179 protein-coding genes, 2 pseudogenes and 1 riboswitch are annotated in these 189,007 nt (G+C 73.5%); of the genes and pseudogenes, 93 read left to right on the top strand and 88 right to left on the bottom strand.

The window, feature by feature from the left end:
• Positions 1 to 220: 220 nt before the first annotated feature.
• Positions 221 to 592: a cupin domain-containing protein gene (locus ACZ6Z8_RS24510; protein WP_465612212.1), complete on the top strand. Its 372-nt coding sequence runs from the start codon at positions 221 to 223 to the stop codon at positions 590 to 592.
• A gap of 68 nt (positions 593 to 660) precedes the next feature.
• Here ACZ6Z8_RS24510 and ACZ6Z8_RS24505 read toward each other — a convergent pair whose 3' ends face one another.
• From ACZ6Z8_RS24505 to ACZ6Z8_RS24495, 3 genes are all read right to left on the bottom strand, one after another.
• Positions 661 to 1,350 carry an alpha/beta hydrolase gene (locus ACZ6Z8_RS24505; protein WP_465612211.1) on the bottom strand — a complete coding sequence of 230 codons (690 nt, stop codon included), beginning with the start codon at positions 1,348 to 1,350 and terminating at the stop codon, positions 661 to 663.
• A 48-nt stretch (positions 1,351 to 1,398) separates the two neighbouring features.
• Positions 1,399 to 1,728 (bottom strand): SH3 domain-containing protein, encoded by a 330-nt coding sequence (locus tag ACZ6Z8_RS24500; RefSeq protein WP_465612210.1) that lies wholly within the window; start codon positions 1,726 to 1,728, stop codon positions 1,399 to 1,401.
• 505 nt (positions 1,729 to 2,233) lie between these two features.
• Positions 2,234 to 2,551, bottom strand: coding sequence for an ArsR/SmtB family transcription factor (locus ACZ6Z8_RS24495; RefSeq protein WP_465612209.1), 318 nt, complete (start codon positions 2,549 to 2,551; stop codon positions 2,234 to 2,236).
• Positions 2,552 to 2,682: 131 nt separating this feature from the next.
• Between ACZ6Z8_RS24495 and ACZ6Z8_RS24490 the strand changes: the two genes are divergently transcribed.
• From ACZ6Z8_RS24490 to ACZ6Z8_RS24470, 5 genes are all read left to right on the top strand, one after another.
• The gene (locus tag ACZ6Z8_RS24490; protein ID WP_465612208.1) at positions 2,683 to 3,054 is read left to right on the top strand and encodes a VOC family protein; all 372 of its coding nucleotides are present in this window, start codon (positions 2,683 to 2,685) and stop codon (positions 3,052 to 3,054) included.
• Positions 3,055 to 3,151: 97 nt separating this feature from the next.
• Positions 3,152 to 3,994 (top strand): DUF6215 domain-containing protein, encoded by an 843-nt coding sequence (locus ACZ6Z8_RS24485; protein WP_465612207.1) that lies wholly within the window; start codon positions 3,152 to 3,154, stop codon positions 3,992 to 3,994.
• A gap of 23 nt (positions 3,995 to 4,017) precedes the next feature.
• Complete coding sequence (locus ACZ6Z8_RS24480; protein ID WP_465612206.1) at positions 4,018 to 4,143, top strand: hypothetical protein; 126 nt, start codon at positions 4,018 to 4,020, stop codon at positions 4,141 to 4,143.
• Between the two features lie 194 nt (positions 4,144 to 4,337).
• Positions 4,338 to 5,837: an outer membrane protein assembly factor BamB family protein gene (locus ACZ6Z8_RS24475; protein WP_465612205.1), complete on the top strand. Its 1,500-nt coding sequence runs from the start codon at positions 4,338 to 4,340 to the stop codon at positions 5,835 to 5,837.
• Positions 5,838 to 5,932: 95 nt separating this feature from the next.
• Positions 5,933 to 6,742, top strand: a complete 810-nt coding sequence (locus ACZ6Z8_RS24470) for an alpha/beta fold hydrolase (protein WP_465612204.1) — start codon at positions 5,933 to 5,935, stop codon at positions 6,740 to 6,742.
• Positions 6,743 to 6,808: 66 nt separating this feature from the next.
• Here the strand turns inward: ACZ6Z8_RS24470 and ACZ6Z8_RS24465 are convergent, their stop codons facing one another.
• On the bottom strand, positions 6,809 to 7,798 hold the full coding sequence (locus ACZ6Z8_RS24465) for an ArsR/SmtB family transcription factor (RefSeq protein WP_465612203.1): 990 nt from the start codon (positions 7,796 to 7,798) through the stop codon (positions 6,809 to 6,811).
• Positions 7,799 to 7,972: 174 nt separating this feature from the next.
• On the opposite strand from ACZ6Z8_RS24465, the gene ACZ6Z8_RS24460 reads away from it, so the two are divergent.
• Positions 7,973 to 9,370: an alpha/beta fold hydrolase gene (locus ACZ6Z8_RS24460; protein ID WP_465612202.1), complete on the top strand. Its 1,398-nt coding sequence runs from the start codon at positions 7,973 to 7,975 to the stop codon at positions 9,368 to 9,370.
• 53 nt (positions 9,371 to 9,423) lie between these two features.
• Here ACZ6Z8_RS24460 and ACZ6Z8_RS24455 read toward each other — a convergent pair whose 3' ends face one another.
• The 5 genes from ACZ6Z8_RS24455 to ACZ6Z8_RS24435 all read right to left on the bottom strand — a co-directional run bounded on the left by ACZ6Z8_RS24455 (position 9,424) and on the right by ACZ6Z8_RS24435 (position 13,037).
• Positions 9,424 to 10,005, bottom strand: coding sequence for a hypothetical protein (locus tag ACZ6Z8_RS24455; RefSeq protein ID WP_465612201.1), 582 nt, complete (start codon positions 10,003 to 10,005; stop codon positions 9,424 to 9,426).
• Positions 10,002 to 11,144 (bottom strand): serine hydrolase domain-containing protein, encoded by a 1,143-nt coding sequence (locus ACZ6Z8_RS24450; protein ID WP_465612200.1) that lies wholly within the window; start codon positions 11,142 to 11,144, stop codon positions 10,002 to 10,004. Before ACZ6Z8_RS24450 ends, ACZ6Z8_RS24455 begins: the two co-directional genes overlap by 4 nt.
• Before the next feature lie 158 nt (positions 11,145 to 11,302).
• Positions 11,303 to 11,785 carry a hypothetical protein gene (locus tag ACZ6Z8_RS24445; protein ID WP_465612199.1) on the bottom strand — a complete coding sequence of 161 codons (483 nt, stop codon included), beginning with the start codon at positions 11,783 to 11,785 and terminating at the stop codon, positions 11,303 to 11,305.
• Between the two features lie 161 nt (positions 11,786 to 11,946).
• Positions 11,947 to 12,180, bottom strand: a complete 234-nt coding sequence (locus tag ACZ6Z8_RS24440; protein WP_465612198.1) for a DUF397 domain-containing protein — start codon at positions 12,178 to 12,180, stop codon at positions 11,947 to 11,949.
• Positions 12,177 to 13,037 carry a helix-turn-helix domain-containing protein gene (locus ACZ6Z8_RS24435; protein WP_465612197.1) on the bottom strand — a complete coding sequence of 287 codons (861 nt, stop codon included), beginning with the start codon at positions 13,035 to 13,037 and terminating at the stop codon, positions 12,177 to 12,179. Before ACZ6Z8_RS24435 ends, ACZ6Z8_RS24440 begins: the two co-directional genes overlap by 4 nt.
• A gap of 178 nt (positions 13,038 to 13,215) precedes the next feature.
• Between ACZ6Z8_RS24435 and ACZ6Z8_RS24430 the strand changes: the two genes are divergently transcribed.
• The 4 genes from ACZ6Z8_RS24430 to ACZ6Z8_RS24415 all read left to right on the top strand — a co-directional run bounded on the left by ACZ6Z8_RS24430 (position 13,216) and on the right by ACZ6Z8_RS24415 (position 16,207).
• Positions 13,216 to 13,659, top strand: a complete 444-nt coding sequence (locus ACZ6Z8_RS24430; RefSeq protein WP_465612196.1) for an ATP-binding protein — start codon at positions 13,216 to 13,218, stop codon at positions 13,657 to 13,659.
• Positions 13,656 to 13,844, top strand: coding sequence for a hypothetical protein (locus ACZ6Z8_RS24425; protein ID WP_465612195.1), 189 nt, complete (start codon positions 13,656 to 13,658; stop codon positions 13,842 to 13,844). The genes ACZ6Z8_RS24430 and ACZ6Z8_RS24425 overlap by 4 nt, the downstream gene beginning before the upstream one ends.
• Positions 13,845 to 13,861: 17 nt before the next feature.
• Positions 13,862 to 14,593 (top strand): hypothetical protein, encoded by a 732-nt coding sequence (locus tag ACZ6Z8_RS24420; protein WP_465612194.1) that lies wholly within the window; start codon positions 13,862 to 13,864, stop codon positions 14,591 to 14,593.
• Between the two features lie 237 nt (positions 14,594 to 14,830).
• Complete coding sequence (locus ACZ6Z8_RS24415; protein ID WP_465612193.1) at positions 14,831 to 16,207, top strand: pyridoxal-phosphate dependent enzyme; 1,377 nt, start codon at positions 14,831 to 14,833, stop codon at positions 16,205 to 16,207.
• Here ACZ6Z8_RS24415 and ACZ6Z8_RS24410 read toward each other — a convergent pair.
• Positions 16,204 to 16,974, bottom strand: a complete 771-nt coding sequence (locus tag ACZ6Z8_RS24410; protein WP_465612192.1) for a TetR/AcrR family transcriptional regulator C-terminal domain-containing protein — start codon at positions 16,972 to 16,974, stop codon at positions 16,204 to 16,206. The genes ACZ6Z8_RS24415 and ACZ6Z8_RS24410 overlap by 4 nt on opposite strands.
• 105 nt (positions 16,975 to 17,079) lie before the next feature.
• On the opposite strand from ACZ6Z8_RS24410, the gene ACZ6Z8_RS24405 reads away from it, so the two are divergent.
• The 6 genes from ACZ6Z8_RS24405 to ACZ6Z8_RS24380 all read left to right on the top strand — a co-directional run bounded on the left by ACZ6Z8_RS24405 (position 17,080) and on the right by ACZ6Z8_RS24380 (position 22,045).
• Positions 17,080 to 18,048, top strand: coding sequence for an ATP-binding cassette domain-containing protein (locus tag ACZ6Z8_RS24405; RefSeq protein ID WP_465612191.1), 969 nt, complete (start codon positions 17,080 to 17,082; stop codon positions 18,046 to 18,048).
• Positions 18,048 to 18,869: an ABC transporter permease gene (locus tag ACZ6Z8_RS24400; protein WP_465612190.1), complete on the top strand. Its 822-nt coding sequence runs from the start codon at positions 18,048 to 18,050 to the stop codon at positions 18,867 to 18,869. Before ACZ6Z8_RS24405 ends, ACZ6Z8_RS24400 begins: the two co-directional genes overlap by 1 nt.
• Before the next feature lie 60 nt (positions 18,870 to 18,929).
• Positions 18,930 to 19,916, top strand: coding sequence for an aldo/keto reductase (locus tag ACZ6Z8_RS24395; protein WP_465612189.1), 987 nt, complete (start codon positions 18,930 to 18,932; stop codon positions 19,914 to 19,916).
• Between the two features lie 86 nt (positions 19,917 to 20,002).
• Positions 20,003 to 20,620, top strand: coding sequence for a TetR/AcrR family transcriptional regulator (locus tag ACZ6Z8_RS24390; RefSeq protein WP_465612188.1), 618 nt, complete (start codon positions 20,003 to 20,005; stop codon positions 20,618 to 20,620).
• Positions 20,621 to 20,746: 126 nt separating this feature from the next.
• On the top strand, positions 20,747 to 21,349 hold the full coding sequence (locus tag ACZ6Z8_RS24385; protein WP_465612221.1) for a DUF4188 domain-containing protein: 603 nt from the start codon (positions 20,747 to 20,749) through the stop codon (positions 21,347 to 21,349).
• A 36-nt stretch (positions 21,350 to 21,385) separates the two neighbouring features.
• Positions 21,386 to 22,045, top strand: a complete 660-nt coding sequence (locus tag ACZ6Z8_RS24380) for a C39 family peptidase (protein ID WP_465612187.1) — start codon at positions 21,386 to 21,388, stop codon at positions 22,043 to 22,045.
• 51 nt (positions 22,046 to 22,096) lie between these two features.
• Here the strand turns inward: ACZ6Z8_RS24380 and ACZ6Z8_RS24375 are convergent, their stop codons facing one another.
• The gene (locus ACZ6Z8_RS24375; RefSeq protein ID WP_465612186.1) at positions 22,097 to 22,948 is read right to left on the bottom strand and encodes an SCO6745 family protein; all 852 of its coding nucleotides are present in this window, start codon (positions 22,946 to 22,948) and stop codon (positions 22,097 to 22,099) included.
• A gap of 196 nt (positions 22,949 to 23,144) precedes the next feature.
• Positions 23,145 to 24,023, bottom strand: a complete 879-nt coding sequence (locus tag ACZ6Z8_RS24370) for an SCO6745 family protein (protein ID WP_465612185.1) — start codon at positions 24,021 to 24,023, stop codon at positions 23,145 to 23,147.
• A 250-nt stretch (positions 24,024 to 24,273) separates the two neighbouring features.
• Between ACZ6Z8_RS24370 and rpe the strand changes: the two genes are divergently transcribed.
• The 6 genes from rpe to ACZ6Z8_RS24340 all read left to right on the top strand — a co-directional run bounded on the left by rpe (position 24,274) and on the right by ACZ6Z8_RS24340 (position 30,063).
• Entirely contained in the window at positions 24,274 to 24,957 is a 684-nt protein-coding gene (gene rpe, locus ACZ6Z8_RS24365; RefSeq protein ID WP_402816472.1) for a ribulose-phosphate 3-epimerase, read from the top strand.
• A 152-nt stretch (positions 24,958 to 25,109) separates the two neighbouring features.
• Positions 25,110 to 26,069 carry a pirin family protein gene (locus tag ACZ6Z8_RS24360; RefSeq protein WP_465612184.1) on the top strand — a complete coding sequence of 320 codons (960 nt, stop codon included), beginning with the start codon at positions 25,110 to 25,112 and terminating at the stop codon, positions 26,067 to 26,069.
• A 296-nt stretch (positions 26,070 to 26,365) separates the two neighbouring features.
• A complete protein-coding gene (locus ACZ6Z8_RS24355; protein WP_045694210.1) occupies positions 26,366 to 26,569 on the top strand; it encodes a cold-shock protein in 204 nt (67 codons plus the stop codon).
• A gap of 358 nt (positions 26,570 to 26,927) precedes the next feature.
• A complete protein-coding gene (locus ACZ6Z8_RS24350) occupies positions 26,928 to 28,463 on the top strand; it encodes a DEAD/DEAH box helicase (protein ID WP_465612183.1) in 1,536 nt (511 codons plus the stop codon).
• A 203-nt stretch (positions 28,464 to 28,666) separates the two neighbouring features.
• Complete coding sequence (locus ACZ6Z8_RS24345; protein WP_465612182.1) at positions 28,667 to 29,566, top strand: DNA-3-methyladenine glycosylase family protein; 900 nt, start codon at positions 28,667 to 28,669, stop codon at positions 29,564 to 29,566.
• Positions 29,567 to 29,736: 170 nt separating this feature from the next.
• The gene (locus ACZ6Z8_RS24340; RefSeq protein WP_465612181.1) at positions 29,737 to 30,063 is read left to right on the top strand and encodes a hypothetical protein; all 327 of its coding nucleotides are present in this window, start codon (positions 29,737 to 29,739) and stop codon (positions 30,061 to 30,063) included.
• A gap of 85 nt (positions 30,064 to 30,148) precedes the next feature.
• Here ACZ6Z8_RS24340 and ACZ6Z8_RS24335 read toward each other — a convergent pair whose 3' ends face one another.
• From ACZ6Z8_RS24335 to ACZ6Z8_RS24300, 8 genes are all read right to left on the bottom strand, one after another.
• On the bottom strand, positions 30,149 to 31,555 hold the full coding sequence (locus tag ACZ6Z8_RS24335; RefSeq protein WP_465612180.1) for an MFS transporter: 1,407 nt from the start codon (positions 31,553 to 31,555) through the stop codon (positions 30,149 to 30,151).
• Positions 31,556 to 31,665: 110 nt separating this feature from the next.
• Positions 31,666 to 32,019, bottom strand: coding sequence for an ArsR/SmtB family transcription factor (locus ACZ6Z8_RS24330; protein WP_449784712.1), 354 nt, complete (start codon positions 32,017 to 32,019; stop codon positions 31,666 to 31,668).
• A gap of 32 nt (positions 32,020 to 32,051) precedes the next feature.
• On the bottom strand, positions 32,052 to 32,657 hold the full coding sequence (locus ACZ6Z8_RS24325) for a hypothetical protein (RefSeq protein WP_465612179.1): 606 nt from the start codon (positions 32,655 to 32,657) through the stop codon (positions 32,052 to 32,054).
• Between the two features lie 158 nt (positions 32,658 to 32,815).
• Complete coding sequence (locus ACZ6Z8_RS24320) at positions 32,816 to 34,006, bottom strand: MFS transporter (protein ID WP_465612178.1); 1,191 nt, start codon at positions 34,004 to 34,006, stop codon at positions 32,816 to 32,818.
• Positions 34,007 to 34,139: 133 nt separating this feature from the next.
• Positions 34,140 to 34,838, bottom strand: a complete 699-nt coding sequence (locus ACZ6Z8_RS24315) for a TSUP family transporter (protein WP_465612220.1) — start codon at positions 34,836 to 34,838, stop codon at positions 34,140 to 34,142.
• A 26-nt stretch (positions 34,839 to 34,864) separates the two neighbouring features.
• Positions 34,865 to 35,809, bottom strand: coding sequence for a polysaccharide lyase (locus tag ACZ6Z8_RS24310; protein ID WP_465612177.1), 945 nt, complete (start codon positions 35,807 to 35,809; stop codon positions 34,865 to 34,867).
• Positions 35,810 to 36,063: 254 nt separating this feature from the next.
• Positions 36,064 to 36,894, bottom strand: coding sequence for an aldo/keto reductase (locus tag ACZ6Z8_RS24305; protein ID WP_465612176.1), 831 nt, complete (start codon positions 36,892 to 36,894; stop codon positions 36,064 to 36,066).
• 42 nt (positions 36,895 to 36,936) lie between these two features.
• A complete protein-coding gene (locus ACZ6Z8_RS24300; protein ID WP_465612175.1) occupies positions 36,937 to 38,133 on the bottom strand; it encodes an MFS transporter in 1,197 nt (398 codons plus the stop codon).
• Positions 38,134 to 38,338: 205 nt separating this feature from the next.
• Between ACZ6Z8_RS24300 and ACZ6Z8_RS24295 the strand changes: the two genes are divergently transcribed.
• Entirely contained in the window at positions 38,339 to 38,812 is a 474-nt protein-coding gene (locus ACZ6Z8_RS24295; RefSeq protein WP_465612174.1) for a MarR family winged helix-turn-helix transcriptional regulator, read from the top strand.
• 128 nt (positions 38,813 to 38,940) lie between these two features.
• Here the strand turns inward: ACZ6Z8_RS24295 and ACZ6Z8_RS24290 are convergent, their stop codons facing one another.
• Positions 38,941 to 40,317 carry a right-handed parallel beta-helix repeat-containing protein gene (locus ACZ6Z8_RS24290; RefSeq protein ID WP_465612173.1) on the bottom strand — a complete coding sequence of 459 codons (1,377 nt, stop codon included), beginning with the start codon at positions 40,315 to 40,317 and terminating at the stop codon, positions 38,941 to 38,943.
• 31 nt (positions 40,318 to 40,348) lie between these two features.
• Here ACZ6Z8_RS24290 and ACZ6Z8_RS24285 point away from each other — a divergent pair, with 31 nt between their 5' ends.
• Positions 40,349 to 41,548: a Dyp-type peroxidase gene (locus tag ACZ6Z8_RS24285; RefSeq protein WP_465612172.1), complete on the top strand. Its 1,200-nt coding sequence runs from the start codon at positions 40,349 to 40,351 to the stop codon at positions 41,546 to 41,548.
• A gap of 69 nt (positions 41,549 to 41,617) precedes the next feature.
• On the opposite strand, the gene ACZ6Z8_RS24280 is transcribed toward ACZ6Z8_RS24285, so the two are convergent.
• Both ACZ6Z8_RS24280 and ACZ6Z8_RS24275 read right to left on the bottom strand, forming a co-directional pair.
• Positions 41,618 to 42,850, bottom strand: coding sequence for a cytochrome P450 (locus ACZ6Z8_RS24280; RefSeq protein ID WP_465612171.1), 1,233 nt, complete (start codon positions 42,848 to 42,850; stop codon positions 41,618 to 41,620).
• A gap of 131 nt (positions 42,851 to 42,981) precedes the next feature.
• Complete coding sequence (locus ACZ6Z8_RS24275; protein ID WP_465612170.1) at positions 42,982 to 43,599, bottom strand: TetR/AcrR family transcriptional regulator; 618 nt, start codon at positions 43,597 to 43,599, stop codon at positions 42,982 to 42,984.
• Positions 43,600 to 43,720: 121 nt separating this feature from the next.
• Between ACZ6Z8_RS24275 and ACZ6Z8_RS24270 the strand changes: the two genes are divergently transcribed.
• The gene (locus ACZ6Z8_RS24270; protein ID WP_465612169.1) at positions 43,721 to 44,152 is read left to right on the top strand and encodes a DUF4345 domain-containing protein; all 432 of its coding nucleotides are present in this window, start codon (positions 43,721 to 43,723) and stop codon (positions 44,150 to 44,152) included.
• Between the two features lie 142 nt (positions 44,153 to 44,294).
• The gene (locus tag ACZ6Z8_RS24265; protein WP_465612168.1) at positions 44,295 to 44,837 is read left to right on the top strand and encodes an MOSC domain-containing protein; all 543 of its coding nucleotides are present in this window, start codon (positions 44,295 to 44,297) and stop codon (positions 44,835 to 44,837) included.
• A gap of 90 nt (positions 44,838 to 44,927) precedes the next feature.
• On the opposite strand, the gene ACZ6Z8_RS24260 is transcribed toward ACZ6Z8_RS24265, so the two are convergent.
• The 3 genes from ACZ6Z8_RS24260 to ACZ6Z8_RS24250 form a co-directional block, all read right to left on the bottom strand.
• Positions 44,928 to 45,248, bottom strand: a complete 321-nt coding sequence (locus tag ACZ6Z8_RS24260; protein WP_435823419.1) for a metal-sensitive transcriptional regulator — start codon at positions 45,246 to 45,248, stop codon at positions 44,928 to 44,930.
• Between the two features lie 71 nt (positions 45,249 to 45,319).
• The gene (locus tag ACZ6Z8_RS24255; RefSeq protein ID WP_465612167.1) at positions 45,320 to 45,637 is read right to left on the bottom strand and encodes a heavy-metal-associated domain-containing protein; all 318 of its coding nucleotides are present in this window, start codon (positions 45,635 to 45,637) and stop codon (positions 45,320 to 45,322) included.
• Positions 45,638 to 45,770: 133 nt separating this feature from the next.
• Positions 45,771 to 46,082, bottom strand: coding sequence for a hypothetical protein (locus ACZ6Z8_RS24250; protein ID WP_465612166.1), 312 nt, complete (start codon positions 46,080 to 46,082; stop codon positions 45,771 to 45,773).
• Between the two features lie 220 nt (positions 46,083 to 46,302).
• Here ACZ6Z8_RS24250 and ACZ6Z8_RS24245 point away from each other — a divergent pair, with 220 nt between their 5' ends.
• The 5 genes and pseudogenes from ACZ6Z8_RS24245 to ACZ6Z8_RS24225 all read left to right on the top strand — a co-directional run bounded on the left by ACZ6Z8_RS24245 (position 46,303) and on the right by ACZ6Z8_RS24225 (position 50,420).
• Complete coding sequence (locus tag ACZ6Z8_RS24245; RefSeq protein ID WP_465612165.1) at positions 46,303 to 47,742, top strand: MFS transporter; 1,440 nt, start codon at positions 46,303 to 46,305, stop codon at positions 47,740 to 47,742.
• Positions 47,743 to 47,862: 120 nt separating this feature from the next.
• Positions 47,863 to 48,036, top strand: a complete 174-nt coding sequence (locus ACZ6Z8_RS24240) for a hypothetical protein (protein ID WP_465612164.1) — start codon at positions 47,863 to 47,865, stop codon at positions 48,034 to 48,036.
• 146 nt (positions 48,037 to 48,182) lie between these two features.
• Positions 48,183 to 48,392: pseudogene (locus ACZ6Z8_RS24235) on the top strand (MFS transporter); the annotation flags it as partial.
• Between the two features lie 79 nt (positions 48,393 to 48,471).
• Positions 48,472 to 49,209, top strand: a complete 738-nt coding sequence (locus ACZ6Z8_RS24230; RefSeq protein WP_465612163.1) for an MFS transporter — start codon at positions 48,472 to 48,474, stop codon at positions 49,207 to 49,209.
• A gap of 38 nt (positions 49,210 to 49,247) precedes the next feature.
• Complete coding sequence (locus ACZ6Z8_RS24225; protein ID WP_465612162.1) at positions 49,248 to 50,420, top strand: permease; 1,173 nt, start codon at positions 49,248 to 49,250, stop codon at positions 50,418 to 50,420.
• A 295-nt stretch (positions 50,421 to 50,715) separates the two neighbouring features.
• Here ACZ6Z8_RS24225 and ACZ6Z8_RS24220 read toward each other — a convergent pair whose 3' ends face one another.
• From ACZ6Z8_RS24220 to ACZ6Z8_RS24205, 4 genes are all read right to left on the bottom strand, one after another.
• Positions 50,716 to 51,393: a hypothetical protein gene (locus ACZ6Z8_RS24220; protein ID WP_465612219.1), complete on the bottom strand. Its 678-nt coding sequence runs from the start codon at positions 51,391 to 51,393 to the stop codon at positions 50,716 to 50,718.
• A 76-nt stretch (positions 51,394 to 51,469) separates the two neighbouring features.
• Entirely contained in the window at positions 51,470 to 52,681 is a 1,212-nt protein-coding gene (locus ACZ6Z8_RS24215) for a hypothetical protein (RefSeq protein ID WP_465612161.1), read from the bottom strand.
• Positions 52,682 to 52,759: 78 nt separating this feature from the next.
• Complete coding sequence (locus ACZ6Z8_RS24210; protein WP_465612160.1) at positions 52,760 to 52,978, bottom strand: DUF397 domain-containing protein; 219 nt, start codon at positions 52,976 to 52,978, stop codon at positions 52,760 to 52,762.
• Positions 52,975 to 53,832, bottom strand: coding sequence for a helix-turn-helix domain-containing protein (locus tag ACZ6Z8_RS24205; RefSeq protein ID WP_465612159.1), 858 nt, complete (start codon positions 53,830 to 53,832; stop codon positions 52,975 to 52,977). The genes ACZ6Z8_RS24210 and ACZ6Z8_RS24205 overlap by 4 nt, the downstream gene beginning before the upstream one ends.
• A 260-nt stretch (positions 53,833 to 54,092) precedes the next feature.
• On the opposite strand from ACZ6Z8_RS24205, the gene ACZ6Z8_RS24200 reads away from it, so the two are divergent.
• From ACZ6Z8_RS24200 to ACZ6Z8_RS24180, 5 genes are all read left to right on the top strand, one after another.
• Positions 54,093 to 54,527, top strand: a complete 435-nt coding sequence (locus tag ACZ6Z8_RS24200; RefSeq protein WP_465612158.1) for an ATP-binding protein — start codon at positions 54,093 to 54,095, stop codon at positions 54,525 to 54,527.
• Positions 54,524 to 54,805, top strand: coding sequence for a hypothetical protein (locus ACZ6Z8_RS24195; protein ID WP_465612157.1), 282 nt, complete (start codon positions 54,524 to 54,526; stop codon positions 54,803 to 54,805). Before ACZ6Z8_RS24200 ends, ACZ6Z8_RS24195 begins: the two co-directional genes overlap by 4 nt.
• Positions 54,802 to 55,005, top strand: coding sequence for a hypothetical protein (locus tag ACZ6Z8_RS24190; protein WP_465612156.1), 204 nt, complete (start codon positions 54,802 to 54,804; stop codon positions 55,003 to 55,005). Before ACZ6Z8_RS24195 ends, ACZ6Z8_RS24190 begins: the two co-directional genes overlap by 4 nt.
• 123 nt (positions 55,006 to 55,128) lie before the next feature.
• On the top strand, positions 55,129 to 55,602 hold the full coding sequence (locus ACZ6Z8_RS24185; RefSeq protein WP_465612155.1) for a hypothetical protein: 474 nt from the start codon (positions 55,129 to 55,131) through the stop codon (positions 55,600 to 55,602).
• Positions 55,599 to 55,952, top strand: coding sequence for a hypothetical protein (locus ACZ6Z8_RS24180; protein WP_465612154.1), 354 nt, complete (start codon positions 55,599 to 55,601; stop codon positions 55,950 to 55,952). Before ACZ6Z8_RS24185 ends, ACZ6Z8_RS24180 begins: the two co-directional genes overlap by 4 nt.
• On the opposite strand, the gene ACZ6Z8_RS24175 is transcribed toward ACZ6Z8_RS24180, so the two are convergent.
• The 3 genes from ACZ6Z8_RS24175 to ACZ6Z8_RS24165 form a co-directional block, all read right to left on the bottom strand.
• On the bottom strand, positions 55,912 to 56,316 hold the full coding sequence (locus ACZ6Z8_RS24175; protein ID WP_465612153.1) for a hypothetical protein: 405 nt from the start codon (positions 56,314 to 56,316) through the stop codon (positions 55,912 to 55,914). The genes ACZ6Z8_RS24180 and ACZ6Z8_RS24175 overlap by 41 nt on opposite strands.
• Positions 56,317 to 56,410: 94 nt before the next feature.
• Positions 56,411 to 57,367 (bottom strand): hypothetical protein, encoded by a 957-nt coding sequence (locus ACZ6Z8_RS24170; RefSeq protein ID WP_465612152.1) that lies wholly within the window; start codon positions 57,365 to 57,367, stop codon positions 56,411 to 56,413.
• A 58-nt stretch (positions 57,368 to 57,425) separates the two neighbouring features.
• Positions 57,426 to 57,707 carry a metal-sensitive transcriptional regulator gene (locus tag ACZ6Z8_RS24165; protein ID WP_465612151.1) on the bottom strand — a complete coding sequence of 94 codons (282 nt, stop codon included), beginning with the start codon at positions 57,705 to 57,707 and terminating at the stop codon, positions 57,426 to 57,428.
• 289 nt (positions 57,708 to 57,996) lie between these two features.
• Between ACZ6Z8_RS24165 and ACZ6Z8_RS24160 the strand changes: the two genes are divergently transcribed.
• The 4 genes from ACZ6Z8_RS24160 to ACZ6Z8_RS24145 all read left to right on the top strand — a co-directional run bounded on the left by ACZ6Z8_RS24160 (position 57,997) and on the right by ACZ6Z8_RS24145 (position 64,316).
• Complete coding sequence (locus ACZ6Z8_RS24160; protein WP_465612150.1) at positions 57,997 to 60,240, top strand: heavy metal translocating P-type ATPase; 2,244 nt, start codon at positions 57,997 to 57,999, stop codon at positions 60,238 to 60,240.
• A 397-nt stretch (positions 60,241 to 60,637) separates the two neighbouring features.
• Complete coding sequence (locus ACZ6Z8_RS24155; protein WP_465612149.1) at positions 60,638 to 61,702, top strand: iron ABC transporter substrate-binding protein; 1,065 nt, start codon at positions 60,638 to 60,640, stop codon at positions 61,700 to 61,702.
• A gap of 8 nt (positions 61,703 to 61,710) precedes the next feature.
• On the top strand, positions 61,711 to 63,288 hold the full coding sequence (locus tag ACZ6Z8_RS24150; RefSeq protein ID WP_465612148.1) for an ABC transporter permease: 1,578 nt from the start codon (positions 61,711 to 61,713) through the stop codon (positions 63,286 to 63,288).
• A complete protein-coding gene (locus ACZ6Z8_RS24145) occupies positions 63,285 to 64,316 on the top strand; it encodes an ABC transporter ATP-binding protein (RefSeq protein WP_465612147.1) in 1,032 nt (343 codons plus the stop codon). The genes ACZ6Z8_RS24150 and ACZ6Z8_RS24145 overlap by 4 nt, the downstream gene beginning before the upstream one ends.
• Before the next feature lie 204 nt (positions 64,317 to 64,520).
• Here ACZ6Z8_RS24145 and ACZ6Z8_RS24140 read toward each other — a convergent pair whose 3' ends face one another.
• The gene (locus ACZ6Z8_RS24140; RefSeq protein WP_465612146.1) at positions 64,521 to 64,901 is read right to left on the bottom strand and encodes a VOC family protein; all 381 of its coding nucleotides are present in this window, start codon (positions 64,899 to 64,901) and stop codon (positions 64,521 to 64,523) included.
• A gap of 96 nt (positions 64,902 to 64,997) precedes the next feature.
• Entirely contained in the window at positions 64,998 to 66,788 is a 1,791-nt protein-coding gene (locus tag ACZ6Z8_RS24135) for a protein kinase domain-containing protein (RefSeq protein ID WP_465612145.1), read from the bottom strand.
• 209 nt (positions 66,789 to 66,997) lie between these two features.
• Here ACZ6Z8_RS24135 and ACZ6Z8_RS24130 point away from each other — a divergent pair, with 209 nt between their 5' ends.
• Positions 66,998 to 71,314, top strand: a complete 4,317-nt coding sequence (locus ACZ6Z8_RS24130) for a CHAT domain-containing protein (protein WP_465612144.1) — start codon at positions 66,998 to 67,000, stop codon at positions 71,312 to 71,314.
• An 80-nt stretch (positions 71,315 to 71,394) separates the two neighbouring features.
• A complete protein-coding gene (locus tag ACZ6Z8_RS24125) occupies positions 71,395 to 71,820 on the top strand; it encodes a hypothetical protein (protein ID WP_465612143.1) in 426 nt (141 codons plus the stop codon).
• A gap of 32 nt (positions 71,821 to 71,852) precedes the next feature.
• On the opposite strand, the gene ACZ6Z8_RS24120 is transcribed toward ACZ6Z8_RS24125, so the two are convergent.
• On the bottom strand, positions 71,853 to 72,443 hold the full coding sequence (locus tag ACZ6Z8_RS24120; RefSeq protein WP_465612142.1) for an RNA-guided endonuclease TnpB family protein: 591 nt from the start codon (positions 72,441 to 72,443) through the stop codon (positions 71,853 to 71,855).
• Between the two features lie 41 nt (positions 72,444 to 72,484).
• Here ACZ6Z8_RS24120 and ACZ6Z8_RS24115 point away from each other — a divergent pair, with 41 nt between their 5' ends.
• From ACZ6Z8_RS24115 to ACZ6Z8_RS24095, 5 genes are all read left to right on the top strand, one after another.
• Positions 72,485 to 73,240, top strand: coding sequence for a nucleotide exchange factor GrpE (locus ACZ6Z8_RS24115; protein WP_465612141.1), 756 nt, complete (start codon positions 72,485 to 72,487; stop codon positions 73,238 to 73,240).
• Between the two features lie 41 nt (positions 73,241 to 73,281).
• On the top strand, positions 73,282 to 75,870 hold the full coding sequence (locus ACZ6Z8_RS24110; RefSeq protein ID WP_465612140.1) for an Hsp70 family protein: 2,589 nt from the start codon (positions 73,282 to 73,284) through the stop codon (positions 75,868 to 75,870).
• A complete protein-coding gene (locus tag ACZ6Z8_RS24105; RefSeq protein ID WP_465612139.1) occupies positions 75,867 to 76,184 on the top strand; it encodes a hypothetical protein in 318 nt (105 codons plus the stop codon). Before ACZ6Z8_RS24110 ends, ACZ6Z8_RS24105 begins: the two co-directional genes overlap by 4 nt.
• Before the next feature lie 92 nt (positions 76,185 to 76,276).
• Positions 76,277 to 76,516, top strand: coding sequence for a chaplin (locus tag ACZ6Z8_RS24100; RefSeq protein ID WP_402816527.1), 240 nt, complete (start codon positions 76,277 to 76,279; stop codon positions 76,514 to 76,516).
• A 147-nt stretch (positions 76,517 to 76,663) separates the two neighbouring features.
• Positions 76,664 to 78,304, top strand: coding sequence for an AMP-binding protein (locus ACZ6Z8_RS24095; RefSeq protein ID WP_465612138.1), 1,641 nt, complete (start codon positions 76,664 to 76,666; stop codon positions 78,302 to 78,304).
• A 98-nt stretch (positions 78,305 to 78,402) separates the two neighbouring features.
• Here ACZ6Z8_RS24095 and ACZ6Z8_RS24090 read toward each other — a convergent pair whose 3' ends face one another.
• The 11 genes from ACZ6Z8_RS24090 to ACZ6Z8_RS24040 all read right to left on the bottom strand — a co-directional run bounded on the left by ACZ6Z8_RS24090 (position 78,403) and on the right by ACZ6Z8_RS24040 (position 90,675).
• A complete protein-coding gene (locus ACZ6Z8_RS24090) occupies positions 78,403 to 79,434 on the bottom strand; it encodes an asparagine synthetase A (RefSeq protein WP_465612137.1) in 1,032 nt (343 codons plus the stop codon).
• 96 nt (positions 79,435 to 79,530) lie between these two features.
• Positions 79,531 to 80,421 carry a hypothetical protein gene (locus tag ACZ6Z8_RS24085; protein WP_465612136.1) on the bottom strand — a complete coding sequence of 297 codons (891 nt, stop codon included), beginning with the start codon at positions 80,419 to 80,421 and terminating at the stop codon, positions 79,531 to 79,533.
• A gap of 54 nt (positions 80,422 to 80,475) precedes the next feature.
• The gene (locus ACZ6Z8_RS24080) at positions 80,476 to 81,672 is read right to left on the bottom strand and encodes a cytochrome P450 (protein WP_465612135.1); all 1,197 of its coding nucleotides are present in this window, start codon (positions 81,670 to 81,672) and stop codon (positions 80,476 to 80,478) included.
• On the bottom strand, positions 81,659 to 82,648 hold the full coding sequence (locus ACZ6Z8_RS24075; RefSeq protein WP_465612134.1) for a hypothetical protein: 990 nt from the start codon (positions 82,646 to 82,648) through the stop codon (positions 81,659 to 81,661). The genes ACZ6Z8_RS24080 and ACZ6Z8_RS24075 overlap by 14 nt, the downstream gene beginning before the upstream one ends.
• Before the next feature lie 4 nt (positions 82,649 to 82,652).
• Positions 82,653 to 83,195 (bottom strand): hypothetical protein, encoded by a 543-nt coding sequence (locus ACZ6Z8_RS24070; protein ID WP_465612133.1) that lies wholly within the window; start codon positions 83,193 to 83,195, stop codon positions 82,653 to 82,655.
• Positions 83,196 to 83,273: 78 nt separating this feature from the next.
• Positions 83,274 to 84,641, bottom strand: coding sequence for a histidine--tRNA ligase (locus ACZ6Z8_RS24065; protein ID WP_465612132.1), 1,368 nt, complete (start codon positions 84,639 to 84,641; stop codon positions 83,274 to 83,276).
• 131 nt (positions 84,642 to 84,772) lie between these two features.
• Complete coding sequence (locus ACZ6Z8_RS24060; protein ID WP_465612131.1) at positions 84,773 to 85,792, bottom strand: S66 peptidase family protein; 1,020 nt, start codon at positions 85,790 to 85,792, stop codon at positions 84,773 to 84,775.
• A 9-nt stretch (positions 85,793 to 85,801) separates the two neighbouring features.
• Positions 85,802 to 86,620, bottom strand: a complete 819-nt coding sequence (locus ACZ6Z8_RS24055; RefSeq protein ID WP_465612130.1) for a class I SAM-dependent methyltransferase — start codon at positions 86,618 to 86,620, stop codon at positions 85,802 to 85,804.
• A 117-nt stretch (positions 86,621 to 86,737) separates the two neighbouring features.
• The gene (locus ACZ6Z8_RS24050) at positions 86,738 to 88,015 is read right to left on the bottom strand and encodes an ATP-grasp domain-containing protein (protein WP_465612129.1); all 1,278 of its coding nucleotides are present in this window, start codon (positions 88,013 to 88,015) and stop codon (positions 86,738 to 86,740) included.
• A gap of 74 nt (positions 88,016 to 88,089) precedes the next feature.
• Positions 88,090 to 89,307, bottom strand: coding sequence for an ATP-grasp domain-containing protein (locus tag ACZ6Z8_RS24045; RefSeq protein ID WP_465612128.1), 1,218 nt, complete (start codon positions 89,305 to 89,307; stop codon positions 88,090 to 88,092).
• A 15-nt stretch (positions 89,308 to 89,322) separates the two neighbouring features.
• Positions 89,323 to 90,675 carry an MFS transporter gene (locus tag ACZ6Z8_RS24040; RefSeq protein ID WP_465612127.1) on the bottom strand — a complete coding sequence of 451 codons (1,353 nt, stop codon included), beginning with the start codon at positions 90,673 to 90,675 and terminating at the stop codon, positions 89,323 to 89,325.
• Positions 90,676 to 91,206: 531 nt separating this feature from the next.
• Between ACZ6Z8_RS24040 and ACZ6Z8_RS24035 the strand changes: the two genes are divergently transcribed.
• The gene (locus ACZ6Z8_RS24035; RefSeq protein WP_465612126.1) at positions 91,207 to 92,232 is read left to right on the top strand and encodes a helix-turn-helix transcriptional regulator; all 1,026 of its coding nucleotides are present in this window, start codon (positions 91,207 to 91,209) and stop codon (positions 92,230 to 92,232) included.
• On the opposite strand, the gene ACZ6Z8_RS24030 is transcribed toward ACZ6Z8_RS24035, so the two are convergent.
• The 7 genes from ACZ6Z8_RS24030 to ACZ6Z8_RS24000 form a co-directional block, all read right to left on the bottom strand.
• Positions 92,233 to 93,603 carry an aminotransferase-like domain-containing protein gene (locus ACZ6Z8_RS24030; RefSeq protein ID WP_465612125.1) on the bottom strand — a complete coding sequence of 457 codons (1,371 nt, stop codon included), beginning with the start codon at positions 93,601 to 93,603 and terminating at the stop codon, positions 92,233 to 92,235. It abuts the gene before it with no gap.
• Positions 93,604 to 93,858: 255 nt separating this feature from the next.
• A complete protein-coding gene (hisS, locus tag ACZ6Z8_RS24025) occupies positions 93,859 to 95,181 on the bottom strand; it encodes a histidine--tRNA ligase (RefSeq protein WP_402816542.1) in 1,323 nt (440 codons plus the stop codon).
• 163 nt (positions 95,182 to 95,344) lie between these two features.
• Positions 95,345 to 96,766, bottom strand: a complete 1,422-nt coding sequence (locus ACZ6Z8_RS24020; protein ID WP_465612124.1) for a phytoene desaturase family protein — start codon at positions 96,764 to 96,766, stop codon at positions 95,345 to 95,347.
• A gap of 258 nt (positions 96,767 to 97,024) precedes the next feature.
• Positions 97,025 to 97,426 carry a YccF domain-containing protein gene (locus tag ACZ6Z8_RS24015; protein WP_465612123.1) on the bottom strand — a complete coding sequence of 134 codons (402 nt, stop codon included), beginning with the start codon at positions 97,424 to 97,426 and terminating at the stop codon, positions 97,025 to 97,027.
• Between the two features lie 89 nt (positions 97,427 to 97,515).
• Positions 97,516 to 98,352: a hypothetical protein gene (locus tag ACZ6Z8_RS24010; RefSeq protein WP_465612122.1), complete on the bottom strand. Its 837-nt coding sequence runs from the start codon at positions 98,350 to 98,352 to the stop codon at positions 97,516 to 97,518.
• Between the two features lie 73 nt (positions 98,353 to 98,425).
• Positions 98,426 to 99,034: a hypothetical protein gene (locus ACZ6Z8_RS24005; protein ID WP_465612121.1), complete on the bottom strand. Its 609-nt coding sequence runs from the start codon at positions 99,032 to 99,034 to the stop codon at positions 98,426 to 98,428.
• Between the two features lie 192 nt (positions 99,035 to 99,226).
• Complete coding sequence (locus ACZ6Z8_RS24000; protein ID WP_465612120.1) at positions 99,227 to 100,273, bottom strand: YncE family protein; 1,047 nt, start codon at positions 100,271 to 100,273, stop codon at positions 99,227 to 99,229.
• A 138-nt stretch (positions 100,274 to 100,411) separates the two neighbouring features.
• Between ACZ6Z8_RS24000 and ACZ6Z8_RS23995 the strand changes: the two genes are divergently transcribed.
• From ACZ6Z8_RS23995 to ACZ6Z8_RS23980, 4 genes are all read left to right on the top strand, one after another.
• Complete coding sequence (locus ACZ6Z8_RS23995) at positions 100,412 to 101,299, top strand: LysR family transcriptional regulator (RefSeq protein WP_465612119.1); 888 nt, start codon at positions 100,412 to 100,414, stop codon at positions 101,297 to 101,299.
• Between the two features lie 185 nt (positions 101,300 to 101,484).
• Positions 101,485 to 101,940, top strand: coding sequence for a hypothetical protein (locus ACZ6Z8_RS23990; protein WP_465612118.1), 456 nt, complete (start codon positions 101,485 to 101,487; stop codon positions 101,938 to 101,940).
• A gap of 89 nt (positions 101,941 to 102,029) precedes the next feature.
• On the top strand, positions 102,030 to 103,628 hold the full coding sequence (locus ACZ6Z8_RS23985; protein WP_465612117.1) for a multicopper oxidase family protein: 1,599 nt from the start codon (positions 102,030 to 102,032) through the stop codon (positions 103,626 to 103,628).
• Positions 103,629 to 104,000: 372 nt separating this feature from the next.
• A complete protein-coding gene (locus ACZ6Z8_RS23980) occupies positions 104,001 to 105,938 on the top strand; it encodes an APC family permease (protein ID WP_465612116.1) in 1,938 nt (645 codons plus the stop codon).
• A gap of 72 nt (positions 105,939 to 106,010) precedes the next feature.
• On the opposite strand, the gene ACZ6Z8_RS23975 is transcribed toward ACZ6Z8_RS23980, so the two are convergent.
• The gene (locus ACZ6Z8_RS23975) at positions 106,011 to 106,718 is read right to left on the bottom strand and encodes a transglycosylase family protein (protein ID WP_465612115.1); all 708 of its coding nucleotides are present in this window, start codon (positions 106,716 to 106,718) and stop codon (positions 106,011 to 106,013) included.
• A 224-nt stretch (positions 106,719 to 106,942) separates the two neighbouring features.
• Between ACZ6Z8_RS23975 and ACZ6Z8_RS23970 the strand changes: the two genes are divergently transcribed.
• Both ACZ6Z8_RS23970 and ACZ6Z8_RS23965 read left to right on the top strand, forming a co-directional pair.
• The gene (locus tag ACZ6Z8_RS23970; RefSeq protein WP_465612114.1) at positions 106,943 to 107,809 is read left to right on the top strand and encodes an S-methyl-5'-thioadenosine phosphorylase; all 867 of its coding nucleotides are present in this window, start codon (positions 106,943 to 106,945) and stop codon (positions 107,807 to 107,809) included.
• 118 nt (positions 107,810 to 107,927) lie between these two features.
• The gene (locus tag ACZ6Z8_RS23965; protein ID WP_465612113.1) at positions 107,928 to 109,523 is read left to right on the top strand and encodes a purple acid phosphatase family protein; all 1,596 of its coding nucleotides are present in this window, start codon (positions 107,928 to 107,930) and stop codon (positions 109,521 to 109,523) included.
• Between the two features lie 747 nt (positions 109,524 to 110,270).
• Here the strand turns inward: ACZ6Z8_RS23965 and ACZ6Z8_RS23960 are convergent.
• Complete coding sequence (locus ACZ6Z8_RS23960; protein ID WP_465612112.1) at positions 110,271 to 110,597, bottom strand: hypothetical protein; 327 nt, start codon at positions 110,595 to 110,597, stop codon at positions 110,271 to 110,273.
• A gap of 159 nt (positions 110,598 to 110,756) precedes the next feature.
• Between ACZ6Z8_RS23960 and ACZ6Z8_RS23955 the strand changes: the two genes are divergently transcribed.
• A complete protein-coding gene (locus ACZ6Z8_RS23955) occupies positions 110,757 to 111,608 on the top strand; it encodes a helix-turn-helix domain-containing protein (protein ID WP_465612111.1) in 852 nt (283 codons plus the stop codon).
• 13 nt (positions 111,609 to 111,621) lie between these two features.
• The gene (locus tag ACZ6Z8_RS23950; protein WP_465612110.1) at positions 111,622 to 111,819 is read left to right on the top strand and encodes a DUF397 domain-containing protein; all 198 of its coding nucleotides are present in this window, start codon (positions 111,622 to 111,624) and stop codon (positions 111,817 to 111,819) included.
• Here ACZ6Z8_RS23950 and ACZ6Z8_RS23945 read toward each other — a convergent pair.
• Entirely contained in the window at positions 111,775 to 113,010 is a 1,236-nt protein-coding gene (locus tag ACZ6Z8_RS23945; RefSeq protein WP_465612109.1) for an MFS transporter, read from the bottom strand. The two genes, ACZ6Z8_RS23950 and ACZ6Z8_RS23945, sit on opposite strands and share 45 nt — an antisense overlap.
• 40 nt (positions 113,011 to 113,050) lie before the next feature.
• Between ACZ6Z8_RS23945 and ACZ6Z8_RS23940 the strand changes: the two genes are divergently transcribed.
• From ACZ6Z8_RS23940 to ACZ6Z8_RS23930, 3 genes are all read left to right on the top strand, one after another.
• Positions 113,051 to 113,974 (top strand): phosphorothioated DNA-binding restriction endonuclease, encoded by a 924-nt coding sequence (locus ACZ6Z8_RS23940; RefSeq protein WP_465612108.1) that lies wholly within the window; start codon positions 113,051 to 113,053, stop codon positions 113,972 to 113,974.
• Positions 113,975 to 114,152: 178 nt separating this feature from the next.
• On the top strand, positions 114,153 to 114,785 hold the full coding sequence (locus tag ACZ6Z8_RS23935; protein WP_465612107.1) for a ClpP family protease: 633 nt from the start codon (positions 114,153 to 114,155) through the stop codon (positions 114,783 to 114,785).
• Between the two features lies 1 nt (position 114,786).
• A complete protein-coding gene (locus ACZ6Z8_RS23930; protein WP_465612106.1) occupies positions 114,787 to 115,389 on the top strand; it encodes a ClpP family protease in 603 nt (200 codons plus the stop codon).
• 59 nt (positions 115,390 to 115,448) lie between these two features.
• Here ACZ6Z8_RS23930 and ACZ6Z8_RS23925 read toward each other — a convergent pair whose 3' ends face one another.
• Positions 115,449 to 115,862: a helix-turn-helix domain-containing protein gene (locus ACZ6Z8_RS23925; protein WP_465612105.1), complete on the bottom strand. Its 414-nt coding sequence runs from the start codon at positions 115,860 to 115,862 to the stop codon at positions 115,449 to 115,451.
• Positions 115,863 to 115,927: 65 nt separating this feature from the next.
• On the bottom strand, positions 115,928 to 116,530 hold the full coding sequence (locus ACZ6Z8_RS23920) for a TetR/AcrR family transcriptional regulator (RefSeq protein ID WP_465612104.1): 603 nt from the start codon (positions 116,528 to 116,530) through the stop codon (positions 115,928 to 115,930).
• Between the two features lie 65 nt (positions 116,531 to 116,595).
• Here ACZ6Z8_RS23920 and ACZ6Z8_RS23915 point away from each other — a divergent pair, with 65 nt between their 5' ends.
• Together ACZ6Z8_RS23915 and ACZ6Z8_RS23910 are read left to right on the top strand one after the other, a co-directional pair.
• Positions 116,596 to 117,516: an alpha/beta fold hydrolase gene (locus ACZ6Z8_RS23915; protein WP_465612103.1), complete on the top strand. Its 921-nt coding sequence runs from the start codon at positions 116,596 to 116,598 to the stop codon at positions 117,514 to 117,516.
• 187 nt (positions 117,517 to 117,703) lie between these two features.
• Positions 117,704 to 119,770, top strand: coding sequence for a phosphocholine-specific phospholipase C (locus tag ACZ6Z8_RS23910; RefSeq protein ID WP_465612102.1), 2,067 nt, complete (start codon positions 117,704 to 117,706; stop codon positions 119,768 to 119,770).
• A gap of 46 nt (positions 119,771 to 119,816) precedes the next feature.
• On the opposite strand, the gene ACZ6Z8_RS23905 is transcribed toward ACZ6Z8_RS23910, so the two are convergent.
• The 3 genes from ACZ6Z8_RS23905 to ACZ6Z8_RS23895 form a co-directional block, all read right to left on the bottom strand.
• On the bottom strand, positions 119,817 to 120,290 hold the full coding sequence (locus ACZ6Z8_RS23905) for an SLATT domain-containing protein (RefSeq protein ID WP_465612101.1): 474 nt from the start codon (positions 120,288 to 120,290) through the stop codon (positions 119,817 to 119,819).
• A gap of 87 nt (positions 120,291 to 120,377) precedes the next feature.
• Positions 120,378 to 121,082 (bottom strand): sirohydrochlorin chelatase, encoded by a 705-nt coding sequence (locus ACZ6Z8_RS23900; protein ID WP_465612100.1) that lies wholly within the window; start codon positions 121,080 to 121,082, stop codon positions 120,378 to 120,380.
• Complete coding sequence (locus tag ACZ6Z8_RS23895; RefSeq protein WP_465612099.1) at positions 121,082 to 122,206, bottom strand: uroporphyrinogen-III synthase; 1,125 nt, start codon at positions 122,204 to 122,206, stop codon at positions 121,082 to 121,084. The genes ACZ6Z8_RS23900 and ACZ6Z8_RS23895 overlap by 1 nt, the downstream gene beginning before the upstream one ends.
• A 192-nt stretch (positions 122,207 to 122,398) precedes the next feature.
• Here ACZ6Z8_RS23895 and ACZ6Z8_RS23890 point away from each other — a divergent pair, with 192 nt between their 5' ends.
• From ACZ6Z8_RS23890 to ACZ6Z8_RS23860, 7 genes are all read left to right on the top strand, one after another.
• Positions 122,399 to 124,549 (top strand): molybdopterin oxidoreductase family protein, encoded by a 2,151-nt coding sequence (locus ACZ6Z8_RS23890; RefSeq protein ID WP_465612098.1) that lies wholly within the window; start codon positions 122,399 to 122,401, stop codon positions 124,547 to 124,549.
• On the top strand, positions 124,546 to 125,748 hold the full coding sequence (locus ACZ6Z8_RS23885) for an NAD(P)/FAD-dependent oxidoreductase (protein WP_465612097.1): 1,203 nt from the start codon (positions 124,546 to 124,548) through the stop codon (positions 125,746 to 125,748). Before ACZ6Z8_RS23890 ends, ACZ6Z8_RS23885 begins: the two co-directional genes overlap by 4 nt.
• Positions 125,745 to 128,336 carry a nitrite reductase large subunit NirB gene (nirB, locus tag ACZ6Z8_RS23880; RefSeq protein ID WP_465612096.1) on the top strand — a complete coding sequence of 864 codons (2,592 nt, stop codon included), beginning with the start codon at positions 125,745 to 125,747 and terminating at the stop codon, positions 128,334 to 128,336. Before ACZ6Z8_RS23885 ends, nirB begins: the two co-directional genes overlap by 4 nt.
• Positions 128,333 to 128,692 (top strand): nitrite reductase small subunit NirD, encoded by a 360-nt coding sequence (gene nirD / locus ACZ6Z8_RS23875; RefSeq protein ID WP_465612095.1) that lies wholly within the window; start codon positions 128,333 to 128,335, stop codon positions 128,690 to 128,692. The genes nirB and nirD overlap by 4 nt, the downstream gene beginning before the upstream one ends.
• On the top strand, positions 128,689 to 130,020 hold the full coding sequence (locus tag ACZ6Z8_RS23870) for a nitrate/nitrite transporter (protein ID WP_465612094.1): 1,332 nt from the start codon (positions 128,689 to 128,691) through the stop codon (positions 130,018 to 130,020). The genes nirD and ACZ6Z8_RS23870 overlap by 4 nt, the downstream gene beginning before the upstream one ends.
• A gap of 132 nt (positions 130,021 to 130,152) precedes the next feature.
• Positions 130,153 to 130,770 (top strand): hypothetical protein, encoded by a 618-nt coding sequence (locus ACZ6Z8_RS23865; protein ID WP_465612093.1) that lies wholly within the window; start codon positions 130,153 to 130,155, stop codon positions 130,768 to 130,770.
• 257 nt (positions 130,771 to 131,027) lie between these two features.
• Positions 131,028 to 133,040 (top strand): Ig domain-containing protein, encoded by a 2,013-nt coding sequence (locus ACZ6Z8_RS23860; protein ID WP_465612092.1) that lies wholly within the window; start codon positions 131,028 to 131,030, stop codon positions 133,038 to 133,040.
• Between the two features lie 66 nt (positions 133,041 to 133,106).
• Here the strand turns inward: ACZ6Z8_RS23860 and ACZ6Z8_RS23855 are convergent, their stop codons facing one another.
• On the bottom strand, positions 133,107 to 133,565 hold the full coding sequence (locus tag ACZ6Z8_RS23855) for a hypothetical protein (RefSeq protein ID WP_465612091.1): 459 nt from the start codon (positions 133,563 to 133,565) through the stop codon (positions 133,107 to 133,109).
• 272 nt (positions 133,566 to 133,837) lie between these two features.
• On the opposite strand from ACZ6Z8_RS23855, the gene ACZ6Z8_RS23850 reads away from it, so the two are divergent.
• Complete coding sequence (locus ACZ6Z8_RS23850; protein ID WP_465612090.1) at positions 133,838 to 134,002, top strand: hypothetical protein; 165 nt, start codon at positions 133,838 to 133,840, stop codon at positions 134,000 to 134,002.
• Positions 134,003 to 134,059: 57 nt separating this feature from the next.
• Positions 134,060 to 135,208, top strand: a complete 1,149-nt coding sequence (locus ACZ6Z8_RS23845; RefSeq protein ID WP_465612089.1) for an alpha/beta hydrolase — start codon at positions 134,060 to 134,062, stop codon at positions 135,206 to 135,208.
• Between the two features lie 7 nt (positions 135,209 to 135,215).
• Here ACZ6Z8_RS23845 and ACZ6Z8_RS23840 read toward each other — a convergent pair whose 3' ends face one another.
• Positions 135,216 to 135,737 carry a universal stress protein gene (locus tag ACZ6Z8_RS23840; protein WP_465612088.1) on the bottom strand — a complete coding sequence of 174 codons (522 nt, stop codon included), beginning with the start codon at positions 135,735 to 135,737 and terminating at the stop codon, positions 135,216 to 135,218.
• 327 nt (positions 135,738 to 136,064) lie between these two features.
• Between ACZ6Z8_RS23840 and ACZ6Z8_RS23835 the strand changes: the two genes are divergently transcribed.
• A complete protein-coding gene (locus ACZ6Z8_RS23835; RefSeq protein WP_465612087.1) occupies positions 136,065 to 136,265 on the top strand; it encodes a hypothetical protein in 201 nt (66 codons plus the stop codon).
• A 17-nt stretch (positions 136,266 to 136,282) separates the two neighbouring features.
• On the top strand, positions 136,283 to 137,662 hold the full coding sequence (lysA, locus tag ACZ6Z8_RS23830) for a diaminopimelate decarboxylase (protein ID WP_465612086.1): 1,380 nt from the start codon (positions 136,283 to 136,285) through the stop codon (positions 137,660 to 137,662).
• Between the two features lie 101 nt (positions 137,663 to 137,763).
• On the opposite strand, the gene ACZ6Z8_RS23825 is transcribed toward lysA, so the two are convergent.
• The 4 genes from ACZ6Z8_RS23825 to ACZ6Z8_RS23810 all read right to left on the bottom strand — a co-directional run bounded on the left by ACZ6Z8_RS23825 (position 137,764) and on the right by ACZ6Z8_RS23810 (position 142,817).
• Positions 137,764 to 139,254, bottom strand: coding sequence for an extracellular catalytic domain type 1 short-chain-length polyhydroxyalkanoate depolymerase (locus ACZ6Z8_RS23825; RefSeq protein WP_465612085.1), 1,491 nt, complete (start codon positions 139,252 to 139,254; stop codon positions 137,764 to 137,766).
• 240 nt (positions 139,255 to 139,494) lie between these two features.
• On the bottom strand, positions 139,495 to 140,994 hold the full coding sequence (locus ACZ6Z8_RS23820) for a S53 family peptidase (protein WP_465612084.1): 1,500 nt from the start codon (positions 140,992 to 140,994) through the stop codon (positions 139,495 to 139,497).
• 184 nt (positions 140,995 to 141,178) lie between these two features.
• Positions 141,179 to 141,742, bottom strand: a complete 564-nt coding sequence (locus ACZ6Z8_RS23815; protein WP_465612083.1) for a hypothetical protein — start codon at positions 141,740 to 141,742, stop codon at positions 141,179 to 141,181.
• A gap of 265 nt (positions 141,743 to 142,007) precedes the next feature.
• Positions 142,008 to 142,817 (bottom strand): DeoR/GlpR family DNA-binding transcription regulator, encoded by an 810-nt coding sequence (locus tag ACZ6Z8_RS23810; protein WP_465612082.1) that lies wholly within the window; start codon positions 142,815 to 142,817, stop codon positions 142,008 to 142,010.
• 102 nt (positions 142,818 to 142,919) lie between these two features.
• Between ACZ6Z8_RS23810 and galT the strand changes: the two genes are divergently transcribed.
• Together galT and galK are read left to right on the top strand one after the other, a co-directional pair.
• Positions 142,920 to 144,089 (top strand): galactose-1-phosphate uridylyltransferase, encoded by a 1,170-nt coding sequence (galT, locus tag ACZ6Z8_RS23805; protein ID WP_465612081.1) that lies wholly within the window; start codon positions 142,920 to 142,922, stop codon positions 144,087 to 144,089.
• Positions 144,086 to 145,225 carry a galactokinase gene (gene galK, locus ACZ6Z8_RS23800; RefSeq protein WP_465612080.1) on the top strand — a complete coding sequence of 380 codons (1,140 nt, stop codon included), beginning with the start codon at positions 144,086 to 144,088 and terminating at the stop codon, positions 145,223 to 145,225. Before galT ends, galK begins: the two co-directional genes overlap by 4 nt.
• 54 nt (positions 145,226 to 145,279) lie before the next feature.
• On the opposite strand, the gene ACZ6Z8_RS23795 is transcribed toward galK, so the two are convergent.
• Complete coding sequence (locus ACZ6Z8_RS23795) at positions 145,280 to 145,942, bottom strand: NADPH-dependent F420 reductase (protein WP_465612079.1); 663 nt, start codon at positions 145,940 to 145,942, stop codon at positions 145,280 to 145,282.
• Between the two features lie 191 nt (positions 145,943 to 146,133).
• Between ACZ6Z8_RS23795 and ACZ6Z8_RS23790 the strand changes: the two genes are divergently transcribed.
• Positions 146,134 to 146,832: a hypothetical protein gene (locus ACZ6Z8_RS23790; protein ID WP_465612078.1), complete on the top strand. Its 699-nt coding sequence runs from the start codon at positions 146,134 to 146,136 to the stop codon at positions 146,830 to 146,832.
• Positions 146,829 to 147,086 carry a hypothetical protein gene (locus tag ACZ6Z8_RS23785; protein WP_465612077.1) on the top strand — a complete coding sequence of 86 codons (258 nt, stop codon included), beginning with the start codon at positions 146,829 to 146,831 and terminating at the stop codon, positions 147,084 to 147,086. Before ACZ6Z8_RS23790 ends, ACZ6Z8_RS23785 begins: the two co-directional genes overlap by 4 nt.
• A gap of 17 nt (positions 147,087 to 147,103) precedes the next feature.
• Here ACZ6Z8_RS23785 and ACZ6Z8_RS23780 read toward each other — a convergent pair whose 3' ends face one another.
• A complete protein-coding gene (locus ACZ6Z8_RS23780; protein ID WP_465612076.1) occupies positions 147,104 to 147,724 on the bottom strand; it encodes an L-threonylcarbamoyladenylate synthase in 621 nt (206 codons plus the stop codon).
• Between the two features lie 94 nt (positions 147,725 to 147,818).
• On the opposite strand from ACZ6Z8_RS23780, the gene ACZ6Z8_RS23775 reads away from it, so the two are divergent.
• On the top strand, positions 147,819 to 149,162 hold the full coding sequence (locus tag ACZ6Z8_RS23775) for a cytochrome P450 (protein ID WP_465612075.1): 1,344 nt from the start codon (positions 147,819 to 147,821) through the stop codon (positions 149,160 to 149,162).
• Between the two features lie 207 nt (positions 149,163 to 149,369).
• Here ACZ6Z8_RS23775 and ACZ6Z8_RS23770 read toward each other — a convergent pair whose 3' ends face one another.
• Positions 149,370 to 149,783: a Fur family transcriptional regulator gene (locus tag ACZ6Z8_RS23770; RefSeq protein ID WP_402816619.1), complete on the bottom strand. Its 414-nt coding sequence runs from the start codon at positions 149,781 to 149,783 to the stop codon at positions 149,370 to 149,372.
• Between the two features lie 210 nt (positions 149,784 to 149,993).
• On the opposite strand from ACZ6Z8_RS23770, the gene katG reads away from it, so the two are divergent.
• On the top strand, positions 149,994 to 152,210 hold the full coding sequence (gene katG / locus ACZ6Z8_RS23765; protein WP_465612074.1) for a catalase/peroxidase HPI: 2,217 nt from the start codon (positions 149,994 to 149,996) through the stop codon (positions 152,208 to 152,210).
• 63 nt (positions 152,211 to 152,273) lie between these two features.
• On the opposite strand, the gene ACZ6Z8_RS23760 is transcribed toward katG, so the two are convergent.
• The 3 genes from ACZ6Z8_RS23760 to ACZ6Z8_RS23750 all read right to left on the bottom strand — a co-directional run bounded on the left by ACZ6Z8_RS23760 (position 152,274) and on the right by ACZ6Z8_RS23750 (position 154,919).
• Entirely contained in the window at positions 152,274 to 152,972 is a 699-nt protein-coding gene (locus ACZ6Z8_RS23760; protein ID WP_465612073.1) for a response regulator, read from the bottom strand.
• Positions 152,969 to 154,228 carry a sensor histidine kinase gene (locus ACZ6Z8_RS23755; protein ID WP_465612072.1) on the bottom strand — a complete coding sequence of 420 codons (1,260 nt, stop codon included), beginning with the start codon at positions 154,226 to 154,228 and terminating at the stop codon, positions 152,969 to 152,971. Before ACZ6Z8_RS23755 ends, ACZ6Z8_RS23760 begins: the two co-directional genes overlap by 4 nt.
• Before the next feature lie 163 nt (positions 154,229 to 154,391).
• Entirely contained in the window at positions 154,392 to 154,919 is a 528-nt protein-coding gene (locus ACZ6Z8_RS23750) for a hypothetical protein (protein ID WP_465612071.1), read from the bottom strand.
• Between the two features lie 404 nt (positions 154,920 to 155,323).
• Between ACZ6Z8_RS23750 and ACZ6Z8_RS23745 the strand changes: the two genes are divergently transcribed.
• Together ACZ6Z8_RS23745 and ACZ6Z8_RS23740 are read left to right on the top strand one after the other, a co-directional pair.
• On the top strand, positions 155,324 to 155,503 hold the full coding sequence (locus ACZ6Z8_RS23745) for a hypothetical protein (RefSeq protein WP_030279901.1): 180 nt from the start codon (positions 155,324 to 155,326) through the stop codon (positions 155,501 to 155,503).
• A 180-nt stretch (positions 155,504 to 155,683) separates the two neighbouring features.
• Positions 155,684 to 158,869: a type 2 lanthipeptide synthetase LanM family protein gene (locus ACZ6Z8_RS23740; RefSeq protein ID WP_465612070.1), complete on the top strand. Its 3,186-nt coding sequence runs from the start codon at positions 155,684 to 155,686 to the stop codon at positions 158,867 to 158,869.
• A 35-nt stretch (positions 158,870 to 158,904) separates the two neighbouring features.
• Here the strand turns inward: ACZ6Z8_RS23740 and tsaD are convergent, their stop codons facing one another.
• On the bottom strand, positions 158,905 to 159,981 hold the full coding sequence (tsaD, locus tag ACZ6Z8_RS23735; RefSeq protein ID WP_465612069.1) for a tRNA (adenosine(37)-N6)-threonylcarbamoyltransferase complex transferase subunit TsaD: 1,077 nt from the start codon (positions 159,979 to 159,981) through the stop codon (positions 158,905 to 158,907).
• A 163-nt stretch (positions 159,982 to 160,144) separates the two neighbouring features.
• Here tsaD and ACZ6Z8_RS23730 point away from each other — a divergent pair, with 163 nt between their 5' ends.
• Together ACZ6Z8_RS23730 and ACZ6Z8_RS23725 are read left to right on the top strand one after the other, a co-directional pair.
• Positions 160,145 to 160,747 carry a superoxide dismutase gene (locus ACZ6Z8_RS23730; protein WP_402816633.1) on the top strand — a complete coding sequence of 201 codons (603 nt, stop codon included), beginning with the start codon at positions 160,145 to 160,147 and terminating at the stop codon, positions 160,745 to 160,747.
• Positions 160,748 to 161,027: 280 nt separating this feature from the next.
• Positions 161,028 to 162,077, top strand: coding sequence for a glycosyltransferase family 2 protein (locus tag ACZ6Z8_RS23725; protein ID WP_465612068.1), 1,050 nt, complete (start codon positions 161,028 to 161,030; stop codon positions 162,075 to 162,077).
• Between the two features lie 101 nt (positions 162,078 to 162,178).
• On the opposite strand, the gene ACZ6Z8_RS23720 is transcribed toward ACZ6Z8_RS23725, so the two are convergent.
• From ACZ6Z8_RS23720 to ACZ6Z8_RS23705, 4 genes are read right to left on the bottom strand one after another with little or no spacing between them, the layout of a single operon-like run.
• A complete protein-coding gene (locus tag ACZ6Z8_RS23720; RefSeq protein WP_465612067.1) occupies positions 162,179 to 163,039 on the bottom strand; it encodes a 5-oxoprolinase subunit C family protein in 861 nt (286 codons plus the stop codon).
• A gap of 10 nt (positions 163,040 to 163,049) precedes the next feature.
• Entirely contained in the window at positions 163,050 to 163,673 is a 624-nt protein-coding gene (locus ACZ6Z8_RS23715; RefSeq protein ID WP_465612066.1) for a 5-oxoprolinase subunit B family protein, read from the bottom strand.
• Positions 163,674 to 163,713: 40 nt separating this feature from the next.
• A complete protein-coding gene (locus ACZ6Z8_RS23710) occupies positions 163,714 to 164,496 on the bottom strand; it encodes a LamB/YcsF family protein (protein WP_465612065.1) in 783 nt (260 codons plus the stop codon).
• Positions 164,493 to 165,335: a GntR family transcriptional regulator gene (locus ACZ6Z8_RS23705; protein WP_465612064.1), complete on the bottom strand. Its 843-nt coding sequence runs from the start codon at positions 165,333 to 165,335 to the stop codon at positions 164,493 to 164,495. Before ACZ6Z8_RS23705 ends, ACZ6Z8_RS23710 begins: the two co-directional genes overlap by 4 nt.
• 159 nt (positions 165,336 to 165,494) lie before the next feature.
• Here ACZ6Z8_RS23705 and ACZ6Z8_RS23700 point away from each other — a divergent pair, with 159 nt between their 5' ends.
• From ACZ6Z8_RS23700 to ACZ6Z8_RS23680, 5 genes are all read left to right on the top strand, one after another.
• A complete protein-coding gene (locus ACZ6Z8_RS23700) occupies positions 165,495 to 166,214 on the top strand; it encodes a DUF969 domain-containing protein (protein WP_465612063.1) in 720 nt (239 codons plus the stop codon).
• Positions 166,211 to 167,185: a DUF979 domain-containing protein gene (locus tag ACZ6Z8_RS23695; RefSeq protein WP_465612062.1), complete on the top strand. Its 975-nt coding sequence runs from the start codon at positions 166,211 to 166,213 to the stop codon at positions 167,183 to 167,185. Before ACZ6Z8_RS23700 ends, ACZ6Z8_RS23695 begins: the two co-directional genes overlap by 4 nt.
• A 22-nt stretch (positions 167,186 to 167,207) precedes the next feature.
• Positions 167,208 to 167,852, top strand: a complete 645-nt coding sequence (gene pcp, locus ACZ6Z8_RS23690) for a pyroglutamyl-peptidase I (RefSeq protein ID WP_465612061.1) — start codon at positions 167,208 to 167,210, stop codon at positions 167,850 to 167,852.
• 527 nt (positions 167,853 to 168,379) lie between these two features.
• On the top strand, positions 168,380 to 169,216 hold the full coding sequence (locus ACZ6Z8_RS23685; protein ID WP_465612060.1) for a hypothetical protein: 837 nt from the start codon (positions 168,380 to 168,382) through the stop codon (positions 169,214 to 169,216).
• Positions 169,213 to 170,703 carry an NADH-ubiquinone oxidoreductase-F iron-sulfur binding region domain-containing protein gene (locus tag ACZ6Z8_RS23680; protein WP_465612059.1) on the top strand — a complete coding sequence of 497 codons (1,491 nt, stop codon included), beginning with the start codon at positions 169,213 to 169,215 and terminating at the stop codon, positions 170,701 to 170,703. The genes ACZ6Z8_RS23685 and ACZ6Z8_RS23680 overlap by 4 nt, the downstream gene beginning before the upstream one ends.
• A gap of 206 nt (positions 170,704 to 170,909) precedes the next feature.
• Here the strand turns inward: ACZ6Z8_RS23680 and meaB are convergent, their stop codons facing one another.
• Genes meaB through ACZ6Z8_RS23665 form a run of 3 tightly spaced genes read right to left on the bottom strand, consistent with a single transcriptional unit; the run spans position 170,910 to position 175,999 of the window.
• Complete coding sequence (meaB, locus tag ACZ6Z8_RS23675; RefSeq protein WP_465612058.1) at positions 170,910 to 171,902, bottom strand: methylmalonyl Co-A mutase-associated GTPase MeaB; 993 nt, start codon at positions 171,900 to 171,902, stop codon at positions 170,910 to 170,912.
• A 12-nt stretch (positions 171,903 to 171,914) separates the two neighbouring features.
• Positions 171,915 to 174,134: a methylmalonyl-CoA mutase gene (scpA, locus tag ACZ6Z8_RS23670; protein WP_465612057.1), complete on the bottom strand. Its 2,220-nt coding sequence runs from the start codon at positions 174,132 to 174,134 to the stop codon at positions 171,915 to 171,917.
• Positions 174,131 to 175,999 carry a methylmalonyl-CoA mutase subunit beta gene (locus ACZ6Z8_RS23665; RefSeq protein WP_465612056.1) on the bottom strand — a complete coding sequence of 623 codons (1,869 nt, stop codon included), beginning with the start codon at positions 175,997 to 175,999 and terminating at the stop codon, positions 174,131 to 174,133. The genes scpA and ACZ6Z8_RS23665 overlap by 4 nt, the downstream gene beginning before the upstream one ends.
• Before the next feature lie 368 nt (positions 176,000 to 176,367).
• On the opposite strand from ACZ6Z8_RS23665, the gene ACZ6Z8_RS23660 reads away from it, so the two are divergent.
• A complete protein-coding gene (locus ACZ6Z8_RS23660; protein WP_465612055.1) occupies positions 176,368 to 177,438 on the top strand; it encodes a C40 family peptidase in 1,071 nt (356 codons plus the stop codon).
• Between the two features lie 211 nt (positions 177,439 to 177,649).
• Here the strand turns inward: ACZ6Z8_RS23660 and ACZ6Z8_RS23655 are convergent, their stop codons facing one another.
• Positions 177,650 to 178,606, bottom strand: a complete 957-nt coding sequence (locus ACZ6Z8_RS23655; protein ID WP_465612054.1) for an NADP-dependent oxidoreductase — start codon at positions 178,604 to 178,606, stop codon at positions 177,650 to 177,652.
• 116 nt (positions 178,607 to 178,722) lie between these two features.
• On the opposite strand from ACZ6Z8_RS23655, the gene ACZ6Z8_RS23650 reads away from it, so the two are divergent.
• Positions 178,723 to 179,682, top strand: coding sequence for a GlxA family transcriptional regulator (locus ACZ6Z8_RS23650; protein WP_465612053.1), 960 nt, complete (start codon positions 178,723 to 178,725; stop codon positions 179,680 to 179,682).
• A gap of 97 nt (positions 179,683 to 179,779) precedes the next feature.
• On the opposite strand, the gene ACZ6Z8_RS23645 is transcribed toward ACZ6Z8_RS23650, so the two are convergent.
• From ACZ6Z8_RS23645 to ACZ6Z8_RS23630, 4 genes are all read right to left on the bottom strand, one after another.
• Positions 179,780 to 180,700: a M56 family metallopeptidase gene (locus ACZ6Z8_RS23645; protein ID WP_465612052.1), complete on the bottom strand. Its 921-nt coding sequence runs from the start codon at positions 180,698 to 180,700 to the stop codon at positions 179,780 to 179,782.
• Positions 180,697 to 181,032: a BlaI/MecI/CopY family transcriptional regulator gene (locus ACZ6Z8_RS23640; protein WP_465612218.1), complete on the bottom strand. Its 336-nt coding sequence runs from the start codon at positions 181,030 to 181,032 to the stop codon at positions 180,697 to 180,699. The genes ACZ6Z8_RS23645 and ACZ6Z8_RS23640 overlap by 4 nt, the downstream gene beginning before the upstream one ends.
• A 212-nt stretch (positions 181,033 to 181,244) precedes the next feature.
• Positions 181,245 to 183,986, bottom strand: a complete 2,742-nt coding sequence (locus ACZ6Z8_RS23635) for an FtsX-like permease family protein (protein WP_465612051.1) — start codon at positions 183,984 to 183,986, stop codon at positions 181,245 to 181,247.
• Positions 183,983 to 184,744 carry an ABC transporter ATP-binding protein gene (locus tag ACZ6Z8_RS23630; protein ID WP_465612217.1) on the bottom strand — a complete coding sequence of 254 codons (762 nt, stop codon included), beginning with the start codon at positions 184,742 to 184,744 and terminating at the stop codon, positions 183,983 to 183,985. The genes ACZ6Z8_RS23635 and ACZ6Z8_RS23630 overlap by 4 nt, the downstream gene beginning before the upstream one ends.
• Positions 184,745 to 184,920: 176 nt before the next feature.
• Positions 184,921 to 185,097, top strand: a riboswitch (M-box (ykoK) riboswitch).
• A gap of 358 nt (positions 185,098 to 185,455) precedes the next feature.
• On the opposite strand from ACZ6Z8_RS23630, the gene ACZ6Z8_RS23625 reads away from it, so the two are divergent.
• From ACZ6Z8_RS23625 to ACZ6Z8_RS23615, 3 genes are all read left to right on the top strand, one after another.
• The gene (locus tag ACZ6Z8_RS23625) at positions 185,456 to 187,120 is read left to right on the top strand and encodes an NRAMP family divalent metal transporter (protein ID WP_465612050.1); all 1,665 of its coding nucleotides are present in this window, start codon (positions 185,456 to 185,458) and stop codon (positions 187,118 to 187,120) included.
• 157 nt (positions 187,121 to 187,277) lie between these two features.
• Complete coding sequence (locus tag ACZ6Z8_RS23620; protein ID WP_465612049.1) at positions 187,278 to 188,012, top strand: MgtC/SapB family protein; 735 nt, start codon at positions 187,278 to 187,280, stop codon at positions 188,010 to 188,012.
• Positions 188,013 to 188,064: 52 nt separating this feature from the next.
• Entirely contained in the window at positions 188,065 to 188,742 is a 678-nt protein-coding gene (locus tag ACZ6Z8_RS23615; RefSeq protein WP_465612048.1) for a YoaK family protein, read from the top strand.
• Between the two features lie 60 nt (positions 188,743 to 188,802).
• Here ACZ6Z8_RS23615 and ACZ6Z8_RS23610 read toward each other — a convergent pair.
• Positions 188,803 to 189,007 (bottom strand): annotated as a pseudogene (locus ACZ6Z8_RS23610) (hypothetical protein); the annotation flags it as partial.

Here is a 189,007-nt window from a genome sequence, read left to right as displayed (position 1 = left end):
CTCGTCCCGGCACAGCGCCGTGAAGCAGGAACCCACCGAGACGGTCAGACGACCGTGGCAGGAATCCCGGTCCTTTAGGGCCGGGAGGACGTCAAACCCCCTCCGCACATGTGCCGATCGGCATAAAGCGATCACTGGGTTCGCGGGGTGGCCCTGCCGATCGGCAGGGGTCGGTCCCCGGGAGCGAGTGGGTGGGGCGCGGCGGGCAGAATGGGCCGCTATGGAGACGACGAACGTGACACCTGATCAGTTGCCCGTCGGGCGTGAAGTGCTGTTGGACGAGCCGGTGTCGCCGGTGGAGCCGATCTCCCGGGTCGAGGTGCGGAGGATCACCATGCCGCCCGGGTTCGCCGCCGGGTGGCACGTGCACAACGGGCCGGTGCTGGGCAGCGTGGTCGCCGGGTCGGTGCACTTCCAGGTCGAGGGCGGCCCTGAGACGGTGCTGACGGCCGGGGAGGTGTTCCACGAGCCGGTCGGCGTGCCGGTGCGCTTCGACGCCGGGCCGGAGGGCGCGACCTTCCTCGGGTACTTCCTGCTGGCGGACGGTGAGCAGCCGGAGATCGCCCTGGTGGCTGCGGCGCCGGTGGAGTGACCTGGCGGGGCGGGGCGGCGCGGGGGCGGTACGGGCCGCCGTTCCGCCCCCGCCGCCATACCGGGGTGCTACGCCCGGGCCGGGAGGCGGGTGCAGACCGCGCCCGTTGCCGGCGGCGTCGTCCCGACGCCCAGCGAGGCGAGTGTGAAGTCCGTGGTCAGCGCGTTGACGGCGGCGCTCTGCCGGACCAGGTAGTGGCTGCCGCCGGGCACCTCGTAGCGCGCGAGCTCTGGCGTGACCTGCCGGGCGCGCAGCGCGTACTCCAGGGACTGGGCGGCGCTCGCCGCGCTGCGGTCGGCCGTGCCGTGCACGATCAGCACCCGGCGCCCGGCGAGCTGTTCGACCCGGTCGCCGCTGGGCAGCCAGGGGGCGATCCCGGCGACCCCGGCGACGTTCGGGTGTCCCGCGCACCAGAACGCGGCCCGCCCGCCGAGCGAGTTGCCGATGAGGACCACCGGCGCGCCGGGGTAACGGCGTTCGAGTTCGTCGAGCGCCCAGTGGGTGTCGACGGCGGTGTCGGCGTCGGCGCCGTTCCAGCCGCTGTAGCGGTAGCGCAGCAGGTGCACCGCGAGGCCGTGCGGGCGGCCGCGGCCGGTGAGTTCGTTGGCGAGGCCCTGCAGGCCGAGTTCGGCGATCCGCAGCGGTCCGCGCCGGCTGCGGATGAATCCGCCGGGCAGCAGCAGGACGACGCCGGAGACCGGGCCGTCGCCCTCCCACGGGGTGAGTTGTGCGGTGCGCGGACGCTGCGCTCGGAACACGCCGGTCCTTCCTGGGGGACGGTGGTGCCTGGGGTGGACAGGCGGATTCTACGGTTCCGGCTGCGGCTCACGGTGCGTCAGGAGCGCCCACAGGACCCAACCGGTGACCCCGGTACGGGTGACCAGGACCTTCGCCCAACGGGAGCCGAGCGGTGAGGTCCAGGTGTCCACGACCTCGACCCGGTCGCCGGACTGCGCCAGCCCGATCGCGGTGTCGCCGCCGGAGTGGTCGACCCGGACGTTGGCGGCGCTCGCGGAGACCTCCCACCACCCCGTCCCGACCCGGGGCGCCTGCGGCTCGCCGGGGGTGACGGCCGCCGGGACCAGCAGGATGGCGAGGGAGACCACCCCCGCCGTCGCCCGGCCGATCACCGCCACGGCGGCCTCGGGGCAGCGCTGTGCTCGGGGCGTGCGGAAGCGGTGGGGAGCACGGGGATCACGTACAGCAGAACGAGCCGCCCGTCGTGCACGTACCGTCGCGCGCCGCTGCTCACTCGGTCGGGCGAGCGCACGCCCGGTGGTACAGCGGCGGTCACCTGGGTGTGCGTGTCAATTCGGCGTACGCCGCCACCAGTTGCGCCGTCGTGGCGGCTTCGGGTCGGTTGCGTCGAGCCGCTCCGGACGACGGCGGCCCGAACGGCGGCCTCGTGTGAGCGGGTTTGGCGTCCCGGTGGACGACTCCGGCCCGGTGCGCGGTGGCCGGTGCCCCGGCTGTCCGGGCGGACCGGTCGAGGGCCCTGGGCGGCGGAGGTGGTCCGTCGGCCAGGTGCCGGCGAACCGGGCGGCGTCCTTGGGGGATTCGGGGATTCGGGGATTCGGCGGTGCCGGGGCCGGTGCCCGTACCCCGACCGGTGTCAACCTGCCGGGTGGACGAGGGAGTTGGTCACCCGTTGCGCTCGGCGGACAGCTCGTCCAGGACGGCGGCGAGCAGGCCGGGGAGACGGGCGTCGAGGTCGCTCCGGCGGAGGGTGACCAGGCGGGTCTTGCCGCTGGTGCGGACAGCGACGACGCCCGCCTCGCGAAGGATCCGCCAGTGGTTGGAGAGGGTCGAGCGCGGGACGGTGATGCCCTCGGGACTGCAGGTGGTCTCGCCCTCCTCGGCGAGGCGGCGCACGAGTTCGAGGCGGACCGGGTCGCCGAGGGCGTGCAGGACGGCGGCGAGGTCGAAGTCCTCGGGGTGGGGCTGGGGCAGGGTCCGCATCGGGTTCCTCGGCTGGGCGCTGGCGGGCTCTGGTGGTGGGCCCTGTGGGCAGTCTAGTATCTCATTTCGATAGTTCGGGAAAGTCGAAATGATCTTGGCGAGCGATCGAGGCGATGGGAACGATGGATGCGATGAAGGTGCTGACGACGCTGGCGCGGGTGTACGTGGACGACCTGGACGCCGCCCTGCCCACGCTGCGCGAACTCACCGGCGAGGAACCGGGGTTGCGCTTCCCGTACGCCGGGGTGGAGGTCGCCCGGATCGGCGGCCTGCTGGTCGTCGCGGGCACGGAGGAGGCGTTGGCGCCCTTCCGCCGGGTGCAGGCCACCCTGCTGGTCGAGGGCCTGGACGGCCTCGGAGAGTTGCTTCGGGAGAAGGGCGGAGAGCTGCTGGACGGCCCCAATCAGGTGCCGACCGGGCGCAATGCCACCGTCCGGCACCCGGGCGGGGCTTTGTTCGAGTACGTCGAGTTCGCCAAGGACCGAGCGTCGTCCGCGAATTGACCGACCATGAGGTGAATCGGCAAGGAAGTCGGAACCGGCCTCGGACGCCCGGGAAATGGGGCTGCGGGTGGGGCGCGGCCCGGGGTAGGGTCCGCCGGTGACTGACGATCGTGGGGGAACGGTGGAGACCGGCGCCGAGAGGGCCGGAAGCGCCGAGGGGGCCGGAAGCGCCGAGGGTGCGGAGCCGGTCGCCGAACCGGGCGGTGGCGGAGCCGGGCCGCGGGTGGGGCTCCAGGTGGGGGCGGCGGTCGTGCTGGTGGGGGTGCTGTTCGCCGGGCTCTGGGTCCTGGCGAAGAGGGAGCGCGACGGCGTCGAACCGGCGAAGTGCACCGCCGCGACGGAGAAGGACTCGCCGAAGTACCCGACGCTGTGCGCCGCGCTCAACCGGCCCGACCTGCCGGTGCTCGTCGGGGTGCCGGAGGAGCGGGTGCTGGTGGCCCAGCCCGGGCTGTCGGCTGCTCTCGGACCGGGCCTGACCAAGGAGAACTACGGCGCGGCGGAGGTGCAGTTCAGGGAGCTGTACGTCGAGCTCGCCGACCACGGGGACGTCGACGTGGAGGACTTCGCCACGCCCGGCGACCCGACGATCGCGCGCACGCCCGTGCTCGGCCACCAGGCGCTGGTCCACCGGTCACCCACGATGCTGTTCTCGATCCCGCTCGGCGGCGGGAAGTCCACCTCCGGCACCGGCTCCGCCGCCCACTGCCTGGCCGTGGCGAAGAACCCGGACGGGACCGGGGGCACCTTCGAGGTCAGCATCTGGCGCAAGGACTCCGGGCCGATCGACGACAGGACCCTCTACCGGGTGGCCGAAGCGGTGCTGCCGGGCCTGCAGGGCTGGGCCGGCGGAACGCCGACCGCCGGAACGCCGACCGCCGGAACGCCGACCGCCGTAACTCCGACCGCCGTAACTCCGACCGCCGGACCTCCGACCGGCTGACCGGCGGAGGCGAGGGAGTGCACATGCTGCTGACGCTCACCGGGGGCGCCGGTGCGGGCAAGACGACGCTGGCCGCCGCCCTGGCCGGGATTCGTGACGAATGGGCAGGACCGCGATCGGTGACCCACGGCCGGCACCGCGATCGGTGACCCACGGCCGGCACCGCGATCGGTGACCCAGGGCCGGGGCCGTGGTTCCTAACGAACGGGCCGGTCAGGGCCTCCCATGTCCAGGGTGGGGCGGGGTTTTCCCTGCTCTTTGTTTAGGATCTTGCTCTGCTCTGCGACGATCCGATGATCGTCGCCCTACTGCGGGGGCGGCGCTTCGCAGGGGAGAGATCGGCATGGCCGAGCGGCCCGAGGACAGCGTCGTCCGGGCACGGATGGAGTGGGGCGCCAGGTTCGCCAGGAGTAGGGAAGCCTGGATGGTGGTCTCCGGCGGCGTCCTGGGGGCCATGTTCGCGAGCATGGGGATGGCGGTGGTGCTGGGCCCGGCGAACGGGTTCGGCGGCGACAGCCTCGGCTACCTGGGCGCCATCAGCATCCTCGGGCTGCTGCCCTGCGGCGCGGGCTTCGTCTGGGCGCTGATCCACCCCCGGCGCGGGCTCCCCGCGGCGGCCGTCGGCACCGTGCTGGGGCTGGGGATTTTCCTGTGCTTCGCGGGCGACGGCCTCAACGACTCCTGGAAGGCCCCGCTGGACCACCCCTCCAGCGTCCGCGCGGTCGGCAGCTGGACCAGCCGGGGCCTGGTGGTGCGGGTCCGCCCCGACCAGGTGGTGGCCTACCGCAGCGGCGGCGGGTCGGTGGCCTGGCAGTGGAAGCCGCCGGGCGAGGACTCCGTGTGCACGATGAGCCGGGGGATCGGAGCGGGTGGCGTCGGCCTGGTCGGCCACTCTCCGCACGGCAGGCCCTGCACGGCCGTGACGGCGCTCGACCTCGCGGACGGCAAGGAGGGGTGGACCGACACCGTGCAGGCCCCGGCCCGGGACGGGGACTCCGCGGATTCGGACCTCGTCGCGGTGGTGGGCGCCCAGGCCGTGCTGCAGGGCACCGACGGCTGGCGGGCGGTACGCCTGACGGACGACCGGGAGCTGTGGCGCAGCGCGCCCGACGCCGGGTGCACGCCGCTGGAGGTCGCGGGCGGGGGGCAGGACGTGGTGACGGCCGCGCGGTGCGGTGACGGCGCGGCGGTCCTGCGGTCGCTGGCACCGGCGGACGGAGCGGGTCGGGCGCGGGTCGACCTGCCGGTGGAGGGCGGGATCAGGAACCTCATGGTGGTGTCGGTCGACCCGCTCGCGGTCTGGGTCGACGCCCAGGCCGAGCGCGGCACCCATGCGGTGCTCAGCTACGACCGGTCCGGGAAGCAGCGCGCCTCGATCCCGGTCTCCGGCGACGAGTACGACCTGGACGTGATGCTCGGCGGGGTGCACGCCTTCGACGAGTTCACCGCCCGGCCGCTGTTCGGCGGCGTGGTGGTCGACGACCTGTTCATCGTCCCGGGTGAGAAGCCCGGCGACGTCAGCATCAGCGGCGGCATCCACCCGGGCCGCACGGCCACCGGACGGCTGGTCGCGTACTCCCTGGCGGACGGCAGCAAGCAGTGGACGGCCGGCCTGGACGACCAGGTGACGGGCGTGCTGGTGGACGGCGGCTCGGTGTGGGCGATGACCCGCGACAAGCTGACCCGGGTCGACGCGGCGACCGGCCGCCGCAGCCGCGAGCTGGACGTCAACGACACGGCCTCGCTGTACCCGGTGGATCTCGCGGTGGCGGGCCGGGAGCGGTTCACGGTGGTCGCGGAGGACGGGACCAGGGACGAGCCGCCGGTCCGGGGGATGAGCTGAGCGGGCCGCCGCGGGCGGCGTACGGCGCGGGCTGAGCGTTCCAGGCGGGTGTGTCAGGCTGGTGGGGGAGCACCGCCGAGGCCGGGAGGCTCGTGATGGCCGAGATCAGGGTGAACGGGGTCTCACTGCACTACGAGGCACGGGGCGAGGGCCCCGGTGTCGTCCTGGTGCACGGTTCGTGGAGCGACGCGGACTCCTGGGCGCGGGTGCTGCCGGGCCTGGCCGAGTCCACCACCGCCGTCGCGTACGACCGCCGGGGCCACAGCCGCAGTGAGGACCTGCTCACCCAGGGTTCGGTGTACGAGGACGCGGCCGACCTGGCCGGTCTGATCCAGGGGCTCGGCCTCGCACCGGCCTTCGTCTACGGGGACTCCTACGGCGCCCTGATCACCCTCCGGCTCGCCGCCGCCCGGCCCGACCTGCTGCGCGGCATCGCGGTGCACGAGCCTCCGGGCAGCGGCGTCCTGCTCACCGACCCGGACCTGCGGCCGATCGGCACCGCCTTCGCCGACCGGATCGCCGCCGTCCGGGAGCTGCTGGAGCAGGCCGAGTCCGCCGCGGCCGCCGAACTGTACGTGGACAGCCTGGCCTTCGGCCCGGGCGCCTGGGAGCAGCTGCCGGCGCCGGTCCGGCACACCTACATCCGCAACGCGCCCACCTACCTGGACGAGCTGCGCGATCCGGACGCGCTGGACCTCGACCTCACCGGGCTGACCCGGTTCACCGAGCCCGCGCTGCTCACCCAGAGCGACGACAGCGTGCCGATGTTCGGTGCGGTGCTGGACCTGATCGACCTCGCCCTGCCGAAGGCGGAGCGGCACGTGTACGGGGGTGCCGGTCACGCCCCGCACCTGTCGCAGCCGGAGGAGTGGGTGCGGGTGGTGCTCCCGCGCGCATTGGTGTGAACCGAGTCCGAGGGGCGCGAAAACGAGGGTGCGCGCCGTAGCCATGCGCCTGCCGCCGGGCCACCCCTATCGACCCGCCAGCAGCTCCTCCCCGCGCGGCGTCCGCCGGTACAGCACCTCCCGCCCGCTGCGCACCCGGCTCACCAGGCCCGAGCGGTGCAGCACCCCCAGGTGGTACGAGACCGTCCCCGCACTCAGGTAGTGCCGGGCGGCCAGCGCGGCGGTCGTCGCCGGACCGACCAGTGCGGCCAGCAGGTCCGCCCGGGTCGGCCCGAGCAGCTGGGCCAGCGCGGGCGCGGGCGTCTGCGGGACGGCCGCCGGCGGCGCGATCGGGTACATCAGTGTCGGCGGGCGGTGGCAGCCGTCGACCGGATCCAGGATGACGTGGATCCGGCGGCTCACCAGCGTCGGCATCAGCAGCACCATCCGGGCGGCCAGCGTCACCTCGAAGCGGCTCTCCAGCCGGATCAGCCCGTCCGACCAGGAGAGCTGCGGCGCGAGGGAGTTGAACAGCGCGCCGGAACCGTGCCGGGCGAGGAAGCGGCCCCGCTGGTCGATCTCGGCGTCCAGCACCGCCCGGGCGTCCGGCCAGTACGGCGCGAGCGCCAGCTCCCAGTACCGGCCCAGCTCGTCGGCGATCCGCTCGGCGAAGTGGCGCGGGCCGCGCTCCAGGCCGCGCAGCACCGCGTCCGGCACCGGACGGCCCACCAGATTGGCGGCGGCGATCCCGCGCCGGACCGTCTCCAGCTCCGCCCGGACCCGGTCCGGGTCGGTGCGGCGGACGGCCTCCAGCTGCTCCGCCACCGTCGGCTCGGGGCCGGTGGGGTGGGGGGAGAGAAAGTCGGGGATGTAGCCGCCGTCCTGCTCCAGCGCCAGCCCCGACAGCAGCTCCAGCTTCTCCCGGCGCAGCACCCGGCGGGTGCGGCTCACCCAGGCGTACGGGCCGGTGCGGGAGTTGAGCCCGGAGGCCATCAGGGTGTTGACCGCCTCGTGCAGCGGCGAGACCGCGAACCGGGTGCGGGCGAGCCCGGCCGAGTCGATGGTAAGCCGGATCATGCCGTCGTCCCCCTCCCGGACCGTTCGAAGGAGTCGGTTTTGTCGGCCTTTCGGACCGTGACCCTTCGACCCTGGTCGAATCCTTCCACGAACGCTCGCGTTCGAAGTCGCCCCCGCCCAAGCTGATTCCCGTGACCGCGTCAGCACGGACGCGGCGCGAGCGGAAGGACGAACATGACGAGCAAGCGAGGCCGCATCGCCGCCCTGCTGGGCGCCGTCGCGGTGGTCGCCGGCACCACCCTGGCCACCCCCGCCGCAGCGGCGCCGGACCGGTCGGCCGACGCGCACCGGCGGGGCGGCGGGATCACCGGCCAGGCCCCCTGCCAGGGCGCACCCGAATTCACCTGCGGAACCATCACCGTGCCGCTCGACCACGGCGGCCGGACCCCCGGCGACCTCCGGCTCGACGTGGCGATGACCGGCAACGCCGACGCCCCCAAGGGTGACCTGCTGTTCCTCACCGGCGGCCCCGGCCAGCCCGGCGTGCCGCTGATCCGCCGGATCGCGAGCAAGATCGAGCCGCTCCTGAAGGACTACCGGCTGGTGATGTACGACCAGCGCGGCACCGGCGAGCGCGCCCTGCAGTGCCCCGGGCTCCAGGAGGACATGGGCTCCTCCGACCTCGCCGTGCCGCGCAAGCAGTCCATCGCCGACTGCGCCACCGCGCTCGGCCCCAACGCCCGCTTCTACAGCACCGCGGACACCGTCGCCGACATCGACCTGCTGCGCCAGGCCCTCGGCGACCACCGGCTGACCCTGGACGGCGTCTCGTACGGCACCTTCGTCGCCGAGCGCTACGCCCTCGCCCGGCCCGCGCACGTGGCCCGGCTGGTGCTCGACTCGGTGGTGCCGCAGGGCGGTTACGACCCGATGGACCTGGTCGCGCTGCCCGCCACCGCCCGGGTGCTGCGCACCGCCTGCCAGGCCACCGGCTGCACCACCGACCCGGCCGAGGACCTGGCCGCCACCGTCCGCCGGTACGGCAACGGGGCGCAGATCCTGGACGCGCTCACCAGCTACGAGTTCGCCGACCCCAACTACGGCGGGGTGCCGGAAGCCCTGCACGAAGCCGCCGGCGGGCACCCGCAGAAGCTCCAGGCCTTCATCGACCAGGTGCACAAGGGCGACGCCGCCCCGGCCGAGGCGCTCAGCCAGGGCCTGCACGCCGCCACCCTGTGCGCCGACGGGCGCTACCCGTGGGGCTCCTCGGACACTCCGGTCGACGGCCGGGCGGAGGCGCTGGCGCGGACCCGGCAGGACCTGACCGCCGAGCAGACCTGGCCGTACGACGCGGCGACCGCGACCGGGCTGGGCAGCCTGCTGGTCTGCCAGGACTGGCCGCGCGAGCAGGTGCCGCCGCTGCCGCCGGCGCACCGCAAGCTGCCCGACGTGCCGGTGCTGCTGATCGGCGGGGACCGGGACCTCTCCACCCCGTACGAGTGGCTGTACCAGCAGGCGGCGCTGACCCACGACCCGCGGATCGTGATCGTCCCGGGTGCGGCGCACTCCGTACAGACCCGGGCGGCCGACCCGGCCGGGCGGCAGGCGGTCTACGACTTCCTGCTCAAGTAGCGGGGCCGCCGGCGGTCCGTTCCGCACAGGGGACGGAACGGCCCGCCGGAGCCTCAGCGTCCGGCCGCGCCCCAGCCGTCGTCGGGCAGGGCGCGGTCGGGCTCGGGGCAGTCGGGGTGGTCGTAGCCCCAGAGGCTGACCTTGTGCAGCAGCCGGTCCGGGAAAGGCGGTTGGTCCTGGTCCGGCTGGTCGACCAGGACGAAGCCGACCCGGACCTCCTCGGCCGGCGCGACCTCCAGGGTCCGCTGTCCGGGGATGTTCTCGTAGGTCACGGTCTCCCAGGAGCAGCCGGCGGCGGTCAGCGCGCCGATCAGCGCGGACTCGGTGACGCGGGTGTCGTACGTCCGCAATCCGCCGCCGTCCACCGGTAGTTCCAGCTCGCCGTGCCAGGCCGGCAGGGAGAAGGAGCGCAGCCGGCGGCAGCGGCAGAAGACCGTCCAGGCGTCGCCCCAGCCGAAGGCGTGCGGCCAGCGGCTCTGCTTGTGGACGCGGCCCGAGTCGTACGGGTCGCCGAAGCGGGTGGCGAGCAGCGGCAGCGAGGCGTCGTAGCGCAGGCCGCCGAGGTCGGCGGTGGCGGCGAGCTCGGTGAGCAGGGCCAGGAAGTCCGCCGCGCCGGTGGGCACTTCGGGCGTCATCCCAGGCACCCGCGCACCGCCTCGATCAGCCGGTTGGCGCGGGCGTCGCCGTGGCCGATCATCCGGTTCGCCACGTAGCCGAAGCCGACGCCGAACTCGTCGTCGCCGAAGGCGAACTGGCCGCCCGCGCCGTCGTTGCCGAAGCTGCGCGCGCCGAGCAGCGGGCGGAACGCGGGGGAGTCCAGCAGCAGCCCGGAGCCCCAGCGGGCGCCCATGTCGAACCCCAGGAAGCCCTGGCCGGCGGAGAGTTCGCGCACCGCGTCGGTCACGGTGTCGTGCGAGAGCAGACGGGGGGCGCCGTCCAGGCCGGTGGCGGCGGCCGCGTAGAGGCCGGCCAGTCCGGTGGCGGAGGCGACGGCGCCCGCGCCGGGCAGCTCGATCGCGTGCAGGGCCGGGTCGTTCCAGCCGTGCGGCACGTCCAGGCCGGGAAAGACCAGCGCGCCGTTCATGGTGACGATCCGGGTGAGCAGGTGCTCCGGACCGGGCATCGGGCGGCGGCCCTCCGCCTCCACCAGCCGGGCGAGGCGCGGGAGTTCGCCCTCCGGCAGTCCGATCCACACCGGCAGGCCGAGCGGCTCGGCGATCTCCTTGCGCAGGAACGCGCCCGGGGTCAGGCCGGTGATCCGGCGGATCACCTCGCCGACCGCGAAGCCGAACACATGGCCGTGGTACTCGTAGGTCGTTCCGGGCTCCCAGAGCGGCTGCTGCTCCTCGATCGCGCGGATCACCGGCTGCCAGGCGGCGATCTCCTCGAAGGAGAGCACCGCGTCCAGGGCCGGGAGACCGGCCCGGTGGCCGAGGATCATCCGGGTGGTGACGGCCTGCTTGCCGGTGCGCGCGAACTCGGGCCAGTAGCGGGCGATCGGGGCGTCCAGGTCGAGCAGGCCGCGCTGGGCGAGCAGCAGGGCGCTGATGCTGACCGCGCCCTTGGCGCAGGAGAACACCGGCACCAGGGTGTCCTGGGTCCAGGCCCGGCCGGTGCGCTGGTCGGCGGTGCCGCCCCACAGCTCGACCACCTTGCGGCCGTTGACGAACACCGTGACGGCGGCGCCGAGTTCGGGGAAGTCGGCGAAGTTGCCGGCGAAGGCGTCCGCGACGGCGCCGTAGCGGTCGTCGGCCCAGCCCTGGTACTGCTGCATGGGTGCTGCCCCGTTCTGCTCGCGTGGCGCCCGCGCACTGCGTCCGCCAAGATCATCGACCGGACCACGGTACGGGGTACCGGCGGCCGTGACGAAGGGTTTTGGCAGGCCCGGGACGGGTGGGGCCGGTGTGACGGCCGCAGCGTCGCGCCGGGACGCTAACCGGCCGTCACGGTTCGGCGGACACGGCGGTGCGGCCAGGCGGCGAGCGCGAGCGCGGTGCCGATGCCGACGAAGGCCGCCGCACCGGCCGGGGCCACCCAACCGGTCAACGGGGCGGGGTCGGAACCGCTGCCGACCGCACCGAGCAGGGCGGTGAGCAGGCCGTAGGGGATGAGGAGGGTGCCCGCCCAGGCGGGGGCGAGCAGCAGGCGACGGGGGAGGGGGCGGGCCGGGGGGCGGTGGGTGAGCAGCAGGGCGAGGGCCACGCCGGTCAGTGCCAGGAGGGCGGTGAAGTCGATGCCGTGCCGCGCCAGCCAGATGAGGGCGGTGGGCGCGCCGTTGCGCCGGAACTCGTCCGCCATGTCGAAGCCGTCGGCCATCCCGGCCCGGCCGCCTGCCGCCCAGTAGGACTTCAGCGCGATGTAGGGCAGGGCGAGGCAGGCGGCCAGGGCGACGGCGCGGGGGTGGTGGGTGGTCATGTCCGCTCCTTCGGTCGGTGGTGATCCAACCGTCGCGGAGACGGGCCCTGGTGGGCGTCCTGCTCGGGTAGTGCTGGGGGCGGCCTCCTCCCTCGGGCGGGGGAGACACGGAGGGGGAAGTCGGCCGGGCCGACTTCCCCCTCCGGAGATGGCAGTGGTGGTCAGGCGGTGAAGCGGGGGTCGCGGGCTTCGATGGCCTGGATGAAGGCGGTCCATTCGGCCTGGTCGAAGGCGAGGTGGGGGCGGTTGGGGTCCTTGTCGTCGCCCACCCAGACGTCACCGTTGTCGAAACGAGCGACGACCACGCAATTGCCATTGGAGTCGCCGGAAAAAGGGGACTTGACCCAGGCGGCAGAGGCGGGGTCGTGGTCGTAGGGGTCGTGCTGCTCGCTCACGTGATCTCTTCCAACTTGCGTTCAAGGGCGGCAACGGTGGCGTCGGGTGAAAGTGCGCACCGCTTCAGTCGGGCGAAGGCGCGCTCGGCGCGGCGGACCTCGCGTCCCGATTTACGCGGGAGCATACCGCCGACTGCTTCTACGAATGAGAAGCCCTCACCCGGCTCTCCAGGGAAGCGGAGAAGCGTTAGTCCAGACGCCAGAATCCCAGGCCGTCCGGCACTCAGCGGAACCATTCGAACGGTGACGTTCGGGTACTGAGCCACCTTGATGACGTGCCGGATCTGACCAGCCAGGACTTCCTCGTCACCGCCGACGAGGAGAGCGACTTCGCTGAAGTAGGCGTCGAGATTGAGCAGCGGTTCGCGCGTGAGGCGGCGTTGGCGCAGGACCCGGATCTCGGCGGCGGCCTCGTTCTGGTCTTCGCTGAGACCGTCAAGGCCACCGGCGATGACCTCGCGGGCGTAGTCCTCGGTCTGCAACAGACCAGGGAACGCTGACAGGTAGTAGTCGAGCATCTGAGTCGCATCGGATTCGAGGCTCAGGTACTCGGCGAACGCCGAGCTGATCGCGTCGGCGAACTCATGATCCTGCCACCAGTGCCGTGAAGGGCTGTCCGTGGCGAAGGCCTCGATCTCGGCTCTCTCTGGTCCCGCCACCCCGCAGTGGTCAAGGAATATGGCCAGTTCGGCGGCAGTCACCGGTAGCAGCGCGCGCTCGATCTTGCTGAGGCGCGCGGGGTTCCAGCCCTTCAGGCCGGCGGTCACCTCGGCAAGCGTCTTGTTGTTCTCGGTTCGCCACGCTCGTAGCTCGTCTCCGAGGCGGATCTGCCTGATCGCTGACGGGTCCTTGCTCAACACGTCCCTCCCATGGTCCGCGCTCAGTCTCGCTGCTCGCGCTGCGGAGGCTCAAGCCGGCCTTCAAGATCAACTAATTTATTTTCTGCTTGTTGTCGTTCGGGTTGCAAATTCGATTTTTGATCCCCCACACTCAACGTGACCGCACGAACACGCCACTGAAGGTGTGGGGTGACTCATGTCCACCTTGCGTAACCCGGTCCTCCGAACCTGGGAGACCGCCCTCACCGAGCACTCGACCTCGGTCCGCACCGCCCGCCGCCTGATCCGCGAACAGCTGACCTCCTGGGGCTGGACCGGCGACCCCGTCGACGACCTCGAACTCATCGCCTCCGAGCTCGTCACCAACGCCGTCGTCCACGCCTGCCAGGGGCACGGCGAAATCCGCGTCTCTCTCCAGGAGTTCGACGGCGACTGCCGCCTCGAAGTCTGGGACCCGCGCGGTGACCTCCGGGTCGACCGGCCCCGCCCGCGCCGCTTCGGCGAGGGCGGCCGGGGCATCGAACTCGTCCGCCGACTCGCCTTCGACTTCGGCGTCATCGCCCGTCGTGGCGCGGGAAAACGAGTCTGGGCCCGCGTCCTGCTCGAACCCGCCGACGACCTTCCTCCGCCCGGGAGTTGATCCCCATCAAGCTCGCCCCCACGGCTGCGATCACCGCCGCCGGCCTCGCACTCGCCTGGTTCGCCTCGGGTCTCGTTCCCCCGCGCGAGCCGGCCACCGCCGATGTCGTCTGGTGGAGCACCCTGGCCGCCGCCCTGATGACCGGCTTCAGCCGCCACAACGGCCCCACCGATGACGACGATTGATCCGAGGCGTTTCTCCCATGCCCGACCTGCACCCCGCCGCGATCGCCTTCCGCGACCCGGCCGCCCTCCTGGCCCGCTGTGAGATCGGCGGTGTCCGGCGTCTCTACCACGAGCCCGGCTACGAGAACGGTGCCGTGCTGCCTGCCGGTGACTGGGCCCCGCTGTCCGAGGACCTCCCCGCGCGGTACGCGCCGAGCATCTTCACCAAGGACAGCGGCCTGGTCGAGTTCTTCCGCCTCCCCGCCACCGTCACCAGCCGCCACCTGCTCGCCGCCCTGGTCGGCGACCTGGGCGACCCCCACCCCGTCCGGCTCCCGGTGACCGACGACCCGCCGGGCGAGCCCGTCACCCACCGTTCGCCCGAGCGCGGCCTGCGCCCCGGTCTGCACATCGACAACCACCAGAACCTGCCCTGCGCCGAACGTGATCTGGCGCGCCGCCGACTCTGCGTCAACCTCGGCCCCGGCGACCGCCACCTCCTGCTCGCGACCCGCGACATCACGTCCATCTGCCGCTCGGTGCGCGACCGCTACGAGACCCACCGCCCGCACACCGACGACCTCCGCCTCTACCTCGGTGAGCGGAAACAGTTGAGCGTCCTGCGCATCCGGATCTCCCCGGGCGAGGGCTGGTTCGCGCCGACCACTGTGCTCCCGTACGACGAGTCCACCGAGGGGCAGTTGCTTCCGTCGGCCACGGCCTCCTGGCTCGGGCACTGGGAGCGCGGGCTCTTCGGTCCGCTGATCTGAGAAATCGGTCACTCTCCGTGCGCACTTCCAACGGTGGGGCGGGCGCGAGCCGCACCGTTGCGCACTTTGGAGTGCGCCGAAACTGAGGGGCGCGCATGGATCACCACGCGCCCCTTCTCGCGCCGCAACGTCGACAGCGGGCGCGGGGTCTTCGGTCCGCGCCCGCCGCGGGAGTCTGGCGGCCGGTCGGTCTGGGCAGGCTCGGTCAGACACATACGTACGCAGGGAGCTGCTGATATGACCGCGGTGCACGAATCCGTACTCGACGCGATCGGCGGGACGCCGCTGTTCCGCCTCGCCCGGCTCGGCGCCGGGATCGCCGCGCCGGTCTACGCCAAGGCGGAGTTCCTCAACATCGGCGGCAGCGTCAAGGACCGCGCCGCGCTGTCGATGATCCTCGCCGCCGAGCGGGAGGGGCTGCTGGCGCCGGGCGGGACGATCGTGGAGGCGACCTCCGGGAACACCGGGATCGGGCTGGCCATCGTCGGGCGGCAGCGCGGGTACCGGGTGATCGCCGGGGTGTCGGACAAGGCCTCGGCCGAGAAGGCGGACATCCTGCGGGCGTACGGCGCCGAGGTGGTGCTCGCGACGACCTCGGTGCCGCGGGAGGATCCGCGGCACCTGTTCAACGTGGTCCGGCGGCTGACGGAGGAGATCCCCGGGGCCTGGCTCGCCAATCAGTACGACAACCTGGCCAATCCTGACGCCCATGTCCGGACCACCGGCCCGGAGATCTGGGAGCAGACCGGCGGCCGGGTGACCCACTTCGTGGCGGGCGTCGGCACCGGCGGCACCGTCACCGGCACCGGCGGGTACCTCAAGCAGGTGTCCGGCGGGGCGGTGACCGTGATCGGTGCGGACCCGGAGTCCTCCTCCTACGGCGGCGGGGACGGCAGCCCCTGGTTCGTCGAGAGCATCGGCCACTTCCTCCACCCCGAGACGGTCGAGGACCGCTGGCCGCAGGCCTACCGCGCGGAGGTGGTCGACTCCTTCGAGCGGATCCCCGACCGCGAGTCGCTGCTGACGGCCCGCCGGCTCGCCCGGGAGGAGGGCATCCTGGCCGGGCCGTCCTCCGGAACGGCGGTGGCGGCGGCGCTGCGGGTGGCGCGCCGGCTGGGGCCGGACGACCTGGTCGTGGTGCTGCTGCCGGACTCCGGCCGCTCCTACCTGTCCAAGGTGCACAGCGATGCCTGGATGCGGGAGTGGGGCTTCCTGGAGGAAGGCGCGGAGGGCCTGCGGCCGTTGCTGGAGGCAGCCGGCCCGCTGGTGTCGGTGGCCGCCGACGCGACCGTCGGCGCGGCGCTGGAGCTGCTGCGGTCCGCGCCGGGCGGCATCGCCCCGGCCGTACTGGCGCGGGTGGAGCGCCCGTACGGGGTGGCCGCGACGGAGGTGGTCGGTTCGGTGTCCCAGGAGGTGCTGGCGGCGGCGCTGGCCGAGGGTGCCGCCAAGCCGGACGACCCGGTGCGCCCGCTGCTCGGCCCGGCCCTGCCGGGGGTGGGTGTCGGGCAGCCCGTCGCCGAGGCGCGCGCGGCGCTGGCCGGTGGGCACCCGGCCGTGGTGGTGCTGGTGGACGGCCGGGCGGCCGGGGTGCTGTCGCGTGACGTCCTGAACTAACTCTCGGTCGTGGGCGCCAGGACGGCGAGGATGACCCGGTCCAGGGAGCGGTCGAAGGCCTGGTCCGGGTCGGCGGGCGGTCCCGGGGTGGCGAAGGCCTGGGCCAGGTTGGGGTAGTCGCCGCTCATCGCCGCCCGGGTGAGGTAACCGACCAGCTCCGCCTGCCACTTGGCGCCCGAGGCCGCCGTCTGCTCGTACTGGGCGAACTGGCAGACGAAGCCGTTGAACATCGCCATCGCCTCCATCCGCGCGCCGCCGGGCAGGCCGGTGGGGGCGGTGACGGCGAGGAAGTGGTCGGTGTAGCGCAGAGCGTTGGGGCCGATGCCCGGGCGGGCGATGACCAGCGCGGGCAGCCAGGGGTGGCGGCGGAAGATGCGGAGCTGCTCGTGCCCGAGGCGCGCGAGATCCGCCCGCACGTCGCCGCTCGGCCCGGGTGGCAGCCGGTACTCGGCGCAGGCCGCGTCGAGCATCAGGTCGAGCAGGTGCTCCTTCTTCGGCACGTAGTTGTAGAGCGACATGGTGCCCGCGCCGAGCGCGGCCGCGACCCGCCGCATCGAGACGGCTTCCAGGCCCTCGGCGTCGGCGATGGCGATGGCGGCCGCGGCGATCGAGTCGCGGCTGTGGGCCGGTCGGGGGCCGCGCCCGGTGCGCTCTGGGCGCAGCCAGATCAGTTCGGGGGCCTCGGGCGGCACCGGCCTGCCGGGCTGCTCCGCGCTCTCGGGGTCGGTGGGGCCCGCTGGACTGCTGGGGGTGTTGCTGGACGGCACTGGAAGATCACCTCGCTCACCCATCTTAGATACGTACGGCGTACGTAGTACGATGGCGGCCGCGTGCGCTTCTACGTACGCTGTACCTAGAGAAGGGGCAGAGCCATGTCCGACACCGCCCGGCCCGCCATCGAGATGGCGGGCGTGGAGAAACGATTCGGGGCCACCGAGGCACTGCGCGGCCTCGACCTGACCGTCCCGGCCGGCACCGTCTGCGGCCTCCTCGGCCCCAACGGCGCCGGCAAGACCACCGCCGTCCGCGTCCTCGCCACCCTGGTCGCCCCCGACCGGGGCACCGTCCGGGTCGCCGGGCACGACGCCGTCCGCGACGCCGAGGAGGTCCGGCGGGCGATCGGCCTCGCCGGGCAGCACGCCGCGCTGGACGAGGGCATCACCGGCCGCGACAACCTCCACCTGTTCGGCCGGCTGCACCGCCTCGGCGCCCGCCGGGCCCGGGTGCGCGCCGACGAACTGCTGACCCGCTTCGGCCTCGCCGAGGCCGGCGACCGGCTGGTCCGCACCTACTCCGGCGGCATGCGCCGGCGCCTCGACCTGATCGCCAGCCTGGTCACCAGCCCGCCGGTGCTCTTCCTGGACGAGCCCACCACCGGGCTCGACCCGCGCAGCCGCCAGGAGATCTGGGACACCGTCAAGGAGTTGGCCCGCGGCGGCACCACCGTGCTGCTCACCACCCAGTACCTGGAGGAGGCGGACCGCCTCGCCGACGACGTCGTGGTGGTCGACCACGGCGCCGCGATCGCCACCGGCCCGCCGGCCCGGCTCAAGGCGGCGATCGGCAGCCAGGTCTCCGTCACCCTGGCCGATCCGGGACAACTCGGCTCCGCCGCCGTGGTGTTGTCGAGCCTGTCCGGCGGCGACGCCCAGGTGGACGTGGCCGAACGGGCGGTCACGGTCCTCACCCCGCCCGGGGCGAACGTCCTGCTGCCGTCGCTGGTACGGGAGTTGGACGCCGTCGGCGTCGTCGCCGAGGACGTCGCCGTCCGGGCGCCGTCGCTCGACGACGTGTTCCTCGCGCTCACCGGTGGGTCCGCCGCTGCGGGGAGGGCTGCCTGATGTCCGCCGTCCTCCACGCCGCTCCGCGTCCGTCCGCCGGGGCCCGGCTGGTCTCCGACACCGGCACCTCGATGCTCCGCATCCTGCTCAACTACCGCCACTCGCCAGGCCTGTTGGCCGCCTCCCTGGGCGTGCCGGTAGTCATGGTGGTGGTCTTCGGGTACGTCTTCGGCAGCGCCATCCAGGTACCCGGCGGCGGGGACTACCGGGAGTTCCTGATGCCCGGCCTGTTCGCGATGGTCGCCACCAACGGCATCATGCCGACCATGGTCGGCGCCGCCCGCGACGTCGGCCGCGGGGTCACCGACCGGCTGCGCTCGATGCCGGTCTCCCGCACCGGACTGCTGCTCGGGCAGACCCTCGCCGACCTGCTGGTCAGCCTCGTCGTGCTGGCACTGCTGGCCCTGGTCGGGCTGGCCGCCGGATGGCGCGCCCGGCACGGCGCGGCCGACGCACTGGAGGCGTTCGCGCTGCTGCTGCTCTTCCGGTTCGTGATGACCTGGGTCGGCACCCTGCTCGGCCTGGCCGTCGGCAAGGAGGAGGCGGCCGGTCAACTCTCCGTCGTCGTCTTCCCGTTGGCGATGGTGACCAACGCGTACGTACCCACCGGCGGGATGCCCGGCTGGCTGCGGACGGTCGCGGACTGGAACCCGATCAGCTCGGTGGTCGAGGCCGCCCGTGAGCTCTTCGGCAACCCGGCCGCGCCCGGCACCGCCTGGCCGATGCAGCACGCCGTCCTGGCCACGCTGCTGTGGAGCGCCGTGCTGCTCCTGCTCTGCGGGCCGCTGGCCGTACGGAAGTTCGCCACCCACGGGCGGTGACCCGGCCGGTCCGGCGAATGTGCTGGACACCATGGCCGGTGTGGCTTTAGGTGGGGCGCCATGGAGTACACCCACCTCGGCCGCACCGGCCTGACCGTCTCCCGCCTCTGCCTCGGCACCATGAACTTCGGCCCCCACACCGAGGAGGCCGAAGCCCACCGGCTCATGGACACCGCCCACGAGCGCGGCATCAACTTCTTCGACACCGCCAACTCCTACGGCCGCGACCCCGAGGGCAGGCTCAAGGGCCGCACCGAGGAGATCATCGGCCGCTGGTTCGCCCAGGGCGGCGGCCGCCGCGAGCGGACCGTGCTCGCCACCAAGGCCTACGCCGAGATGAGCGACTGGCCCAACGAGGGGCGGCTCTCCGCGCTCGCCGTCCGCAAGGCCGTCGAGGCCAGCCTGCGGCGGCTGCAGACCGACCACATCGACCTGTACCAGATGCACCACATCGACCGGGACACTCCCTGGGAGGAGATCTGGCAGGCGATGGAGGTCCTGGTCGCCCAGGGCAAGATCATCTACGTCGGCTCCAGCAACTTCGCCGGCTGGCACATCGCCCAGGCCCAGGAGTCCGCCCGCTCCCGGCACTTCCTCGGCCTGGTCAGCGAGCAGTCCCTCTACAACCTCCTCGACCGCGCCGTCGAACTGGAGGTGATCCCCGCCCTCCAGCACTACGGCCTCGGCCTGCTGCCGTGGTCCCCGCTGCGCAGCGGCCTGCTCGGCGGCGTCCTGCGCAAGGAGCGCGAGGGCACCCGGGTACGCGGCGCCCTGGGCTACGTGAGCGAGCTGCTGGAGAAGCACCGTGAACGCCTCCAGGCCTACGAGGACTTCGCCGCCGAACTCGGCACCGACCCCGCCGACCTCGCTCTCGCCTGGCTGCTCTCCCGCCCGGCCGTCACCGCCCCCGTCATCGGCCCCCGCACCCCCGCCCACCTCGACGCCGCCGTCCGGGCGCTCGACCTCACGCTCGACCGGAAGACCCTGGACCGCCTCGACGAACTCTTCCCCGGCCACCGCCCCGCCCCGGAGGACTACGCCTGGTAGCCCCACCACCCCTCGGCCCCGGCCACCGGACCGGGGCCGAGCGGGCCTTCCCCGGCAGCCCTGCCGGCTGTGGTAGCAAGGCAGGCATGACGGAGCGGATCGGGGAGCGGGGGGCGTACCACCACGGTGCGTTGCCGGAGGCGCTGGTGGCGGCGGCGTTCGAGGTGCTGGACGAGCAGGGCCAGGAGAAGGTGAGCGTGCGGGAGGTGGCGCGCCGGGCGGGGGTGTCGGCAGGGGCGCCGTTCCGGCACTTCGCAGACCGGCAGGCGTTGTTGACGGCGGTGGCGGACCGGGTGCTGACGGACTTCTACCAGTGGCAGGAGGCGGAGGTGGCGGCCGCGGAGGCGGCCGGCGGGTCGGCGATGCGGGCGCTGGGGCTGGGGTTCGTCCGGTACGCGCTGCGCCATCCGCGGCGCTACGAGCTGGTGCGCTCGCGGGTGTTCACGGCCGCCCGGGATCCGGAGCTGCGGGAACAACTGGACTGCATGGACCGGGCGTTCACCGAACTGATCCTGGCGGACCAGCGGGCGGGGCGGCTGGGGCCCGGTGATCCGGGGCAGGTGCTGCTGGCCGGGCAGGCGCTGGTCTACGGGCTGGCGCAGATGATCGTGGACGGTTACCTGCCCGCGGACCGGGCGGAGCAACTGGCCGTCCAGGTGCTGGACACCTTCCGTCGGGGGATCTCCAACGGTCCTGAGAAGTAGTCGAATTGGGACTGCGGCGAGCCTTGACCGCCCTGCCGGGCCCTGATGTAATCACCGATTACATGGGGGTGCGGGTCGGTTCCGGGGAGGCCGGGAATGTCCAAGGGGAAGACGTTCGTCCACTCGATGTTCGCGAGGCCACGGCGGGGCTACACCACCGCCGCCGCCACCGGCGACACCGTGGTGCTGCTGATCGGCATGCGGGTCAACCGCTTCTGGGCCGTCCACCACTGGGGCCCGGTGATGTTCGCGATGTTCCGGATGCTGCGCGAGCTGCGCCGCAGCCCCGAACGCGGCCTGCGCGGGCGCATCCTGCTCACCGCCTCGCCGCGCACCTACTACGTCGTCCAGTACTGGGAGTCGAAGGAGGCGCTGTACCGCTACTCCACCGCACCGGACGGCTTCCACCACACCGCCTGGGGCATCGCCAACCGGAAGGTGCGGGAGGGCCGGACCCGGGGGCACGTCGGGCTCTGGCACGAGACGTACATCGTCCCCGAGGGCGGCTACGAGTCGATCTACTTCGACATGCCGGCCTTCGGGCTGGCCGGTGCGACCGGGCAGGTGCCGGTGGAGGAGCGGGGCCGGCACGCCGCCCAGCGGCTGGCCTTCCGCTCGGGGACGGAGGCGGCGAAGGGCGCGGGCTCGGGCTCGGGCTCGGGCTCGGGGGAGACCGCGGGCTCGGGGGACGAGGTCGACGCCCGGGCGGACGCCCCAGGAGTGTCGTGAGGCATCGGATGGCCCCCGGTGTGGGAGCGTCGGGGGATGGTCGATCAGGGCGGCGCCGCGCGGCCGGCGCGGATGGTGCACGAGGTGCCGTACCGGGCGCAGTGGGAGTCCGCGGAACTGGTGCGGGACATCGTGGACGGACGGCTGGACGCGGCGCGGGACCCTCGCTGGGGCCAGTCGGGGGCGGCCACCCCGGAGGAGTACGCATGGTGGTCCTGGCGCCTGTGCGGGGTGGCCTGCCTGCGGATGGTGCTGGAGCACTGGTGGGGCGTGACCCCGACGGCGATGGCGCTGGCGGGCGAGTGCGTGGCGGCCGGCGCGTACGTCCGGGACGGTGAGAGCCTGCGCGGGCTGGTCCACACGCCCTTCGCGGAGTACGTCCGGCGGCGCTGGGGACTCGTCGCCCGCGCCGCGGAGTTGACGCCCGCGGAGGTGGCGGCCGAGGTGGCGGACGGCCGGCTGGTGATGCTGTCGGTGCACCCGTCGATCCGGGAGCCGAACGGACCGGAGCCGGTCCGGCGGGGCGGGCACCTGGTGCTGGCGGTCGGCTCCACGGAGACGGCGCTGCTGATCCACAACCCCTCGGGCTTCCCGGGGGAGTCGCAGGCCTTCGCGCGCGTTCCGTGGCGCTCGTTCGGGCCGTTCTACGCCGGGCGGGGGATCGTGCTGGGGCCGCCGCCCGGCGTCGAAAGCTAGCGTGACCGGCCGGGGCGGCGCCGAACGGCGGCCGGCTCGCCGGAACGACGGTCAGGTGTTGTCCGGCAGCCCCGCCGGGTAGAACGGCAGACTGCTGCGGCACAGCGCCGAGATCGGCTTCAACGCGGCGGCCAGCCGGTCGAGTTCGGCCCGCGGGTAGTCCTCCCAGACCCGGGCCGCGGCCAGGTCGGTGGCCGCCTCCAGGGACTGGTGGCGGATCCGCCCGAGCTCGGTCACCGTGCCGGCCGCCGTCAGCCAGCCGCGTTCGACCAGGCGTCCCGCGGCCGCGTCCCACTCCGCGTCCGTCCAGCCGCGCACCGGCTGGAGCTGCTCGCGCCGCATGTCCATCGCGCAGCGGATCACCAGCGCCTCGCAGCCGTCCAGCCCGGCGGCCACCAGCGCGGCCACGTGGCCGTCCCCGCGGTGCTCGCGCATCACGGTGGCGGCGCGCCAGAGCCGCTCGTACAGCCCGGTCGGCGTCGGGAGCGCGGCGTTGGCCGCGGCCAGCACCCGGCCGGCGCAGTCCAGCCGGGCGGTGGCCTGCTCCAGCGTCTCGACCGCCTGCTCCACCTGCTCCCGGTCCACGTGCTCCAGCAGCCGGGCCAGCGCCGCGCCCGCCCCCTTGCCGCGGGCGGCCAGCGCCTCCTCCGGGCCGGCCAGCGACCAGATCGCCGGCAGGGCGCGTTCGACCATCGCCGGAGCGAAGTTGAAGAAGGCGGCGATCACCGGAGGGGCGTCCACCGCGCCCAGCGGGGCGGAGCGGCCGCCGAAGTAGCCGCGCCAGAAGCCGCGCAGCCCGGCCTCCTCGAAGGCGCCGCGACACTCGGGCTGGAAGTAGGTGACGGCGTGCACCGGCTCGAAGAGCCACCAGAGCGCGCGGGCGGGATGGACGAGATCGGCCATCGGGAGACCTTCCTCGGACGGGGCTCCGGGCGGGCGCGGGGAGCTCGACTGGTCGGCACGGCACACGACGGTCGCGCGGGTGGCGGGGTACCGGGGCCACCCGGGCGGGCGCGCGGGCCGTTCACGTGCTGATGACCACGGAGGAGGCCCCGGTAATCCTCGGCGCGATGTGGCGGAGGTCACATGCCGCCGGGCGTCAGTGGTCCACCGGCGGCATCGCGAGCGGGTTGACCGGCATCCGTTCGCGGCAGATCGCCGCGATCGGCCTCAAGGTGGCCGCCAGGCGGTCGAGTTCGCCGTCCGGCAGCCCCTCCCAGACCCGGCCCGCGGCCAGGTCGGTGGCGGCCTCGACCGACCGGTGCCGGCTCCGGCCGAGCTCGGTGACCGCGCCCCGGGCCGTCAGCCAGCCCCGCTCCACCAGCCGTGCCGCGGCGGCCTCCCACTCCTCGTCCGTCCAGCCGCGCATCGGCTGGAGCACCTCCCGGCTGGCGTCCAGCGCGCAGTGCAGCACCGGCGCCTCGCAGCCGTCCAGCCCGGCCGCGACCAGCGCGGCGACATGGCCGTCCCCGCGGTGCTCGCGCAGCACGGACGCGGCCTGCCACAGCCGCCCGTGCACGTCCGCGGGCCGGGGAAGCGCGGCGTTGGCGGCGGCCAGCACCCGTCCGGCGCAGTCCAGCCGGGCCACCGCCCCCTCCAGCGCGGCCGCCGCCGACTCGACCAGCCCCGGCTCCACCGGCGCCAGCAGCCGGGCCAGCGCGGCCGCCGAGCCCTCGGCCCGGGCGGCCAGCACCCGCTCGGGGCTCGCCCGCGTCCACGCCTGCGGCAGGGCGCTCTCGACCAGCGCGGGGGCGAAGCTGAAGAACGCGGCGACCACCTGCGGGGCGTCCACCGCGCCCAGCGGGGCCGCCCGCCCGGCGAAGTAGCCGCGCCAGCCGCCGTCCAGGCCGGCCGCCTCGAAGGCCGCCCGGCTCTCGGGCTGGAGGAAGGTGACCGCGTACACCGGCTCGAAGAGCCGCCACAGCGCGCGGGCGGGGTGGACCGGCTGGACGGGCTGGACGGGGCCGGGATCGGACATGCGGGAGACCCTCCTCGGGGCAGCCGGTGGCCGGCCGGGGCGGCCGGACTGGCGCGGCCCGACGGGCAGTGCGGGCCGCTCACCACCTGATGGCCACGGCGGCGGCCCCGCCAACCCCGGCCGAGGTGTGATCACGGTCACGCGGGGCATACGCGGTGCGACCGGCAGTCGTCCGGCGCGAGATGATGGGACGAGGTGCCCGCCCCCGGGTGCCCAGCCCTCGCAAGCCCCCGTACGAAGGTAGTCGGTCATGGCCCAGATCAACCCCAGCATCCTGTCCGCGGACTTCGCCCGGCTCGCCGACGAGGCCGAGGCCGTCCGGGGTTCCGACTGGCTGCACGTGGACGTCATGGACAACCACTTCGTGCCGAACCTGACCCTGGGCATCCCGGTGGTCGAGTCGCTGGCCCGCGCCACCGACATCCCGCTCGACTGCCACCTGATGATCGAGGACCCGGACCGCTGGGCCCCGCAGTACGTCGAGGCCGGGGCCGGCTCGATCACCTTCCACGTCGAGGCCGCCGCCGCGCCCGTCCGACTGGCCCGCGAGATCCGCGCCAAGGGCGCCCGCGCGTCGATGGCGCTCAAGCCGGGCACCCCGATCGAGCCCTACGAGGACCTGCTGCCCGAGCTCGACATGCTGCTGATCATGACGGTCGAGCCCGGCTTCGGCGGCCAGGCCTTCCTGGACATCATGCTGCCGAAGATCCGCCGCACCCGGGAGCTGATCGCCAAGCACGACCTGGAGCTCTGGCTGCAGGTCGACGGCGGCGTCTCCGCGAGCACCATCGAGCGCTGCGCCGAGGCCGGCGCGGACGTGTTCGTGGCCGGTTCGGCCGTGTACGGCGCCGAGGACCCGGCCCAGGCCGTCCGCGACCTGCGCGAACTCGCCGACAAGGCGTCGGCCGAGGCCTGGTGGGCCTGCGAGCACTGAGGCGCACCCGAGGGCCCGTGGGGCCCCGCTCGTCGCGCTGAGGCCGGATGGCCGGGCACGGGTGGAGGAACGCCGCGCCGTGGCGGATGATCGGTGACGACGTCCTCCGGGCCCCGCCCGGCCCGGCCCCTCCGTACGGTGGTGGAACCGCGATGAGCAACCTCGACCTCAGGCCCACCCCGACCAGCTGCGGTCGCGAGGCCAGCGGCGGCCCGGTGAAGGATCTCCTGACGGGCCGTCAAGTACCGCTCGGCGAAAGCACGGTGGTGCGTCGACTGCTCCCCAACCTGGGCCGCCGGATGGTCGGGGCCTGGTGCTTCGTGGACCACTACGGCCCGGACGACATCGCCGACGAGCCCGGCATGCAGGTCCCGCCGCACCCCCACATGGGCCTGCAGACGGTCAGCTGGCTCCACCAGGGCGAGGTGCTGCACCGCGACAGCCTCGGCAGCCTCCGGACCGTCCGGCCGTACGAACTGGGGCTGATGACCTCGGGCCGGGCGATCTCCCACTCCGAGGAGTCCCCCCGCCCCCACGCCCGCTACCTGCACGGCGCCCAGCTCTGGGTCGCCCTCCCGGACGCCCACCGGCACACCGACCCGGCCTTCGAGCACCACCCCGACCTGCCCGTGGTCACCGCCCGCGGCCTGCGCGCCACCGTCATCCTCGGCACCCTGGACACCGCCACCTCGCCCGGCACCACCCACACCCCACTGGTCGGCGCCGACCTCGCCCTCGCCGACGGCACGAACCTCGCCCTCCCGCTGGTCCCCGAGTTCGAGTACGCCGTCCTCGCCATGACCGGCCGGATCGACGTCGACGGCGTCCCGGTCGAACCCGGCTCGATGCTCTACCTCGGCTGCGGCCGCCGCGAACTCCCCCTCCTCGCCCGCTCCGAGGCCGCCGTCCTGCTCCTCGGCGGCGAGCCCTTCGAGGAGAAGATCGTCATGTGGTGGAACTTCATCGGCCGCACCACCGAGGAGATCGCCGAGGCCCGCGCCGCCTGGACGACCGGCACCCGCTTCGGTGAGGTCCACGGCTACGCCGGCCCCCGCCTCCCCGCCCCGGAACTCCCCGCGGCGCCGCTGAAGCCCCGCGGCCGCGAACGCTGAGGCCGGGGCGTCGACGACGGGGCGACCGCGGGGGCGGGCCCGTGGCCTCGCCGACGGTGCCGGTTCGGTCGGCCGCCCGGTCGGCGAAACCCGCGGGTGAAACATCCCGCCGCTGAGGGCCGCGGCCTGCTACAGTTGTGATAGTTGCAGTAGTGGTTCCCATGAACTTTGTGTGCGCCTGCTGATGTATCGCAGGCGCATTTTCTGTTCTCCGGCTTGTTCCGGCGGGCGCTCCATGCGGTGACTCGAAGCCCGCGCCGTGCGGGTTTCGGATAGTCCCTTGAAGGAGATTTTTGATGGCTAATGGCACTGTGAAGTGGTTCAACTCGGAAAAGGGCTTCGGCTTCATCGAGCAGGAGGGTGGCGGCCCGGACGTCTTCGCCCACTACTCGAACATCAACGCCAACGGCTTCCGTGAGCTGCTTGAGGGCCAGAAGGTCGAGTTCGACGTCACGCAGGGCCAGAAGGGCCCGCAGGCCGAGAACATCCGCCCGCTGTAGTTCTTCTGCCGAGGGGCCCGCACCGCGCACACGTGCCCGGTGCGGGCCCCTCGGTCGTCGCCGCCACGGCACACCCCTCCGGCCGTTCAGGCCCCCCTGGCTCCGCCACCGGCGGCCATCCCCACGCGAGACGCACGGCGCTGCGTCCGGATCGGCGCCCTGCCGTCACAGCTCACGGTTCCCGGTTCTTCGCTCCCGCCCCGCCGCGGAGAGCGCCGACCGCGGGTGACGTGCCGAACGATTCCACCGTCCACGCTTCGCCCGTCACACTTCCGGCCCGTTTCCCTGCGGTCTCCGCCCGGCGCCCCGTGCCACGGAGCCCTCCTCGCGACGTGCCGCTCCGAGGAAGGTCTTCCGCATGGCCCACTCCAGTCGCTCCTCCTACCGCAACGCCGACTCCCGCTCCGCGACCGGCTCCCGCTCGGGTGGCGGCTCCTCGTACGGCGACCGGCCTGCCGAAGGCCGGCCCTCCTACCGGCGCGGTGCCCCTCAAGGCGCCTCGGTGCAGGGCGAGTTCGCGATGCCGGTGAGCACCACCCCGGCACTGCCGGCCGTCTCGTCCTTCGACGAGCTGGACCTGCCGGAGGCGCTGCTGTCGGCGCTGACCGGCCAGGGCGTCACGGAGCCGTTCCCGATCCAGGCCGCAACGCTGCCGAACTCGCTGGCGGGCCGCGACCTCCTCGGGCGGGGCCGGACGGGCTCCGGCAAGACCATCGCGTTCGGCCTCGCCGTGCTGGCCCGCACCGCCGGGCGGAGGGCTGAGCCGCGCTGCCCGCTGGCCGTGGTGCTGGTCCCCACCCGCGAACTCGCGCAGCAGGTCACCGAGGCCCTCACCCCGTACGCCCGGGCCGTGCGCCTGCGGATGGCGACCGTGGTGGGCGGGACGTCGATGAGCCGTCAGGCATGGCTGCTGAACCGCGGGGCGGAGGTCGTGGTGGCCACGCCGGGCCGACTGAAGGACCTGGTCCAGCGTGGTGACTGCCGGCTGGAGCGGGTCGGCGTCACGGTGCTCGACGAGGCGGACCAGATGGCCGACATGGGCTTCCTGCCGCAGGTCACCGAGCTCCTCGACCAGGTCGCCGAAGGCGGCCAGACCATGCTGTTCTCCGCCACCCTGGACCGCAACGTCGACCTCCTGGTGCGGCGCTTCCTCAAGGACCCGGTCACCCATTCGGTGGACCCGTCCAAGGGAGCGGTCGGCACCATGGAGCATCACGTGCTGCACGTGCAGAGCTTCGACAAGAGCGCCACGATCGCCCACATCGCCTCCCGCGACGGCAGGGTGATCATGTTCGTCGACACCAAGCACGGCGCCGACCGCCTGGTGGAGGACCTGCTCGCGAACGGGGTGAAGGCCGCGGCCCTGCACGGCGGCAAGTCCCAGCCGCAGCGCACCCGCACCATGGAGCAGTTCCGCACCGGCGAGGTGACCGCGTTGATCGCGACCAACGTCGCCGCCCGCGGCATCCACGTCGACGGGCTCGACCTGGTCGTCAACGTGGACCCGCCGGGCGACCACAAGGACTACCTCCACCGGGGCGGCCGCACCGCCAGGGCCGGGGAGTCCGGCACCGTCGTCACGCTGGTGCTGCCCAACCAGCGCCGTGCGACGGCCCGCATGATGACGACGGCCGGCATCACACCCGTGACCAACAGGGTCACCGCCGGTGACGAGGACCTGGCCCGCATCACCGGCGCCCGCGTGCCCAGCGGCATCCCCACCGTGATCCCGGACCCCGTCATCGAGCGGCCGCGCCGCGGCTCGTTCACGGGCCGCGACCGCCGCGGCCGCCCCGCGCACGCCGTCGGTGACACCCGGGCCGCCGCCGGCCGCGATGACCAGGGCTCCTCCGGCCACCGCCGGCCGCCCGGCCGCCCCGCCCGGCTCGGGTAGCACCGCCGGGCCCGGCTCGCGGCGCGGGCCGGGCCCGAGCGATTCTCCCGTTCCGCCGCACTGCCCCGGAAGCCCTCGCCCGGCCGGCTGAGGGCCGGAGAACCAGGGGTGCCGGGTTCTTCGCGCCCGTGGCGCGCGGCGAGGTGCTCGCCGTGCTGAACGCGCTGTCCGGCACCGAACGTGAGGGGGACTGAGTGATGGCCATGGAGACACCGAGCCTGCACCTGACGGACATCCGGCTGCCCGCCCGGGAGCCGTTCGACTTCCGGGCCTCGCTCGGGTTCATCGGCTCCTTCCCGGCGATGGCCGGGCAGCAGGGCACCGCGCAGGCCGCGCTCACCCTGGCCTTCCGGGAGGCGGGGGCGACCGTGGGCGTACGGCTCACCGCCGCGCCCGGGGCGCCCGGGCTGGTCGGCCGCGTCGCCGCGGAGCGGCCGGTCGGCGAGGAGGTGCTGCGGGCCGTCACCGAGCGGCTCGACCGCTACCTCGGGCTGTCCGACGACCTGACCGAGTTCTACCGGCTGGCCAGCCAGGACGAGCCCTTCGCCCGGGTGGTGGAGCGGCTGCACGGCTACCACCAGGTCAAGTTCCCCTCGCCGTTCGAGCTGCTCTGCTGGGCGATCCTGTGCCAGCGCACGCCGATGCCGGTGGCCCGGGAGATGAAGCGGGCGCTGGTCGAGGCGGTCGGCAACCGGATCGACGTGGGTCCCGAGCGGCTGTGGGCGTTCCCGGACGTCGAACAGCTGGCCCGGTTCGACGAGGGCGAGTTGCTCGCCCTGATCGGCAACCCGCGCAAGGCGGGCTACCTGTACCGCTCGGTGCGGCTGTGGGCCGGTCTGGACGAGCACTTCCTGCGCACCGGTCCGTACCAGGAGGTGCGCGAGCAGTTGCTGGCGCTGCCCGGGATCGGTGACTGGTCGGCCTCCTTCCTGCTGATCCGGGGGCTCGGGCGGATGGAGCGGATCGAGCTGGACAAGGAGATGGGCCGGGCCCTCCAGCGGGTCTACCGGCGCCCGGTCGACGAGGCGGAGTTCCGTCGGCTGGCCGACCACTACGGGCCCTGGCAGGGCTACTGGGGGCACTACCTGCGGGCCGGCGGCTGACCGGACGGGACCGGACCGGACGGGACGGGACGACGCGCCGGGCGGGGACGGGACGGGACGACGCGCACCGGGCCACACGGCGGGCGCCCGTTGCGGCGTACGGGGGGACCTGTCCGGACGGACGTCCGATGGCCGGGCGTCGGGCAGGTCCCGCGGTTAGCGTGGCCCGCATGTACAACGACGGTCTGGTGACGTGCACCGCACGTGAGCTCGTGATTCGCCGGTACTACTTCCCGCTGGCCTCCGCCAAGCGGATCCCCTACGGGCGGATCCGCGGGCTTCAGCAGGTGCCGCTGAGCAGGGTCGGCGGGCGGTGGCGGATCTGGGGGTCCGGGGACTTCGTGCACTACTTCAACCTCGACCCGGGGCGGGTGGACAAGAGCGTCGCCTTCGTCCTCGACCTCGGGGCGCGGGTGAAGCCGGTCATCACCCCCGACGACCCGGAGCGGCTGGTCGCGGCGCTGGCCGAGCACCGGATCCCGGTGACCAGGGGGTAGTTCGGGTCCCCAGGGGCCGCGACGGGCCCAGCGCGGGCGACGAGCTCAGCGCGGACGACGGGCCCGGCGCGGCCGCGGGGCGGCGTCAGCCGAGGGCCGGGCGGTGGCGGGGCCAGGTCGGGTGGTGCTGGTCGATGACGTAGTGGTGGCCGTGCTGCCAGGCGCCGCCGCCGGCGGGATGGGCGTCGGCGAGATGGGGATGGCCGGCGGGCAGGTCGGTGTGGAGGTGGCTGAGGGCGTCCGGGTCGCCGGTGGGCCAGAGGGTGGTGGCGGTGACGGCGGCGGCGAGGGCGAGTGCGCCGAGGACGGCGGCGGTGGCCGGGAGGCCGGCGCCGGCGGCGAGCCAGCCGGCCAGCGGGTAGGTGAGCAGCCAGCAGCCGTGCGACAGCGAGAACTGGGCGGCGAAGGCGGCGGGCAGGTCGGGGTCGGCGGCGGAGCGCCGGATGACCCGGCCGCCGGGGGTGAGGACGGCGGAGCCGGCGGCGCCGACCAGGGCCCAGGCGGCGAGCAGGGCGAACCAGCTGCCGGGGCCGGCCGGGGCGGCGGTGATCGCGGTGACGGCGGCGAGCACACAGGGCAGGGCGAAGGCGGCGGGCAGCATGACGGACCGGTCGCTGACCCGGGCCAGCAGCCGGGGCAGCAGCACCGCGGCGAGCATCGAGCCGACGCCGTACGCGCCGAGGGCCAGCGAGACGGCTCCGGCCGGGCGGTGGAAGTGGTCGCGGACGACGTTGACGGTGTCGACGAAGACGATCGCCCCCGCGGCGGCGACCGCGAGGTCCAGGGCGAGCAGGGCCCGCAGCCGCGGGGTGGCCAGGAACAGCCGGGTGCCGGAGGCGGCCTTGCGGTAGAGGCCGCCGCGGCCTCCGACCGGCTCGGGTTCGGGCCTGTCGTCGGCCCGCAGGCGGGAGTCCGGGGGCAGGCCGGTAGGGAGGACGGCCGAGACGACCAGGGCGGCGGAGGCGAGGAAGCCGGCCGTCGTGCCGACGAACAGCCAGTTGTAGGAGACCACCGAGAGCAGCACCGCGGCCAGGGCCGGGCTGAACAGGGACTCGAAGTCGTAGGCCAGCCGGGACATCGACAGTGCCTGGGTGTAGTCGCGTTCGGCGGGCAGCACGTCCGGGATGGTGGCCTGGAAGGTCGGGGTGAAGGCGGCGGAGGCGGCCTGGAGCAGGAAGATCAGGACGTAGATCTGCCACACCTGGTCGACGAACGGCAGGGCGAGGGCGACGCCGGCCCGGGTGAGGTCCATGCCGACCATCAGGGTGCGCCGGGGGATCCGCCCGGCGAGGGCTCCGGCGATCGGTGCGACGGTCACGTAGGCGACCATTTTGATCGCCAGAGCGGTGCCGAGCACGGCCGAGGCGTTGCTCCCGGCGATCGAGTACGCCAGCAGCGAGAGCGCCACGGTGGCCAGGCCGGTGCCGGTCAGGGCCACGAGCTGGGCGGTGAACAGGTGGCGGTAGGTGCGGTTGCGCAGCACGGTCAGCATGGGCCCGTCCCGGGGGCGGCGAGGAGGGGGTACGGGCTCATCATAGTTAATGCGTGCGTACGTGTGCACCTGTCGGGCGGGCCGGACGGCCCCCGGGGGCGGGCGAGTCGTCAGTCGTGCGGCGGCAGGTGGGCGATCTGGTGGTCGGCGACGTTCAGCGCCTCGTCCACCAGTCGGCGCAGGTGGCCGTGCCGCAGCGAGTAGACCACCCGTCGGCCGTCCTTGCGGGTGGTGACCAGCCCGGCGAGGCGCAGCTTGGCCAGGTGCTGGCTGACCGACGGGCGGGCTGCGCCGGTCGCCTCGGTCAGCGTGGTCACGTCCGCCTCGCCCCGGCCGAGCCGCTCCAGCAGCGCCAGTCGGGTGCGGTCGGCCAGCAGGGCGAGCACGGACGCGGCCACGTCCAGCCGCGCCTCGGCCCGCTGCTGCGAGCGGTGTGCATCTGCCAGATCGGTGCCGGAGCTCATGGCGCCATGGTAGGGCCCGTGCACAGGTGCGCTCATGACGACCGCCCGCGGCGCCGGCGCCGGTAGGCGAGGGTGACGGCCGCCAGCAGCGGCCCCCAGAGCAGCAGCGGGGCGTAGCAGGCGACCAGGACGACGGTGTGCCAGTCGCCCGTGAACACGGGGATGCCGTCCCGCAGCGGACGGCCCTGGAGCGTGCGGCCGGTGGAGAGCAGCACCGTGAACAGCAGGCTGCTGGCGGTGAGCACGATGGCGCCGAGGGCGGCCGGGACGACGGCCGCGGCGACCGGGACGGGGCGTCCGCCCAGCAGCGGGAGCCGGCGCGGGAACACCTCGCCCCAGCGGGCGACCAGACCGAGCGCGGCGAAGGCGAACAGCTCGGAGACGGCCGACAGCAGCACCACGTACAGCTCCAGCGGCAGCCACCACGGCAGGTTGCCGGAGTCCTGCACGGCGTCGCCGTCCAGCGGGACGTGGAAGGTGCAGGTGGCGATCCGCCAGGCGCTGGACGGCAGCACGGTGAACGGCACCGCCCGGGCGGCGATCCGGGCCCAGCGCGGCACGCCGGGGACGGGGGTGTGGGCGGCGGCCCATGCGGTGCGCAGGCGGCCTGTGGCGGGGTGCGGGTGAGCGGTGGTCATGCGCGGTTCTCCGGTCCGGCGGGGGCTGTGCCCCAAACGCTCGCAGCCGGACCGGGAGGTGGGCCTCGACCGGCGGGAGGAACCGCCTCCCCCCGCCGGGGGAGTGGGCCCGCCTCCCCCCGCCGGGGGAGTGGGCCCGTCAACCGACGTCGGAACGCTCAGACCGCCAGCTGCTCCTCGGTGGCCGGCGCCGGGGCGGGTTCGAGGTCGCCCAGTCGCGGGATCACGATCAGGGCGGCGAGGATCAGGGCACCGGCGATGACGATCGGGGCGCGGACGCTGACGGTGGCCCCGATCCAGCCGCTGAGGCCGGCGCCGATCAGCATCCCGATCCGGGTCAGCATCAGGTAGCAGCTGTTGACCCGGCCGAGCAGCTCCTTCGGCACGGTCTGCTGGCGCAGCGAGATCGCCTGGACGTTCCAGGTCACCACCCCGAAGTTGCCGAGGGCGAACAGCGGCGCCACCGCGAACACCGAGGGGCTCAAGCCCATCAGCAGCAGCGCCGAGCCCATCAGGACGAAGGAGAGGGTGATCCGGGCCCGACGGCCCATCCGCTCGCTGATCCGGCCGGCCAGCATGCTGGCCGCGGTGCCGCCGGCCACGCCGGTGGCGAGGACGGCGCCGTACGCCCAGGTGGGTTCGTCCAGGGTCCGGGTGACCAGCAGCGCCATCATGGTGATGCCGAGTGCGGAGGCGCCGCCCGCCAGGGCGGAGAGCGAGGCGACCAGGCGCAGCTGCTTGTGCCGGTACAGCCAGCGGACGCCCTCGCGGACCTCGGCCATGACCCGGCGGTCGGACTTCGCCCGGGGGGCGCCGGAGCGGCCGGTCGCGGCGACCAGGGCGGCGGCCACCGCGAAGGAGGCGCCGTCCACGGTGAACGGGTAGCCGGCGGCGACGGCGAACAGCGTGGTGCCGACCAGCGGACCGACCATCCGGCCGACCAGCAGGCCGCCCTGGAGGCGGCCGTTGGCGACGTCGAGCCGGTCGGAGCTGACCACGTCCGGGATGGTGGAGGTGGCGGCGTTGGCGAACACCGTCTCGCCGCAGCCCAGGACGAAGGCCAGGGCGGCGAGCAGGGCGACCGGCGGGGTGGTGGAGAAGACGCAGGCGGCGAAGCCCAGCACGATGGCGGCGCGTCCGAAGTCGATCGTCCACATCAGCCGGCGGCGGTCGAAGCGGTCGGCGATGACCCCGCCGAACAGGGCCATCAGCAGCCAGGGCAGTGATCCGGCCACCGCGACCACGGACACCGAGGACGGGGAGTCCGAGATGGCCAGTGCGAGCAGCGGCAGCGACGAGTCCCGCATGCCGTCGCCGACCGCTGAAATCGAGGAGGCCGACCACAGCATGGCGAATTTCCGGCCCAGTTGGGGCCTGGTGCGGTGTGGGGGTGTCGCTAGGCTGGCTGAGGTCACCGACGCAGTATGGCATGACCGCTACAGATTTGGCCGCCCCTTCACAGAGCATTCCCAGCCGGAAGCCTCAGAGTCCGGAAACCCCCTTGACGAGGGTGCTCAGCCCGCCGGCGAGGGCCAGCCCCAGCACCACCGTCCGGGCCCGGCGCTCCGGCACCCGGGCGGCCAGCAGTCGGCCGGCCGCCCCGCCCGCCAGTGCCGCGGCCACCAACCCCCAGGCGGGAGCGCCCAGTTCGGGCAGGCCCTTGGTCGCCAGCGAGAAGGCGTTCACCACCACACCGTACAACTGGGCGTTGGGCACGAACTCCTGCGCCGACCAACCGGAGTTCACCGCGTACAGCGAGACCGCCGGGCCGCCCACCCCGGCCGCGGAGTTCATCAGCCCGCTGGTGGCCCCGGCGACCACGGCCCCGCCCACCCCGCGCAGCGCGGCGGCCCGCACCCCGCGGATCACCAGCAGGGCGGCCGCGGTGACCAGCACTCCGATGCCGACCAGCAGCTCCGGCGCCGGCACCGTCGCCGCCACCCAGGCCCCGGCGGGCACCGTGCAGGCGGCGGCGGCCGTCAGCGGCAGCATCGCCCCGGGCCGGACCCGCCGCCAACTCCCGGCCAGCCCGACCGCGCTGATCGCCAGCGAGGCGGAATTCGCCAGCGTCACGCCGCCGTTCGGGCCCAGCAGCAGCACCAGCACGGGCGCCGCGACCAGGGCGAAACCGATGCCGGCCAGCCGCTGGACGGTGGCGCCCAGCAGGACCACCAGGCCCAGCAGCAGTTCGCCGGCCCAGCCGCCCGTCAGTGCTGGACGCCGGTGGAGAGCGAGAAGTCGGCGAAGTACGCCTGCTGGGTGCTCGCCGGGCCCCAGCTGGTGTCGTGGCCGCCGTAGAAGGTGGAGAACAGCACCCCGCCGAAGGGGATCGAGCCGATGCCGGAGGCGGTGCCCTTGGCGGCGTGCACCTGGTGGCCGTCGTACCAGACGGTGATGTCGCCGGTGCCGCGGTTCACCAGCTGCTCGACGGTGTGCCAGCGGTCGTCGGCCTGGAAGTGCCAGTCGCCCAGGCCCTCGTCGACGCCGTAGCCGGTGGGGCCGGAGTTGCTCGGGGTGTAGAGGTAGACCTCGCCGTTGTCGGGGCTGCCTTTGGCGGCCCGCCACATGTAGCGGGTGGACCAGCCGGCGCCGTGGTTGCCGCCGGACTCCTCGCCGATCTTCCCGCCGTACAGGCCGGGCAGCTTGCCGGCCTTTCCCCAGTCGCGGCCGGTGGGGAACCGGACGGAGTACTTGAGGTCCAGGGTCGGGCCCTGGGCGAGGGCGGACAGGCCGAGGGCGTTCAGGTCGGTGTAGAACTGCCCGCCGCCCGGACCGGGGCAGTCGGTGCAGGAGTTGGCGGAGGAGCCCGCGCCGTACGTCACCCGCAGCGCCGGGCCGCCGCCGGGGGCGCCCGGGTCCGCGACGGCACTGAAGTCGGCCGCGCCCCAGGCGCCCTGGTCGGCCACGCCCCAGGACCGGCGCCACTGCGGGGTGCCGTAGTCCTGGAACCGGCCGGTCCAGGCGGCCGCTCGGCCCGGTGCGGGGGCGTCGGGCGCGGTGGTGCCGTCGGGCGCGGTGGTGCCGGCGGGCGCGGTGGTGCCGTCGGGCGCGGTGGGAGGGTGGGCCTTGGCCCGGGCCGGCGTGGCCGAGCAGCCGGCGGTGGCGAGCAGGGCCAGCGCGGCCACGGCGGCGGTGCGCGCGGGGCGGTTCATCCGGGGCTCCTCGGTCGGCGGGGCGGTCGCTACCGATCATGCCGCAAGGCCGAGTTGTGCCCGGGTAAAGGAACGGGAAAGGACCGTGGCCGGGTGGGCGGTTCACGTTCACGGTGAACCGCCCACCCGGCCACAGCCGTTCCGGGGGGTGTCAGCCCGCGAGGGTCTTGCGGTGGCGCTCAGGCATTGCGGGGCACGTTCCTCGGGATCGCTGCCCCGGTCGCCGAGGCTGGTGAACTGGCTTTCAAGGTGGGTCAGTTGAACTGGTCCGGGTGCGGGCCGGTGCGCAGGCCGCGGTCGGTGGCGGCGATGGCCGCCATGTCCTGCTCGGTGAGCTCGAAGTCGAGGACGTCGAGGTTCTGGCGGATCCGGGCCGGAGTGACGGACTTGGGGATCACGATGTTGCCGAGCTGGAGGTGCCAGCGCAGCACGACCTGGGCGGGGGACGTGCCGGTGCGCTCGGCGACGGCGGTGACGGCCGGGTCGTCGAGGACGGCGCCCTGGGCGAGCGGGCTCCACGCCTCGGTGGCGATGCCGTGCCGGGCGTGGAAGGCGCGCAGCTCGGCCTGCTGGAGGCCGGGGTGCAGCTCGACCTGGTTGACGGCCGGGACGAGCTCGCTGTTGTCCAGCAGGCGCTGGAGGTGGGCGGGCTGGAAGTTGGAGACGCCGGCGGCGCGGATGCGGCCCTCGGCGGCCAGGCGCTCCAGGGCGCGCCAGGTGTCGAGGTAGCGGTCGCGGGCCGGGGTGGGCCAGTGGATCAGGTAGAGGTCGACGTGGTCGAGGCCGAGCTCGGCGAGGCTGGCGTCGAAGGCGCGCAGGGTGGTGTCGTAGCCCTGGTCGGCGTTCCACAGCTTGGTGGTGACGAACAGGTCCTCGCGGGGCAGGCCGGAGGCGGCCAGGGCGCGGCCGACGCCGGCCTCGTTGCCGTAGACGGCGGCGGTGTCGATGCTGCGGTAGCCGGCTTCGAGGGCGGAGCCGACCGCGGCGGCGGTCTCGTCGTCGGGGACCTGGAAGACGCCGAAGCCGAGCTGGGGGATCTCGACGCCGTTGTTCAGCTTCACGGTGGGGACGTTCGGGGTGCTCATGGGTTTCCTTCGATCGATGGGTGAGGGGGAGGGGGAGGGGGTTCAGTGGTGGGCGGGGACCCGCAGCTCCTCGCCGAGGTCCGGCGCCCGGGTGCGGTCGCGGCGCTCCAGGGCGGCGGACCAGAGGGCGAGGACGAGCGCGGCCGCGGCGAGGAGGGCGCCGACCCAGTTGGGGCCGGTGTAGCCGAGACCGGCGCTGATCACGATGCCGCCGAGCCAGGCCGCGAGGGCGTTGCCGAGGTTGAAGGCGCCGATGTTGACGGCCGAGGCGAGGGTGGGGGCGCCGTGGGCCTGGTCGAGGACGCGCTTCTGCAGCGGGGGGACGGTGGCGAAGCCGAGGGCGCCGACGAGCAGGACGGTGGCGGCGGCGGTGATCCGGTTGTGGGCGGTGAGGGTGAACAGGGCCAGGACGAGGGCGAGGCCGCCGAGGGTGGTGTAGAGCATCGGCATCAGGTGCCGGTCGGCGAACCTGCCGCCGAGCAGGTTGCCGAGGAACATGCCGGCGCCGAACAGGACGAGCAGCCAGGTGACGGCGCCGTCGGAGTAGCCGGCGACATGGGTCATCATCGGGGCGATGTAGGTGATCGCGGCGAAGACCCCGCCGAAGCCCAGGACGGTCATCGCCATGGCGAGCAGGACCTGGGGGTTGCGGAAGGCGGTCAGCTCGCGGCGCAGGTGGGCGCCCTCGGGGTGGGGCAGCGCGGGGACGAGCCTGGCGATGCCGAGCAGGCCGACCAGGCCGAGGGCGGCGACGGCGGTGAAGGTGGTGCGCCAGCCGACGGCCTGACCGATGTAGGTGCCCAGCGGGACGCCGACGATGTTGGCGACGGTCAGTCCGGTGAACATGGTGGCGATGGCGCCGGCCTTCTTCTGCGGGGCGACGAGTTCGGCGGCGACGACCGAGCCGATGCCGAAGAACGCGCCGTGGGCCAGCGAGGTCACGATCCGCCCGGCGAGCATCAGGGGGAAGCTCGGGGCGACGGCGGAGAGCAGGTTGCCGACCGTGAACAGGGCCATCAGCAGCATGAGCATGGTCTTGCGGCTGATCCGGGTGCCCAGGACGGTCATCAGCGGGGCGCCGATCACCACGCCGAGCGCGTAGCCGGTGACCAGCAGTCCGGCGGTGGGGACGGACACGCCGTAGTCGCCCGCGATCTGGGGCAGCAGACCCATGATCACGAACTCGGTGGTCCCGATCCCGAAGGCCCCGATGGCCAGGGCGAGAAGTGCGAGGGGCATGGCGCGACCTCCGTGCGATTGCTAGTGCGCCTTACGTGCCTCGACAATAGTTGCATACGCGGCATAAGCGCAAGTGCGGGCATTCGCCTGGCGCGGTAAACGCGCGCGGGCATGCGCTTGCATAAGCGTTATATCTGCTCTGGGAGATATTTCACGGCAAGGCTTATCCTGGAGGCCTGCTCGCCCCTGGAAGGAGACCTGGCCGATGACCGCCACGGATCCCGCGCTGACCGCCCTCGCCAACGGATGGGCCGCCCTCTACGTCCTCTACGGCAGGATCGAGGCGCACATCGAGCGGGCCCTGCAGTCCGAGCACGAACTGAGCGTGCGCGAGTACTCGCTGCTCGACGTGCTCAGCCGCCAGCACGACGGCGAGGGCGGCCACCTCCAGATGAAGCAGGTGGCCGACGCGGTCGTGCTCAGCCAGAGCGCCACCACCCGGCTGGTGTCCCGGCTGGAGGACCGCGGCCTGCTCTCCCGCTACCTGTGCCCGACCGACCGCCGCGGCATCTACACCGACGTCAGCGAGGACGGCCTGCGGCTCCTGGAGGAGGCCCGGCCGACCAACGACGCCGCGCTGCGCGAGGCCCTCGACGAGGCCGCCCGCAACCCCGAACTGGCCCCGCTGGTCACGGCCGTGGAGGCGGTGAACCCACCCGCGCTGCTCCGCCGGGGCTGAGCGGCGCCGGCCGGGAGGCGGCGGCAGCCGGGCGGGCGGGTCCGCAGCGCTCGGCGTGCGGTGACCCGCCCGTTCGGGGGCACGCCGCGGTCGGCGGCTCGGTGCACGGCGGCTCGGTGCACGGCGGCTCAGTGCACGGCGGGTACGGCGTCGGCGGTCGCGGGGAGCGGGTAGGCGTCCGGGTCGACCGGGCCGGGCAGGTCGGTGGCCGGACGGCCGGGGGCGTTGGGGTCGGGCAGGGACGGCTGGGCGGGCGGGGCCGGCACCTGGTTGAAGGGGATCCCGGGCGGGGCCTGGACCGGGGCCGCGCGGCCGGCGGCGAGCGGGCTGCGGCTCTGCGCGCCGCAGGCGGCCAGGGTCTCCAGATCGTCGGGGCTCTGGGTGGCGGGTTGGTTGCCGCCGAAGCAGTTGCCGGGGTCGGCCGAGGCGAGGACCAGGTCGGCGCCGTTGCCCTCGGTGCGGTTGCCCTGGATCCGGTTGGCGCCGGCCGGGTGGCCGGGCGGGTCGGTGATGATGACGCCGGCCGAGCGGTTGCCCCTGACCAGGTTGCGTTCGACCCGGTTGGCGGTGCCGCCGCCGATCCCGATCCCGATGCCGAAGCCGCCGTCGGCCTGTTCGGGGGTGTCGGAGGCGTTGTTGTCGGTGACGCTGTTCCCGGCGATCACGGCGCCGTGCTGGGGGGCGAGGGCCTCCAGGTCGTTGGAGTTGACCGTGACGCCGACCCGGTTGCCGGCCACCCGGTTGCCCAGGAAGTAGAGGTTGTCCGAGGCGTTGGTGATCTCGATGCCGACCGCGTTGCGTTCGACGGTGTTGCCGCGGACCAGGGTGTCGCAGGGCTTGCACTGGCCGACGTAGATGCCGGAGTCGGCGCCGCCGGAGGCGTAGGAGTCCTCGACGATCCCGGCCCGGGCGTCGAAGGCGTAGATGCCGTACAGCCCGTTGTCGTAGGCGGTGACCCTGGTCGCCCGGAAGCCCTGGAGGGCGGGGAAGCGGGTGGTGTCCAGCGGGTTGTAGGCGGAGCCGCCGGCGCCGCGCTGCTGGAGCTTCTCGTCGGTGACGCCGGTGAACAGCACGCCGTTGGCGAGGTAGCCGTGCACGGTGAGGTTCTCCACCACCGACCCGGGGCCGGTCACGGTGACGCCGTTGACCAGCCGGACCCCGCCGTCCAGGACCACGGTGTTGCGGTCGGTGCCGCGCAGCACGATCCGGGGCTTGGTGATCCGCACGCTCTCCCGGTACGTCCCGGGGGAGACCAGCACGGTGTCGCCCTCGCGGGCCACGTCCACGGCCTTCTGGACGGACGGGAAGTCCTGCGGGACGCGGACGACCGTGCCGTCCGGGTGGTGGGCGTCGGAGGAGGGGGCGGTGGCGGAGGAGCAGCCGGTCAGGACGGGGGCGAGGGCGAGGGCGGCGGCGGTCAGCAGGGCGGGCAGGCCGCGGGCCGCGCTCCCGCGGCGGTGGGCCGGTGCTTCGCGTTCGAGTTGACGGACGGTCAAAAGTTGCATACGGGGTGTTCTATCGTCTCCAATGTCGGTCATGCATGCCGAAAGCGGAAAGGCGCAGGAACGGCCGGGGGCCGCCGGGAACGGCGTGGACCGGAGGGCACTGATCGCGGGCGGCGGTGCGCTGCTGGCCGCCGGGGTCGGCGCCGGGGCCGTGGCGCTGGGGCGTGGACGGCCCGCGGCGCCGCCGCCGCCTCCGGCTGTGCCCGCGGTGGCGTTCCACGGCGAGCGGCAGGCCGGGGTGACGGCTCCTCAGCAGCCGGCCACGCTGCTGCTGGCCCTCGACCTGGCGCCCGCCGCCACCTCGGACGGGCGGGCCGCACTGCGTTCCCTGCTGGGGGAGTTGACCCGGTTGCTCGCCGAGGCGGTGGGCGGGACCTCCGCCGATCCGCGCCTCCAGGGCGGTGAGCCGGCGCGGTTGAGCAGCCTGGTCGGGGTGGGGCCGGGTCTCGCGGCCCGGCTCGGGCTGAACGTTCCGCCGGCCCTGGCGGAGCTCCCGGCCTTCCCGGGGGACCGGCTCGATCCGGCGCGCGGCGGCGGGGACTTGGTGGTGCAGCTGTGCGCCGCCGACCGCTGGCCGCTGACCGTGGTCGCCGAACTCCTCGCCGCGGCCGCCCGATCGGCGGGCGGGACGGTGCGGTGGACCCAGCCCGGCTTCCTGCCCCGCACCCCGGAGGGCACCACCCCGCGCAACCTCTTCGGCTACAAGGACGGCACCGCCAACCCGGACGCCACGGAGGCGAAGCAGTGGGTCTGGGGTCCGCCCGGCCCGTACGAGCACGGCACCGTGCTGGTCTACCGCCGGATCCGGATGGACACCGCGGCCTTCGCCGCCCTGCCCGAGGACCGCCGCAACCTGGCCATGGGGCGCCGGCTGACCGACGGCACCCCGCTGACCGGCACGGCCGAGCACGACGACCCGGACATCTACGCCAAGAACCCGGACGGCTCGTACGTCATCCCCAACAGCGCCCACGTCCGCCTCTCCAGTCCCCGGCTCGACTCCGGGGCCCGGATGCTGCGGCGGGGCTACAGCTACGACGACGGCCCGGACGACCGCGGCCTGCTGTTCTGCGCCTTCGTGCGGGACCCGGCGCAGTTCACCAGGGTGCAGAACCGGCTGGCGGCCAAGGACGCGCTCAACCCGTTCCTGGTGCACACGGCCTCGGCGGTGGCGTACGTGCTGCCGGGAGCGCGGGAGGGCGGCGTGCTGGGTGAGGGGCTGTGGGCGTGACGCGGTTGCGGGGGTGTGGGCGTGACGCGGTTGCGGGGGTGGGCCGCGGCTGCTCCGGGGCGCGGGGGCTCACCAGCTGACCGGGAGCGCGGCCGGGCTGCGGGTCGTGGTGCCCAACTGCCAGTCGAGGCCGTCGATCGGGACGGTCAGGCGCAGTCCGGGCAGGGCGGTGGCCAGGCGGTGGAGGGCCTCGCGCATTTCGAGGCGGACCCGCCAGGCGCCGATGCAGTAGTGCGGTCCGGCGCTGAAGGCGAGGGTCGGGGCGTCGAGCGGGCGGGCGAGGTCGGCGTCGAGTCCTTCGGGGTGGACGGCGGGGTCCCGGTTGGCGCTGCCGAGGCTCGCGGCGACGACGGCGCCGGCCGGGATGGTGACGCCGCCGACCTCGACCGCGGCGGTGGCACGGCGGACGGTGGCCTCGTCGTCGCCGAGCGGGATGAAGTGCAGCAGGCGTTCGGCGGTGTGCTCGGTGACGCCGGGGTCGGCGAGGCGGGGCCAGTGCTCGGGGCGTTCGCCGAGCAGGTAGGCCAGGGCGTTGCCGAGGGCGCCGGTGACGCTCTCGTTGCCGCTGGCGGTGAGTCCGAGGACGAGGAAGGCGAGGTCGTCCGGGGGGATGCCGCCGTCCTGGTCGGCGGCCCGGACCAGTCGGCTGACCAGGTCGGGCCCGGGCGACCGCCGTCGGCGCTCGATCAACTCCTCGGTGAAGGCGGCGAATTCGGCCAGCGCCTCGGTGTGCTCCGCGGCCGGTTCGCCGCCCTGGGCGAGCAGGGCGAGGGTCCAGCGCCGCAGCCGTCGCTCGTCCAGGTGGTCGGGGCCGTCGCCGTCGAGCCCCATCAGCCGGGTGGTGACGGCGAAGGGCACCGGGCGGGTGAAGGCGGTGACCAGGTCGGCGGGGGGTCCGGCGGCGACCAGCGCGTCCACGGCCTGCTGGACGGCGGCCGTGACCCAGGGCTGCCAGCCGGCGATCGCCCGTGGGGTGAAGGCCTTCTGGACGGTGCCGCGCAGCCGGCGGTGGGCGGGGCCGTCCTGGTTGAACAGCGAGGCCGGGTTGGCCGCGACGTCGGCGGTGCTGCCCGCGGCGCCGACCTCATGCAGGTCGGTCCGGGTGAGGCGGGGGTCGCCGAGGACCTGACGGACGTCGTGGTAGCGGGTGACGAGCCAGGCCGGGGTGCCGTCCGGAAGGGTGGTCGGGTGCGGCGGCTGGGCGGGGGTGACGGGAAGCCGGTGGAGCGGCGGGAGCTGGAGCTGGAGCGGGGGCGGCGGGGCGTCGGTTCCGGCGTCGGTGTCGGGTGCGGCGGAGGACATGGAACCCTTCGGGGGAGGCGTCTCTACGGGGCACGGGCATCCAACTGTCATATTTTCCGAGGGAATTGGACTCTTTCAGATGCTTTTCCCGTTTCGGCCCGATGGTACGCCCCCGAACGCTCCGCGTGGTCTCAGCGCCCCCACTCGGGCGCCGGGTCGACCGGCAGCAGCGGCCGCAGCGCGCCCAGCACGGCGCCGATGCAGGCGTCGCGCAGCTCGGTCCGGCTGCAACCGGGCTCGGTCAGCCAGTCCACGACCAGTACCCGGACGAACACCAGCCAGCTGCGCAGCACTTGGGACACGGCGAGCCGGGCCTCCTCGTCGGCGAGCGGGAGCACGGTGAGCAGTCGGCCGCGCAGGGCGTCCAGCTCCTCGGTGATGATGGTCTGGATCACCGGGTCCCCGGCCAGGACCCGGTTGGCGGCCAGCACGGTGTGCCGGTTGGCGAGGAAGTAGTCGAGGTGGGCGTCCATGCCCTCGATCAACTGCTCGACGAGGCTGTCCGCCGGGTCGAACCTGGTCCTGGCCAGGAGGTCGTCCGAGGCCTGCCGGTGGACCGCCGCGAACAGCTCGTGCTTGCTCGCGAAGTGCCGGTAGAGCAGCGCGCGGGAGACCCCGGCCTGTTCGGCGACCTCCTCCATCAGCACCTCCTCGTACGGCCGGGCGGCGAAGGCCCGGGCGCCGACGGCGAGCAGCTGGGCGCGGCGCTCCTCGGGGGAGAGGCGGCGGCGGCGTTCGGGAACTGACATGCCGGACAGGTTACTTGACACGTGTCCACCAGCGGGGGCAGCTTGGTAGACGTGTGTCAACTAGTGCCGTCGGCGGGTGCTCCTGACGGACGGTCGGACGACGGAGTGAGGGTGGTCGGTCATGGTGAAGGCACTGCGGGTACTCGCGTGGACGATGGGGGTCGCCTGCGTGGCGATCGGCCTCTTCCACCTGCTCGGCGGGAGCGCCGCGTTCCCCGGGATCCCGGACCCCGGGCCGACGGTCGACAGCTTCGCCCGCTTCATGGGCGCGATCTTCGCCGGGTACGGGGCGGCCTGGCTCTGGGCCGTCCGGCAGCGGCCGGTGCCCGCGTGGGCGGTGCGGGGGCTGACGGCGGTGTTCCTGCTGGGCGGGCTCGGCCGGGTGCTGGCGATCGCGGTGGACGGGCGGCCGCACTGGTTCCAGCTGGTGCTGATGGGGATCGAGCTCGGGCTCTCGCCGGTGTACTTCTGGCTCGCCGACGCGGACGAGCGGGCGCACGGGAGTTCGGCTGGGGGCATGCGGCGGACGGGCGAGCGGGTGGCGCGGGCCTGAGCAGCGCGGGTCTGAGCAGCGTGGGCCTGAGCAGCGCGGGCCCGAGCGACGTGGACCCGAGGGGCGCGCGTGAGCCCGGCCCGGAAGACCGACTAGGCTCCGGTACCGGTCGAACGTACGTCGCGAGAAGGGGTCGAAGCGCGTGAGCGGCATCGTGGTGGCAGTCAGCAGCAACGCCGAGTACTCGTTCAGCAAGCCGAACCGGACCGGCATCACGCTGCTCGCCGGGCTCGGGGTCGAGGGGGACGTGCACGCGGGCGTGACCGTCAAGCACCGCTCGCGCGTCGCCCAGGACCCGACCGTGCCCAACCTGCGCCAGGTGCACCTGATCCACCGTGAACTGTTCACCGAGCTCGCCGAGTCCGGCTTCGACGTGGCGCCGGGGGCACTCGGCGAGAACATCACCACCGAGGGCGTGGACCTTCTCGGGCTGCCGGTCGGCGCGGTGCTGCGGATCGGGCCGGAGGCGCAGGTGGAGGTCACCGGTCTGCGCAATCCGTGCGTGCAGATCGAGAACTACCGGGCGGGGCTGCTGAAGCAGGTCGTCTCGCGGGCCCCGGACGGCACGCTGGTGCGGCGGGCCGGGGTCATGGGTGTGGTGCGTGCGGGCGGTCCGGTGCGGCCCGGTGACGCGATCACCGTGGAACTGCCGGAGGGGCCGCACCGGGCGCTCGACCGGGTCTGAGCCCTGGGGGCCGGTACCCCCACCCCGTACCCGAAGAGGCCCTCCGGTCGTGACCGGAGGGCCTCTTCGGGCGTGCGGTGCCGCCGTGGTTCAGGAGCGGACCAGCCGGGCGATGGCCTGGTTGGCCTCGCGGATCTTGGCGTTGGCCTCCTGGCCGCCCTCGGCGATGGCGTCGCGGACGCAGCATTCGATGTGCTCGTCCAGGAGTTGCAGCGCGAAGGACTGGAGGGCGCGGCTGGCGGCGGAGACCTGGGTGAGGACGTCGATGCAGTAGGTGTCCTGCTCGACCATGCGCTGCAGGCCGCGGATCTGGCCCTCGATGCGGCGGAGCCGCTTGAGGAAGTCGTCCTTGTGGGGGCTGTAGCTGGCCATGGCCGTCTCCGGTTCCTGTGCGGTGAGGAGTTCCCTCACTCTACCGGGGCGCGCTAGGAGGGGAGCCGGCCCGGACGTCCGGGGATGGTGCCGTCCGGGCCGACGGACGGTCAGGCGCCGAGCCGGCCGATCAGGTCGTAACCGGCCTCGTCGATGGCGGCGGCGACGTCGGCGTCGGCCAGCGGCGCGGTGCTGTCGACGGTGACCTGGCCGGTGGCGAGGTCGACCGCGACCTCGGTGACGCCGGCGACCTTCTTCAGCTCGGCGGTCACCGAGCTGACGCAGTGGCCGCAGGTCATGCCCTTGACCTGGAAGACGGCGCGCTCGGCGGCGGCGGTGGCGGGGGCCTCGGCGGCGCCGGTCCCGCACGAGCCGCAGCAGGAGCCCTCGGTGGAGGACGACTCGACGGTGACGGTGGTCTCGCTCATGGTGTGCTCCTGTCGTCGGTGCGTGCGGTGCCTTCCGGAACGGTCCCGGGCGGCTGCTTCGCTTGAGAAAGTACCATACCCCCCTAGGGTAAGCGGAAGGGCTGCGGCGAACCCTGCCCCGGCGCTTCGGCGTTCAGCCCGGGGTCGGCCCGCAGGTGAGCAGGTAGGGCGCCGGCGGCCCCAGCGCGATCAGCGCCGGTGCGACCAGCCGCACCGCGAACCGCAGCCGGGGAGCCGGCCGCAGCAGCCGCCGCATCCGCACCAGGGTGCGGGCGCCGCCGGTCGGCAGCGTCGCGGGGGACGGGCGCAGCGCGCCGACCTCGCACATCGCCGCCGCCAGGTCCTCCGGCAGGCAGGTGCGGGCCGCCCGGTCGTCGGCGAGCGTCTCCAGCAGCGGTGCCACGTGGGCCCGCGGGCCCCGGCCGCCCGGCCGCCCCGTTGACATACCCCCAGCCCGATCCGCCGTCAGCCTGCTTCCGACTTCCACGCGTAAACCGTACCCCCCTAGGGTATGCTCGGCACCGTCCTCGCCGGGGTCGTCGACCGGCGGGCCTGACGTGCTTTCGGCGTGCAGGGCACCCGAGTTGACGACCACTGCGACCACTACCGTCCGCCGCGGGGCCCCTCGTCCCCGGCCAATACCCCCAACGGGTAGGGAGTAAGAGATGGCAACCGACAACACCGGGCCGAACCCCCGGAGGTGGCGCGCGCTGGCGCTGATCGCCGCCGCGCAGTTCGTGGTGATCATGGACACCTCGATCATCGGGGTGGCCCTGCCCAAGATGAAGGACGACCTCGGCTTCAGCCAGGAGAACCTGTCCTGGGTCTTCAACGCCTACGTCGTCGCCTTCGGCGGCCTGCTCCTGCTCGGCGGCCGGCTGTCCGACCTGCTCGGCGCCCGCCGCCTGTTCAGCACCGGCTGGGCCGTCCTCGGCGTCGGCTCGCTGCTCGCCGGGCTCGCCCAGAACGTCCCGACCGAGCTGGCCGGCCGCGCCGTCCAGGGCCTGGGCGCCGCGATGATCGCCCCCTCGGCACTCACCCTGCTGATGATGCTCTTCGGTGGCAATCCCAAGGAGCTCACCAAGGCCTTCGCCCTGTACGGCGCGGCGGCCCCGGCCGGCGGCACCGCGGGCGTCTTCCTCGGGGGTCTGATCACCCAGTACATCAGCTGGCCCTGGGTGTTCTACATCAACATCCCGGTCGTGCTGGTCGCGCTGCTCGCCACCCCGTCGCTGATGCCGCACGCCCCCCGGCGCAGCGGTGGCATCGACGTCCTCGGCGCGCTCACCGTCACCGGCGGCCTGGCCGCCGCGGTGTACGCCATCGTCCGCGCCCCGGAGGCGGGTTGGGCCTCGGCCTCGACCCTGCTCACGCTGGCCGGCGCGGCCGTGCTGCTCGCCGCCTTCCTGCTCATCCAGTCCAAGCGCCGCGAGCCGCTGATGCGGCTGAGCATCTTCCGGGTGCCCAACCTCGGCGCCGCCAACCTCGCCCAGTTCCTGCTGGCGGCGGCCTGGGTGCCGATGTGGTTCTTCCTCAACCTGTACCTCCAGCAGGTGCTCCACCTCGGTGCGTTCGCCAGCGGCGCGGCCCTGCTGCCGATGACCGTCGCCATCATGGCCATCATGATCACCGCGGCGCCCAAGCTGATCGCCCGCTTCGGCCCCAAGGCGCTGGTCGTCACCGGCATGCTCGCCCTCGGCGCCGGCCTCGGCGGCCTCTCGCTGGCCCGCTCGGACGGCAACTTCTGGACCGACGTGCTGCCCGCCTCGCTGCTCGCCGCGATCGGCATGGCGCTCGCCTTCATCCCCTCCCTCGGCACCGCGATCTCCAGCGCGCCTCCGGAGGAGGGCGGCCTCGCCTCCGGCATCGTCAACACCGGCTACCAGGTCGGCTCGGCGCTCGGCCTCGCCGCGATGACCGCGCTGGCCGGCGCCCGGACCGCCGACACCACCGTCGAGAGCCTGACCTCGGGCTTCTCCGCCGCCTTCATCGGCTCCGCGGCGATCGCGGTGGTCGGCGCGGTGCTCGCGATGGTCACCCTGCGCACCCCGCGCCCCGCGTCGGCGGTGCCGTCCGCCGAGTCGCAGTCCGCGACGGTCGCGTGAGACCGTCCGCCACCCCCTCGCGGGGCGGACCCCGAACCCCGGTCCGCCCCGCCCTCCCCTCGACACCGGGGCCGCGCGAACAGCGCGGCCCCGTCCGTCCTTCCGGAAGGAGCCCCGACCGTGAACACCCGCGTTCCGACCGCCCTGCTGAGGGCCGTCCGCCACCCGGTGACCCGCTGCGTTGTCACCTGCCTGGCCACCGCCGTCGCCGCCGCGGCCGATGCCGGTGCCGGTGCCGCTGCCGCCCAACCGGCCCGGGACGGCGCCGCCGCCCGTACCTGCGCCGGACGCTGAAACCGGGGTACCCGCGCCATGACCACCGCCAGCCCCTCCCCAGCCCCTCCCGCCCGTGGCGCCCGTCCCGGCTCACCGGCCCGCGAGGCGTTCTCGCGACGTCCGCCTACGGCACCCTGCTGGTCCTCGTCACCTACACCGTGCCGATGACCACCCTCGCCCCCACCGCCGCCGGACTGCACGCCGGCCCCACCGCCCAGACCTGGGTGCTCACCGGCGCCCTGGTCGGCCTGTCCGCCCTGCTGCTCACGGCCGGCAGCATCGCGGACGACCTCGGCCGCAAGCGGGTGTTCACCGCGGGTGCCGCCCTGCTCGCGCTCTCCAGCGCGGCCGCCGCGGCCGCCCCCGGCACGGGCGTCTTCCTTGCCGCCCGGGTCGTCCAGGGCGCCGCCTCCGCAGCCGTTCTCGCGCCCAGCCTCGGCCACCAGCCCCACCGTGCTCGGCCTGCTGGCGGCGGGCGTCGTGTTGCTCGCCGCCTTCGCCGCGGTCGAGGCGCACAGCGACCACCCGATGCTGGACCTGAAGCTGTTCCGCGACCCCGGCTTCGCCGCCGCCACCGGCGGGGCGCTGTTCACCGGGCCGGCGGTGGTCGGTCTGATGAGCTGCCTGCCGAACGCCCTCCCACGGGTGCTCGGGGTCTCGGCGCCGGCCACCGGGGGAGTGCTCGCCATCTGGTCCGGCCCGTCCGTGGTCGCCGCACTCCAGGCCCGCCGCCTCGCCGACCGGATCGGCGCCACCGCCCAGCCGGCCATCGCCCTGCTGGTCTGCGGCGTCGGGGAACTCGCCCTGCTCGGACTGCGCCCTGGCGCCTCCTGGCTGCGGCCGGCCCCCGGCCTCGCCGTGGCGGGCATCGGCAGCGGCGTCCTGAACGCCGCGCTCGGCCGGCTCGCCGTCACCAGCGTCCCCGCGCACCGCGCCGCGATGGGCTCGGGCGCCAACAACACCGCCCGCTACCTGGGCTCCTCGCTCGGCGTCGCGGTCACCGTCACACCTGATGGGCCTCGGCCGCCCCGACACCGCCCGGGCCGCGGCCGCCGGAGCCAACCACGCCGTGCCGGCCGCCACCGTGCTCTGCCTGCTCGGTTCGGCGGGCGCGCTGGCCGTACGGGCGGCGCAGCGGCGGATGTCAGCGCGTCACGGTTCCTGAATACCCCGTACGGGTATATGGTCTGACGCTCCGGCTCCGGCAACCGAGGAAGGCGGACCACCGCATGCACGCGATCCTGCACGCACTGTCCATCGCCGGATCGATGACCTGGGAGATCACCTGGGCGCTGATCCTCGGCTTCCTGCTCTCGGCCGTCGTTCAGGCGGTGGTGCACAAGTCCACGGTGGTGCGGCTGCTCGGCGACGACCGGCCGCGCACCCTGGCCGTCGCCTCCGCGCTCGGCGCGGCCTCGTCCTCCTGCTCGTACGCGGCCGTCGCGCTGGCCCGCTCGCTGTTCCGCAAGGGCGCGAACTTCACGGCGGCGATGGCCTTCGAGATCGCCTCCACCAACCTGGTGGTCGAACTCGGCGTCATCCTGGCCCTGTTGCTGGGGTGGCAGTTCACGGCGGCGGAGTTCGTCGGCGGACCGGTGATGATCCTGCTGCTGGCACTGCTGTTCCGGTTGCTGCTGCGGGAGCGGCTGCTCCAGGAGGCGCGCGAGCAGGCCGAGTTCGGGCGGGCGGGGTCGATGGAGGGGCACGCGGCGATGGACATGTCGGTGGCGGGGCCGGGCTCCTTCGTACGCCGCCTGCTCTCCCGCCGGGGCGTCACCTCGGTGTCGCACGTCTTCGTGATGGAGTGGGCGGCGATCCTCAAGGACCTGGTGATCGGCCTGCTCATCGCGGGCGCGATCGCGGCGTGGGTCCCGGACTCGTTCTGGCAGGCGTTCTTCTTCGCCGACCACCCGCTGGCCGCGAAGCTGTGGGGCCCGCTGGTCGGGCCACTGGTGGCGATCGCGTCCTTCGTCTGCTCGATCGGCAACGTGCCGCTGGCGGTGGTGCTGTGGAAGGGCGGCATCAGCTTCGGCGGGGTGGTCTCGTTCATCTTCGCGGACCTGCTGATCCTGCCGATCCTCAACATCTACCGGAAGTACTACGGGGCGCGGATGGCGTTCTTCCTGCTCGGCACCTTCTACGTGGCCATGGTGGTCGCCGGCTATGTGGTCGAGTTCGTGTTCGGCGGGCTGGGTCTGGTGCCCGACCAGCGGGACGCGCAGATCCCGATGGAGGGCGTCGAGTGGAACTACACCACCTGGCTCAACATCGCCTTCCTGCTGCTGGCGGCGGTCCTCGTCATCCGCTTCTTCCGCACCGACGGTGCCGCGATGCTGCGCATGATGGGCGGCGCCCCGGAGACGGGCGAACACGCGGGCCACGGGCACCACGGCGACCACTGAAGAGACCCCTTCCACCCGTTCTGACCAGCGACGAAGCTGGTGGACGTCGGAAGGGAACACCGCCCGGACGACAACCGGAGAACCTGAGGAGGCGTCACCGCCGGCGACATCGGCAGCGTCCAGTCGATCGCCGACGCCGGCATCGACGGCAACACCCATGTGCCGGCGGTCGGCGGGGACGGCGGCCTCCACCACGCCGTCCGCCACTCCGACGGCAGCGGGCTCGGGAGCTCCGGGGGCGTGCGCGAGAAGTCGGTCGGGCCGACTTCTCGCGCACGGTGCTGATCGCGTGGGGTCAGGCGGGCGGCAACAGGTCGCTCTCGCTGACGGTGTACGTCAGCGGGGGATAGCTGAAGTCCGTTTCCTGGTTCTCGCGGCGCCGGAGTCGGTAGAACTCGCGCCGCTGGTCGTCGTCGGCCGAGGTGAGGCGGGCGCCCTGCGGGAGGTGGGGGTGTCCGTCGCGGAAGCGGATCAGGGTCTTCGAGGTGCGGAAGGTCAGGCCCAGCCAGGTGTTGTCGGTCGTCGGGACGGGCTTGTCCAGGACGATCCGGTGCCGGAGCCGTCGGTTCGCGTCGACGGAGAAGGTGACGAAGCCGTGGTGGGTGAGGGGGATCTCGAACCTCTCGCCGCCGGCCTCCTTCGATTCGACGACCAGCTTCCTGGGCGGGGTCGCTTCGGGGTGCTCGTAGCAGGAGAAGACGGCGACGAACGAGCCGTCGGCCAGATCGAGCGCCTGGTCGGAGTGGCTGCCCATGGTCGTGTAGGCGTTCGTGTAGCTCTCGATGAGGGCGTTGTTGAAGCCGAGCGGGAGCGCCGCCTGCTGCTGGATCCGGTCCGCCAGCCGTTCGTGCACCGCACGGAAGCGTTGGGTCGGGGTGGCGTACCGGGTGGTGGTGCGGACCAGGGGCACGTCGCCCGTGGCGTCGACCCTGGTGAGGGTGGCGCCTCGGCGGCCCTTCCCCAGGTCTTCCATGCGGGCCGAGGCGGACAGTTCCGCGAAGAGGTCCTCCTCGCAGGGCAGGGCGTAGGAGCGGATCTCGGCCGGGGAGCTAGGCGCGGGGGGCAAGGTAGTCTCCCGCGTTCATGCTGAAGAGGAACCGGTTGCCGTAGTCGATGAAGGACGAGCTGCGGTTCTCCTCGGCGTACAGCCCGCGCAGCGCGTCCATCCCGGCCTGGGTGGGGGGCTCCAGCTCGACGAGGTCTCCGGCCGACTTGAGGAACGTCCGGCCGTCCTTGTGGACGGCTTCGGTGTTCGAGCAGCGCACGACGTATCCGAGGCGGGTCGGGAGCAGCTCGGCGTCCAGGGCCGAGGGACGGATCTCGTGGGTGTAGAGGCGGTTGGTGGACAGCGGCATGAAGAACACGGAGCCGGGATAGAGGGTCAGGGCGAACTGGGAGGGGAGAGCGTCCCCGTGGAGTTCCGCGGCCGAGTCCTTGAGCCGGAAGTGGAGCCTGGTGAGCGCGCTGGAGTTCTTCGCGCCGTGGTCGAAGGGGTCTTCGGCCAGGGGCTGGAGGCCGTCGAGGCGGTCGTAGAAGGTGCAGAAGGCCATGATGCCGTTGGCGGGCATGTCCTTGGTCTTGTCGGCGTGGGAGGAGATCTTGGCCTTGGACTGCTTGCGCTCGGGCGTGGCGTGGGTGTTGTGGTAGGTCTGGGCGAGGACGTGGTTCAGGGGGGCGTGGTCCCGGAAGACGGTGGCGGCCTCGCGGTTCAGGGCGTCGACGATCTGGGTGTCGGTCGGGCCGAAGTTCTCGGTCGGGCCCGAGAGGTTGGTGGAGCAGCGGAGCAGGCGGAAGTGCAGCTCGTCGTCGCCGGTGCGGGTGACGGGGGTGAGGTAGATGCCGCTGCGATGGGCCGAGCCGGGCTTGGTGGACTCGGTGAGGGACTGGAACTCGTGCTCAGCGCGGATCCGGTGGAAGTGATCGGCGTCGGGGTCGAAGAAGCGGCGGTAGTAGACGCCGGCGCCGTGGACACGGACGGGGACCCGGCCTAGGTCGATGAGGGGCCAGGGGGTGCCGGCGTGGTTGCGGGACAGATCGCGGATGACGAACACGCGGTCAGCTGCGTGGAGTTGCCGGGCGTCGATCTCGGATATGTCGCCGCACAGGTAGACGGCCTTCTGCGCGAGATCCAGGGAACCGGACGCAAGTTCCTCCGGCGTGATCACGGCCCCGAAGAAGTCCCTGAGCGGCGGGATCGGAGGCGCAACCAGGAGGTTGCCCGCATCGTGGATGCGGGCTTCGGTGAGGTCAGTTGTGTACATCGAGCGCTACCTGCCCTTCGCTGCCCGGGGAGTAGGTGCGCGAGAAGTCGGCGAGGTCGACTTCTCGCGCAAGTAGGGTCAGATGCTGGGGAGTTCGCCGGTTTTGATGGCGGTGACGAAGGCCGTCCAGGCGTCGGCGGGGAAGGCGAGTGCCGGGCCGTTGGGGTCCTTGGAGTCGCGGACTGGGACGATGCCGGTGAAGCTGTCAGCGACCTCGACGCAGTTGCCCTGGTTGCCACTGAACGTGCTCTTGCGCCAAGCCGCGTGCTTCAGGCTGTCCCGACCAGGGTCGATCATTCGAGTTCCTTTGCAATCTGCGTGACAAGCCGCCGCGATGGCCCTACGTCGAGGGCTGCTGCCCGAAGCCGGTCAAAGGCCTGGTCGTAGGCTGTTACGTCGTCATATCGTTCGAGATAGAGGCTACTCGTCAGAGCCTCGGTGTACACCACATCGAGATCGTTCCGAACGGGGAACTCCATGATGACGAAGGAGCCCAGCACACCGGGATGCGCGCCAGCATCGAACGGCACAACCTGCAAGGTCACGTTCGGTTCTTTCGAAGCCGCGATGAGCTGCTGCAACTGCTTCGCCATGATGGCCTTGTTGCCGACGACCCGCCGGAGCGCGGCTTCGTCCACGATCGCCCAGAGCTTGAGTGGCTCCTCCCGCCGCAGTGCGGCGTTCTGTCGCGCCATGCGCACGTCGACGAGGGCGTTGACCTCCTCGGTTGTGCCCTCTGGCTGGAGCTTCCGCGTTACGGCCCGTGCGTAGTCGGCGGTCTGGAGTAGGCCGGGGATCAGTGAGGACTCGAAGTTGCGGATCGCCACAGCCTCCGCTTCGAAGCTGATGAACGAGGCGTAGCGCTGCGAGATCACGTCGGAGTACGGCTGCCACCACACCCTGCGCTTGCCCTCGCGTGCGAGCGTGGCGAGGGCCTCCCGGGTTTCGGGGTCGGCGACTTCATAGACGTCGAGCAGTATCCCGACCTCGTTCGCCTTCACCCCGTGGCGGCCGTTCTCCAGCCGGCTGACCTTGGACTGGTGCCAGCCGAGTCGGGCTGCCACGTCATCGACCCTGAGATTGAGCCCTTCTCTGATCCTCCGAAGTTCCGCGCCCAGCATTCGGCGGCGCACCGTCGGTGTTGCGGCCACGCTCCGCCCTCCCCTCATCGCACTCTGTCGTCGGACCACAGTCTGGCGTGACGGAAGTGGTTTCGTCACGTCAGTTCGGAGAGGACATATGCACTTTGCTGGATTCGGTTGTACAAAGCCATCGACCAGCGGCACACTGACGGAGTGTGGTGCACATCACCACACAGCGTGATCCTGGCGGATCTTCGCTCGGGCATTCCCATGCCTCTCGCCATCCTCGGGATCGCCACCTCTCCCACCGCACCCCCGGAGGCCCTGCCATGCCCGGAATGTTGGAGAAGCTGCCCGCCCCTCCGCTCGACTTCTCGTGGTGGTTGCCCAGACACCACGGGTCCGCCGGGTTCGCCCGGCGGCTGCTCCGAGCCTTCCTCGCCAAAGACCCGGGCGCCGAACGCTTCCTCGACGACGGCGAGTTGGTGCTCGGCGAGCTCGTCGCCAACTCCGTCCTCCACGCCAGGACCCCGCCGGGGCGGCTCATCTTCATCCGGTTCTCGCTGCACCCCGACTCGCTCCGCATCGAGGTGCACGACGCCGACGCCAACCAGCCCGCGGCACACCCCGCCGCCGAAGAGGCCGAGACGGGCCGTGGTCTCTGGCTCGTCTCCCAGCTCGCCGCGAGCTGGGGCTGCCAGCCGCGTCCGGGCGGCATCGGCAAGGTGATGTGGGCGCTGCTCGAAGGGGGCGACGCGCAGTGAGTGCCGAACTCCCCTTCCCCGTCTCCGTCGAGATCAAGGGCATCACCAAGCCCGCCACCTTCACCAGGCTCACCGATGCCCTCGACGCCATCCGCACCAGCCTCGCCCGGCTCCCGCTGGACGCCGACCAGGCCGCCTACCTCGCCGACCTCTTCAGCGAGGCCTCCGCCGCCCGGATCGCCCACCAACTGGTCGAGTTCGGCGCGGTGCGCGCGATCGCCTACATCGGCGTCGAGTCCGCCCATCCGATCCACCTGTGCGTGACGGACCCCGGGTGACCGCACGCACCGCCTCCGCCTGGGCCCGCATCGAGATGTGGTGGTGCCTCAGCGCCCAGTTCTCCCGCCCGGTCCGCGCCCTGAGCCCCCGCCGCCAGGCCGCCCACACCGAGATGCAGCTCTGGGCGGCCACCCCGGGCAATGCCGAGGCTCTCCTTCTCGCCGTGCTCCGGCAAGCGACCCGCCACCCGGCCGGATGAGCCAAAGCGCCGGGCGATCCGACGCGGATCGCCCGGCGCATCGGCTGTGGCCACCGCCGCTGCTGCTGGGATTTCACTGGATTCGCGCTGCTCTCGGGCGACATCCGAGCTACTGTGGATGTTATGACTGTGGCCTACGAGGACGTGCCTTTCAGCGAACTTCTCCACCACCCGGCCGCGACGACGCGTCGGCTCGATGCCGTCCGCGCGCTCCGACTCAGGAGACGCGACGCGGGAGACCTTGCCTTGATGCGCATCGAGCAGATGGAGCGCGACGCCACCGTGGTGGACTTCACCTCTCGCCTGCTCGCGGGGCTGGTACGTACCGAGAACATCGACGCTCTGCGGCAGGCACTGCCTGAAGCCCTGCCGTGGGTCACGTTCCTGCCGGAGGGGGATGTCGACACCCTGCTCGCCGAACTTGTCGACACCGCCCGGGGTGCAGTGGCGCTGGACAACCTTGCTCCGATCGCGTTGCTGCTCACGCAGTGGAAGCACAGCGCCGAGATCTATGCGGACCCAGCGCTGTACGCCGTCCTCATCCGCGAGCCCGACGGAGACTTCGGGCCAGTGCCCATGCCCGAGGCGGCCGAGTGAGCCCGAAGAGGGGGGACCGGGCCGCGCCGCCCCCGACCGGTGACGAGTATGACCTTCGATTCGCCAGCTCCGATGCGGCCGACGGCTGGGAGCAACTGGCACGCCAGGCAGCAGGCAACCTGCGTCGCGCCTTCGAGAGGATCCGCGCCACGCCTGGCGCGGCCGGCAACCCCGACCGTCAGCACCGGCTCAGGGGCGAGCTCGGTGCCGCTACGTTCAAGGGACAGGCCTTGGAACGCTGGCAGTACGAGGTCACGGGCGGCGGACGCATCTGGTACCTGATCGATGACGCCAACCGAACGGTCTGGATCACCTACGCGGGCACCGGCCACCCCAAGGCCACCGACTGACCTGCGGCCGGTGCCGCCCGGCTTCGAGGGCGTCGGCGCGTCCGGTCAGCTCCTCCGCGAGGTCGTCCCAGTCGGGGCCGTGGGAGTAGAGGCTGTTCGCGGCCTCGCGGATCAGGGCCGGGTCGTCGGGGCGCTGGAGGAGGAGCAGGCGGTAGGCGAGGTTGCGGACCCACACCGGGAGGTGGCCGTCGACCACCTGGGGGCAGAGGGTCCGCAGCATGGCCAGGATCTCGTCCGGGCCGGCGAAGGTCAGCAACTCGGTGAAGTACGAGTCCTCGTGCTGCCACGGCGCGTCGCACGCGGGTGTCGGTCCGTACTCGTCGCCCCAGAGGCAGCGGGCGAGGTCGGTCAGGGTGTGGCGCATGCCCGGAGCCTACGGCTGCCGGTGGGGTGGGTGGTCGTAGCAAGGTGCCGGGCGGTCCGCAGGGGATCGCCCGGCACCTTCCGTACGGGGGTGATCAGTGCTGGTCCCCGGTCGCCGGGGCGGTGGTGCCGTCGGCCGTCACGGTGAACGCGGCGGTGTGGACGGTGTCCTGGTGCTTGAAGTCCAGGAAGAGCCGGTAGCTGCCGCCGCTGGGGGCGGTGGTGGTGAAGCCGATCTCCGGCCCCGGGGTGGTGGTGTCCGGGTGGACGTGGAGGTAGGCCAGGTCGCCGGCGCGCAGGGCGACCAGGTGGCCGTAGGCACCCAGGTAGGGCTGGAGGTCGGTGACGGGGGCGCCGTCCTTGCCGACGCTCAGGGTGAGGCGGTTGCTGTGGCCGGGGGTGAGGTCGCCGCCGAGGGTGACGGTGTAGCCGTCGACGGTGACGGTCCGTCCGGTCTCGGGCAGCGGGGCGGGGCGCAGGTCGCCCGCGGCGTGGAGGTCGGCGCCGAGGGTCAGGCCCTCGGCGGCGCCGGCCGGGGTGAAGTCGGCGAAGACCCGGTACTCCCCGGCGGCGGGGACGGCGGTGGGGGCGCTCCAGGTGCCGTCGGCGGCGAGGGTCGGGTGGAGGTGCTGGAAGGTGGAGAGGTCGCGCGGGGCGACGATCAGGTGGAGTTCCTTCTCGTGCTGCTGCTGGTAGGCGGTGACGGGCTTGCCGTCCGCGCCGAGGATGCGGAACTTCAGGTCGGTGGGGGAGCCGGCGGTGACGAAGGGGTTGTCGACGCTCAGGGTGTAGCCGCGTTCGGAGATCTGCAGCCCGCCGGGCAGGTGCTCGGCGGCCGATCCGCCTCCGGTGTCGTGTCCTGAGTGCTCACCGGCGTGCTCATCCGCGTGGTCGCCGGCGTGCTCGCCCGCGGGGGCGGCGCCGTCGTGTCCGGCGTGGGACGCCGGCTTGGGCGCCGGGTCGCTGCCGGTCGCGTGGCCGACGCCGAGGGCGAGGCCGAAGGCGGCGGCGAGGCCGGCGGTGAAGGCGGTGATGCGCAGCGGGGTGTTCATGGCGGTCTCCTCGGACGTACGGAGTGAAGGGCTCGGGGGACGTGCGGAGTGAAGGGGCTCAGGCCCGCATCAGGCGGGCGATGGCCTGCGAGGCCTCGGCGACCTTGGCGTCGGCCTCGGCGCCGCCGCCGGCGATGGCGTCCTGGACACAGTGGGCGAGGTGGGCGTCGAGCAGGTGCAGGGCGACGGACTGGAGGGCCTTGGTGGCGGCCGAGACCTGGGTCAGCGTGTCGATGCAGTAGGTGTCGGTGTCGACCATGCGCTGGAGGCCGCGGATCTGGCCCTCGACGCGGCGCAGTCTGCGCAGGAGCTGGTCCTTCTCGGTGCTGTAGCCGGCCATGCGGCCCTCCTCGGAGTTCCGGCGGGAGCGGGGGAGCGGGGGAGCGAGGAGCGCGGGCCGGTCGGGCCCCTGCTCGATGCCCATGAGTGAATACCCCGTGGGGGTATCACGTCAAGCGAATCGCGGCTTCCAAAAAATACCGCCCAGGGGTATCTGCAGGGCTTGCGGGTCGTACCCCCCAGGGGTATAAAGGAACCGGCACCGCCCGATACCCCCTAAGGGTATGACGGCCCGGCCGCGGACGTACCTCGCACGAACCTCGAAGTACCGACTGTCACGAGGAGCAACGATGACCACGCAGGCACCCGCCTCCACGGAGGTGGAACTCTCGATCGGCGGAATGACGTGCGCCTCGTGCGCGGCCCGCATCGAGAAGAAGCTCAACCGGATGGACGGGGTCTCGGCCAGCGTCAACTACGCCACCGAGAAGGCGAAGGTCACCTTCGAGGGCGAGGTCGAGGTCGCCGACCTGATCGCCACCGTCGAGGCCACCGGCTACACCGCCGCCCTGCCCAAGCCCCCGGCGGCCGAGAGCGGTGCCGCCGACCGGGCCGAGCCCGCCGACGAGCTGGCCCCGCTGCGCCAGCGGCTGTTCACCGCGCTGGCCCTGGCCGTCCCGGTGATCGCGATGGCGATGGTGCCGGCCCTCCAGTTCGACAACTGGCAGTGGCTCTCGCTGACCCTCGCCGCCCCGGTCGTCACCTACGCCGCCTGGCCGTTCCACAGGGCCGCGTTCACCAACGCCCGGCACGGCGCCGCGACGATGGACACCCTGGTCTCGCTCGGCACGGGCGCCGCGTTCCTGTGGTCCCTGTGGGCGCTGTTCTTCGGCGACGCCGGTATGCCCGGCATGCGGCACGGCTTCGAGTTCACCATCGGCCGCAGCGACGGCGCCTCCAACATCTACCTGGAGGCGGCGGCCGGCGTCACCGCCTTCATCCTGGCCGGGCGCTACTTCGAGGCCCGCTCCAAGCGCACCGCCGGAGCCGCTCTCAAGGCGCTGCTGGAACTGGGCGCCAAGGACGTGACGGTGCTGCGCGGCGGAGCCGAGGTGCGGATCCCGATCGCCGAACTCGCCGTGGGCGACCGCTTCGTGGTGCGGCCGGGCGAGAAGATCGCCACCGACGGCACCGTGGTCGAGGGCGCCTCGGCCGTCGACGCCTCGATGCTGACCGGCGAGTCGGTGCCGGTCGAGGTCGGGGTCGGCGACAGCGTCACCGGCGCCACGGTCAACGCGGGCGGCCGGCTGGTCGTCGAGGCGACCCGGGTCGGCGCGGACACCCAGCTGTCCCGGATGGCCAAGCTGGTCGAGGACGCGCAGAACGGCAAGGCCGCCGCCCAGCGCCTGGCCGACCGGATCTCCGCCGTCTTCGTGCCGATCGTCATCACCCTCGCCGTCGCCACCCTCGGCTACTGGCTGGGCACCGGCGAGGGCTGGACCGCCGCCTTCACGGCAGCCGTCGCCGTGCTGATCATCGCCTGCCCGTGCGCCCTCGGCCTGGCCACCCCGACCGCCCTGCTGGTCGGCACCGGCCGCGGCGCCCAGCTGGGCGTGCTGATCAAGGGCCCCGAGGTGCTGGAGTCCACCCGCAAGGTCGACACCATCGTGCTGGACAAGACCGGCACCGTCACCACCGGTCAGATGACCCTGCTGGCCGTCCACGCCGTCGAGGGCGTCACCGAGGCCGAGGTGCTGCGCCTGGCCGGCGCCCTGGAGCACGCCTCCGAGCACCCGATCGCCCGGGCGATCGCCACCGCCGCCGCCAAGGCCGGCGAACTGCCCGCCGTCGAGGGCTTCGAGAACGTCCCCGGCCTGGGCGTCCAGGGCGTGGTGAACGGCCACGCGGTGGTGGCCGGCCGGGAGGCGCTGCTCAACGAGTGGTCGCAGTACCTTCCGGAGTCCCTGGCCGAGGCCAAGCGCAGGGCCGAGTCGGCCGGCCGCACCGCGATCGCGGTCGGCTGGGACGGCGAGGCGCGGGCCGTGCTGGAGGTCGCGGACGCGGTCAAGCCGACCAGCGCCGAGGCCATCGCCGAGCTGCGGGCGCTGGGCCTGACCCCGGTGCTGCTCACCGGTGACAACAGGCTGGTCGCCGAGGCGGTCGCCGCCGAGGTCGGCATCGCACCGGAGCACGTGATCGCCGAGGTCATGCCGCAGGACAAGGTCGACACCGTCAAGCGGCTGCAGGCCGAGGGCAAGGTCGTGGCGATGGTCGGCGACGGCGTCAACGACGCGGCCGCGCTCGCCCAGGCCGACCTGGGCCTGGCGATGGGCACCGGGACCGACGCCGCCATCGAGGCCGGCGACCTCACCCTGGTCCGCGGCGACCTGCGGGCCGCGGCGGACGCCATCCGGCTCTCCCGCAAGACCCTGGGCACCATCAAGAGCAACCTGTTCTGGGCGTTCGGCTACAACGTCGCCGCCCTGCCGCTGGCGGCGGCCGGGATGCTCAACCCGATGATCGCGGGGGCGGCCATGGCCTTCTCCTCGGTCTTCGTGGTCGGCAACAGCCTGCGGCTGCGCCGCTTCCGCTGAGCGGCCCACCGCCGGCGCCGGCGCCGGCTCCAGCGCCACCGCTCGCTGCCACCGCCACCGCTCGCCGCCAACGGCCCCGCGGCCCCGGAACCGCTCCCCGGTTCCGGGGCCGCGGTGTGCCCGGCTCAACCCGCGGCTGTCACGCGCAGTAGCGGCGGTATTGAGGCCAAAACATGCCAGTTCCTCCCCTTGTGCCCGTAATCGGGCGTCGTTTTGCCTGCACTTGGGGTAGCGCTCACCGAAGTCCTACCCTGTCGCGACCGGACCGAGATGTGACGCTCCGAAACTTGTTAGGCAAGGCTTCCCTGCCCTAGGTTCTCGTGCCGTCAGGACGGTGCCCTGCCCACCCGGCAGGCCCCGTACGGCCGACCCCCGCCACCCTCGGAGGACCCTCACCATGCCCGGAACCGTCCGGCCCCTCGCGGCCCTGTCCCTCCTCGCCGCCTGCGCGCTCGCCCTCACCGCGTGCGGCAGCTCGGGCGGCAGTCCGGACAGCGTGCCCCTGAAGGACTCCAGCACCCCGCTGGCCGGCCAGACCATCACCGTCTACAGCGGCCAGCACGAGCAGACCGTCAAGGCCCTGGCCGAGGACTTCACCAAGCGCACCGGCATCAAGGTCGAGCTTCGCTCCGGCGACGAAGCCGAGCTGGCCAACCAGATCCTCCAGGAGGGCGACGCCTCCCCGGCCGACGTCTTCTACGCCGAGAACCCGCCCGCCCTCACCGCCCTCGGTGACAAGGGCCTGCTCGTCAAGGTCGACGCCGACACCCTCAAGTCGGTACCGGCCAACGACAGTTCGGGCAAGGGCGACTGGGTCGGCGTCTCCGCCCGGACCTCCGCCTTCCTGACCGCCACCGGTAAGGCCGCCGACACCGCGCCGCCCGCCTCCGTGCTCGACCTCGCCAAGCCCGAGTGGAAGGGGCGCCTGGGCATCGCCCCCAGCGAGACCGACTTCGCCCCGGTCGTCACCCAGGTACTCAAGGCCAAGGGCGAGGACGCCACCAAGCAGTGGCTCAAGGGCCTCAAGGACAACGCCAAGGTCTACGACAGCAACGAGACCCTCTCCGCCGCCGTCAACAGCGGCGAGGTCGAGGGCGGCGTCATCGACCACTACTACTTCTACCGGATGCGCGACGAGAAGGGCGCCGCCGAGACCCACGCGACCCTGCACTACTTCCCCAAGGGCGACCCGGGCTCGCTGGTCGACGTCTCCGGCGCCGCCGTCCTCAAGCACGGCAAGCACCAGGCCGCCGCCCAGGCCTTCCTCGGCTACCTCGCCTCCGCCCCCGCCCAGACCGTCATCGCCGGCTCGGCCAGCTACGAGTACCCGCTGGTCAGCGGCGTGCAGGGCAAGCCCGAACTGCCCGCCCTGGACACCATCGGCGCCGTCGCCGACCCGGCGCAGCTGGGCGACGGCAAGCAGGCCCTGGGCCTGCTCCAGGACGCCGGCCTGCTCCAGTGACGACCCCCGTGCAGACGACTTCCGCGGGGACGACCCCGGTTGTCAGGCCGAGGCTGCGGCGGGGGTGGCGGGCCACCGGCCTGCTCGCCCCCGTCGCCGTCGCCGTCGTCGCGGTGATCGCCTCGCCACTCGGGTTCGTCATCGCCCAGGCCGCGCAGGCCGGTTGGGACCAGACGCAGCGGCTGCTCGGCCGCCCGCTGATCGCCACCCTGCTCTGGCACACCCTGAGCCTGGCCGCCGCCGTCACCCTCGCCACCGCCGTCCTCGGCTTCGGCGCCGCCTACCTGGTCGAACGCACCACCCTGCCCGGCCGCCGCGCCTGGACCGTCGCGCTCGCCCTGCCGCTCGCCGTACCGGAGTTCGTCCGCGGCTACTCCTGGGTCTCGCTGTTCCGCTCCGTCCACGGCTACTGGGGCGCGGTGCTGGTGATGACCTGCTCGCTCTACCCCCTCGTGTTCCTCCCGGTCGCGGCCGCCCTGCGGCACGGCGACGCCGCCGCCGAGGAGGTCTCCCGCTCCCTCGGCCGCGGCCGGCTCGCCACCCTGTGGCGGGTCACCCTCCCGCTCACCCGGCCCGCACTCGCCGGCGGCGTGCTGCTCGTCTCGCTCTACCTGCTCGGCGAGTACGGCGCCTTCGCGATGCTGCGCTACACCACCTTCGCCACCGCCGTGTTCACCCAGTACAAGCTCGGCTTCGACGCGGCCTCCGCCTCCCTGCTCACCCTGGTGCTGGTCGCGCTCGCCCTGCTGCTGGTCGCCCTGGAGGCCTGGGCCGGCCGCCGGGCGCGCGTCACCCGGCACGGCGCCCTCGCCCGGCCCGCCCCGCCCGTACGCCTCGGCGGCTGGACCGCACCGGCACTGCTCGCGCTCACCGCGCTGGTCGGCGTCTCGCTCGGGGTGCCGCTGTACGCGCTCACGTACTGGCTGATCAAGGGCAGCTCCACCACCCTGCCCTCCGCCTCCGTCCTCGGCGCCGCCCTGGCCACCCTCGGGTACGCGCTCGGCGCGGCCGTCGTCGCCACCCTCGCCGCCGTCCCGGTCGCCCTGTACGGCTGGCGGCGCGGCACCCGGCCGGCCCGCGCGGTCGAGCGGATCGCCTACCTCACCCGGGCGCTGCCCGGCATCGCGGTGGCCCTCTCGGTGGTCTTCTTCGCCGTCCGCTGGGCCCAACCCCTGTACCAGCAGCCGCCGATGCTCGTCCTCGGGTACGTCCTGCTGTTCTTCCCGCTGGCCCTCACCGCCGTCCGCGCGGCCCTCGCCCAGGTGCCGCCCGGCGTCGAGGAGGCCGCCCGCTCGCTCGGCACCCGGCCGCTCGCCGTCCTCGGCCGGATCACCCTCCCGCTGGTGCTGCCCGGCCTCGGCGCGGCCGTCGCCATGGTCGGCCTCACCGCCTCCACCGAGCTGACCGCGACCCTGCTGCTACGCCCCACCGGCACCCAGACCCTGGCCACCCAGTTCTGGGTCTACACCAGCGGCCTCGCCTACGGCGCGGCCGCGCCCTACGCGGCGCTGATGGTCGCGCTGTCCGTGCCCTCCGTCCTGCTGCTGACCCGCCGAAGCCTCGGCCGTCCTGGGGAGAACCAGTGACCGGACTGTCCGTCGTCGACCTCCACGCCGCCCACGGGCGCAGCCCGGTCCTGCACGGCATCGACCTGACCGTGCCCGACGGCGCCCTCGCCTGCGTGCTCGGGCCCTCCGGCTGCGGCAAGTCCACCCTGCTGCGGGTACTGGCCGGCTTCCACCCGGCCGCCGCCGGACAGGTCCTGCTGCACGGCCGCGTCCTGGACGACGGCCGCAGCAGGCTCGCCGCCGAACACCGGGGCATCGGCCTCGTCCCCCAGGACGGCGCGCTCTTCCCGCACCTGAGCGTCGCCGCCAACATCGGCTTCGGCCTCCCGCGCTCCCAGCGCCGCGCCCGGGTCGGCGAACTGCTCGACCTGGTCGGCCTGCCGGGCCTCGGCGAACGCCGCCCGCACCAGCTCTCCGGCGGCCAGCAGCAGCGCGTCGCCCTCGCCCGGGCGCTGGCACCCCGGCCCCGGCTCCTGCTGCTCGACGAACCCTTCGCCGCCCTCGACGCCGCCCTGCGCGCCGAACTGCGCCGCGAAGTCGCCGCCACGCTGCGGCAGTCCGGCACCACGGCGGTCCTCGTCACCCACGACCAGGACGAGGCCCTCTCCTTCGCCGACACCATCGCCGTCCTGCGCGACGGCCGGATCGCCCAGGCCGGCACCCCGCACGAGCTCTACCACCGCCCGGCGGACGCCGCCGTCGCCACCGTGCTGGGGGAGGCCAACCTGATTCCCGCGAAGGTCGCGGAAGCCGAGGCCCTCACCCCCTTCGGCCCGCTCCCACTCGCCACCCCCGGCACCGCCGACGGCAGCGCACTCGCCCTGCTCCGCCCCGGCCAACTCCGCCTCACCGCCGACCCGGTGGACGGCTCCGCCCCGGCCAAGGTCATCGGCAGCGACTTCCGCGGCCACGACCACCGCGTCGAACTCCGCCCGGAAGCCCCCGGACTGCCCGACGTCCTGATCGCCTCCTCGGACCGCCCCTGGCCGGTCGGCAGCGAGACCTACGTGAGCGCGACCGGCCCGGTGCACCTGCTGCCGGAGTGAAGGGAACGATCACCAGCACTGCCATGAAGAGCAGACCCGCCATCATCACCATGCCGATCCAACGGGCGGTGACGGCACCTCCGTTCCGTCCGCGAGCTCTTCGGGAGCCGGCCGACGGGACCTGACGGGAGACCACTCGGACGAACTCCGGTAGCGGCCACAGTCCGTGAGGACTGCCGGAGGCCCCGCGGACGTCGAACCGGATCAGAGCGGGTTGAGGCGGGCCTTGAGCAGGCAGAACTCGTTGCCCTCGGGGTCGGCGAGCACGTGCCAGGGCTCCTCGCCGGTCTGGCCGATGTCGGCCGGGCGGGCGCCGAGGGCCAGCAGGCGTTCGAGCTCGGCCTCCTGGTCGCGGTCGGTGGCGTTGACGTCGATGTGCAGGCGGGGTTTGCCCGGCTGCGGCGCCTCCTCGCGGCTGAGGACGAGTGTCGGCTGCGCGCCGCCGAAGCCCTCGCGGGGCCCGATCTCGATGCTGCCGTCGTCCTCCCGGCCGAGCACCACGAAGTCCAGGACCTCGCACCAGAACCGTGCCAGTACCTCGGGTTCGCGGCAGCCGAGGACGAGTTCGCTGATGCGACATGCCATGGGACGGAACCTGCTCTCGGTCGGGGGTGCGGCCGCGAGCGACCGTACCGGGCGGGGCGTACGGAGGCGAGAGGTATTCGCGGCCCGCCCGGGGACCTACGCCTCCTCCGGCAGCTCCACCGCCTGCCAGCGGTAGGCCGCGTCCTCCTGCCACACCTGCAACTCGCCCTCCACCACCGCCGCCAGGCACAGCCGCCAGTCGTCCCCCATGGTGAGCGCGACCCGCGTCGCGGGCCGCAGGGTGGGCCGCCACCAGCGCGGGCGCCGGGAGGCGCCGCCGGCCGGGAGCCGCAGCCGTACGCCGCCCGCGCCGGCCAGGGCGACGGTGGGCCCGCCGCGGTGGCCGACCATGGCGATGCCGAGGGCGGGTTCGCCGTCGCCGATCTCCGTGCCGGTGCCGGCGGCGCCGAGGGTGTGGAGCTGGACGGAGCCGTCCGCGCGCAGGGTGGCGGCGCGGGGGCCGGCGGAGGTGCGGGCGAGTGCCCCGGCGCGCAGGGTGCCGGGCGGGCCGAGGGGGACGGGCGGTTCGCCGGAGCCGGGCCGCCAGCTGAGCACCCGTTCGCGGTGCTCGACCAGGAGCAGCCAGGCGCCGGGCCGTTCCTCCTCGGCGGCGAGGACCCGGTCGGCGGGGCAGCCGGGGTGTTCCTGGCCGGTGAGGGTGAGACCGGGGGCCCAGCGGTAGGAGCGCAGGGCGCCGGCCGCGGCGGTCCACACGGTGAGTTCCCCGGCCGCGCCGACGGCCCCGGCGAGGCCGCTGACCCCGCGGGCCGCCTCCCACCAGCCGGCCGCGGTGCCGACCCAGAGGGTGCCGGAGCGGTCTTCGGCGCAGACCACCAGTTCGCCCTGGCGTCCGGCCCAGCCTGCCGCCAACTCCCGTACGGCACCCGGCCCCTGGCCGGCGGGCAGCCGGTGGCCGGTGCGCCCGGGCCCGGCGAGCGCGGTGCCGTCCGCGCCGCCGGTGACCACCAGTGGCCGGCCGGACCGGTCGGGCAGCACGGCCAGGCCCGCGGTCCGCGCCACCGGCCGGTGGGCGCGCAGGAGTTCGCGGCCGCGGGCGGCCCAGGGCCCGAGCGGGGCGGGGCGGCGATCGGGCTCGCGGGCGAGCGGTTCGCAGGCCCAGCGGGCGAGTTCCTCGCCGTAGCCGGCGGCCAGCAGTTCGGCGCGGGCCTGCTCGGCGGCGAGCCGGTGGTCGAGCCGGCCGTGGTCGGGCAGCAGCAGGGTGCGGGCGAGGGTGCCGACCGCGAACAGGTCCTTGGCGGTGGTCGGGAACCCGCCGACCTGCTCGGCCTCGGGTGGGACGTGGCCGGGGGTGAACACCGCGACGGTGAGGGTGTGGTCGAGCGGGGCGAGGAAGGTGAGGTCGATCAGCTTGACCATGCCCTGCTCGTCGACCAGGACGTTCGCGGGGGAGATGTCGCGGTGCACCCAGCGCTTGCGGTGCAGCTCGTCGACGATCCGGCAGAGCCGGGCCAGCACTTCGGCCACCGCGGCCGGGCCGCCGCGCTGGGTACGGGCCCAGGTGTGCAGCGGAACGCCCTCGACCCACGGCGAGATCTGGTAGCCGAGCAGCCCGCCGGCCGGCACCGCGCCGGGCCGGTGCGGGGAGGGGCCGAGCAGGAAGCTGGGCACCACCAGGTCGGTGACGCCGAGCCGGTGGGCGTTGTGCGAGACGTCGTCCCAGCGGCCGAGCCAGCGCCGGACCTCGGACGGGTCCCGCTCCAGCATGATCTTCGCGGCGACGAGCTCCTTGATCCCGTTGTGTCCCGTGCGCACGGCCCGCCACACCTCGGCCTCGCCGCCCCGGTGGTGGAACTCCAGAAGCTCGTACTGTTCGGGGTCGAACTCCGGCCCGAAGCGGAGCCCGGGAACCCAACGAGACTCGGACACACGACCCCCGACGCTTCTCACCGCTGTGGACGCGCAGCAGTCCAGCAGCCTGCGCCCGCCCAGGATAGTGCTCGTTTCTGTTCGTCCGCCCGGGGGAGGGCCTATTCTGATGGGCGCCGGAGCAACATCACGAAACAACGTCAACTCATGGTCGTACGGGGAATGTTGATCATGAAGTGGGACGCTCTCGAAGCGCAGGGGGACGGTGCATGGCGCAGCTCGCGGTGCTGCTGATCATCGTGGTGGCACTGGCCGGTGCGGCCGCCGCAGTGGTGCTCGCCCGCAGGCGAACCACCCTGGACGCGGCCGGGGTCGCCAAGGCGCTCGGCGTGGCCGCCGAGCAACTCGCGGCCGGCAAGGCCCCGCAGGCCCGCCGCCGCTACGCCCGGCTGGCCCGCCAACTCGCCACCGGGCCCGAGGAACTGCGCACCCAGCGCGGCCTCGCCCTGCTCGGCCAGGCCGAGGCCACCATCCCCACCGGTGACCAGCAGGCCACCCTCGCCCTGCACCGCGAGGCCTTCCCGCTGCTCACCGACCCGGCGCGCCAACTGCCCCGCTGGAGCCTGCGCCGCCTCGCCGAGGAACGGATACAGGCCCCGGACGGCGACCTCGGACCGGTCCTCGCCCTCCTCCAGGCCACCGCCACCGGCGCCGAACCCGGCGAGGAGGCCGAGGCCGCCGCCCGCGCCCGGCAGTGGCTGCAGCAGCTGTGCCGCGACGCCAACCCCCAGCAACGCGACCACGCCACCGCCCGGGCCCTCGCCGCCCTCCCCGGCCAGGACTGGCCGGTGCTCGCCCGCGCCGCCCTGCTGCGCGCCACCGACCGGGCCGCCGAGGCCGAACCGCTGCTCGCCGCGGCCGCCCCCGCCGGCAGCGGCGAACTGTGGTTCCGCTGGGGCGCCCAGCTGTTCACCGTGCACCGGGACGAGCCCGCCGTCGCCGCCTTCGACGAGGCCCTGCGGCGCGGCCCCGGCGAGCCCTCCCCGTGGGGCCGCGGACCGGCGCTGCGCACCGACACCCTGCTCTTCCGCGGCCTCGCCCGGCAGCGGCTCGGCGACACCGACGCGGCCTGGGCCGACCTCGCCGCGGCGGCCGGGGAGAGCCCGAGCGACCCGCGCCCCCGCTACGCCCTTGGCCGGCTCGCCCTGCTGCTCGGCGCCGACGACCAGGCCCGGGAGCAGTTCACCGCCGCCCTGACCGCCCAACCCTCCTTCGCCCCGGCCCGGTTCGGCCTCGCCCTGGTCCACGAGCGGGCCCAGCGGCCCGCCGAGGCCGCCGCCGACTACCGCGCCGGCCTGGGCCAGGCCCCCGACTGGCGCCCCGCCCGGGTCCGGCTCGGCGCCGCCCTGACCGCCGCCGGGCAGGCCGCCGAAGCCGAACCGATCCTGCGCGCCGAGGCCGACGACCAGCCGGACTCCCGCTGGGGCCGGATCGCCGCCTACCACCACGGCCTCGCCCTCGCCCGCACCGACGACCCGGCCGGCGCCCTGGCCCGCTGGGAGGCGCTGGACGACCCCGACCTGCACGACCGCCAGGCCCTCGCCCGCGACCGGCTCGCCCGCACCCTGCTGCCCACCGACCCGGCCGCCGCCCGCGCACTCTGGCAGCGGGCCGCCGCCGAACACCCCGCCGCGCCCGGCTACCGCCTCGCCCAGCGCGAGGCCGCCCTGCGCGAGGCCGCCCACCTGCTGATCACCGGCCGCGATCGCGCCGAGGCCCGCGAAGCGGCCGCCGCCGCCCTCGCCCTGGCCGACACCCTGCCCGGCGCGCACACCCAGCGGCAGGCCCGGCTGCGCGCCGCGCTCGCCCTCGCCGAGGGCGCCACCGACCAGGTCAGCACCCTGCTCGACGCGGCCGGCGGGCTCCGCGACCGCTACCACCTGGCCGCGGCCGCCCTGTTGGCGGGCCGTCCGGTCCAGACCATCGCCCTGCTCGGCCCGCTCGACCCGGATCCGGCGGGCGACCCGGCCCTCGCCCGGCTGCGCGCCCTGCTCGCCGAGCGGGCGGGCAACTGGGGTGCGGCGCTGGACTGGTACCGGCACTTCCTGAGCGCCGGTACGGGCACCACCGGCACGGGTGGCGCCGGGGCCGTCGGCACTGGCCCGGTGCGGCCCGCCGCGGCCGCGCACCCCGCCGGTGACGCCCCGACCCAGGTGATCGGCCGGATCCCCGCGCACCCCGCCGGTGACGCCCCGACCCAGGTGATCGGCCGGATCCCCGCGCAGCCCGGGCCGGTGCCCGCGCCCACAGCTGCCGCCCCCGCCGCTCCCGCCGCTCCGGTCGGGGACTGCGCGGCCTGCGCCCGTCCCGCCACCGGGACCTGCGGCGGCTGCGGCCGCGAGGCCTGCGCCGACCACCTCCACGCCCCCGCCGGGGCCGCCTCACCGCGCTGCATACGCTGCACCGGCCCCGCCCTGCGCGCCCTGCTGGACTGCGCCCGCCGGGCCGGTACCCCCGAGCAGGCCGAACCCGTCCTGGCGGCCTGGGCCGAGGCGTTCGGCGACAGTGCCGCCGGCGCGCCCGTACGGCTCGACCTCGCCCTGCTGCGCGCCGAACTCGGCCGCCTCGACGAGGCCCTGGACGACATCCCGGCCGACGCCGCAGCCGCCCGGGCCGCCGTGCTGGTCCGCCGGGCCGGCGCATCCCTCGCCGCCGAGCAGCCCGGCCGCGCGGCCGGTGATCTGCGCCAGGCGCTCACCCTCGCGCCCGGCCACCCGCAGGCCGCCGGGGCCCTGGTGCTGCTGGGTGAGCACGAGGCCCACCAGCACGCCGCCGAGGGCCGCCACGGCGAGGCGTACCGGGCCTACCGCGAGCTGCTGCTCAAGGACCCGGCCCACCCCCGCCTGCTGCACGCGCTCGGCCTGGCCGGTTACCGGTACGCGGCGGCCGCCGAGGCGCCGGACGAGCAGGTCTGGGCCTGGACGGTCGGCTGCCTGGTCGCCGCCCTGCACCGCGAGGAGCTGTGGGCGGAGACCGCCCGGATCACCGGCCGCCCGGCCGAACCGCAGCGGATGGCCGCCGCCCGCACCGCGCTCTCCGACCGGCTCCGCGAGGACCTGCGCGCCCTCGACCGGGCCGCGGGCCGCAGCGGCGACGAGGTCACCGCCTGGACGCTGCGCCTGGGCATGGAGACCCACGCCGCGGACGCCTTCGCCCAGGAGGACGTCCGGATCACCCTGCCCGGCTGCCCGCCGCGGCGCCTGGTCGTCGGCCCCGTGCTGGACGGACTGCTGCGCGCCGAGCTCGAAACCGCCGCCTGGGCCGACGCCTTCGAGCAGGCCGTACGGACGTGGCGTCGCCCCACGGGCCCCGACGCGTCCGCGCCCGTGTCCGCGCTCACCCGGGCCCTGGCCCTGTTCGGGCCGCTCGGCCCGCAGCAGTACCTGCACCTCCAGGGCCGTCAGGCCGCCGCGGTGGCCGCCCTGGACACGGTGGCCGAGGGCGCGCGCGACGCGGCCTGGGAGGCGCTGCTCCGCGCCGCGCTGGTCAGCCAGGCCCGTGAGCACCACCGCAACCAGGACTGGCGCGAGGCGCTGGAGTGCCTCACCCGGGCCCGGTCCGTACCCGGCCTCGTGCTGCCGGCCGACACGGCCCGGATCGCCGCCGAGTCCGGCGTACGGGCGGCCCGCGCCCTGCTGAAGAGCACCGTGGACGACCAGGCGGGCGCCGCCGAACTGCTGGAGCAGGCCTACGTGCTGGCCCCGGACGACCCCGAGGTGCGCGGCGACCTCGGCGCGACCTACGCCCAGTGGGCCCGCAAGATCAACAACGAGGAGAAGGACTACCCGCGCGCCCTCGACCTGCTCGCCAAGAGCCTCGAACTCGCCCCCGGCGACGCGACCGCCAAGCACTTCCTGCAAGCCGCCCTCGGCAACCGGGCCGGCCAGCTCAGCCGGCTCGACGCCTCCGACGAGGAGCTGACCGAGGCCGTCGGACTGTGGAAGCAGCTGATCGACCTCAACGACGACCCGGAGCACCGGCACGGCATGGCCTTCGTGCTGCGCCAGCTCGCCCGCTCCGCCGCCTTCGCCGACGACCGGGCCCGCGCCACCGGCAAGATGATCCAGGCCCTGCTCTGGGACCCGGAGTGGGAGGGCGACGCCGGGAAGGAGGCCGACCGCCGGATCTCGGTGATGCTCGCCAACCACGTCATCGACAACATGCGGGACGAACCGTTCGCCGCCCAGGCCGACATGCTCAAGAAGGCCCTGTCCTACGACGACTCGACCGACATCCGCCGGCTGATGGTCAGCGTCTGGCGCGGCGAGGCGATCACCCACTTCGAGGCCCGCCGCTACGCCGCCGCGGTCGGTCTGCTGGAGGAGGCGCTCTCCCTGGCCGCCGGCCCGGCGGACAACACCAAGCTGCACGGCGAACTCGCCGTCGTCTACAGCTCCTGGGCCGTCGCCCAGGCCAACGCCCGCGACTACCACCTGGCTCAGGCGGCGATCGACAGGGCCGTCTCGCACAACCCGCGCGATCGGGAACTGCGCGCCCTGCAGCAGCGCATCGCGAAGCTCAACTGAACGCAACCGCACGACGATCGGCGCCGTCGGAACGAAGAGCGCACCTGAATCCCGAGCCGTGAGGAGAGAGACCGCCCGCCATGCCACTGCACGAACCTTCGCCGTACGAGGTCCTGGGCATCCCGCTCACGGCCGGGGTGCGCGAGATCAACCTCTCGGTCGGGAAGGCACTGAAGGCGGGCCGGTACAGCCGCCAGCAGATCCAGGACGCGGCCGCGCTGCTGCGCAACCCGGACCGGCGCCTGGAGGTCGACCTCCAGCAGCCGCTGCCGCCCGAACCGGTCGACCAGGCCGCCGACCTGCTGGCCCCCGCGCTCGCCGAACCGCTGCTGGTGATCGAACGCCCCGGACTGCCCCCGGCCCAGGCGCTGCTCGCCCTGCACCGGGCCGAGGCGGCCGCCGACTTCGCCGAGCCCGCCCCCGGCGGCGCCGACCCCGAACCCCCCGTCCCCGCCCGCTACGCGGCCGACCTGTCCGTGCTGCCGCAGATCGAGGTTCCCGATTGACTTCCCCCTCCCGCGAGCGAGAGGGATTCCCCTCAGCCTCGCGGCTGAGCCGCTGCGCGTTGGCGCCGCGGTGGGACTACTTCCTGCTTCACCGACGACCGCCCGTCCGGAGTGCTCCGTTGAGGTCTTACACCGTCTCCACAGGCTGCAACCGCCAGTCCGGCGGCCAGGATGTTGCGTGCCGCGTTCACGTCCCGGTCGTGGACCGCTCCGCAGTCACACTCCCACTCCCGAATGTTCAGCGGCATCTTGTCGCGGATGGTTCCGCAGGCCGAGCACAGCTTGGAGCTGGGAAACCACCGGTCGATGGTCACCAGGTTGCGGCCGTACCAGCGTGCCTTGTACTCCAGCATGGTCCGCAGCTCGGCCCAGCTCGCGTCCGATACGGCGCAGGCGAGGCGCTTGTTCTTGAGCATGTTGGTCTTCTTCCACGCCGTCAGCATCGCAGAAGTGGCGCTGTAGTTCACTCGCTCCTGACGCTGCGTCCATGCTTCCGTGCGGGCCGCAAGCGCCATGTTGTAGACCTTCCTTACGCACCCGAACGTGCGCGACAGTTCAGCTGCCTGCGCATCGGTCGGATAGAAGCGGAACTTGTACGCCCGCTTCACGTGGGTGGTGGTCACGTCTTACATGATATGTCGTCAATTTGTGAAAGGGGGGCTTGATGACCGACGCGCCGACCGCATCCGTACTCGACGGCCACCGGCCGCTGGAGGTCCCGCCGGGGGTCGAGTCCGTCGACCTGGAGGCCAAGTTCACCCAACTGCTGTTCCGGGCATCGTTGTTGGGGAACAAACTGGCCGAGCAGAAGCAGCAGGCCCGGGCCGCCCAGCGTGAACTGCTGGGCGTGCTGGTCGAGGTGGACGACGCGCTCGCCGCGCTCGGGCTGGACCGCGAGCTGGTCGCGCACGGTCGCGGCGCCGGGCTGGAGGCCACCCGCCGGCGGCTGCTCGGCCGGCTGGCCAAGGCCGGGGTGAAGCCGATGCGGCTGGAGGGTCTGGCGGCGGATCCGGCGCTGACCGAGATCGTCGGCACCGAGGTACGGCCGGGGGTGGCGCCGGAGACGGTGGTGCAGACGGTGGTGACCGGGTTCTTCTGGGAGCAGGAGGTGTTGCGCCGGGCCCAAGTGGTCGTCGCCGCACCGGAGTCGGCCCTGCCGCCGGTCGAGGATCCGAGGGGCCGGCTGATCGATCCGGAGCAGTCCGGGGAACCCCAGGAATCCGAGAAGCCCGAGAAGCCCGAGGAACCGGAAGCCCTCGCAGGCGAGGCAACCGACCCCGCACCGGAGTCCGCAACCGACCCCGACCCCGAGCCCGCCCCCGAGCCCGTCGAGGCCCAGGCCAGGCCGGTCCCGCCCCGGGTCCGCCGCCAGACCAAGGCGCCGGGCCGGCTGGCCAAGCGGGCCAAGCGCAAGAAGTAGCCAGGACGTAGCAGGACCACGAGGGGCAAGAGGGGAACGACATGTACCGCACACTCGGCATCGACCTGGGCACCACCAACTCGGTGGTGGCCCACCTGCGCCGGGGCGAGCCGGAGATCATCTTCAACCGGCAGAACCAGGAGGCCACGCCCTCCGTGGTCGGCAGCGGCCGCAAGGGCGAGCTGCTGGTGGGCTCGACGGCGCGCAGCCGGATCGCCATCGACGGCGCCAACGTGATCCGCTCGGTCAAGCGCTTCATGGGCCGCAAGTTCAAGGACCCGCAGGTGCAGGCGGCCCTCAAGGAGGTCGACTACAAGGTCACCGCGGGCACCGACGGCGACGTCAACGTCTGGTTCAACGGCCGCTCCTACACGCCGATCGAGATCTCCGCGATCATCCTGCACCGGCTCAAGCAGGACGCCGAGCAACGCCTCGGCGAGCCCTTCCACCGGGCGGTCATCACCGTCCCCGCCTACTTCGGCGAGCGGCAGGTGGCCGCCACCCAGGAGGCGGGCCGGATGGCCGGGCTGCACGTGCTGCGGATCATCAACGAGCCGACCGCCGCCGCCCTCGCGTACGGGCTGGCCAGCGAGGCCGGCGACGAGGGCCGCACCGTCCTGGTGTACGACCTCGGGGGCGGCACCTTCGACATCTCGATCCTGCTGCTGGTGCCCGGCTCGGTCTCGGTGCTCGGCATCGAGGGCGACAACCTGCTGGGCGGCGACGACTTCGACCGCGCGATCACCACCGCGCTGCTGGAGGACATCCGCGAGGAGTACGGCTCCGACTACCAGCCGGACCTGCGCGACCGCCCGAAGATCGCCTCCACCGCCGAGACGGTCAAGATCGAGCTCTCCAACCAGCAGTCCTCCGAGGTCATCCTGCCCGGCCTGGGCGCCGGACAGCTGGTGCTGGAGACGGAGTTCGAGCGGGCCCGCTTCGAGGAGCTGATCGAGGCCCAGATCGAGCGGACCATCGAGCTGACCCACAAGGCCATCATGCAGGCCAACCTGACCGTCGGGGACATCGACGAGGTGGTGCTGGTCGGCGGCTCGACCTCGATCCCGCTGGTCGAGCGGCGGCTCGGAGAGGTGTTCGGCACCCGCCGGATCAAGCGCGGCGTCAACCCGATGCAGTGCGTGGCGCTCGGCGCGGCCGTGCAGTCCGCGCTGGTCGGCGAGGTGGAGTGCCCCGAGTGCCGGGCCCCCGGGGACCTCTCGGCGTCCAACTGCGCCAACTGCGCCACCTCCCTGCTCGGCGGCGACCGGGTCTCCTGCCCGACCTGCCACATCCCGGTGGACGCCGAGGCGTCCGACTGCCCCAAGTGCGGCCAGGACATGGCCGCTTCGGCCGCCGCCGGAGCCGGGGCCGGGGCCGGGACGACCGTCCCGAAGCAGTCCCAGGCCACCACCGTGGTGCGCGGCGACAACTGCCCGCGCTGCGGCACCCCGGCCGCCCCTGGCGTCACCGCCTGCGAACTGTGCGGCGAAGCGCTCAACTCGGCCGCCCCCGGCCAGACCAAGGTGGCCTCCAGCGCCGCCGAGGACGTCGGCCTGCGCTGCGCCTCCTGCTCCAGGGTGAACCCGCCCGGCAGTGAAGTCTGCTCTGGCTGCGGTGAGTTGATGCAGGTCACCAACCCCTTCGACATCACCCCGAAGAACCTCGGCATCGAGCTCAACGACGGCCGGCTGGCCGTCATCATCCCCAAGAACACCAGCTACCCGACCGGTTCGCCGGTCAGCCGGGAGTTCGTGGTCTCCGGCAGCGGCCGCCAGCGGCTGGAGATCGCGGTGTACGAGGGCGAGCACGAGATCGCCCAGCAGAACGAGCTGATCGGCCACCTCACCCTGCGCCTGCCGGAGGGACTCGGCGGCCGCACCCCGGTCGAGGTCTCCTTCGGCCTCGACCGCGACCGCACCATCACCCTGTCCGTACGGATCCAGGGCGGCGCCGAGAAGACCGTCAAGCTGGAGCGGGTCACCCTCGACCCGGAGCTGAAGGTGCAGGTCGAGGAGCAGCAGCGGCAGATCGAGACCTTCACCGACCGCTGGGGCGGGGAGCTCACCGAGGCCGAGATGCGCGAGGCCCAGCGGCTGATGGACGCGCTGGACGACCTGGCGGCCGGGCAGACCCGCGGCCAGTCGGTGGACGAGGCACTGGAGCGGGCGCAGCGCCAGCTCAAGGCCCAGCGCTGGGTGCGCGGTTCGGAGGCGTACCTGAGCCTGTTCATCCACTACTGCGAGAAGCACCTGGACCCGAGCGACCTCGACCGGCTGCGCTCTGTGGCCGCCGAGCTGCGGCTGCGCCGGGAGGCGGCCGACTGGGAGGGCGCGATGCGCGCGGCCCAGAAGGCGGACGAGCTGTGCGACTCCCTGGGGCACACCTTCCGGATGCTCACCATGTGCAACGTCTACGTGAGCCAGAACATGATCTCGCCGGCCCTGGCGCAGCGGATCATGGCGGAGCTGCGCGGGCTGGACGACGCGGTGGAGGCGCCCAACATGGAGGCGGTCAACACCCACATGTCGAACCTGCTGGCCCTGTACGCGCAGGCGCAGCGGGAGCTGGGCAGCGAGCCGGCCGCCGAGTCGCTCGGGCCGGTCCGTCCGGAGGAGGCGGGTCCGCGATGAGTGGCGAGCCGCTTCCCGAGGTCCTCTGCCCGCTCTGCAGGGTGCCGGCCGACCGGCAGTCACTGGGCTGCCCGTCCTGCCGGGAGGACCTGAGCGTGCTGTTCCGGCTGCGTTACGCCGCTCGGATCGACTACAACCGGGCGCTGGAGGCGCTGGCGGCCGGGGACGGGGGTCTGGCGCGCGGTCTGGTGCACCGGGCGGTGGAGGCCGAACCGGGGCTGGAACCGGCCCGGGAGCTGCTGGAATCACTCAGCGTGTCCGGGCCTGCCGGGGCGTCGTCGGCCGGCCGGGGCGGCGACACGCCCCCGGAGTGACCAATCCGGCCCCTCCCGACCTGCCGTCGCGTTCGATCGGTGCGAGTGTGATCGTCACACGGACGTTTGCCATCCTCACAAGGAGTCACGCAATGCGTATTCGCACCACCCTCGTCGCCACCGCGCTCGCCGCGGTGACCGTCCTGGCCGGTGCCGGCACCGCCGCCGCGGGCAGCGCGACCGCCAACGGTGTCGCCGCCAACTCGCCCGGTGTGCTCTCGGGCAACCAGATCCAGATTCCGATCAACCTCGAAGCCAACGTCTGCGGCAACTCGATCGACGTGATCGGGCTGCTCAACCCGGCGTTCGGCAACATCTGCATCAACGGCTGACCCGTGCGCCGGGGCCGCCCGTCGGATTCGACGGGCGGCCCCGGCGTGGTGTCGGTACCCCCGTTCGGGGGTGGCGGCGCGGGTTCGGGACCGCGACCATGGTGGCCTGTCCCGCACCGCCGCACCGCCGCACCCAGGAGCCAGCCCGTGCCGACCACGCCGATCCCGCGCAGCTACGCCTCCGGCCCCTCGGACGTCCTGCTGCTCGGCGACACCATCGGGGAGAACCTGGACCGCGCGGTGCGCGCCTTCCCCGACCGCGACGCCCTGGTCGACCGGGCCACCGCCCGCCGCTGGACCTACGCCCAACTCGCCGCCGACGTCGACGCGCTGGCCCTCGGCCTGCTGGGGCTCGGGATCGCCAAGGGCGACCGGGTGGGCATCTGGGCCCCCAACTGCGCCGAGTGGACGCTCACCCAGTACGCCACCGCCAAGCTCGGCGCGATCCTGGTCACCGTCAACCCGGCCTACCGCGCCCACGAGCTGGAGTACGTGCTGAACCAGGCCGGGATCCGGCTGCTGGTCGCCGCGGAGAGCTTCAAGACCTCGGACTACGCCGGGATGATCGAGGAAGTCCGGCCGCGCTGCGCCGGGTTGGAGCGCGTGGTGCTGCTCGGCAGCCCCACCTGGGACGGCCTGCTGACGGCCGGCCGCACGGCGGATCCCGCCCTGCTCGCCCTCTTCGCCGAGCGCCAGGGCGAGCTGGCGCCGGACGACCCGATCAACATCCAGTACACCTCGGGCACCACCGGCTTCCCCAAGGGCGCCACCCTCTCGCACCACAACATCCTCAACAACGGCTACTTCGTCGGGGAGTTGCTCAACTACACCGAACAGGACCGGATCTGCGTCCCGGTGCCCTTCTACCACTGCTTCGGCATGGTGATGGGCAACCTCGCCGCCACCTCGCACGGCGCCTGCACGGTCATCCCGGCCCCCTCCTTCGAACCCGGCGCCACCCTGGCCGCCGTCGCCGCCGAGCGCTGCACCTCGCTGTACGGCGTGCCGACCATGTTCATCGCCGAACTCGCCGACCCGGACTTCCCCCGCTACGACCTCGGCAGCCTGCGCACCGGCATCATGGCCGGCTCGCCCTGCCCGACCGAGGTGATGAAGGAGGTCATCGAGCGGATGGGCATGGCCGAGGTGTCGATCTGCTACGGCATGACCGAGACCTCGCCGGTCTCCACCCAGACCCGTACCGACGACCCGGTCGAGCGGCGGGTCTCCACGGTCGGCCGGGTCGGCCCGCACCTGGAGGTCAAGGTCGTCGACCCGGCCACCGGCCGCACCGTCCCGCGCGGCGAGCCCGGCGAGCTGTGCACCCGCGGCTACTCCGTCATGCTCGGCTACTGGGGCGAGCCGGAGCGCACCGCCGAGGCCGTCGACGCGGCCCGCTGGATGCACACCGGGGACCTCGCCGTGATGGACGCGGACGGCTACCTCGCCATCACCGGGCGGATCAAGGACATGGTGATCCGCGGCGGCGAGAATCTCTACCCGCGCGAGATCGAGGAGTTCCTCCACACCCACCCGGACGTCCTCGACGTCCAGGTGATCGGCGTCCCCGACCCGAAGTACGGCGAGGAGCTGATGGCCTGGATCCGGATGCGCGAGGGCGCCGAGCCGCTCACCGCCGACGCCGTGCGCGCCTACTGCGAGGGCCGGCTCGCCCACTTCAAGGTGCCGCGCTACGTGCACGTGGTCGACGAGTTCCCGATGACGGTCACCGGCAAGATCCGCAAGGTCGAGATGCGGGAGATGGCCGTCCGCATCCTCGGCCTCTGACCTGCGAAAACGCCGACGGCCCGGCCCCCTTGGGGTCGGGCCGTCGGTGAACCAGCGCTCAGTACCGCGCCCCCCGCCCGGTGGGGCGGGCCGCCGGATCAGGGCAGGATGTCGGCGCCGTTGAAGCGCAGCAGCAGGGCGAGGTCCCGGATGTCGTCGTGCCGGGTCGCCCAGAGCAGGAACCGCTCGACGCCGAGCCCGAAGCCGGAGGTCCGCATGGGGTGGCGCTCGTTCATGGTGACGTACCACTCGTAGGCCTCCTCGGAGACCTCGTGCAGTTCGAGGGCGCGGCGCAGGTCGGCGACGTCGGTGTGGCGCTCTCCCGCCCCGACCGTCTCGCCGACGCCGAACAGCAGGTCGGCGCTGAGCGCCTTGGTCGGGTCCTGCGGGTCGAAGGCCTGGTAGAAGGGCACGCTCAGGTGGTCGGGGTGGGTCAGCCAGACGTACCCGCCGAACTTGTCCATCAGGAGGCGCTCGCCCTGGCGGGTCAGGCTCCGGCAGCCGGGCTCCAGCTCCTTGACGGTGCCGGGCCGGTCCTTCAGGAGCGCGTACGCCTCCTCGAAGGCGATCCGCGGCAGCGGGCCGCTGCCGGCCAGCTCCTCCAGGTGCCCCACCGTCCCGGCCATCCCGGTCACGGCCTCGCGGCCGTGGGTGAGCAGGGCCCCGGCCAGGTGCCGCAGGTAGGCCTCGACCACCTCCATCATGTCGTCGAGGCCGCCCGCGATCTCCGCCTCGCTGTGGAAGAACTGGCACAGGTGGGTCTCGTCCGCCGCCTCACCGCGGAAGGACGGCATCAGGTAGTAGGAGCCCTCCGGGGCCAGCCGGCAGCCGAACTCCAGGACGAACTGCATCGAGTCGGCGAGGTAGGTGGGAACGCCCTCCAGCTCGACCTGGACGGGCGAGCTGTCGCTGCCCCGGCCCATCGGGCTGGAGATCGATCCGGTGGTCACCGGGAGGTGCAGGTTGCGCGCACCCCGCTTGGTCCAGAACTCCGTGGTGCTGTGGGTGACGATGTCCTGGAGGACCGCCAGACTGCGGTACCAGGGATTCTCGAGAACGGTCAGGTAGTGCTTTTCCGGGGTCGCCCAGGAGCGGGGGGCGACGACGGTCCCGGTCGGGTTGACGGACATTCACGTCCTCCAGTTGTCGGTGCGCGGGTTGACGCACGGTGAATTCGGGTCGGATTTGCGGGAATGCGGAGCGGCGGCCCCGTTCCCCGTCACGGGTCAGGCCCGGAGAAGCTCCAGGCAGTCGGCCAGGGCCCGGGTGGACTCGGGGGAGTGACGGCCGGTGGGGCGGTCCCCGGCCACCACGGGCGCCATGTCGGCGTAGGAGGAGAGCCGGAGGTCCTCCAGCGGCGGGACGCCGCGGGACACCACCCCGCCGGTGTCCTCCATCCGCAGTTCGCGGCCCCGCAGGGTGACGCACCGGTCGACGTCCGTGATCGTCAGGCTGGCCGCCTCGACGGCCGAGCGGACGGTGACCGCCAGGGAGAGCCGCGCGCCGGACTCGAACTCGACGCTCCCGGCGGCCGAGCCGCTCCCGGCCCCGCCGAGGTTTCCGGAGACCGGCCTGCCGAACAGCTGGCAGGCGAGGTCGAGGTACGGGCTGACGGCCCGCACCAGGGCCTCGGGCAGCTGTCCGTCGTCCACCGCGTCCGCCGGCCCGCGCGGGGCCGGGGCGGATCCGGAGAGGACCAGCCCGCCGCAGGTGCCGGACGTCCACCTCCGGTCCAGGATGCCGTTCCCGGCGGCCAGCAGGCCGCGCAGGGGCAGCACCATGCCGACGGGGGCCGCGCCCTCGCCGTCGTCCTCGGCGAGTTGGTCGATCTCGGCCGCGGAGAGCGGCAGCCCCTCCTCCAGCAGGACGGCTTTCCCGGCGCCCCGGGCGGCCTGCCCGAGGGTGACCCGGTCGGCGGGGGGCACGGCGAGGACGAACAGGTCGATCTCCGGGGTCGCGAGCAGGTCCCGCCAGGTCTCGGTCGCAGCTTTGTCGGCGCCCGGGACGCCGCGGGGGCCCGTCTCCCGGTAGAGCTCGAAGGATTCGCAGCGCCGCAGCGAGGCCCAGGCCCGGTGGGCCGCGAGGCCCTGCCCCACGATGGTCGTCACGATTGGCATGGCTCTCTCCCGGGACCGGGTGGCGGTGGTTCGGACGGCGACTCAGACCGCGACTCAGACCGCGACCATGAGCCGCTGCCAGGTGGTGACGCCGAAGGCCGGGGTTCGTACGGAGCCCAGGGGACGCACCCCGGTGCCGTCCAGGCGTTCCAGGAGGGCCAGCACGCCCTCCCGGAGGACGACCCGTGACAGCAGCGCGCCCAGGCAGTAGTGCCGTCCCAGGCCGAAGGACAGGTGGCGCGGCCCACCGCGGCCCGGGCGGAACGTGTCCGGGTCCTCGTAGACGGCCTCGTCCCGGTTGGCCGAGGCGATCACCAGGACCAGGCGCCGCCCGGCCGGCACCGTGCGGCCGCCGACCTTCAGCGGCACGGTGGTGGTCCGCGGGACGAAGTGGAACGGCGCGTCGTACCGCAGCGCCTCCTCCACCACCGCCTCCAGCGCCTCCGGACGGGCGAGCGCCTGCGCCCGGGCCGCCGGGTCCCGGCGCACCAGGACGTCGGCGGTCGTGGCCAGGGCGCTGGCCACCGGGTCGATCCCCCCGGTCAGGAGCTGGGTGAACAGGGCGAGCGCGTCCTCGGGGTCCAGCTCGGCGATCCCGCGCAGGGGGATCAGCCGGTCGTCGTCGGTGGCGCGCAGCCGGGGGATGACGGTGCCCCGGAGGTAGTCCCGCAGGTCGTCCCGGGCCCGCAGGGCGGTCCTGGCCCGCACCGGGTCCGCCGTGGGGGTGCTGAGGAAGCCGATCAGCCGGGTCGACCAGTCCCGGACCAGCCGGACGTCCTCCTCCGGCACCCCGAGCACCGCGCAGGTGAGGCGGACGGCCAGCGGGGCGGCGAAGGCGTCGAAGAGGTCGGTCTCCCCCTCGCCGACGGCTTCGAGCAACTCCCGCGCCGTCCGGCGGACGTGGCCCGCCCAGGCCTCGGCGCTGCGGCGCGGGAAGGCGGGGGCGACCGTCTCCCGCAGCCGGGTCTGGTGCGGCGGGTCGCTGAAGACCATCCAGGAGTTGAAGAAGGCCATGGCCTCCTCGACCTCAGGGCGGTCCTCCTCGCGCTGCGGCCCGGTGTAGTCGCCCGGGCAGGCGGAGAGGCTCTCCTCCCGCAGCAGCCGTGCGACGTCGTCGTAGGTGGTGACGTACCAGGAGTTCGTCGGTTCGTTCCAGTGCACCGGGTCCAGCGCCCGCATCCGGGCGAACACCGGGTACGGGTCGAACGCCGTCTCCTGCGTCAGCAGGATCTCCGGGTCAAACACGCGCACGCCTACCCTTCAGCCAGGACGCGATCAGTGGAGCGGCACCCGCGGTGGCACCCGCCACCGCGAGGCCCGCACCGGCCCACCGGTTGCGGCGGCCGGCCGTCAGGACCCGGGAGCAGGCGGCGGCCGCCCGGTCCGGGGCGGCGAACAGCGGGACGGAGTACCAGGACAGGTGCCAGAAGGAGATGTCCATGGTCGCCTTCACGGCGCCGTGGAAGGCGGCGGAGGACAGTCCCAGCAGCCGCCGGTGCCGCCAAGCCACCAGCATCAGCGGGGCGAAGGCGAGTTCGTAGACCAGCGCCAGGGTCGAGGCGGCCCGCGCCGGGCTGGGCTCCACCGCTGACAGCCGCTTGCCGAGCGGGGTGCCGAGCTCCGCCCAGGCGCCGCGCAGCGTCGAGCCGCGGGTCCACTTCCAGCCGACGGTGACCACCTTGGCCAGGCCCGACTGGAGGTACATGGCCGCGTAGTAGGACTGCAGGGCGGCCACCACGGCGGTGGCGTACCCGGCCGCGGCGTCCCGGTCCCCGTCGCGCTCGACGTCGTCCACCAGGGACAGCAGCCCGAGGAAGACGTTCAGGTGGCTGTTGTAGCTCCACAGGGTCCGGTCGAGCCGCACCACCTGACGCTGCAACAGGCCGAAGGAGACGTTCGCCGCGACCCGGACGGCCGGGTGCCCGGCACCGAGCGCCCAGGCCCCGGCGGACACCGCCGCGACGGCGCGCAGCGCCTCGTACGCCCGCGGGTCCATCGGCCGGCCCTCGACCGGCTCCTCCCCGGCCTCGTCCGCCAGCCGGGTGTAGTCGGCGAGGAACCGGCCGGGCGGGAGGTGCCACACCGTACGGACCACGGCGGCGCCGGTGGTGAGGCGGACCAGCGGCAGCCGGTCCAGCGCGTGGTCCTGGCGGACGTAGATCTCGTGCAGCCGTCGGCCCACGGCGCATGCCGCGCGCGGTCCGCCGGCTGTTCCGGGGAGGTTCATGGGGCTACCTGCTCGTCTCGTACGGCCAGTGGAGGGTGGTCCCGGCGGCGGCGCCGGTGGGATCGTGACGGTGGATCAGCTGGGCCGAGCGCACCGAGCTGCGGTCGACCGCGTCGCAGTCCCGGTCGACCTCCACCAGGTAGACGTCGAGGGCGGTGAACTCCGCCCCCGCCGGGGCCCGGAAGGAGGCCCGCACCTCGTCGAAGTCCGCCCAGGACGTGCGGTTGAGCAGGTCGAGGGTGCGGGCGCAGAACCGGGTGCGCAGTCCGTCGTCCTCGTTGACGAAGAACATCCGGTTCATGATCGCGACGACCCGGAAGAACTCCACCGGGAGCAGCGGCCACGGGTCGACGGGTCCGGTGACGCCGCCCGCGGAGTCGTGCAGGACGACCCTGAACTGCTGCCAGCGCTCCGGGAGTTCGTAGGTGAACATGTTGTACGCGCAGAACGGCCAGGAGTTCCGGTTCCGGAAGGTGTGCCAGAACTGGACGCCGAGATAGGCGGCCGCTCCCAGGAGTACGGCCCGCGAACGGACGGTGTGCTGCATGGCGTGGTCTCCAGCCCGGCGGGCCGGGGCGTGCGGCGGGCGCCGCACCCCCCGGCCGGCCATCAGGGGTCGTTCCGGTCAGCCGGCCCGGCGCAGCTCGGCGATCGCGTCCGGGACACCCTCGACCGGCACGCCGCGCTCGTTCCCGGAGGCCATGTCCCGCACCGTCGCGGAACCGGCGGCCTGGAGGGAGACGAGGAAGCCCACCTCCGCCTCCGTCGCGATGCTCAGCGCCTTGTCCGCGCCGACCGGGTCGAAGACCGCCTGCACGGACAGGCCGGCCTCGCGCAGCCGCCGCACGGTCCCGGTCACAGCCTGGGCGTCGCCGTCCTCGCGGCGGACGACGGTGACGGCCTCGTGCCGCAGGCCCTGCTGCTTGCGCACCCCGTCCTCGCGCAGCAGGCCCATCAGCCGCGCGAGACCGACCGACATGCCGACGCCCGGGTAGCTGCTCCCGTTCACGTGCTTCAGCAGGTCCTGGTAACGGCCGCCCGCGCCGATCGCACCCCAGTGCTCGCGCCCGGTGGCGAAGGTCTCGAAGACGGTTCCGGTGTAGTAGTCGTGGCCCCGCGTGATCGAGAAGTCGAGCACCAGGTGGTCCTCCGGCACGCCGAGGTCGTGGGCGGCGCTGATCACGGTGTCCAGCTCCTCGATCCCGACCTGGTCGGCGCCCCGGAGCTTGAGCAGGTCCCGGGCGTCCGAGAGGGTCGGCGAGGAGACCAGCCGGCCGAGGTCCGCGGCGACGTGCTCGGGGATGCCGGAGGCGACCAGCTGGTTCACCGTCTCCTCGACGGGCTGGCGGTTGCCCTTGTCGAGGATCTGCACGATGGCCCGGGCCCGGTGGACCCGCACGCCGTGGCTGTCCAGCAGGGCCGCGAGCACCTTGCGGTTGGAGATGCGGACGGTGAAGCCGTCCACGCCGATGTTGCGGAAGGCCCCCACCAGGGCGTTGGCGATCTCGGCGTCGTAGAGCAGGCTGAGCTCGCCCTGGCCGATGACGTCCACGTCGCACTGGTAGAACTCCCGCCAGTGGGTGGCGGTCGGCATCTGCTCCGCCCGCCAGACCTTGTTGATCTGGTAGACGTGCAGCGGGAAGGAGAGCTTGCTCGAATGCTCGGCGATGAAGCGCGAGACCGGGACGGTCAGGTCGTAGCGCAGGGCGAAGTTGGCCCCGGTGTAGGACTCCGGCGGCTCCTGGACGGTGAAGGCGAACTCCGGGATGCCGCCGTCGAGGTACTGGGCGCCGCCGGCGACCAGGACCTCCTGCCGCTGGATGCAGGCGGAGTCCAGCGGCCGGAAGCCCCGGGCCTCGAAGCCCTTCCCGATCGTCCGGATGATGTCCTGCTCGAACATCACGTCGGCGGGCAGGGACTCCGGGAAGCCGGGCATCGAGATGTCGAGCTGCCGTACCGGGGCGTCGTCACGACCGGATGTCGTGGTGCTCATGAAGCGATCCAATCTCGTGTAGGTGAAGGCGGGTTGCCCTCGGCACCGGGGAACCCGCGAGGCACCCGGGAGGGCGCCGGGTCCGTCCGGCCGCCGGACGGCGGAGCCGTCGGCGGCCGGGCCGGCGTCCGTCAGGCGGTCGGCGCGAGGAGGGTCAGCCGGGGCGGCCCGTCCGGCGCGCAGTCCAGCCGGGCCCGGCCGCCGACCGGGACGGTGAGCATGGGCGTCGAGTGCCCGAAGGGGTATCCCGCCGCGATCGGCAGGTGCGCGGGCAGCAGGTCGCGCAGCACGTCGTCGAATCCGGTGAAGCCGCTCAGGCAGGCCCGGGCCCCGCCGATCCGCCCGACCAGCACGCCGGCCGCCCGGTCGAACACCCCGGCCAGCCGCAGCTGGCACAGCCGGGCCGCGAACTCGTCCGGTGCGAGGCCCTCGGCCTCCAGGAAGACCAGCGCGTCCTGCGGCGGGTCCGCGTACGGGGTGCCGCAGGTGAGCGACAGGACGGACAGCGAGCCGCCCCACAGCGTTCCCTCGATCGCGCTTCCGGCCCGTACGGTCCGGATCCGCTCGCCCTCGCGGGGAGCGCGCGGCCGGGTGTCCTCCTTGTCCCACCAGAGCAGCTCGTCCGACCACTCGGGCGGCTCGGCCACCGGGCGCCCGGGGTGGAGCCCCGCGCCGCCGGTCAGGGCGCGGAACTCCTCCCGGGTGTACTCCCAGACCCCGCCCGCCTCGCCCCACTCGGACACCAGCATCGGCCCGTGGAAGGCCACCAGGCGGGACCGGCGGGAGACGGAGTTGAGCAGGGTGGTGAGGTCGCTGTAGCCGATCAGCGGCTTGCCGGCCTCTCCGATCAGCTGCCAGTTGAGGTGCGGCAGCACGTTGAGCAGGGTCCAGCCGCCGACCGCCGCCATCACGCCGTCGACCTCCGGGTCGAGCAGCGCGCGGTGCAACTCCTCGGCCAGCGCCTCGGGTTCCAGGGTCGACACGCCCCGGGCCGCCTCGCAGGAGGGCAGCGGCCGCACGGTGAAGCCCTCGGAGCCGAGGCTCTCCACCCCCCGGGCGAAACGCCTGGGGAAGGCGACCGGGGCGGGGGAGCTCGGGGCCCAGACGGCGAGGGTCGCGCCGTCGGTCAGCGGGGACGGCCAGGTGATCACGGCCGTGCCTCAGACCGCGGTCGAGACGAACAGCTCGGGCTCGACGTCCGCCGGCTCCTTGCGGAGCAGCAGGGTGGTGAAGCCCATGTGGCTCAGGTTCACCCGGAACAGCTGCATGTACTCGCGGTAGCGCTCCTGGACCAGCTTGCGGGCGTCGTCGGGCAGTTCGGCGAGGTGGGGGCGGCGCAGGATGTCGTCCACGAAGCGGTCGACCTCGTCGGCGGGGACGGCGTCGAAGCGGTAGTCCTGGACGAAGTAGGCGTGGCGCTCGCCGCCGACGAAGAAGTCGATCCAGAAGTCGCGGTAGAGCGGGGTGATGTCCACCTGGATGGCGGCCCGCACGTCGTCGATCAGCTGGTCGGACGGGGTGTCGATGTAGTACATCGGGATCGCGCCGATGAAGCCGCCGGTCTTGAGGACCCGGGTGTACTCGGCGAGGGCCTTGTCCCGGTCCGGGATCAGCGAGGTGACGTTCCCGCAGAACACCATGTCGAACGCGCCGGAGGGGTAGCCGGTGTCGGTGGCGTCCTTGCGCTCGAAGGTGATGAGGTGGGCCACGCCCGCCTCCTCGGCGCGGCGGCGGGCCTCGACGAGGCTCTCCTCGTTGATGTCGATCGCGGTGATCCGGCAGCCGACGAGCTTGGCCAGCTCGACGGCGGTGATGCCGGTGCTGGTGCCGATCTCCAGGACGTGGGAGTCCTTGGTGAGGAAGGCGTTGGTGGCGATCTGAGCGATGCTGCGGATGCCGCCCGGCGGGCGGTTGGTCTCGCGCACCACGCCGATGAGCTGGTTGTAGTTCATCTTCTCGATGTCGCTGACGGTGGTCATGCGTGTCTCTCCTCCGGTCGGGCCGTCGTGGTTCGTCGGCCGTGGACGTCGGTTGGCTTCCTCGCGGCCGGTGGCCGCGAGCGGTTCGGGGAGCGGCCGGCGTTCGCCGGCCGCGGGTCATCCGAGGGGCTCGACCTCGACGCGCAGCAGGTCGGTCACCCGGCGGGCCAGCGCGTCGTACTCCTCGCGGCTCCCGGCCCCCAGGGTCACGAAGGCGCACCACTCGGACGGGTGGGCGTGCTCGACGGTGTCGCCGACCGCGCGCAGCCGCTGCGCCCGCAGCACACCGTCGACGGCGAGCATCTCGGACTCCTCGGGGATCGCGGTGATCCGGCCGGGCCCCTCGGGGCGCAGGTGGAGTCCGCCGAGGTGGGGGCGGCTCGGCGCGGGCACGGGGATCGTGCCGGTGACGGCGCTGGCCGCGATGGCCTCGTGGATCTCGTAGCCGAGCCAGGCGCTGATCACGGCTCCGATCCAGGCGCCGGCCATCCGGGAGGCGATCTCGGAGAAGACCAGCTCGCCGTCGGGCCGTTCGAAGACCTCCAGGTGGGTGGGGCCGTCGGTGATGCCGAGGGCGCCGTTGACCTTCCGGTGCAGTTCGCGCATCCGCCGGTAGAGGTCCGGGGCGTCCGCCTCGTTGACGACGTAGCTGCCGTCGCGCGGGGTGTCGTCGGCCCCCGGGTCGTCGTCGAGGACCGCCATCCGCGGCCGGTAGTAGGCGCTGATGATGAGGTAGTGGGCCTCGCCGTCCCGCCACAGGGCGTCCACGTGGTACTCGCGTCCGGAGACGAACTCCTCGACGGTGAGCTGGTGGGACTTCAGGTGCGGGTCGGGTTCGAGGCCGCGCAGCACCCGGTCCAGCTCCTCGGGGCGGTCGACCCTGACCGTCCCGATGGCGCCCGACCCGGCCACCGGCTTGACCACCACCGGGAAGGCCAGTCGCTCGCGGACGGCGGCGACGTCCGCCTCGTCGGAGGGGTCCACCAGGGTGTGCCACGCCGCGGCGGGCACGCCGGCCCGGCGCACCCGGTCCTTCATCAACCGCTTGTCCCGGAAGGCGACGTGCCGCATCGGGTCGTCCGACAGCCCGAGCAGGACCCCGAGGTAGCCGGCGCCGAACTGGCTGAACTCGGTGAAGCTGACGATGCGGTCGATCTCCGCGCCGCGCAGGGCGAGGTCCGCGGCGATCGCGGCGATCTCCTCGATCGAGTCGAAGTCCTTGATCCGGTAGACCCGTTCGGCCTTCGCCAGCAGGTCCCAGTCGGGGTTCATGCAGTCGGTGTCGAACTCGTCGAGGATGACGATGACACGGGGGGTCAGGTCCAGCATGGACCTGGTGAGGTGGACGTTCCACTTGCAGATGACGATCTGCGGCGGTCCGGGCACTGCTGACATGGCGCTCCTGCCTTGGGAGGGTTCGGGCACGGCTGCGGGCGGCGTGGTGGGTGCGGGCGGGAGGTGCGGCCGGCTCACCCGAGCCGGAAGGAGAACTCGCGGTGCACCCGGTCCGCGGCCTCGGCGAGCTCCGCCTCCGTGCCTCCGGTCACCATGAACGCGGCGAAGAAGTTCTCGTTGTCCAGGGACCAGACCTCGAAGTCGTCCCAGACGTAGCCGTCCAGCACCCCCGGGAGCTCCTTCATCCGCTCCAGCGGGGTCACGTCGACGACCTTGCCCATCCGGTCGGGCTCGATGTGCACCATCCCGATGAGTTCGTCGTTGCGGGCCGCCGAGCGGAGCCGATCCGGGTCCTCCTGGCCGAGCGCCATCAGGAGCATCTCCTCGACGGCGTCGAGACCGCAGGTGCGGGTGATCGCGGCGGGGTGCATGCCGCCGGCGACCCGCGGGTTGATCTCGATCAGCTCCGCGCCCCCGTCCGCCGCGATCCGGGCCTCGACGTGCAGCCAGCCCCGGTCGAGGCCGAGAGCGGTGCAGAACGCGGTGATCCGGCGCTCCACCAGCTCGACGCCCCGGGTGAGCCGCTCGCCGCGCACCGGCGAGTGGAGGACGCCGACGTCGTGGTTGCGGACCTCGTCCCGCCCGCTCTTCTCGACGTGGAGCAGGCCGTGGAACCGGCCGTCGATCAGCGGCCCGTCGATCGAGACCTCGGTGCCGTCCACGTACTCCTCCACGATCACCTCGAACCCGGCTCCGGCGCTCGTGCCGATGTCCCGCAGGGCCGCCCGGAGCTGCTCCGCGTCGTCGGCGCGCCGCACCAGCCGCGAGGCCCCGGAATCGGTGCACGGCTTGACGATCACGGGGTACGCCGGGACCTCCGCGACGGGGTAGGAGCCCGCCGCGCCGTGACCGAACCAGAGGTCGGAGAGGCCGAGGCGGCGCATCTCCTCCCGGACCCGGGCCTTGCTCACCAGGACCTCCCGGGCCGGCTCGCCGCCGGGCAGGCCGTAGTGCCGGGCGAGCCGCGCCTGCCACTGCACCAGCGGGTCGACCAGGTTGACCACGGCGGTCGGCACCACGCCAGCCGCGTCGATCGCGGCGACCGCCCGCTCCGGGTCGTCGGCGTTCCAGTCGACCACCACGTGGGCGTCGCAGGCCCCGCGGTTCATGTCCTCCGGGTTCTCCGAGACCAGGACGGGCCGGCGGCCCGACTTCCGGAGCAGTTCCGCGAGGTGGCGGACGCCACCGACGGACCTCTTGGAGAGGATGAGTACGTCCAACGATCCTGACATCGGCCAGTCCCTGCTTCAGTCGAGTGCTTGGGTGTTCAAGTCGTCCGCGAGCGCCGGGCGTTCCGCCCGGTCCGCGTTTGGCCCCACCGCCGCGGGCCCGTTGCCCTGGTCCTGGGCGGCGGGCCGGCCGTCCCGGTCCGGCCCGGGGGAGGTGGTGCGCCAGGCCACCAGGCCGCAGGCGATCGCGGCCAGGCCGCCGATCAGCATGATGCTGCGGACGCTGGTGACGCGGGCCAGTGCGCCGGCGGTGAGGGCGGCGAGAACGGCTGCGCCGTAGCTCAGCGCCTGGCTCGTCGCGTACACCCGTCCGACCAGGGAGTTGGGGGTGGCCCGCTGCATGTAGGAGGTGACGGCCACGCCGAAGACGAACCAGGCCGTGCCGATGGCGAAGAACGCGGTGATCGCGCTCCAGAAGCCGTGGGCGAGGCCGAAGCCCGCCCGGGAGGCGCCGATCGCGACCAGTCCGACGGTCATGGTCAGCCTGGTGCCGAGCCGCTCGACGATGTGCGGCGCCGCCCATCCGCCCAGGGCGCTGCCCACGGCGGCCGCCGAGAACAGCAGCGCGAACTGGGTGTCGGTGAGCCGCAGGTCCTCCTTGGCGTAGATCACCAGCAGCGAGGAGCCGACGAGCAGGACGAAGTTCAGTACGGCCGAGGTCAGGGCGATGGTGCGGAGCATGGGCGTGTGCCAGATGGCCGCCATGCCCTCCTTGAGGTCCCGCCAGACCCTGGCCGCACCGCGGTCCGGCGCGTCCCGTCCCGGGGCCGCCACGGCCGCCGGCAGCGGTCCGCGGACCGCCGACCGGGCGCCGAGCAGCAGGACGAGGACCGTCGCGCCGAGGAACGTCGCGCCGTTGACCAGGAACGGCAGGCTGGCGGAGACCGCCATCAGTGCTCCGGCGACGGGCGATCCCAGGACGTCCTGGGCGAGCATCCGGGCAATGAAGATCCGTGAGTTGCCCTTTTCCAGGAGGGCTTCCGGCAGCAGCTCCGACATCAGCGGTTGCACCGCGCTGTCCACCATGACCTCGAAGACCGGAAGCAGCAGCGCCAGGGCGTAGACGAGCGGGAGCCGGACGTCGCCGGACTGGACGAAAGCGGCGAACACCAGGACCGGGACGGCCCGCAGCAGGTTGGCGGCGGCGATGACCCGTCGGCGGTCGAGCCGGTCGACGAGCACGCCGGCCAGGGGGCCGACGAGCAGTCCGGGCAGTGAGGCGAAGACCATGATCAGGGTGATGTTCCCCGGGTCGTCGGTGACGGAGTACGCGAGCAGCGGCAGTGCCACCAGTCGCATCCCGTCGCCCAGCGCGGCCAGGCTGGAGGACGACCAGAGAAGCCAGTACCGCTTTCCCAGACGCGCTGTCACCGGTCCTCCGTCCGATCAATTCCAGAGAGCGTCCCGACGCTTTCCCGTGAATTCGTCACCACCATCCGTTGATGAGCTTCTCCACGATTCCCCCTTTCCGTCCGGCGGGATTCCTGGGCCCCCGTGACCGGCTCACCCGCTATTCAGATCATTTCCCGGCGCGGGGGTGCCGGTCCAGCGTTCCCGGCTTCGTCCGCTCGCCTTGACGGGATGAAGACAGCCGCATCGGCCGTCTCAACATCTGAGACGGCGTGCGGCCGATCCGCCCGTAGGCGGGGTTGTCGACCCGGTGAGGCCGCTGTGGGCCGGCGCCCCGGGTCGCCCGATGGGTCGAGCCGGGGTGCCGGATGAATTGGCTGCGAGCCAGTCAAAATCTCAACTAACTGGGAAAGCGGAGACCGGGTGGAAGGAATGGTTCCGTATAGTTCCCGGGCGGTAAACCCGGCGGCCCCGTCGTAAAGGTCGTGTAGTGTCAGAAGACCGCCAGGGTCCGCCCTGGCCGGGGGAACGACATTCATGGGGGACTGCTTCGTGACAACCGGAATCGATTCCACAGACCTGGTCCAGCGGCTGTACCACACGGCCCAGGACCGATGTTCCTGGGATCCGGAGGACATCGCCGCGGAGATGGGGTGTTCACCGCTCGAAGCCGAACAGGCCGTCGGGCGCCTGAAGGAAATGGGCCTCCTGCTGCCGGCCCCGCTGCAACCGTCGGGCCACCAGGTCGTGCGGCCGGGCCACGCCCTCTCGCGCCTGGTGTCCCTGGAACGCGAACTCGCCGAAAGCTGGATGCGGGAGTGGTCGTACCGGCAGGAACAGATCCTCTCCCTCCTGCGGGAGTTCCCCCCGCAGTCCGGTCCGTCCGAGGGCGCGACCATCGACATGCTGCCGACCGCCTCGGCGGTCAACGAGTACATCGAGGAACGGGCCCTGGACGCCCGCGTCCGGGAACAGGCCATGCACCCGGGCGGCGTGCCGCCGGTGGAACTGCTCGACGAGATGATCCACCGCGACCTCGCGGCGCTCTCCCAGGGCGTCCGCCTGGAGGCCATCTACGCCCACCACCTGGTGGCGGTGCCCCATCTCGGGGAGTACCTCACCGAGGTGTCCCGCCACGGCGCCGAGATCCGGGTCGCCCCGGCGGTACCGCTGCGCATGATCGTCATCGACGACGACGTCGCCATCCTGCCGATGGATCCGCAGCAGACGGCGCGCGGCGCCTTCGCGGTGCGCAGCCGCCAGGTCGTCGCGGCGCTGCGGGCCATCTTCGGCTTCCACTGGGCCGTCGCCGCGCCGCTGACCTCGGCCGACGGGTCGGACGGCGTCGGCGAGATGCTCAGCCCCTCGGAACGGATGGTCGTCCACATGATGGCGATGGGCTCGAAGGACGAGGCGATCGCCCGCCAACTCGGCATCTCCACACGGACGCTGAGCCGCAAGGTGTCCCAGCTCCTGGACCGGCTGCGGGTCCAGACGCGGTTCCAGGCGGCCGTCAAGCTCTCCGAGTCGGGCGTGCTCGACCTGGGCGACATCCGCGACCGGCAGCTGGCCGGTTGATCAGGCGCGGTCGCGGACCAGGGCGGCCAGCCGGTCCAGGCCGGTGCTGATCCGCTCCGGGGACAGCACGCTGTAGGAGAGCCGGAGCTGCCGCTGACCGCCGGTGCCCGCGTAGAAGTGCTCCATCGGCGTCCACAGCACCCCGAAGCGGCTCGCGGAGTACTCCAACATGGCCCGGTCCGCGCGGAACGGGACGCTCAGCACGGCGAACATCCCCCCGTTCGGGGTGTTCCAGCTGACCGTCCCGGCCGCCCCGGCCGCCCCGTCCGCGCCGCCCTCGCCGAACCGTTCGGTGAGGCCGCCCAGCAGGTGCCGGAGGTTCTCCCGGTACACGGCGGCCTCCCGGACGGAGGCCTTCTCCACGCTGCACCCGTGCTCCAGCAGGTAGCCGCCGATGACGGCCTGGGCGACGGTGGAGGTGTTGAGGGTGAGCATGCTCTTGAGCTTCGCGAGCTCGTCCACGAACCGTGTGCTGCCGCCCGAGCCGTCCGCCACCGGCTGTTCCGCCACGACGTAGCCGATCCGGGCACCGGCGAAGGCCGTCTTGGCGAACGACCCGAGGTACACCACGCGCCCGTCGCGGTCCAGGGACTTCAGCGTCGGCGGGCGCGACCCCGCGAGGCGGAACATCGAGTACGGGTTGTCCTCCAGGAGCAGGATGTCCTCCTGCGCCGCCACCTCCAGCAACCGCCGCCGGTCCGCCGTGGTCATCGTGGCGCCGCTGGGGTTGGCGAAGTCCGGGACGACGTAGCACGCGCGGGGCCGCAGGCCCTTCGCGCGGGCCCGCCTGATCCGGGCGGTGAGGTCATCGACGTCGATGCCGGTGGCGCCCTCGCGGACCCCGTGCACGGGCATGCCCACCAGCCGGGCGGCCCCCAGGAACCCCACGTAGGACGGGTAGGAGGTGAGCACCACGTCGCGCCGGTCCCGGCACAGCGCCCGCAGCACGAGCACCATGGCCTCCTGGCACCCGGTGGTCACCAGGATGTCCTCGGGATCGGCCCGCAGGCCCTCGTCGTTCGCCAGGTGCCGGGCTATCAGCTCGTGGATGACGCCCTTGGTCCTGCCGTACTGGAAGAACGCCCGGGTGACCTCCTGGTCCGTCAACCCGGCCTCCCACCGCAGGTAGTCCTCGAAGGTGCGCAGGTACCCGGCCAGCGCACGGGTGTCGTAGAAGCCCTCGTACGGGCGGCCCGCCGCGAAGGAGACCGCGTCCGGGAAGCGACCGGCGATCTCGTTCAGCAACGTCATGGAGGTCAGCACCGGATCCCCGACGGACTCGTGGAGCCCCGCGGCCTCGATCCGCGGCGGGCGCGCCGACGCGACGGCCGCGCGGGCTCCGTCCTCGCTCGGGTGGGGCGCGGTGGCCATGGGAACTCCGTCTCGTCGAACCGGTGCCGTACGGGTGCCGGACGGTCTCCCGCCCGGTTCCCATCGTGTGCGCAACGGCTCGGCGGCCTCAAGATCCCCGGCCGTCCGCTGGTCGCCATGTCCGGTACGAGCCAACCGGACCCGCCGTCTCGGTCCTCGGGACGGCGACGGGCCCGGCGGGCGGCCGTCGCCGTGCCCGCCGGGCCCTTCACCGGTCATCGTCCCGCCCCGCGCGGTCGCGCGCGGCGGCTTCCCTCAGGGGCGCCGCCAGGTCTCCGGGTCGGCCGCCGACTGGTCTCCGGTGACCAGGTCCTTGACCTCGTGCTCCCGGCCGTCGCCGAGCGGCGGGAACCAGACGTACGGGATGCCCTTGCGGGAGGCGTAGCGCACCTGCTTCGCCACCTTGTCGGGCTGGTGGTAGAGCTCCACCTTCAGGCCGCGCCGGCGCAGCAGCCCGGCGGTCGCCGCAGCCGCGGAAGCGCGCTCGCCGTCCTCCGGGAGCACCATCAGCAGGTCGCTCGGGCAGGTCGGACCGGTGGGCAGCAGCCCCTCGGCCAGGAGCTTGGCGAAGATCCGGGTCAGCCCGATGGACATGCCGATGCCGGGCAGGTTCCGGCGGATGAAGGAGCCGGCCAGGTTCTCGTAGCGGCCGCCGGAGCAGATGCTGCCGTAGCCCGGCCAGTCGGTGAACTTGCCCTCGTAGACCGTACCGGTGTAGTAGTCCAGGCCGCGGGCGATGGACAGGTCCGCCACCAGGCTCCCGGTCGGCAGGTCGCTCAACGAGTCCAGCACGAAGGCCAGTTCGTCCAGCCCCTCGGACAGCAGCTCCGAGCGGACGCCGATGCCGGTGATGTCCTCGACCACGGACGCGTCGGTGCCGCGCAGGCCCGCGAGCTCCATGCACGCCCCGACCTGTCGGTCCGTCAGCCCGACCTTCCGGGAGAGCAGCTCGCTCACCCCGGACACGCCGATCTTGTCGAGCTTGTCGACGGTCCGGATCACCTCCAGCGGGTCGTCCACGCCCAGGCCCTGGTAGAAGCCCTGCAGGACCTTCCGGTTGTTGACGTTGATGGTCCACGCCGGGAGGTCGAGCTCGGTCATCACCTCGTGGATGATCCGGGGCAGCTCGGCGTCGAAGTGCAGCGGCACCCGGTCGACGTTGATGACGTCGATGTCGCACTGGGTGAACTCGCGGAAGCGGCCCTCCTGGGCGCGCTCGCCCCGCCAGACCCGCTGGATCTGGTAGCGCTTGAACGGGAACACGAGGTCGTTGAAGTGCTGGGCGACGTAGCGCGCGAACGGCACCGTCAGGTCGAAGTGCAGGCCCAGCTTGGCGTCCGACGCGTCGTTCGGATCCTCCTGGAGGCGGCGCAGCGTGTAGACCTCCTGCGAGGTCTCGCCCTTGGCCATCAGTACGTCGAGGGATTCCACGGACGGGGTCTCGACGGAGCAGAAGCCGTACCGCTCGAAGCCCGCCCGGATGACGTCGAGCCAATGCTGCTCGACGAGCCGCACCTCAGGGAGCCACTCGGGAAATCCACTGATGGCCGCCGGTCGGACAACCTGCTGGTCGGTCATGTGCGCTGCTCTCTCCTCGACACCTGGGAGGGCCCGGCGGCGCTGATGCCGCGTCAACTGGCCCTGCTGCATGGACCAGATCATGGTACGTGCAAGCCCGGCCCCGGTTCATCGCCTTTGTCCCGGACGGCCGCTCCCGGCGACGGGCCGCCGCCCCGGTCCGTCAGCGCGCCGCCAGGTACCGCAGGGCCGACTCCGCCGCGTGGAAGCCGGCCATCCCGTGCACCCCCGCGCCCGGCGGGGTCGCGGCGGAGCACAGGTACACGCCGGGCACCCCGGTCGCGTACGGGTCCACCGCGGGGCGGGGCCGCAGCAGCAGCTGGCCCACGGAGTTGGCGCCCCCCACGATGTCCCCGCCGACCTGGTTGGCGTTGTCCGTCGCCAGCCGCTCCACCGTCCGGACGGACCGGGCGCGCACCCGCGCCCGGAACCCGGGGGCGAACCGCTCGATCTGGTCGAGGACCGCTTCGGTGGCGTCGCCCCGGTAGCCGTGCGGGACGTGGGCGTACGCGTAGACCGGGTGCAGGTCGCCGGCCGAGCGGGACGGGTCGGCCAGGTACTGCTGGCCGACCAGCACGAACGGCCGACCGGGCATCCTGCCGCGCACGGTCGCCTCCTCGGCGGCCGCGATCTCCTCGAAGGTGCCGCCGAGGTGGACCGTCCCCGCCGAGCGGCAGTGCTCGTTGGTCCACGGAACGCCGCCCTCGACCGCCAGGTCCACCTTGAACGCCGCCGGCCCGTACCGGTACCGGCGGTAGGCGCGCGCGGTCCGCCGCGGCAGCCGGTCGCCGAGGATCCGGGCGGCGGCGTGCGGGCCGACATCGAGCAGCACCAGGTCCGGCCGGTCGAGCTGGTCGAGGTCGGCGACCTCCACGCCCGTCTCCACGGTGCCGCCGAGCCGCCCGAGCAGCCGCGCCATCGCGGTGGTGACCGCCTGCGAGCCGCCCTCGGCCACCGGCCAGCCGTGGGCGTGGCCGGCGGCGGTCAGCAGGAGGCCGACGGCACTGCTGAACGGCGTGCGGAGCGAGCTGAACGCGTGGGCCGCCACGCCCCCGAACAGCGCCCGGGCCTGCTCGCCGCGCCACCACCGCGCGGTCCAGGACGCGGGCAGCACGGCCCGGGCGCCGAACCCGGCGAAGGCCAGCGGTGCGGCCGGGACCTGGAGCGGGGGCCCGAGGACGTCCTCGGCGAGCCGGTCGAAACGCCGGGACATCGGGCCGAACACCCGCCGCCACGCCCGGCCGTCGGCCCGCGGCAGGTCAGCGGCCGTCCGGTCCACGTCGCGCCACAGCACCCCTGCGGCCCCCGAGTCCAGCGGGTGCGCCAGCTCCGCGCTCGGCCACCGCCAGCACAGCCCGTACGCCTCCAGTCCCAGCGTTCGCAGGAACGGGGAGGCGACACCGGTGGGGTGGATCGCGGAGCAGTCGTCGTGGAGCAGCCCGGGCAGCGTCCGCTCACCGGACCGGGTACCGCCCCCGATCGTGCCCCGCGCCTCCAACACCCGCACCGTCACGCCCCGCTGGGCGAGCCGGATCGCCGCGGCGAGCCCGTTGGGCCCGCTGCCGACCACCACAGCCCTCGTCATCGCCGCCACTCCCCGTCCCGCGCCGGTCGGCGCTTCCCCCCCAACGGCACCTTAGCCCGACTCTGTGTCGGTGCTCTTGGACGATCGGGCTCAAGTGCCATGGCTTCGCCAGGCCTTCGGCCGGGGGGCGTCGTTCGGTTCGGACGTGGACACTGGAGCTGGTGCAGCGGGGGGCGGTCGAGGTACTGGGCGTCCATCGCGCGGGTACCGGCCCTTGAAGTCCTCGTCGCGCCACAGCCCGTCCAGCTGGTCTCCGAGCTAGTAGGTGCCCCACCGCCGGTCGGTGGACACGACCTCGCGGCCGAGCGGCATCAGCGAGATCGGGATCATCTTGAGGTTGGCCCAGCCGAACGGGATCCCGATGATCGACAGGAACAGCGGGATGCTGGTCAGCAGGTGCGCGAGCGCCAGCCACCACCCGGCGAAGACGACCCAGATCACGTTGCCGATGCAGGACGCCGCCCCGGCGTCCCGGCGCTCGACGGTGGTCCGCCCGAACGGCCACAGTATGAAGCCGGCGATCCGGAACGACGCGATCCCGAACGGGATGGTCACGATCAGCACGCAGCAGATGATGCCGGCGATGGCGTACCCGATGGCCATCCAAATGCCACAGAAAATCAACCAGATGACATTGAGAACGAAGTCGATGACCTTCATGGGGCGTACCTTCTCATGTTCGACGGACTCACAGCTACGACCGTGCCTTGCCCGCGGCCGGGCGTGTCCACTCCCCTAGGGGACGCTCGTCAGGGATCGATTCGGGTTGCGGGCGAGGGTAGAGCTTCTGGGCCGATCGGCCGGGTGAGGTAGTGGTCACGCACCTTGTCGGTGACGAGCGAACGAAGGATCGGCTGGAGAACGGGCGCATCCGGGATGGCGTCCCACGTGGCAAAAGGCCACCACCGGCCGTGCGCGGCCAGCAGCATCCGCTCACCGTGCTCGACCTCGCCGCGAGTCGCGTACCACCCCGCCATCCAGAGGCAGACGGAGTACTGCTCGGGCTCATCTCCCGTGTCGGTGAGCAGTTGGTGCGCCCGCCCGAAGTCGTTGGTCTCGGACAGCGCCTCCCACACCAGCCGTCGCTGCGACCTGTCGAGTTCCTGGTGGTTCCGCTCGATGAGCCCCGCCCCGATGACGCCGTCCAGCGGGCGAACTGCACCACCCCAGTCGCTGTGGCACGGAAGAAGGGGTTCGACGCCCTGCCGGGGCAGTTCCTGGGAGAGCCATTCGAGGTCCCTCCGCAGGTAGCGGCCGTCGGGGATTCGCTCGACGCAGGCAGCCAGCCGGGGCGCAGCCGGCTCATCCGCGTAGAGCTGGCCCGCGAGAAGCGCCGACCGGAAGGGAGTGGACTGATCGCACAGCTCTCCTCCGAGCGGGCCATCGCGCTCGATCAAACTCTGCGTCAGATCGGCGGCCCGGGCGAACTCTCCCGTCCAGAAGAGGATCTGCACCGCCGCGGCCGCGGCCTCCCACACCGGCCCCCGAGCCCCGCCCTTCCTGGACGCGATCTCCAGCAGATACGGAAGGTCGGCAAGGAAGTTGCCCTTCCTGGCGTGGGAAATGATTTTTTCGCTCTTGTTCATAGCCACCTCCAGCTTTGCCCAGAAGTCTGACCGCGACAAATCTCGGAAGCGGCTCGGTCACGGAGGGGCCGGGTCAGTGGGCGTCGCGGCAGGGGGCGGTCGGGGTGCAGAGGGTGAGGGTGAGCGGCTTGCCGGTCGCTGGGATGCGGTAGTGGTAGGCGGCGAAGGTGACGAGGTCGCCGATGCCGAGGTCGACGGTGAGGTGGTGGACGGGGCTGACGAGGTGGTCGGGGTCGCCGGTGACCTGGATGTCGTCGACCCGGCCGCGGTAGGCGGTGAAGGCGTAGGAGTCGACGCCCGGCGTGGTGTCGGCGGGCATGGGGGTGCGCGCGACGAGATCCTCGACGGGGGAGAACCAGATGGTCGTGGGTGTCTCGCCCCGGTGGTTGATGACGGCGTAGCAGACGTCGAGGTGGTCGACCAGCCAGAAGGCGACCGCCCGGTTCCGGCCGTCGGTGTCGAGGACCGCGAGGGTCGGCAGCGTGGGCTTCGGGCACCGGGGTGGGGTGTTGAGCCCGGCGACGAGGTCCACGATCCACTGGGCGGACGACGGGGCGGGTTCGGGGTTGAGCACCGGGGGCCGGAACGCGCCGGAGTCGACGACCGGCTCGCACCCGGTAGCCGCGGTCAGCGCCGCCAGCAGCGCCAGCGTCGAGCAGAGCACGCCGAAGCCGCGTCTCATCGTGCCTCCCCCCACCCCCGGAACAACGGGTGTGCCTCAGGATGCTCTCCGCTCCGGGCGGCGACAAGACTCGGGGCGCGGGCAGGGCTTCGGGCGCGGGCAGGGCTTCGGGCGCGGGCAGGGCTTCGGGCACGGCAGGGCTTCGGGCACGCAAGGGCTCCGGGCGCGGTCGGCGCCCGGAGCCCGGTGGTGTCAGGCCCGGCGCGGGAGGTAGGCCAGACCGTGGGCGCCCGCCTCGGTGCGCTTGGGGACGGTGAGGCGGCTGACGGGGGTCAGGGTCGTGAGGTCGACGACGTCCACGGTGGAGGAGACGACGGAGGAGACGTAGCCGAAGCGGCCGTCGGGGGAGGAGGTGATGGTCAGCGGGAACCGGCCCACCTCGACGGAGCCGAGCGGCCGGTGGGTGGCGGCGGAGAAGACGGTCAGCCGGCCGGGGGCCTGGTGGCCGAGGGGTGAGTCGGTGCCGGGGGTGGCGCTGATCCCGCCCGTCAGCAGTCGGCCGGTGGAGGTCAGGTGGACCGGGATGACGGGGGACCCGGTGGGCAGCACCTCGACCACGGAGCCGCTACGGGTGTCGATGACGTGGATGCCGGGCTCGGCGTCCGGCTTCCCGGCGAAGCCGAGGTAGGGCGCGGCCACGTACACCCGGGCGCCGTCGGGGGAGACGGCGAGGCCCTCGCTGCCGGGGACCTCCACCTTGGCGGTCAGCACGCCGCGACCGAGGTCCACCACGGAGACGAACGGCGCCTCCTTGTTGGTGGCGTAACCGGTGCGCCCGTCCGGGGAGATGGCGAACCAGTGCGGGCCGGGGGCGTCGGTGTCGATCCGGCCCAGCGGGCGGCGGGTCGTGAGGTCGATGACCACCACCCCGCCCGGGCGGTCCGCCGAGGTCTCGACGCTGACGTAGAGCCGGTCGCGGTCGAGGTCCAGCGCCAGCCCGTGCGGGCCGTGCTCGGGGGCCAGGTCGATCACCTCGACGATCCGGCGGGTGTCGGCGTCGATGACGGTCAGCTTGGTGCTGCGGCCGCTGTGGGCGTGGTAGTAGCCGGAGTGGTAGGCGGTGGTGCACCAGAGCAGGCGTCGGGTCGGGTCGAAGCACAACTCGTGCGGCTCGGCGGCGACTTCGAGGGTGTCGAGCAGGGCGTCGGTGGCGGCGTCGAAGAACGAGACGGTCGCGCCGCTCTGGCTGACGACGGCGAGGACGTCGCCGGTGAGGTGGGAACGCAGGTCGTTCGGCACGTGGGCTCCTGAAAGTGATGACGTGTCGCGGGAACGGTTCGGACGGTTCCACTCTCCGCACCCCGCAGCGGCCGAACAATGCAAGGATTGGCACGGGATCATTGACCACAGCGCAAAACCGCAGTTCAGGAGCCATGAATGGACCTCAACCTGCTACGGGCCCTGGACGCCCTGCTCCAGGAGAACAGCGTCACCCGGGCCGCCGAGCGGCTCGGCACCTCACCGGCGGCGGTGAGCCGGACGCTCGCCCGGCTGCGCCGGGCCGTCGGCGACCCGTTGCTGGTGCGGGCCGGGCAGGGCCTGGTGCCGACCCCGCGGGCGCTCGAACTGCGTGAGGAGGTCGCGGACCTGCTGCGCGGCTGCGAGAACCTGCTGCGCCCCGGCGCGGGCTTCGACCCGGCGCACCTGGAGCGGACCTTCACCGTGCAGGCCGGTGACGCCGTGCTGGTCCGGGTGGCCGGCCCGCTGACCGAACGGATCCGCGCCGAGGCGCCCGGCGTGGACGTGGTGTTCCTGCCCGAGGCCATGGAGGGCGGACCGGCACTGCGCCAGGGCGTGGTGGACGTCGAGGTGGGCGTGCTCGGGCAGTTGGATCCGGAGGTCCGCACCCGGCCCCTGGTCACCGCGCCGGTGGTGGGCGTGGCGCGCAGCGGTCACCCGCTGTTCGAGGGGCGGATCACCGCCCGGCGGTTCGCCGCCGCCGACCACATCGGGGTCTCCCGGCGGGGCCGGCGGCACGGGCCGATCGACACCGCGCTGGCCGAACGCGGGCTGCGCCGCCGGGTCGCGGTGGTGGTGCCCAGCCACACCGGCGCGATGCTGCTGGCCGGGGGCAGCGACCTGGTGACCCTCGGCCCGGGGGACTGGCTGCCGCGGACCTTCGAGGCGTTGGGCCTGCGGACCTTTCCGATCCCGCTCGAACTCCCGCCGCTGGAGCTGGGAATGGCCTGGCACCCGCGCAACTCGGCCGATCCGGGCCAGCGTTGGTTCCGTACGCACCTGGCGGCGGCGGTGCGGCAGGTGTAGGGGCACCTTCGCAGGGGTCCCGGCAGGCGTAGGGGCCCGGCCGTGTCGTTGTCCTCGGGCTTCTCCGGCCTGATCCGGGCGGGACGCGGTCCGGCGTACGCGGAGCCCCAGGTCGGTGGTCGGGGGTGGCTCGGGATACCCTGTGGGGGTAAATGGCGGAGCGAGGCGGTCGCGGGAGGCGGGGCATGGCGCAGGAGCGGCCGTGTGGTTCGCCGGTGGCGCGGCTGCTGCTGCTCGCGGCGCTGCTGTTCGGGATCGTGACGATGCACACGCTGGGCCACCCGGGCAGTGGGCACGGCGGGCACAGCGGGCACGGTCCGCGGCAGATAGCCGCGCAGGGGGTGGCCGGGTACCACCCGGTGGCCGGGCACCACCCGGTGGCCGGACACCACCCGGTGGCCGGCGGGACCGCGCACGCAGTGGTGGACCCCGCCGCTGCCGACGCCATGGACCCGATGGCGGTCTGCCTTGCCGTGCTGGCCGGTTGGACGCTGGTGCTCCTGGTCGCCGGTCAGCTGGTGCGCCGCAGTGGGGACGCCGCCGCCGAGGTGCGGGCGCGGCTGCTGCGGGCGGTTCGGGCGCTGCCGCCGCCCGGGGGCGGCCGGATACTCCTCAGCAGACTCTCGGTGCTGCGTCAGTAGGCGCGCGTCCGCCGTCCCGTGCCCGGGTGCACGGAACGGCCGACGCGATGTCCCGCACGCCCACACCACTGCACGAGGTGCACTCCGTCATGCGCACACCCACCCGTCGTACCGTTCTGGCCTCCGCGCTCGCCGCCGCCGGGACCGGACTGATCGCCGCCTGCTCCGGCTCGGGCTCCGACCCGGACTCGATGAAGGGCATGGACCACGGCGCCATGAACCACGGGCCGACCGGCCCGGCCGCCGCGCCCACCGGCTTCGTCGCCCCGAACGGCCCCGAGGTCTCGGCCGCCGAGGCGAAGCGCAAGCCCGGCCCCGAGCGCAAGGTCGCGCTCACCGCCACCGAGACCACCCTCGACCTCGGCGGACGGACCGTCCGCAGCTGGGCGTACGGCGACCGCCTGCCCGGCCAGGAGGTCCGCGCCACCCTCGGCGACACGCTCGCCGTCACCCTCGCCAACCACCTGCCGCAGCCCACCTCGCTGCACTGGCACGGCCTCGCCCTGCGCAACGACATGGACGGCGTGCCGGGGGTGACCCAGGAGCCGGTCAGGCCCGGCGCCTCCTTCGACTACCGCTTCGCGCTCTCCCACCCCGGCACCTACTGGTTCCACCCGCACTCCGGCGTCCAGCAGGACCGCGGCCTGTACGCGCCGCTGATCGTCGAGGACCCGAAGGAGCCGCTGCGCTACGACAAGGAGTGGGTCGTCGTCCTGGACGACTGGGTGGACGGGGTCGACGGCAGCACCCCGGACGCCGTGCTCGCCGAACTCGCCAAGGGCATGGGCGGGATGGACCACTCGTCGCACGGCATGCCCGGGATGGACATGGGAGGCGGCACGGCCACCCCGGCCACCGGCCCGTCCAGGATGCTGATGGGCGCGGTGAGTCCGCTGCTGGGCGGCGACGCGGGCGACGTCTCCTACCCCTTCCACCTGGTCAACGGCCGCCTGCCGAGCGCCCCCGAGACCTTCGCCGCCAAGCCCGGCGACCGGATCCGGATCCGGCTGATCAACGCGGGGGGTGACACCGCCTACCGGGTCGCCCTCGGCGGCCACGAGCTGACCGTCACCCACACGGACGGCTTCCCGGTCGAACAGGCCACCACCCAGGCGCTGTTGCTCGGCATGGGCGAGCGTTACGACGTGCTGGTCACCGTCAAGGACGGCGTCTTCCCGCTGACCGCCCTCGCCGAGGGCAAGAACGCCACCGCGCTGGCCCTGCTGCGCACCGGCGGCGGCGCCGCGCCCGACGCCGCGGTGCGCCCGGCCGAGCTGGACGGCCGGCTGCTGACCGCCGGGCAGCTGAAGGCCGACCCGAGCGTCCGGCTGCCCGCCAAGGCGCCGGACCGCACGGTCGGACTGGAGCTCACCGGCGGCATGGCGAAGGCCGACTGGGCGTTCAACGGCCGCACCTACGACCCGGCGCAGCGCTACCCGGTCGCGGCGGGCGAGCGGGTGCGGCTGGAGTTCCGCAACAGCACGAGCATGTGGCACCCCGTCCACCTGCACGGGCACAGCTTCGCGCTGGGCGCCGACGGCCCGCGCAAGGACACCGCGATCGTGCTGCCGGGCACGACCCTGGCGGTCGACTTCGACGCCGACAACCCGGGGCTGTGGATGGTGCACTGCCACAACGTGTACCACTCGGAGACCGGCATGATGACCGTTCTCGGTTACCAGGCGTAACCCCGTCCGGGATCCGAGACGCCGGGGCGGCGGAGCGCACCCCCGCCCCGGCACCGGCCCCCGCGCGGAGGCCCGCCCGATGCCCGCGCGGAGCCCGCCCGGTGCCCGTCGGGTGCCTGTGCGGAGCCCGTCCGATGCCCCGCCGCACCGTGCCACCCACCCCGACCTGCGGATCCATGACGTTTTCTTAACGCGGGCCGATGACGTGACCTTAACGGCCGTCGCATAGCCTGGCGCACTGCCGTCGCCCGACGGCGCTTTTACGGGGTCTTGAACAAGAGGTGCAAGGTGGTTTCGTCGGGTTCGACGGAGACGACGACGGAGGACCCGTCGTCGGCGCGAATACGGCTCCGCAGTTGGCTCCTGGAGGACATGTCGCCGGAGCGAGCCGCCGCGAAGAAGGCCGAGGCCGAGCGGGCGCGGCAGGACGGTGAGGAGCCGGGGGACTCCGCCGACCTCGGTCACGCTGCGCACACGGGTCAGCAGTGGTGGCGCGTGATGTGCCTGACCGGTCTGGACTACTTCTCGACGCTCGGCTACCAGCCGGGCATCGCCGCCCTCGCGGCCGGCCTGCTGTCGCCGATCGCCACGATCGTGCTGGTGCTCGTCACCCTGCTGGGCGCGCTGCCGGTCTACCGGCGGGTCGCCCAGGAGAGCCCGCGCGGCGAGGGCTCGATCGCGATGCTGGAGCGGCTGCTGTCGTTCTGGAAGGGCAAGCTGTTCGTCCTCGCCCTGCTCGGCTTCGCGGCGACGGACTTCATCATCACGATCACGCTCTCGGCCGCCGACGCCAGCGCGCACCTGGTCGAGAACCCGCACCTGACGGGCGTCCTCGGCGGCAAGCAGATGCTGATCACGCTGATCCTGGTCGCCCTGCTCGGTGCGGTCTTCCTCAAGGGCTTCAGCGAGGCGATCGGCCTGGCCGTGGGCCTGGTCGGGGTCTACCTGGCGCTCAACGTGGTGGTCGTCGCGGTCGGCATCTGGAAGATCATCCAGGCGCCGCACGTGGTCACCGACTGGTCCAACGCGCTGACCACCCAGCACGGCAACATCTTCGTGATGATCGGCGTCTCGCTCGTCGTCTTCCCGAAGCTCGCGCTGGGCATGTCCGGCTTCGAGACCGGTGTCGCCGTGATGCCGCACATCAAGGGCGACGCGGGCGACACCGAGGCGAACCCGGTCGGCCGGATCCGCGGCACCCGCAAGCTGCTCACCACCGCCGCCGTGATCATGAGCACGTTCCTGATCGCGACCAGCTTCATCTGCACCCTGCTCATCCCGGCCAATGAGTTCGAGAGCGGCGGCCAGGCCAACGGCCGCGCCCTGGCCTACCTCGCCCACCAGTACCTGGGCGGCGGCTTCGGCAGCGTCTACGACCTGTCGACCATCGCCATCCTGTGGTTCGCCGGCGCCTCCGCCATGGCGGGCATGCTCAACCTGCTGCCCCGCTACCTGCCGCGCTACGGCATGGCCCCGCACTGGGCCCGCGCCGTGCGCCCGATGGTGATCGTCCTGACCGTCGTCGGCTTCCTGATCACCTGGCTGTTCGACGCCGACGTCGACGCCCAGGGCGGCGCGTACGCGACCGGTGTGCTGGTGCTGATCAGCTCGGCGGCCATCGCCGTCACCATCGCCGCCTACAAGAAGCGCCAGCGCGGCTGGACCATCGGCTTCGGGATCATCGCGGCGGTCTTCCTGTACACCACCGTGCTGAACACCATGGAGCGTCCGGACGGCGTCAAGATCGGTGCCTGCTTCATCGCCGGCATCATCCTGGTCTCGCTGCTCTCCCGCCTGAAGCGCGCCTTCGAGCTGCGCGTCACGGACGTCGTGCTGGACGAGACGGCCGAGCGCTTCATCCGCGACTACGCCCACCGGCCGCTGCGCCTGATCGCCAACGAGCCGACCAACCGGGACGTCGCCGAGTACCGCGACAAGATCCGGCAGATCCGCGCCGACAACGACATCCCCGGCGAGGACGACCTGGTCTTCGTCGAGGTGACGGTCCGGGACGCCTCGGACTTCGAGTCCGAGCTGACCGTGCGCGGCGAGGTGCTGCACGGCCGGTACCGGGTGCTCACCCTGGAGAGCTCCAGCATCCCGAACGCGATCGCCGCCCTGGCGCTCACCGTCCGGGACCGCACCGGGCAGCGGCCGCACCTGTACTTCGAGTGGACCGAGGGCAACCCCTTCGCCCAGTTCCTGCGGTTCTTCCTGTTCGGGCAGGGCGAGGTCGCCCCGGTCACCCGCGAGGTGCTGCGGGAGGCGGAGCCGGACCGTACCAAGCGCCCGCGCGTGCACGTCGGCTGACCGGAGTCCGGCTCGAACGCCTCGGCCCGCCCCATCCGTCCGGATGGGGCGGGCCGAGGCGTTCCCGTGGGATCAGGAGGGCAGGCGCAGGACCAGGCCGGGCTGGATGAGGTCCGGGTCGTCGCCGACGGTGGAACGGTTGAGGGCGTAGAGCGCGGGCCAGCCGCCGGGGAGGTTCAGGGCGGTGGCGAGCCCGTCCAGGGTGTCGTCCTCCCGGACGGTCCACTGGCCGTCCCCGCCGGCCCCGCCGCTCCCGCCGTCCCCGCTCGGGGCGCCGGCGGGCGGGGGCAGGACGCTGTCACGCTCGTGGTCACGGGTGGCGGCCTCCTGGTCGGAGGCGTTCTGGCGGTTGCGGACGGCCCCGTGGCCGCGGCCGTTGCCCTGGCCTTGGCCGTGACCGCCGAGGGCGCGGGCACCGCAGACCGGCCAGGGGGAGAGGCCGCGGCGGTCGGCCAGGCGCTGGGCGACGGCCATCTGCTCCTCGCGTCCGGCGAGGTCGGCACGCGGGGCGTAGGCGAGGCCGCCGTACTCCCGCCAGGTGGGCTGGTCGAACTGGAGCCCGCCGTAGTAGCCGTTGCCGGAGTTGATGTGCCAGTTGCCGCTGCTCTCGCAGGCCGCCACCCGGTCCCAGTCGTACCGGCCGCCGTCCGTCCTCCCGCCGGGGTCGGTCCCGCTGTCGCCGCCCGGGGGACCGGCGTGGGCCGCGGGTGCGGCGAGGGCGACGGCGAGGGCGCAGAGCGCGGTCGGAACGAAGCAGCGGAGACGGGCGGTGGAAGGCATGGGCGGCTCTCAGGTCCGGGGACAGGGCGTGCACCGCCCGGAGGCGGCGCGTTCCCACCCAGGCACGCCGAGTGGGGCGCATCGCCGCCGACACGTCCGGGAGGTCACCCGCTCGGCCGTCCCGGACCACCCCGGCGGCCCGCGGCCATCCGGCCGTACCCCTCCTCGACGGCCTCCTCCTAGAGTGGCCGGGACCGCCTCTCGACGAAGGGTGTGAACGGGCGATGACGATCGATCAGGTAACGGCACGGGCCGAGCTGGGTGTGATCGGTGGCTCGGGGCTGTACGCGCTGCTGGACGAGGTGACCGAGGTGCGGGTCGACACGCCGTACGGGCCGCCCAGCGACGCGCTGTTCGTGGGTGAGGTGGCCGGCCGCCGGGTCGCCTTCCTGCCCCGGCACGGGCGCGGCCACGGGCTCCCGCCGCACCGGATCGACTACCGGGCCAACCTGTGGGCGCTGCACTCCGTCGGCGTGCGGCAGGTGCTGGGCCCGTGCGCGGTGGGCGGGCTGCGGGAGGAGTACGGGCCCGGCACGCTGCTGGTGCCCGACCAGTTCGTGGACCGCACCTCGGGCCGGGTGCAGACCTACTACGACGGGCAGCCGCTGCCGGACGGCACGGTGCCCGAGGTGGTGCACGTGCCGATGGCCGACCCGTACTGCCCGGCCGGCCGGCGGGCCGTCCTGGAGGCGGGGCGCGAGTCGGCCTGGGAGCCGGTGGACGGCGGGACGCTGGTGGTGATCGAGGGCCCGCGCTTCTCCACCCGGGCCGAGTCCCGCTGGTTCACCGCCAACGGCTGGTCGGCGGTCGGCATGACCGGGCACCCGGAAGCCGTACTCGCGCGCGAACTCGGACTCTGCTACGCCTCGTTGGCGCTGGTCACGGACCACGACGCCGGGGTGGAGAGCGGGGACGGGGTGACCCACGCGGAGGTGCTGGAGGTCTTCGCGGGCAACGTCGACCGGCTGCGCACGGTGCTGTTCAAGGCGTTGGAGCGGCTGCCCGCCGAGCGGGACTGCGTCTGCTCGCACGCGCTGGACGGGGTGGTCACCGGGCTGCCAGGGGTGGGGGAGGGCCGGGCCGCGGGCTGACTCCTCGTCCGGACCAGCGTTCAGCTTCCGTTCACCGAGCGAACGTTCGACCGTGGTCCGGACGTACCCCCCGGCTGGGAGCCTCCTGGGCGTTTCTCGAAGCCCAGGAGGCCCGGCAGTGGTGGCACATCCCTCGCGCAGAACGATCCTTCGGACGGGTACGGCGGTCGGCGCGCTGACCGCCCTGCCCGCGTCCACCCTGCTGTGGACCCAGCCGGCCGTCGCCGGCACCCCCGGCCCGGAGCAGATCCACCTCCAGTGGGGCAACGAGCCGTCCCGGGAGATGACCGTCTCCTGGGCGACAGCCGCCTCCGTCAGCCGCCCCCGGGTGCGGATCGGCACCCCGCGCGGCGGCGCGGGCCGCAGCGTCGACGCGTCCAGCCGCAGCTACGTCGACGGGCTCAACAAGGTCGAGACGTACACCCACCACGCCCGCCTGGACGGGCTGCGCCCCGACACCACCTACGTCTACGAGGTGCTGCACGACGGCGCCCAGCCGGTGCGCGGCACCTTCCGCACCGCCCCCGCCCGCGGCCGGGCCGCCTTCCGGTTCACCAGCTTCGGCGACCTCGGCACCGGTGACAAGGCGTTCAGCAAGTCGTCCATCCACGGCGCCGCCGCCGTCCGCCAGGTCGAACAGTTCGGCCCGCTGTTCCACCTGCTCAACGGCGACCTCGCGTACGCCAACAACAACCCGCAGCTCCAGCCGCAGGCCTGGAACGCGTTCATGAACAACATGGCCACGTCGGCCGCCAACCGGCCCTGGATGCCCGCGCCCGGCAACCACGAGGTCGAGGCCGGCGGCGGCGACCTCGGGTACGCCTCCTACCTGACCCGCTTCGAACTGCCCGACAACGGCACCCGCGACCACTGCGGCAACTGGTACAGCTTCCAGGTCGGCTCCGTGCTGTTCGTCAGCCTGGACGGCAACGAGATCGCCGTCGAGGACGACGCCAGCCTCGACCCGGCCACCGGCCGGTCCATCTACATCAGCGACTACAGCGAGGGCGCCCAACTCCGTTGGCTGGAGCGGGTCCTGTCGCGCGCCAGGGGCGGACGGTCGGTCGACTGGATCGTCGTCAACCTGCACCAGTTCGCGATGTCCTCCTCCGCCGCCAGCCACGGCGGCGACATGGGCATCCGCGAGAAGCTGCTCCCGCTGCTCGACCGCTACTCCGTCGACCTCGTCCTGGCCGGGCACGACCACGACTACGAGCGCACCCACCCGGTGCGCGGCACCGAACCGGGCGGCCTGCTCACCCCGGCCGTCGTCGACGACGACCTGCGGCAGATCGACACCTCCCAGGGCACCGTCCACCTCATCCTGGGCGGCGGCGGCACCGCCGGGCACGACGACGTCTACCTCCCGGCCGACGGCAACGGCGTGCGCGAGGCCACCGTCCGCACCCAGCGCCTCACCTTCAAGGCCGACCCGGACGCCAAGGAGAAGGCCCACTGGTCGGCCGTCACCGACCCCGACACCACCCACCCCTACGGCGTCGCCGTCTTCGACGTCGACCCGGGGCTGGTGCCGGGCGGCCGGACCACCATCACGGTCTCCTACTACCACTCCGTGCCGGCCACCGCCGCGAACCCGGTTCCGACGCCGGTGCTGTACGACCGCTTCACGCTGTACCGCGACCGCAGCGACGGGTGGGACGGGGACGACGAGGACTCCGACTCCCGGAACGAGCGCGCCGCCGCCCGGCGCTGATCAGCCTGGCCCGCCGCGCCGTCTCGGCGCGGCGGGCCCTGCCGGGTGTCGGTGGCCGGGACGCAGCCCCCCTCAGCTCGCGGGGCGCGGGTGCCGGCCTCCGGCAGGCTGCAGGTGTGGAGGAAGCCCCGCAGGGTCAGGGCACGAGGCCACGCGAACCGCGTCGGGCAGCAGGTGCAGCTCATAGGGTGTGTAGCAGTCCGACATCACGCTTCCGACCACGGCGCCGCACCGACAGGCCTGGTTGGGCGGGCCGTCGCCGGGGGCTCCGCAGCAGCCGAAGGGTCCACCCGGTGTCGTGTGCCAGGTGAGGCCGGGCGCGTCATGGGGGTGCAGGACGAAGGTGTTCCGCGGTCCGGCCGAAACGACCACGACTCCGTCGACGTTGCTGATGCACGGGCCGCCGGGATAGGCGGGCGGAGACCCGTCCTGGTTCTCGGCGGGCACGAACGGCGGCCCGTGTGGCTCCGGGTCGACGGCGTAGTGGCCGCGGGACACGGTGGACGCGGCCTGCCGCCGACCGTCCACGAGCACCCCGTCGAACAGATGCCGAGCAGGAACGGCCGGAAGGAGTTCGAGGGCGGACGTGAGAGCCTCACCGCAGGCTGCGCAATGAAAGATCGTCATCGCCACCTGTCTACAACGTCGGCTCTTGGGCCACAACGTGTTTTCTTCGCTCGGGAAGGGCCGGGATCTCTGCACAGGAAGTCGGGCGGGCCGACTTCCTACGCAGAGGGCGGACCGGCGTCAGGCGGCCGCGGGGCGGTCGATGGCGGCAGTGTCCGGCTGGGCGAGCCAGACCAGGCGCGCGGTGATGCCGGGCCGGCTGGCGAAGTGGCGCAGGGCGCGCTCGGGCGAGGGGAGGGTCATGCGGGCCCGTCCGTCGAGGCTGATCACGTGCGTCGACCCGGCGTGGTCGACGAGCCCCCAGGCCGCGACCCACCCGTCGGCATCCGCGTGGCCGTCGTCGCACACCTGGACGACGGCGAACAGCCGGGGAGCGGTGTCGACGACGAGCCCGCACAGCTCCTGGTCGAACGGGATGCGGGGGTTTGGCGAGGGCGCAGCAGTCATGGAATTCTCCTACGTGCAAGGGAGTTGAGCGCCACAGCGGGGCGGACCTGACGCACAATCAAAGTAGCCAGTCGGTAGTATGTAGTCCACCGCTCTTGGGTAATTCATGGCACTGCCACTCCATGGAGTGAATGGCGAGCAGGGAAAGGGGACAAGCGGATGCCGCCCAGCAAGATCCCGCCGAGTATCCGGCAGCGGCGACTCGGCACGGAGCTGCGCCGGCTGCGCGAGCAGGCTGGGCTGTCGGTCACGCGGGCCGGGGAGTTGCACGGTACTCAGCAGTCCCGGATCAGCAACATCGAATCCGGCGGATACCCGGTGAGCGCGGACCGGGTGCGGAGCCTGGCACGTCTCTACGGTTGCGCGGATGAGGCCCTGATCGAGGCGCTGACCCACATGACCGGTGGCCGCACCCGGGGCTGGTGGGATGAGTACCGCGAGATCCTGCCGGCCGGAGCGCTCGACCTGGCGGAGATCGAGCACCACGCGCACTCGATGCGGATCGCCACAGTGATCCACATCCCCGGACTTCTCCAGACCGCCGAGCACGCTCGTGCGCTCTTCCGTGATGTGGTCCCGCCCTTGTCGCCGCCCGAAGTGGAGCACCTTGTCTCTCATCGGATCAAGCGACAGGCGGTGTTGTACGGCGAGCAGCCGGTCCCGTTGTCGGCCGTCGTCCATGAGACCGCCTTGCGCATGGGCTTCGGTGGGCCAGAGGTTGCTCGCGATCAACTGAAGTACCTGCTGAGAATGAGCGAGTACCCGCACATCAACCTGCGAGTGATCCCGTTCGGCACCGGTAGCTACCCCAGCTCCGGCGCCGGAATCGTGTACTTCGCCGCCGAGATCCCCCGGTTGGACAGCGTGCAGGTGGACGGGGACCGCTTCGAGTTCATTGACACCGAGCCGCAGCTGATCAAGTATCGAGCCGTGCTGGACCGATTGGAGGCGAGTGCGCTCATGCCTGACGCTTCCCGCGACCTCATCAGCCGTATCGCTCAGGACATTTGAAACGGGAGCAATCATGGCCGACCATAGCTGGCAGAAGTCCTCATTCAGCGGCGACACCGCCAACTGCGTATATCTCGCCATAGCCCCCGGCCGAGGTGTCAAGCTCCGCGAGAGCGATGAGCCCGACGTCATCATCGACACAACGCCCGGCGCGCTCCGTGCGCTCCTACTCGGGGTCAAGGCGGGGGAGTTCGACCACCTGACGACCTAGCCGGGTGCGCTCGGCCCACGCGGCCACTGGGGGGCCTGCTGTGCCCACGGCCGCGAACAGGGCGCCCAGGAGGAGCCAGCCGGTGTGGCCCAGTGCGAGTGCCGCCCCGGTGAGGACCAGAGGTGCCAGGGCCTGGCCCGCGTCGAAGCCGATGCCGACGAAGCCCTGGTACTGGCCCTGGGCGTGGTCGGGGGCGAGCCCGAACCCGAGCGCGTAGCCGCCGGAGGACTCCCACACCTCTCCGACGCTGTGGATGCACACCGCAAGGACGGTGAGCACCGGTGCGACCCACGCCGGAACGTCCGCCGTCAGCGCCATCAGCGGGCAGCTGGCGAGGAACAGGAGCCCCGCGCGGCGGAACGCACGGCCGCCCTGCTGCGGGGTCTCCACCTTCGACCCGAGCCTGCTCTGCAGCAGCACGCACACCACGCTGTTGATCGCGTACACGGCCGCCACCGTCCAGCGCGGCGCATCCGTGTGGGTGCTGAGCCAGATCGGCAGCAGCAGCGAGATGACCTGGTACTGCAGCCCCATCGCACTGTAGAGCGCGACGAAGGTCACGTACGGCCGGTCGGCCAGCACGGACCACTGGCGGTGTTCCTTCGGCCGGGGCAGCGGCCGGTAGTTCGGGACGCCCAGGAGGGCGATCAGTGCGGCTCCGGCGAAGCTGGCGGCGTTGGCGAGGATCAGCGCGGTGTAGGCGGGGCGGGTGTTGATCTGGAGGGCGACCGCCGCGCCCGAAGTGCCCACGACCACGCCGAGGTTGACGAACGTCCGCAGCCGGGCCCGGAAGGCGGCCGGGCGTTCGCCGCCGACCCGGGCGATGAGCGCACCGCCCGCGGCGCCGGCCGCCGTCGCGGCCAGCCGGTCCAGGGCGGCGACGAGGGTGAAGGCGAGCCAGCTGTCGATGAGGACGAAGGCCGCCATGGTGGCCGCCTGCAGGAGGAGGGCCGCCAGCCAGACCGTGCGCGGGCCGTACCGGTCGGCCAGGTTCCCCGCGGGTACGCCGGCCGCCAGGCCGCAGAGGCCGGCGATCGTCAGACCCGCTCCCACCTGGGCGGCGGGCAGGTGCACGACCAGCGTGAAGTACAGGATTGCCGCGGTGTTGAAGAGGCCGTTGCCGACCCTGCTGACGAAACTGGCGGTGATCAGCGCCCGTTGGGCACCGGAATCCGGGCTTCTCATCAGCATGTCGATCAGGCTAACAACGCCCGCCACTACCCTGACCGGCATGGACTGGCTTGATCAGGTGGCAGGGCTGAGGCGTTGGACGAACAACGGCGTCCGCGCGCCGCACAAACCGTTGTTGCTGCTCTACGCGCTCGGTAGCTACCAGCGGGACGCGGACGGGGAGTTGCGCTACAGCGCGGTCGAGGAGGAGTTGAAGCGGTTGCTCGTCGAGTACGGGCCGGCGCACGCGACGACACCCGCGTACCCGTTCCACCACCTGGTCAGCGACGGCGTGTGGGAGGTCCGCACCGACCGGGGACCGGGGAGTCCCGGCACCGGAATCGGGGTGCTGCGGTCGAGCGGGGCCACCGGGCGGCTCGCGGCCGACCTGCGGGCGGCGCTCGGCCGGGAGCCGGCGCTGCTGGGCCGGATGGCCCGGGTGCTGCTGGACGCCCACTTCCCGTCCTCGCTGCACGAGGACCTCTGCGAGGCCGTCGGGCTCGACCTGGAGGAGGCCGGGGCCGGGACGGTGCGAGGTGCGGTCCGGCGGCAGCGGCACCGGAGGATGCGTGAACTGATACTCACCGCCTACGAGTTCCAGTGCGCGTTCTGCGGCTACGACGGCGCCCTCGGCGCGACCACGGTCGGCCTGGAGGCCGCCCACGTGCGCTGGTGGTCGCACGACGGGCCGGACGAGGTCGACAACGGGCTGTGCCTGTGCTCGCTTCACCACAAGCTCTTCGACAAGGGCGTGCTGGGCGTGGGGGAGGGGCGCCGGATCCTGGTCTCCCAGCGGTTCGTCGGCCGCAGCGAGGCCAGCCGGCAGCACGTGCTCGCGCTCGCGGGACGGCCGGTGATCGGTCCTCAGCCGGGCAACCCGCCGGTCGCGGACCGGCACCGGGAGTGGCACGCCCGGGAGGTGTTCCGCGGCGCCCCGCGCCGATCGGAGGAGTGGGGTCGACGGTCGGTCGGCGAGAACCGCTGAGTCCGCCCGGCCCGACTCGGGCCGCCCGCCGGGGACGGCAAACGGTCGTGGGTCACGCACAGGGGCCGGACGGCTCTGCCCTCGGCGAATCTGCGGCGGGCAGAGAAATCGGGCCGCGGGTGCGATCGGGGGTGAGAGTGGGGTGGACGGCATCTTCGGTTCGACGAGGAGGGACCAGATGAATCCATTCGACGCGCCCCGCGCGGAGCAGGGTGACACCCCGCCCAGCGCCTTCGACGATCACCTCGCGGCGCAGCTGCTCGCGCAGCGGATCGTGCTGCTCGGTACGCAGGTCGACGACGTGTCGGCGAACCGGGTGTGCGCGCAGCTGTTGCTGCTGTCGGCGGAGGACCCGCGCAGCGACATCGGCCTCTACATCAACAGCCCGGGCGGCGCGGTCACGGCGGGGCTCGCGATCTACGACACCATGCGGCTGATCCCGAACGACGTGTCGACGCTGGCGATGGGCTTCGCGGCCAGCATGGGGCAGTTCCTGCTCACGGTGGGGGCGCGCGGCAAGCGCTTCGCGCTGCCCAATGCGCGGATCATGATGCACCAGCCCTCGGCGGGCATCGGTGGGACGGCCGCGGACATCGAGATCCAGGCGGAGAACCTGGAGTTCACCAAGCGGGCGATCGAGCGGATCACCGCCGAGCACACCGGGCAGAACGAGGAGACGATCCGGCGGGACGGCGACCGGGACCGCTGGTTCACGGCGGAGCAGGCCGTGGAGTACGGGCTGGTGGACCGGGTGGTGGAGTCGGTGGCCGACATCCGGCCGGCCTCGTCGCGTCCACGGATGGGGTTGTGACATGGGGTCGTACACGGTTCCGTACGTCGTCCAGCGGACCGCGCAGGGCGAGCGCTCCTACGACGTCTTCAGCCGGCTGCTGAACGAGCGGATCATCTTCCTCGGCACCGAGATCGACGACGGGGTGGCGAACGTGGTCATCGCGCAGCTGCTGCACCTGGAGTCGGAGAACCCGGAGCGGGAGATCTCGATCTACCTCAACTCGCCCGGCGGATCGTTCACTTCGCTGATGGCGATCTACGACACGATGACCTTCGTGCAGGCGCCGATCTCCACCTTCTGCGTCGGCCAGGCGGCGTCGACGGCGGCGGTGCTGCTGGCGGGCGGCGATCCCGGGCGGCGGTTCGTGCTCCAGCACGCGCGGGTGCTGCTCGGGCAGCCGGCCAGCGGCGGGCGGCGGGGGATGGTCTCCGACCTGAGCCTCGCGGCGAAGGAGATGGTCCGGATCCGCGCGCAGGTGGAGGAGGTGCTGTCCCGGCACACCGGGCACGACGTGGCGACGCTGCGCGCGGACATGGACCGGGAGAAGGTGCTCACCGCCGAGGAGGCCGTCGCGTACGGGCTGGCGGACGAGGTGCTGAGCCGGCGGCTCGCGTTCACCTGATCCGGGTGGCAGGACCGGCGGCCGGTACGACGGGGGTGTACCGGCCGCCGGCTTCCTCCTCAGGCGGCCAGGCAGAGGCCGTTGGTCCGCGCCGACGGTGCCGTGCGGCGGTGGGCGCCCCGGCTGCGGGTGTTGTGCCGGACCAGCTCGTCCTGGGCGAGCGAGAGCAGGTCGCCGAGGCCGAGACCGAGGGCCTTGGCGGCGGCCGCGAGCACCTCGGAGGAGGCCTCCTTGCGCCCGCGCTCCAGCTCGGACAGGTACGGCATCGAGATCCGGGCCGTCTCCGCGACGTCCTTCAACGTGCGCTCCTGGGCGAGCCGTTCGCGGCGCAGGACGTCGCCGACGAGGTCGCGCCACAGGGGTTCCTTCGGCGCGGGTGCCTGCGGGGCGGGGCTCGCCGCACCGGAACCGGGCGGCGAGGTCTGCGGGCGCAGCGGGATGACGCGGACTTCGTTCGGCGCTTGAGTGCTCACCCCTTCAGCCTAGGGATTCGGGGCGCGGGGGGAAGGGTGCGGCGTTCTGCCCTGGGTGAAGTGGCCTACCCCGGGAAGATCCGGCCGAGGTGGTAGCGGAGGACGGCGGCCGCGTCGTCCGCCGTGCGCTGGCCGAGCAGGACGCTCAGTCCGAGGCCGGCGGAGACGGCGAGCAGGACGACGGCCTCCTGTCGGGCGTCCAGGCGGGGGTCGGCGGTTCCGGCCCCTCGGGCGGCCGTCAGCTGGGCGACCAAGAAGGCCTCCATCTCGTCGGGGGCGGCGAGGAACTCCTGTCCGGCGAGTGCGGGGTCGGTGACGGAGAGGACGGCGTACTCGGTGTGGATGAGGTGGAAGGCCCGGCTCTCCTCGTCGGTGGGGACGGCTTCGAGCAGGACGGCCTCGACGATGCCGCGCGGGTCGGTGCCGACGCCCATGGCGCGGACGCGGCGCTGGACCCGCTCTCCCATGCGGGCGGTCAGGCGGGTCATGGCGGCGAGGAGCAGTTGTTCCTTGGTGTCGAAGTAGTACTGGACCAGCCGCACCGAGACGCCCGCCTCGACCGCCACGGAGCGCATGGTGACGGAGTGCAGGCCGCTGCTCGCCGCCGAGCGGAGCAGGGCGTCGATGATGTGGGCCCGCCGCTCCTCGTGGTCCACCAGCTTCGGCATCGGGTTCCTTCGGTTCCTTCCGGATGTTTTTGTGGTACAACCATATCACCAAACCGGGAGGGATCATGACCAGGACCAGCGTCGGACACTTCACCAGCGAGGCCGCGAGGGCGAAGTTCCTCGACGCCTACGACCGGGCGATGGGGCTGTGGCCGGGCCCGCGCCGGGAACTCGACGTCGAGACCGGCTACGGCACCGTTCACGTGCACCACTACGGGCCGACCGAGGGCGAGCCGATCGTGCTGCTGCACGGCCACGCCGGGCACCCGTCCAACTGGTACCCGCAGATCGCCGCCCTCGGCGCGCACCACCCCGTGTACGCGGTCGACACCCTCGACGACCCCGGCCGCAGCGTCCAGCGGGCCGTCGCGGCCGGTTCGGGGGAGAACGCGGCCTGGCTCGGGGAGGTGCTCGCCGGGCTCGGGCTGGACCGGGTCCACCTGGTCGGCGTCTCGTACGGCGGCTGGCTGGCGCTCAACCAGGCCGTCCACGGGCCCGAACGGCTCGCCTCCGTCACCTCGCTGGACCCGGGCGGGATCGAGAAGGTGCCCGCGCGCTTCTACGTCCACATGGTCGCCGGCCTGTTCGGGATGCTCGCCCCGCCGCCGCTGCGCCCGGCGGTCGGCCGGCTGCTGGCCAATCCGGCGCTCAGCGCGCCGCGCGAGATGATCGCGCCGCTGATGCTCGCCATGCGCAGCTACAAGCCGGGCGGCCGACCGCCGGCCCGGCCGTTCACCGACGAGGAGTTGGCCTCCGTCCGGCTGCCCGCGCTGGTGCTGGTGGGCAGGCGCAGCGCGCTGCTGCGGCCGCGGCAGGTGGTGGAGCGGGTGACGGCGCTGATCCCGGGCGTGCGGGCGGAGATCGTGGACCGGGCCGGGCACGGGCTGAACCTGGAGCAGCCTGAGGTGGTGAACGAACGGCTGCTGGAGTTCATCGGCGCCGTCGCGCGGGATTCGCGAACGGCGCGGGAGCCACGGGATTTGTGAACGGCGCGGGAGCCACGGGAGCTGTGAAGGGCGCGGCCCGGCGGTCCGTGGCCGGGCGGGGGCGCGGGCTCCCGGCCGCCGGCCGTCCGGTATAACTTCTCAGCCACCCCGCTACCGTTCGGTAGTCGTTCCGCTACCGAACGGTCGCCCGGAGGCGGAGCTGTCCACACATCCCGGAGGCCTCACCTTGTCACCCGTCACCCGTCGTACCTTCCTCGGCTCGGCCGCCGCCCTCGGCGCGGCCATCGGGCTGGACACCGCCCTGCCCGCAGCGCTGCCGAGCGCGTCCGCCACGACGACGGGGACGATCCGCGACGTCAAGCACGTCGTGGTGCTGATGCAGGAGAACCGGAGCTTCGACCACTACTTCGGCATGCTGAAGGGCGTGCGCGGCTTCGGCGACCGGACCGCCCTCCGGATCGCGGGCGGCACCAGCGTGTTCGAGCAGCCCAACGGCAGCGGGCGGCAGTACCCGTGGCAGCTCAGCAAGACCAAGACCTGGTGGTGGGGCGTCAGCGCCGAGCAACTGGCGCAGTGCGACGGCTCGCTCGACCACTCGTGGTCCACCCAGCACAAGGCGTGGAACAACGGGAAGATGGACTCCTGGGTCGCCGCCAAGGGCTCGGACCGCACCATGGGCTTCATGGCCCGTGAGGACATACCGTTCCACTACGCGCTGGCCGACGCCTACACCATCTGCGACGCGTACCACTGCTCGATCCTCTCGGCCACCGGCCCCAACCGCACCTACCTGTGGTCCGGCACGATCGACCCGGGCGCCACCGCGGGCGGTCCGGCCTACGACGGCGGCTCCGAGTCGGGCCTGCACTGGCAGACGTACGCCGAGACCCTGCAGAACGCGGGCGTCAGCTGGAAGGTCTACCAGAACGCCCACGACAACTTCGGCGACAACGGCCTGGCCTACTTCAACCAGTTCACCGGCGCGCCGAGTTCGAGCCCGCTCGCCCGGCGCGGCATGGGCTCGGTGCCCAGCACCGGCTCCACCCCGGACGACATCGCCGCCGCGATCAGGGCCGACGCGCTCGCGGGCACGCTGCCCCAGGTCTCCTGGGTGGTGGCCAGCCAGCTGTTCTCCGAGCACCCGGACGCCCCGCCGGAGAACGGCGCCCACTTCGTCAACCTGGTGCTCCAGGCGCTGGCGGCCGACCCGGACGTCTTCAACTCCACCGCCCTGTTCCTCAACTACGACGAGAACGACGGCTTCTTCGACCACGTGCCCCCGCCGGTCGCCCCGGCCGGCACCCCCGGGGAGTTCTGCAAGGGCACCAACATCGGCCTCGGCTTCCGCGTCCCGATGATCGTGGTCTCGCCGTGGACCCGCGGCGGCTGGGTCGACTCCCAGGTCTACGACCACACCAGCGTCATCCGCTTCCTGGAGACCTGGACGGCCGCCCTCGGCACCCCCGCCGTCTGCCCCAACATCAGCGACTGGCGCCGCCGGGTCTGCGGGGACCTCACCGGCGCCTTCGACTTCACCAACCCGGTCTTCGGCCTGCCCGCGCTGCCCGACACCAGCGCCACCCTCGGCCAGGCCGCCGCCAACCTGCAGATCAACCCGAGCCCCGGCACCAACGCCATGCCCACCCAGGAGCCCGGCACCAAGCCCGCCCGCGCCCTGCCCTACCAGCCCAACGCCTGGGTCGACCGGATCGAGACCGGCACCGACGGCCGGACCCGGCTCTGGATCGACCTGGCCAACCAGGGCCCGCAGGCCACCGCCTGGGCGCACTACGCGGTCTACGCCAACGCCTACCGCAACGGCGGCCCCTGGCAGTACACCGTCGCCCCGTACGACGCCGCCACCGGCACCGACGGCAGCGCCCGCGACTCCTTCGACATCGGCGCCGGCTACGGCAACGGGCAGTACGACTTCACCGTCCTCGGGCCCAACCGCACCCTGCGCCGCTTCGCCGGGAACGCCACCACGGCGGGCGGGACGGCGGAGGCCACCACCTCCTACGCTTCGGCGCCGGACACCGGCGACCCGGCGGTCTGGTTCACCATGACCAACAGCGGCACCAGTGCCGTCACCTTCACCATCACGGCGGGCAACTACCGGACGGGAAGCTGGACCTACCAGGTCGCCCCCGGCGCCACCGTCAGGGACTACTTCAACGCCGTCACCATCGCGCAGGGCTGGTACGACTTCACCGTGACCGTCAGCAGCGACCCGGCGTGGATCCGCCAGGCCGCCGGGCACATCGAGACGGGCTCCGCGAGCGTCACCGGCTGACGACCGGCTCGGCCCCCGGTCCGCCGGGCCGGGGGCCGGGGGCCGGTCAGGCGCTCGACGGCGGTACGGCCTCGCGGCGCTGCTCAAGCCAGGTGCGGCTCAGGTCGTCCCACACCGCCTGGTACCGGTCGAAGACGGCGTCGAGGCGGGGACGTTCCAGCTCCTCGGGGGCGGTCGACGCGACCAGGTACTCCAGGTCGTCGGCGAGCCGCCGGAAGCGGTACTGGGCTTCCTCCATCAGCACCCACCGGGAGCGCCAGTTGTAGAACGGCTCGGCGGCCGCCAGGGCCGTCACCAGGGCGACCAGGGCGAACGCCAGGTCCGTCCACCGTTGCAGGCCCAGCAAGATGGTGGAGGCCGCGGAGAACGCCAGCGTCAGCAGCTTGATCACGGAGGCGCGCCGACGGAACTGCTCCTTCTTCCCGCGGGCGTAGTCGTGGCCCTGGCGGATCTTGCCCAGCAGGAGCGCAGCCGTCTCCTGCGGGGTGAGCCCCGCGCCCGGTCCGTCGTTCGATTGCACCGTTCCCCCCTCGTCGTCTCCCCGTGCTGCGGTCCGAGGCCGCGTGCGGGATCAGGCAGACGGTAGCCGAGGTGCGGCTTCCGCGACTCAGGCGGCCGTCAGGAGCCCGGTGGCGGCGCGGGCCAGGTCGTAGCGGTGGAGGATCAGGCGGGCCACGGCGGGGTGGGCGGCCAGGGGGGCGCCGGTCCAGCGGGCCGGGGTGGTGGCGGCGCGGCGGGCGAAGAAGCCGGGGGAGAGGAGGTAGGTGGCCAGGGCGACGGCGGGGTGGCCGGCCGCCCGGAGGGCGGCCACCGCCTGGTGGGGGGTGGGCGTGGCGGCCGAGAGGTGGGCGGGGGTGACGGGACGGCCGAGGCGGGTGGCGAGGAGTTCGGCCATCCGGTCGGTGTCGGCGAGGGCGGTGGGGTCGGAGGAGCCGGCCCCGGCCAGGACCACGGGTGCGTCGGCGGAGGCGCCGGCCTCGGTGAGGCGGTTGGCGAGGGCCTCGGCGAGCAGGGGGTGGGGGCCGAGCGCGCGGGCGAGATGGCTGGGCGGGAGGTCGGCGGCGGCGAGCGCGGCGGGCAGGTCGACCCGGACGTGGTAGCCGGTGCCGAGGAGGAGGGGGACCAGGATCGGCCGTGCGCCGGACAGTTGGGCGAGCGCCTCGGCGAGGGACGGCCGCGCGAGGTCCAGGAAGGCGCAGCGGACGGTCAGTTCCGGGCGGAGCGAGCGAACCAGGCGCAGCAGGGCGCGAGTTGCGGTGACGGCCGCCGGGTCGCGGCTGCCGTGGGCGACGGCGAGCAGCACCGGCGCCATCAGCCCGCCGCCAGCCGGTAGCCGCGTTTGGGGACGGTGCGGATCAGGGCGGCGTGCGGCCCGAGGGCCGCTCGGAGCCGGCCGACCGCCGCCTCGACCGCGTGTTCGTCGGCCGCCGCGTCCGGCCAGGCGGCACGCAGCAGGTCGGCGCGGCTGAGCACCCGGCCGGGGCGTTCGGCGAGCGCCCGCAGCACCGCCGCGCCGCGCGGGCTGAGCCAGTGGCTCTCGCCGTCGACCAGGGCGGCGTTGCCCTGGAGGGTCAACAGCTTCCCGGCGACGTCGACTTCGCGGCGGGTCCGGCCGGGCAGGGTGTCCGCGAGCAGCCGGACGAGGGCGCCGAGCCGGCCGCGTTCGGGGTGGACGGCGGGCAGGCCGAGGTCGGTGAGCGGCCGCGCGCACAGGGCGCCGACGCAGACCGCGAGCACGTCCGCGCGCAGCGCGTCGAGCAGTTCCTCGTACAGTCCCTCGTGCCGCGCGGTGGCGAGCAGGGCGGTGATGGCGGGCGCGCTGGTGAAGGTGAGGGCGTGCACCTGGCGGCGGACGGTCTGGTCGAGGAGCTTCCGTACCGCGCCCGGGTCCTCCGGCGGGGCCCAGCGGTAGACGGGGACGGAGATCACCTCGGCGCCGCGTTCGCGCAGCGCCGCCGCGAAGGCGTCGAGGCGGACGCCGTGCTCCTGGACGGCGATCCGGCACCCGGCCAGCGGGCGGGCGAGCAGCCAGGTGAGCAGTTCGTCCGTGGCCTCGGTGGCGGGGGAGTAGCGCTCGTCCAGGCCGCTGGCCCGGACCGCCCCGGTGGCCTTGGGGCCGCGGCTGAGCACCACCGCGCCCCGGCAGGCCTCGGCGAGGGCCGTGCCCCGGCCCCAGCCCTCGGCGGCGCTCATCCAGCCGCGCCAGCCGACGCCGGTGGTGGCGACCACGTAGTCGAGCGGGGCGGCCAGGCAGCGGTCGGTGGCCTCGCGCAGCGCGAGGTCGTCGGCCAGCGGCAGGATGCGCAGCACGGGTGCCTCGACCACCTGGGCGCCGCGCCGGGCGAGCAGGGCGGTGAGCTCCTCGCGGCGCCGCGCGGCGGTGACGCCGACGGTGAAGCCGGTGAGCGGTCCTGGCGGGGTGGGGGTCGCTGCCATGCGGGCCAGCCTCCGCCGCGGGTGTTACGGGGGCATTGCCCGGCCGTCACCCGCCGGTAAGCGAAAGTGCCGCCGCGGTTACGGCAGATGTCCGGGAACGCACCCTGGCGGCCGGGCGGTGTGAGCGAGGCGTACCGCGCCCGCAACACGGGCGAAGCGGCCGCGAAACAGCGGACGGCGACCTTTCTCGGCATGACGCCGACCAGCCCCGCCGCCCTCGCCGCGGCCACCGACACCCACTGCCCGTACTGCTCGCTGCAGTGCGGGATGCGGCTGTCGCCCGCCCCGGCCCGGGCGGACGCGGGGGCCCCGGAGGGCGACGCTCCTCCCGTCGAGGTGCTGGAGCGCCCGGACTTCCCGGTGAACCGGGGCGCGCTGTGCGGCAAGGGCCGCACGGCGCCCGCGCTGCTGGCCCGCAGCGCCCGGCTGACCGGTCCGCTGCTGCGGGACCGGCCCGGTGGCCCGCTGCGCTCGGCGAGCTGGCCGGAGGCGCTGGACCGGGTGGCCGCAGGACTGGCCCGGACCCGGGCCGAGCACGGCGCGGACGCGGTGGGCGTGTTCGGCGGCGGCGGGCTGACCAACGAGAAGGCCTACCTGCTGGGCAAGTTCGCCCGGGTCGTGCTGGGCACCGCCAACATCGACTACAACGGCCGGTTCTGCATGTCCTCGGCCGCCGCCGCGCACCGCCGGGCCTTCGGCCTGGACCGCGGCCTGCCGTTCCCGCTGGCCGACATACCGCACACCGGCTGTCTGATCCTGGTCGGCGGCAACCCGGCCGAGACGATGCCGCCGGCCGTCCGCTACTTCCGAGAACTGCGGGACAACGGCGGGAAGTTGATCGTGGTCGACCCGCGCCGCACCCGGACCGCCGAGCTGGCCGACCTGCACCTCCAGCCCCGCCCCGGCGGGGACCTGGCGCTGGCCCTGGGCCTGCTCCACCTGGTGATCGCGGACGGCCTGGTGGACCGCGAGTTCGTCGACGCGCGGACCACCGGCTTCGAGGCGGCCCGCGCGTCGGCGATGGCCCACTGGCCGGACCGGGTGGAGCGGATCACCGGCGTGCCCGTCCACCGACTCCGCCAGGCGGCAAGGATGTTCGGTGAGGCCGCCACCGGCATGGTGCTCACCGCGCGCGGCCCCGAGCAGCAGAGCAAGGGCACCGACACCGTCGGCGCCTGGATCAACCTGTGCCTGGCCACCGGCAACGCGGGCCGCCCGTACGCCGGTTACGGCTGCCTGACCGGCCAGGGCAACGGCCAGGGCGGGCGCGAGCACGGCCAGAAGGCCGACCAGCTGCCCGGCTACCGCTCGATCGAGGACCCGGCGGCGCGTGCCCACGTCGCCGCCGTCTGGGGGGTGGCCCCCGAGTCGATCCCCGGCCCGGGCCGGTCCGCGTACGAGCTGCTGGACGGCCTCGGGCGGCCCGGCGGCGTCCGGGCGCTGCTGCTGGCCGGCTCCAACCCGGCGGTCTCCGCGCCCGACGCCGGGCACGTCACCGAACGGCTGCGCGCGCTGGACCTGCTGGTGGTCGCCGACCTGGTCCTCTCCGAGACCGCCCGGCTCGCCGACGTCGTGCTGCCGGTCACCCAGTGGGCCGAGGAGGACGGAACCACCACCAACCTGGAGGGCCGGGTGATCCTGCGCCGCCGCGCCCTCGACCCGCCGGAGGGGGTGCGCGGCGAGCTGTGGCTGCTGCGCGAGTTGGCCGCCCGGCTGGGCGTGCCGGAGGGCTTCCCGGTCGAGGCCGAGCAGGCCTTCGCCGAGCTGCGCCGCGCCTCGGCCGGCGGCGACGCCGACTACGCGGGCATCAGCTACCGGCGGATCGCCGCCGAGGACGGGGTGTTCTGGCCCTGCCCGTCCGAGGACCACCCCGGCACCCCGCGGCTGTTCCTGGACCGCTTCGCCACCCCGGACGGCCGGGCCCGCTTCGCCGAGGTCACCCACCGCCCGGCCGCCGAGGAGCCGGACGAGGCGTACCCGCTGTACCTGACCACCGGCCGGGTCCTCGCCCAGTACCAGAGCGGCGCCCAGACCCGCCGGGTCGCCGAGCTCAACTCGGCCGCGCCCGGCCCGTACGTCGAGCTGCACCCGCGGCTGGCCGAGCGGCTCGGGATCGCGGACGGCGAGCCGCTCGCGGTCACCAGCCGGCGCGGGCGGGCCGTCGCCCCGGCACGGATCAGCGACGCCATCCGGCCGGACACCGTGTTCATGCCCTTCCACTGGGCGGGCGCGGGCCGCGCCAACAGCCTCACCAACCCGGCGCTCGACCCGGTCTCCCGGATGCCGGAGTTCAAGCTCTGCGCCGTCCGGGTGGAGCGCGCCCACCTGGAGGTGACGACATGAGGATCGCCGTGGTCGGCGGCGGCATGGCGGCCGCGCGCTTCGCCGAGCGGTACGCCGCCCTCGGCGGGGCCGGTGCGGTGACCGTGTACGGCGCGGAGCCGCGCGCCCCGTACAACCGGGTGCTGCTCGCCGAGGTGCTGACCGGCCGCTACGACGCCGAGTCGATCGCCCTGCCGCTCGGCGGGGCCTCGGCCCGGCCCGGCTGCGAGGTCGTCGCCCTCGACGTGGCGGCCCGCACCCTGGGGCTGGCCGACGGCACCGTGGAGGCCTGGGACGAGCTGGTGCTCGCCACCGGCGCCAACCCGGTGCTCCCGCCGGTGCGCGGGCTGCGCCGGCCCGACGGGTACGGGCTGGCCGAGGGCGTGCACACGCTGCGCACCCTGGAGGACTGCGCCCGGCTCGCCGAGGAGGCCGTCGGGGCGAAGCGGGCGGTGGTGATCGGCGGCGGGGTGCTCGGCGTGAGCGCCGCCCGGGCGCTGGCGGCGCTCGGTGTCCGCACCGAGATCGTCCACCAGGCGCCGCACCTGATCGAGCGCCAGCTCGACCCGGAGGCGGCCGCCGTGCTGCGCGAACGCCTCCGGGCACTGGGCGTCGACTGCTACACCGGCAACCGCGCCCGGGCCGTGCACGGCGGCGGCAGGGTCGGATCCGTGGAGCTGGCCGGCGGCTACCGGCTCGACTGCGACCTGGTCGTCCTCGCCTGCGGCACCCGCCCGCGCACCGCGCTCGCCCACACGGCCGGGCTGCCCGTCAACACCGGGATCCTGGTGGACGACCGGCTGGCCGCCGCCCCGCACGTCGCCGCCATCGGCGACTGCGCCGAGCACCGCGGCACCGTCCACGGCCTGGCCGGCCCCGCCTGGGAACAGGCCGACGTCCTGGCCCGCCGCCTCTCCGGGGCCGAACCAGACGCCCGCTACCCCGGCACCAGCCCGCGCGCCCGGCTCAGCACCGGCGACCTGGAGTACGCGGCCTTCGGCACCGTCGACGAGACCCTCGACCCCGGACTCGACGTACTGCGGCTCACCGACGCCACCCGCGGCAGCTACAAGAAGCTCGTCCTGCGCGGCGACCGGCTGGTCGGCGCCATCCTGCTCGGCGACCTGGCCACCGTGGACGCGCTGGCCGGCGCCTTCGCCGACGGCGGCGCCCTCGCCGGCCACCCCCTGCACCTGCTCACCCAAGGAGTCCCTCGATGACCGCAGACGACCGCACGGTCCGCGACCTCGTCCTGGTCGGCCACGGCATGGTGGGCCAGCGCTTCCTGGAGGCCTGGAGCGAGCAGCCGGCCGCCCGCGGCTGGCGGGTCACCGTGCTCGCCGAGGAGCCCCGGCCCGCCTACGACCGGGTCCACCTCAGCTCGCTGTTCTCCGGCAGCACGCCGGAGGACCTCACGCTCTGCCCGTCCGGCTTCCTCGCCGAGCACGGCATCGACCTGCGCCTGGGCGACCCGGTCAGCGCGATCGACCGGGCCGGGCGGACCGTCACCACCCGGTCCGGTGCCGGGGTCCGCTACGACGTCCTGGTGCTGGCCACCGGCTCGGTGCCCTTCGTGCCCCCGGTGCCCGGGACGGACGCGCCCGGCTGCCACGTCTACCGCACCATCGAGGACGTCGACGCCATCCGCGCCGGGGCCGCCACCGCCGGCACCGGCGTGGTGGTCGGCGGCGGACTGCTCGGCCTGGAGGCGGCCGGCGCCCTGCGGGCCGGGGGCCTGGCCACCCACGTGGTCGAGTTCGCGCCCCGGCTGATGGCCGTCCAGGTGGACGAGGGCGGCGGCGCCGCGCTGCGCCGCAAGATCGAGGCGCTCGGCGTCACCGTCCACACCGGCGCCGGTGCCAGCGGCGTGCTCACCGGCCCGGACGGCCGGGTCCGCGGCCTCGCGCTGTCCGACGGCCGGGAGCTGCCCGCCGACCTGGTGGTCTTCTCCGCCGGGGTGCGCGCCCGCGACCAGCTCGCCCGGGACTGCGGACTCCCGGTCGGCGAGCGCGGCGGCATCGTGGTCGACGCCCACTGCCGCACCGAGGACCCGGCGGTGCTGGCCATCGGCGAGTGCGCCCAGGCCGCCGACGGACGGGTCTACGGGCTGGTCGCCCCCGGCTACCAGATGGCCGAGACGGCCGCCCGCACCATCGCGGAGCAGCAGGGCCAGGGGTTCACGGGCGCCGACACCTCCACCAAGCTCAAACTGCTCGGCGTCGACGTCGCCAGCTTCGGCGACCCGCACGGCAGCGCCGAGGGAGCGCTCGACGTGCTCTACAGCGACAGCCGCAGCGGCGTCTACCGCAAGCTGGTGATCGGTGCCGACGGCGTGCTGCTCGGCGGCGTCCTGGTCGGCGACACCGAGGGCTACGGCGCGCTGCGCCCGCTGGCCGTCGCCGGGAAGCCGCTGACCGTCGCGCCCGAACAGCTGGTGCTGCCGGCCGGGTTCGCGGGGGCCGGCGGGCCGGTCGCGCTGCCCGACGAGGCGGTGCTCTGCTCCTGCCACAACGTCACCCAGGGCGCCGTCCGGGCCGCCGTCCGGGAGCAGGGTGCCGACAGCGTCGCCGCCGTCAAGAAGTGCACCCGGGCCGGCACCGGCTGCGGCAGCTGCCTCAAGCAGCTCGGCACCGTCGTCACCGAGGAGCTGGAGGCCGCCGGGGTCTCCACCGTCCAGGGCCTGTGCGAGCACTTCGCCCACAGCCGCGCCGAGTTGTACGAGATCGTCCGGGTGACGGGCCTGGCGAGCTTCTCCGAACTGCTCGCCGAGCACGGCACCGGCGGCGAGGGCTGCGAGATCTGCAAGCCGACCGTCGCCTCCATCCTGGCCAGCCTCGGCAACGGCCACATCCTGGACGGCGAACAGGGCGCCCTCCAGGACTCCAACGACCACTTCCTCGCCAACCTCCAGCGCAACGGCTCCTACTCGGTGGTCCCCCGGGTGCCCGGCGGCGAGATCACCCCCGAGGGGCTGATCACCATCGGCGAGATCGCCCGCGACCACGGCCTCTACACCAAGATCACCGGCGGCCAGCGGATCGACATGTTCGGCGCCACCGTCGACCAACTCCCGGTGATCTGGCGAAAGTTGGTCGACGCCGGGTTCGAGTCCGGGCACGCCTACGGCAAGTCGCTGCGCACCGTGAAGTCCTGCGTCGGCGAGACCTGGTGCCGCTTCGGCGTCCAGGACTCCACCACCCTCGCCATCGAACTCGAACTGCGCTACCGGGGGTTGCGCTCCCCGCACAAGCTCAAGGCCGCCGTCTCCGGCTGCGCCCGCGAGTGCGCCGAGGCGCAGAGCAAGGACTTCGGCGTCATCGCCACCTCGGCCGGCTGGAACCTCTACGTCGGCGGCAACGGCGGCATGACCCCGCGGCATGCCGACCTGCTGGCCGCCGACCTCGACCGCGACACCCTCATCCGCACCATCGACCGCTACCTGATGTTCTACATCCGCACCGCCGACCGGCTGGAGCGCACCTCGGTCTGGCTGGAGCGGCTGGAGGGCGGGCTCGACCACCTGCGGGCCGTCGTCCTCGACGACTCGCTCGGCATCGCCGCCGAACTGGACGAACTGATGGAACGTCACATCACTTGCTACCGCGACGAATGGGCCGAGACCCTGGCCGACCCCGACCGGATGCGCCGCTTCGCCTCCTTCGTCAACGCGCCCGGAACCCCCGACCCCGCCGTGACCTTCGTCCCCGAACGCGGCCAGATCCGCCCCGCCCGCCCCGGCGAGGCCGGCCACACCCTCAACTCCCCGGTGCTGGTCGCCGGGGCCCGACCGGAGGTGCTCACCCCGTGACCGTACAGATCCACGACGGCGCCCGCTGGCAGACCGTCTGCGCCCTCACCGACCTCCAGCCCGGCCGCGGCGTGGCGGTGCTGCTCGCCGAGGCGGAGCAGGTCGCGCTGTTCCGCGACAGCTCCGGACAGCTGTACGCCGTCGACAACCTCGACCCGTTCAGCGGCGCCCCCGTCCTCTCCCGCGGCCTGCTCGGCAGCCGCGGCGACCGGCCGACCCTCATCTCGCCGATGTACAAGCAGGTGTACGACCTCACCGACGGGCGCTGCCTGGACGAGGACACCGCCCCCGACGGCGCCCCCGCCGTACTGCGCCGCTGGCCGGTCCGGGCCCTCGACGCGGAGGCGGCGGCGTGACGGCCGTCCTGGAAACGGGAAGACCCGCTCCGCCGGCCGTCTGGGACCCCGAGGACGAGGAGTTCTGGGCCCGCGAGGGGGCCCGGATCGCCCGGCGCAACCTGGTCCTCTCCGTCCTCTCCGAGCACATCGGCTTCTCGGTGTGGAGCCTGTGGTCGGTACTGGTGCTCTTCCTCGGCCCCGAGTACCACATCGACACCGCGGGCAAGTTCACCCTCACCGCCCTGCCGACCGCGCTCGGCGCCCTGCTGCGGCTGCCGTACACCTTCGCCGTCGCCCGCTTCGGCGGCCGCACCTGGACGGTGATCAGCGCCCTGCTGCTGCTGGTGCCGACCGCGCTCGCCGCGGTGGTGCTGGAACCCGGCGTCCGGTACGGCACCCTGCTCGCGGTGGCCTGCGCGGCCGGGGTCGGCGGCGGCAACTTCGCCTCCTCGATGGCCAACATCAACGCCTTCTACCCGCACCGGCTCAAGGGCTGGGCGCTGGGCGTCAACGCGGGCGGCGGCAACCTCGGCGTCCCGGCCGTCCAGCTCCTCGGCCTGCTGGTGCTGGCCACCGCGGGCGCCGCCCACCCCCGGCTGCTGCCGCTGGTCTACCTGCCGCTGATCGTGCTCGCCGCGGCCGGGGCCTGGTGGCGGATGGACAACCTCCCGGTGGCCACCAGCGGCAAGGACCGGGCGCTGCGCGAGGTCGCCCGCGACCCGTACGGCTGGGCGGTGTCCACCCTCTACATCGGCACCTTCGGCTCCTTCATCGGCTTCGGCTTCGCCTTCGGGCAGGTGCTGCAGGTGCAGTTCCACGACCGCTTCGACACCCCGGTCAAGGCCGCCGCCCTCACCTTCCTCGGCCCGCTGCTCGGCTCCCTGCTGCGCCCGGTGGGCGGCCGGCTCGCCGACCGGTACGGCGGCGCCAAGGTGACGCTGGCGACCTTCGCCGCGATGGGCGCCGGTACCGCGGTGGTGCTGACGGCCTCCCGGGCGGGTTCGCTGCCGCTGTTCCTCGGCGGGTTCGTCGCGCTCTTCGTGCTCAGCGGCCTCGGCAACGGCTCCACCTACAAGATGATCCCGGCCCACTACCAGGCCGTCGCCCAGCGGGCGATCGCCGCCGGGGCCGACCCGGCGGCGGCCGAGGCCGACTCCCGCCGCCGGACGTCGGCCCTGATCGGCCTGGCGGGCGCGATCGGCGCCTTCGGCGGCGTCCTGGTGAACCTGGCCTTCCGCCAGTCCTTCCAGGCCAGTCACAACGGTGACACCGCCTACCTGGCCTTCCTGGCGGCCTACGTGCTGTGCTCGGTCCTGACCTGGACGGTCTGGCTCCGGCGGCGCTGAGGCGAGCGGCCCGGCCACCCGGCCGGGCCGCCGCGGCTTCCCGCGATTCCACAGATGAGCAGGGCTGTTTCCGTCCTGCCGCTTGTTCTACAGTTCTGTAGAACAAGGTGGACGGCACGACGGGGGAACAGCATGGACAGGCCGCTTCGACTGCCGCAGCAGGACCGGGCCGACTTCGAGACGGAACTGGGCAGGGCGCTGGCGGCCCCGCAGGTGCGGGAGGCGCTGCGGGACGGCGGGGACGAGCTGCGGGGAGTGGAGCGGCTGCGGCGGACGGCGCGGGAGAACGCGGAGTACGTGCTGGCCGCGGCGGCGCCGGAGTACGAGCGGTACGCGCTGCTGCGGGCGGACGCCGACGCGGAGGCCCGGCTGCCGGTGGACGAACCGGTGCGGGGGCGGGTGTCGGGCTGGTGGGGCGTGCTGGGGGTCATCGTGCCGATCGTCGCGGTGGCGGCGGCGGTCGTGCTCCTGCTGCTCGGGTACCTGCTGGGGCTGGCGGAGGACATGGGGGTGCTGGGGCACTCGCTGGTGGAGGCGGGCTGGATGGCGGCCGGGGTGGGCGCGGTGTCGCTACTGGTGGGCGGGGTGGGCCTGTTGGGGGCGGCGGCCCGACGGGAGGGGCCGGCCGAGGGGGAGGCGGACGGGCCGGGAGAGTTGGTGCGGGCCCGGGAGGCCTGGCGGTCGGCGCTCGCGGAGCGCGGGCTGGTGCCGTTCCTGGTGGCGCAGGCGAACGCCGGCCGGCGGGTCTGACGGCGGAGGGAGCGTCAAGGCCCGGTCGGGTCAAGGCGCGGTCGGCTCCGGTAAGGCGCGGTTAAAATCCGCGCCCCCGCGCGTGGTTGGGGCTTGTGTGCGCCAGTCAGTGAAATATCATATGGCGCATTGCACAGCGGTCCGGGCGAGATCCGGTTCCCATCCCCCGCCGCATCCGGTTGACGAGCTGTCAGCTCCGTACGCGTACCGCAATCCGTGCACCCTTCCCCCATGTCACGAGAGACGGAACCCGACCCGTGTTCAGATTCCGATCCCGCACCTCCCCGCCCGGACGACGCGCCCCGCGCACCGCGCTGGTGGCGCTCTCCGCGGCCCTGGCCGGCGCCGCGCTCAGCAGTCCGCTGTCCGCGACGGCCGACTCCCACGCGCCGCGGACGACGACCGTCGCGGTCCAGCCGGGCACGCCGAAGGGCGCCGCCGCGGCCCCGCAGAAGTCCGGCCCGCGCCGGGCCGCGGCGGCCAGGACCGGTCCGGTCACCACCGCGAACGGCGGTGCCGCGAACGGCGGTGTCAAGAAGACGCCCCAGCTGGTGGACGGCGCCGACCCGGGCACCGGCGGCAAGGACGGCGACGGCAACGTCGCGAACCAGTACGACCTCCAGGTCACCTACAAGGGCGGCCAGGAGTCGACCGGCGTGGTGATCGGCGCGCCCAAGGTCTACCTGGTGCTCTGGGGCTCCCAGTGGGGCACCGCCTCCACCAACGCCTCCGGCGACACCGTGGTGACCGGCGACCCGGACCAGGCCGCCCCCTACCAGCAGGACTTCTTCAAGGGCCTCGGCAGCTCCGGCGACGGCTGGAGCGCCGTCCTGACCCAGTACTGCGAGGGCATAGCCGCCGGTTCCGTCCAGTGCCCGGCCGGGTCCGCGCACATCCCGTACCCGCGGCAGGGCAGCGTGCTCGCGGGCGTCTGGGTGGACAACGGCGCCCCCGCCCCGCAGGCCGCGACCGAGCCGCAGCTCGGCGCCGAGGCGCTGGCCGCCGCCAAGCACTTCGGCAACCTGACCGAGGCGCAGAACCGCAACGTCCAGTACGTCATCGACTCGCCGCAGGGCACCGACCCGGACAAGTGGAAGGAGCTGGGCTACTGCGCCTGGCACGACTTCCAGCGCTCGCCGTACGGCCAGCTCGCCTACACCAACATGCCGTACCTGACGGACGTGGCCGGCTGCGGCACCAACTGGTTCGGTGAGAACACCCCGAGGGGCCGGCTGGACGGCTACGGCATCATCGGCGGCCACGAGTACGCGGAGACGGTGAGCGACCCGAACACCCCCGGCGGCTGGACGGACGCCACCGGCCAGGAGATCGGCGACAAGTGCGCCTGGATCCCCAAGGGGTCCAACGGCGGGCTGTTCTTCGAGGACCTGGCGACAGGCAGCTTCCCGCTGCAGACCCTGTGGTCCAACGCCGACCACCTGTGCATGGCCTCCGACCCGGTGGTGGCCGACCCGCCGGTGTCGGTGAGCACGATGTGCGACCGGACCGACAAGGCCGGGCAGCCGTTGTCGATCCCCGCGGTGGGCGTCTCCAGCACCGGTTCGGCCCTCAGCTACAGTGCCACCGGGCTGCCGCAGGGGCTGTCGATCGACGCGAGGAGTGGGGTGATCTCCGGCACGGCGGCCGCGACCAACGGCTATCAGCGGATCAACGTGACGGCGACGGACCCGGCGGGCAGGTCGGCGTCCACCGGCTTCTGGGAGAGCGTCGGCGCGGGCGGCGGAACGGGCTGCGGCGGGATCGAGCAGCTCATCGACCCCGGCTTCGAGAACGGCTCGGCGGACGTCAACCACACGGTGATGACGGACTCCTGGGGCCCGTCGGGGTACAACGTCATCACCCCGTCCAGCCTGCACGCGCCGCACTCCGGCTCCTGGTACGCCTGGCTCGGCCAGAACACCGGGACGGACGACTCCATCACCACCTACCTGAACACCTACCCGGGCTACGGGCGGGCGACCTTCTCCTTCTGGCTCGACACCGAGTCGACCAACACCTCGGCCGCCGCGCCCGACACGCTGTCGCTGGTGGCGATCGACCAGTACACCGGGCAGCCGCTCGGCACGGTGCGGACCTGGTCCAGCCAGAACGCCACCGGCGGTTACCAGTACCAGTCGGTGGACCTCTCCCCGTTCATCGGGCAGGTCGGCTGGGGGACCACCATCGGCCTCAAGCTGGTCTCGCACGAGACCGGGACGACTCCGGGCACCGCGTTCCTGATCGACGACGCCTCGGCCCGCGAGAGCTGACCCGGCACCCGAACTCCGGCCCCGGAACCGCGCGTCGCGGTTCCGGGGCCGGAGCCGTTCCACCCGCTACCGGGTGTCGGCGTTCAACCGGGCCGCTTCGACCAGCAGTTGGACGGCGTCGAGCGGGAGATCGAGCCGACGGGCGATCCAGGCGGCCGGGCGGCCGGTCCTGGCGAGCATCCAGGCCGAGTACAACTGCCCCAGCTGCGGCGCGTGTTCGGCGAGCAGCAGCGGGCGGACGGCCTCCATCGGGAAGCCCTCCAGGGCTCGGGCGCTGTACTCGCGCCCGTTCGGGCCGGGCGGTGGCAGCGGGAGCGGGCGGCGGGCGTCGAGCCATCTGCCGAACAGGACCGCCCCGACGACCAGGAGACCGGAACAGGAGACGCCGATCAGGGCGCCGCCGATGACCGGGCGGTCCTCCTCCTCGGCGAGGCCGAGGGCGATCTCCTCCAGGACGAGCAGGCCGAGCGCGGTGAGCAGCACCGCCGCCCGGCCGGGGCGAGGGAAGAGCCGGGACGTCGTCATGGGAAACCTCTTCCTCGGCGGGGGTGCCGGGGGGCGGGGGCGGGCGCGGCGACTCACCTTCCGTACAACGGCGGCGGGCGGACAGGGGCACGCTGGGACGGGCCGGACGGTGAAGGCTCGTGCACCAGGTTGACGTACCGTCAAAAACTCAACCAAGTGCGGGAGTTCTGTTAACGGGGGCCGAATTCCACCTTCGGGGCCGCCGACAGCATAACTCGGTCATGTCAACTTCGACACCCGTGTCGAAGTTGGCATGCGGAGGGTTCGGCCCCATGGACGTCCCGGAGGATCAACAGCACCCGGGCGGTGCGAACGGTGCCCGGAGCCACTCGGACGCCCGCCTCGGCGGCGCCCGGCGGCCCGGCGACGCCTGGCTCGGCGGAGGGACGTACCTCCAGATGCGGCAGGCGCTGGCCGAACGGCGGCGGCTACCGTGAGTGAGATGAGTCCCTTCCCCGGCCGGTGGTCCACAGTGGTAGGGGAGGCCGGAACCGATGGGACTCACCAGTCACAAGCTGCTGGCGCTGACGGCGCTGCTCGCCGTGTTCACGGTGCTCGGCACGCTCTGGGTCTGGCCGAAGCTCGCCGTCCGCAGCTGGCCGGCGGTGTTCCTGCGGCTCGGCACCATCGCCGTCACCCAGCTCTCGCTGCTCGCGGTGCTCGGGCTCGCCGTCAACGACTACTTCGTCTTCTACAGCAGCTGGTCCGACCTGCTCGGGCGCGAGCACAGCGCCGGCGTCATCCAGGGGGCCGGCCCGGCTCCCGGGAGCCCCGGGCCGACCAGCGGACCGCCCGGGGTGCAGGTGCTCGGCACGGCCGAGATCACCGGCGCCGGATCGGTCAGCCGGGACCCGGCGCGGATCGGCCGGCTCGACAAGGTCCGGCTGCCCGGCCCCACCACCGGGCTGAGCACCGACGGTTACGTCTACCTGCCGCCGCAGTACTTCCAGCCCGGCAACGAGGGCAGGCACTTCCCGGCCGTCCTGGTGATGACCGGCTTCCCCGGGGACGCCACCAACCTGGTCACCAAGCTGCGCTACCCGGCCACCGAACTCGACCTGCTGCGCAAGGGCACGATGAAGCCGACCGTCCTGGTCCTGATGCGGCCCTCGCCGAGCATGCCCCGGGACAGCGAGTGCGAGGACGTCCCGCACGGCCCCCAGGCGCAGAGCTACTTCACCACCGACGTACCCGCCGACCTGCGCGCCACCTACCGGGTGCTGGGCGGAGCGGGCAGCCTCGGCCTCATGGGCGACTCCACCGGCGGCTACTGCGCCGTCAAACTCGGCATGGTGCACCCGGGCACCTTCCCGGCCGCGGTCTCGCTCTCCGGCTACTTCAGGGCCGCGGAGGACGTGACCACCGGCGACCTCTTCGGCGGCAGCCAGCAGCGCCGGAACGAGGCCGACCTGAACTGGCGCCTGGCCCACCTCCCGATGCCCGCGCTCGCCGTGCTGCTCGCCGACAGCAAGCAGGACGGCAGCACGTACGCCGAGTCCTCCGCCTTCGCGGCGAAGGCCCGGCCGCCGCTGGTGGTGGCCCAGGCGACGGTGGACACCGGCGGCCACAACTTCACCACCTGGGACCGGCTGATCCCGCCCTCGCTCGGCTGGCTCAGCGCACACCTGCCGGACCCGGCGTGACCTCCGCCTACCGGGCCAGCAACGGCAGCGGTGCCCCCGTGCGGGCGGGCAGCTCCAGCCGGGTCAGCAGGGCCGACGGCGAGACCTCGACCACCCGGCAGTTCGCCCGGTGCCGGCAGTACCGGGCCACCGACGTACCGCGCAGCCGGTCGAAGCCGCGCCGGGTGGCGGCGCCGAGGACGAGCAGGTCGTCCGGGCCGGTGACGGCGGCGACCAGGGCGGGCCCCGGCTCGGAGTTCACCACCAGCGGGCGGATGACCAGGCCGGTCGGGTAGCCGCCGTAGGCCTGGTCGAAGGCGATGTCCAGGCGCCGGCGGGCGGCGTGCTCCAGCTCGGACAGCGGGCGCAGCCCGTCCCGGTCGTTCGGCGTCCAGGCGGCGACGGGCACCAGCACGGCCGCCTGCCGGGCCGCCTCGCCGACGGAGTGGTAGAGGGCGGCCAGGCTGCTCAGTGATCCGCTCAGACCGACGATCACCCGGGCGGTTCCGCTGTTCTCCCCGGTGATGCTCGCGGTGGTGGTCCCGGTCATGGCCGTTCGCCTCCGTCTCTCCGGTAGCTCTCTCCGGTCGAGTTCTGCCGGTCGGGTGCTCCTTGCTTCGGATGCCTCCAGTGAACCGCGGAACCACCGCGTCCGTACCGACGCTGACACCACCATGACGCCGGTCACACGCTTCTTGACGGCCCCCTGACACCGTGGATGATCGGCTCGAACGGCCGTTCCGGGGCGTGTCAGGAGGACGTCAAGGACGGCGGCCGGGGCGTACGGCCTGTGTCAAGGGCGGGTGCGCTCGGTGAGCGGAGGGTTTCCACTGGAGGAGTCCGGGCCGCTCGGCCCACCGTCCGAAGGGACCCCGCCATGAACGACACCGCCCTCGCCGTCGAACCTCCGCTACGCCGGGTCGTCCGGCTCGTCGAGCACCGTCCGACCGGGCAGCCGGAGGCCACGGTACGGACCGTGGAGCCGGCCTCCACCCTCGCCCTCGCTCCCGCTCCCGCTCCTGCCCACGACCGTGGCCGTGCGGCGAGCTGCCGCATCGCGATGCAGTTCGAAGACTGACCCGGAGGAGTGCCACCATGACCCAGCTCATCGCGCCTTCTGACGCCGCCGCCCCCGCCGGCACCGACGCCACCGCCCCCGCCGCCGCCCCCGCCGACGCGCTCGGCGGTCCCTGGCCGGCCTCGGCGCGGCCCGGCCCGGGAGCCGACCTGCTGGTCGGCGGGGTGGGGCTGGCCGAGGCGGCCGAGCGGTTCGGCACCCCGCTGTACGTGCTGGACGAGGGCGAGGTGCGCAACCGGGCGCGGGCCTACCGGCAGGCGCTGCCGCACGCCGAGGTGCTCTACGCGGCCAAGGCCTTCCTGTGCAGCGCGATGGCCGACTGGGTCGCGGAGGAGGGGCTCGGCCTGGACGTCTGCTCCTCCGGCGAACTCTGGCTGGCGGTCTCGGCGGGCTTCCCGGCGCAGCGGATCCTGCTGCACGGCAACGCCAAGTCCCCGGAGGAGCTGCGGCTGGCGCGCCGGCTGCGGGTCGGGCGGATCGTGATCGACGGCCCCGCCGAGATCGCCCGGCTGGCGGCGCTGGTGGCGGCCGACACCCCGCAGAAGGTGCTGGTCCGGGTCGTCCCCGGGATCGCCGCCGGGCACCACGCGGCGGTGCGGACCGGGGTCGGCGGGCAGAAGTTCGGCTTCCCGATCGAGGGCGGCGACGCGGCGGACGCGATCGCCCGGGTGCTCGGCCAGCCCGGGCTCGAACTGGCCGGTCTGCACTGTCACTTGGGCTCGCAGATCACCGACCTGGAGCCCTACCTGCGGGCGGTGGACGCGCTGGTGGGGCTGCTCGCCCAGGTGCGCGAGCGGCACGGCCTCGACCTGCCCGAGCTGGACCTCGGCGGCGGGCACGGGATCCGCTATCTGCCCGGGGACGAGGAGTTGGACCTCGCCGAGTTCGCCGTCCGGGTGACGGACCGCCTGGCGGTGCGCTGCGCCGAGGCGGGCCTGGAAGTGCCGCGCCTGATCGTCGAGCCCGGCCGCGCGATCGCCGGACCGGCCGGCGTGGCGGTCTACCGGGTGCTGTCCGTCAAGCACGGCGCCGACGGCCACTGCTTCGCCGCCGTGGACGGCGGGATGAGCGACAACCCGCGGCCGGCCCTGTACGGGGCGGAGTACGGCGTGCGGCTGGTGGGCCGCCGGTCGGACGCGGGCGCGATGCGGGTCGACGTGGTCGGCCGCCACTGCGAGGCCGGGGACGTGCTGGTCCGGGACGCCGTGCTGCCCGCCGACCTGCGCCCCGGCGACCTGCTGGCCGTACCGGCCGCCGGCGCCTACCAGCTGTCCATGGCCTCCGGCTACAACCTGGTCGGCCGTCCGGCGGTGGCGGCGGTGCGCGACGGCCGCGCCCGCCTGCTGATCCGCCGGGAGACGGTGGAGGACTTCCGCCTGCGCGAAGTCGGACGCTGACGCCGGGAGAACGCGAGGGGCCGCGCGAGGACGCCGGGCGCCGCGCGAGAAGTCGGCCGGTCCGACTTCTCGCGCAGCGCTGTCTCATGCGGAGGACGCGCTCACGCCGGGCAGCCCGCGTCGGCGATCACGAAGTAGCCGGGCGAGGTCTCCTCCAGGGTGTGGGCGATCAGCAGGTTCCACAGGCCCATGTTCTGGCCGGAGCCGTTGGCGTACGTGTAGCCGCCGCTCCGGTGGGCGCGCCCGGCCAGGGTCTGGTGGTAGTTGTCGGTGGTGTAGCAGGCCGGCGCCGGGCTGCCGCCGGCGGTGGTGGCCCGTACCGTTGCCGACCGGGCGCCGACGGTGCCGGAGGAGTCGACGGCGGCGACGGTGTAGCCGTACGGGGTGCCGGCGGTCAGGCCGGTGTCGGTGTAGGTGGTGCCGGTGACGGAGCCGACCTTCGTGCCGCCCCGGTAGACCTGGTACGAGGCCGCGCCGTCGACGGGGTTCCAGGAGAGCGAGACCGAGTCGGCCGTGGTGCCGGTGACGGTGAGCCCGCTCGGCGCCGGGAGCCCGCTGCCGCTCACCGGAGTGGCGAGGCCCCAGAACAGGGCGGTGTAGTAGCTGGAGCAGACGGTGTCCAGGAAGTAGGCGCCCGCCGTGCCGCACTGGTCGGGGCCCGAGCCCGGGGCGACGGCCAGGCCGTGGCCCATGCCGGAGACGGAGTACAGCTCGACGGCCGGGTTGCCGCTGGCGTCGTCGTACGTCGTCAGGGTGGTGCCGCCGGGCAGGCTCCGGGTCGCGGACGGGGTCTGGCCGATGCCCCAGACGTCGGTCCACTGGTCGCGCAGCTCGGTGCCGTTGACCGGACGGACGGTGTAGTCGGCGGTGCCCTGCCAGATCGCCACCCGCGGCCACGGGCCGGCGTACCCCGGATCGGAGCTGCGGACCTTGTCGCCCCACTGGGCCGGGGTGAGGTTCTGGCTGCCGTTCTGACAGCCGGACGCGGCGGCCTGGGTGGTGGCGCACTGGGCCGGGAGGCCCGAGTCGACGGCGCCACCGGCGAACACGTCGGGGTAGTCGGCCAGCAGGTCGGCGGTCAGGCCGCCGCCCGCGGACAGGCCGGTCACGAACACCCGGCGGGGGTCGGAGCCGTAGAGCGACTCGGCCCTGTTCACCATCTGCACGACGGACGCGGCCTCGCCCTGGCCGCGGGTGTCCCTGGTCGCGTCGAACCAACTGAAGCAGGACAGCGGGTTGTTGCTCGAACCGGTCTGCGGGAGGACCACGGCGAAGCGGTACGCGTCCGCGTACTTGGGCCAGCCGGAGTCGGCGTAGTAGTCGTTCGCGCTCTGGCCGCAGCCGTGCAGGGCGACCACCAGCGGTGCTCCGGTCGGCAGGCCGGCCGGGACGTAGGTGTACATCGCGAGATTGCCGGGGTTCGGGCCGAAGTCGCTCACCTGCTGGTAGGTGCCGCTGGTCGCCGCGGCGGGGGAGGCGGCGGTGGCGCTGGCGCTGGCGGTGGGGGCGGTGGGGGCGGCTGAGGCCGGGGCCCGGGTGGCGACGAGGGCGGCGGGGAGGCCGAGAACGAGGGCGAGAAGGGCGCGGGCCATCGGGCTGCGCCTGCGCGGCCTTCGGACGGGTCGGTCCATGGCGGGGCTCCAAGGTGGGTGGGGGACGGAGACCGTGCCGTGAAGCATGAAGCGCCCGGAGGGGCCGGGGACATGGACCGGACCTCCACGCTCGGTCTCCCCGGCATGTGCCGCACCGCCACCGTCGCGGTCCGCCCTCCGGGTACGACGTCGCCCCGCCGGGCAGCGGCTCGGCGGGGCGACGTCCTCAGGAGTCCGGGCTCAGCCCGCGTGGGCGGCGCCGACCAGGTCGGGCAGCAGCTTCGCCGCGTCGGGCGTGCCCAGGCCGGTGACCGGGTCCCAGCCGGTGGTGGCCGAGTAGCCGGGCACCGTGGGGTCGGTGGTGTTGTTGCCGAGGGTCACGTCGTTGAAGTCGGCCGCGTACTTGGCCGGGTCGGCGGCCAGCTTGTACAGGGCCGGGTTGATCTGGCCGAGGCCGCCGCCGTTGATCTGGTCCGCGATCGAGACCAGGCCGGCCCACTGCGGGCAGGACAGCGACGTTCCGCCGATGTCGTACCAGCCCGTGCTGCACGGCGTGCTACCGCACTTGAGACCGGAGGAGCCGTCCGGCGGCAGGGACAGGTAGACCAGCGCGCCGGTGCCGGGGGAGGCCTGCAGGGCCACGTCGGGGACGGCACGCTTGGTGCCGATCGCGGTGGAGCCGGCGGGCAGCGCCGACTGGTAGGCGGGCCTGTCGAAGACCTGGCTGAACCCGCCGCCCGAGCCGCTCCAACCCACCTCGGCCGCACCGGCGTTGGCCCGGCAGGCGGCCGGGTTGTCGGTGCTGTCCGTGGTCCGGCCGCCGGTCGCGCCGGGGTCGGTGCACAGGAAGGTGCCGCCGACGGCGGTCACCAGCGGGTCGGAGGCGGGCCACTCCACGGACGGGTACGGGAGGGTGGAGCCGCCGGACTTCACCGGGGTCTTCACGGAGCCGGCCGTGCCGTTGTCACCGCTGGAGCCGAGCACCGTGACGCCGTTCAGCGCGGCCGACTTGAAGGCGTTCCGCAGCGGCTCGATCGACTGGCTGCTGGCGAACGCGCCCTCGGCGGACGCGAAGGACTGGGAGATGACGTTCGCCAGGTGGTGGTCGACCACGTACTGCTCGGCGTTCATCAGGGCGGGCAGGCCCTGGACGCCCAGCGTCTCGGCGGTCGGGGTGCTGACCAGCAGGATGTTGGCGCCGGGGGCCATGGCGTGCGCGGTCTCGACGTCGAGCGCGACCTCCAGCGCCCAGGCGGCCTTGCTCTCCTGGCCGGTGCCCTGGCTGGTGGACGGCGGCGCGGTGGTGCCAGGGTCGCCCTGGACGTGCAGTTCGCTGAAGGTCGGCATGCCCGGCCGGCAGGTCACGCCCTCCTCGCCGCACATCGCGTCGACGCCGAAGGCCTGGTCGAAGACGTGCAGGTCGTGCGCCATGGTGTCGCTGCCGTACGAGTCGAAGATCGCGATCGTCTGGCCCCGGCCGTCGAAGCCGTCCGCGTACAGCGGGCCCAGGTTGTAGGCGGCCCGGATGCCCTGCGGGCTGAAGCACCGGCGGCCCGCCGACGCGCACTGCGCCGGGGTGGGGGGAGTGGTACCCGTCGACACCTGGCTGTAGTCGGCCACCGCGGGGTGCACCACCGGGTAGCCGACGGCGGCGACGGCACTGGTGACCGCCGGCACGGCGAGCGCGCCGGAGGCCGCGAGGGCCAGGCTGCTCACCCCTGCCAGGAATGTTCGGCGCATGCTTGGAGCCTTCAAGTGGTCCTCCACGAGGGTTGGTTGGGGGACAAAGGCCGGTACCCGGACCGGATCGTGCGACACCGGGTACGCGAGGGGGCTCCGGGACACAAGGTCACGGCCGGGCGAGTGTAGGCGCGGGGCCAGCCCTGCCTCAATGGCTCGTCAGGAATTCAGAACGATCTCTGACCTACGGCATGTCCTCGCTCGGGGAGGAGCTCCATCCGTCGAAGGCCCAGCCAGGGTGGGAAGCGCCGAGGAACGGCAGATGCGCGTCCCAGTCCGCTGCCGACAACTCCCGGACGGGCTGCAGCGTGATGCGGCCGTCCGTGTCGATGCCGAACCCCCAGGAGAACCCGAGCAGCGGGCGGACCCGCCGCTCGCCGTCGTCCAGTGGCGTCCGGGCGAGGAAGCTGTGGGCCGTCCAGTGCAGGGGGTCCCGTTCCGCGCGGGACGGCGCGTCGAACAGGGTGGGCCTGACACCGAAGAAGGCGTACGGCGACGGGGAGTCCTCGAAGAGGCACAGCGGATCCATGTCGAAGCCGGCCCCGGCCGAGGAGTTGTCGGTGGACCGCACCAGCTGGACCCAGCCGAAGAGGGCCCGATAACCCTCGCCGGGATAGTCCACCACGGCGGTGCAGCTCGGGAAGCCGGCGGCCGAGGGGTGCTTGCCGATCGCGGTGGGGTCGGCCACCTGTTCCACGGTCACCGCCACCGAGCCCTGCACGTCGTCATGCGCGAAAGAGAGGATCACGGCTTCACCCTGCCGTTCGCGCGCCTCCTCGGGAAGACCGTGGACCGCACTTGTCCAACCGCCCGATTGTCCGGTGCCGGGGCGGAGCCGGTGTCGCCGGCCGGGCTCGCCGTCCGGTGACAACGGAACGGTTGCGGAGGCGGGTGTTGGGCGGCGGAGGGGTTGGCGGGGTGGGGAGGGCGGGCGTTTGCCGGCTCCCGCTCGGGTGAACCTGTTGGGTTGTGGGCTGTTTTGTGGGTTTGAACGTTCAAACCGCGGCCGGTTCTCAGTCGGCGGCCGGTGCGATGATCAGCTCGCCGACCTGGCGGGCGGCCGCCGCCCGCTGCTCCGCGGGCAGCGCGTCGTCCGTGACCAGGACGTCCAGTTCGTCCAGCGTCGCGAAGGAGGCCAGTCCGACCGCGTCCCACTTGGTGTGGTCGGCCACCACGACGACCCGGCGGGCGGAGCGGATGAAGCCGCGGTTGGTCTCGGCCTCGGCCAGGTTCGGGGTGGTCAGGCCGGCTTCGGCGGACAGGCCGTGGCAGCCCAGGAGCAGCACGTTGACGTGCAGCGACCGGATCGCCTGGTCGGCCACCGGCCCCACCAGCGCGTCCGAGGGCGTCCGGACGCCCCCGGTGCGGATCACCGTCGCGGTGGTGGGCGTGCCGTCCGCGGCGGGCTGTTCGAGGAGGTCGGCGATCCGCAGCGAGTTGGTGACCACGGTCAGGCCCTCGACCCCGCGCAGCTGCCGGGCGACCGCGTACGTGGTCGTGCCGCCCGCCAGTCCGACCGCCGATCCCGGCGGCACCAGCGCGGCCGCCGCGCGGGCGATCGCCTCCTTGGCGGGCTGCTCCCAGCCGGCCTTGGCCTCGAACCCGGGCTCGCGACTGGCCGGCGCCTCGATCCGCACCGCGCCGCCGTGGACCTTCCGGACCAGTCCGCGGCGGGCGAGCGCGTCCAGGTCGCGGCGGACCGTCATGTCGGACACGCCGAGGTCCCGGACCAGCTCGGTCACCCGCACCCCGCCGCGGGCGCGGACCTGCTCCAGGATCAGCATCCGGCGCTGCCCGGCGAGGGGCAGGGCGCTGTCGGTCATCGGACCCCCTTCGATCGCTTTCCACCACCAACCATGATGGATAATGTTCGGAATTGTAGCTTCCTGTTGATCTCGAACGGCATCACTCAGAGGAAGAAGGCCATGCCCGGGACGATCCCGCCCCCGACCCCTGCCCCGGCTCCCACCCCTGCCCCGACCCCGACCGCTCCTCCCGCCCGCACCGTGACCACACTCGCGGACGGACGCCAACTCCTCTACTACGACGCCGGGCAGGCCGTCCACCGGAACGCCGTCGACCGGCGCCCGCTCGACCCGCCGTCCCACGGCTCCCAGGTACGGCTCGACCCCGCCACCGGCGACTGGGTCACCATCGCCGCCCACCGCCAGGCCCGTACCTACCGGCCCCCGGCCGACGAGTGCCCGCTCTGCCCGTCCCGGGACGGCCGGCTCAGCGAGATCCCGGCCGACGACTACCAGGTGGCCGTCTTCGAGAACCGCTTCCCCTCGCTCGCCGGACCGCCCGGCGAGCTCGCCCCCGACGCCGGCGGCCTGTGGACCGGCGGGCCCGGCGCCGGGCGCTGCGAGGTGGTCTGCTTCACCGCCGACCACGACGCCTCCTTCGCCGACCTCACCCCGGAGCGCGCCCGCCTGGTCCTGGACGCCTGGACCGACCGCACCGCCGAACTCGCCGCCCTCCCGGGCGTGCGGCAGGTGTACTGCTTCGAGAACCGGGGCGCCGAGATCGGCGTCACCCTCGCCCACCCGCACGGCCAGATCTACGCCCTGCCCTTCACCGCGCCGCGCACGGCCCGGATGGCCGTCCGGGCCGTCGAACACCGCGCCGCCACCGGCCGCAACCTCTTCGACGACCTGCTCGCCGCCGAGCGGGCCCGCCCCGAACGGGTCGTCCTCGCCGGGGAGCACTGGACCGCCTTCGTCCCGTTCGCCGCCCGCTGGCCGTACGAGGTCCATCTCTACCCGCACCGCCGGGTGCCCGACCTCACCGGCCTGGACGGCGCGCAGCGCGAGGAATTCCCCTTCCTCTACCTGGAGTTGCTGCGCCGATTCGACCGCCTCTTCGCCGGCCCCGGCGGCTCCGGCGGCTCCGGGCGCACCCCGTACATCTCCGCCTGGCACCAGGCGCCGGCCGGCCGGCGGGACGAACTCGCCCTGCACCTGGAACTGTTCACCATCCGGCGCACCGCCGACAAGCTCAAGTACCTGGCCGGGGTCGAATCCGGCATGGACGCCTTCGTCAACGACGTCACCCCCGAGGACGCGGCCCGTCGGCTGCGGGAGGTCGCCTCATGAACACCGCAACCGCCTTCGGCGAGCTCTACGGCCGCGCACCCGAAGGGGAGTGGGCCGCCCCCGGCCGGGTGAACCTGATCGGCGAACACACCGACTACAACCTGGGGTTCGTCCTGCCGATCGCCCTGCCGCAGGCCGTCCGCGCCCAGATCCGGCGCCGCGACGACGGGCTGCTGCGGCTGTACTCCGCGCAGGGCGGCCCGGAGGTCACCGAACTGCGGCTCGACGACCTCACCCCCGGCTCGGTGCCGGGCTGGGCCGCCTACCCGGCCGGGGTGGTCTGGGCGCTGCGGGACGCCGGGCACGCGGTCGGCGGGGCGGACGTCCGGTTGGAGAGCGACGTGCCCGGCGGCGCCGGGCTGTCCTCCTCCGCCGCGCTGGAGTGCGCGACCGCCGCGGCGTACAACGACCTGTACGGGCTGGGCCTTTCGGCGCCGGAGCTGGCGCAGCTGGCCCAGCGCGCCGAGAACGCCTTCGTCGGCGTGCCCTGCGGGATCATGGACCAGATGGCCTCGATGTGCTGCCGTCCGGGCGCCGCCCTGTTCCTGGACAGCCGGGACCTGACGATGCGCCAGGTGCCGGTCGACCTCGCGGGCCAGGGCCTGGCACTGCTGGTCCTGGACACCCGGGTCAAGCACGACCTGGGCGACGGCGCGTACGCCGCCCTGCGGGCCGGCTGCGAGAAGGCCGCGGCCCAGCTCGGGCTGTCCGCCCTCCGCTCGCTGGACCCCTCCGGACTCCCCGCCGCCCTGGACCGACTCCCGGCGGAACTCCGGCCGTTGGTGCGCCACGTGGTGACCGAGAACGCGCGGGTCGAGGCCGCCGTCGCCGCCCTGGACGCCGGCGAGCTCACCGCGCTCGGCCCGATCCTCACCGCCGGGCACGCCTCGCTGCGCGACGACTACCGGGTCTCGTGTCCGGAGACCGACCTCGCCGTCGAAGCCGCCGTGGCGGCGGGCGCCTACGGCGCGCGGATGACCGGCGGAGGCTTCGGCGGCTCCGTCATCGCCCTCGTCGACGCCACCGCCGCCGACCGCGTCACCGAGGCCGTCGCCGCCGCCTTCCGCGCCGCCGGGTACGCCGAGCCGCGCGCCCTCACCGCCGTACCGGCCGAGGGGGCGCGCCGACTGCGCTGACCCGGGCCCGGCGGCGCGCAGGCTGCCGCCGGCCAAAGCCCGGTCCAACGGCCCTCAGGCCCGGTGGGCCGCCGGGCGCTCCGGGGACGCCTCCGCGAGCGCCCGCTCCACGGCCTCGACCCCGGCGCGCAGCCCGTACACCGGGGTGGCCGGCTGCTGGCGCCAGGAGTCGTCGATGCCGCCCGCGTCCACGGTGTCGAAGCCCAACTCGTCGACCAGTGCCCGGACGACCCGCTTCGCGGCCTCGTCGTCGGAGGCGACCGGGACGGCCAGCCGCTCCGGGTCACCCGCCGGGCGGGGCCGCTCCAGCAGGTCCTGCGCGTAGGTGCCGTTGAACACCTTCACCACCCGGTGGCCGAGGTGCTGCTCCGTCCAGCGGCTCTCCGTCAGCCCGCCGTCCTCGATCGCGTCGATCCGGCCGTCCCGCTCCTTGGGGTAGTAGTTGCCGGTGTCGATCACCGCCACGCCCTCGGCGGCGCCGTCCAGCAGCCCCGCGGGCAGGTCCGGCACGTTCTTCAGCGGCACCGTCACCACCACGACCTGCGCGCCCTTCGCCGCCTCGGCGGCCGTCACCGCCTTCGCGCCCGTCTCCTCGGCCAGCGCCTTCAGCGACTCCGGTCCGCGCGAGTTGGCCACCGAGACCTCGTGCCCGAGCGCGGTCAGACGCCGCGTCAGGTTGCCGCCGATGTTGCCCGCACCGATGATGCCGATCTTCATGGGAAAGCCCTCGCTCTTCGGGTGTGCCGCAAGCTCGTCGCCATGGCCCAACCCGGCGGTGAACGGTTCTGTTCCCGATCCGGTCCCGATTCGTCCGCGAGGGTGGTCCCTGGCGCACCTCGGGTCGGCCGGCGCCTGCTGCTCACCTGGTCGGCAAGCCCCTGACGGGGGCGTGTTGAATGGCGTCCACCATGGACGGCACCGCACTGCAGCACCTCATCCACGGGCTCCCCGCCGCCTTCGCAACGGCCCCGCGCCCTACCGGCATCGACGCCTGCCCGTGCTGCCACCCGCCGGACGGGATCGACACCCTCCTGCGCACCCCGCGCGAGCGGCTGGGGCCGGACGAGCTGACGCGCTACGCCGCCTCGGCGCTGAACACCGTCGGCTCGCCCGGCGACTTCCGCTACTTCGCCCCGCGCATCCTCCAACTCGTGCTGACCGGCGAACTCTCCGTCCCCGACCTGGAAGTGGTCGGCATCAAGCTCGCCCAGGCCGGCTGGTACGACTGGCCGGAGGCCGGGTACCTGCGCCGACTCCTGGACGCGCTCTGGTCGGACGCCCTCCACAACGCCGAGGAGTGGTGGGACGCCGAGTCCGTCCTCTGCGCCCTGGCCGCCGCCGACCCGGACGGCACCGGCGACCGGCTAGCAGAATGGCTCCGCCTGGCGACCCCGACGTCCGTGGAGCGGCTGTACGAGCTCGCCCTCGCCGGGGGACTCGCCCCTTCGAACGCCTTCTGGGACGAACAGAGCGCCCCGTACCGCGCCTTCGCCGAATGGCTGCGCGGCCCTGACCTCCAACTCTCCGTAGAGACGGCCGTGTTCCGGACCGACGACCCCGCCCAACTCGAACAACTCTTCACCGTCCATGACATCCTGGCGCCATGACCCACGGTATGGCGCCGCCGCTGCTCGCGGTCGCAGTACTCCTGCTCGTCATCAAACTGGCCCGACAACGGCGAAACGGCAAGCCCTTACGGCTGGTCCCCCGCTCGACTCCGGCGCGGGCGACGGGCATCGCCGTCGCCGTCCTGGTGGTGATCTCGGGAACGGCGGCCGGTCAGCCCTGGGACGGGTCGGTCGTCCCGGCCGTCTCGCTCGGCGGCCTGGCGGGGTCCTTCGTCGACCTCCGCCACCACTGAGACCGGCGCCGCCACCCTCACTCGAAGCGCGCCGGGTCGCCCGCCCCGCGCCGGACGATCTCCGCCTCGCCGCTTGAGAAGTCGATGACCGTGGTCGGCTCGGTGCCGCAGTCGCCGGAGTCCACCACCGCGTCCAGCACGTGGTCCAGCCGTTCCTTGATCTCCCACCCCTGGGTCATCGGCTCCTCCTCGCCGGGGAGGATCAGGGTGCTGGACACCAGCGGCTCACCGAGTTCGGCCAGCAACGCCCGGGTGACGGCGTGGTCGGGGATCCGGACCCCCACCGTCTTCTTCTTCGGGTGCAGCAGGCGGCGCGGAACCTCCTTGGTAGCGGGCAGGATGAAGGTGTAGCTGCCCGGTGTCGCCGCCTTGACGGCCCGGAAGACGTAGTTGTCCAGCTGGACGAACTGCCCGAGCTGGGCGAAGTCCTCGCACATCAGGGTGAAGTGGTGGCGTTCGTCGAGGCGCCGGATCGAGCGGATCCGCTCCAGGCCCTCGTGGTTGTCCAGTCGGCAGCCGAGCGCGAAACAGGAGTCGGTCGGGTACGCGATGAGCGCCCCGGACCGTACGCTGTCGGCCACGGTGCCGATGGTGCGCGGCTGGGGGGACTCTGGGTGCACGTCGAAGTACTTCGCCATTGGCCGACCTTACGGGATTCCGGCCGCCGATCGGTGCAACCGCGACGTCCCGGGTTCTGGCGGGCCGCCGACTCGCGGCGTACGGTCGGCAGCCATGGGCTTCGACCAGGCGCGGGTGAACCGGATCTTCCGGCCGGAGACGTACGCGGAGGGTGTGCCGTACGGGTTGTTCCGCGAGCTGCGGGCGCAGGCGCCGGTGTGCTGGGTGGAGGAGCCGGCGGTGGGGGAGTGGCCGCCCGGGCCCGGCTACTGGGCGGTGCTGCGGCACCCGGACGTGAAGCACGTGCTGCGCAGCCCGGAGGACTTCTCCTCGCACCTCGGCGCGACCCAGATCCGGGACCCGGATACCCCGGACGACCTGGCCTTCGCCCGCACCATGATGCTCAACCAGGACCCGCCCGACCACTCCCGGCTGCGCCGGGCCGTCGCCGCCGCCTTCACCCCGCGCGCGCTGCACGAACTGACCGCCGCCATCGAGCGGCGCGCGGCCGAACTCGTCGCCGCCGTCCGCCCCTTGGGCGAGGCCGACTTGGTACCGGTCGCCGCCGACCTGCCGGTCCGGACGCTGGCCCGCATCCTGGGGGTGCCCGACCAGGACCGGCAGCTGCTGGTCGACTGGTCGAACCGGGTGATCGGCTACCAGGACCCGGACCACGCCCGGTCCAGCACCGCCGACCCGGCCCGGCTCACCGACCTGGGCCGCGCCGCGGTCGCCCGGCGCCCCGGCGCCCTCACCACCGCCGACGGCCGCCCGCTCAACCCGCGCTCCCGCGCCGCCCTCGCCGACATGTTCGACTACGCCCACGCGCTCGCCGAACAGCCCCCGCCGGGCAGCATGGTCGCCCGGATGCTGGAAGCGGGCCTGAGCACCGGCGAGTTCGAGACCATGTTCTTCCTGTTCGCCGTCGCCGGGAACGAGACCCTGCGCAACGGCCTGCCCGGCGCCCTGTACTCCCTGCTCCAGCATCCCGACCAGTACCGGGAGTTGTGCCGTCGGCCCGAGCTGATCGGCTCGGCGGTGGAGGAGTTGCTCCGGTTCTGGCCGCCGGTGCTGGAGTTCCGGCGCACGGCCACCCGGGACGTGGTGCTCGCCGGGCAGCGGATCCGCGCCGGCGACAAGGTGGTGGTCTACCACGCCTCCGCCAACCGGGACGAGTCGGTCTTCCCCGACCCGGACCGCCTCGACCTCGCCCGCACCCCCAACGACCACGTCAGCTTCGGCTTCGGCCCGCACTTCTGCGTCGGCGCCCGGCTGGCCAGGATCCAGCTGACGGCCCTGCTCCGCCGCATCGTGACGGAACTCCCCGGCCTGGAACTCGCCCCGGGCCCGCCCCCGCAGCGCCTGGTGTCGAACTTCCAGACCGGCCTGAAGGACCTGCGCGTCCGCTGGCGCCGGCGGGGCGGTCCTGAAGCAGGGGCAGGGGGGTCCCGGTCCTGAACGGCGGCCCCCGCGCCCAGCCCGTACACCGCACCGGCCCCGGAGCCGAGCGTCGCGCCGCCGAGCAGGGTGCCGATCCCGATCCCGGCGTAGATCGCGGAGGAGTTGAGCGACACCCGAAGGAAGGGGGTTCGTTTCAGCCGGTCAGGCGCGTGCAGTGCCGCCGGGTGCCGGAAGGCCGCCGGCGCCCCCGGACTCCGGGAGCGGTCAGCCCGCGCAGGCCGGGCAGAGCCCCCGGTAGGTGACCTCGGCCCCCGAGACGGCGAAGCCGAAGCGCTGCTCGGCCGGGAGGTCGGCGAGCGGGTCGCCGACGGGGTGGACGTCGCGGATGGCGCCGCAGCCGGTGCAGACCAGGTGCTGGTGCGGGCGGTGGGCGTTGGGGTCGTAGCGCTTGGCGCGCCCGTCCGTGGACACCTCGATGACCTCGCCGAGGGTGACCAGTTCGCCGAGGGTGTTGTAGACCGTCGCGCGCGAGATCTCCGGCAGGCGGTCGGCCGCGCGGGCGTGCACCTCGTCGGCGGTCAGGTGCACGTGCTCGCCGTCCAGGACCTCCGCCACGACACGCCGCTGGGAGGTGAGGCGCCAGCCGCGCTCGCGCAGCCGCTCCAGCAGGTCACTCATACGGTTCACCTATTCAGGTCACGGGGAAGACCGGAGTTTACCAATCGACATCCGCTGCGGTCCGCTTCCCGACCGGATATGGGTTTGGTGTCTTTCTTGACTTGGATTCCGTCCATCGTAGGATCGGCTCCGGCGCTAGCCTGGGCAATAGCAGTAGGTGCCGTAGGTAGCAGATAGACACCGTGATCCGCCTTGTAGGGAAGGATTCCCATGTCTGAGAACCACGATGCAACCGGCGTAGAGGCGAGCGCGGGCGGCTGCCCGGTCAACCACGGGCGCGCGCTCCACCCCACCCAGGGCGGCGGGAACCGCCAGTGGTGGCCGGAGCGGCTGAACCTGAAGATCCTCGCCAAGAACCCCGCCGTGGCCAACCCCTTCGGCGCGGACTTCGACTACGCCGAGGCGTTCAACGCCCTCGACCTCCCGGCCGTCAAGCGGGACATCCAGGAGGTGCTCTCCACCTCGCAGCCCTGGTGGCCGGCCGACTTCGGCTACTACGGCCCCTTCATCATCCGCATGGCCTGGCACAGCGCCGGCACCTACCGGATCAGCGACGGCCGCGGCGGCGCCGACGGCGGCCAGCAGCGCTTCGCCCCGCTCAACAGCTGGCCCGACAACGCCAGCCTGGACAAGGCCCGCCGGCTGCTCTGGCCGGTGAAGAAGAAGTACGGGCGCAACATCTCCTGGGCCGACCTGATCGTGCTGGCCGGCAACGTCGCCCTGGAGGGCATGGGCTTCGAGACCTTCGGCTTCGGCGGCGGCCGGGTCGACGAGTGGGAGCCGGACGAGGACGTCTACTGGGGCCCGGAGACCACCTGGCTGGGCGACGAGCGCTACACCGGCGACCGCGAGCTGGAGAGCCCGCTGGCCGCCGTCCAGATGGGCCTGATCTACGTCAACCCCGAGGGCCCCAACGGCAACCCGGACCCGATCGCCGCCGCCCGCGACATCCGCGAGACCTTCTACCGGATGGCGATGAACGACGAGGAGACCGTCGCGCTGATCGCCGGCGGCCACACCTTCGGCAAGACCCACGGCGCCGGCCCGGCGGACAACGTCGGCCCGGACCCGGAGGACGCGCCGATGGAGCAGATGGGCCTCGGCTGGAAGAGCAGCTTCGGCACCGGCGTGGGCGGCGACGCGATCACCAGCGGGCTGGAGGGCATCTGGACCCCCACCCCGACCACCTGGGACAACAGCTTCTTCGAGACGCTGTTCGGCTACGAGTGGGAGCTCACCAAGAGCCCGGCCGGCGCCCACCAGTGGAAGCCGAAGGACGGCGCCGGCGAGGGCACCGTGCCGGACGCCCACGACCCGAACAAGCGGCACGTCCCGATCATGCTCACCACCGACCTGTCGCTGCGCTTCGACCCGGTGTACGGGCCGATCTCCCGGCGCTTCCTGGAGAACCCGGCGGAGTTCGCCGACGCCTTCGCCCGCGCCTGGTTCAAGCTCACCCACCGCGACATGGGCCCGATCGTGCGCTACCTCGGCCCCGAGGTACCGAGCGAGCAGCTGCTCTGGCAGGACCCGCTGCCGACCGTCTCCTACCAGCAGATCGGCGCGGCGGACGTCGCCGACCTCAAGCGGCGGATCGCCGAGACCGGCCTCTCGGTCTCCGAGCTGGTCTCCACCGCCTGGGCCGCGGCCTCCTCCTACCGCAACAGCGACAAGCGCGGCGGCGCCAACGGCGGCCGGATCCGGCTCCAGCCGCAGGCCGGCTGGGAGGTCAACGAGCCCGACCGGCTGGCCGGCGTGCTGCGGGCCCTGGAGGGCGTGCAGCGGGACTTCAACGCCCAGGCGGGCGACAAGCAGGTCTCGCTGGCCGACCTGGTGGTGCTGGCCGGCGGCGTCGGCATCGAGCAGGCCGCCAGGGCGGGCGGTCTGGCCGTCGAGGTGCCGTTCGCGCCCGGCCGGGTGGACGCGTCGCAGGAGCTGACCGACACCGAGTCCTTCGCCGCGATGGAGCCCAGGGCGGACGGCTTCCGCAACTGGGTCGGCAAGGGCAACCGGCTGCCGGCCGAGTTCCTGCTGCTCGACAAGGCCAACCTGCTGGGCCTCAGCGCTCCCGAAATGACCGTCCTGGTCGGCGGGTTGCGCGTGCTGGGCGCCAACCACCAGCAGTCCTCGTACGGCGTGCTCACCGAGACGCCGGGCGTGCTGACGAACGACTTCTTCGTCAACCTGCTGGACCTGGGGACCAGTTGGCGGTCCACCTCGGAGGACGCCCACACCTTCGAGGGCCTGGACGCCTCGGGGCAGGTCAAGTGGACCGGCACCCGGGCCGACCTGGTCTTCGGCTCCAACTCCGAACTGCGCGCCGTCGCCGAGGCGTACGCGGCCGACGACGCCAAGGAGAAGTTCGTGGAGGACTTCGTCGCGGCCTGGGTCAAGGTCATGAACGCGGACCGCTTCGACCTGGTGTGACGCTTCACCGGTGACCGGGAACCCGGGGGTGCGAACCCCCGGGCTCCCGGTCGTCGTCGCGTCCTACGGCGGCCCGGGCGCCCCCGCGCTGACCAGGCCCGTCTCGTACGCCGCGACCACCACCTGGGCCCGGTCCCGTAGCCCCAACTTGCCGAGGATACGGGCCACATGGGTCTTCACCGTCGCCTCGGACAGCTGGAGCCGGGCGGCCAGCTCGGCGTTGCTCAGGCCCCGGGCGAGCAGCGACATCACCTCCAGCTCGCGCGGGGTGAGGGTGGCCAGCTCCCGGTGCGGGGCGGCCGCTTCGGGGGCGGCCGGGCGGGCGAAGCGCTCGACCAGGCGGCGGGTGATCGCGGGGGCGAGCAGCGCGTCGCCGGTGCGGACCAGCCGGACGGCGGCGGCCAGGTGCTCCGGGGTGACGTCCTTGAGCAGGAAGCCGCTGGCCCCGGCGGCCATCGCCGCGTAGACGTAGTGGTCCAGGTCGAAGGTGGTCAGCATGATGATCCGGGGCGGGGTCTCCGAACCGCCGGCGAGGATCCGCCGGGTGGCCTCCAGCCCGTCCAGGCCGGGCATCCGGATGTCCATCAGCACCACGTCCGGTCTGCTCCGGCGGACGGCGGCGACGGCCTGCTCACCGTCCTCGGCCTCGGCGACCACCTCGATCCCCTCGGACTCCAGGATCAGCCGGAACCCGATCCTGACCAGTGCCTGGTCATCGGCGACCACCACGCGCACGGGCTGCTCGTTCATCGGCTCGTTCATCGACGCTCCAGCGGTATCCAGGCCGTGACGCGGTAACCGCCGTGCGGCCGGGCGCCGTTGTGCAGGGTGCCGCCGTGGACGGCGAGGCGTTCGCGCAGCCCGAGCAGGCCGCGTCCGTTGCCGGTGGCGGCCGCTCCGGTGGGGCGTCCGCCGGTGTCGGTGACCTCCACCCGCAGGTGGTCGGGGGCGTAGTCGACGGTCACCTCAGCGTCTGCGCCGCCCGCGTGCTTGACGGTGTTGGTCAGCGCCTCCTGGACGACCCGGTAGGCGGCGAGTTCGACCCCGGGCGGGACGGCCCGACGCTCCCCGCGCACGGTCAGCTCCACGGGCAGCCCGGCCCGGCGGACGCCCTCGACCAGGGCGTCCAGCCTCCCGAGGCCGGGCTGCGGGCTCAGATCGGCGCTCGCCGCCGGGTCGTCCTCCCCGGTGTCCGAGTCGATGGTCAACAGACCCATCACCTGCCGCAGTTCGGTCATCGCCGCCCGCCCGCCGGACTCCACCGCGGCCATCGCCTCCCGGGCCCTGTCCGGGGCGGTGTCCAGGATCTTGCGGGCGGCTCCGGCCTGGATCGTCATCATGCTCACGTTGTGGGTCACCACGTCGTGCAACTCCCGGGCGATGCGGGCCCGTTCGTGCTCCACCGCGCGCTGGAGCGCGGACAGCCGCTCGCGTTCCAGCGCGGACAGCCGCTCCCGCTCCTCCTCCACCCGGCGGCGCCACATCCGCAGTTCGTAGGCGACCGCGAACACCGGCACCAGGACGATCAGGGCGATCACCGCGTTCGGGAAGTGCGGCAGCTTGGCCATGTCGAAGAGCACCACGAGCGTGCCGGCGGCGGCCGACAGGCTCAGCAGCAGGGCCTTCGAGCGGCGCCCGTACGCGGCCGCGCCGTAGGCGGCGACGATCACCACCACGCCCTCCCAGAACGCGATGTCCTCGTGCTGCCCCCGCACCAGCAGCGCGGCCGGCAGCACCGTCCACAGCACCGCCAGCGGGTGGCGCCGGCGCAGTGCAAGCGGCAGCGGGACGAGCGGCACCAGCAGCAACAGCCCGTGCCAGGTGGCGCCGGGCGCGGCCTGGGCGCCGTGAGCGCCGTTCGTGCCGGCCGCGACGGTGGCGTAACGGCCGCAGGTGTAGGAGAGGAACAGGGCCAGGGCCAGGTCGAAGGCCTGGCCGCGCCGGGTCGGGCGGGGCGGGGGAGCCGGGCTGCCCGCTCCGCCGCCCAGCAGCCGTCGCACTGCGGGGTGGTTGATCACCGGGACATTGTGGCGGTCGGCCCCTGCCCGGGACAGCCCGGCGGTCGGCGGCAGCCCGTACACCGCTCGACTACACCGGAGGGATGACACCGTGCCGCACGGCCTGACGACGGACAGGTCGGCGGGGCGCGGTGCCGGTGCTCCGCCGGAGGGTCTGACCCCTTCAGCCCTCCCTGCGCTCCTCGGCCTCCTTCCCTTCGGCCTTCCCCTCGGCCTTCCGCTCGGCTGCCCGGACCTGCTCGGCGAAGGTGTGCTCGTCGATCCGCTCGACCGTCGCACCGTGCTCGGTGGCCAGCCCGTCCGCCGGGCCGGGCGAGGACTCCCGCAGGTCGAGGGCGAGCAGCGCCCCGCCGTCCGGCACCCGGGGCGACAGCACGATCATCGCGGCGCCGGCCTCCGTCGCGTACCGCTCCTCGGCCGCGCTGCCCAGCGCGGCGCCCGCCGCGAAGCCCAGCAGCGCCCCGACCGGCCCGCCGAGCAGGCCCACCAGACCGCCCAGCACACCGGAGCCGACGGTGGCGACGCCGGCGCCGCGGGTGAAGGTGTCCCGCACCTCCAGCATGCCGTCGGAGCTGCGCTCCAGGGCCGCGACCGCGTGCAGGCCCGGCAGGTGCTGCGCCGCGTCGAAGGCGGAGCGCCAGGTGGTGGTGTCGGGGAAGGTCAGCAGGACGAGGTTGCGCTGCTCGCTCATCGCACTCCGATCGGGCTGGGGGTCGGGAGTCAGGGGTCGGCAGTCAGGGGTCGGGGGTCGGGGCATGGCCGTCCTGGGAGCCGGGGAGTCCATCGTGACCCCTGGGTGCGAGCTGCTGCCACAGGAGCGACCGGTTCAAACCACCGCCGCGGTTCACCTCGGGTGCACCACCCGTATTCCGGCCAGGTGTGGGATCGCCCGAACGATCGGACGGCGGGCCGCACGGGGCCGGTACCGGACGCGGCCTGGGAGAACGGGGTCGGGGCGGTCGGGCGAGCGCTATTTCGACCCTGGCCGAAAGAAGGGCCGGTGGTGCGCATGCCTATGGTGTGCCGCCGGGCGGCGCTGCCAAGATCCGGAAATCGGCACACCCGTGCCAGACCCGAACGCTTGGAGGAGGCAGCATGCAGCCCACGGCTGAGCAGGTTCGCGCACTCAAGGACGAGGACTTCCGGCTCACCCTCGGCCAGGGCCACCAGGTCCACCCGGCCGGGGAGCTCGCGGACGAGCTGTACGTCACCGCCGCAGTGCTCAACAGCACCTGTGACGGCTGGTCCAGCTGCGGTCGCGTCTGCAGCTACTGAGCCCGGGTCCGGCGCCGGCCCCGAACCGGTCGTACGGCCGGTTCGGGGCCCGTGCCGGACGCGCCGCCTTCGGTGCTACCGGCGCTACCAGGGTTACCGGCGCTACCAGGTCTACCGGCGCAACCAGGACTACCGGCGCAACCAGTGCAACCGTGCATTCCAGAGAGGCAGCACCGCCCCGTGGTCGACACGTCCGAATTCCTACGGGCTGCCGCCCGGGCCGTCCCGTTGAACGCCCGGGGCCGGGCGCCGGAAGGCCTCCACCCGGCGGGCGCCGGCACCGGTGACGAGGACCGCACCGAACGCGCCGCCCGGAAGCTGGAACGCTGGCGGACCCAGTCGCCGTTCGACCGCGCCGACTGGTTCGCCCGCCGCCTGGCGTCCGACGGCCTCGACCCGGACGCCGTGCACGCCCTCCTCGCCGAGCACCCCGACGCACTCGCCGCCCGCCTGGGCCCCCACCCGTGGGCCGAGCGGCTCGCCGCCGCGTTCGAGCGGCCCGGCACCCTGGACGTCCCCGAGGAGCACGAGTTCGCCCGGCTCGTCGCCCCGCTGCTCGCCGCCGCCCGCGACCGCCTGCACGCCGGACTCGCCGCGCTGGACGCCCCGTCCCTCGGCACCCCCGAGGAACTGGCCGCCCTCGCCCTGCCCGCGCTCACCGCCACCGCCCACGGGATGGCCACCCGGACCGTCATCACCGAACTCCATGTCGCCCGGCTGAGCGGTGAGTTGACCGCCGACACCCCCGAGCGGCGCTACCGCGACTTCCTCGACCGGCTCACCCGACCCGAACAGGCGCTCCGCCTCCTCGCCGAGTACCCGGTCCTGGCCCTGCGCCTCACCACCCTCGCCGAACAGTGGACCAGCACCACCCTCACCCTGTTCGGCCGCCTCGCCGCCGACCTCCCGGCCCTCGCCAATACCTTCGCCGACGGCCGACCGCTCGGCCGGCTCACCGAACTCACCACCGGCCTCGGCGACCCGCACCGCGGCGGCGCCACGGTCAGCTCGCTGCGCTTCGAGCACGGCGTCCGACTGGTCTACAAGCCCCGGCCGCTCGGCGCCGAGACCCACTTCCAGCAGATCCTGCACTGGCTCAACCCCCAGCTGCGGCTGCCCCTGCGCGACCTCGCCCACCTGGCCGGCGACGGCTACGGCTGGGTCGCCCACCTCACCGCCGAACCGGCCGCGAACGAGCGCGAGTTGAGCGACTTCTACCACCGGGCCGGCACCCTCGCCGCGCTGATGTACGTCCTCGACGCGGTCGACTGCCACGCCCAGAACCTGCTCGCCGTCCGGGACCAGCCCGTCCTCATCGACCTGGAGGCCCTCCTCCACCCCGACCTCCACGAGCCCGCCAAGGACCTCTCCGAATCCGAACGGCTCGCCCGCCACCAGGCCCGGCACTCGGTGCTGCGCTCCGGCCTGCTCCCCGAACGCATGTGGGACGAGGGCAACGGCGGCGCCGACATCTCCGCCCTCGGCTGGGACCCGGCCAACCTGCCGCCCCGCCCCGTGCCCGTCCTGGTCGGCCAGGGGACGGACGAACTCCGGCTGGAATACCGGCGGATGCCCGTCGAAGCCCCCGGCAGCCGGCCCGTGCCGGCCGGGCAGCCGCTGCGACCGGCCGACCACCTGGCCGAACTGGAGGCCGGCTTCACCGAGGCCTACCGGCTGCTCGCCGCCGACAAGCCCCAACTCCATTCACTGATCGGCGCGTTCGCGGCGGACGAAACCCGTCTGCTGCGCCGCGACACCTTCGAGTACCGCACCCTGCTCAACACCGCGTGCCACCCCGACCTGCTCCGCGACGCCCTCGACCAGGACCGCCACCTCGACCGGCTGTGGGCGCTGGTCGGCTGGGAGGAGCAGACGCTCGCCTTCGTCGAACACGAGCGCGCCGACCTCTGGCGCGGCGACGTCCCCGTCTTCACCATCCGCCCCGACAGCGTCGACGCCCGCTCGTCCGCCGGCGCACTGATCCCGGACGTCACCGACCGGCCCGCGCTCGAACTCGCGCTCGCCAAGGCGGACACCCTCGGCGAGGACGACCTCAGCCGCCAACTCCAGCTGCTGCGGCTCTCGGTGACCACCGCGGACGGAGCGCGCGAACCCGGCCGGGCGGTCGCCACCGGCCGTTCCGACGCGCCCGCCGAACCGAGGGAGGGCCTGGCCGACCGCGCCCTCGCCAAGGCCGTCGAAGCCGGCGAACAGCTGCTCCGCGAGGCCTACCGCGGCAGCGCCGACCTCGCCTGGGCCGGTCCCAACTGGGCGCCGCCCGGCCGCTGGGCCCCCGCCGAACTCGGCCCGGACCTCTACAGCGGCACCGCGGGCATCACCCTCTTCCTCCACCAGCTGGCCCTGGCCACCGGTGACCGGTCGCACCGGGAGGCTGCGGGGGCAGCAGAACTGACACTCCGTCACCAGATCCGGCGGCGTGCCGACCGGCTCGGCGGCGGCCTGTCCGGAACCGGCGGCGTACTGTACGCGCTCGCCCAGTTCGCCGCCCACCACCCGGACCCCGAACTCGACGCGCTCGGCGCCCTCGTACTCGACCGCGTCACCGCCACCGCCGCCGAGGACACCCAGTACGACCTGCTCGCCGGAAGCGCCGGCACCATCGGCGGCCTGCTCGCCTGGGAGGCCGTCCGCCCCGGCCCCGCCGTCACCGGCGCCCTGGCCGCCTGCGCCGAACGGCTCCGCCGGACCGCCACCCCGCACCCCGAGGGCGGCACCGGCTGGTTGCCCGCCGCCCTCGCCGGGACCGCGACCCGCCCCCTGGCCGGCTTCGCCCACGGCGGCTCCGGCATCGCCTGGGCCCTGGCCCGCGCCGGACACCGCCTCGGCGACCCCCGCCTTCCCCAACTCGCGCTCGCCGCAGTCGAGTACGAGCGCACCCTGTTCGACGCCGCCGAGGGCAACTGGCGCGACGTCCGCGAGGACGACGGCGCCCCCTCCTACCCCGCGCTGTGGTGCCACGGCGCCTCGGGCATCGCCCTGGCCCGTACCTCCCTCGCCGAACTCCTCCCGGACCACCGGGACTTGCTCCTCGCCGAACGCGACACCGCCCTCGACACCGTCCTCCGGGACGGCTTCGGCCACAACTCCTCGCTCTGCCACGGCGATCTCGGCAACCTGGAAGCCCTCCACCTCGCCGGTGACCGCCGACGGACCGCCACCCGGCACCGGGCCCGCGCCGCCCTGGACGCCCTGGACGACCAGGGCTGGACCTGCGGCCTGCCGCACGGTGTCCACAGCCCCTCCCTGATGGTCGGCCTGGCCGGCATCGGCCACGGCCTCCTCCGCCTAGCCGCCCCCGCCACCACCCCCGCCGTCCTCACCCTCGAACCGCCGAAGCAGCACTGACCCCGCGAACCGGCAGGTCCGGCCCACGGCTACGGCTACGGCACCGGTTGCGGCACCGGACTGAGCGCCGCGAACTCCAGCGGCGCCGACGGGTCCACCGACAGCCCGGCGGCGGGCGCAGGCTCGGTTCCCGCGCGGACCAGCAGGTCCCCGATCGCCGCGACCATCGCGCCGTTGTCGGTGCACAGCCGCAGCGGCGGCACCCGCAGGGTGATGCCGGCCGCGGCGCAGCGCTGTTCGGCGAGCGCCCGCACCCGGGAGTTGGCCGCGACCCCGCCGACCACCACCAGGGTGCCGATCCCGTGGTCGGTGCAGGCCCGCACCGCCTTGCGGGTCAGCACGTCCGCGATCGCCTCCTGCAGTGCGGCCGCCGCGTCCGGGACGTTCGGTTCGGACCGGGACTCGACCCAGCGGGCGGCGGCGGTCTTGAGGCCGGAGAAGGAGAAGGCGTACGGGTCGTCGCGCGGCCCGGTGAGCGGGCGCGGCAGCCGTACCGCCGCCGGGTCGCCGGTGCGGGCGGCGCGGTCGACGGCCGGCCCGCCGGGGTAGGGGAGGCCCAGGATCCGGGCGACCTTGTCGAAGCACTCACCGGCCGCGTCGTCCAGGGTGTCGCCGAGGTGGACGATCGGGTCCCGGGCGAGGTCGCGGACCAGCAGCAGCGAGGTGTGCCCGCCGGAGACGATCAGCACGACGCACGGGTCGGGCAGCGGCCCGCCGTCGAGGGTCGCGGCGGCGACGTGCCCGGCGAGGTGGTGCACCCCGTACAGCGGGACGCCGAGCGAGAAGGCGTAGGCCTTGGCGGCGGCGACCCCGACCTGCAGGGCCCCGGCCAGCCCCGGACCGGTCGTCACGGCGACGGCCCCGACGTCCGCCAGGGTCAGCCCGGCCCGGTCCAGGGCCTCCCGGACCACCGGCGCCATCGCGTGGACGTGGGCCCGGGCGGCGATCTCGGGCACCACCCCGCCGTAGCGGGCGTGCTCGTCCATCGACGACGCCACCGCCTGCCCGAGCAGCACGCCGTCGCTGACCAGTCCCGCGCCGGTCTCGTCGCAGGAGGACTCGATGCCCAGCACCACCACCGGCGCCCCCGGTGCCGCCGCCACTCCTGTCATACCCACTCACTCTCATCGGTCATTACACGATCAGATGACCATTGTGCCCAACGGGATGTGAGGAATAAGCAGGAGCCCATGCTGCGCTTCTGCAACTGATGCGCAATAGTGTTGTCCCGGCACGATCGTCATCGCTCAACCCGCCGAAAGGGGCCGTGTCCTGATGGGCACCTACCAGCTTCCCGACCTGCCGTACGACTACTCCGCGCTTGAGCGGGCCATGTCCGCCGAGATCCTGGAACTGCACCACTCCAAGCACCACGCCGCGTACGTGAAGGGTGCGAACGACACCCTGGAGCAGCTCGCCGAGGCGCGCGACAAGGAGCAGTTCGGCGGCCTGGTCGGGCTGCAGAAGACCTTCGCGTTCCACCTGTCCGGCCACGTGCTGCACTCGCTGTTCTGGCAGAACCTCTCCCCGGAGGGCGGCGACCGCCCCGAGGGCGAGCTGGCCGACGCCATCACCGAGCACTTCGGCAGCTTCGAGGCCTTCAAGAAGCAGCTCACCACCGCCACCACGGGTGTCCAGGGCTCCGGTTGGGGCATCCTCTCCTGGGAGCCGCTCGGGCAGCGCCTGATCGTCGAGCAGGTCTACGACCACCACGGCAACGTGGGCCAGAACACCACCCCGCTGCTGGCCTTCGACGCCTGGGAGCACGCGTACTACCTGCAGTACCGCAACGTCCGGCCCGACTACGTCACCCGTCTGTGGGACGTCGTCAACTGGCAGGACGTCTCGACCCGGTTCGCCGCCGTCAAGGGCGCCTGAGCGCCGGTCGAGCAGGAGGGCCCCGGACCGGTCGGGCGGTCCGGGGTCCTGCCCCGCGCTTCCACCGCTCCTGCCCGTCACGGCCGTTGACCCCTGTCGCCGCCCGTTGTCACCGGCCACACCAGTCACACCGAACCGAAGACTCGCCGCCACCCGTTGTTCGCCCGGGACCGCCGCGCGGTCGCTACGCTCGGACCACCGCCGGTCACCGACGGTCGGTGGCCGACCGGCCGCCCGGCCCGCCGACCGGACCGCCCGCTCCTGAGCGAAAGGTCGTTCGATGGCTCCGCGCCTGTCCGTCGTGGTCCCGATCTACAACGTCGAGCGCTACCTCGGCCAGTGCCTGGACTCGATCGCGGCACAGACCTTCGAGGACTTCGAGTGCGTCATGGTCGACGACGGCTCGACCGACGACGGCCCCGGCATCGCCAAGGCGTACGCCGCCCGGGACGGCCGCTTCCGGCTCGTCCAGCAGGAGAACAAGGGCCTCGGCGCCGCCCGCAACACCGGCTGGCGCCACCTCACCCCCGGCACCGAGTACCTGGCCTTCGTCGACAGCGACGACACCCTGCCGCCGCACGCCTACCAACTGATGATCGGCACGCTCGACGAGACCGGCTCCGACTTCGCCGCCGGCAACGCCATGCGCCTGCGCACCACCGGCCTCAGCCCCTCGCACGCCCACCGCCGCCCGTTCCGCGAGACCCGGCTGCGCACCCACGTCAGCGAGCTGCCCGCGCTGGTCACCGACCGCACCGCCTGGAACAAGGTCTACCGGCGCTCCTTCTTCGACGCCGCGGGCATCCGGTACCCCGAGGGCATCCTGTACGAGGACGCCCCGGTCAGCGTCCCCCACCACTTCCTCGCCGAGCGGGTCGACGTCCTCGCCGACCCGATCTACCACTGGCGGGTCCGGGAGGACGGCGCCCTCTCCATCACCCAGAAGAAGACCGACCCGCGCGGGCTGATCGACCGGGTCCGCTCGATGGAACTCGTCCGGGAGTGGCTCCTCGCCCGCCCCGAGCCGCAGTTCGCCTCGTACCTGGGCGCCTACGACCGCAACTGCCTGGTCGAGGAGATCCCGATGTTCTTCTGGTCGATCCCGGACGGCGACCGCAACTACTGGGAGGTCTACCAGCGGCACGTCAGCCGGCTCCTGAACGCCATCGGGCCCGAGCGGGTCGCCGACCTCAACGCCCAGCTCCGGCTCAAGTACCACCTCACCCTGACCGACGCGATGAACCGCTTCGTCGCCGTCCAGCGCCTCCACCGCGCCGTCCGCCGCACCCGCCAGGCCGCCGCCCGGCGCGCTGCCGCCGTGCGGCGCTGAACCGCTGAGCCCCTTGCGCCGCTGAACCGCTGAGCCACCTGAACCGCTGAGCCTGCTGAGCCACTGAGCCTGCTGAGCCGGGGGGTCACCGCCGAGGGGTGTTACCGCCGTCCCACCGGGGTGAAGCGGACCGGCGTGCCGGGCGCCGCCTGGGCGACGGCCGGGAGGGCGGTGGCGGGGACGACACCGATGACGGGGTAGCCGCCCGTGGTGGGGTGGTCGGCGAGGAACACCACCGGACGGCCGTCGGGCGGGACCTGCACCGCGCCCAGGACCATGCCCTCGCTGGGGAGTTCGCCCTCGCGGGCGCGCTCCAGCGGTGGGCCGTCCAGGCGCAGGCCGATCCGGTTGCTGGTGGGGGAGACCCGGTAGCCGGAGCCGGTCAGGACGGCGAGCGAACGGGCAGTGAACCAGTCGTCCCGCGGTCCGAACAGCACGGGCAGGAGCAGCGGGTCGGGCGGCGCGGGGGCCGGCACCACGTCCGCCCCGGCCGCCGGGCCGACCGGCTCGCCGAGCGGCAGCGTGTCCCCTGGGGCCAGCGGAGCCGGGCCCAGGCCCGAGAGCAGGTCCGTCGAACGGCTGCCGAGGACGGGCGCGGCGGCGATCCCGCCCGCGAAGGCGACGTAGCTGCGCACTCCCCGGGTCGCCGGCCCCACCTCCAGCAGCGCCCCGGCGGGCAGCCGCACCGGGGCGGTCCAGGCGGCGGGCCGCCCGTCGACCCGCACGGCGCACGGCGCGCCGGCCACGGCGACGGTCACCGCGTGGTCCACCCGCACCGCGCAGCCGAGCAGGGTGGTCTCCAGGGTGGCCGCCGTCGAGGGGTTGCCGACCAGGCGGTTGGCGAGCCGGTGGGCGGGCTGGTCGAGCGCCCCGGAGCGCGGCACGCCCAGATGCGCGTGGCCGGGCCGGCCGAGGTCCTGGACGGTCGTCAGCAGGCCTGCGTTCATCACGGTGACGGTCATGGGCTCTCGATCACGCTTCCTCGATCACGAACCGGACCCGGGTCCCCGGGCTGAACAGGGCCGCCGGTTCCCGGGACGGGTCCCACAGCACGGCGTCGGTGTGCCCGATGAGCTGCCAGCCGCCCGGGGAGGAGCGCGGGTAGGCGCCGGTGTACGGGCCGGCGAGGGCGATCGACCCGGCCGGGACGGCGGGGCGCGGGACGGCCCGCCGGGGCACCCGGTAGCGCTCGGGCAGGCCGGTCAGGTAGCCGAAGCCGGGGGCGAACCCGCTGAAGGCGACCCGGAACTCGGTCGCCGAGTGGATGCGCGCGACCTCCTCCTCGGCGACGCCCCACAGCGCGGCGACCTCCGCGACATCGGCGCCGTCGTAGCGCACCGGGACGGTCACGGTCTCCTCGCTGGTCGCCCGCAGCGGTGGCACGCGCCACCCCGCCAGTTCGGCGGCCAGGGCCTCGGGGTCGGCCACGCCGTCGAGCAGCACGGTCCGCTCGGCGGGCACGACCTCGGTGACGGGCGGGAGTTCGGCGGCCGCGCGGCGGCGCACGAGTTCGGCGTGGAAGGCGATCGTCTCGTCGGCGCCGTCGAGTTCGACCAGCAGCGCGTCCAGGCCGACCCGCAGGACCCGGATGTTCATCCCGTCCACCTCGTCCGTCTCCCGCCGTGCTCGATGCCGCTCACGCGAACGCCTCGACCCGAACACCGGCCGCCAGCAGGGCGGTTCGGACCCGCCGGGCGAGGCCCGCGGCGCCCGGGGTGTCGCCGTGCACGCACAGCGAGCGGGCCCGCAGCCGGATCCGGTCGCCGGTGCGCGCGGTGACCTCGCCGTCCCGGGCGATGGCGACCGAGCGGTGGACGACGGCCTCGGGGTCGTGGACGACGGCGTCGGGCTCGCGGCGGGGGACGAGCGTGCCCTGCGGGGTGTAGGAACGGTCGGCGAACGCCTCGGCGACCACCGGCAGTTCGGCCCGCCCGGCGGCCTCGTGCAACCGCGAACCGGGCAGCCCGAGGACGGGGAGGCCCGGTGCGGCCAGCCCGATGCCGCGGACCACCGCCTCCGCCTGCTCCTCGTCGTGCACCGTCCGGTTGTACAGCGCGCCGTGCGGCTTGACGTACGCCACCCGCGCCCCGGACGCCCGCGCGAACGCCTGCAACGCGCCGATCTGGTAGGCGACTTCGTTCGCGAGCTCGTCCGGCGGGACGTCCATCGCACGCCTCCCGAACCCGGCGAGGTCCCGGTAGGAGACCTGCGCGCCGATCCGCACGCCCCGTGCTGCGGCCAGCTCGCAGACCCGCCGCATGGTGCTCGGGTCCCCGGCGTGGAAGCCGCAGGCGACGTTGGCGCTGGTGACCACGGACAGCAGGGCGTCGTCCTCGGTGAGCGTCCAGCGGCCGAAGCCCTCGCCGAGGTCGGCGTTGAGGTCGACGACCGTCAGGGGAGGCGGCTCGACGGGTCTCATCTCGTGCCGTCCGTCATCGAGCCGTCGACCGTCGCACCGTACGCTCCAGCGCTGTTCACCGCGCCGCCGTCCGTCGCGCCGCCGTCCGTCGCGCCGTACGTCCCCGCGCCGCCGTACGTCCCTGCGCCGCCGTTCACAGCCGCGCCGTTCGCCGGCGCCGCGTCCGTCATCGCGCGGACGATCACCGCGCGCGCGTCGTTCAGATAGCTGGTCAGCTCGACCTCGGCGTCGTCGATCTGACCCGACTCCAGCAGCCCGGTGAGCGTCTGGTTGCGGCGCAGGAACGGCGCGTGGAGCCCCCGGGCGGAGGGTACGGCCGCGAAGGCCAGGCGCAGTTCGGCCATCAGCCGGGCCATGCACTCGTCGATCCGACGGCTGTCCGCGATCCCCGCGACGGCCTGGTGGAAGTGCAGGTCGGCGGTGCCGACGGTGACCCAGTCGTCGACCGCCTCGGCGGCCTCCGCCCGCTCCAGCGCTGCCCGCAGGGCGGCCAGGCGCTCGGGCGCCGCGCTGCGCAGGGCGCGCACCCCGGCCGTCTCCAGGGCGAGGCGCAGGGTGTAGATGTCGGCGACGTCGGCCGGTTCGAGGATCCGGACGAACACGCCGCGGTTCAGCTCGTGGACGACCAGCCGTTCGTCGGCCAGCAGCCGGAACGCCTCGCGGAGCGTGTTGCGCGAGACGGTGAGCGCCTCGCCGAGCGCCTCCTCCGACAGCCGGGTGCCCGGGGCGAGCCTGCCCTCGGTGATGTGGTCGCGCAGCACCTCGGCCACGCGTTGGGCGGCGCTGGCGCGTTCGAGCCGGCCACGGTCGGCCGCGAGCGCGTCGAAAACCCCGGTCACGTTCCACCTCCTGAACTCTTGTCGGATTGTTCCACAATCCCCTAGCCTCTCGGCAACCCCCGCAGGGTCGCGGCCCACCCGGTCGCGACCTCCTCCGCCCATGGGTGCCCCAGACGGCCGTGTCCGGGGTGGAGGTCCCTTCGAAAGGCGGTCAGGAACATGATCGTTCTGCTCGGCATCCTCGTCGTGGTGGCCGGGTTCGCCACCCGGCGAAATCCGCTCCTCGTGGTCGGCGTGGCCGGCGTCCTCACCGGACTGCTCGGTGGGATGAGCCCGCTGAAGGTCCTGGAGGCCTTCGGGACCGGGTTCGCCTCCAGCCGCTCGGTGACCGTCTTCGCCGTCACCCTCCCCGTGATCGGCCTGCTGGAGCGCCACGGCCTGCAGGAACAGGCCCGCACCCTGATGAACAAGCTCGCCAGGGCCAGCGCCGGACGCGTGCTCGCCGTCTACCTGGTGCTCCGTCAGCTCACCGCCGCCTTCGGCCTCACCGGCCTCGGCGGGCCCGCCCCCGCCGTGCGGCCCATGGTCGTACCGATGGCCGAGGCCGCCGCCGAACGCCGCCACGGCACGCTGACCGACAAGGCCCGCGAACGCCTGCGCTCCTTCGCCGCGAGCGCCGACAACGTCGGCCTGTTCTTCGGCGAGGACTGCTTCCTCGCCGTCGGCTCGATCCTCCTCATCACCGGCTTCGTCAACGCGACCTACCACACGGCCCTGGAGCCGGTGCAGCTCGCGCTGTGGGCCATTCCCACCGCGGTCTGCGCCACCCTCGTCCACGGCGCGCGCCTGCTGCGCCTGGACCACACCCTCGCCCGGGACCTCTCCGCCGCCGCCGGCCCGTCCACCACCGCCGTCCGCATCGAGGAGCCGAGCAAGTGATCAAGGTCGAATGGCTGTACTGGCTGGTCGGAGCCGTCTTCATCGCGACGGCCGCACAGATGGCGGTGGACCGCGGCAACCCCAGGCGCCACGGCAGCGCCGCCTTCTGGGGCCTGCTCGGCGCGAGCTTCGTCTACGGCAGCTGGGTCGCCGACAAGAGCGCCCCCGCCGCGCCCCTGGGCGTCGCCGTCCTGGCCATGATCTGTCTGGCCGGCTTCGGCTTCACCGGCCGCGGCACCCCCACGGCCGCCGCCCCCGAACAACGGGCCGCCTCCGCCGCACGCCTGGGCAACCGGTTGTTCGTCCCCGCGCTGGCGCTCCCGCTGGTCGCGCTGGCCTGCGGCACGCTGCTCAAGGGCGTGCACCTCGGCAGCGGCGGTCAGGTGCTGCTGCAGACCGGCAGCGAGACCCTGCTCGGGCTGGGCATCGGCACGGTCGTCGCCCTGGGCGTCGGACTGCTGCTCACCCGCGAGCGCAACCCGGCCGTCGCCCTGCGCTCCGGCCGCGGCCTGCTGGAGGCGATGGGCTGGGCGCTGCTGCTGCCCCAACTCCTCGCCGTTCTGGGCTCGATCTTCCAGAGCGCCGGCGTCGGCACCCAGGTCGGCAAGCTCACCACCCACTTCCTGCCGGACGGCAGCAAGTACGCGGCGGTGGCGGTCTACTGCCTGGGCATGGCCCTGTTCACGATCATCATGGGCAACGCCTTCGCCGCCTTCCCGGTGATGACCGCCGCCATCGGCTGGCCGATCCTGGTCACCCAGTTGCACGGCAGCCCGGCCGTGGTCCTGGCGGTGGGCATGCTGGCCGGCTTCTGCGGCACCCTGGTCACCCCGATGGCGGCCAACTTCAACCTCGTCCCGGCGGCCCTGCTCGAACTCAAGGACCAGTACGGTCCGATCAAGGCCCAACTCCCCACCGCGGGAGCACTGTTGGTCTGCAATATCGCGATCATGTCACTCTTCGCGTTCTGACTCCTCTCGGAAAGGTGGTCCCGTGACCAGGGTCCTGCTCACCGGCTTCGAACCCTTCGACGGCGCCGACGTCAACCCGTCCTGGGAGGTCGCCCGCCTCGTCGCCGCCACCCCGCCCGAGGGGCTGCTGATCACCGCCACCCGGCTGAGCTGCGTCTTCGGCCGGGCAGCCGAGGAACTGCGCACAGCCGTAAGGGAGTTCGCCCCGGACGTGGTGGTCTCGCTCGGATTGTGGTCCGGCCGGCCGGACGTCTGCGTCGAGCGCGTCGCCATCAACGTCGACGACGCCCGCACCTTCGACAACGCGGGCCGGAAGCCGGTCGACCGGCCCATCGTGCCCGACGGCCCCGCTGCCTACTTCTCGACCCTGCCCGTCAAGGAATGCGTGGCCGCCGTCCGCGAGGCGGGCGTCCCCGCCTCCGTGTCGAACAGCGCCGGGACCTTCGTCTGCAACCACGTCTTCTACGCCCTGATGCACCTGCTCGCCACCGAACTCCCCGACGTCCGCGGCGGGTTCGTCCACCTACCCGCCCTCCCCGAACAGGCCCTCGACGGCTCCAAGCCCTCCCTCCCGGCCTCCGCCGCCGCCCAGGCCCTCCGCGCCCTCCTCACCGCTGCCACCACCCACCCCACCGACCTCCGCATCCCCGAGTGGGCGACCCGCTGAAGCCGGAAGCACCTCGCCGCCGCCGAGCCGTGGCTCCGCCTGGGCCTTGACCGCCCCGTCCTCGGCGTCGTCCCCGTCCTCGTCCTCGTCCTCGGCGTCGTCCCCGTCCTCGTCCTCGTCCTCGGCGTCGTCTCCGTCCTCGGCGGCGCGGTGCGCCGCGGCCGGCGCCTCATACCGGGTGCGCGCCTCTCACACCGGGCGCGCGCCTCGCCCGCGAGCTGAACCGGGGTCCGGCTCCCCCGGGGCCGGGAGCGTGAGCCGGGTCACGGCGGTCCCGGTCTCCACTACGGCCGGTCGTGGAAGCTTCCGCCCTTTCAGCCGCGCGAGGACCCTCCGGGCGGGCCGACTGCTACTACACAGCGCCGTAGTTCGAGGCTTGTCACGGATTCGATCGGCCGCTAACAATACGTGGCACCCGTAAGACAACCGGCAGAACTCGGGGGGCCGACGTTCAGAGGTACCCCGTGACAGCCCTTGGCCCGCGATTCAAGCACCGCCGCACGCCACCGCGCCGCACCCGGCGGTCCGTGCGCCCCACGGCGGTGATCGTGCTGCTGCTGTGCTGTGCGTCGGCCGTGATCGGCGCGGCCGTGCTCACGGCCGGCGGCCGCCTTCCGGCCGTGGGGGCTCCGGCGGCCGCGGCGGTCGGCCGGGTGACGGGCTTCCTGGACTACTTCGCCGGCGTCTTCACCCTCCTCACGCTGACCGGCGCCGTGGTGGGCGGGCTCGTGGCCACCGACCGGCTGGTGCTGACTCCCCGCCTGCGCGTCGCCGTACAGTCCGTGCACCGGGCGACCGCCGTCGCGGCGCTGGGCTTCCTGGCGACGCACATCGCGGTCAAGGTCATGGAGCGCCACGCCGCGCCGCAGACCGCGCTGCTCCCGTTCAGCGGCGGCGCGACGTTCGCGGTCGGCCTGGGCACCATCGCCGCCGATCTGCTCGTGCTGGTCGCCGCGACCGGCGCGGTACGGGGGCGGTTCGCGGGCAGCCGCCGTCCGTGGCTGTGGCGAGTCCTGCACGCGACGGCGTACGCCTGCTGGCCGATCGCCCTGGCCCACGGGCTGGCGGCGGGCCGACCGGCACACGCCTGGGTGGTGTGGAGCTACGGGCTGTGCGCCGCCGTGGTGGCGCTCGCGCTCCTGGTCCGTGCCCTGGCCTTCGCCGGCCGTCGGCGGACCGGCGCCCGGCACCGACGCGCGGTGAAGGCGCACCGGCCCACCACCCAGCCCTTCGCCACTCTCGCCCACCTGTCCGTCCCGGCACCGCGCGGAAAGGCATCCCGTCGGCCCGGGCAGGCCACCCGCGCAGCCGGACCACCCGCGCCCCCGCTGCACGGCCTCGCCCGATCGGGCGGTGCCCGATGAGCGCCGCCCTGGACCTGCCTCGGGTGCACCGGCTGGGTCCGGCCCTGCTGACCGCCGGTCTCGACCACCGACGGCGGCTCGATCTGGCCGCCCACACCGACGTCCACGGGCGGCTGCCCCACCTCGACCGGGACGCCCTGCTGGCCGTGGCCGACCGCATCGAACTGCGCGGCCGAGGCGGCGCCGGCTTCCCCTTCGCCCGCAAGGCACGGGCCACCCTGGCCGCCGCCGACCGCACCGGCACCCCGCCGGTCGTCGTGGTGAACGGCGCCGAGGGCGAACCGCCCAGCGCCAAGGACCGGATGCTGCTCACCCGCGCGCCGCACCTCGTCATCGACGGCGCCCGCCTCGCCGCCGCCGCCCTCGGGGCCGAGGAACTGGTGATCGGCGTCGCCGCGGGCGGCCCCGGGGAGATCTCGGTCCCCGCCGCCCTCGCGGAGCGGACCGACCTCCCGTGCCCGGCCCGGACCGTCTGCCTGCCCGAACGCTTCGTCTCCGGAGAGTCCGGCGCCCTGATCCGGGGCATCAACGGCCAGCCCGTCCTGCCGCCGACCGTGAAGGCCCGGGCGGCCGACGGCGGAGACGGGGGAGTGCGCCGCCGTCCGACCCTGCTGGCCAACGCCGAGACCTGGGCGCAGCTCGCCGTCGCGGCCCGGATCGGACCGGACGCCTACGCCTCCGTCGGCATCCACGAGCCCGGGACCGTTCTGCTGACGGTCAACCGGACCGGCACCGATCAGCTGGTGGTCGAGGCCCCGGCCGGGATCCGGCTGGGAACGGTGCTGGAGGCCTGCGGTGTCGCACCGGGTGCCGGCGTGCTGGTGGGCGGCTACCACGGTGCCTGGCTGGACCCGCGCAGGGCGGTGGAAGCGCCGCTGTCGAACGCCGGACTCGCAGCCGTCGGCGGCACGCTCGGCGCGGGTGCGATCGCGGTGCTCCCCGCTGAGGTCTGCCCGGTCGGCGAGATCGCCCGGGTCGCGGCCTGGCTGGCGGCCGAGTCGGCCGGCCAGTGCGGGCCCTGCAAGCGCGGCCTGCCGGCCGCCGCCGACGCCCTCGCCGCGCTGGCGGCCGCGGGCGGCGGGTCCGCCGCCCTGGACGCCCTGGAGACCGCACGCCACGCCGTCACCACGACCCAGGGCGGTGGCGCCTGCTCCCACCCGGACGGTACGGCCCGGTTCGTCCTGTCCGCGCTCGACGTGTTCGCCGAGGACGTCGGCCTGCACACCTCCGGGGCCGGCTGCGGCCGCCCGGTGAACGGGGCGCTGCCCCTACCGCGCCGGAACGGGACCACGCTGGAAGTCGACTGGTCCCGCTGCGCGGGCCACGGACTGTGCGCCGTGCTCGCCCCGGACCTGATCCGCCTCGGCCCGCACGGCTACCCGGTGTCGGCCGGCATGCCCGTCGCCGCCTGGCAGGAACACGGAGCCCGCCGAGCCGTGAACCAGTGCCCCGCCCTCGCCCTGCGGATCCGGCGCCGCCACGGCTGATCGCCCCCGTTCCCGGCCGGCTATCGCAAGGGCCAGGAGTTCGACGGGTGGTCCAGCCACGCCGTATGCGCCGTGTCCCACCCATGGGTGGGACACGGCGCAGGGCCTCAACTCGCTCTGTGAGGTGGCGTAGTGGCACCCGGGTCACCGTTCCACCGGGCATGATCCACCGGGGGTGCCGCGTCCACCGGTCCTCCGCGCGCCCCTCAGGACGTACCGAAGAAGCTGTCCAGGATCCGCTGCGCCGCCAGCCCCGCCGGCAGCGTACCGGCGCGCACCTCGGCCTCCAGTGACGGGGCGAGCCGCCGCACCTCCGGGTGCTCGTGCAGCCGGGCGTACAGCTGGTCGTGGACCATCGACCACGTCCACTCGACCTGCTGCTCCCGCCGCTTGGCCGCCAGCGCGCCCGTCGCGTCCAGCACCTTCCTGTGCTGCTGCAACCGCTCCCACAGCACGTCCAGCCCGGCCCCGTCGAGCCCGCTGCAGGTGAGCACCGGCGGTGTCCACGCCGCGTCCGGGGCCTGCAACAGCCGCAGGGCACCGGCCAGTTCGCGGGCAGCGGCGCGGGCGTCCCGCTCGTGCGGGCCGTCCGCCTTGTTGACCGCGATGACGTCCGCCAGCTCCAGCACGCCCTTCTTGATGCCCTGCAGCTGGTCCCCGGTCCGGGCCAGGCTGAGCAGCAGGAAGGTGTCCACCATTCCCGCCACCGCCGTCTCCGACTGCCCGACGCCCACCGTCTCGATGAGCACCACGTCGTACCCGGCCGCCTCCATGACCACCATCGACTCCCGGGTGGCCTTGGCGACCCCGCCGAGCGTCCCGGAGGTCGGCGACGGCCGGACGAAGGCGGCGGGATCCACCGCCAGCCGCTCCATCCGGGTCTTGTCGCCCAGGATGGACCCGCCCGTCCGGCTGGACGTCGGGTCGACGGCGAGCACCGCGACCCGGTGGCCCAGCCCGGTCAGCATCGTCCCGAAGGAGTCGATGAAGGTCGACTTGCCGACTCCGGGCACCCCCGTGATGCCCACCCGGACCGCCCCGCCCGCGTGCGGCAGCAGCCGCTGCAGCAGCTGCTGCGCGAGCGCGCGGTGGTCGGGCCGGGTGGACTCGACGAGGGTGACGGCGCGCGCGATCCAGGCGCGCGAGCCGTCGAGGACACCCGTCACGTAGCTGTCGAGGTCGATCGTCCGCGGAGGCATACGATCAGGCGATCACAGCTCGTGGCCGAGGTCGGCCGCCAGTGCCGTCAGCAGGTCGTACGCCGCGTCCGGGATCACCGTGCCCGGGCCGAACACGGCCGCGGCGCCCGCCTCGTACAGCGCGTCGAAGTCCTGCGGGGGGATGACCCCGCCGACCACGATGGTGATGTCCGCGCGCCCCGCCTCGGCGAGCTCGGCGCGCAGCGCGGGAACCAACGTCAGATGACCGGCGGCCAGCGACGAGACACCCACGATGTGCACGTCGGCCTCGACGGCCTGGCGGGCGACCTCGGCCGGGGTCTGGAACAGCGGGCCGACGTCGACCGTGAAGCCCAGGTCCGCGAACGCGGTGGCGATCACCTTCTGGCCGCGGTCGTGGCCGTCCTGGCCCATCTTGGCGACCAGGATGCGCGGACGGCGGCCCTCGGCCTGCTCGAACCGCTCGACCAGGTCGCGGGTGCGCTGGAGGGGAGCCGACGGGCCCGCTTCGTCTCGGTACACACCGGAGATGGTACGGATCTGGCCGGAGTGGCGGCCGTACACCTTCTCCAGGGCGTCCGAGATCTCGCCGACGGTGGCCTTGGCCCGGGCCGCGTTGACGGCCAGGTGCAGCAGGTTGCCGTCCAGCGAGCCGCCGCGCTGCGGGCCGGCCTCGGCGGCCGCCGTCAGCGCGCGCAGCGCGTCCTGGCACACCGCCTCGTCGCGCTCCTCGCGCAGCCGCCGGAGCTTCTCGATCTGCCGGGCGCGCACCGCGGAGTTGTCGACCTTGAGGACGTCGATCTGCTCGTCGCTCTCGACCCGGTACTTGTTGACGCCGATCACCGGCTGGCGGCCGGAGTCGATCCGCGCCTGGGTGCGGGCGGCGGCCTCCTCGACGCGCATCTTCGGGATGCCCGCGTCGATGGCCTTGGCCATGCCGCCGGCCGCCTCGACCTCCTGGATGTGCTGCCAGGCCCTGGCGGCGAGGTCGTGGGTCAGCTTCTCGACGTACGCCGAGCCGCCCCACGGGTCGATCACCCGGCAGGTGCCGGACTCCTGCTGGAGCAGCAGCTGGGTGTTGCGGGCGATGCGGGCGGAGAAGTCGGTGGGCAGCGCCAGCGCCTCGTCGAGGGCGTTGGTGTGCAGCGACTGGGTGTGGCCCTGGGTGGCGGCCATCGCCTCGACGCAGGTCCGCGTGACGTTGTTGAACACGTCCTGGGCGGTCAGCGACCAGCCCGAGGTCTGCGAATGGGTGCGCAGCGAAAGGGACTTGGCGTTCTTCGGGTCGAACTGCCTGACCAGCTTGGCCCACAGCAGCCTGGCCGCGCGCAGCTTGGCGACCTCCATGAAGAAGTTCATGCCGATCGCCCAGAAGAACGACAGCCGTGGCGCGAAGGCGTCCACGTCCAGGCCCACGTCCAGGCCCGCGCGCAGGTACTCCACCCCGTCGGCCAGAGTGTAGGCCAGCTCCAGGTCGGCCGTGGCCCCGGCCTCCTGGATGTGGTAACCGGAGATGGAGATCGAGTTGTACCGCGGCATCTTCTGCGAGGTGTACGCGAAGATGTCCGAGATGATCCGCATCGACGGCTGCGGCGGGTAGATGTACGTGTTGCGGACCATGAACTCCTTGAGGATGTCGTTCTGGATGGTCCCCGCGAGCTTCTCCGGCGGTACGCCCTGCTCCTCGGCCGCGACGATGTACAGCGCCAGGACGGGCAGCACCGCGCCGTTCATGGTCATCGACACCGACATCCTGTCCAGCGGGATGCCGTCGAACAGCTGGCGCATGTCGTAGATCGAGTCGATGGCGACGCCCGCCATGCCGACGTCGCCGGTGACGCGCGGGTGGTCGCTGTCGTACCCGCGGTGGGTCGGCAGGTCGAAGGCGACCGAGAGGCCCTTCTGACCGGCGGCCAGGTTGCGGCGGTAGAAGGCGTTGGACTCCTCGGCGGTGGAGAAGCCCGCGTACTGGCGGACGGTCCACGGCTGGTTGACGTACATGGTCGGGTACGGCCCGCGCAGGTACGGAGCGATGCCGGGGTACGTCTCCAGGAAGTCCAGTCCGGCCAGGTCGGCCGCGGTGTACAGCGGCTTGACGCCGATGCCCTCGGGGGTTTCCCAGACCAGCTCGTCGACGTCCTTGCCGGTGACCCGGCGCCAGGCGGCCTGCCACTGGGCGTCGGAGACCGCGCTGTCGCCGTCGCCCCCGGCGGTGCCGCCGTCCAGCTCGATTCCGGTGAAGTCGGGGATCATCGAGCAACTCCGATCTGGTCCAGCAGGGAGGTCAGGACGGCGATCGCGTCCCCGCCCGCGTAGATGAACTCGTCCACTCCGGCGGGAAGTTCGCCGAGCCGCCCGGCCAGCAGCACCCGCTGGGCGCCGACCGCCCTCAGGGCGCCGGCGACCGCCGCGGCGTGCTCGCCGTACAGGGCGTCGCTGGAGCACAGGCAGGCGACGGTGGCACCGGACTCGGCGAAGGCCGACGCGAACGCGGCCGGGTCGACGCCCTCGGCGGCGACGGTGGCGATGCCGCCGGCCTGGAACAGGTTGGCCGCGAAGGTGGTGCGCGCGGTGTGCGCGGCGGCGGTGCCGACCGAGGCCAGGAACAGCTTCGGGCGGTGGCCGTGCTCCGCCAGGAAGGCGTCCGAGCGGTCCCGCAGCGCCTCGTACGCCTCGGCGCGGCGCACCCGCGGCAGGCCGCCGCCCGGCGCCGCCGGGGCCGGCTCGCGGACCAGCGGCTGCTCGTCCAGGTGGGGGAACTCGCTGACGCCGGTGACCGGTTCGCGCCGCTTGGCGAGCTTCGTGGAGCGCTCCGCCCAGGTCGCGGCGATCCGCTCGCCGACCAGGCCGGAGCCGAGGGCGGCCTGCTGGCCGCCGGCCCGCTCGATCTCCTGGAACCAGGCCCAGGCGGCCTGCGCCAGCTCCTCGCCCAGCTGCTCGACGTACCAGGAGCCGCCGGCCGGGTCGATCACCCGGGCCAGGTGGGACTCCTCCAGCAGGATCGACTGGGTGTTGCGGGCGATCCGGCGGGCGAAGGCGTCGGGCAGGCCGAGCGCGCTGTCGAAGGGCAGCACGGTGACGGCGTCGGCGCCGCCGACCCCGGCGGCCAGGCAGGCCACGGTGGTGCGCAGCATGTTCACCCACGGGTCGCGGGCGGTCATCATCACCGTGGAGGTGACGGCGTGCTGACGCTGCGCCGAGGCCTCGGCGGAGGCGCCGGACACCTCGGCGACCCGGGCCCACAGGCGGCGGGCGGCACGGAACTTGGCGATGGTCAGGAACTGGTCGGCGTCCGCGGCGAAGCGGAACTCCAGCTGGCCGAGCGCGGCGTCCACGGACAGTCCGGCGGCGGTCAGCGCGCGCAGGTAGGCGACGCCGGTGGCGAGCGCGCAGCCCAGCTCCTGGGCGGGGGAGGCGCCGGCCTCGTGGTACGGCAGGGCGTCGACGGTGAGCGCCCGGACGTTCGGGTAGCCCTCGGCGCAGCGGGCGGCGAGCGCGGTGGCCTCGGCGAGCAGCGCCCCGGTGCCGTCCGCCTCGCCGGTGCGGGCCTGGAGGCCGAGCGGGTCGGCGCCGAGGTTGCCGGCGGCGGAGCCGGGGGAGACCTCGCGCTCCTCGTACAGCTTGAACAACTGCTCGGCGGCTTCGGTGAATTCGGCCCCGGCGTCGAGCGCGACGGCGGCCAGGTCCAGGTACACCCCGGTGAGCGCCTCGGGCAGGGCGGCGACCGGCAGGCCGGTACCGCCCAGCTCCAGCCAGAGCGAGCCGACGCCGTGCTCCAGGTCGGCCAGCACGGCCTCGTTGGTGCGCCGGCGGTCCGGGTCGGCGTGCCGCTGGCGTACGTCCCACCCGGAGGCCGCGGAGCCCTGCGGGCGGCCGCCGCGGACGAACGGCGGGAAGCCGGGGAATCCGGGCTCGGCCGAGGTGTCCTCGGCGGTGTACAGCGGTCGGGCGCGCAGCCCGTCCGGGAGCGCGGTGGTGAGCGCCTGCTCGGCGGCGGCGCCGTCCTCGGGCTGGGCACCGGACTTGCGCAGCACACCCTCGACGAGCTGCTGCCACTGCTCACGGTGCGCGGCCGGGAACTCGGCGGCGAGGGGGAGCCTTTCGGGCGGGACCTTCATGTGCGCAGGTTAGCGCCCGTTTGCATGCCCGCAGGAGGGGCGGCGCGTGTGAGCTTGTTCTCGCTTTGGCGAACCTTTTGCACTCCTTCCGCCGTGGAGTGTCAAGAGGGGTGCCGCACCAACTCTCCATCACGGGGTCAACGGCGTTGCGACGGGGGGATTGCGGAACCGGGCCACTCATCTATTAAGTTACTTCGAAGAAGGCGGGCGGGGCTGGCATCCCCCGTACGGCTCCGCCCGTCCTTCGCCATCCCCCGACGCCGTCCTTCGCCGTCCCCCGGCGCCGTCCGGCGCCCTCCGAAGACGTCCCCGAGCTGCCCCAGGACGTCCCCGACGCAGTCCTAAGCCCCTCGAAGGAGCCCACCGCGATGGGAAAGCGCCGCAAGCCCAGCCCCCCGAGCCGGGCCCGCATGGCGGTCCTCACCACGGCGATGGCCGGCGGAGCGGTGCTCGCCGCCGGCACCGCCCAGGCCGAGCCGACCCCGACCCTCGCCTCCGTCAAGGAGCAGGTGGACAAGCTCAACGAGGAGGCCGAGCAGTCCGTCGAGCAGTACAACGGCTTCCAGGACAAGCAGCAGAAGCTGCAGAGCGCGGCCAACACGATCCAGGAGAAGGTCGCCCGCGGCCAGGAGGCGATGAACGAGCTGCGGACCCGGCTCGGCGCGGTCGCGGCCGACCAGTACCGCAACAACGGCATCGACCCGTCCGTCCAGCTGATGCTCGACTCCGACCCGGCGGCCTACCTGGAGCGCGCCGCGGTGCAGAACCAGGTCACCGACGGCCAGGCGTCCCTGCTCAAGCAGGCCCAGGACGAGCAGCGCAAGCTCGACCAGGACCGCGCCGAGGCCACCGCCACGCTCGCCCAGCTCGACTCGGTCGGCACCGAGCTGGCGGCGAAGAAGCAGCAGATCCAGACCAAGCTGTCCGAGGCGCAGGCCATGCTCAACAAGCTGGGAGCCGAGGACCGCGCCAAGGTCAACGCCCAGCAGGCCGCCGACAAGGCCAAGGCCGAGGCCCAGCAGGCGGCCGCCACCGACCGCGCCTCCCGCTCCTCGGCCCGCCAGGACCTGAGCACCCCGGCCCCGCCCGCCAGCGGCCGCGCCGCCACCATCATCGCGTTCGCCCAGGCCCAGCTGGGCAAGCCGTACGGCTGGGGCAAGAGCGGCCCGGACACCTTCGACTGCTCCGGTCTCACCAGTCAGGCGTACAAGGCGGCCGGCGTGACGATCTCCCGGATGTCGCAGGACCAGTGGAACGACGGCCCGCGCATCTCCCGCGACGCCCTCCAGCCCGGCGACCTGGTCTTCTTCTACAGCGACATCCACCACGTCGGCCTCTACATCGGCGACGGCAAGATGATCCACGCCCCGCGCACCGGCAAGAACGTCGAGGTCCTGCCGATCTCCGCGATGCCCTACATGGGCGCCGTCCGCCCGTGACACCGGCCCGCCGACAGTGGCGCCCGGCCGCCACAACGGCGGGCTGACGGCGGCGACTTGGCCGGTCCGGGGGGCCGTGGTCGGCTCCCGGACGGGTGCGGGACGCGGTCGGCGGGCCGATTCCGTTCCACCACGTCGTCATCGGCATCAGCAGGCCCTGAAGGCGCCCGGGGGCCGGTGGCTCCGTGGCGGGCGCCCCAGCCCGCGCGCCTCACCCGCCGGCCACGGACAGGACGATCTTGCCGGTGGTGCGGCCCCGTTCGCCGAGGCGGTGGGCGTCGGCGGCCCGCTCCAGCGGCAGGACGGTGTCGAGCAAGACCCGCAGCCGGCCGGACTCGACCAGCCGGGAGACCTCCAGCAGGCCCTGCCGGTCCGGCTCGACCAGCATGAAGACGGCCCGGACGCCCGCGGCCTCGGCCTCGGCCGGCGGGAAGGCGTCGGTCGGCGGCGTGATGGAGACCAGGGTGCCGCCCGGCCGCAGCGAGCGCAGGGAGCGGGCCCAGTTCAGTCCGCCGATCGGGTCCAGCACCACGTCGACCTCCCGGACGGCCTCGGCGACGTCCTGGGTGCGGTAGTCGACCAGTTCGTCCGCGCCCAGCTCGCGCAGCAGGCCGTGCTTGGCGGCGCGCGCGGTGCCGATCACGTACGCGCCGCGGTCCTTGGCGATCTGGACGGCGAGGTGGCCGACGCCCCCCGCGGCCGCGTGCACCAGCACCCGCTGCCCGGGGCGCAGCCCGGCGGTGTCCACCAGGGCCTGCCAGGCGGTGAGCGCGGCGAGCGGCAGGGCGGCCGCCTCGTGGTGGCTCAGACCGCGGGGCTTGGGCGCGAAATGCCTGGCAGGGGCCGCCAGGTACTCGGCGTAGCCGCCCGCGGCGTGCGGGAAACGCGGCATCCCGTACACCTCGTCACCGGGCCGGAAGACCGTCACCCCGTAGCCGACCGCCTCGACCACGCCCGAGACGTCCCAGCCGAGGATGAACGGCGTGGTGCCGCCGGTGGGCGTGGTGCCGCGCGAACGGGTCTTCCAGTCGGCCGGGTTGACGCCGGCCGCGTGCACCCGGACCAGGATCTCCCCGCGGCCCGGCTCGGGGCGGGCGGTCTCCACCCACCGCAGCACCTCCGGGCCTCCGGCGGTGTCCTGCGAGATCGCGCGCATGGTGTCGGGCATCGGGGCTCCTCGTGGTCGTCGGCCCGGCCTGCTGACCGGGGGTGGTGCCGCCAGCGTGCCGGGACGCGGCCGCCCCCGGTGGTGGCGCGATGGCCACATGGTGAAAGGATCCGGCCATGCACCACGTCGGCGTACTCGCCCTGGACGGCGTCTTCCCCTTCGAACTCGGCATCCCGGCCCGGATCTTCGGCACCGCCCGGGACGAGACGGACAGTCCGCTCTACACCGTCACCACCTGCGGCCTGGACGGCGGGCCGGTCCGCACCGCCGCCGACTTCCACCTGGCGGTCGGCCGGGACGCCGGGCTGCTGGCCGAGGTCGACACCGTCGTCATCCCGCCCTCGGATTCGCTCGGCGACATCCGCGAACACGGCACCCTGCCGGAGCCGCTGCGCACCGCGCTGGCCGCGATCCGCCCCGGCACCCGGATCGTCGGCATCTGCACCGCGAGCTACGTGCTGGCCGCGGCCGGCCTGCTCGACCGGCGCCGGGCCACCACCCACTGGCGGGAGGCCGACCGGCTGCAACGGATGTTCACCACCGCCCGGATCGACCCGGACGTCCTGTTCGTCGACGACGGCGACGTGCTGACCTCGGCCGGGGTCGCCGCCGGCATCGACCTGTGCCTGCACCTGGTCCGCCGTGACCACGGCAGCCGGGTCGCCAACGAGGTCGCCCGCTCCTGCATCGTCCCGCCCTGGCGCGACGGCGGCCAGGCACAGTACATCCGCCGCCCCGTCCCCGAACCCTCCTCCGCCACCACGGCCGCCACCCAGGCCTGGGCCCTGGAAAGCCTCGCCGAACCGCTCACCCTCGCCGACCTGGCCGCCCATGCCCACACCAGCGTGCGCACCTTCTCCCGCCGCTTCCGTGAGGAGACCGGTACGACCCCCGCCCAGTGGCTCACCGCCCAGCGCCTCGACCTCGCCCGGCACTACCTGGAGACGACGGACTGGACCGTCCCGTTGGTCGCCCAGCGCTCCGGCCTGGGCACCGGTGCCTCGCTGCGCCAGCACCTGCGCGCCGCCATCGGCGTGAGCCCGCAGGCCTACCGGCGGACCTTCCACCCGGCCTGACGACCGGACGACTGCGTGCATCGAAGGCGCCAGGGCCTGTCCGGCCCGCACTGCGGGAGCCATCCCGTCCGCTGCCGGTTCGCCGGCGCCGGACGGCTCACGGACGCGGCGCGCAGGCCAGCAGGTACGGCAGTGCGGGGAGCACCAACAGCCCGACCCACCACGCCAGTCGGTGCCGCCGGCCGTTGCCCGGCCGGGCCAGCCGGCGGACCCTGGGGAGCACCCCGGTGGAGGCGACTCCGAACGACGTCCCGCCCGATGCCGCCCCGGACCCCGACGCCGCCCCGGACGCCGAGGTGGCCAACGCGCAGAGCGCCGACGCCAGTTCGCTGCGGGACACCTTCGCCAGCGCCGCGTCGTCCGCCGCCATCTCCAGCAGCAGTGCGACCTCCGAGCGCCCCAGCCGGGCCAGCGGCAGCGGCCCGAACAGCAGGGCGAAGGTGTCGGCGGGCAACCGGAAGAGGTGGTGGCGGCCGCGGATGTGCCCGTGCTCGTGGGCGACGGCCGCGGCCAGTTGCCGCTCGTCCAGCAGGCGCAGCGCGCCGCGCGACAGCACGACCCGGGAGCGGCGCCCCGGCAGGCAGTAGACGGTCGGGTGGGCGTGCTCCAGCACCAGCGCACCCCAGCGGCGGTCCGGTACGGCGACCACGTCCAGCACCGCCCGGTGCCGCCGCCGGGCCCGCCCGGTCCGCACGCCGACGACGGCCACCAGTGCGGTGAGCACCGCCCCGGCCGTAGCCAGCAGCCACCAGTCATGGGTGTGGGGCAGCACCGGCCCGGTCGGTTCGAGGTGGGAGATCAGCCCGATCAGCCCGATCAGCCCGGCCGGCTCGTGCGCGGCGGGCTCGACGGCGTGGTGCCCGGCCAGGACCAGGGCGACGGTGAAGGAGGCCATCAGCGCCAGCCACAGGGCCGCGCCGAGCGTGGGGCGGGCCTGGAGCCGGGCGGAGCCGGCCAGCCGGCGGGGCAGCAGCACGCCGGTCACGGCCAGGTGGAGGCCGAGCAGGGCGAGCGTCACCCGGCGTCCCGGGCCTTCACCTGTTCGAGGGCGGCGATCAGCGCGGACGCCTCGTCCCCGCTGATCCGGTCGACGAAGTGCAGCAGCGCGCCGGCCCGGTCCGGGCTGGTCTCCAGCGCCTGGTGCATCAGCTGGGCGGTGTATGCCTCCCGGGTGCAGGTCGGCTCGTACACCCAGGCGCGGCCGACCTTGTCCCGGCGCAGCCAGCCCTTGGTGTGCAGGATGTCGGCGACGGTGGTGACGGTGGTGTACGCGACCGCCCGCTGCTGCTGGAGGTCGTCGACCACCTCGCGCACCGTGGCCGGACGGCCCCAGGTCCAGAGCCGGTCCATGATCTCGGCTTCGAGATCGCCGAAACCCCGTAGCACCGCCCTCGTCTCCCTCGCCGAACCCTCCGCCGGCGCCCTTCGCCCGCTGGAACGCGGCCCATGCTACGGCGCCGCGCCGGGCGCCCGCCCCCGGGTGAGGGGAGCGGGCGCCCACGGAGTCCGGGCAGTGGTGGCCACCCGGTGGTCAAGGAGTGCCTGACGTGCTCGAACGGCGATCAGGACAGCCGCCGCCCGAGCGCCACCCGCGAGCGGGTGAACAGCGCCGCGAGCAGCCCCGCCACCACCGGCAGCACCAGCACGACCAGCAGCAGTTCCCCCCAGGGCGCGGTGATCAGCGCCGGCTGCGAACCGGCCCCACCGACGCGGGACTTCAGCAGCCCCACCGCCGGGACGAACCCGTTCGCCGCCCCGAGCACCGCGCCGAGCAGGGCGATCAGCGCGCACTGCAGGCCCGCCATGGTCCGGCGGATCCGCGGCGGCGCGCCGACGGCCGCCAGAGTGGCCTGGTCCTGCCGGGAGTCGGCGGCCGCGAGCCCGGTGGCGATCCCGGCCGCGCCGAGCACGACCAGTCCGGCGAAGCCGGTGAGGGCGAGGGTGATCGCGTCGCTCCTGGGCCGGTAGCCGCGCTCGACGGTCAGTTCGGCGTAGTGGTCCAGCCGGGCGGCGGCGGCCGCGGCCCGCTGCTGCGCCTTGCGGTCGGGCGGGGTGGCCGGCCGCCACACCGAGCCCTGGGGCGCCGAGCCGAGGCCCAGCCCGGCCAGCGCGCCGGTCGGCATCAGCCCCTGGGCGAAGCGGGCCGCGTTCGGGTCGTCGACCAGCACCGCGTCCACCGGCACTTCCCGGAGGTCGGGCCCGGGGATCTGCCCGGGCTGCAGCGGCGCACCGCCGCCCCCGCGCAGCAGCAGCACGGCCTTGCCGTCGGCGCCGATCAGCGAGCGGTCGAAGACCAGCAACTTCCCGGCTGCCAGGGCTCGTTCGGCCGCCGGATCGCGGACGTCGAACAGGTTGTGCAGCACGGAGGCGTCCCCGGTGGCGACGCGCGGCGGGTCGGCGAGCCGGTGCGGCTCGGCCGGTCCCTTGAGCACGACGGTGCTGGAGCAGTTGTCGCAGAACCGGTAGACCAGCTGGCCGACGTCGGCCCGCCCGCCGAGCCCGGTCAGCTGCTTCTCCACCTCGGCCGGCAGCTGGGCGGCCTTCGGTCCGTCGTCGTGGCTGATCAGCTGGACGGCGCCGAACGGGGCCTGCGGCCGGTAGTCGCGCCGGTTCTCGGCGTCCGTACTGGTGCCGTACACCCCGATGGCGACGGCTCCGGCCACCGCGGCCATCACCGCGGCGACGGCCGGCGCGGTGCGCGAGCGGTTGCGGGCGGAGTCCCGCAGCGCCAGCCGGGGGCCGAGCGGCAGCCGTCCGGCGAACCGGCCGAACAGGGCGACCAGCACCGGGGTGCAGGCGAGCAGGCCGAGTTCGGCGGTGATCGAGCCGCCGAGCACGGTGAGCGTACGGGCGTCGTAGGTGCTCACCACGGGCAGGCCGCGCTGCACCGCGCCGGCGCCGTACACCGCGATCGCACCGCCCCCGAGGACCAGCGCCACGCCGAGCACGGTGACCAGGCGGCTGGGCGTGCGGACGGTGTCCCGCCCGGTGAGTCCGGCGGTGACGCTGCGCCGGGCGGCCTGCCAGGCGGGCAGCGCGGCCGCGAGCAGCGCGGTGAGCAGGCCGATCCCGGCGATCGCCAGCAGGTCGGCGACCGGCAGCGCGAAGTGTCCGAAGCGCGCGCCGCCGACCTCCTCGATCACCGGCCGCAGCGCCGCGACCAGCCCGGTGCCGACGGCCACGCCGAGCGCCGCTCCGGCCAGGCCCAGCACCAGTCCGCCGCCGAGCACCACCGCGCCGATGTGCGAGCGCCGGCCGCCGGCCGCGCCCAGCAGCGCGAGCTGGCGGCGGGAGCGCCGGGCGCCGACCGCGAAGGCCGGCCCGGCGAGCAGGGCGACCTCCAGCAGCGCCATCCCGGTGACGGTGGCGACCACGACCCTGGTGCTGTTGCCGATGGCCGGGTCGCGGTAGGTGGTGGAGTCCCGGAAGTAGGGGACGGCCCCGTACGGCGGCGGGTCGAGCGCGACCGAGCGCGCGGTGAGGGTGTAGCCGTGGGCGTTGAACCACTGGACCTGCGCCCAGTCGAGGGCGCCCCCGCCCGGCAGGTGCACCAGCCAGGACGGGTGCTCGCCCCGCGCCCGCTCGGCAGCCGGGCTGCCGGGCTCCGCGGCGGCGGCCAGTTGGTCGAGCAACTCGCCCGGCCTGGCGACGAGTTCGACCCGGCCGAGGTCGCCGGGGTGCTCCACCACACCGGTGACGGTGAAGGTGCTCCCTTCCAGCCCCTGGACGGTGGTGGTGCCGCCGAGCGAGAGCCCGGCGTGGTCCAGGAAGGCCTGGGTGGCGGCCAGTTCGTGCGGTGCGCCCGGGGCGCGGCCCTTGACCAGGTCCAGCCGGCCGCGCCAGACCGGGTCGCCGAGGTCGGCCTCGGCGGTCAGGGTGCGGACCAGGCCCTCGGGCGAGCTGGCGCCGGTCTCCGGACCGGTCCGGGCGGGAGTGAGGGTGCTGCCGGGCGGCAGCAGCGAGGTGACCAGGGCGGCCGGATCGGTGCCCGCGGCCTTCAGCTGCTCGGGCGTCGGCTGCCCGCCGGGCCGGGGCTGGACGGCGAAGGCGCCGTCCTCGGCGACCGGGGCCTGTTCGACGCTCCGGCCCGGGCTGAGCGCGGTGACCAGCGCGTCAGCGCCGCCCACCACCCGCTCGACCCGTTCGGCCGGGGTCAGTTGACCGCTGCGGTGGACCACGTCGGCGCCGGTGACCCCGAGGACGGGCAGTGCCACCATGGCCAGGATCAGGGCGCTGCGCCCCTTGGCCCGCAGCGCGTCGCGCCGGGCGAGCCGCAGCGCGACCCTCCACGCTCCGAACCTCACCGGACCACCTGGCCCAGGTGGTTGGGCCGGTGGACGGCGGCCTGGCAGCCGCCGGAGCGGCGCCCGGTGCTCTCCGAGGCGACCGCGCCGTCCCGCAGGTGGACCACCCGGTCCGCCCAACCGGCGTGCGAGGCCTCGTGGGTGACCATCACGGCGGCCGCCCCGGCGTCGCAGCGGGCGCGCAGCACGGCGAGCACGGCGTCGCCGGTGGCCGAGTCCAGCGCGCCGGTCGGCTCGTCGGCGAGGACGAGCCGGCGCTCGCCGATCAGGGCGCGGGCGATGGCGACGCGCTGCTGCTGGCCGCCGGACATGTCGTCCGGGAACCGGTCGGCGAGCCCGCCGATGCCCAGTTCCTCCAGGGCGGCCAGCGCCTCCCGGCGGGCGGTGCGGCCGGAGACCCCGTCGAGCTCGCGCGGCAGGGCGATGTTTTCGGCGGCGGTGAGCGCCGGGATCAGGTTGTAGTCCTGGAAGACGTACCCGACGGAGCGCCGCCGCAGGTCGGCGAGCCGGCCCCGGCCGAGCCCGCCGAGGGCCACGCCTTCGACGAGCACCTGGCCGTCGCTGGGCAGGTCCAGCCCGCCGGCCAGGGTCAGCAGGGTCGACTTCCCGGAGCCGGACGGGCCCATCACGGCGACGAACTCGCCCGGGTGGACGGTCAGGTCGATCCCGCGCAGGGCGTGGACCTCGGCGGCTCCGCGCCCGTGCACCCGGGAGACCCCGGACAGCTGCAGGACGGGTGCGGGCCGGCTCGGATCGATATGGGACACAGTTCCCCCACGTGAGCTGGTCAGCTGTATATGTCGGTGAACTATATATGTCGTGCGCGGATGCACAAGCCGGCCCGGTTCGGTCAAGGTTCTACAAAGCTGTCGAAGATCAGCCGAAAAGGTGACGTGCGGCGGCTGTGGCGGGTCTATGCTTTTGGAGGTTTGAAAAGGCACCTCGTTCGGTGAGGCGTCTTCACGGACACAGGCCACTGACCCGACGACGTCGAGAGACGCCCAGGTTCAGGACAGGTCTTCCCGAGTTAAGGGTTGACCCCAAGTGGCTTCCGGCCGATCCGGCTGGACACGCCGTGGAGTGCCAAAGCTCTGACGAGTTGGGGTGTACCGGTCCCTCGTCGACCGGTGTGCTCCTTGCCGTGTCGCGACGCGGCGCACAGTCGGTGCGCCCCCGACCGGGAGGAGGCGAGAGACATGGACTGCAATAGTCCGGGCCACAGTAGCCCCTACCCTCGCATGCTCTCGAACACCTCCGGCACGCGGTAACAACCTTCCCTGCGCGTTCACCCGGCGCTTCGTCCTGTGCTCAACCATGCCCGGACGCAAGCCGCCTGACGCTTCGTCATGCCCGCACGGCCGCCGCCGCTCAGCGTCGCCGTACGGAGCGGACGGCGTGCGCCCGCAGGGAGGATCGCTGCTGCGTGCCCCCTGTCGCCCTCTCAAGGAAGAGGGCAGGGAGGCTCCGCCATGACCAACGTGATGCTGGACCCGAAGGTCCCCACGGTCCACACCGCTCCCGCCGTCCCGTCCGCCGTGCTCGACGACGCCCACGTCGGCGACATCAAGGGCGCGCTCGGCACCATCCGGCTCGACGACACCACCCCCCGCAGCGGACTCTCCGCCCGGCTCAAGACCCTGCTGGCGATCGTCGGCCCCGGCCTGATCGTGATGGTCGGCGACAACGACGCCGGCGCCTTCTCCACCTACGGCCAGGCCGGGCAGAACTACGGCACCCAGCTGCTGTGGACCCTGCTGATGCTCGTCCCCGTGCTGTACGTCAACCAGGAGATGGTGCTGCGCCTCGGCGCCGTCACCGGCGTCGGCCACGCCCGGCTCATCCTGGAGCGCTTCGGCAGGTTCTGGGGCGCGTTCAGCGTCATCGACCTCTTCCTGCTCAACGCCCTCACCCTGGTCACCGAGTTCATCGGCGTCACCATGGCGGCCGGGTACCTCGGACTGCCGAAGGTCGTCTCGGTGGTGCTGGCGGCGGCGATCATCATCGCCTCGGCCTTCACCGGCTCCTTCCAGCGCTTCGAGCGGGTCGCCATCACGCTGTGCGTCGGCTCGCTGCTGCTGGTCCCGATCTACTTCATGGTCCACCCCAGGACCTCGCAGATGGCCCACGACTTCGTGACGCCCAGCATGCCCGGCGGCGCCGGCCAGCTGGCCGCCGTGATGCTGGTCATCATCTCGATCGTCGGCACCACCGTCGCCCCCTGGCAGCTGTTCTTCCAGCAGTCGTACGTCATCGACAAGCGGATCACCCCGCGTTTCATGAAGTACGAGAAGGTCGACCTGTGGATCGGGATCGTCGTGGTCATCGTCGGCGCGGCCGCGCTGATCGGCCTCACGGCGGCGGCCTTCGCGGGCACCGACGGCTTCGGGCAGTTCTCCGACACCGCCGCCGTGGCCAAGGGCATCGAGGACAAGGCCGGACACCTGGCGGGCGTGCTGTTCGCCATCGCCCTGCTGGACGCCTCGATCATCGGCGCCTTCGCGGTCTCGCTGTCCACCGCCTACGCCATCGGCGACGTCTTCGGCATCAAGCACTCGCTGCACCGCGGGGTCAAGGGCGCCAAGGGCTTCTACGCGGTGTACGCGGGCCTGGTGGTGGTCGCGGCGGCGATCACCCTGCTCTCCAACGGCTACACCCAGGGCCTGATCACCCAGTTCGTCCAGGTGCTCGCCGGGGTGCTGCTGCCCTCCGCCACCGTCTTCCTGCTGCTGCTCTGCAACGACCGGGCCGTGCTCGGCCCGTGGACCAACGGGCCGAGGACCAACGCCTTCACCTCGACGGTGGTCGGCGTGCTGGTGATGCTCTCGCTGATCCTCACCGCCTCGGTGGTCTGGCCGGACATCAGCTCCGGTGCGATCCTGTGGATCATGAGCGGCTGCGGGGTCGCGGGCGTCCTGGTCGCCGGGTACTTCTTCACCGTCGGCCGGCGGGGCACCAAGGAGGACCCGATCGACCGCACCGGCCGCGAGGACTGGCGGATGCCCCCGCTGGAGACGCTGAGCCGTCCGGTGATGTCCACCGCCCGCAAGGTCGGCATGGGGGCCCTGCGCGCCTACCTGCTGATCGCGATGGTCATGGTCATCATCAAGATCGTGCAGACCGCTCTGAACCACTGAGCCACCGGTCGCGACCCGTACGGACGGGCGGTGGGCAGCGGCTCGCCACCCGTCCGTTCCCTTTGCCCGCCTTCCCCGCGACTCCCCTGAGCGCAGCGACTCCCGTGAGCGCAGCGGCTCCCGTGGGTCCAGCGGATCCTCCGGAGGAGGTGCCGTCGTGCACACCCTGACCACCGTCGAGTTCCTGGTCCGGCTCGCCGCCGGCGTCGCCTGCGGCGCGCTGATCGGCGTCGAGCGCCAGTGGCGCGCCCGGATGGCCGGTCTGCGCACCAACGCCCTGGTCGCCGCCGGGGCCACCCTGTTCGTCCTGTACAGCGAGGCCGTCGGCGACACCGGCAGCCCCACCCGGGTCGCCTCCTACGTCGTCTCCGGCATCGGCTTCCTCGGCGGTGGCGTCATCCTGCGCGACGGCGCGGGCGTGCGCGGCCTCAACACCGCCGCCACCCTGTGGTGCTCGGCCGCCGTCGGGGTGCTGGCCGCCTCCGGCAAGCTGGACCTCGCCGTCCTCGGCACCCTCGCCGTGCTCGCCGTCCACCTGGTGCTGCGCCCGGCCGGGCGGCTGCTCGACCGGGCCCCGCAGTCCGGCAGCGACCCGGACTCCACCTCCCGGGCCACCGTCCACCTGGAGTGCGACCGCAAGGCCGAGAGCCACATTCGCGCCCTGCTGCTCCAGGCCCTGACCGCCTCCGGCCTCGCCCCCACCGGCCTGCGCGCCCGCCGCACCGACCAGGGCGACGCCACCAGCCTGCGGGCCACCGTGGCGATCAGCGGCCAGGTCGCCCCGGCCCTCGAACAGGTCGTCACCCGGCTGTCCCTGGAGCCCGGCGTGCGGGACCTCCACTGGCACCTGGACGACGAGACGGACGAGCCGGGCAACCCGGCGCTGGCCTGACGGCGCTGATGTAGAACGGAAAGACCGTCACACGAACCCTCCGGGAGGCCCGATGCCGAAACCCGACCCCGAGCACGGGCCGCTGGTGCCGATGCTGCTGGTGCTGACCGTGGTCACCGGGGTGGTGGACGCGGTCAGCTACCTGGCGCTCGGGCGCGTCTTCGTCGCCAACATGACCGGCAACGTGGTGTTCCTCGGCTTCGCCCTGGCCGGCGCCCCCGGGCTGTCCGCCACCGCCTCGCTGGCCGCCCTCGCCGCCTTCCTGCTCGGCGCCCTGGCCGGCGGCCACCTCTTCCGGCGGCTGTCCGGCCACCGGGGGCGCCTGCTGACCGTCGCCGTCGCCGTCCAGTCGGTGTTCGTCGCGGTGAGCATCCTCCTGGCGGCCGCGATCGGCCACAGCTCGGAGACGGCCCGCTACACCCTGATCGGGCTGCTCGCCCTCGCCATGGGCGGGCAGAACGCGGTGGTCCGCTCGCTCAAGGTCCCCGATCTGACCACCACCGTGCTCACCATGACCATCACCGCCCTCGCCGCGGACCTCACCGGCTCGCGCCGACTGGCCTCGGCCGTCTGGATGTTCGCGGGTGCCCTCCTGGGCGCAGCCCTCGTCCTCCACGCCTCCGTGCCCGTCGCCCTGGCCCTGGCCTTCGCCCTGCTGGTCGCCGTCGCCGGCCTCACCCACCTCGCGGGCCGGTCCACCCCGGCCCCGGCCTGGACGCACCGGCGCTGAGGCGCAGGGCGGTCAGCCCTCCGGGCGAGGTGAAAGCCGGTCCCGGCCCCGCCGAGCGGCTCAGTCCTCCAGGCGGTTCCCGGCGCGCCCGCTCCACAGCGGTTCCAGGCGGGCCCAGTCGGCGGTCCACTCGTCCTCGGCGCGGCGGTCGAGCACGTTCAGGCGCAGCCGCAGGGCGGTCAGCCCTCCGGGCGAGGTGAAAGCCGGTCCCGGCCCCGCCGAGCGGCTCAGTCCTCCAGGCGGTTCCCGGCGCGCCCGCTCCACA

This window comes from Kitasatospora sp. NPDC101108 (assembly GCF_055584725.1).
Note: the sequence above shows the minus strand (reverse complement) of the source record. Positions and strands in the feature narration are given on the sequence as shown.

What these genes read in the sequence shown, in the direction of transcription:
- ACZ6Z8_RS24510 (WP_465612212.1), top strand. Translation starts at nt 221, where the DNA reads ATGGAGACGACGAACGTGACACCTGATCAGTTGCCCGTCGGGCGTGAA.
- ACZ6Z8_RS24495 (WP_465612209.1), bottom strand. Translation starts at nt 2,551, where the DNA reads ATGCGGACCCTGCCCCAGCCCCACCCCGAGGACTTCGACCTCGCCGCC.
- ACZ6Z8_RS24490 (WP_465612208.1), top strand. Translation starts at nt 2,683, where the DNA reads ATGAAGGTGCTGACGACGCTGGCGCGGGTGTACGTGGACGACCTGGAC.
- ACZ6Z8_RS24480 (WP_465612206.1), top strand. Translation starts at nt 4,018, where the DNA reads ATGCTGCTGACGCTCACCGGGGGCGCCGGTGCGGGCAAGACGACGCTG.
- ACZ6Z8_RS24475 (WP_465612205.1), top strand. Translation starts at nt 4,338, where the DNA reads ATGGCCGAGCGGCCCGAGGACAGCGTCGTCCGGGCACGGATGGAGTGG.
- ACZ6Z8_RS24470 (WP_465612204.1), top strand. Translation starts at nt 5,933, where the DNA reads ATGGCCGAGATCAGGGTGAACGGGGTCTCACTGCACTACGAGGCACGG.
- ACZ6Z8_RS24465 (WP_465612203.1), bottom strand. Translation starts at nt 7,798, where the DNA reads ATGATCCGGCTTACCATCGACTCGGCCGGGCTCGCCCGCACCCGGTTC.
- ACZ6Z8_RS24460 (WP_465612202.1), top strand. Translation starts at nt 7,973, where the DNA reads ATGACGAGCAAGCGAGGCCGCATCGCCGCCCTGCTGGGCGCCGTCGCG.
- ACZ6Z8_RS24455 (WP_465612201.1), bottom strand. Translation starts at nt 10,005, where the DNA reads ATGACGCCCGAAGTGCCCACCGGCGCGGCGGACTTCCTGGCCCTGCTC.
- ACZ6Z8_RS24450 (WP_465612200.1), bottom strand. Translation starts at nt 11,144, where the DNA reads ATGCAGCAGTACCAGGGCTGGGCCGACGACCGCTACGGCGCCGTCGCG.
- ACZ6Z8_RS24445 (WP_465612199.1), bottom strand. Translation starts at nt 11,785, where the DNA reads ATGACCACCCACCACCCCCGCGCCGTCGCCCTGGCCGCCTGCCTCGCC.
- ACZ6Z8_RS24430 (WP_465612196.1), top strand. Translation starts at nt 13,216, where the DNA reads ATGTCCACCTTGCGTAACCCGGTCCTCCGAACCTGGGAGACCGCCCTC.
- ACZ6Z8_RS24420 (WP_465612194.1), top strand. Translation starts at nt 13,862, where the DNA reads ATGCCCGACCTGCACCCCGCCGCGATCGCCTTCCGCGACCCGGCCGCC.
- ACZ6Z8_RS24415 (WP_465612193.1), top strand. Translation starts at nt 14,831, where the DNA reads ATGACCGCGGTGCACGAATCCGTACTCGACGCGATCGGCGGGACGCCG.
- ACZ6Z8_RS24405 (WP_465612191.1), top strand. Translation starts at nt 17,080, where the DNA reads ATGTCCGACACCGCCCGGCCCGCCATCGAGATGGCGGGCGTGGAGAAA.
- ACZ6Z8_RS24400 (WP_465612190.1), top strand. Translation starts at nt 18,048, where the DNA reads ATGTCCGCCGTCCTCCACGCCGCTCCGCGTCCGTCCGCCGGGGCCCGG.
- ACZ6Z8_RS24395 (WP_465612189.1), top strand. Translation starts at nt 18,930, where the DNA reads ATGGAGTACACCCACCTCGGCCGCACCGGCCTGACCGTCTCCCGCCTC.
- ACZ6Z8_RS24390 (WP_465612188.1), top strand. Translation starts at nt 20,003, where the DNA reads ATGACGGAGCGGATCGGGGAGCGGGGGGCGTACCACCACGGTGCGTTG.
- ACZ6Z8_RS24385 (WP_465612221.1), top strand. Translation starts at nt 20,747, where the DNA reads ATGTTCGCGAGGCCACGGCGGGGCTACACCACCGCCGCCGCCACCGGC.
- ACZ6Z8_RS24380 (WP_465612187.1), top strand. Translation starts at nt 21,386, where the DNA reads ATGGTCGATCAGGGCGGCGCCGCGCGGCCGGCGCGGATGGTGCACGAG.
- ACZ6Z8_RS24375 (WP_465612186.1), bottom strand. Translation starts at nt 22,948, where the DNA reads ATGGCCGATCTCGTCCATCCCGCCCGCGCGCTCTGGTGGCTCTTCGAG.
- ACZ6Z8_RS24370 (WP_465612185.1), bottom strand. Translation starts at nt 24,023, where the DNA reads ATGTCCGATCCCGGCCCCGTCCAGCCCGTCCAGCCGGTCCACCCCGCC.
- rpe (WP_402816472.1), top strand. Translation starts at nt 24,274, where the DNA reads ATGGCCCAGATCAACCCCAGCATCCTGTCCGCGGACTTCGCCCGGCTC.
- ACZ6Z8_RS24360 (WP_465612184.1), top strand. Translation starts at nt 25,110, where the DNA reads ATGAGCAACCTCGACCTCAGGCCCACCCCGACCAGCTGCGGTCGCGAG.
- ACZ6Z8_RS24355 (WP_045694210.1), top strand. Translation starts at nt 26,366, where the DNA reads ATGGCTAATGGCACTGTGAAGTGGTTCAACTCGGAAAAGGGCTTCGGC.
- ACZ6Z8_RS24350 (WP_465612183.1), top strand. Translation starts at nt 26,928, where the DNA reads ATGGCCCACTCCAGTCGCTCCTCCTACCGCAACGCCGACTCCCGCTCC.
- ACZ6Z8_RS24345 (WP_465612182.1), top strand. Translation starts at nt 28,667, where the DNA reads ATGGAGACACCGAGCCTGCACCTGACGGACATCCGGCTGCCCGCCCGG.
- ACZ6Z8_RS24340 (WP_465612181.1), top strand. Translation starts at nt 29,737, where the DNA reads ATGTACAACGACGGTCTGGTGACGTGCACCGCACGTGAGCTCGTGATT.
- ACZ6Z8_RS24335 (WP_465612180.1), bottom strand. Translation starts at nt 31,555, where the DNA reads ATGCTGACCGTGCTGCGCAACCGCACCTACCGCCACCTGTTCACCGCC.
- ACZ6Z8_RS24330 (WP_449784712.1), bottom strand. Translation starts at nt 32,019, where the DNA reads ATGAGCTCCGGCACCGATCTGGCAGATGCACACCGCTCGCAGCAGCGG.
- ACZ6Z8_RS24325 (WP_465612179.1), bottom strand. Translation starts at nt 32,657, where the DNA reads ATGACCACCGCTCACCCGCACCCCGCCACAGGCCGCCTGCGCACCGCA.
- ACZ6Z8_RS24320 (WP_465612178.1), bottom strand. Translation starts at nt 34,006, where the DNA reads ATGCTGTGGTCGGCCTCCTCGATTTCAGCGGTCGGCGACGGCATGCGG.
- ACZ6Z8_RS24310 (WP_465612177.1), bottom strand. Translation starts at nt 35,809, where the DNA reads ATGAACCGCCCCGCGCGCACCGCCGCCGTGGCCGCGCTGGCCCTGCTC.
- ACZ6Z8_RS24305 (WP_465612176.1), bottom strand. Translation starts at nt 36,894, where the DNA reads ATGAGCACCCCGAACGTCCCCACCGTGAAGCTGAACAACGGCGTCGAG.
- ACZ6Z8_RS24300 (WP_465612175.1), bottom strand. Translation starts at nt 38,133, where the DNA reads ATGCCCCTCGCACTTCTCGCCCTGGCCATCGGGGCCTTCGGGATCGGG.
- ACZ6Z8_RS24295 (WP_465612174.1), top strand. Translation starts at nt 38,339, where the DNA reads ATGACCGCCACGGATCCCGCGCTGACCGCCCTCGCCAACGGATGGGCC.
- ACZ6Z8_RS24290 (WP_465612173.1), bottom strand. Translation starts at nt 40,317, where the DNA reads ATGCAACTTTTGACCGTCCGTCAACTCGAACGCGAAGCACCGGCCCAC.
- ACZ6Z8_RS24285 (WP_465612172.1), top strand. Translation starts at nt 40,349, where the DNA reads ATGCATGCCGAAAGCGGAAAGGCGCAGGAACGGCCGGGGGCCGCCGGG.
- ACZ6Z8_RS24280 (WP_465612171.1), bottom strand. Translation starts at nt 42,850, where the DNA reads ATGTCCTCCGCCGCACCCGACACCGACGCCGGAACCGACGCCCCGCCG.
- ACZ6Z8_RS24275 (WP_465612170.1), bottom strand. Translation starts at nt 43,599, where the DNA reads ATGTCAGTTCCCGAACGCCGCCGCCGCCTCTCCCCCGAGGAGCGCCGC.
- ACZ6Z8_RS24270 (WP_465612169.1), top strand. Translation starts at nt 43,721, where the DNA reads ATGGTGAAGGCACTGCGGGTACTCGCGTGGACGATGGGGGTCGCCTGC.
- ACZ6Z8_RS24255 (WP_465612167.1), bottom strand. Translation starts at nt 45,637, where the DNA reads ATGAGCGAGACCACCGTCACCGTCGAGTCGTCCTCCACCGAGGGCTCC.
- ACZ6Z8_RS24250 (WP_465612166.1), bottom strand. Translation starts at nt 46,082, where the DNA reads ATGTCAACGGGGCGGCCGGGCGGCCGGGGCCCGCGGGCCCACGTGGCA.
- ACZ6Z8_RS24245 (WP_465612165.1), top strand. Translation starts at nt 46,303, where the DNA reads ATGGCAACCGACAACACCGGGCCGAACCCCCGGAGGTGGCGCGCGCTG.
- ACZ6Z8_RS24225 (WP_465612162.1), top strand. Translation starts at nt 49,248, where the DNA reads ATGCACGCGATCCTGCACGCACTGTCCATCGCCGGATCGATGACCTGG.
- ACZ6Z8_RS24220 (WP_465612219.1), bottom strand. Translation starts at nt 51,393, where the DNA reads ATGGAAGACCTGGGGAAGGGCCGCCGAGGCGCCACCCTCACCAGGGTC.
- ACZ6Z8_RS24215 (WP_465612161.1), bottom strand. Translation starts at nt 52,681, where the DNA reads ATGTACACAACTGACCTCACCGAAGCCCGCATCCACGATGCGGGCAAC.
- ACZ6Z8_RS24210 (WP_465612160.1), bottom strand. Translation starts at nt 52,978, where the DNA reads ATGATCGACCCTGGTCGGGACAGCCTGAAGCACGCGGCTTGGCGCAAG.
- ACZ6Z8_RS24200 (WP_465612158.1), top strand. Translation starts at nt 54,093, where the DNA reads ATGCCCGGAATGTTGGAGAAGCTGCCCGCCCCTCCGCTCGACTTCTCG.
- ACZ6Z8_RS24185 (WP_465612155.1), top strand. Translation starts at nt 55,129, where the DNA reads ATGACTGTGGCCTACGAGGACGTGCCTTTCAGCGAACTTCTCCACCAC.
- ACZ6Z8_RS24175 (WP_465612153.1), bottom strand. Translation starts at nt 56,316, where the DNA reads ATGCGCCACACCCTGACCGACCTCGCCCGCTGCCTCTGGGGCGACGAG.
- ACZ6Z8_RS24170 (WP_465612152.1), bottom strand. Translation starts at nt 57,367, where the DNA reads ATGAACACCCCGCTGCGCATCACCGCCTTCACCGCCGGCCTCGCCGCC.
- ACZ6Z8_RS24165 (WP_465612151.1), bottom strand. Translation starts at nt 57,707, where the DNA reads ATGGCCGGCTACAGCACCGAGAAGGACCAGCTCCTGCGCAGACTGCGC.
- ACZ6Z8_RS24160 (WP_465612150.1), top strand. Translation starts at nt 57,997, where the DNA reads ATGACCACGCAGGCACCCGCCTCCACGGAGGTGGAACTCTCGATCGGC.
- ACZ6Z8_RS24155 (WP_465612149.1), top strand. Translation starts at nt 60,638, where the DNA reads ATGCCCGGAACCGTCCGGCCCCTCGCGGCCCTGTCCCTCCTCGCCGCC.
- ACZ6Z8_RS24140 (WP_465612146.1), bottom strand. Translation starts at nt 64,901, where the DNA reads ATGGCATGTCGCATCAGCGAACTCGTCCTCGGCTGCCGCGAACCCGAG.
- ACZ6Z8_RS24130 (WP_465612144.1), top strand. Translation starts at nt 66,998, where the DNA reads ATGGCGCAGCTCGCGGTGCTGCTGATCATCGTGGTGGCACTGGCCGGT.
- ACZ6Z8_RS24125 (WP_465612143.1), top strand. Translation starts at nt 71,395, where the DNA reads ATGCCACTGCACGAACCTTCGCCGTACGAGGTCCTGGGCATCCCGCTC.
- ACZ6Z8_RS24115 (WP_465612141.1), top strand. Translation starts at nt 72,485, where the DNA reads ATGACCGACGCGCCGACCGCATCCGTACTCGACGGCCACCGGCCGCTG.
- ACZ6Z8_RS24110 (WP_465612140.1), top strand. Translation starts at nt 73,282, where the DNA reads ATGTACCGCACACTCGGCATCGACCTGGGCACCACCAACTCGGTGGTG.
- ACZ6Z8_RS24105 (WP_465612139.1), top strand. Translation starts at nt 75,867, where the DNA reads ATGAGTGGCGAGCCGCTTCCCGAGGTCCTCTGCCCGCTCTGCAGGGTG.
- ACZ6Z8_RS24100 (WP_402816527.1), top strand. Translation starts at nt 76,277, where the DNA reads ATGCGTATTCGCACCACCCTCGTCGCCACCGCGCTCGCCGCGGTGACC.
- ACZ6Z8_RS24090 (WP_465612137.1), bottom strand. Translation starts at nt 79,434, where the DNA reads ATGTCCGTCAACCCGACCGGGACCGTCGTCGCCCCCCGCTCCTGGGCG.
- ACZ6Z8_RS24085 (WP_465612136.1), bottom strand. Translation starts at nt 80,421, where the DNA reads ATGCCAATCGTGACGACCATCGTGGGGCAGGGCCTCGCGGCCCACCGG.
- ACZ6Z8_RS24075 (WP_465612134.1), bottom strand. Translation starts at nt 82,648, where the DNA reads ATGAACCTCCCCGGAACAGCCGGCGGACCGCGCGCGGCATGCGCCGTG.
- ACZ6Z8_RS24070 (WP_465612133.1), bottom strand. Translation starts at nt 83,195, where the DNA reads ATGCAGCACACCGTCCGTTCGCGGGCCGTACTCCTGGGAGCGGCCGCC.
- ACZ6Z8_RS24065 (WP_465612132.1), bottom strand. Translation starts at nt 84,641, where the DNA reads ATGAGCACCACGACATCCGGTCGTGACGACGCCCCGGTACGGCAGCTC.
- ACZ6Z8_RS24055 (WP_465612130.1), bottom strand. Translation starts at nt 86,620, where the DNA reads ATGACCACCGTCAGCGACATCGAGAAGATGAACTACAACCAGCTCATC.
- ACZ6Z8_RS24050 (WP_465612129.1), bottom strand. Translation starts at nt 88,015, where the DNA reads ATGTCAGCAGTGCCCGGACCGCCGCAGATCGTCATCTGCAAGTGGAAC.
- ACZ6Z8_RS24045 (WP_465612128.1), bottom strand. Translation starts at nt 89,307, where the DNA reads ATGTCAGGATCGTTGGACGTACTCATCCTCTCCAAGAGGTCCGTCGGT.
- ACZ6Z8_RS24030 (WP_465612125.1), bottom strand. Translation starts at nt 93,603, where the DNA reads ATGGCCACCGCGCCCCACCCGAGCGAGGACGGAGCCCGCGCGGCCGTC.
- hisS (WP_402816542.1), bottom strand. Translation starts at nt 95,181, where the DNA reads ATGACCGACCAGCAGGTTGTCCGACCGGCGGCCATCAGTGGATTTCCC.
- ACZ6Z8_RS24020 (WP_465612124.1), bottom strand. Translation starts at nt 96,766, where the DNA reads ATGACGAGGGCTGTGGTGGTCGGCAGCGGGCCCAACGGGCTCGCCGCG.
- ACZ6Z8_RS24015 (WP_465612123.1), bottom strand. Translation starts at nt 97,426, where the DNA reads ATGAAGGTCATCGACTTCGTTCTCAATGTCATCTGGTTGATTTTCTGT.
- ACZ6Z8_RS24010 (WP_465612122.1), bottom strand. Translation starts at nt 98,352, where the DNA reads ATGAACAAGAGCGAAAAAATCATTTCCCACGCCAGGAAGGGCAACTTC.
- ACZ6Z8_RS24005 (WP_465612121.1), bottom strand. Translation starts at nt 99,034, where the DNA reads ATGAGACGCGGCTTCGGCGTGCTCTGCTCGACGCTGGCGCTGCTGGCG.
- ACZ6Z8_RS23995 (WP_465612119.1), top strand. Translation starts at nt 100,412, where the DNA reads ATGGACCTCAACCTGCTACGGGCCCTGGACGCCCTGCTCCAGGAGAAC.
- ACZ6Z8_RS23990 (WP_465612118.1), top strand. Translation starts at nt 101,485, where the DNA reads ATGGCGCAGGAGCGGCCGTGTGGTTCGCCGGTGGCGCGGCTGCTGCTG.
- ACZ6Z8_RS23985 (WP_465612117.1), top strand. Translation starts at nt 102,030, where the DNA reads ATGCGCACACCCACCCGTCGTACCGTTCTGGCCTCCGCGCTCGCCGCC.
- ACZ6Z8_RS23980 (WP_465612116.1), top strand. Translation starts at nt 104,001, where the DNA reads ATGTCGCCGGAGCGAGCCGCCGCGAAGAAGGCCGAGGCCGAGCGGGCG.
- ACZ6Z8_RS23975 (WP_465612115.1), bottom strand. Translation starts at nt 106,718, where the DNA reads ATGCCTTCCACCGCCCGTCTCCGCTGCTTCGTTCCGACCGCGCTCTGC.
- ACZ6Z8_RS23970 (WP_465612114.1), top strand. Translation starts at nt 106,943, where the DNA reads ATGACGATCGATCAGGTAACGGCACGGGCCGAGCTGGGTGTGATCGGT.
- ACZ6Z8_RS23960 (WP_465612112.1), bottom strand. Translation starts at nt 110,597, where the DNA reads ATGACTGCTGCGCCCTCGCCAAACCCCCGCATCCCGTTCGACCAGGAG.
- ACZ6Z8_RS23955 (WP_465612111.1), top strand. Translation starts at nt 110,757, where the DNA reads ATGCCGCCCAGCAAGATCCCGCCGAGTATCCGGCAGCGGCGACTCGGC.
- ACZ6Z8_RS23950 (WP_465612110.1), top strand. Translation starts at nt 111,622, where the DNA reads ATGGCCGACCATAGCTGGCAGAAGTCCTCATTCAGCGGCGACACCGCC.
- ACZ6Z8_RS23945 (WP_465612109.1), bottom strand. Translation starts at nt 113,010, where the DNA reads ATGCTGATGAGAAGCCCGGATTCCGGTGCCCAACGGGCGCTGATCACC.
- ACZ6Z8_RS23940 (WP_465612108.1), top strand. Translation starts at nt 113,051, where the DNA reads ATGGACTGGCTTGATCAGGTGGCAGGGCTGAGGCGTTGGACGAACAAC.
- ACZ6Z8_RS23935 (WP_465612107.1), top strand. Translation starts at nt 114,153, where the DNA reads ATGAATCCATTCGACGCGCCCCGCGCGGAGCAGGGTGACACCCCGCCC.
- ACZ6Z8_RS23930 (WP_465612106.1), top strand. Translation starts at nt 114,787, where the DNA reads ATGGGGTCGTACACGGTTCCGTACGTCGTCCAGCGGACCGCGCAGGGC.
- ACZ6Z8_RS23920 (WP_465612104.1), bottom strand. Translation starts at nt 116,530, where the DNA reads ATGCCGAAGCTGGTGGACCACGAGGAGCGGCGGGCCCACATCATCGAC.
- ACZ6Z8_RS23915 (WP_465612103.1), top strand. Translation starts at nt 116,596, where the DNA reads ATGACCAGGACCAGCGTCGGACACTTCACCAGCGAGGCCGCGAGGGCG.
- ACZ6Z8_RS23900 (WP_465612100.1), bottom strand. Translation starts at nt 121,082, where the DNA reads ATGGCGCCGGTGCTGCTCGCCGTCGCCCACGGCAGCCGCGACCCGGCG.
- ACZ6Z8_RS23895 (WP_465612099.1), bottom strand. Translation starts at nt 122,206, where the DNA reads ATGGCAGCGACCCCCACCCCGCCAGGACCGCTCACCGGCTTCACCGTC.
- ACZ6Z8_RS23890 (WP_465612098.1), top strand. Translation starts at nt 122,399, where the DNA reads ATGACGCCGACCAGCCCCGCCGCCCTCGCCGCGGCCACCGACACCCAC.
- ACZ6Z8_RS23885 (WP_465612097.1), top strand. Translation starts at nt 124,546, where the DNA reads ATGAGGATCGCCGTGGTCGGCGGCGGCATGGCGGCCGCGCGCTTCGCC.
- nirB (WP_465612096.1), top strand. Translation starts at nt 125,745, where the DNA reads ATGACCGCAGACGACCGCACGGTCCGCGACCTCGTCCTGGTCGGCCAC.
- ACZ6Z8_RS23865 (WP_465612093.1), top strand. Translation starts at nt 130,153, where the DNA reads ATGGACAGGCCGCTTCGACTGCCGCAGCAGGACCGGGCCGACTTCGAG.
- ACZ6Z8_RS23855 (WP_465612091.1), bottom strand. Translation starts at nt 133,565, where the DNA reads ATGACGACGTCCCGGCTCTTCCCTCGCCCCGGCCGGGCGGCGGTGCTG.
- ACZ6Z8_RS23850 (WP_465612090.1), top strand. Translation starts at nt 133,838, where the DNA reads ATGGACGTCCCGGAGGATCAACAGCACCCGGGCGGTGCGAACGGTGCC.
- ACZ6Z8_RS23845 (WP_465612089.1), top strand. Translation starts at nt 134,060, where the DNA reads ATGGGACTCACCAGTCACAAGCTGCTGGCGCTGACGGCGCTGCTCGCC.
- ACZ6Z8_RS23840 (WP_465612088.1), bottom strand. Translation starts at nt 135,737, where the DNA reads ATGACCGGGACCACCACCGCGAGCATCACCGGGGAGAACAGCGGAACC.
- ACZ6Z8_RS23835 (WP_465612087.1), top strand. Translation starts at nt 136,065, where the DNA reads ATGAACGACACCGCCCTCGCCGTCGAACCTCCGCTACGCCGGGTCGTC.
- lysA (WP_465612086.1), top strand. Translation starts at nt 136,283, where the DNA reads ATGACCCAGCTCATCGCGCCTTCTGACGCCGCCGCCCCCGCCGGCACC.
- ACZ6Z8_RS23825 (WP_465612085.1), bottom strand. Translation starts at nt 139,254, where the DNA reads ATGGCCCGCGCCCTTCTCGCCCTCGTTCTCGGCCTCCCCGCCGCCCTC.
- ACZ6Z8_RS23820 (WP_465612084.1), bottom strand. Translation starts at nt 140,994, where the DNA reads ATGCGCCGAACATTCCTGGCAGGGGTGAGCAGCCTGGCCCTCGCGGCC.
- ACZ6Z8_RS23810 (WP_465612082.1), bottom strand. Translation starts at nt 142,817, where the DNA reads ATGACCGACAGCGCCCTGCCCCTCGCCGGGCAGCGCCGGATGCTGATC.
- galT (WP_465612081.1), top strand. Translation starts at nt 142,920, where the DNA reads ATGCCCGGGACGATCCCGCCCCCGACCCCTGCCCCGGCTCCCACCCCT.
- galK (WP_465612080.1), top strand. Translation starts at nt 144,086, where the DNA reads ATGAACACCGCAACCGCCTTCGGCGAGCTCTACGGCCGCGCACCCGAA.
- ACZ6Z8_RS23795 (WP_465612079.1), bottom strand. Translation starts at nt 145,942, where the DNA reads ATGAAGATCGGCATCATCGGTGCGGGCAACATCGGCGGCAACCTGACG.
- ACZ6Z8_RS23790 (WP_465612078.1), top strand. Translation starts at nt 146,134, where the DNA reads ATGGACGGCACCGCACTGCAGCACCTCATCCACGGGCTCCCCGCCGCC.
- ACZ6Z8_RS23785 (WP_465612077.1), top strand. Translation starts at nt 146,829, where the DNA reads ATGACCCACGGTATGGCGCCGCCGCTGCTCGCGGTCGCAGTACTCCTG.
- ACZ6Z8_RS23780 (WP_465612076.1), bottom strand. Translation starts at nt 147,724, where the DNA reads ATGGCGAAGTACTTCGACGTGCACCCAGAGTCCCCCCAGCCGCGCACC.
- ACZ6Z8_RS23775 (WP_465612075.1), top strand. Translation starts at nt 147,819, where the DNA reads ATGGGCTTCGACCAGGCGCGGGTGAACCGGATCTTCCGGCCGGAGACG.
- ACZ6Z8_RS23770 (WP_402816619.1), bottom strand. Translation starts at nt 149,783, where the DNA reads ATGAGTGACCTGCTGGAGCGGCTGCGCGAGCGCGGCTGGCGCCTCACC.
- katG (WP_465612074.1), top strand. Translation starts at nt 149,994, where the DNA reads ATGTCTGAGAACCACGATGCAACCGGCGTAGAGGCGAGCGCGGGCGGC.
- ACZ6Z8_RS23760 (WP_465612073.1), bottom strand. Translation starts at nt 152,972, where the DNA reads ATGAACGAGCCGATGAACGAGCAGCCCGTGCGCGTGGTGGTCGCCGAT.
- ACZ6Z8_RS23750 (WP_465612071.1), bottom strand. Translation starts at nt 154,919, where the DNA reads ATGAGCGAGCAGCGCAACCTCGTCCTGCTGACCTTCCCCGACACCACC.
- ACZ6Z8_RS23745 (WP_030279901.1), top strand. Translation starts at nt 155,324, where the DNA reads ATGCAGCCCACGGCTGAGCAGGTTCGCGCACTCAAGGACGAGGACTTC.
- tsaD (WP_465612069.1), bottom strand. Translation starts at nt 159,981, where the DNA reads ATGACAGGAGTGGCGGCGGCACCGGGGGCGCCGGTGGTGGTGCTGGGC.
- ACZ6Z8_RS23730 (WP_402816633.1), top strand. Translation starts at nt 160,145, where the DNA reads ATGGGCACCTACCAGCTTCCCGACCTGCCGTACGACTACTCCGCGCTT.
- ACZ6Z8_RS23725 (WP_465612068.1), top strand. Translation starts at nt 161,028, where the DNA reads ATGGCTCCGCGCCTGTCCGTCGTGGTCCCGATCTACAACGTCGAGCGC.
- ACZ6Z8_RS23720 (WP_465612067.1), bottom strand. Translation starts at nt 163,039, where the DNA reads ATGACCGTCACCGTGATGAACGCAGGCCTGCTGACGACCGTCCAGGAC.
- ACZ6Z8_RS23715 (WP_465612066.1), bottom strand. Translation starts at nt 163,673, where the DNA reads ATGAACATCCGGGTCCTGCGGGTCGGCCTGGACGCGCTGCTGGTCGAA.
- ACZ6Z8_RS23710 (WP_465612065.1), bottom strand. Translation starts at nt 164,496, where the DNA reads ATGAGACCCGTCGAGCCGCCTCCCCTGACGGTCGTCGACCTCAACGCC.
- ACZ6Z8_RS23700 (WP_465612063.1), top strand. Translation starts at nt 165,495, where the DNA reads ATGATCGTTCTGCTCGGCATCCTCGTCGTGGTGGCCGGGTTCGCCACC.
- ACZ6Z8_RS23680 (WP_465612059.1), top strand. Translation starts at nt 169,213, where the DNA reads ATGAGCGCCGCCCTGGACCTGCCTCGGGTGCACCGGCTGGGTCCGGCC.
- meaB (WP_465612058.1), bottom strand. Translation starts at nt 171,902, where the DNA reads ATGCCTCCGCGGACGATCGACCTCGACAGCTACGTGACGGGTGTCCTC.
- scpA (WP_465612057.1), bottom strand. Translation starts at nt 174,134, where the DNA reads ATGATCCCCGACTTCACCGGAATCGAGCTGGACGGCGGCACCGCCGGG.
- ACZ6Z8_RS23665 (WP_465612056.1), bottom strand. Translation starts at nt 175,999, where the DNA reads ATGAAGGTCCCGCCCGAAAGGCTCCCCCTCGCCGCCGAGTTCCCGGCC.
- ACZ6Z8_RS23660 (WP_465612055.1), top strand. Translation starts at nt 176,368, where the DNA reads ATGGGAAAGCGCCGCAAGCCCAGCCCCCCGAGCCGGGCCCGCATGGCG.
- ACZ6Z8_RS23655 (WP_465612054.1), bottom strand. Translation starts at nt 178,606, where the DNA reads ATGCCCGACACCATGCGCGCGATCTCGCAGGACACCGCCGGAGGCCCG.
- ACZ6Z8_RS23650 (WP_465612053.1), top strand. Translation starts at nt 178,723, where the DNA reads ATGCACCACGTCGGCGTACTCGCCCTGGACGGCGTCTTCCCCTTCGAA.
- ACZ6Z8_RS23640 (WP_465612218.1), bottom strand. Translation starts at nt 181,032, where the DNA reads ATGGACCGGCTCTGGACCTGGGGCCGTCCGGCCACGGTGCGCGAGGTG.
- ACZ6Z8_RS23625 (WP_465612050.1), top strand. Translation starts at nt 185,456, where the DNA reads ATGACCAACGTGATGCTGGACCCGAAGGTCCCCACGGTCCACACCGCT.
- ACZ6Z8_RS23615 (WP_465612048.1), top strand. Translation starts at nt 188,065, where the DNA reads ATGCCGAAACCCGACCCCGAGCACGGGCCGCTGGTGCCGATGCTGCTG.